The sequence below is a fragment of the Streptomyces sp. NPDC050548 genome, from assembly GCF_044457385.1.
GTDB lineage: Bacteria > Actinomycetota > Actinomycetes > Streptomycetales > Streptomycetaceae > Streptomyces.
This window is the reverse complement of record NZ_JBITGV010000001.1, coordinates 618,951-846,277: the sequence shown is the minus strand read 5'-3', so window position 1 is coordinate 846,277 and position 227,327 is coordinate 618,951. Positions and strand designations below refer to the sequence as shown.

At 71.0% G+C, this 227,327-nt stretch carries 203 protein-coding genes, 2 tRNA genes, 2 pseudogenes and 2 riboswitches (2 of these 209 cut by a window edge); of the genes and pseudogenes, 117 read left to right on the top strand and 90 right to left on the bottom strand.

Features of this window, described 5'->3' with window-relative positions; translation table 11 throughout:
• A protein-coding gene (locus ACIBJH_RS03955; RefSeq protein ID WP_019066623.1) for a response regulator transcription factor crosses the window boundary here: on the top strand, positions 1-542 show its 3' portion. Its footprint begins 226 nt before the window's first position; only the last 542 of its 768 coding nucleotides appear in the window; its start codon lies off the left edge, out of view; its stop codon occupies positions 540-542.
• On the opposite strand, the gene ACIBJH_RS03950 is transcribed toward ACIBJH_RS03955, so the two are convergent.
• Positions 501-998: a MarR family winged helix-turn-helix transcriptional regulator gene (locus ACIBJH_RS03950; RefSeq protein WP_399115232.1), complete on the bottom strand. Its 498-nt coding sequence runs from the start codon at positions 996-998 to the stop codon at positions 501-503. The genes ACIBJH_RS03955 and ACIBJH_RS03950 overlap by 42 nt on opposite strands.
• A gap of 104 nt (positions 999-1,102) precedes the next feature.
• On the opposite strand from ACIBJH_RS03950, the gene ACIBJH_RS03945 reads away from it, so the two are divergent.
• The gene (locus ACIBJH_RS03945; RefSeq protein WP_399115231.1) at positions 1,103-1,906 is read left to right on the top strand and encodes a trans-aconitate 2-methyltransferase; all 804 of its coding nucleotides are present in this window, start codon (positions 1,103-1,105) and stop codon (positions 1,904-1,906) included.
• Positions 1,907-1,909: 3 nt separating this feature from the next.
• A complete protein-coding gene (locus tag ACIBJH_RS03940; RefSeq protein WP_399115230.1) occupies positions 1,910-2,290 on the top strand; it encodes a VOC family protein in 381 nt (126 codons plus the stop codon).
• Positions 2,291-2,364: 74 nt separating this feature from the next.
• On the opposite strand, the gene ACIBJH_RS03935 is transcribed toward ACIBJH_RS03940, so the two are convergent.
• From ACIBJH_RS03935 to ACIBJH_RS03925, 3 genes are read right to left on the bottom strand one after another with little or no spacing between them, the layout of a single operon-like run.
• Positions 2,365-2,517, bottom strand: coding sequence for a hypothetical protein (locus tag ACIBJH_RS03935; protein ID WP_399115229.1), 153 nt, complete (start codon positions 2,515-2,517; stop codon positions 2,365-2,367).
• Positions 2,518-2,569: 52 nt separating this feature from the next.
• Complete coding sequence (locus ACIBJH_RS03930; protein ID WP_019066628.1) at positions 2,570-3,247, bottom strand: TetR/AcrR family transcriptional regulator; 678 nt, start codon at positions 3,245-3,247, stop codon at positions 2,570-2,572.
• Entirely contained in the window at positions 3,244-4,260 is a 1,017-nt protein-coding gene (locus tag ACIBJH_RS03925) for an acyl-CoA desaturase (RefSeq protein ID WP_399115228.1), read from the bottom strand. Before ACIBJH_RS03925 ends, ACIBJH_RS03930 begins: the two co-directional genes overlap by 4 nt.
• A gap of 304 nt (positions 4,261-4,564) precedes the next feature.
• On the opposite strand from ACIBJH_RS03925, the gene ppc reads away from it, so the two are divergent.
• Positions 4,565-7,297: a phosphoenolpyruvate carboxylase gene (gene ppc, locus ACIBJH_RS03920; protein ID WP_399115227.1), complete on the top strand. Its 2,733-nt coding sequence runs from the start codon at positions 4,565-4,567 to the stop codon at positions 7,295-7,297.
• A 64-nt stretch (positions 7,298-7,361) separates the two neighbouring features.
• On the opposite strand, the gene ACIBJH_RS03915 is transcribed toward ppc, so the two are convergent.
• From ACIBJH_RS03915 to ACIBJH_RS03890, 6 genes are all read right to left on the bottom strand, one after another.
• Complete coding sequence (locus ACIBJH_RS03915) at positions 7,362-7,808, bottom strand: hypothetical protein (protein WP_399115226.1); 447 nt, start codon at positions 7,806-7,808, stop codon at positions 7,362-7,364.
• Between the two features lie 63 nt (positions 7,809-7,871).
• Positions 7,872-8,474 (bottom strand): aminoacyl-tRNA hydrolase, encoded by a 603-nt coding sequence (pth, locus tag ACIBJH_RS03910; RefSeq protein WP_399115225.1) that lies wholly within the window; start codon positions 8,472-8,474, stop codon positions 7,872-7,874.
• A 69-nt stretch (positions 8,475-8,543) separates the two neighbouring features.
• Positions 8,544-9,128 carry a 50S ribosomal protein L25/general stress protein Ctc gene (locus ACIBJH_RS03905; protein ID WP_359607299.1) on the bottom strand — a complete coding sequence of 195 codons (585 nt, stop codon included), beginning with the start codon at positions 9,126-9,128 and terminating at the stop codon, positions 8,544-8,546.
• Between the two features lie 274 nt (positions 9,129-9,402).
• Positions 9,403-10,383: a ribose-phosphate diphosphokinase gene (locus ACIBJH_RS03900; RefSeq protein ID WP_399115224.1), complete on the bottom strand. Its 981-nt coding sequence runs from the start codon at positions 10,381-10,383 to the stop codon at positions 9,403-9,405.
• Between the two features lie 77 nt (positions 10,384-10,460).
• Entirely contained in the window at positions 10,461-11,906 is a 1,446-nt protein-coding gene (gene glmU, locus ACIBJH_RS03895) for a bifunctional UDP-N-acetylglucosamine diphosphorylase/glucosamine-1-phosphate N-acetyltransferase GlmU (RefSeq protein WP_399115223.1), read from the bottom strand.
• Between the two features lie 165 nt (positions 11,907-12,071).
• Positions 12,072-12,143: transfer RNA gene (locus ACIBJH_RS03890), tRNA-Gln, on the bottom strand.
• A gap of 194 nt (positions 12,144-12,337) precedes the next feature.
• On the opposite strand from ACIBJH_RS03890, the gene ACIBJH_RS03885 reads away from it, so the two are divergent.
• Positions 12,338-13,654 (top strand): sensor histidine kinase, encoded by a 1,317-nt coding sequence (locus ACIBJH_RS03885; RefSeq protein ID WP_399115222.1) that lies wholly within the window; start codon positions 12,338-12,340, stop codon positions 13,652-13,654.
• A 209-nt stretch (positions 13,655-13,863) separates the two neighbouring features.
• On the opposite strand, the gene ACIBJH_RS03880 is transcribed toward ACIBJH_RS03885, so the two are convergent.
• Positions 13,864-14,364, bottom strand: coding sequence for an SUKH-3 domain-containing protein (locus ACIBJH_RS03880; protein ID WP_399115221.1), 501 nt, complete (start codon positions 14,362-14,364; stop codon positions 13,864-13,866).
• 70 nt (positions 14,365-14,434) lie between these two features.
• A complete protein-coding gene (locus ACIBJH_RS03875) occupies positions 14,435-14,962 on the bottom strand; it encodes a YwqJ-related putative deaminase (protein WP_399115220.1) in 528 nt (175 codons plus the stop codon).
• Positions 14,963-15,300: 338 nt separating this feature from the next.
• On the opposite strand from ACIBJH_RS03875, the gene ACIBJH_RS03870 reads away from it, so the two are divergent.
• From ACIBJH_RS03870 to ACIBJH_RS03860, 3 genes are all read left to right on the top strand, one after another.
• Complete coding sequence (locus tag ACIBJH_RS03870; RefSeq protein WP_399115219.1) at positions 15,301-16,299, top strand: SMI1/KNR4 family protein; 999 nt, start codon at positions 15,301-15,303, stop codon at positions 16,297-16,299.
• 8 nt (positions 16,300-16,307) lie between these two features.
• Positions 16,308-19,331 (top strand): SUKH-4 family immunity protein, encoded by a 3,024-nt coding sequence (locus tag ACIBJH_RS03865; RefSeq protein WP_399115218.1) that lies wholly within the window; start codon positions 16,308-16,310, stop codon positions 19,329-19,331.
• Positions 19,332-19,676: 345 nt separating this feature from the next.
• The gene (locus ACIBJH_RS03860; RefSeq protein ID WP_399115217.1) at positions 19,677-20,564 is read left to right on the top strand and encodes a cellulose-binding protein; all 888 of its coding nucleotides are present in this window, start codon (positions 19,677-19,679) and stop codon (positions 20,562-20,564) included.
• Positions 20,565-20,640: 76 nt separating this feature from the next.
• On the opposite strand, the gene ACIBJH_RS03855 is transcribed toward ACIBJH_RS03860, so the two are convergent.
• The 4 genes from ACIBJH_RS03855 to ACIBJH_RS03840 all read right to left on the bottom strand — a co-directional run bounded on the left by ACIBJH_RS03855 (position 20,641) and on the right by ACIBJH_RS03840 (position 25,531).
• Positions 20,641-21,261: a hypothetical protein gene (locus ACIBJH_RS03855; protein ID WP_399115596.1), complete on the bottom strand. Its 621-nt coding sequence runs from the start codon at positions 21,259-21,261 to the stop codon at positions 20,641-20,643.
• Between the two features lie 172 nt (positions 21,262-21,433).
• Positions 21,434-23,143, bottom strand: coding sequence for a PHP domain-containing protein (locus ACIBJH_RS03850; protein WP_399115216.1), 1,710 nt, complete (start codon positions 23,141-23,143; stop codon positions 21,434-21,436).
• A gap of 169 nt (positions 23,144-23,312) precedes the next feature.
• A complete protein-coding gene (locus tag ACIBJH_RS03845) occupies positions 23,313-24,929 on the bottom strand; it encodes a cation acetate symporter (RefSeq protein WP_399115215.1) in 1,617 nt (538 codons plus the stop codon).
• Positions 24,926-25,531 (bottom strand): DUF485 domain-containing protein, encoded by a 606-nt coding sequence (locus ACIBJH_RS03840; RefSeq protein WP_399115214.1) that lies wholly within the window; start codon positions 25,529-25,531, stop codon positions 24,926-24,928. Before ACIBJH_RS03840 ends, ACIBJH_RS03845 begins: the two co-directional genes overlap by 4 nt.
• A gap of 255 nt (positions 25,532-25,786) precedes the next feature.
• Here ACIBJH_RS03840 and ACIBJH_RS03835 point away from each other — a divergent pair, with 255 nt between their 5' ends.
• Positions 25,787-26,206, top strand: a complete 420-nt coding sequence (locus ACIBJH_RS03835) for a DUF3592 domain-containing protein (RefSeq protein WP_399115213.1) — start codon at positions 25,787-25,789, stop codon at positions 26,204-26,206.
• Positions 26,207-26,230: 24 nt separating this feature from the next.
• On the opposite strand, the gene ACIBJH_RS03830 is transcribed toward ACIBJH_RS03835, so the two are convergent.
• A complete protein-coding gene (locus tag ACIBJH_RS03830; protein ID WP_399115212.1) occupies positions 26,231-27,745 on the bottom strand; it encodes an MFS transporter in 1,515 nt (504 codons plus the stop codon).
• A 380-nt stretch (positions 27,746-28,125) separates the two neighbouring features.
• Here ACIBJH_RS03830 and ACIBJH_RS03825 point away from each other — a divergent pair, with 380 nt between their 5' ends.
• From ACIBJH_RS03825 to mfd, 3 genes are all read left to right on the top strand, one after another.
• Positions 28,126-28,914 carry an ABC transporter ATP-binding protein gene (locus tag ACIBJH_RS03825; protein ID WP_026178212.1) on the top strand — a complete coding sequence of 263 codons (789 nt, stop codon included), beginning with the start codon at positions 28,126-28,128 and terminating at the stop codon, positions 28,912-28,914.
• Positions 28,911-31,484 (top strand): ABC transporter permease, encoded by a 2,574-nt coding sequence (locus ACIBJH_RS03820; protein WP_399115211.1) that lies wholly within the window; start codon positions 28,911-28,913, stop codon positions 31,482-31,484. Before ACIBJH_RS03825 ends, ACIBJH_RS03820 begins: the two co-directional genes overlap by 4 nt.
• 267 nt (positions 31,485-31,751) lie before the next feature.
• Positions 31,752-35,282, top strand: coding sequence for a transcription-repair coupling factor (mfd, locus tag ACIBJH_RS03815; RefSeq protein WP_399115210.1), 3,531 nt, complete (start codon positions 31,752-31,754; stop codon positions 35,280-35,282).
• A 224-nt stretch (positions 35,283-35,506) separates the two neighbouring features.
• On the opposite strand, the gene ACIBJH_RS03810 is transcribed toward mfd, so the two are convergent.
• Entirely contained in the window at positions 35,507-36,097 is a 591-nt protein-coding gene (locus tag ACIBJH_RS03810; protein ID WP_399115209.1) for a TetR/AcrR family transcriptional regulator, read from the bottom strand.
• 106 nt (positions 36,098-36,203) lie between these two features.
• Here ACIBJH_RS03810 and ACIBJH_RS03805 point away from each other — a divergent pair, with 106 nt between their 5' ends.
• The 3 genes from ACIBJH_RS03805 to ACIBJH_RS03795 all read left to right on the top strand — a co-directional run bounded on the left by ACIBJH_RS03805 (position 36,204) and on the right by ACIBJH_RS03795 (position 38,549).
• Positions 36,204-37,112, top strand: a complete 909-nt coding sequence (locus ACIBJH_RS03805) for a hypothetical protein (RefSeq protein ID WP_399115208.1) — start codon at positions 36,204-36,206, stop codon at positions 37,110-37,112.
• Between the two features lie 205 nt (positions 37,113-37,317).
• Positions 37,318-38,058 carry an HNH endonuclease family protein gene (locus ACIBJH_RS03800; protein WP_399115207.1) on the top strand — a complete coding sequence of 247 codons (741 nt, stop codon included), beginning with the start codon at positions 37,318-37,320 and terminating at the stop codon, positions 38,056-38,058.
• Positions 38,059-38,111: 53 nt separating this feature from the next.
• Positions 38,112-38,549: a hypothetical protein gene (locus tag ACIBJH_RS03795; RefSeq protein WP_399115206.1), complete on the top strand. Its 438-nt coding sequence runs from the start codon at positions 38,112-38,114 to the stop codon at positions 38,547-38,549.
• Positions 38,550-38,740: 191 nt separating this feature from the next.
• Here the strand turns inward: ACIBJH_RS03795 and ACIBJH_RS03790 are convergent, their stop codons facing one another.
• The 3 genes from ACIBJH_RS03790 to ACIBJH_RS03780 form a co-directional block, all read right to left on the bottom strand.
• Complete coding sequence (locus ACIBJH_RS03790) at positions 38,741-39,490, bottom strand: hypothetical protein (protein WP_399115205.1); 750 nt, start codon at positions 39,488-39,490, stop codon at positions 38,741-38,743.
• Between the two features lie 192 nt (positions 39,491-39,682).
• Positions 39,683-40,261 (bottom strand): suppressor of fused domain protein, encoded by a 579-nt coding sequence (locus tag ACIBJH_RS03785; protein WP_399115204.1) that lies wholly within the window; start codon positions 40,259-40,261, stop codon positions 39,683-39,685.
• 244 nt (positions 40,262-40,505) lie between these two features.
• The gene (locus ACIBJH_RS03780) at positions 40,506-40,697 is read right to left on the bottom strand and encodes a DUF397 domain-containing protein (protein ID WP_399115203.1); all 192 of its coding nucleotides are present in this window, start codon (positions 40,695-40,697) and stop codon (positions 40,506-40,508) included.
• 44 nt (positions 40,698-40,741) lie between these two features.
• Between ACIBJH_RS03780 and ACIBJH_RS03775 the strand changes: the two are divergent.
• A pseudogene (locus ACIBJH_RS03775) lies at positions 40,742-40,834 on the top strand (ATP-binding protein); the annotation flags it as partial.
• Here the strand turns inward: ACIBJH_RS03775 and ACIBJH_RS03770 are convergent.
• Positions 40,824-41,267 (bottom strand): hypothetical protein, encoded by a 444-nt coding sequence (locus tag ACIBJH_RS03770; RefSeq protein WP_399115202.1) that lies wholly within the window; start codon positions 41,265-41,267, stop codon positions 40,824-40,826. The pseudogene ACIBJH_RS03775 and the gene ACIBJH_RS03770 overlap by 11 nt on opposite strands.
• Positions 41,268-41,490: 223 nt before the next feature.
• Here ACIBJH_RS03770 and ACIBJH_RS03765 point away from each other — a divergent pair, with 223 nt between their 5' ends.
• Entirely contained in the window at positions 41,491-42,456 is a 966-nt protein-coding gene (locus ACIBJH_RS03765) for a hypothetical protein (RefSeq protein WP_399115201.1), read from the top strand.
• Positions 42,453-44,225: an insulinase family protein gene (locus ACIBJH_RS03760; protein WP_399115200.1), complete on the top strand. Its 1,773-nt coding sequence runs from the start codon at positions 42,453-42,455 to the stop codon at positions 44,223-44,225. Before ACIBJH_RS03765 ends, ACIBJH_RS03760 begins: the two co-directional genes overlap by 4 nt.
• Positions 44,226-44,244: 19 nt before the next feature.
• Here ACIBJH_RS03760 and ACIBJH_RS03755 read toward each other — a convergent pair whose 3' ends face one another.
• A complete protein-coding gene (locus ACIBJH_RS03755) occupies positions 44,245-44,601 on the bottom strand; it encodes a hypothetical protein (RefSeq protein ID WP_399115199.1) in 357 nt (118 codons plus the stop codon).
• Positions 44,602-45,022: 421 nt separating this feature from the next.
• Between ACIBJH_RS03755 and ACIBJH_RS03750 the strand changes: the two genes are divergently transcribed.
• The 13 genes and pseudogenes from ACIBJH_RS03750 to ACIBJH_RS03690 all read left to right on the top strand — a co-directional run bounded on the left by ACIBJH_RS03750 (position 45,023) and on the right by ACIBJH_RS03690 (position 59,077).
• Positions 45,023-45,847: a glycoside hydrolase domain-containing protein gene (locus tag ACIBJH_RS03750; protein WP_399115198.1), complete on the top strand. Its 825-nt coding sequence runs from the start codon at positions 45,023-45,025 to the stop codon at positions 45,845-45,847.
• Between the two features lie 11 nt (positions 45,848-45,858).
• A complete protein-coding gene (locus ACIBJH_RS03745; protein ID WP_399115197.1) occupies positions 45,859-46,437 on the top strand; it encodes a hypothetical protein in 579 nt (192 codons plus the stop codon).
• 144 nt (positions 46,438-46,581) lie between these two features.
• Entirely contained in the window at positions 46,582-47,229 is a 648-nt protein-coding gene (locus ACIBJH_RS03740) for a SurA N-terminal domain-containing protein (protein ID WP_399115196.1), read from the top strand.
• A gap of 88 nt (positions 47,230-47,317) precedes the next feature.
• Positions 47,318-48,316, top strand: a complete 999-nt coding sequence (locus tag ACIBJH_RS03735; protein ID WP_399115195.1) for a nucleoside triphosphate pyrophosphohydrolase — start codon at positions 47,318-47,320, stop codon at positions 48,314-48,316.
• 91 nt (positions 48,317-48,407) lie between these two features.
• Positions 48,408-49,700, top strand: a complete 1,293-nt coding sequence (locus tag ACIBJH_RS03730) for a cytochrome P450 (protein WP_399115194.1) — start codon at positions 48,408-48,410, stop codon at positions 49,698-49,700.
• Between the two features lie 190 nt (positions 49,701-49,890).
• Entirely contained in the window at positions 49,891-50,859 is a 969-nt protein-coding gene (locus ACIBJH_RS03725; protein ID WP_399115193.1) for a transglycosylase family protein, read from the top strand.
• 193 nt (positions 50,860-51,052) lie between these two features.
• A riboswitch (cyclic di-AMP (ydaO/yuaA leader) is annotated at positions 51,053-51,226 on the top strand.
• Positions 51,227-51,235: 9 nt separating this feature from the next.
• Complete coding sequence (locus tag ACIBJH_RS03720; RefSeq protein WP_399115192.1) at positions 51,236-51,925, top strand: transglycosylase family protein; 690 nt, start codon at positions 51,236-51,238, stop codon at positions 51,923-51,925.
• A gap of 292 nt (positions 51,926-52,217) precedes the next feature.
• Positions 52,218-53,504 (top strand): phosphopyruvate hydratase, encoded by a 1,287-nt coding sequence (gene eno / locus ACIBJH_RS03715; RefSeq protein ID WP_399115191.1) that lies wholly within the window; start codon positions 52,218-52,220, stop codon positions 53,502-53,504.
• 99 nt (positions 53,505-53,603) lie between these two features.
• Positions 53,604-54,080 carry a septum formation initiator family protein gene (locus tag ACIBJH_RS03710; protein WP_200712249.1) on the top strand — a complete coding sequence of 159 codons (477 nt, stop codon included), beginning with the start codon at positions 53,604-53,606 and terminating at the stop codon, positions 54,078-54,080.
• Positions 54,081-54,128: 48 nt separating this feature from the next.
• Positions 54,129-54,533 (top strand): annotated as a pseudogene (locus ACIBJH_RS03705) (DUF501 domain-containing protein); the annotation flags it as partial.
• Positions 54,534-54,746: 213 nt separating this feature from the next.
• Positions 54,747-55,730 carry an exopolyphosphatase gene (locus ACIBJH_RS03700; RefSeq protein ID WP_399115595.1) on the top strand — a complete coding sequence of 328 codons (984 nt, stop codon included), beginning with the start codon at positions 54,747-54,749 and terminating at the stop codon, positions 55,728-55,730.
• 449 nt (positions 55,731-56,179) lie between these two features.
• Complete coding sequence (locus ACIBJH_RS03695) at positions 56,180-57,562, top strand: NAD(P)/FAD-dependent oxidoreductase (RefSeq protein ID WP_399115190.1); 1,383 nt, start codon at positions 56,180-56,182, stop codon at positions 57,560-57,562.
• 222 nt (positions 57,563-57,784) lie between these two features.
• On the top strand, positions 57,785-59,077 hold the full coding sequence (locus tag ACIBJH_RS03690) for a class I SAM-dependent methyltransferase (RefSeq protein WP_399115189.1): 1,293 nt from the start codon (positions 57,785-57,787) through the stop codon (positions 59,075-59,077).
• Between the two features lie 55 nt (positions 59,078-59,132).
• Here the strand turns inward: ACIBJH_RS03690 and ACIBJH_RS03685 are convergent, their stop codons facing one another.
• Positions 59,133-61,661, bottom strand: coding sequence for an ABC transporter permease (locus ACIBJH_RS03685; protein WP_399115188.1), 2,529 nt, complete (start codon positions 61,659-61,661; stop codon positions 59,133-59,135).
• Positions 61,662-61,748: 87 nt separating this feature from the next.
• Positions 61,749-62,519 carry an ABC transporter ATP-binding protein gene (locus ACIBJH_RS03680; protein ID WP_399115187.1) on the bottom strand — a complete coding sequence of 257 codons (771 nt, stop codon included), beginning with the start codon at positions 62,517-62,519 and terminating at the stop codon, positions 61,749-61,751.
• A gap of 392 nt (positions 62,520-62,911) precedes the next feature.
• Here ACIBJH_RS03680 and ACIBJH_RS03675 point away from each other — a divergent pair.
• The 3 genes from ACIBJH_RS03675 (at position 62,912) to ACIBJH_RS03665 (ending at position 65,483) form a co-directional block, all read left to right on the top strand.
• Positions 62,912-62,995 (top strand) — tRNA-Leu (locus tag ACIBJH_RS03675).
• Between the two features lie 226 nt (positions 62,996-63,221).
• The gene (locus tag ACIBJH_RS03670) at positions 63,222-64,424 is read left to right on the top strand and encodes a 4-hydroxybenzoate 3-monooxygenase (protein WP_399115186.1); all 1,203 of its coding nucleotides are present in this window, start codon (positions 63,222-63,224) and stop codon (positions 64,422-64,424) included.
• A gap of 171 nt (positions 64,425-64,595) precedes the next feature.
• The gene (locus ACIBJH_RS03665; RefSeq protein WP_399115185.1) at positions 64,596-65,483 is read left to right on the top strand and encodes a Bax inhibitor-1/YccA family protein; all 888 of its coding nucleotides are present in this window, start codon (positions 64,596-64,598) and stop codon (positions 65,481-65,483) included.
• A gap of 82 nt (positions 65,484-65,565) precedes the next feature.
• Here ACIBJH_RS03665 and ACIBJH_RS03660 read toward each other — a convergent pair whose 3' ends face one another.
• Positions 65,566-65,796 (bottom strand): DUF4287 domain-containing protein, encoded by a 231-nt coding sequence (locus ACIBJH_RS03660; protein WP_026151524.1) that lies wholly within the window; start codon positions 65,794-65,796, stop codon positions 65,566-65,568.
• A gap of 102 nt (positions 65,797-65,898) precedes the next feature.
• Here ACIBJH_RS03660 and ACIBJH_RS03655 point away from each other — a divergent pair, with 102 nt between their 5' ends.
• On the top strand, positions 65,899-66,210 hold the full coding sequence (locus tag ACIBJH_RS03655) for a hypothetical protein (RefSeq protein WP_200812114.1): 312 nt from the start codon (positions 65,899-65,901) through the stop codon (positions 66,208-66,210).
• 160 nt (positions 66,211-66,370) lie between these two features.
• On the opposite strand, the gene ACIBJH_RS03650 is transcribed toward ACIBJH_RS03655, so the two are convergent.
• From ACIBJH_RS03650 to ACIBJH_RS03640, 3 genes are all read right to left on the bottom strand, one after another.
• Positions 66,371-67,159 (bottom strand): hypothetical protein, encoded by a 789-nt coding sequence (locus tag ACIBJH_RS03650; protein WP_399115184.1) that lies wholly within the window; start codon positions 67,157-67,159, stop codon positions 66,371-66,373.
• A 274-nt stretch (positions 67,160-67,433) separates the two neighbouring features.
• Positions 67,434-68,654 carry an acetyl-CoA C-acetyltransferase gene (locus ACIBJH_RS03645; RefSeq protein ID WP_399115183.1) on the bottom strand — a complete coding sequence of 407 codons (1,221 nt, stop codon included), beginning with the start codon at positions 68,652-68,654 and terminating at the stop codon, positions 67,434-67,436.
• A 247-nt stretch (positions 68,655-68,901) separates the two neighbouring features.
• Positions 68,902-69,972: an SGNH/GDSL hydrolase family protein gene (locus ACIBJH_RS03640; RefSeq protein WP_399115182.1), complete on the bottom strand. Its 1,071-nt coding sequence runs from the start codon at positions 69,970-69,972 to the stop codon at positions 68,902-68,904.
• 229 nt (positions 69,973-70,201) lie between these two features.
• Here ACIBJH_RS03640 and ACIBJH_RS03635 point away from each other — a divergent pair, with 229 nt between their 5' ends.
• The gene (locus ACIBJH_RS03635; RefSeq protein WP_399115181.1) at positions 70,202-71,593 is read left to right on the top strand and encodes a cystathionine beta-synthase; all 1,392 of its coding nucleotides are present in this window, start codon (positions 70,202-70,204) and stop codon (positions 71,591-71,593) included.
• Positions 71,594-71,941: 348 nt separating this feature from the next.
• Here the strand turns inward: ACIBJH_RS03635 and ACIBJH_RS03630 are convergent, their stop codons facing one another.
• Entirely contained in the window at positions 71,942-72,769 is an 828-nt protein-coding gene (locus tag ACIBJH_RS03630) for a helix-turn-helix transcriptional regulator (protein WP_399115180.1), read from the bottom strand.
• Positions 72,770-72,917: 148 nt separating this feature from the next.
• Here ACIBJH_RS03630 and ACIBJH_RS03625 point away from each other — a divergent pair, with 148 nt between their 5' ends.
• The gene (locus tag ACIBJH_RS03625; RefSeq protein ID WP_399115179.1) at positions 72,918-73,679 is read left to right on the top strand and encodes an SDR family oxidoreductase; all 762 of its coding nucleotides are present in this window, start codon (positions 72,918-72,920) and stop codon (positions 73,677-73,679) included.
• Between the two features lie 9 nt (positions 73,680-73,688).
• Here the strand turns inward: ACIBJH_RS03625 and ACIBJH_RS03620 are convergent, their stop codons facing one another.
• The 7 genes from ACIBJH_RS03620 to ACIBJH_RS03590 all read right to left on the bottom strand — a co-directional run bounded on the left by ACIBJH_RS03620 (position 73,689) and on the right by ACIBJH_RS03590 (position 80,042).
• A complete protein-coding gene (locus tag ACIBJH_RS03620) occupies positions 73,689-74,120 on the bottom strand; it encodes a hypothetical protein (protein WP_399115594.1) in 432 nt (143 codons plus the stop codon).
• Between the two features lie 116 nt (positions 74,121-74,236).
• Positions 74,237-75,919: a SulP family inorganic anion transporter gene (locus ACIBJH_RS03615; RefSeq protein WP_399115178.1), complete on the bottom strand. Its 1,683-nt coding sequence runs from the start codon at positions 75,917-75,919 to the stop codon at positions 74,237-74,239.
• A gap of 35 nt (positions 75,920-75,954) precedes the next feature.
• Positions 75,955-76,623: a carbonic anhydrase gene (locus ACIBJH_RS03610; RefSeq protein WP_399115177.1), complete on the bottom strand. Its 669-nt coding sequence runs from the start codon at positions 76,621-76,623 to the stop codon at positions 75,955-75,957.
• Positions 76,624-76,743: 120 nt separating this feature from the next.
• Entirely contained in the window at positions 76,744-77,679 is a 936-nt protein-coding gene (locus ACIBJH_RS03605; protein ID WP_399115176.1) for an ABC transporter substrate-binding protein, read from the bottom strand.
• A gap of 19 nt (positions 77,680-77,698) precedes the next feature.
• Entirely contained in the window at positions 77,699-78,361 is a 663-nt protein-coding gene (locus tag ACIBJH_RS03600) for an ABC transporter permease (protein WP_399115593.1), read from the bottom strand.
• Positions 78,361-79,002, bottom strand: a complete 642-nt coding sequence (locus ACIBJH_RS03595) for an ABC transporter permease (protein ID WP_201054442.1) — start codon at positions 79,000-79,002, stop codon at positions 78,361-78,363. Before ACIBJH_RS03595 ends, ACIBJH_RS03600 begins: the two co-directional genes overlap by 1 nt.
• Positions 78,999-80,042, bottom strand: a complete 1,044-nt coding sequence (locus tag ACIBJH_RS03590; RefSeq protein ID WP_399115175.1) for an ABC transporter ATP-binding protein — start codon at positions 80,040-80,042, stop codon at positions 78,999-79,001. The genes ACIBJH_RS03595 and ACIBJH_RS03590 overlap by 4 nt, the downstream gene beginning before the upstream one ends.
• Before the next feature lie 142 nt (positions 80,043-80,184).
• Here ACIBJH_RS03590 and ACIBJH_RS03585 point away from each other — a divergent pair, with 142 nt between their 5' ends.
• Both ACIBJH_RS03585 and ACIBJH_RS03580 read left to right on the top strand, forming a co-directional pair.
• Positions 80,185-81,714, top strand: coding sequence for an aromatic amino acid ammonia-lyase (locus ACIBJH_RS03585; protein ID WP_399115174.1), 1,530 nt, complete (start codon positions 80,185-80,187; stop codon positions 81,712-81,714).
• Positions 81,715-81,755: 41 nt separating this feature from the next.
• Positions 81,756-82,622, top strand: coding sequence for a MurR/RpiR family transcriptional regulator (locus tag ACIBJH_RS03580; protein ID WP_399115592.1), 867 nt, complete (start codon positions 81,756-81,758; stop codon positions 82,620-82,622).
• Between the two features lie 81 nt (positions 82,623-82,703).
• Here the strand turns inward: ACIBJH_RS03580 and ACIBJH_RS03575 are convergent, their stop codons facing one another.
• Together ACIBJH_RS03575 and ACIBJH_RS03570 are read right to left on the bottom strand one after the other, a co-directional pair.
• Positions 82,704-83,351 (bottom strand): TMEM175 family protein, encoded by a 648-nt coding sequence (locus ACIBJH_RS03575; RefSeq protein WP_399115173.1) that lies wholly within the window; start codon positions 83,349-83,351, stop codon positions 82,704-82,706.
• Positions 83,348-83,911, bottom strand: coding sequence for a hypothetical protein (locus ACIBJH_RS03570; protein ID WP_399115172.1), 564 nt, complete (start codon positions 83,909-83,911; stop codon positions 83,348-83,350). The genes ACIBJH_RS03575 and ACIBJH_RS03570 overlap by 4 nt, the downstream gene beginning before the upstream one ends.
• Positions 83,912-84,038: 127 nt before the next feature.
• Here ACIBJH_RS03570 and ACIBJH_RS03565 point away from each other — a divergent pair, with 127 nt between their 5' ends.
• The gene (locus ACIBJH_RS03565; RefSeq protein WP_359603406.1) at positions 84,039-84,572 is read left to right on the top strand and encodes a PadR family transcriptional regulator; all 534 of its coding nucleotides are present in this window, start codon (positions 84,039-84,041) and stop codon (positions 84,570-84,572) included.
• Positions 84,573-84,712: 140 nt separating this feature from the next.
• On the top strand, positions 84,713-85,306 hold the full coding sequence (locus tag ACIBJH_RS03560) for a hypothetical protein (protein ID WP_399115171.1): 594 nt from the start codon (positions 84,713-84,715) through the stop codon (positions 85,304-85,306).
• 7 nt (positions 85,307-85,313) lie between these two features.
• Here ACIBJH_RS03560 and ACIBJH_RS03555 read toward each other — a convergent pair whose 3' ends face one another.
• The 5 genes from ACIBJH_RS03555 to ACIBJH_RS03535 all read right to left on the bottom strand — a co-directional run bounded on the left by ACIBJH_RS03555 (position 85,314) and on the right by ACIBJH_RS03535 (position 89,023).
• Positions 85,314-85,688: a hypothetical protein gene (locus ACIBJH_RS03555; protein WP_200713690.1), complete on the bottom strand. Its 375-nt coding sequence runs from the start codon at positions 85,686-85,688 to the stop codon at positions 85,314-85,316.
• A gap of 22 nt (positions 85,689-85,710) precedes the next feature.
• Entirely contained in the window at positions 85,711-86,223 is a 513-nt protein-coding gene (locus tag ACIBJH_RS03550) for a roadblock/LC7 domain-containing protein (protein WP_399115170.1), read from the bottom strand.
• Between the two features lie 34 nt (positions 86,224-86,257).
• On the bottom strand, positions 86,258-87,079 hold the full coding sequence (locus ACIBJH_RS03545; RefSeq protein ID WP_399115169.1) for a transcriptional regulator: 822 nt from the start codon (positions 87,077-87,079) through the stop codon (positions 86,258-86,260).
• A complete protein-coding gene (locus ACIBJH_RS03540; protein WP_399115168.1) occupies positions 87,076-87,474 on the bottom strand; it encodes a hypothetical protein in 399 nt (132 codons plus the stop codon). Before ACIBJH_RS03540 ends, ACIBJH_RS03545 begins: the two co-directional genes overlap by 4 nt.
• 169 nt (positions 87,475-87,643) lie before the next feature.
• On the bottom strand, positions 87,644-89,023 hold the full coding sequence (locus tag ACIBJH_RS03535) for a diaminopimelate decarboxylase (protein WP_399115167.1): 1,380 nt from the start codon (positions 89,021-89,023) through the stop codon (positions 87,644-87,646).
• A 163-nt stretch (positions 89,024-89,186) separates the two neighbouring features.
• On the opposite strand from ACIBJH_RS03535, the gene hutU reads away from it, so the two are divergent.
• Genes hutU through hutI form a run of 4 tightly spaced genes read left to right on the top strand, consistent with a single transcriptional unit; the run spans position 89,187 to position 94,631 of the window.
• Entirely contained in the window at positions 89,187-90,851 is a 1,665-nt protein-coding gene (hutU, locus tag ACIBJH_RS03530) for a urocanate hydratase (RefSeq protein WP_399115166.1), read from the top strand.
• Entirely contained in the window at positions 90,848-92,065 is a 1,218-nt protein-coding gene (locus tag ACIBJH_RS03525; RefSeq protein WP_399115165.1) for an allantoate amidohydrolase, read from the top strand. Before hutU ends, ACIBJH_RS03525 begins: the two co-directional genes overlap by 4 nt.
• A complete protein-coding gene (locus ACIBJH_RS03520) occupies positions 92,062-93,435 on the top strand; it encodes a formimidoylglutamate deiminase (RefSeq protein ID WP_399115164.1) in 1,374 nt (457 codons plus the stop codon). The genes ACIBJH_RS03525 and ACIBJH_RS03520 overlap by 4 nt, the downstream gene beginning before the upstream one ends.
• Before the next feature lie 20 nt (positions 93,436-93,455).
• A complete protein-coding gene (gene hutI, locus ACIBJH_RS03515; RefSeq protein WP_399115163.1) occupies positions 93,456-94,631 on the top strand; it encodes an imidazolonepropionase in 1,176 nt (391 codons plus the stop codon).
• Between the two features lie 12 nt (positions 94,632-94,643).
• Here the strand turns inward: hutI and ACIBJH_RS03510 are convergent, their stop codons facing one another.
• Positions 94,644-95,648, bottom strand: a complete 1,005-nt coding sequence (locus tag ACIBJH_RS03510) for an alpha/beta hydrolase fold domain-containing protein (protein WP_399115162.1) — start codon at positions 95,646-95,648, stop codon at positions 94,644-94,646.
• A 205-nt stretch (positions 95,649-95,853) separates the two neighbouring features.
• On the opposite strand from ACIBJH_RS03510, the gene ACIBJH_RS03505 reads away from it, so the two are divergent.
• The gene (locus ACIBJH_RS03505) at positions 95,854-96,267 is read left to right on the top strand and encodes a hypothetical protein (RefSeq protein ID WP_399115161.1); all 414 of its coding nucleotides are present in this window, start codon (positions 95,854-95,856) and stop codon (positions 96,265-96,267) included.
• Positions 96,268-96,296: 29 nt separating this feature from the next.
• Here the strand turns inward: ACIBJH_RS03505 and ACIBJH_RS03500 are convergent, their stop codons facing one another.
• A complete protein-coding gene (locus ACIBJH_RS03500; protein ID WP_399115160.1) occupies positions 96,297-97,340 on the bottom strand; it encodes a hypothetical protein in 1,044 nt (347 codons plus the stop codon).
• A gap of 149 nt (positions 97,341-97,489) precedes the next feature.
• On the opposite strand from ACIBJH_RS03500, the gene ACIBJH_RS03495 reads away from it, so the two are divergent.
• The 7 genes from ACIBJH_RS03495 (at position 97,490) to ACIBJH_RS03465 (ending at position 103,750) form a co-directional block, all read left to right on the top strand.
• Positions 97,490-97,861 carry a holo-ACP synthase gene (locus tag ACIBJH_RS03495; protein ID WP_200713700.1) on the top strand — a complete coding sequence of 124 codons (372 nt, stop codon included), beginning with the start codon at positions 97,490-97,492 and terminating at the stop codon, positions 97,859-97,861.
• Between the two features lie 71 nt (positions 97,862-97,932).
• Complete coding sequence (locus ACIBJH_RS03490; RefSeq protein ID WP_399115159.1) at positions 97,933-99,369, top strand: NAD(P)H-hydrate dehydratase; 1,437 nt, start codon at positions 97,933-97,935, stop codon at positions 99,367-99,369.
• A 146-nt stretch (positions 99,370-99,515) separates the two neighbouring features.
• On the top strand, positions 99,516-100,412 hold the full coding sequence (locus tag ACIBJH_RS03485) for a L,D-transpeptidase family protein (protein ID WP_399115158.1): 897 nt from the start codon (positions 99,516-99,518) through the stop codon (positions 100,410-100,412).
• A 46-nt stretch (positions 100,413-100,458) separates the two neighbouring features.
• Complete coding sequence (gene alr / locus ACIBJH_RS03480; RefSeq protein WP_399115157.1) at positions 100,459-101,730, top strand: alanine racemase; 1,272 nt, start codon at positions 100,459-100,461, stop codon at positions 101,728-101,730.
• A complete protein-coding gene (locus ACIBJH_RS03475; RefSeq protein ID WP_399115156.1) occupies positions 101,727-102,965 on the top strand; it encodes an alpha/beta fold hydrolase in 1,239 nt (412 codons plus the stop codon). The genes alr and ACIBJH_RS03475 overlap by 4 nt, the downstream gene beginning before the upstream one ends.
• Entirely contained in the window at positions 102,931-103,452 is a 522-nt protein-coding gene (tsaE, locus tag ACIBJH_RS03470; RefSeq protein ID WP_399115155.1) for a tRNA (adenosine(37)-N6)-threonylcarbamoyltransferase complex ATPase subunit type 1 TsaE, read from the top strand. Before ACIBJH_RS03475 ends, tsaE begins: the two co-directional genes overlap by 35 nt.
• 139 nt (positions 103,453-103,591) lie before the next feature.
• Positions 103,592-103,750, top strand: coding sequence for a hypothetical protein (locus ACIBJH_RS03465; protein WP_399115154.1), 159 nt, complete (start codon positions 103,592-103,594; stop codon positions 103,748-103,750).
• Between the two features lie 96 nt (positions 103,751-103,846).
• On the opposite strand, the gene ACIBJH_RS03460 is transcribed toward ACIBJH_RS03465, so the two are convergent.
• A complete protein-coding gene (locus ACIBJH_RS03460) occupies positions 103,847-104,404 on the bottom strand; it encodes a hypothetical protein (protein ID WP_399115153.1) in 558 nt (185 codons plus the stop codon).
• A gap of 120 nt (positions 104,405-104,524) precedes the next feature.
• Between ACIBJH_RS03460 and tsaB the strand changes: the two genes are divergently transcribed.
• The 6 genes from tsaB to ACIBJH_RS03430 are packed head-to-tail and all read left to right on the top strand — an operon-like array spanning position 104,525 to position 107,747.
• On the top strand, positions 104,525-105,178 hold the full coding sequence (gene tsaB / locus ACIBJH_RS03455) for a tRNA (adenosine(37)-N6)-threonylcarbamoyltransferase complex dimerization subunit type 1 TsaB (RefSeq protein WP_399115152.1): 654 nt from the start codon (positions 104,525-104,527) through the stop codon (positions 105,176-105,178).
• Positions 105,179-105,207: 29 nt separating this feature from the next.
• Positions 105,208-105,726 carry a ribosomal protein S18-alanine N-acetyltransferase gene (gene rimI, locus ACIBJH_RS03450; protein ID WP_399115591.1) on the top strand — a complete coding sequence of 173 codons (519 nt, stop codon included), beginning with the start codon at positions 105,208-105,210 and terminating at the stop codon, positions 105,724-105,726.
• A complete protein-coding gene (gene tsaD, locus ACIBJH_RS03445) occupies positions 105,719-106,810 on the top strand; it encodes a tRNA (adenosine(37)-N6)-threonylcarbamoyltransferase complex transferase subunit TsaD (protein ID WP_399115151.1) in 1,092 nt (363 codons plus the stop codon). The genes rimI and tsaD overlap by 8 nt, the downstream gene beginning before the upstream one ends.
• A complete protein-coding gene (locus ACIBJH_RS03440; protein WP_399115150.1) occupies positions 106,807-107,061 on the top strand; it encodes a hypothetical protein in 255 nt (84 codons plus the stop codon). The genes tsaD and ACIBJH_RS03440 overlap by 4 nt, the downstream gene beginning before the upstream one ends.
• Positions 107,062-107,085: 24 nt before the next feature.
• On the top strand, positions 107,086-107,358 hold the full coding sequence (locus ACIBJH_RS03435) for a hypothetical protein (RefSeq protein ID WP_399115149.1): 273 nt from the start codon (positions 107,086-107,088) through the stop codon (positions 107,356-107,358).
• Positions 107,355-107,747, top strand: coding sequence for a type II toxin-antitoxin system VapC family toxin (locus ACIBJH_RS03430; RefSeq protein ID WP_399115148.1), 393 nt, complete (start codon positions 107,355-107,357; stop codon positions 107,745-107,747). The genes ACIBJH_RS03435 and ACIBJH_RS03430 overlap by 4 nt, the downstream gene beginning before the upstream one ends.
• Here ACIBJH_RS03430 and ACIBJH_RS03425 read toward each other — a convergent pair.
• The 4 genes from ACIBJH_RS03425 to ACIBJH_RS03410 all read right to left on the bottom strand — a co-directional run bounded on the left by ACIBJH_RS03425 (position 107,729) and on the right by ACIBJH_RS03410 (position 113,228).
• Positions 107,729-110,038 carry a glycoside hydrolase family 3 N-terminal domain-containing protein gene (locus ACIBJH_RS03425; protein WP_399115147.1) on the bottom strand — a complete coding sequence of 770 codons (2,310 nt, stop codon included), beginning with the start codon at positions 110,036-110,038 and terminating at the stop codon, positions 107,729-107,731. The two genes, ACIBJH_RS03430 and ACIBJH_RS03425, sit on opposite strands and share 19 nt — an antisense overlap.
• Before the next feature lie 34 nt (positions 110,039-110,072).
• The gene (locus ACIBJH_RS03420; protein WP_399115146.1) at positions 110,073-110,972 is read right to left on the bottom strand and encodes a carbohydrate ABC transporter permease; all 900 of its coding nucleotides are present in this window, start codon (positions 110,970-110,972) and stop codon (positions 110,073-110,075) included.
• Positions 110,973-110,976: 4 nt separating this feature from the next.
• A complete protein-coding gene (locus ACIBJH_RS03415; protein WP_399115145.1) occupies positions 110,977-111,792 on the bottom strand; it encodes a carbohydrate ABC transporter permease in 816 nt (271 codons plus the stop codon).
• A gap of 131 nt (positions 111,793-111,923) precedes the next feature.
• Positions 111,924-113,228 carry an ABC transporter substrate-binding protein gene (locus ACIBJH_RS03410; protein WP_399115144.1) on the bottom strand — a complete coding sequence of 435 codons (1,305 nt, stop codon included), beginning with the start codon at positions 113,226-113,228 and terminating at the stop codon, positions 111,924-111,926.
• A 107-nt stretch (positions 113,229-113,335) separates the two neighbouring features.
• On the opposite strand from ACIBJH_RS03410, the gene ACIBJH_RS03405 reads away from it, so the two are divergent.
• The 5 genes from ACIBJH_RS03405 (at position 113,336) to ACIBJH_RS03385 (ending at position 118,834) form a co-directional block, all read left to right on the top strand.
• Complete coding sequence (locus ACIBJH_RS03405; protein WP_399115143.1) at positions 113,336-114,367, top strand: LacI family DNA-binding transcriptional regulator; 1,032 nt, start codon at positions 113,336-113,338, stop codon at positions 114,365-114,367.
• Positions 114,368-114,468: 101 nt separating this feature from the next.
• Positions 114,469-115,812 carry an endo-1,4-beta-xylanase gene (locus tag ACIBJH_RS03400; protein WP_399115142.1) on the top strand — a complete coding sequence of 448 codons (1,344 nt, stop codon included), beginning with the start codon at positions 114,469-114,471 and terminating at the stop codon, positions 115,810-115,812.
• Positions 115,813-115,936: 124 nt separating this feature from the next.
• Positions 115,937-116,989, top strand: coding sequence for an LCP family protein (locus ACIBJH_RS03395; RefSeq protein ID WP_399115141.1), 1,053 nt, complete (start codon positions 115,937-115,939; stop codon positions 116,987-116,989).
• A 151-nt stretch (positions 116,990-117,140) separates the two neighbouring features.
• A complete protein-coding gene (locus tag ACIBJH_RS03390) occupies positions 117,141-117,497 on the top strand; it encodes a YciI family protein (protein WP_043676922.1) in 357 nt (118 codons plus the stop codon).
• Positions 117,498-117,541: 44 nt separating this feature from the next.
• The gene (locus tag ACIBJH_RS03385) at positions 117,542-118,834 is read left to right on the top strand and encodes an RNA polymerase sigma factor (RefSeq protein ID WP_399115140.1); all 1,293 of its coding nucleotides are present in this window, start codon (positions 117,542-117,544) and stop codon (positions 118,832-118,834) included.
• Positions 118,835-118,841: 7 nt separating this feature from the next.
• Here the strand turns inward: ACIBJH_RS03385 and ACIBJH_RS03380 are convergent, their stop codons facing one another.
• Both ACIBJH_RS03380 and ACIBJH_RS03375 read right to left on the bottom strand, forming a co-directional pair.
• Positions 118,842-119,171: a S26 family signal peptidase gene (locus ACIBJH_RS03380; protein WP_399115139.1), complete on the bottom strand. Its 330-nt coding sequence runs from the start codon at positions 119,169-119,171 to the stop codon at positions 118,842-118,844.
• Between the two features lie 58 nt (positions 119,172-119,229).
• Positions 119,230-120,441, bottom strand: coding sequence for a methyltransferase domain-containing protein (locus tag ACIBJH_RS03375; protein WP_399115138.1), 1,212 nt, complete (start codon positions 120,439-120,441; stop codon positions 119,230-119,232).
• Between the two features lie 101 nt (positions 120,442-120,542).
• Here ACIBJH_RS03375 and ACIBJH_RS03370 point away from each other — a divergent pair, with 101 nt between their 5' ends.
• Both ACIBJH_RS03370 and ACIBJH_RS03365 read left to right on the top strand, forming a co-directional pair.
• Positions 120,543-121,535, top strand: a complete 993-nt coding sequence (locus ACIBJH_RS03370) for a polysaccharide deacetylase family protein (protein WP_399115137.1) — start codon at positions 120,543-120,545, stop codon at positions 121,533-121,535.
• Positions 121,532-122,230 (top strand): hypothetical protein, encoded by a 699-nt coding sequence (locus ACIBJH_RS03365; protein WP_399115136.1) that lies wholly within the window; start codon positions 121,532-121,534, stop codon positions 122,228-122,230. Before ACIBJH_RS03370 ends, ACIBJH_RS03365 begins: the two co-directional genes overlap by 4 nt.
• Here ACIBJH_RS03365 and ACIBJH_RS03360 read toward each other — a convergent pair.
• Positions 122,221-122,502 (bottom strand): hypothetical protein, encoded by a 282-nt coding sequence (locus tag ACIBJH_RS03360; RefSeq protein ID WP_399115135.1) that lies wholly within the window; start codon positions 122,500-122,502, stop codon positions 122,221-122,223. The two genes, ACIBJH_RS03365 and ACIBJH_RS03360, sit on opposite strands and share 10 nt — an antisense overlap.
• A gap of 321 nt (positions 122,503-122,823) precedes the next feature.
• Here ACIBJH_RS03360 and groES point away from each other — a divergent pair, with 321 nt between their 5' ends.
• Together groES and groL are read left to right on the top strand one after the other, a co-directional pair.
• Positions 122,824-123,132, top strand: coding sequence for a co-chaperone GroES (gene groES / locus ACIBJH_RS03355; RefSeq protein WP_019066754.1), 309 nt, complete (start codon positions 122,824-122,826; stop codon positions 123,130-123,132).
• A gap of 124 nt (positions 123,133-123,256) precedes the next feature.
• Positions 123,257-124,882 (top strand): chaperonin GroEL, encoded by a 1,626-nt coding sequence (gene groL / locus ACIBJH_RS03350; protein ID WP_399115134.1) that lies wholly within the window; start codon positions 123,257-123,259, stop codon positions 124,880-124,882.
• A gap of 96 nt (positions 124,883-124,978) precedes the next feature.
• Here groL and ACIBJH_RS03345 read toward each other — a convergent pair whose 3' ends face one another.
• Together ACIBJH_RS03345 and ACIBJH_RS03340 are read right to left on the bottom strand one after the other, a co-directional pair.
• Positions 124,979-125,752 (bottom strand): SDR family NAD(P)-dependent oxidoreductase, encoded by a 774-nt coding sequence (locus tag ACIBJH_RS03345; protein ID WP_399115133.1) that lies wholly within the window; start codon positions 125,750-125,752, stop codon positions 124,979-124,981.
• Between the two features lie 108 nt (positions 125,753-125,860).
• Complete coding sequence (locus ACIBJH_RS03340; protein WP_399115132.1) at positions 125,861-126,529, bottom strand: MOSC domain-containing protein; 669 nt, start codon at positions 126,527-126,529, stop codon at positions 125,861-125,863.
• Positions 126,530-126,609: 80 nt separating this feature from the next.
• Here ACIBJH_RS03340 and ACIBJH_RS03335 point away from each other — a divergent pair, with 80 nt between their 5' ends.
• Positions 126,610-127,509 carry a LysR family transcriptional regulator gene (locus ACIBJH_RS03335; RefSeq protein WP_399115131.1) on the top strand — a complete coding sequence of 300 codons (900 nt, stop codon included), beginning with the start codon at positions 126,610-126,612 and terminating at the stop codon, positions 127,507-127,509.
• Between the two features lie 61 nt (positions 127,510-127,570).
• Here ACIBJH_RS03335 and ACIBJH_RS03330 read toward each other — a convergent pair whose 3' ends face one another.
• Entirely contained in the window at positions 127,571-127,897 is a 327-nt protein-coding gene (locus ACIBJH_RS03330; RefSeq protein WP_019066760.1) for a WhiB family transcriptional regulator, read from the bottom strand.
• A gap of 380 nt (positions 127,898-128,277) precedes the next feature.
• On the opposite strand from ACIBJH_RS03330, the gene ACIBJH_RS03325 reads away from it, so the two are divergent.
• The 4 genes from ACIBJH_RS03325 (at position 128,278) to ACIBJH_RS03310 (ending at position 132,651) form a co-directional block, all read left to right on the top strand.
• Positions 128,278-128,889, top strand: a complete 612-nt coding sequence (locus tag ACIBJH_RS03325) for a response regulator transcription factor (RefSeq protein ID WP_003948568.1) — start codon at positions 128,278-128,280, stop codon at positions 128,887-128,889.
• Between the two features lie 266 nt (positions 128,890-129,155).
• Positions 129,156-129,743: a sigma-70 family RNA polymerase sigma factor gene (locus ACIBJH_RS03320; protein WP_200715865.1), complete on the top strand. Its 588-nt coding sequence runs from the start codon at positions 129,156-129,158 to the stop codon at positions 129,741-129,743.
• A 162-nt stretch (positions 129,744-129,905) separates the two neighbouring features.
• Entirely contained in the window at positions 129,906-131,411 is a 1,506-nt protein-coding gene (guaB, locus tag ACIBJH_RS03315) for an IMP dehydrogenase (protein ID WP_399115130.1), read from the top strand.
• Between the two features lie 115 nt (positions 131,412-131,526).
• On the top strand, positions 131,527-132,651 hold the full coding sequence (locus ACIBJH_RS03310; protein ID WP_043676952.1) for a GuaB3 family IMP dehydrogenase-related protein: 1,125 nt from the start codon (positions 131,527-131,529) through the stop codon (positions 132,649-132,651).
• A gap of 577 nt (positions 132,652-133,228) precedes the next feature.
• Here ACIBJH_RS03310 and ACIBJH_RS03305 read toward each other — a convergent pair.
• Together ACIBJH_RS03305 and ACIBJH_RS03300 are read right to left on the bottom strand one after the other, a co-directional pair.
• The gene (locus ACIBJH_RS03305) at positions 133,229-133,804 is read right to left on the bottom strand and encodes a hypothetical protein (RefSeq protein ID WP_399115129.1); all 576 of its coding nucleotides are present in this window, start codon (positions 133,802-133,804) and stop codon (positions 133,229-133,231) included.
• 136 nt (positions 133,805-133,940) lie between these two features.
• Positions 133,941-135,149, bottom strand: a complete 1,209-nt coding sequence (locus ACIBJH_RS03300; protein WP_388102530.1) for a nucleotide sugar dehydrogenase — start codon at positions 135,147-135,149, stop codon at positions 133,941-133,943.
• A gap of 271 nt (positions 135,150-135,420) precedes the next feature.
• Between ACIBJH_RS03300 and ACIBJH_RS03295 the strand changes: the two genes are divergently transcribed.
• The gene (locus ACIBJH_RS03295; protein ID WP_200716292.1) at positions 135,421-137,127 is read left to right on the top strand and encodes a glycerol-3-phosphate dehydrogenase/oxidase; all 1,707 of its coding nucleotides are present in this window, start codon (positions 135,421-135,423) and stop codon (positions 137,125-137,127) included.
• A 73-nt stretch (positions 137,128-137,200) separates the two neighbouring features.
• Here ACIBJH_RS03295 and ACIBJH_RS03290 read toward each other — a convergent pair whose 3' ends face one another.
• Positions 137,201-138,265, bottom strand: coding sequence for a serine hydrolase domain-containing protein (locus ACIBJH_RS03290; protein WP_399115128.1), 1,065 nt, complete (start codon positions 138,263-138,265; stop codon positions 137,201-137,203).
• A 170-nt stretch (positions 138,266-138,435) separates the two neighbouring features.
• Here ACIBJH_RS03290 and ACIBJH_RS03285 point away from each other — a divergent pair, with 170 nt between their 5' ends.
• The 7 genes from ACIBJH_RS03285 to ACIBJH_RS03255 all read left to right on the top strand — a co-directional run bounded on the left by ACIBJH_RS03285 (position 138,436) and on the right by ACIBJH_RS03255 (position 151,391).
• Positions 138,436-140,913 (top strand): serine/threonine-protein kinase, encoded by a 2,478-nt coding sequence (locus ACIBJH_RS03285; RefSeq protein WP_399115127.1) that lies wholly within the window; start codon positions 138,436-138,438, stop codon positions 140,911-140,913.
• A gap of 164 nt (positions 140,914-141,077) precedes the next feature.
• Positions 141,078-143,888 (top strand): protein kinase, encoded by a 2,811-nt coding sequence (locus ACIBJH_RS03280; RefSeq protein ID WP_399115126.1) that lies wholly within the window; start codon positions 141,078-141,080, stop codon positions 143,886-143,888.
• Between the two features lie 157 nt (positions 143,889-144,045).
• Positions 144,046-145,788 (top strand): serine/threonine-protein kinase, encoded by a 1,743-nt coding sequence (locus tag ACIBJH_RS03275; RefSeq protein ID WP_399115125.1) that lies wholly within the window; start codon positions 144,046-144,048, stop codon positions 145,786-145,788.
• Between the two features lie 29 nt (positions 145,789-145,817).
• The gene (locus ACIBJH_RS03270; RefSeq protein ID WP_399115124.1) at positions 145,818-147,494 is read left to right on the top strand and encodes a protein kinase; all 1,677 of its coding nucleotides are present in this window, start codon (positions 145,818-145,820) and stop codon (positions 147,492-147,494) included.
• Between the two features lie 116 nt (positions 147,495-147,610).
• A complete protein-coding gene (locus ACIBJH_RS03265) occupies positions 147,611-149,212 on the top strand; it encodes a serine/threonine-protein kinase (protein ID WP_399115123.1) in 1,602 nt (533 codons plus the stop codon).
• A gap of 87 nt (positions 149,213-149,299) precedes the next feature.
• The gene (locus tag ACIBJH_RS03260; protein ID WP_399115122.1) at positions 149,300-151,018 is read left to right on the top strand and encodes a LamG-like jellyroll fold domain-containing protein; all 1,719 of its coding nucleotides are present in this window, start codon (positions 149,300-149,302) and stop codon (positions 151,016-151,018) included.
• Between the two features lie 28 nt (positions 151,019-151,046).
• Entirely contained in the window at positions 151,047-151,391 is a 345-nt protein-coding gene (locus ACIBJH_RS03255; protein ID WP_399115121.1) for a hypothetical protein, read from the top strand.
• Here ACIBJH_RS03255 and ACIBJH_RS03250 read toward each other — a convergent pair.
• Positions 151,388-152,284 carry an AraC family transcriptional regulator gene (locus ACIBJH_RS03250; RefSeq protein WP_399115120.1) on the bottom strand — a complete coding sequence of 299 codons (897 nt, stop codon included), beginning with the start codon at positions 152,282-152,284 and terminating at the stop codon, positions 151,388-151,390. The genes ACIBJH_RS03255 and ACIBJH_RS03250 overlap by 4 nt on opposite strands.
• A 101-nt stretch (positions 152,285-152,385) precedes the next feature.
• On the opposite strand from ACIBJH_RS03250, the gene ACIBJH_RS03245 reads away from it, so the two are divergent.
• The 4 genes from ACIBJH_RS03245 to ACIBJH_RS03230 all read left to right on the top strand — a co-directional run bounded on the left by ACIBJH_RS03245 (position 152,386) and on the right by ACIBJH_RS03230 (position 158,382).
• Complete coding sequence (locus ACIBJH_RS03245) at positions 152,386-153,246, top strand: MBL fold metallo-hydrolase (RefSeq protein ID WP_399115119.1); 861 nt, start codon at positions 152,386-152,388, stop codon at positions 153,244-153,246.
• 44 nt (positions 153,247-153,290) lie between these two features.
• On the top strand, positions 153,291-154,784 hold the full coding sequence (locus ACIBJH_RS03240; protein WP_399115118.1) for a serine/threonine-protein kinase: 1,494 nt from the start codon (positions 153,291-153,293) through the stop codon (positions 154,782-154,784).
• 148 nt (positions 154,785-154,932) lie between these two features.
• On the top strand, positions 154,933-156,564 hold the full coding sequence (locus tag ACIBJH_RS03235; RefSeq protein WP_399115117.1) for a succinic semialdehyde dehydrogenase: 1,632 nt from the start codon (positions 154,933-154,935) through the stop codon (positions 156,562-156,564).
• A 39-nt stretch (positions 156,565-156,603) separates the two neighbouring features.
• Complete coding sequence (locus ACIBJH_RS03230; RefSeq protein ID WP_399115116.1) at positions 156,604-158,382, top strand: GMC oxidoreductase; 1,779 nt, start codon at positions 156,604-156,606, stop codon at positions 158,380-158,382.
• Positions 158,383-158,495: 113 nt separating this feature from the next.
• Here the strand turns inward: ACIBJH_RS03230 and ACIBJH_RS03225 are convergent, their stop codons facing one another.
• Positions 158,496-159,560: an LAETG motif-containing sortase-dependent surface protein gene (locus ACIBJH_RS03225; RefSeq protein ID WP_399115115.1), complete on the bottom strand. Its 1,065-nt coding sequence runs from the start codon at positions 159,558-159,560 to the stop codon at positions 158,496-158,498.
• Positions 159,561-159,769: 209 nt separating this feature from the next.
• On the opposite strand from ACIBJH_RS03225, the gene ACIBJH_RS03220 reads away from it, so the two are divergent.
• Complete coding sequence (locus tag ACIBJH_RS03220) at positions 159,770-160,900, top strand: hypothetical protein (RefSeq protein WP_399115114.1); 1,131 nt, start codon at positions 159,770-159,772, stop codon at positions 160,898-160,900.
• A gap of 579 nt (positions 160,901-161,479) precedes the next feature.
• Here the strand turns inward: ACIBJH_RS03220 and ACIBJH_RS03215 are convergent.
• Positions 161,480-161,737: a chorismate mutase gene (locus ACIBJH_RS03215; protein ID WP_399115113.1), complete on the bottom strand. Its 258-nt coding sequence runs from the start codon at positions 161,735-161,737 to the stop codon at positions 161,480-161,482.
• Positions 161,738-162,158: 421 nt separating this feature from the next.
• Between ACIBJH_RS03215 and guaA the strand changes: the two genes are divergently transcribed.
• Entirely contained in the window at positions 162,159-163,727 is a 1,569-nt protein-coding gene (gene guaA, locus ACIBJH_RS03210; RefSeq protein WP_399115112.1) for a glutamine-hydrolyzing GMP synthase, read from the top strand.
• A gap of 18 nt (positions 163,728-163,745) precedes the next feature.
• Here guaA and ACIBJH_RS03205 read toward each other — a convergent pair whose 3' ends face one another.
• Positions 163,746-164,219, bottom strand: coding sequence for a pyridoxamine 5'-phosphate oxidase family protein (locus ACIBJH_RS03205; RefSeq protein ID WP_399115111.1), 474 nt, complete (start codon positions 164,217-164,219; stop codon positions 163,746-163,748).
• 119 nt (positions 164,220-164,338) lie between these two features.
• Here ACIBJH_RS03205 and ACIBJH_RS03200 point away from each other — a divergent pair, with 119 nt between their 5' ends.
• On the top strand, positions 164,339-165,133 hold the full coding sequence (locus ACIBJH_RS03200; RefSeq protein ID WP_399115110.1) for a class II aldolase/adducin family protein: 795 nt from the start codon (positions 164,339-164,341) through the stop codon (positions 165,131-165,133).
• A gap of 16 nt (positions 165,134-165,149) precedes the next feature.
• Here ACIBJH_RS03200 and ACIBJH_RS03195 read toward each other — a convergent pair whose 3' ends face one another.
• The gene (locus tag ACIBJH_RS03195) at positions 165,150-166,043 is read right to left on the bottom strand and encodes a DUF4429 domain-containing protein (protein ID WP_399115109.1); all 894 of its coding nucleotides are present in this window, start codon (positions 166,041-166,043) and stop codon (positions 165,150-165,152) included.
• 218 nt (positions 166,044-166,261) lie between these two features.
• Between ACIBJH_RS03195 and ACIBJH_RS03190 the strand changes: the two genes are divergently transcribed.
• Positions 166,262-167,542 (top strand): hypothetical protein, encoded by a 1,281-nt coding sequence (locus tag ACIBJH_RS03190; RefSeq protein ID WP_399115108.1) that lies wholly within the window; start codon positions 166,262-166,264, stop codon positions 167,540-167,542.
• A 202-nt stretch (positions 167,543-167,744) separates the two neighbouring features.
• Positions 167,745-168,275, top strand: a complete 531-nt coding sequence (locus ACIBJH_RS03185) for a DoxX family protein (RefSeq protein ID WP_399115107.1) — start codon at positions 167,745-167,747, stop codon at positions 168,273-168,275.
• A 7-nt stretch (positions 168,276-168,282) separates the two neighbouring features.
• Here the strand turns inward: ACIBJH_RS03185 and ACIBJH_RS03180 are convergent, their stop codons facing one another.
• Both ACIBJH_RS03180 and ACIBJH_RS03175 read right to left on the bottom strand, forming a co-directional pair.
• Complete coding sequence (locus ACIBJH_RS03180) at positions 168,283-168,525, bottom strand: hypothetical protein (protein WP_399115106.1); 243 nt, start codon at positions 168,523-168,525, stop codon at positions 168,283-168,285.
• Positions 168,512-169,948, bottom strand: a complete 1,437-nt coding sequence (locus ACIBJH_RS03175; protein ID WP_399115105.1) for a PspC domain-containing protein — start codon at positions 169,946-169,948, stop codon at positions 168,512-168,514. Before ACIBJH_RS03175 ends, ACIBJH_RS03180 begins: the two co-directional genes overlap by 14 nt.
• A gap of 185 nt (positions 169,949-170,133) precedes the next feature.
• On the opposite strand from ACIBJH_RS03175, the gene ACIBJH_RS03170 reads away from it, so the two are divergent.
• Complete coding sequence (locus ACIBJH_RS03170; RefSeq protein ID WP_399115104.1) at positions 170,134-171,462, top strand: PspC domain-containing protein; 1,329 nt, start codon at positions 170,134-170,136, stop codon at positions 171,460-171,462.
• Positions 171,459-172,178: a response regulator transcription factor gene (locus ACIBJH_RS03165; protein WP_201052794.1), complete on the top strand. Its 720-nt coding sequence runs from the start codon at positions 171,459-171,461 to the stop codon at positions 172,176-172,178. Before ACIBJH_RS03170 ends, ACIBJH_RS03165 begins: the two co-directional genes overlap by 4 nt.
• Before the next feature lie 13 nt (positions 172,179-172,191).
• Here ACIBJH_RS03165 and ACIBJH_RS03160 read toward each other — a convergent pair whose 3' ends face one another.
• The gene (locus tag ACIBJH_RS03160; RefSeq protein ID WP_399115103.1) at positions 172,192-173,268 is read right to left on the bottom strand and encodes an NlpC/P60 family protein; all 1,077 of its coding nucleotides are present in this window, start codon (positions 173,266-173,268) and stop codon (positions 172,192-172,194) included.
• A 414-nt stretch (positions 173,269-173,682) separates the two neighbouring features.
• On the opposite strand from ACIBJH_RS03160, the gene ACIBJH_RS03155 reads away from it, so the two are divergent.
• Positions 173,683-174,036, top strand: a complete 354-nt coding sequence (locus tag ACIBJH_RS03155; RefSeq protein ID WP_399115102.1) for a hypothetical protein — start codon at positions 173,683-173,685, stop codon at positions 174,034-174,036.
• Here the strand turns inward: ACIBJH_RS03155 and ACIBJH_RS03150 are convergent.
• Both ACIBJH_RS03150 and ACIBJH_RS03145 read right to left on the bottom strand, forming a co-directional pair.
• Positions 174,014-175,003 carry a tellurite resistance/C4-dicarboxylate transporter family protein gene (locus tag ACIBJH_RS03150; protein ID WP_399115101.1) on the bottom strand — a complete coding sequence of 330 codons (990 nt, stop codon included), beginning with the start codon at positions 175,001-175,003 and terminating at the stop codon, positions 174,014-174,016. The genes ACIBJH_RS03155 and ACIBJH_RS03150 overlap by 23 nt on opposite strands.
• 109 nt (positions 175,004-175,112) lie before the next feature.
• Complete coding sequence (locus ACIBJH_RS03145; RefSeq protein ID WP_399115100.1) at positions 175,113-175,925, bottom strand: C40 family peptidase; 813 nt, start codon at positions 175,923-175,925, stop codon at positions 175,113-175,115.
• A gap of 232 nt (positions 175,926-176,157) precedes the next feature.
• Between ACIBJH_RS03145 and pcrA the strand changes: the two genes are divergently transcribed.
• Positions 176,158-178,659, top strand: a complete 2,502-nt coding sequence (gene pcrA, locus ACIBJH_RS03140) for a DNA helicase PcrA (RefSeq protein WP_399115099.1) — start codon at positions 176,158-176,160, stop codon at positions 178,657-178,659.
• Between the two features lie 12 nt (positions 178,660-178,671).
• On the opposite strand, the gene ACIBJH_RS03135 is transcribed toward pcrA, so the two are convergent.
• Together ACIBJH_RS03135 and ACIBJH_RS03130 are read right to left on the bottom strand one after the other, a co-directional pair.
• Complete coding sequence (locus tag ACIBJH_RS03135; RefSeq protein WP_399115590.1) at positions 178,672-180,204, bottom strand: M23 family metallopeptidase; 1,533 nt, start codon at positions 180,202-180,204, stop codon at positions 178,672-178,674.
• 565 nt (positions 180,205-180,769) lie between these two features.
• Positions 180,770-181,636 carry an esterase/lipase family protein gene (locus ACIBJH_RS03130; protein ID WP_399115098.1) on the bottom strand — a complete coding sequence of 289 codons (867 nt, stop codon included), beginning with the start codon at positions 181,634-181,636 and terminating at the stop codon, positions 180,770-180,772.
• A gap of 401 nt (positions 181,637-182,037) precedes the next feature.
• Between ACIBJH_RS03130 and ACIBJH_RS03125 the strand changes: the two genes are divergently transcribed.
• Positions 182,038-182,454, top strand: coding sequence for a cobalamin B12-binding domain-containing protein (locus ACIBJH_RS03125; RefSeq protein ID WP_019066802.1), 417 nt, complete (start codon positions 182,038-182,040; stop codon positions 182,452-182,454).
• Between the two features lie 41 nt (positions 182,455-182,495).
• On the opposite strand, the gene ACIBJH_RS03120 is transcribed toward ACIBJH_RS03125, so the two are convergent.
• Together ACIBJH_RS03120 and ACIBJH_RS03115 are read right to left on the bottom strand one after the other, a co-directional pair.
• Entirely contained in the window at positions 182,496-184,100 is a 1,605-nt protein-coding gene (locus ACIBJH_RS03120) for a DUF5691 domain-containing protein (protein ID WP_399115097.1), read from the bottom strand.
• Between the two features lie 67 nt (positions 184,101-184,167).
• Positions 184,168-185,520, bottom strand: coding sequence for an SWIM zinc finger family protein (locus tag ACIBJH_RS03115; RefSeq protein WP_399115096.1), 1,353 nt, complete (start codon positions 185,518-185,520; stop codon positions 184,168-184,170).
• 133 nt (positions 185,521-185,653) lie between these two features.
• Here ACIBJH_RS03115 and ACIBJH_RS03110 point away from each other — a divergent pair, with 133 nt between their 5' ends.
• The 6 genes from ACIBJH_RS03110 (at position 185,654) to sucD (ending at position 195,041) form a co-directional block, all read left to right on the top strand.
• Positions 185,654-186,793, top strand: a complete 1,140-nt coding sequence (locus tag ACIBJH_RS03110) for an AAA family ATPase (protein ID WP_200714157.1) — start codon at positions 185,654-185,656, stop codon at positions 186,791-186,793.
• Between the two features lie 66 nt (positions 186,794-186,859).
• Positions 186,860-189,322, top strand: coding sequence for a DUF5682 family protein (locus ACIBJH_RS03105; protein ID WP_399115095.1), 2,463 nt, complete (start codon positions 186,860-186,862; stop codon positions 189,320-189,322).
• 904 nt (positions 189,323-190,226) lie between these two features.
• On the top strand, positions 190,227-191,339 hold the full coding sequence (locus tag ACIBJH_RS03100; RefSeq protein WP_399115589.1) for a VWA domain-containing protein: 1,113 nt from the start codon (positions 190,227-190,229) through the stop codon (positions 191,337-191,339).
• A gap of 85 nt (positions 191,340-191,424) precedes the next feature.
• The gene (locus ACIBJH_RS03095; RefSeq protein WP_399115094.1) at positions 191,425-192,294 is read left to right on the top strand and encodes a hypothetical protein; all 870 of its coding nucleotides are present in this window, start codon (positions 191,425-191,427) and stop codon (positions 192,292-192,294) included.
• Between the two features lie 662 nt (positions 192,295-192,956).
• Positions 192,957-194,135, top strand: a complete 1,179-nt coding sequence (sucC, locus tag ACIBJH_RS03090; protein WP_399115093.1) for an ADP-forming succinate--CoA ligase subunit beta — start codon at positions 192,957-192,959, stop codon at positions 194,133-194,135.
• A gap of 21 nt (positions 194,136-194,156) precedes the next feature.
• Complete coding sequence (gene sucD, locus ACIBJH_RS03085) at positions 194,157-195,041, top strand: succinate--CoA ligase subunit alpha (RefSeq protein WP_019066811.1); 885 nt, start codon at positions 194,157-194,159, stop codon at positions 195,039-195,041.
• 161 nt (positions 195,042-195,202) lie between these two features.
• Here sucD and ACIBJH_RS03080 read toward each other — a convergent pair whose 3' ends face one another.
• Positions 195,203-196,339 carry a helix-turn-helix domain-containing protein gene (locus tag ACIBJH_RS03080; protein ID WP_399115092.1) on the bottom strand — a complete coding sequence of 379 codons (1,137 nt, stop codon included), beginning with the start codon at positions 196,337-196,339 and terminating at the stop codon, positions 195,203-195,205.
• Positions 196,340-196,435: 96 nt separating this feature from the next.
• On the opposite strand from ACIBJH_RS03080, the gene ACIBJH_RS03075 reads away from it, so the two are divergent.
• Positions 196,436-198,166, top strand: coding sequence for a DUF6350 family protein (locus ACIBJH_RS03075; RefSeq protein WP_399115091.1), 1,731 nt, complete (start codon positions 196,436-196,438; stop codon positions 198,164-198,166).
• A 14-nt stretch (positions 198,167-198,180) separates the two neighbouring features.
• Here ACIBJH_RS03075 and ACIBJH_RS03070 read toward each other — a convergent pair whose 3' ends face one another.
• Positions 198,181-198,975 (bottom strand): hypothetical protein, encoded by a 795-nt coding sequence (locus tag ACIBJH_RS03070; protein WP_399115090.1) that lies wholly within the window; start codon positions 198,973-198,975, stop codon positions 198,181-198,183.
• Positions 198,976-199,252: 277 nt separating this feature from the next.
• Here ACIBJH_RS03070 and purN point away from each other — a divergent pair, with 277 nt between their 5' ends.
• Positions 199,253-199,882: a phosphoribosylglycinamide formyltransferase gene (gene purN / locus ACIBJH_RS03065; protein ID WP_399115089.1), complete on the top strand. Its 630-nt coding sequence runs from the start codon at positions 199,253-199,255 to the stop codon at positions 199,880-199,882.
• Positions 199,879-201,444: a bifunctional phosphoribosylaminoimidazolecarboxamide formyltransferase/IMP cyclohydrolase gene (gene purH / locus ACIBJH_RS03060; protein WP_399115088.1), complete on the top strand. Its 1,566-nt coding sequence runs from the start codon at positions 199,879-199,881 to the stop codon at positions 201,442-201,444. Before purN ends, purH begins: the two co-directional genes overlap by 4 nt.
• A 75-nt stretch (positions 201,445-201,519) precedes the next feature.
• Here purH and ACIBJH_RS03055 read toward each other — a convergent pair whose 3' ends face one another.
• Together ACIBJH_RS03055 and ACIBJH_RS03050 are read right to left on the bottom strand one after the other, a co-directional pair.
• Positions 201,520-202,188: an RDD family protein gene (locus tag ACIBJH_RS03055; RefSeq protein ID WP_399115087.1), complete on the bottom strand. Its 669-nt coding sequence runs from the start codon at positions 202,186-202,188 to the stop codon at positions 201,520-201,522.
• Between the two features lie 257 nt (positions 202,189-202,445).
• Positions 202,446-202,775: a hypothetical protein gene (locus ACIBJH_RS03050; protein ID WP_399115086.1), complete on the bottom strand. Its 330-nt coding sequence runs from the start codon at positions 202,773-202,775 to the stop codon at positions 202,446-202,448.
• A gap of 465 nt (positions 202,776-203,240) precedes the next feature.
• Between ACIBJH_RS03050 and ACIBJH_RS03045 the strand changes: the two genes are divergently transcribed.
• The 6 genes from ACIBJH_RS03045 to ACIBJH_RS03020 all read left to right on the top strand — a co-directional run bounded on the left by ACIBJH_RS03045 (position 203,241) and on the right by ACIBJH_RS03020 (position 208,844).
• The gene (locus ACIBJH_RS03045; RefSeq protein WP_262056135.1) at positions 203,241-204,095 is read left to right on the top strand and encodes a bifunctional methylenetetrahydrofolate dehydrogenase/methenyltetrahydrofolate cyclohydrolase; all 855 of its coding nucleotides are present in this window, start codon (positions 203,241-203,243) and stop codon (positions 204,093-204,095) included.
• 34 nt (positions 204,096-204,129) lie between these two features.
• Positions 204,130-204,582, top strand: coding sequence for a DUF3017 domain-containing protein (locus ACIBJH_RS03040; protein ID WP_399115085.1), 453 nt, complete (start codon positions 204,130-204,132; stop codon positions 204,580-204,582).
• Positions 204,583-204,840: 258 nt separating this feature from the next.
• Positions 204,841-205,293, top strand: a complete 453-nt coding sequence (locus tag ACIBJH_RS03035) for a helix-turn-helix domain-containing protein (RefSeq protein ID WP_399115084.1) — start codon at positions 204,841-204,843, stop codon at positions 205,291-205,293.
• Positions 205,294-205,421: 128 nt separating this feature from the next.
• Complete coding sequence (locus ACIBJH_RS03030; protein WP_399115083.1) at positions 205,422-206,612, top strand: helix-turn-helix domain-containing protein; 1,191 nt, start codon at positions 205,422-205,424, stop codon at positions 206,610-206,612.
• 361 nt (positions 206,613-206,973) lie between these two features.
• Entirely contained in the window at positions 206,974-207,963 is a 990-nt protein-coding gene (locus ACIBJH_RS03025; RefSeq protein ID WP_399115082.1) for a malate dehydrogenase, read from the top strand.
• Positions 207,964-208,106: 143 nt separating this feature from the next.
• Positions 208,107-208,844 (top strand): hypothetical protein, encoded by a 738-nt coding sequence (locus ACIBJH_RS03020; RefSeq protein ID WP_399115081.1) that lies wholly within the window; start codon positions 208,107-208,109, stop codon positions 208,842-208,844.
• Positions 208,845-208,856: 12 nt separating this feature from the next.
• Here ACIBJH_RS03020 and ACIBJH_RS03015 read toward each other — a convergent pair whose 3' ends face one another.
• Together ACIBJH_RS03015 and ACIBJH_RS03010 are read right to left on the bottom strand one after the other, a co-directional pair.
• Entirely contained in the window at positions 208,857-209,546 is a 690-nt protein-coding gene (locus ACIBJH_RS03015; protein WP_399115080.1) for a siderophore-interacting protein, read from the bottom strand.
• A 41-nt stretch (positions 209,547-209,587) separates the two neighbouring features.
• On the bottom strand, positions 209,588-210,985 hold the full coding sequence (locus ACIBJH_RS03010) for an MFS transporter (protein WP_399115079.1): 1,398 nt from the start codon (positions 210,983-210,985) through the stop codon (positions 209,588-209,590).
• A gap of 94 nt (positions 210,986-211,079) precedes the next feature.
• On the opposite strand from ACIBJH_RS03010, the gene ACIBJH_RS03005 reads away from it, so the two are divergent.
• Entirely contained in the window at positions 211,080-212,054 is a 975-nt protein-coding gene (locus ACIBJH_RS03005; protein WP_399115078.1) for a LysR family transcriptional regulator, read from the top strand.
• Here ACIBJH_RS03005 and ACIBJH_RS03000 read toward each other — a convergent pair.
• Entirely contained in the window at positions 212,009-212,914 is a 906-nt protein-coding gene (locus ACIBJH_RS03000; RefSeq protein ID WP_399115077.1) for a GNAT family N-acetyltransferase, read from the bottom strand. The genes ACIBJH_RS03005 and ACIBJH_RS03000 overlap by 46 nt on opposite strands.
• 208 nt (positions 212,915-213,122) lie before the next feature.
• Between ACIBJH_RS03000 and ACIBJH_RS02995 the strand changes: the two genes are divergently transcribed.
• Positions 213,123-214,649, top strand: coding sequence for an aldehyde dehydrogenase family protein (locus ACIBJH_RS02995; RefSeq protein ID WP_399115076.1), 1,527 nt, complete (start codon positions 213,123-213,125; stop codon positions 214,647-214,649).
• A gap of 19 nt (positions 214,650-214,668) precedes the next feature.
• Here the strand turns inward: ACIBJH_RS02995 and ACIBJH_RS02990 are convergent, their stop codons facing one another.
• Both ACIBJH_RS02990 and ACIBJH_RS02985 read right to left on the bottom strand, forming a co-directional pair.
• Positions 214,669-215,427, bottom strand: coding sequence for an isocitrate lyase/phosphoenolpyruvate mutase family protein (locus ACIBJH_RS02990; protein WP_399115075.1), 759 nt, complete (start codon positions 215,425-215,427; stop codon positions 214,669-214,671).
• Between the two features lie 79 nt (positions 215,428-215,506).
• On the bottom strand, positions 215,507-216,004 hold the full coding sequence (locus ACIBJH_RS02985) for a carboxymuconolactone decarboxylase family protein (RefSeq protein WP_399115074.1): 498 nt from the start codon (positions 216,002-216,004) through the stop codon (positions 215,507-215,509).
• A 46-nt stretch (positions 216,005-216,050) separates the two neighbouring features.
• Here ACIBJH_RS02985 and ACIBJH_RS02980 point away from each other — a divergent pair, with 46 nt between their 5' ends.
• Positions 216,051-217,460 carry a PLP-dependent aminotransferase family protein gene (locus ACIBJH_RS02980; protein ID WP_399115073.1) on the top strand — a complete coding sequence of 470 codons (1,410 nt, stop codon included), beginning with the start codon at positions 216,051-216,053 and terminating at the stop codon, positions 217,458-217,460.
• A gap of 22 nt (positions 217,461-217,482) precedes the next feature.
• Here the strand turns inward: ACIBJH_RS02980 and ACIBJH_RS02975 are convergent, their stop codons facing one another.
• Positions 217,483-218,340, bottom strand: a complete 858-nt coding sequence (locus tag ACIBJH_RS02975; RefSeq protein ID WP_399115588.1) for a hypothetical protein — start codon at positions 218,338-218,340, stop codon at positions 217,483-217,485.
• Positions 218,341-218,463: 123 nt separating this feature from the next.
• Positions 218,464-218,553: riboswitch (ZMP/ZTP riboswitch) on the top strand.
• A gap of 31 nt (positions 218,554-218,584) precedes the next feature.
• Here ACIBJH_RS02975 and ACIBJH_RS02970 point away from each other — a divergent pair.
• Entirely contained in the window at positions 218,585-220,039 is a 1,455-nt protein-coding gene (locus tag ACIBJH_RS02970; protein WP_399115072.1) for a glycine hydroxymethyltransferase, read from the top strand.
• Positions 220,040-220,084: 45 nt separating this feature from the next.
• Here the strand turns inward: ACIBJH_RS02970 and ACIBJH_RS02965 are convergent, their stop codons facing one another.
• The 4 genes from ACIBJH_RS02965 to ACIBJH_RS02950 all read right to left on the bottom strand — a co-directional run bounded on the left by ACIBJH_RS02965 (position 220,085) and on the right by ACIBJH_RS02950 (position 223,117).
• Positions 220,085-220,771, bottom strand: coding sequence for a hypothetical protein (locus ACIBJH_RS02965; RefSeq protein WP_399115071.1), 687 nt, complete (start codon positions 220,769-220,771; stop codon positions 220,085-220,087).
• A gap of 10 nt (positions 220,772-220,781) precedes the next feature.
• Complete coding sequence (locus tag ACIBJH_RS02960; protein ID WP_399115070.1) at positions 220,782-221,471, bottom strand: hypothetical protein; 690 nt, start codon at positions 221,469-221,471, stop codon at positions 220,782-220,784.
• Between the two features lie 184 nt (positions 221,472-221,655).
• Positions 221,656-222,570 (bottom strand): hypothetical protein, encoded by a 915-nt coding sequence (locus ACIBJH_RS02955; RefSeq protein ID WP_399115069.1) that lies wholly within the window; start codon positions 222,568-222,570, stop codon positions 221,656-221,658.
• A complete protein-coding gene (locus ACIBJH_RS02950) occupies positions 222,557-223,117 on the bottom strand; it encodes an RNA polymerase sigma factor (RefSeq protein ID WP_399115068.1) in 561 nt (186 codons plus the stop codon). Before ACIBJH_RS02950 ends, ACIBJH_RS02955 begins: the two co-directional genes overlap by 14 nt.
• Before the next feature lie 185 nt (positions 223,118-223,302).
• On the opposite strand from ACIBJH_RS02950, the gene trpS reads away from it, so the two are divergent.
• The gene (gene trpS / locus ACIBJH_RS02945) at positions 223,303-224,316 is read left to right on the top strand and encodes a tryptophan--tRNA ligase (protein ID WP_200715626.1); all 1,014 of its coding nucleotides are present in this window, start codon (positions 223,303-223,305) and stop codon (positions 224,314-224,316) included.
• Between the two features lie 163 nt (positions 224,317-224,479).
• Positions 224,480-225,058, top strand: a complete 579-nt coding sequence (locus ACIBJH_RS02940; RefSeq protein WP_399115067.1) for a 2'-5' RNA ligase family protein — start codon at positions 224,480-224,482, stop codon at positions 225,056-225,058.
• 9 nt (positions 225,059-225,067) lie between these two features.
• On the opposite strand, the gene ACIBJH_RS02935 is transcribed toward ACIBJH_RS02940, so the two are convergent.
• Positions 225,068-225,811, bottom strand: a complete 744-nt coding sequence (locus ACIBJH_RS02935; RefSeq protein WP_399115066.1) for a decaprenylphospho-beta-D-erythro-pentofuranosid-2-ulose 2-reductase — start codon at positions 225,809-225,811, stop codon at positions 225,068-225,070.
• 107 nt (positions 225,812-225,918) lie between these two features.
• Between ACIBJH_RS02935 and ACIBJH_RS02930 the strand changes: the two genes are divergently transcribed.
• Complete coding sequence (locus tag ACIBJH_RS02930; RefSeq protein WP_399115065.1) at positions 225,919-226,869, top strand: YihY/virulence factor BrkB family protein; 951 nt, start codon at positions 225,919-225,921, stop codon at positions 226,867-226,869.
• Here the strand turns inward: ACIBJH_RS02930 and ACIBJH_RS02925 are convergent.
• A protein-coding gene (locus tag ACIBJH_RS02925) for a D-alanyl-D-alanine carboxypeptidase family protein (RefSeq protein WP_399115064.1) crosses the window boundary here: on the bottom strand, positions 226,817-227,327 show its 3' end. The gene runs 812 nt beyond the window's last position; 511 of the gene's 1,323 nt are visible here — the last part of the coding sequence; its start codon lies off the right edge, out of view; it ends in the stop codon at positions 226,817-226,819. The genes ACIBJH_RS02930 and ACIBJH_RS02925 overlap by 53 nt on opposite strands.

The following is a 227,327-nucleotide window of genomic DNA, read 5'->3' as shown; positions in this document are numbered from 1 at the left end:
TACAGGCGGGCAACGAGGACGGGCTGGTGGACGGGATCTCCCTGGTAGCCGGGGTCCGTTCCGCCCAGCCGAGCGTACGGATGGTCGTGCTGGCCGAGAAGGACGATCCGCGCCGGGCCGCGCTGGCCCTGCAGGCCGGTGCTTCCGGCTGGGTCGCCAAGGACTGCTCGCTGTCCAGGCTTTTAACCGTCATCCGAGGTGTCCTGCGCGACGAGACACATCTGCCGCCGGCCCTGCTGACCGGGGTCCTGCGCGAGTTGACGGCCGCACGCAAGCACCGCACCGAGAGCGAGCGTCTGGTGGAGTCGCTGACTCCGCGGGAGCGCGAGGTTCTGCGCTGCATGGTGGCCGGGTTGGGGCGCAAGGCGGTCGCCGAGCGACTGTTCCTCTCCCCGCACACGGTCCGGACGCATATGCAAAACGTGCTCGGCAAGCTGGGGGTCCACTCGACCCTCGCGGCGGTGGCTCTCGCCCGGCGCGCGGGTGTCGGACCCGTCGACCTAGCCGGGGACGTTGTCGAACGGGGCGGTCAACTGGCGTAGCAGTCCGGCCAGTTCGCCCCGCTGGGCGCGGGAGAGTTCCGCGAGGATCGCGCGCTCCTGCGCCAGCAGTCCGGCCAGGGCCTGGTCCGCGCGGTCCTGGCCCTCCTCGGTGAGCCGGACCAGTACGCCCCGGCGGTCGCTGGGGTCGGGGAGCCGCTCGACCAGGCCCTTCTGGGCCAGGCGGTCGATGCGGTTCGTCATCGTGCCGGACGTGACCAGGGTCTGGGTCAGCAGCTGGCCGGGGGAGAGCTGGTAGGGGCTGCCCGCGCGCCGCAGCGCCGTCAGCACGTCGAACTCCCAGGGTTCGAGGCTGTGCTCGGCGAAGGCCAGCCGGCGCGCCCGGTCCAGGTGCCGGGCCAGCCTGCTCACCCGGCTGAGCACCTCAAGCGGCTCCACGTCGAGGTCCGGGCGCTCCCGGCGCCACGCTGCGACAAGCCGATCGACCTCGTCCTCCATGACGATCAGTGTAGTGGTTGTGTCGACATGAAGTCTCTTGACGTCAACTAACTCGATCTCAAGTCTCTTGACATCGAGATAATGGGGCGGGGAAAGTGGGAGACATGACGACTTGGGACCCCGCCCAGTACCTGCGCCACGCCGGCCACCGCGCCCGCCCGTTCACCGACCTCCTCGCCCGCGTCACCGACGTCCCCGGCACCCCGCCCCGCGTCGCCGACCTCGGCTGCGGCCCCGGCAACATGACCGCCGTCCTCGCCGACCGCTGGCCCACCGCGCACATCACCGGCTACGACAACTCACCCGAGATGCTGGAGAAGGCAGCCGCCCACACGGGCCCCACGACCGGCGGCGGCCACCTCGACTTCGCCCACGCGGACGCGACGCGGTGGGCGCCCGCGCAGCCGTACGACCTGATCGTGTCGAACGCGGCGCTGCAGTGGGTGCCGGGACACCTGGACCGGTTCGGCGACTGGATCTCCGCGCTCGCGCCCGCCGGCACCTTCGCCTTCCAAGTCCCGGACAACATCGACGCGCCCCTGCACACCCTGATGCGCGAACTCGCCGCCACCGCCCGCTGGAAGAGCCGGCTCGGCGAGGTGCTGCGCCGCGAGGACTCGGTCCACGCACCCGGCGTCTACCTCGACCGCCTGGCCCGCCTCGGCTGCGCGGCCGACGTCTGGCAGACGACGTACCAGCACATCCTGCCCGGCCCCGACCCCGTCCTCGACTGGGTCAAGGGCACGGGCCTGCGCCCGGTCCTCACCGCGCTCGCCGACGACCCGGAGGCGCGGGACGCGTTCGTGACGGAGTACCGCGACCTGCTGCGCGAGGCGTATCCGACGGCGGAGTACGGCACGGTGCTGCCGTTCCGGCGGCTGTTCGCGGTGGCCCGTAAGGGGGTGTGAGGGGTGATCGCGGCCGTGGATCATGTGCAGTTGGCGGCTCCGGAGGGGTCGGAGGACGCGCTGCGCGCCTACTACGTCGACACCCTCGGCATGACCGAGATCCCGAAACCGCCGGTACTCGCCGCGCGGGGCGGCTGCTGGTTCGGGGCGGGGGCGGTGCAGCTGCACCTGGGGATCGAGGCCGACTTCCGCCCGGCGAAGAAGGCCCACCCGGGGCTCCGCGTGACCGACATCGAGGCGTACGCGGCCCGGCTGAAGTCCCTTGGGGCGCCTGTCACTTGGGACTCGGATCTGCCCGGCTACCGGCGCTTCTACTCGGAGGATCCGGTGGGGAACCGGCTGGAGTTCCTGGAGGCGGTCAGGCGGTTCGGCCCAGGTGGGTGACGAGGATGTGGATCACTTCGTCGTCGAGCGAGTGGCGCAGTCCAGGGCGTGAGGCTCGGAAATGATCTGGCAGGTCACTTCTTCTCAAGTCCCAGTCGACTTCGCACCTCGGTCATGGGGATGCCCGGACCCAGAGTGCCCTCCGCCTTGCGCCGCTGATGGTCCGAGACGGCGAGGGCGTCTTCGAGATCCTCTATCACCTGCGGCGAGACGAGGAGTGCGACCACATGCCCGTCCTCGGTGAGGGCGACGGACTCCCGGTTGTGCCCCAGCGGTCCGTCAGCTCTTCCGGTGCCCTATCAACCGAGGCTTCGCCTCCAGCCCGTCCAGCCCGTGCCATGCCAGGTTCACCAGATGTGCCGCCACCTCCGCCTTCTTCGGGCGGCGGACGTCCAGCCACCACTGGCCGGTGAGGGCGACCATGCCGACGAGGGCCTGGGCGTAGAGGGGGGCGAGCTTGGCGTCGAAGCCTCGGCTCTTGAACTCGCGGCCCAGGATGTCCTCGACCTGGGTCGCGATGTCCGAGATGAGGGACGCGAAGGAACCCGTGGACTGGGGGATGGGGGAGTCGCGGACCAGGATGCGGAAGCCGTCCGTGTACTCCTCGATGTAGTCGAGGAGGGCGAAGGCCGCCTGTTCGCAGAGTTCGCGGGGGTGGCCGGCCGTCAGGGAGCTGGTCACCATGTCCAGCAGGCGGCGCATCTCGCGGTCCACGACCACCGCGTACAGGCCCTCCTTGCCGCCGAAGTGCTCGTAGACCACCGGCTTGGAGACCCCGGCCTTCGCCGCGATCTCCTCCACCGACGTGGCCTCGAAACCTTTCGCCGCGAAGAGCGTGCGACCGACTTCCAGCAGCTGGGCCCGGCGTTCGGCTCCCGTCATCCGGGTTCGGCGCGCGCGCCGGGGCTTCTCGTTGCTCGGGGTGCTGCTGGGATCGGTCGCCACGGCGTCAATCATGCCGCCTCCGCCGACTCCTTCCGGGGCCGAGAGCCGTCCGGACCGGAGATACGGCGCGAATCGATACGCGAGCGTGACGGCCAGCGCACGTCATAGGCCCAGCCGAGCTGCTCGCACCAGCGGATGATCCGCGCCGAGGAGTCGATCTGGCCGCGCATCACACCGTGCCGCGCGGAGGTCGGGTCGGCGTGGTGCAGGTTGTGCCAGGACTCGCCGCAGGACAGGACCGCCAGCCACCACACGTTGCCCGAGCGGTCACGGGACTTGAAGGGGCGCTTGCCGACCGCGTGGCAGATCGAGTTGATCGACCAGGTGACGTGGTGCAGCAGCGCCACCCGGACGAGCGAACCCCAGAAGAAGCCGGTGAACGCGCCCCACCAGGACATCGTCGCCAGGCCGCCGATCAGCGGGGGCAGCGCGAGCGACAGCATCGTCCAGAAGATGAACTGGCGGGAGATCGCCCGGATCGTGCGGTCCTTGATCAGGTCCGGCGCGTACTTGTCCTGCGGGGTGCGCTCCTCGTCGAACATCCACGCGATGTGCGCCCACCACAGGCCCTTGATCAGCGCGGGCACGGTCTCGCCGTAGCGCCACGGCGAATGCGGGTCGCCCTCCGCGTCGGAGAACTTGTGGTGCTTGCGGTGGTCGGCCACCCAGCGCACCAGCGGGCCCTCGACAGCCATCGACCCGGCGATGGCGATCGCGATCCGCAGCGGGCGCTTCGCCTTGAAGGAGCCGTGCGTGAAGTACCGGTGGTAGCCGATCGTCACGCCGTGGCAGCCCAGGTAGTAGAAGAACACCAGCAGGCCGAGATCCAGCCAGCTCACCCCGCCCCAGCTCCACGCCAGCGGCACGGCCGCGAGCAGCGCCAGGAAGGGGACGGTGATGAAGAGAAGGAGGGTCAGCTGTTCCAGCGACCCCTTTTTCTCGCCGCCGAGGGTGGCGGCGGGCAGCGGAGTACCGTCGTCGTTCGCCCGCGGGGCGTCGTCGATCACATCGGAGCTCGTGGTCATGGGCGTCCCCTGTGGGGTTCGGAGGTGGAGGCGGAGCGTCGGACGGCGGGAGCCGAGTATGAGTTCACCATGGACTTCCCTACGGTTCCGTAACCTACGGCGACGTAAGTATGGCAGTGCGTCGACCGGTGGACGAAGCCCGTGAGACCGCGCGTCAGAGTGGACACCTATCCTTGGTGTCGGTCGGACAGCGCGGTCCGCTCTGTTTTCTTCCCGGATGTCCGTCCCGTATGCGACAGCCGCCGCGGGACCGCCGTCCGGGTTCCCTCCGGACGAGCTTCAAACACTGCAAGGAGCCGCACCTGTGAGCAGTGCCGACGACCAGGCCACCACGACCAACAACGAGCTGCGCGCCGACATCCGGCGCCTCGGCGATCTGCTGGGCGAGACCCTCGTCCGCCAGGAGGGCCCCGAACTGCTCGAACTGGTCGAGAAGGTCCGCCGCCTCACCCGGGAGGACGGCGAGGCCGCCGCCGAGCTGCTGCGCGGCACCGAGCTGGAGACCGCCGCCAAGCTGGTCCGCGCCTTCTCCACCTACTTCCACCTGGCCAACGTCACCGAGCAGGTGCACCGCGGCCGTGAGCTGCGCGCCCGCCGGGCCGCCGAGGGCGGTCTCCTCGCCCGTACGGCCGACCGCCTCAAGGACGCCGACCCCGACCACCTGCGCGAGACGGTCAAGAACCTGAACGTCCGCCCGGTCTTCACCGCGCACCCCACCGAGGCCGCGCGCCGGTCGGTCCTCAACAAGCTCCGGCGCATCGCCGCGCTCCTGGAGACCCCGGTCATCGAGTCCGACCGCCGCCGCTACGACACCCGGCTCGCCGAGAACATCGACCTGGTGTGGCAGACCGACGAGCTGAGGGTCGTACGGCCGGAGCCCGCCGACGAAGCGCGCAACGCCATCTACTACCTCGACGAGCTGCACGCCGGCGCCGTCGGTGACGTCCTCGAAGACCTCACCGCCGAGCTGGAGCGCGTCGGCGTCAAGCTGCCCGACGACACCCGCCCGCTCACCTTCGGCACCTGGATCGGCGGCGACCGCGACGGCAACCCGAACGTCACCCCCCAGGTCACCTGGGACGTCCTGATCCTCCAGCACGAGCACGGCATCAACGACGCCCTGGAGACGATCGACGAGCTGCGCGGCTTCCTCTCCAACTCCATCCGCTACACGGGCGCGACGGACGAGCTGCTGGAGTCCCTCCAGGCCGACCTGGAGCTGCTGCCCGAGATCAGCCCCCGCTACAAGCGGCTCAACGCCGAGGAGCCCTACCGGCTCAAGGCCACCTGCATCCGGCAGAAGCTGGAGAACACCAAGAGCCGCCTGGCCAAGGACACCCCGCACCAGCCCGGCCGCGACTACCTCGGCACCGCCGAGCTGCTGCACGACCTCACCCTGATCCAGACCTCCCTGCGCGCCCACCGCGGCGGCCTCTTCGCCGACGGCCGCATGGACCGTACGATCCGCACGCTCGGCGCGTTCGGCCTCCAGCTCGCCACCATGGACGTACGCGAGCACGCGGACGCCCACCACCACGCGCTCGGCCAGCTCTTCGACCGGCTCGGCGAGGAGTCCTGGCGCTACTCGGACATGCCCCGCGAGTACCGCGCCAAGCTCCTCGCGAAGGAGCTGCGGTCGCGCAGGCCCCTCGCCCCCACCCCGGCGCCCGTCGACGCGGCCGGTGAGAAGACCCTCGGGGTGTTCGAGACCGTCAAGAAGGCCCTCGCGGTCTTCGGGCCCGAGGTCATCGAGTCGTACATCATCTCGATGTGCCAGGGCGCCGACGACGTGTTCGCCGCCGCGGTCCTCGCCCGCGAGGCCGGGCTGATCGACCTGCACGCCGGGTGGGCGAAGGTCGGCATCGTGCCGCTCCTGGAGACCACGGACGAACTGAAGGCCGCCGACACCATCCTGGAGGACATGCTCTCCGACCCGTCCTACCGGCGGCTCGTGGCGCTGCGCGGGGATGTCCAGGAGGTCATGCTCGGGTACTCGGACTCGTCGAAGTTCGGCGGTATCACGACCAGTCAGTGGGAGATCCACCGGGCGCAGCGGCGGCTGCGTGACGTGGCGCACCGGTATGGGGTGCGGCTCCGGCTCTTCCACGGTCGTGGCGGGACCGTCGGCCGCGGTGGCGGTCCGTCGCACGACGCGATCCTCGCCCAGCCCTGGGGCACGCTGGAGGGCGAGATCAAGGTGACCGAGCAGGGCGAGGTCATCTCCGACAAGTACCTCGTGCCGTCGCTGGCGCGCGAGAACCTGGAGCTGACGGTCGCCGCCACCCTCCAGGCCTCCGCCCTGCACACCTCGCCCCGCCAGTCCGACGAGGCGCTGGCCCGCTGGGACGCCGCCATGGACGTGGTCAGCGACGCCGCCCACGCCGCTTACCGCAGGCTGGTCGAGGACCCGGACCTGCCGACGTACTTCCTCGCCTCCACGCCGGTGGACCAGCTCGCCGATCTGCACCTGGGCTCGCGGCCCTCCCGCCGCCCCGGCTCGGGCGTCTCGCTCGACGGACTGCGCGCGATCCCGTGGGTGTTCGGCTGGACCCAGTCCCGGCAGATCGTGCCCGGCTGGTACGGCGTGGGCTCGGGGCTGAAGGCGCTGCGCGAGGCCGGTCTCGACACCGTGCTCGACGAGATGCACGAGCAGTGGCACTTCTTCCGCAACTTCATCTCCAACGTCGAGATGACGCTGGCCAAGACGGACCTGCGGATCGCCCAGCACTACGTCGACACCCTCGTCCCGGACGAGTTGAAGCACGTCTTCGACACCATCCGCGCCGAGCACGACCTGACCGTCGCCGAGGTGCTCCGCGTCACCGGTGAGGCCGAACTCCTCGACGCCACCCCGGCGTTGAAGCAGACGTTCACCATCCGCGACGCCTACCTCGACCCGATCTCCTACCTCCAGGTCGCCCTCCTCAAGCGCCAGCGCGACGAGGCGGCGGCCGGTGCGGAACCCGACCCGCTGCTGAGCCGGGCCCTGCTCCTCACCGTCAACGGTGTGGCGGCGGGCCTGCGCAACACCGGCTGAGGAACCGCGAAAAGGGTGCCCCCGAGCTGCCGCAGCGGCTCGGGGGCATCCGTCTTTCGAGCGGTCAGAGTGCTACGAACGCCGCCGTCAGCAACGCGATCCCCGAACCGGCAAGTACCCACGCGGCCCGGGTCAGGCGCAGGCCGCCGGCGACCACCACCGAGGCCAGCAGGAGGGCGCCGCCGAGGGGGACCCAGGCGTAGAGGATTCCGGCGGGGCCGGAGCGCATGACCTCGTCGGTGCCCGGCTTCACGACCACCGCGTACGTCTTGCCCTTCTTCACCGCGACCGTGTGGTCGATGACGACGGTGGCGCGGGCCTTCGACCCGGTCGACACCGGTGTGTAGGGACCGGTGCAGGTGTCGTCGCCGCACGCGGTGACCTGGATCGTGCCGCTCTCGCGGCCCTTGGTCAGCATCACGTTGTGCGCAGTGGGCCAGGAGCCCCAGACCCCGGCGATCAGGATCAGCGCGGCGACCGTGCCCATTGCCGCGAGCCGTCCGAAGTTCATGGCGGGGATCATTGGCCATACCCGCACACGCGGTCAACTTCGGTCACCGACAAGTCGGTCAAGTCAGGAGTTGTACGCGCTCTGCGCCCGCTCCAGACCCTCGCTCACCAGACACTCCACCGAGTCGGTGGCGCGGTCCACGAGGAAGTCCAGTTCCTTGCGCTCCGTGGACGAGAAGTCCTTCAGCACGAAGTCCGCCACCTGCATACGGCCCGGCGGGCGCCCGATCCCGAACCGCACCCGGTGGTAGTCCGGGCCCATCGCCTTCGTCATCGACTTCAGCCCGTTGTGGCCGTTGTCGCCGCCGCCGAGCTTCAGACGGAGGGTGCCGTAGTCGATGTCCAGCTCGTCGTGGACCGCGACGATGTTCGCGAGCGGCACCTTGTAGAAGTCACGCAGCGCGTTGACCGGACCGCCCGACAGGTTCATGTACGACATCGGCTTGACGAGGACGACCCGGCGGCTCGCCGGACCTGGCGCCCCGATCCGGCCCTCCAGGACCTGCGCCTGCGCCTTCCCGGCCCGCTTGAACTTGCCGCCGATCCGCTCCGCGAGCAGGTCGGCCACCATGAAGCCCACGTTGTGCCGGTTGGCCGCGTACTCGGGGCCCGGGTTGCCGAGGCCCACGATCAGCCAGGGGGCGTTCGCGTCGGTCGTCACGTCCATGTCTCCTTGATACGCGCCAGCCGCTGCTCCCGGTGGGAACAGCGGCTGACACAGTGGTGAAGGTGAGGATCAGGCCTCGGTGGCCTCGGCCTCGCCGTCGGCGGGCGCCTCTTCCGCCTGGGCGGCCAGCACCTGGAGGACGACCGCGTCCTCGTCGATGGCCAGCGTGGTGCCCTTGGGCAGCGGGATGTCCTTGGCGGCGATGGAGGCACCGGCCTCCAGGCCCGCGATGGACACGGTGACCGACTCGGGGATGTGGGTGGCCTCGGCCTCGACGGTGATCGTGCTGAGGACGTGCTCCAGCAGGAAGGAGCCCGGGGCCAGCTCGCCCTCGGTGTGGACGTAGACCTCGACGGTGACCTTCTCGCCGCTCTTCACGGTGAGCAGGTCGACGTGCTCAAGGAAGCCCTTGATGGCGTCGCGCTGGACGGCCTTCGGGATGGCGAGCTGGGTCTTGCCCTCGATGTCCAGGGTCAGCAGGACGTTCGGGGTACGCAGGGCGAGCTGCAGCTCGTGGCCCGGCAGCGTGACGTGCAGCGGGTCCACACCGTGGCCGTAGACCACGGCGGGAACCTTCTTGTCACGGCGGATACGGCGGGCGGCACCCTTGCCGAACTCGGTGCGGGTCTCGGCGGTGAGCTTGACGTCGGCCATGGTCACTCCTCGTAGAACAGTCGGGGAAGGTGGTCACCCGGCCGAACATCGGCCTGCTACGAAGAGCGCGTCGATAACGGACCGCCGTACGAACTTCTCACGAAGCGGTACGGCCTCCCTCGCCGAGCAACTTGGGCAGCTTACTCGGCGGAGAGGCCGTATCAGAAATCGATCACCTGGAAACGCCGGTTCACGAGCGCCCTGAAGGGGCGCGGGGAACGGCGCGACCAGCCACGATGGCGCCGCGGACGATCGACGGCCCCCCGCGGAGCGCTCAGTGTTCGTCGAACAGGCTCGTCACAGATCCGTCCTCGAAGACCTCACGAACCGCGCTCGCGATGGTCGGCGCGATCGACAGGACCGTGATCTTGTCGAGGTCGGCGCCCACCTCACCCGGCGTGGGGAGCGTGTCGGTGAGGACGAACTCGCTGACTCGGGAGTTCTTGAGGCGGTCGGCGGCCGGGCCGGAGAGCACACCGTGCGTGGCCGTGACGATGACATCCTCCGCACCGTGCGCGAACAGCGCGTCCGCCGCGGCGCAGATCGTTCCGCCGGTGTCGATCATGTCGTCGACCAGGACGCAGACGCGGCCCTTGACCTCGCCGACGACCTCGTGGACCGTCACCTGGTTCGCCACGTCCTTGTCGCGCCGCTTGTGCACGATCGCCAGGGGCGCGCCGAGGCGGTCGCACCAGCGGTCGGCGACGCGCACGCGGCCGGCGTCCGGGGAGACGACGGTCAGCTTGCTGCGGTCGACCTTGGAGCCCACGTAGTCCGCGAGGAGCGGGAGGGCGAAGAGATGATCCACGGGGCCGTCGAAGAAGCCCTGGATCTGGTCGGTGTGCAGGTCGACGGTGAGGATGCGGTGGGCGCCCGCCGTCTTCATCAGGTCGGCGATCAGCCGGGCCGAGATCGGCTCACGGCCGCGGTGCTTCTTGTCCTGGCGGGCGTAGCCGTAGAACGGCACGATCACCGTGATGGAGCGGGCCGAGGCGCGCTTCAGCGCGTCGATCATGATGAGCTGCTCCATGACCCACTGGTTGATCGGAGCCGTGTGGCTCTGGATCACGAAACAGTCCGCCCCGCGCACCGACTCCTCGAAGCGGACGTAGATCTCGCCGTTCGCGAAGTCGAAGGCCTTGGTCGGGACGACCCCGACACCCAGCTGGTGGGCGACCTCCTTGGCAAGCTCGGGGTGGGCGCGGCCGGAGAAGAACATCATCTTCTTCTCGCCGGTCGTCTTGATCCCGGTCACAGCACTGTCTCCTCAGAGGTCATTCAACTGGGTGTGCGTTTATCACGGTACGCCGTGTTCGACGCACCCGTTTCCGGTCAGTCTTCGTTCTCGTCCTGGCGGGAAGCGGTTTCCGCGGCCTTCGCCGCAGCGCTTCCCGGGCGCTTGCGGGCCACCCAACCCTCGATATTCCGCTGCTGGCCACGGGCCACGGCCAGCGAACCGGGCGGTACGTCCTTCGTGATCACGGAGCCGGCGGCGGTGTACGCGCCGTCCCCGACCGTGACAGGTGCCACAAACATATTGTCCGACCCTGTACGGCAGTGCGACCCGATGGTGGTGTGATGTTTGGCCTGTCCGTCGTAGTTGACGAAGACGCTGGCGGCACCGATGTTGCTGTACTCGCCGATCGTCGCGTCCCCGACATAGGAGAGGTGCGGGATCTTCGTGCCCTCGCCGATCGTCGCGTTCTTCGTCTCGACGTACGTCCCGATCTTGCCCTTCGTGCCCAGGCGGGTGCCGGGACGGAGGTAGGCGTACGGCCCGACGGAGGCCTGCGGGCCGATGTGCGAGCTGACGGCGACGGTGTTGTCGACGCGGGCGCCCGTGTCGACGACGGTGTCCGTCAGGCGGGTGTTGGGGCCGACCTCGGCGCCCTCGCCGATGTGCGTGGTGCCGTGCAGCTGGGTGCCGGGGTGGACGGTCGCGTCCTGGCCGAAGGTGACCTCGACGTCGATCCAGGTCGTCGCCGGGTCGATGACGGTGACTCCGCCGAGCATGGCCTCGGTCAGCAGCCGGTCGTTGAGGATGCGGCGGGCCTCGGAGAGCTGCACGCGGTTGTTGATGCCGGCGATCTCGCGGTGGTCGCCCGCTACGGAGGCGCCGACGCGGTGCCCGGCCTCGCGCAGGATGCCGAGCACGTCCGTGAGGTACTCCTCGCCCTGGCTGTTGTCGGTGCGCACCTTGCCGAGGGCGTCGGCGAGCAGCCGGCCGTCGAACGCGAAGACTCCGGAGTTGATCTCACGGATCGTGCGTTGGGAGTCGGAGGCGTCCTTGTGCTCGACGATCGCGGTCACCGCGCCGGAGGCGCCGTCGCGCACGATCCGGCCGTAGCCGGTGGCGTCCGGGACCTCGGCGGTCAGGACGGTCACCGCGTTGCCGTCGGTGGTGTGGTTCGCGGTGAGTTCGCGCAGGGTCGCGCCGCGGAGGAGGGGGGTGTCGCCGCAGACTACGACGATCGTTCCGTCGATGGTTCCGAGTTCTTCCAGCGCCATCCGTACGGCGTGCCCGGTGCCGTTCTGCTCCGCCTGGACCGCGGTGCGCACTCCGGGGTCCGTCTCGCCGAGGTGCGCGGTCACCTTCTCGCGGGCGTGCCCCACGACGACGACCAGGTTCTCCGGCTCCAACTCGCGGGCGGCGGCCAGCACATGACCGACAAGGGTGCGGCCACAGATCTCGTGCAGGACCTTCGGTGTGGCCGACTTCATACGGGTGCCCTCACCCGCTGCGAGTACGACGACGGCTGCCGGGCGAATGGCGCTCACGGGTATGCCCTTCGGCTTCGGAATGCTGGGGGGTGGACATTCGCAGGATACCGGGGCGTTTCATGGGGGACATGAGAGTGGGCCCTGACAGTGCTGTCAGGGCCCGAAGTGGGGTGTTGGGGGTGGAGGTTGTTCGGTTGGTGCTCAGTTGGTGCTCGGTTTCTGCTCCCCCGCCAGGACTCGAACCCGGACAAATGGCACCAAAAGCCACGGTGCTGCCAATTACACCACGGGGGATCACGCTCGTTTGGACCGGACATTTCGTCTGGTCGCCGAGTGGGCAACAAACACTATGCCGTACGCAATGGCTTCCGTGCGACGGTACTTCTCCGCGGTGATCGGGTTCGTCATTGTTCGATTACGCGCAGTGGTGTAGGCAACTCGTCGAAACTCGACGGAAAAGCGGGGCCCTGCGCCCGTAGGCTGGAGGCATGACCACGACGGGGGAAGAGCACACCACGGGCCGGGGAGGGCCGTGGTGGTGGACCAGGTGGCGTAGTGCGGTACTCGACGTGGGGCTTGCCGCCGGCTCCGCGGCGGAGTGCGGGGCGGAGGGGGTTCGGTTCGCGCGCGACGCGGGGGTTCCGGCCGCCGTGGGTGTCGTGTTCGGTGTGCTGGCCGGGTCGATGCTGGTCGTGCGGCGGAAGTGGCCGATCGCCGTTGTGCTCGTGTCCATTGCTATTACTCCGGCCCAGATGGGCTACCTGATGGGCATTGTCGGGCTCTACACGCTCGCCGCGTCGGAGCTGCCGCGCCGGATCATCGGGTCGCTGGCCGGGATGTCCTTCCTCGGCATGCTGATCGTCATGTTCGTGCGGGTGAAGCAGGACACCCAGCGCGGGACCTGGGAACTCGGCGACTGGTTCGTGCCGTTCGCCTCCATCACCATCGCGGTCGGGATGACCGCGCCGCCTGTGCTGCTCGGGATGTATGTCGGGGCTCGGCGGCGGCTGATGGAGAGCCTTCGGGAGCGGGCCGACAGCCTGGAGCGGGAGTTGCAGCTCCTCGCGGAGCGGGCCGAGGAGCGGGCCGAGTGGGCGCGGGGTGAGGAGCGGACCCGGATCGCGCGGGAGATGCACGACGTCGTGGCGCACCGGGTGAGTCTGATGGTCGTGCATGCGGCTGCCTTGCAGGCGGTCGCGCGGAAGGATCCCGAGAAGGCCGTCAAGAACGCGGCGCTCGTGGGGGACATGGGGCGGCAGGCGTTGACCGAGTTGCGGGAGATGCTCGGGGTGTTGCGGAGCGGGGACGGGGTGGGCAGTAGGGGGCGGGCCGCCGTGCCGTTGGTCGCGGTGGGGGTGGCTGCCGCGGCGGCGGCCTCGCGGGTCGTGGACGACGAGGGTGGGGGCGACGGGCCGTGTCTGTCGGACGTGGACGAGTTGCTCGGGCAGTCCGCGGCGGCCGGGATGGCCGTCGATCTGTCGGTGGAGGGCGAGACCCGGTCGTACGCGGCTGAGATCGAGCAGACCGCGTATCGGGTGGTGCAGGAGGCGTTGACGAACGTCCACAAGCACGCGGCCGGTGCGAAGACGCATGTACGGCTCGCGCATCGGGTGTCGGAGATCGCTATGCAGGTCGAGAACGAGCCGCCGCCCGAGCCCGCGTCCGCCTCGGCGGCTCGGCTGCCGTCCGGGGGGAACGGTCTGGTCGGGATGCGGGAGCGGGTAATCGCGTTGGGCGGGGTGTTTGTTTCTGGGCCCACGGACGCCGGTGGGTTTCGGGTTTCGGCGGTTATTCCGGCTGTCTGAGGGTGGGCTTTCGCCCTGCGTTGGGTGTGGGTCGGTGCCGCGCCGGGGGGTGTCCGTCCTCGGAACGGCGCGGAATCGGTCTCGCAAGATTGCGGGGGTGTTGACGCGTCAACCGCTGCGGGCGGACACCCCCCGACACGGCACCTTCGCGCCGTACGCGGGCGGCGGCCGATCCGGGGTGTCCACCGGTCGTCTGCCGTCCGGTCGGCTCAGCCCGCCGTGAGGCGTACCGGCTCCATGCCCGAGACCAGGGCGGTCAGGGCCTGGTCGATGTCTTGGCCCAGGTACCAGTCGCCGGTGTGGTCGAGGGCGTAGACGCGGCCCTCGGCGTCGATGGCCAGGAGGGACTGGGTGTCGGGCTCCTCGCCCAGGGGGCTGACGTCGGTGTCCAGGGCGCGGCCCAGGTCGCCGAGCGTGCGGGCCATGTGGAGGCCGTACAGCGGGTCCAGGTGGAGTGCGGCGGGGGCGATCTGGCGGCCGGGGCCGGTGGGTGCGATGCGCAGGCCGCCGAACTCGGCCCACGCCTCCACCGCTGCCGGGAACACGGCGTGCTGGTGGCCCGCGGGCGAGGTGTGGTCGCGCAGGGTGTCCGCCCAGATCTCGGCCTGCTTTATGTCCCAGCGGCCGGGCTGCCAGCCGGCGGCGCGCAGGGCGGCGTCGACGGGTACGGAAAAGCGCGTGGAGGAGTGGGAGTGGCGGTCGGGGTGCATCTGCCCTTCGATCGTCGGCGGCGGGGACGGTGGTGCCGTGGTGCTGAGTGGTGTTGGGCGGGGGTGGGGGTCAGCTGTTCTCCGTTGCGGGGTCCACGATGCGGACGCCGAAGTGGGCGCTGAGGGCTGCGCAGGCCCGGCAGGGGGCGGCGAAGCTGCCGTGCAGGGGGTCGCCGTCCTCGCGGATGCGGCGGGCGGTGAGCTTGGCCTGCTTGAGGGTCTTGCGGGCCTCGCCGTTGGTCATCGGCTTGCGCGCGGCGCGCCTGCTGCGCTCGGCGTCGGCGGCGGCGATGTGGCGGGAGATCAGGATCGCCTCGGCGCAGCGGCCGGTGAAACGGTCGCGCTGGGCGCTGGTGAGGGTGTCGAGGAAGTCCTGTACCAGTGGGTGCAGGGTGGGTGGCTGGTCGCCGCGGGCTGCGGTGCCGGTGAGGGTGGTCGCGCCGCGCACGGAGAGGGCGGCTGCGACGGTCGGAAGTATGCCGTCGCGGCGGTGGTTGAGGGCGGGCACATGCCGTCCCTCGGTGGCGCTCCAGCCGACCCTGGGGTCGCCGGACGCCCCGGTGTGCGGTCCCGTCTGCGTCGCGTTCATGATCGTCATCCCCTCCCGAGCATCCCCCGGCGGGTCTCAGAGTGCCAAATGCCGTGGCGGGTGCGGTAGCTGGGGCGGTGCGACACGCCAGGGCTTCGGCGGGCTGTCACGGCGGGGTGACGGCAGGTCACGGAAGTGAAGGTCCGGTGAGGGGGGTCGGCTACTGCTGCCGGTGACCCGTGCCGCCGTACCGCATAGGCTGTCCGCACCGCGATCCACGCGGTCGACGCGTGGAGACAGTCGAACGAAGACGTCAAGAAGACGAGACAGTCGATACGGGGCACAGTGGGGCGAGTTGGACATGCGCCTGCTGTGAATCGTACTGAATGCCGCAGGGGGCAACCGCCATGACGACAGGTCGGCTCGGGCAACAAGCCGCGCCACCGAACGCGGCCTACGCCGGGCAGGTCGTGCACTTCCCGGATCCGGTCCGGGCGGCCCGTCACCCGAGAGGGGTGCGGATGGACGAGCGCGGCTACCCCGACTTCTCGCCGTACGCGCGCGCGGCGGCCGAGATCGCCGAGCCCCCGGAGGGCTTCGGGGTCGACGAACTGCGCCTGACCGACTATGTGTCGGCGAACGCGGCACTGGCGGCAGCCGGGCACCAGTTGTGGGACACGGTGCCCGCGGTGGCCACCCCGCACGGCTGGACCTGGCACCACGTGGTCGGCACCCGGCGCCTCGAACTCGTCCCCGTCGAGGTCAAGGCGCTGCTCCGGCATCATGGCGGGATCGCCACGGCGGGCGTCGACCACGACAAGCGCGGCACCCGCCCGCTCCAGGAGACCCGCCCCGCGCACTTCGGTCTGCCGAAGTCCTCGCTCGCGGTGACCGAGGCGCAGGTGCAGGGTGTCGAGGAGGACCTCGGCTACCGACTCCCGGGCGCCTACCGGTCGTTCCTCAAGGCGGCCGGCGGGAGCGCGCCCATCGGCACCGCGCTGGACGCCGAGTTGGGGTTGTTGATCGACCAGCCGTTCTTCACAGTGCGCGACGAGGCGGCTGTCAACGACCTCGTCTACGTCAACAAATGCCTCCGCGACCACCTCACCAAGGACTACCTCGCCGTCGGCTTCGTCCAGGGCGGCCTGCTCGCGGTGAAGGTGAAGGGTGCGGGGCTCGGTTCGGTGTGGTTCTGCGCCTACGACGACGCCCGCGACGTCGATCCGTCCTGGGCACCGGCCGACCGGGTGGAGCGGCTGCTGCTGCCCGCCGGGGGCGACTTCGATCAGTTCCTGGGCCGACTCGCGGGAAATCCGCCGGAGTTGGAGACGGTGGCGAACCTGATGGTGGACGGCGGGTTCGCACGATCTGTACCGGTGCCTTCGGCCGCCGCGGTGGGGGAGTGAGCGCGACGATGGTGACTTTCGCACAGGCGCAGGAGCGCGCCGAGGAATGGATCAACGGGGACGTGCCCTCGTACCAGCACCGCGAGGTGCGGGTGCGCGAGTTCGAACTCGGCTTCGTGGCCTGGGCCGAGGACCGCGCCGACGGGCCGCGTTCGGACGGTGGCGGGCAGCGCCTCGTCCTCGCCCGCGACAGCGGCGAGGCCACCCTGTGGCCCGCCCTGCCGGTGGGCGAGGTCATCCGCCGCTACGAGGAGGAGTACGGCCGCCCGGAGGAGGTCGCCGACGCGGTGCCCGCCGCTCCCGCGCGGGTGGACCTCAACCAGACGTCGTTCCTGCTGAGTCCGCCGGAGTGGTTGCAGGAGGCGGCGGACAAGATCGGGATTCAGGATCGCCGGGGGGCCGGAACTCCGGGGGCAGGGGCGGGTGTTGGGGGTTCGGGCTCGGCTTCGCCCTCGCCGGCGGGTCCGATGGCGGGTCCGATGGCGGGTCCGATGGCGGGTTCGCGTTCGGGTGCGCTGCCGGAGACTCACGCCGGGGTGCCTGCCGCTTCCGCCTGGCCGGATGCCGGTGGCGGTGCCGAGGCGCCGGGTGCGCCCGCTGTGCCGGCCGGGGCCACGCCGTGGGCGGGGACCGACACCAACGCGGATCCGGGCGAGGACCGTTCGGTACCCCTGCCCGCGACCGTGTTCGCACCGCCGCTGAGCGAGCAGCGCGAGGACGAGACCCCGGCCGACGCCGAGACCGCGCTGATGTCCGGCGGCAGCCAACTCCCGCCCACGGCAGTCGCACGGGCGCTGGATGACGCCAACCCTCGTGGGGGAGCGGGGAGTTCGGGGCCGGGGCAGGGTGGTGGACCCGGCGGCATCGGTGGCCCTGGTGGCGTCGGTGGCCCTGGTGGTGTCGGTGGCCCTGGTGGTGTCGGCGGTACGCCGCCTCCGTCGTCGTACGGGTATCCCCAGGGTTCCGGTGCGGCTCAGGCTCCGGGTGGGCCCGGTCCGCAGGGGGCGCCTGCTCCGTCGTCGTACGGGTATCCCCAGGGGCCCGGTGGTCCGGGGGGTGCTCCGGGTGGTCCTGGGGTGTCGCCTTCCGGTGGTCCGCAGGGTGGGCCCGGGGTGGGTTCGTCGGCCTATGGGCATCCGCAGGGTTCGGGTGGTCCTGGTGCGTCGCCCTCCGGTGGTCCGCAGGGTGGACCTGGGGCGGGGCCGTCGGCCTACGGGTATCCCCAGGGGGCGGACGGTGCCGGCAACGTGCCGCACGCTCCTGGGAGTCCCGGTGCGCCGGGGCGGGCGCTCGCGCCCAACGCCGGGGACATCGCCGACGCGGCCACCAGCAAGGCGGCGCCTCCGCCGCGCCGGGCGCGGAGCGGCGGGTCGAACCCGCCGCCTCCGCCGGGTGCCCCGGGGACGCCGGGCGCGCGAGCGGGCGGTACGCCTGCCGGGCCGCCGCCGCCCCCTCCGGCGCCGGCGGGCGGGTATGTGCCGACGCAGATGGTTTCGGGGCTCGGTCCGGAGGGGCTCGCCGGTCCGGGTGCTCCGGGTGCTCCGGGTGCTCCGGGTGCTCCCGGTGGGTCGGACAGTCCCGGGGGGCCGCCTCCTGGTGGGGTTCACCATGCCGCGACGGTGTTCGCCGACCCCGGGCCGGGTGGGCTCGGGGGGTCGGGTGGCCAGCAGCCGCTGGGTGTCCCCGGTGCGCCCAAGCCGCCCGGTGCGCCCGGCGCCGCGCAGCAGCCGCAGGCCCCCGGCACGCCTCCGCCGCCGTACAACCCGGGTACCCCCGGTACGCCTGGTGCCCCCGGCGCTTCCGCCCCGCAGGGCGGTGCTCCCGGTGGCGTGCATCGTGCGGAGACCATGTTGGCCGGGCCGCCCGCGGGTGGACCCGGTGCGCCTCCGGCGCCGCAATTCCCGGGCGCGCCCGGTGCGTTGGGTGCTCCGGGGATGCCTCCGGGGGCTCCGCCGCAGCCGATGCCGCCGGGTGCGATGCCGCCCCCGGGACAGCAGGCACCCGGGCAGCCGTTCCCCGGTCAGCAGCAGCCCGCCTACGGTTATCCGCAGCAGGGGCAGCCGACCGTGGGACCGGGTTATCAGGCCGTGTTGCGGTACCGCGCGCCGGACGGGTCCGAGCAGCAGGTGATCCGGCGGTCCGCGCCGGGGACGCCGCACCCGGAGTGGCAGATCTTCCACGAGCTGCGCGGCCTGAACATCCCGCCGGACCAAGTCCTCGAACTGCACACGGAGTTGGAGTCCTGCGAGTTGCCGGGCGCGTACTGCGCGCGGATGATCCGCGAGCAGTGGCCGCAGGCGCGGATCGCGAGCATCGCGCCGTACGGCACGGATCACGCCAGTCGGCAGCAGGGGATGCGTGAACTCATCGCGCACCAGGGTGAGTTGCACCAGGTGGCGGACGGGCCGGCTCGACTCGCCCCGGTGCGGGCGCCGTTGCCGCAGGTGCAGCCGACGCCGCCGGTCCCGCCGGAGGCGATCGCGCAGGAGTTGGCGGGCGCGTTCGGGCCGGGGGTGTTCCGGTTCGAGCAGGCGGCGGTGTCGCGGCAGGGCGTGCCGCCGGTCGTGGCGCACACGCTGGTCGCGGCGGGGCTGCCGATGGACATGGGTCCGTTCTTCTGGGCGCAGGCCCAACCGGGGCGCCCGGTACCGACGTTGGCCGAACTCGCGCAGGAGCGCGGGGTGCGGCCGTCCGCCGACGCGGGCTCCTATCTCGTCATGGGCAGCGACTTCGGCAAGGCGATCTGCGTCCAGTACGGCACGGCGAACATCGTCGCGGTGCCCGTGGAGGCGGGTCCGGGCGGTGCTTCCGTACCGCCGCAGTTCGTGAACACGGGGCTGCCCGAGTTCGCGCGCTGTCTGGCGCTGCTCGGCCGGATGTGGCGACTGCGGTACGGGCTCAACCAGGAGCAGGCGGGCCGTTGGACCGTCGACTTCCAGGCGCAGCTGGCCTCGCTGGACCCGGCGGCGCTGGGTTCGCCGGAGAGCTGGTGGTCGGTGCTGCTGGAGCAGATGTGGGACGGGTTGTTGTGACGTCGGCCCGCTGAACAGGCCGTAGAGGAGGGGGGGGGGGGGGGGGGGGGGGGGGGGGGGGGGGCCGGGGGGGGGGGGGGGGGGGGGGGGGGGGGGGGGGGGGGGGGGGAGCGGGGGGGCTGGGGGGGGCGGGCCCTTTGGGGGCCGGGGTTGTTGCGCGGCGGCCCCGGAGACCCGGGCGTGGGGGGGGGGGGGGCGGGGGCCCCCCCCCGCCCCCGGCCCTTTTGTGTGGGCGATGCCCGTGACCCGCACCCGGAGTGTCGCGTTATGAACCCTTATGCCCGATACATCAAGATATGCGCGAAATCATCATTTCGTGTCCGTCGGGTGGAGAGGGGTTCCAGGATGAGCAGCGCATCGGTGTCGCCACGTGGCTTCGTGGCAGTACGGGGGCGCGGCTACCGCCCCGCCCAGGTGGACGCGTACGCGGCAGGGCTCTCGCGGCACCGGGACGCCGCGTGGGAGCGGGCCGCGCGGTTGACCGTACTGGCCAGGGACATGGAGGCGGAGGCCGAGCGGCTGCGCGAGACGGTGGCGCGGCTCGCCCCGCAGACGTACGAGACGCTCGGCGAGCGGGCGCAGCGGCTGTTCCGGCTGGGGGAGGAAGAGGCCGCCGCAGTACGGGAGTTCGCGCGGAGTTCGGCGCGTGAAGAGGTCGCGCGGGCCGAGGCGCGCGCCGCCGGTGTGCTTCAGGAGGCCCGGGAACACGCGGACGCGCTCCGCGCGGAGGTGGAGGAACGTGCCCGGCAGCGGCTCCTCGCGGCCCGCGCCGAGGCCGACGACATCCGGATCGGCGCCCGGCGCGAGGTGAAGGAGGGGCGCACGGAGGCGCTCGCCGCGTTGCGCGAGGTACGGCAGCGCACCGCCGCGATGCTGGGCGAGCAGGCCAAGGAGCACGCCGAGCGGTGGGCCGAGGCGGAGCGCTCCGCGGAGGAGCGGGTGGCTGCCGTGGACGCGGAGTGCGCGGAGCGGGTGGCTCGTGCGGAGGCGGCGCTGGCCGAGGCGGAACAGGCCTACACCGAGGCCGAGTTGTCGGACCGGCGGCGGCAGGAGGAGGCGGCGGAGCGGGCTGCCGAGGTGGTCGCGGAGGCGCGGGTGCGGGCGGAGCGGATCGCCCGCGACACCGAGCGGGTGCTGCGCGAGCACGGGGAGACGTGGGACGACGTGCAGGCGCATATGGATCATGTGCGGAGCAGTTTGACTGCGCTTACGGGGCGGGCGCCGGCTGAGTGATTTGGCTGCGGGCTGGTGGGGGCTGGTCGCGCCCACGCGGCGGAGCCGCAAATCGACACAGCCCCGTGCCCCTGGGTTAGTTGGTGTGGTCGGAGCAACAGGGTGTCGGGTTGGGGACCTCGAAGGGAGCAAGGGCGTTGCCCACTGCCGGGACCAGGGCCAGTACCAGTTCGCCGTCGCGCCATTCCGGTCGTACGTGGTCCTGAGTGTGTACGGGGGTTGCAGGGGCCGGGGGCTCGCCGGCAGTGGCGCCGACCACGAGCACCCGGTCGATCGCCGTCCGTTCCAGCACGTCGGCCACGGTGACCGTCCCCGTGAGGTGTTCCGCGCCGGGGAACAGAACCGCCCGGCCCGAGCGGCGGGCCGTGTGGTCGGCGGCCGCCTGGGCGGCGGCTTCCCGGTCGCCCTGGGGCGGTTCGGACTCCGTGAGGTGTCGCCATGCGGTCGTGGCCGATTCGCGGTCCGGGAACTCCAGCGACACGGCCGTCCCGCGGCGCGCGTCCGTGCGGATCAGGTGGGTGCACGCGACCGTCCCCGGGGGGAGCGCGAGGGTGGAGGCGAGGTCGCGGATGAGGTGGTCGGCCTCGCGGAGGGTCGTCGTGCCGGGGGGGGCCCCCCCGCCCCGGGGGGGGGGGGCGGCGGGGGGGGGGGGGCGGGCCGCGGGGGCGCCCCCCCCCCCCCCGGCGTGGTAAACCAGACCGGAACTCAAAATGGGGGGGGGGGTTGGGGGGGGGGGCGCGGGCGGGCCGGGGGGGGGGGGGGGGGGGGGGGGGGGGGGGGGGTTTTGTGGGGGGGGGCGGGGGGGGGGGGGGGGGGGGGGGGGCCCCCCCGGGGGGGGGGGGGCCCCCCGGACGGGTCGTAGGACGTGCTCATGCGGGCAGGACCCACATCGGGTTGGAGTAGAACCAGAGGTCCTTCCACGGGTCGGCGTCGCCGAGGACGTCCATCGCGGGTCCTACGGGGTCTACGGCAGCGCCGTTGAGGCCGACGGCGGAGCGGTTGCCGTCGGTGCCGCGGAGGCGGACGTAGACCGGCTTGTCGAGGCGGCCGAGGGAGTACGTGAGGCGGACGGTGCCGGTGGACTTGTCCACCTCGAAGGACTTGACGACCTTCGTGGTGGGGGTGGAGAAGGTGTCCTTGTCCGCGACCGGGCCTGTCACATCGCCCTGGATGACGTCGACGCGGGCCAACGAGGGCTGGAACTGGGCCCAGTTGGGGCCGTTGGACAGGCTGATGCGGATGACCAGGTCGACCTGGGCGCCGCGGCGGACGTGCAGCGCGCCGCCGAGGGTGACCTCGCGGCCACCGGAGGCGAGGCGGGCGTCGAGGCCGCTGATCAGGCCGCCGTGGTCGACCCAGACGCGGCCCGCGCGGATGCCGTCCATGACCGCCTTGTACGAGAAGGAGGCCGCGCCGACGTGCGTGCGAGAGTACTGGCCGGGCCAGAAGTCGGTGTCGGTGAGGCTGATGCCGGTGCCGTAGACGGGGTCGTTGTAGCGGCCGTTGGCGTTGAAGTCGCCGCCCGGGCCGCGTACGGCGGTGTCCGCGTACACGTTGTGGGAGTCGGAGTTGGCGGTGATCCACCAGGGCTTGCCCTCGGCGAGGAGGCTGTCCCACAGGCCGCCGACCGTGGCCGTCATCCAGTCGAAGCCGCCCCAGGTGCGGTAACTCTCCAGCGGGTAACCGGGGAAGGAGTCGGCGCCGGGGCTGTTGTCGTAGATGCCGCGTCCGCTGCCCGGGCCGTTCGGCTTGGGGATGCCGCCCGCCTGGTGGCCGGGGGCGCCCTCCATGCCGACGGCGATCGTGGGCTGCGCGTCGCGCCAGCCGCGGATCTCGTGCGGGGAGTCGATGCCCTTGCGTGCCGGGTGGTTGGCGAGGAACAGCGCGTCCTTGACCTTGCGGCGGCGGACCTGGTCGGCGAGGAAGTTGACGCCCGCGATGGCGAGGGCCTCGTTGGCGGGGGAGTTGCCGCTCGCGTTGTTGACGCTGCCGTCGAAGGAGTTCTCGAACTCCTTGAGTACGGCTACCTCGTTGGCGCCGGGGTGCACGAACACGGTGCCGTGCTCGGCGCCCGGGATGTTCCACTCCAGGCCCTGGAAGACGAGGGTGTCGTCGGTCTTGTCACGGGCGTCGACGATGTCCGGATTGACCTTCTCCACACCGATCTTGGCGTGCGTGACACTGCCGTGGTCGGTGATGACCATCCAGTCCAGGCCGTGCGCGTTCGCCTGGCGTACGTGGTCGATGACGCGGTACTTGGCGTCGCTGCTGTACTGGGTGTGGATGTGGTGGTCGCCGGCCAGCCACAGGTAACCGCCGTTGCCCTTCGACGACTTGGCCGGGCTCTGCTGCACCGACGCGGCTGCCTCCCCCGCGCCGGCGAGCACGCTGCCCGCCGCAAGTCCCGCGCCCAGCAGGCCGGTTCGGCGCAGCATGCCCCGCCGGGAGAGCTGGCTGGGCGTCAACTCCTCGTCGGGGACGGAGGTGTCGAGGGCCGGCGGCAGCGAGCCGGCGGCCTCGTCCCCGTGGTGGTGATGGTGGTGGTGACCGTGGTCGCCGTGACTGTGGCCGTGGCTCATGTTCAACTCCCGCTGAAATGCAGGGACCTTCACGCTCGGACGTGCAGAGTCTGAGAAGGAGCGGTGAACGGCGGGAGTCGTGGTGGTGGTGTGGCAAAGAACGAGTCATGCACGGCTATGACGCCAGTCATGCGAAGCTTTTTCGTCGGTCATCATCCCTGTGTGCCGGTCACCCTTCGCCCCTGCGCACCGCGCCCGCCAGGATCCAGCCCTCCATCGCCTCGTACCGCCTGCGCTGTTCGTCCTCCTTCTTCCGCCCCGAGGCGACCGTGCCGAGCCAGCCGCAGGCGAAGCCGAGCGGGATGGTGACGAGCCCGGTGGTGGTGAACGGGAACCAGTTGAAGTCGGCGCCCGGGAAGGCCGCGGCCGGCGAGCCGGAGACCAGGTTGGTGCCCGGCATCAGCAGCAGTACGCCGAGCGTGCCGCCGATGAGCGTGCTGAGCAGGCCCGTTCGCGTGTAGCGGCGCCAGAAGAGGCTGTAGACGAGGGCGGGCGCTATGGCCGAGGCGCCCAGACAGAAGGACAGGGTGACCAGGGGTTGCAGGCCCCGGTGCTGGACCAGCGTCGCCAGCACGATCGCCGGGACGCCCACCGCCAGCGCCGAGTAGCGGGCCAGCGTCATCTCGCGGCGGACCGGCATCTCCTCGACGCGGGCCGCGAAGACGTCGTGGGCAAGGGAGTTGGCGCAGGCGAGGATCATCCCGGCGACCGAGGCGAGCAGGGTCAGGAACACGGCTGTGGTGACGGCCGTGAACAGCAGGGTCTCCGCCGTCGACACGTCCGCCCCGAACACCGCCCGCGAGCCCAGCAGATACGCCGTGTTGCCCTGCGCATCGGCCCGCGCGATCGCCGCCCGCCCGAGCAGCGCCGTGGCACCGAACCCGACGACCGTCACGATCACCACGAACAGCGCCACGCTCGACACCGCCCACGACATCGACCTCCGCACCTGCCGGGCGCTCGACGCGGTGTACATGCGCATCGTGATGTGCGGGAGGCACGCGCCGCCCAGGACGACGGTCAGCTGCGAACTGATCATGTCCAGCCGGGGACTCGGTCCTCCGGCGAACTCAAGTCCCGAGTGCAGGAAGGCCGTTCCGACCCCGCTCCGCCGCGCCGCCGTGTCGAAGAAGGCGCCCAGGTCCCAGTGGAAGCGGTTCAGTATCAGTACGGCGATCACGGCTCCCGAACCGAGCAGCATCACGATCTTCAGGATCTGGATGAGGGCGGTGCCCTTCATGCCGCCGATCGCCGCGTAGCTGATCATCAGCACGCCCAGGCCGATGATGCAGCCGGTCTGGAGCGAGTCGCCGGAGAAGCCGAGGATGAACGCCAACAACTGGCCCGCGCCCGCGAGTTGGACCAGCATCAGCGGCAGCAGTGCCGCGATGGTGACGATGCAGGCGACCATCCGCACGGAACGCCCCGGCATCCTGCGGGCGAACGCGTCGCCCATCGTGAACCGGCCCGCGTTGCGCAGCGGTTCGGCCAGCAGGAACATCAGCAGCACCAGCGACAGCGCCGTGCTCAGCGCGAGCACCACCCCGTCGTAGCCGTACAGGGCGATCACCCCGCCCGTGCCCAGCACACTCGCCGCGGAGATGTAATCCCCCGCTATGGCAAGGCCGTTGCGCAACGGCGAGAGGGAGCCGTACCCCGTGTAGAACTCGTCGAGGTCGTCGCGGTCGGGTCCCGTCATCACGCACAGCAGGAGTGTGAGGGTGGCGACGGTGGTGAAGGCGACGAGGGACATGGTCTGGGGGGCGGAATCGTGGAACCCGGTCATCGTGCCGCCTCCCGTCTGGCGTCGAGTTCGGCCTGCTTGCGGATGCGGTCGGCGAGGGGGTCCACGCGTCGCGCGGCCGTGTGCTCGTAGAGCGCTATCGCCAGCCAGGTGACGGGCAGTTGGACCAGCGCGAGCAGCAGCCCGGTGGGCACACCGGCGACGACGGTGCTCGACATCAGCGGGGGCGCGAACGCGGACAGGGTCAGGAACAGGCAGAAGTAGCCGAGCGCGGTGAGCGACGCCACGCGCCGCTGCCGCCGGTACGCGCCGCGCAGGACGCGCAGATCACGGTGGTTGCCGAGGGCGGGACGCCGGGGCGGGCGACGGCGTTCGGGTGGAGGCGGGGGTGGCTGCCAGGGGTAGGTGAGGCGGGGCGGGGTCGGGGTGTGCGGGGCGCGCCGGTCGTACGGGTCGTAGGGGTTGTACGGGGGTGGGGCGTGCGAACCATGCGACGGGTAGGGGTCGTACGGGGACGGGGCGTGCGAACCGTGCGGGAGGTCGGGGTCGTACGGGTACGGGCCGTGCGAGTCATGCGAGTTGTGCGGGTCGTACGGGTCGTGCGGGGCGGATGAATCATGCGGAGGGTACGGGTCGTAGGACATCCCGTGCTCCTTGCGTGGCTCGGGTCCGTGGCGGCGGACCGCAGGGAGTTGGGCGGAGCGGGTCACGCATGTTACTCGCCGGTTGGGTGGTGTGGGTGCTTTTCGGTGAAGTGGGCGGTTGGTATGCGCTTGCGGTGTCAACCGGGGGCTGACCTTGAGGGTTGGCCGTGCCGAGTCTGTTCTTCGGGCCGCTTGACGGGGCGGGGGCGTCGCGGTGCGCCGGTTGCGCCGCAACTCCCTTGTAGGCTCCGGCACATGGGGTGGGAACAGGCCTTGGGCGGCTTCGCATGTCTTGTGCTGGGGAGCGTCGCCGTGGGCGCGGCCGTGAACGCCTGGCGCAAGTTCCGGCTGCGTGCCCGGGGGGAGTGGATCGAGGCCGAGCTGGTCCGGGTGCGGGAGGACGAAGACGGTGAGGGCGGGGCGCGCTTCTGTCTCGTCGTGGCCTTCACACCTCCGGACGGGGATCAGATCATCGCCGAGTCGCCTCACTTCAAGACGTTTCCGCCAGGGCCGGAGGCCTTCCCGGACGGCAAGGTCAGGGTGCTCTACGACCCCGTCAGGCCCGGGCGGATCGAAGTCGCCGGCTTTCGCGGTGACGGCTACGTCAAGACCATGATCACCACCTTCCTGCTGTTCGGCGGCGCGGTGTGGCTCTTCGTCGCGGTGCTTGTCTGAAAGCGGTTCCTCCCCGCCCCGGTCTCATTCCTTCAGCACCGGAAACCGCCGAGGCGCCAGAAACAGCAGCACCAGGAAGGCCACCCCGGCGGCACACCCCGCGCCGATGTACACCGCGTGCACCGCGTCCGCGATCGCCCGGCGTGTGGCCTCCGGCACCGCGCCCCCGTCCAACCCCCGTGTCACCGAGTCCAGATCGCTCGCCCCGCCCAGCCGCGATGCCAACACCCCGTTGGCCACAGCCCCGAAGACCGACGCGCCGATCGTCTGGCCGGTCTGGCGGCAGAAGAGGACGGACGCGGTCGTCACGCCCCGCTCCTCCCAGCCGACCGTGGACTGCACCCCGACGATCAGGGGGAGTTGGAAGAGGCCGAGGGCCGCGCCGAGGAGCAGCATCAGGAGCATCGGCTGCCAGGCCGCGCCCGGGTACGGGAGGAAGGGGAACGCGAAGAGGATCAGTGTCGCCGTCCCGATCCCCAGCATCGCCGTGTTGCGGAAACCGATCCGCCGGTACACGTGCTGGCTGAGTGCCGCCGACACCGGCCAGCTCAACGTCCATACGGAGAGCACGAATCCGGCTGCCACCGGGGCCAGGCCGAGCACCGACTGCGCGTACGTCGGCAGGAACACGCTCGGCGCCACCATGAGCAACCCCAGTGCGCCCAGGGCCAGGTTGACGGCCGCGATCGTACGGCGGCGCCACACCCACCCGGGGATGATCGGCTCCGCGGCCCGGCGTTCGATCGCCACGACGACTCCGGCCAGCGCAAGTCCCGTACCGAACAAGGCGATTGAGGGCGGCGAGAGCCAGGGCCAGGCGACTCCGCCCTGCACGAGGGCCGTGATCAGGACGCCGCCGCACGCGAACACGGCCAGCGCGCCCGCCCAGTCGACGCGCGGACGGGAGTCGCGGGTGCGTTGTGGTTCGTGGAGGTGGCGGACGATCAGCCACAACGCCACTGCTCCGACAGGGAGGTTGACGAGGAAGATCCAGCGCCAGCCGGCGTATGCCGCGAGCAGTCCGCCCACTCCCGGGCCCGCGACCGCCGACACCGCCCACACCGTGGACAACTTCGACTGGATCTTGGGGCGTTCGCTGAGCGGGTACAGGTCGGCGGCCAGGGTCTGGACCGTGCCCTGCAACGCCCCGCCGCCCAGGCCCTGAACGACGCGGAACGCGATCAGCGCGCCCATGCTCCAGGCCGCCGAGCACAGCAGCGAACCGGCGAGGAAGACCGCCGCGCCCGTGATCAGCACCGGCTTGCGGCCGAAGGTGTCGGAGAGCTTGCCGTAGACGGGGAGGGTGACCGTCACCGCGAGCAGATAGCCGGAGAAGAGCCAGGAGAAGACGGAGAAGCCGCCGAGGTCGCCGACGATCTGCGGTACGGCCGTGGAGACGATGGTGGAGTCGAGGGCGGCCAGCGCCATCGCGAGCATCAGGGCCGCTACGACGGCTCCCCGCCTTTCCGGCGCGCTTCCCTGAGTGGCCTCACGTATCGCGGCTTCCGTGTTGCCCACGCGGATTCCTTCCCCCTGCATCTATCTGCCGGACGACACTCTCCCACTTGACCCTCACGTCGCGTCAGGGGGAAACCTGGACGGGCCGGTGGGTGGACCGGACCCCGAGATCGACTCCACCCGGCGGTGGAGATCCCCTAGGGGGGCCTCCCCACTACGACCCGGGGACGGTTCGTCCCGGCGGAGGAGGAGACGGACCAGGGGTCGTCCTTAACCTGGCTTTATGCCGCTGGGGGGCGGGGGACCGAACCGCCGGGGGTGGGGTTTTCCCCCGGGAAAGACTGCGCTGAGCACCAGCGCGCCGGACCCCCTCCCGCCGCCAGACTCATCGTCGTAACCAGTTGAAACGCATCGACCGGACACCGGCACGCTCGTCTGCCGACCGACTTAGGAGACATACCGTGACATCGGCTGTGACCATTCCCAGGCACGGGGGCACTGGAGGGCGTACGGCCGTTGCCGCGCGAGCGCGGCAGGTCGTCAAGGCGTACGGGGCCGGGGAGACCCGCGTCGTCGCCCTCGACCATGTCGACGTGGACATCGCCCGCGGCCAGTTCACCGCGATCATGGGCCCCTCGGGGTCCGGCAAGTCCACGCTCATGCACTGCCTCGCCGGGCTCGACACCGTGACGTCCGGGCAGATCTACCTCGACGAGACCGAGATCACCGGCCTCAAGGACAAGAAGCTCACCCAACTGCGCCGGGACCGGATCGGGTTCATCTTCCAGGCGTACAACCTGCTGCCGACGCTGAACGCGCTGGAGAACATCACCCTCCCCATGGACATAGCCGGCCGCAAACCCGACAAGGGGTGGCTGGCTCAGGTCGTGGAGACCGTCGGGCTGTCGAGCCGGCTCAAGCACCGGCCCAACCAGCTCTCCGGCGGTCAGCAGCAACGCGTCGCCGTGGCAAGGGCGTTGGCGGCCCGGCCCGAGATCATCTTCGGTGACGAGCCGACCGGGAACCTCGACTCCCGTGCGGGAGCGGAGGTGTTGGGCTTCCTGCGCCGCTCCGTCGACGATCTCGGCCAGACCATCGTGATGGTCACGCACGACCCGGTGGCCGCCTCGTACGCGGACCGTGTGCTGTATCTCGCGGACGGCCGGATCGTGGACGAGATGTTCAAGCCGACCGCCGACGCCGTCCTCGACCGCATGAAGGACTTCGACGCGCGGGGGCGTACGTCATGACTGTCATGAAGACCTCGATGCGCAACTTCTTCGCGCACAAGGGGCGAATGGCGCTCTCGGCGATAGCCGTCCTGCTGTCGGTGGCGTTCGTGTGCGGCACGCTGGTGTTCACCGACACGATGAACACGACCTTCGACAAGCTCTTCGCGGCCACCGCGTCCGACGTGACGGTCCTGCCGAAGGCGGCCAAGGCGGACGGCAGCACCCCGCAGAACGGACTGCCCGAGTCGCTGCCGGCCTCCGTGCTCGCGCAGACGGCGAAGGCCTCGGGCGTCAAGTCCGTTGAGGGCGCCGTCAGTTCGATGAACGTGACCGTCGTGAACAGCGCCAACAAGAACATGGGGTCCTCGACCGGCGCGCCCACCATCGCGGGCAACTGGACGAAGAACGACCTGCGTTCGATGGAGATCACCTCCGGACACGCCCCGCGCGGCCCGACCGAGACCATGGTCGACGCCGACACCGCCGACAAGCACCACCTCAAGCTGGGCGACTCGCTGCGCACCATCTCGCAGACCGGTGACTTCACCGCGCGGATCGTCGGCATCGCCACCTTCAAGGTGACCAACCCCGGTGCGGCCGTCGTCTACTTCGACACCGCCACCGCGCAGCGCGAACTCCTCGGCGCCACCGGCCGGTTCACCCAGATCGGCGTGACGGCTGCGAGCGGTGTCTCCGACACCCAGCTCAAGCAGAACGTGGCCCAGACCCTCGCCGCTACGGGGACGTACAAGATCCAGACGGCCAAGGAGAACGCCGACGAGAACCGTCAGGGCGTCGGCCAGTTCATGAACGTCATCAAGTACGCCATGCTCGGCTTCGCCGGGATCGCGTTCCTGGTGGGCATCTTCCTGATCATCAACACCTTCTCGATGCTGGTCGCCCAACGGACCCGCGAGATCGGCCTGATGAGGGCGATCGGCTCCTCCCGCAAGCAGGTCAACCGCTCGGTGCTGGTCGAGGCGACCCTGCTCGGGATCGTCGGCTCGATCCTCGGTGTCGGCGCCGGTGTCGGCATCGCCGTCGGCCTGATGAAGCTGATGAGCGCGGCGGGCATGGACCTGTCGACCCGGGATCTGACCGTCAAGTGGACCACTCCGGTGCTCGGCCTGCTCCTCGGTGTGATCGTCACCGTCCTCGCCGCCTACCTCCCGGCCCGCCGCGCCGGCAAGGTCTCCCCGATGGCCGCCCTGCGCGACGCCGGTACGCCGGCCGACGGCAAGGCCGGCTGGGTACGGGGTCTGATCGGCCTGGTGCTGACCGGTGCGGGTGCTGCCGCGCTCTTCGCGGCGGCCACCGCGAAGAAGGCGACGGACGGTTCGCTGGTCCTCGGCGCGGGTGTCGTGCTCTCGCTGATCGGCTTCGTGATCATCGGCCCGCTGCTGGCCAACGGGGTCGTACGGGTCATCAGTGTCGTACTTCTGCGGGCCTTCGGGCCGGTGGGGCGCCTGGCCGAACGCAACGCGCTCCGCAACCCCAGGCGTACGGGTGCTACGGGTGCGGCCCTGATGATCGGCCTCGCGCTGGTCGCCTGCCTGTCGGTGGTCGGCTCCTCGATGGTCGCCTCGGCGACGAGCGAGCTGGACAAGTCCGTCGGCGCCGACTTCATCGTCCAGGGCAACCAGCGGATCGTCCCGCAGGCGGAGAAGGCGATGGAACAGGCACCCGACCTCGTCCACGTCACCCGCTACAAGGACCTCGACGCCACCCTCACCTCCCCCGACGGCCAGAAGGACACCGACGGCATCACCGCCGCCGACCCGTCCTACGCCCAGGACCTGCGCCGCGCCACCACGGCCGGCGAACTGTCCGCCGCCTACGGCACCAACGCGATGTCCGTCGGCTCGAAGTACGCCAAGAAGCACGGCGTCCACGTCGGCGACACGATCAGCGTCGCCTTCAAGGGCGGCTCGACGGCGAAGCTCAAGGTCGCGGCCATCACGGACGACGACGTGGCCATCGACCAGGGGGCGCGGTACACCAGCATCGCCACGATGCAGAAGTACCTCCCCGCGAACAAGGTCCCGCCGAACGAGATCATGTTCGCCAAGGCCAAGGACGGCCAGGAGAAGCAGGCGTACGCGGCCCTGAAGAAGGCCATGGAGCCCTACCCGCAGTACCAGGTGCGCGACCAGACCGACTACAAGCAGGAACTGAAGGACCAGATCGGCCAGCTCCTGAACATGGTCTACGGCCTGCTCGCCCTCGCGATCATCGTGGCGGTCCTGGGTGTGGTGAACACGCTGGCCCTGTCGGTCGTCGAGCGCACCAGGGAGATCGGTCTGATGCGGGCGATCGGGATGTCCCGTCGGCAGCTCCGCCGGATGATCCGCATGGAGTCGGTCGTGATCGCCCTCTTCGGAGCGCTGCTCGGCCTGGGCCTGGGGATGGGCTGGGGGGCGACCGCCCAGCAGCTCCTCGCACTGGAGGGGCTGAAGGTCCTGGAGATTCCCTGGGGGACGATCTCCGCGGTCTTCGTGGGGTCGGCGTTCGTCGGACTGTTCGCGGCCCTGATCCCGGCGTTCCGGGCGGGCCGGATGAACGTCCTCAACGCGATCGCCACCGAATAGCCACCGCCCACGGGGAGACCCGGCGCCGAGAAGTCACGGGGGACTTCTCGGCGCCGGGTTTGTTTTTGTCTTTGAAGGGTGCCCTTTTGACTGACCGAGTCGGGCCGTGGGTGGGCATAGGCCCGGGGGTCCAGGGGGCGGAGCCCCCTGGTACGTCGGCATCAACCCCGGCCACGTCACCGTCGTCGTACGCTGGAACCCCCCGGCCCACAACACCCCGCGTCGGGCCCTTCGTGTTGCCCACACCCCGGACGGAAGCGCCTCTCCATGAGTCTGCACGGTCTGCTCGACGCCGTAGTCAAGGACCCCGCCCTCGCGGAAGCGACCCGCGCGGCGGCCGACGGCAACCGCATGCACGTCGACCTGGTCGGGCCCCCGGCGACCCGCCCCTTCGCCGTCGCGGCACTCGCGCGGGAGGCCGGCCGTACCGTCCTCGCGGTGACCGCGACAGGGCGTGAGGCGGAGGACCTGGCCGCCGCCCTGCGCTCGCTGCTCCCGCCGGACGGCGTCGTGGAGTACCCCTCCTGGGAGACACTCCCGCACGAGCGGCTGAGCCCGCGCAGCGACACCGTGGGCCGTCGCCTCGCCGTGCTGCGCCGCCTGGCCCACCCGAGGGACGACGACCCGGAGACGGGCCCGGTCTCCGTCGTCGTAGCGCCGGTGCGGTCGGTGCTGCAGCCGCAGGTCAAGGGGCTCGGAGACCTGGAGCCGGTCGCCCTGAGGTCCGGCCAGTCCGCCGACCTGAACGCGGTCGTGGACGCGCTCGGCGCCGCCGCCTACGCGCGCGTGGAGCTCGTCGAGCGGCGCGGTGAGTTCGCCGTACGCGGCGGCATCCTGGACGTGTTCCCGCCCACCGAGGAACATCCGTTGCGCGTCGAGTTCTGGGGCGACGACGTCGAGGAGATCCGCTACTTCAAGGTGGCCGACCAGCGCTCCCTGGAGGTCGCCGAACACGGCCTGTGGGCACCCCCCTGCCGTGAACTTCTGTTGACGGAAGACGTCCGCACGCGCGCGCGTGCCCTCGCCGAGGCCCACCCCGAGCTGGGCGAGCTGCTCGGCAAGATCGCCGAGGGCATCGCCGTGGAGGGCATGGAGTCACTGGCCCCGGTGCTCGTCGACGACATGGAGCTGCTGCTCGACGTGCTGCCCAAGGGCGCGATGGCAGTCGTATGCGATCCGGAACGGGTACGCACGCGTGCCGCCGATCTCGTAGCCACTTCGCAGGAGTTCCTGCAGGCCTCCTGGGCGGCCACCGCGGGCGGCGGCGAGGCACCCATCGACGTCGACGCGGCCTCCCTGTGGGCCATCGCGGACGTACGGGACCGGGCGCGCGAGCTGGACATGATGTGGTGGTCCGTCTCGCCCTTCGCCGCTGATGAAGAGCTGGACGCGGACACGCTCAAGCTCGGGATGCACGCCCCGGAGACCTACCGCGGCGACACCGCCAAGGCCCTCGCCGACACCAAGGGCTGGCTCGCCGACGGCTGGCGCACGGTCTTCGTCACCGAGGCCCACGGCCCCGCCGCCCGCACCGTGGAGGTCCTCGGCAGCGAGGGCGTCGCGGCCCGCCTGGAGACGGAACTCGGGGAAATCGCCCCCTCCGTAGTGCACGTCGCGACCGGATCGATCGACTACGGGTTCGTCGACACGGCGCTCAAGCTCGCCGTCCTCACCGAGACCGACCTCTCCGGGCAGAAGGCCGCGGGCAAGGACGGCACCCGCATGCCGGCCCGCCGCCGCAAGACCATCGACCCGCTCACCCTGGAGACGGGCGACTACATCGTCCACGAGCAGCACGGTGTGGGCCGCTACATCGAGATGGTGCAGCGCACGGTGCAGGGCGCCACGCGCGAGTACCTGGTCGTCGAGTACGCCCCCGCCAAGCGCGGCCAGCCCGGCGACCGCCTGTACATCCCCACCGACCAGCTGGAGCAGATCACCAAGTACGTCGGCGGCGAGGCCCCCACCCTGCACCGCCTGGGCGGCGCCGACTGGACGAAGACCAAGGCGCGCGCCAAGAAGGCCGTCAAGGAGATCGCGGCCGACCTCATCAAGCTGTACTCGGCCCGGATGGCGGCCCCGGGGCACGCGTTCGGCGCGGACACGCCCTGGCAGCGCGAGCTGGAGGACGCCTTCCCGTACGCGGAGACCCCCGACCAGCTGACCACGATCGCCGAGGTCAAGGACGACATGGAGAAGTCGGTCCCCATGGACCGGCTGGTCTGCGGCGACGTCGGCTACGGCAAGACGGAGATCGCGGTCCGGGCCGCCTTCAAGGCCGTCCAGGACGGCAAGCAGGTCGCCGTCCTCGTCCCGACGACGCTGCTCGTGCAGCAGCACTTCGGGACGTTCACCGAGCGCTACTCGCAGTTCCCGGTCAACGTACGGGCGTTGAGCCGCTTCCAGACCGACACGGAGGCGAAGGCGACCCTGGAGGGCCTGCGCGAGGGCTCCGTGGACCTCGTCATCGGCACCCACCGCCTGTTCTCCTCCGAGACCAAGTTCAAGGATCTCGGCCTGGTCATCGTCGACGAGGAGCAGCGCTTCGGCGTCGAGCACAAGGAGCAGCTGAAGAAGCTGCGCGCCAACGTCGACGTCCTGACGATGTCCGCCACCCCGATCCCCAGAACCCTGGAGATGGCGGTCACCGGCATCCGTGAGATGTCGACGATCACGACGCCCCCGGAGGAGCGTCACCCTGTGTTGACGTTCGTCGGCCCCTACGAGGAGAAGCAGATCGGTGCCGCGATCCGCCGTGAACTCCTGCGCGAGGGCCAGGTCTTCTACATCCACAACCGGGTGGAATCGATCGACCGCGCGGCGGCGCGTCTGCGTGAGATCGTCCCGGAGGCGCGCATCGCCACCGCCCACGGTCAGATGTCGGAACAGGCCCTGGAGCAGGTCGTCGTCGACTTCTGGGAGAAGAAGTTCGACGTCCTGGTGTCGACGACGATCGTCGAGTCCGGCATCGACATCTCCAACGCGAACACGCTGATCGTTGAACGAGGCGACAACTTCGGTCTGTCGCAGCTGCATCAGCTGCGCGGCCGGGTCGGGCGTGGCCGCGAGCGCGGTTACGCCTACTTCCTGTACCCCCCGGAGAAGCCGCTCACGGAGACGGCCCACGAGCGCCTCGCCACCATCGCCCAGCACACGGAGATGGGCGCCGGAATGTACGTGGCGATGAAGGACCTGGAGATCCGCGGCGCCGGAAACCTCCTGGGCGGCGAACAGTCCGGCCACATCGCGGGCGTCGGCTTCGACCTGTACGTCCGCATGGTCGGCGAGGCGGTCGCCGACTACCGCGCCTCCCTGGAGGGCGGTGTCGAGGAGGAGCCGCCCCTGGAGGTCAAGATCGAGCTCCCGGTCGACGCCCACGTCCCGCACGACTACGCCCCCGGCGAGCGCCTGCGACTGGCGGCCTACCGGTCCATCGCCTCCGCCAACACGGAGGAGGACATCAAGGCCGTACGCGAGGAACTCGTCGACCGCTACGGCAAGTTGCCCGAGCCGGTGGAGAACCTGCTGCTGGTGGCCGGCCTGCGCATGCTCGCGCGCGCGTGCGGCGTCGGCGACATCGTCCTCCAGGGCGCCAACATCCGCTTCGCACCGGTGGAGTTGCGCGAGTCCCAGGAACTCCGCCTCAAGCGCCTCTACCCCGGCACCGTCATCAAGCCGGCCGCCCACCAGGTACTGGTACCGCGCCCGAAGACGGCCAGGGTGGGCGGAAAGCCTTTGGTGGGGCGGGAGTTGCTGGGCTGGGTGGGGGAGTTCCTGGCGACGATCCTGGGGTCGTAGCGGCGAGGGGGGCACCCCTGGGAAAAGGTGTGACGCTTCTTCGGGGAAGCGTCACACTTTTTCAGCTGCAACAGTCGCCCGGCCCCCGCCGACGGGATGGGCCGACAGCGGCCCGCCCCGGCCTGCCTGCCTCCCCGCCCGAGAGCGCCCAATGGCCTTTCGCGTACGGCGAGTCGAACGGCGCCAGCGAGCCTGCCCGGGGCAACCGCGCACACCGTCAGCCATCAGCCCCGCGCATCAGCCCCGCGGAACAGCATCCCCGCCAGCACCCGGAACACCTCCTCCGGCTCCCGCTCACCCACCGCCCCGTCCAGATTGTGGCCGAGCAGCAGCGTCGCGAAGCCGTGCGCCAAGGACCACGCGGCGACCCCGGCGAGGCGGGCGTCGGGGCCGCGGCCCTCGGGAGGTACGGCGGAGACGGCGCCGCTCAGCGCGTCGGCCGCGAGCGCGCGGGCCGTGGCGAGTTCGAGGTCGCCGTCGCGCAGCAGCTCGGGCGCGAACATCACCTGGAAGTGCGCCGGGTGCTCCCGCGCGAAGCGCACGTACCGCACTCCCGCGTCCTTGAGATCCGCCGCCTCCCCGATCGCGGCGGCCAGCAGCCCGAACCCCTCCGCCGCGATGGCCGTCAACAGCCCTGTGCGGTCCTTGAAGTGATGCGCCGGCGCCGCGTGCGAGACACCGGCACGGCGGGCGAGATCCCGCAGGCTCAGCCCGGACGGGCCGTCGGCGGCGATGACGTCGAGCGCGGCGGTGAGGACGGCGTGGCGCAGATCGCCGTGGTGGTACGGGCTTTTGGTGGACCTGGTCGTACTCATGCTCAGCAGCCTACGCCGAATCTAGGCATTGACAAGTTCGGGCGGTTGGGGCAATCTTGTCAGTGTCAAGTTGTGGAACGACCGGGACGCGACGAGGAGTTGTGCCATGTCCGAAGACGCACGTGGAGTGGAGACCGCGAACTACCCCGCCACCGTGGAGTCGGGCCGGGTGCGCCAGCTCTGGCACCTGCTCGAACCCCTGCACGCGGTGCTGTACTACGCGCCGGAGGTCTTCGAGGAGGCCGCCGCGCTCGGCTACGACACCGAGGAGCGCTGGCCGAGCTACTTCCCGCTGCGCGCCGCCCCCTTGGGCCCGGCCGGCGCGGAGCGGGTGACCTCCGCCTTCTACAGCTTCAGCCCCCGCATGGTCGCCGAGCACATCGACCCCGCGTGGCGCATCGCGAGCCCGGACGCGGTACTGAAGGCGAGGCTGCGCGGAATGGACCGGGCCTACCGCGCGATATTCGGCGACCGTGTCGACAGCCCCGAACTCGCGGAGGCCGCCGCCCTGGCCCGCCGCGCCGCCGAGGCGGTCACCACGGCCGGCCGCCCCCTCGCCGCGGCCAACGCCGAGTTGCCCTGGCCCGAGGAGCCCCACCTCCAGCTGTGGCGGGCGGCGACGATCCTGCGCGAACACCGCGGTGACGGCCACCTCGCCGCCCTCCTCGTCGCCGGCCTGGACCCGGTCGAGTCCCTGGTCTCCTTCGCCGCGATAGGAGCCGCCTCCGTGGAGCGCTTCGAAAGCCGGGGCTGGAGCCCGAAGGAATGGTCGGCGGCCCGCGAACGCCTGGTCGCCCGGGGCCTGTTGGACGATCTCGGTACGGCGACGAGGGTGGGCCGTGAGCTGCGCCAGGAGGTGGAGCGCCGCACCGACAGGCTGGCCGCCGGGCCCTGGCAGTTCCTCGGCAGGGCGGACACCGACCGACTCGCCGATCTGCTGGGGGAGTTCTGGGTCGCGGTGCTCGGTTCCGGGCTGCTGCCCTCGGAGTCGACGCTGGGCATCGGCAAGGTCTGAGAGGGGTGTGGGGAGAGAGCGCGGGGAGGGAGTGCGAGGTGGGGGCGCCCGCGCCGACCAGGCCGTGCCGATACACCCGAGTTGCACGTCATGCGCCCCCGGGCCCCATATGTTCGCGACATCTCCGCCGCTAACGTGGGCACCAGGTCAATATCCGCCCCGACAGGGGCGGGGGCCGGGTGAACCAGGGGAGGGGCGCACTGTGATGCGTCTGAGGGGTGGGGCGGCCGTCGCCGTCCTGATCATGTTGTCCGTCGCCGGATGCAAGGACACCACAGGGGCCTCCGGGTCCGAAGCGACGACCGGTGGGGACTCCGGTGGGAACTCCGGTGGCGGCTCCGGCGGGGGCGCGGCTCTCACCGCCGCCGAGTCCCTGACCGTCAAGGGGCGGGCGCCGAAGACCGGTTACTCCCGTGAGCGGTTCGGCACCGCTTGGGCCGACACGGACTCCAACAGCTGCGACACCAGGGACGACATCCTCAAACGGGACCTGAAGCAGGTGAAGTTCACCGGCGGCACCTGCAAGGTGTCGTACGGCGTCCTCGAATCCGATCCGTACTCCGGCAAGGAAGTGACCTACCGTCGCGGGGCCAGCCTCGTCGACATAGACCACCTCGTCGCCCTCTCCGACGCCTGGCAGAAGGGCGCCAAGTACTGGGACGCCAGCAAGCGCATAGCCCTCGCCAACGACCCCCTCAACCTCCTGACCGTCGGCGCGAGCGCCAACCGCAGCAAGGGCGACGGCGACACGGCGACCTGGGTGCCGCCCAAGGCGTACCGCTGCACGTATGTGGCCGCGCAGGTCGCCGTGAAGAAGAAGTACGGACTGTGGGTCACCGCCGCCGAGAAGGCCGCGATGAAGAAGGTCCTCTCCACCTGTCCGGGGCAGAAGCTCCCGTCCGGCGGGAACCCGACGAACGCGCCGAGCAGGTTCCACGCGAAGTGAGCCGCCGGCCAGTCGGAACAAGCCCCTTCCCGTGCAGAGGGTGGTGAGGAATCATGCTGCCTCAGGTCGGCAGCGAAGTAATTGTCTCTTGTGAGCCGGCAAGGGCCCGGGTTGTTTCGGTGAGTACGCGGTACATCACGGTGGAATGGCCATGGAGCGTGGTCGACAACTCCTCCACCTTCCGCTGGGACGGAACTTTCGCGCTGCCTCATGGAGAATCCAATCCGGAATGGGTTCCATATCGGCTCGAACCGACCCCGTCCGAGCTTCGAGCTGGAGATGTCTGTACGGTCTCCATCCCGCCGACACGGCTCTATGTCAGCCACTGCGAGACGTATGACCCTCCGCGCAGCCTGGGTTGGGCTCCCGCGCCCACCGCCGGAATCTATGTAATGCCGCCAGAAAAATTGGACCAGGAGGACGCGGGGTGCATGCTTTATCTGGGCGGCGGCGACCCTATTCGTGTGGATCCGGTCGAGGCTGAACTGTGACCTGAGGACTGGCTGTGTTCTTGGTGTTATGCAGTAGCCACTATTGGCTCTGGCCCTGAAGAGATGTCACGACAGATGTATGTGCCCACGGACCTGCGTTGGGAATGTGCAGTCGCAGAAGAATTTCTCCCTGACCGGTCGGCCGCACGGGGGCAGGATGGCTCCCGGTGCGGCCCGGATCGGTTTTTGCGTCAGGTCCGGGAGAGGGCCTTCGTCCCCGAGAGGAGGGGGATGAGGGTGAAGTTGCCGTCGCCGGTGCCGCAGGTCGGGGTGGTGTCGGTGGTGTTGGAGACCTTGGTTCCGGTGGCGAAACGGCCGTCGCGGGTCGTGGGGACCACCGTGGTGAAGTGGTCGTTGAACGGGCTTTGGCCGTAGTAGTAGACGCACTGCTGGAGATTGACGTAGCGCCCGGCGGTGAGGTCGAGGGCCTTGACGTCGGACAGCAGGGGGACGAGGTGGTACTGGCCTTGTCCCGGGCCGCAGTTGGGGTTTGTGTCGGGGGTGTTGGAGACGTTCGAGTGCGCGGCGAACTCGGAGGCCCCGACGTTCGCGACCGTCGTGATGTGGTCGTGCTGGGCGTCGGAGTAGTAGACGCACTGGTGGAGGTTCAGGTAGCGGCCGGTGCTGAGGTCGAGCGACTGGACGCCTGCCCACGGGGACGACGGTTTGAAGTTTCCGTCACCGGCGCCGCAGGAGCGGCTCGTCCCGGCGGTGTTGGAGGTGTCCGTCCCGGTCGTGAAGCGTCCGTCGCGGCTCGGCACCACGGTGGTGAAGTAGTCGACGGCCGCGGAGGGCAGGTACACGCACTGGTGCAGGTTCAGGTAGTGGCCGGCCTGCGGGGCCTGGACGTCGGCGCTGGCCGTCGATGTCGGTGACACGAACAGAGCGGTGGCGGCGGCTGCGGCGGCGAGCCATGTCCTGGCCCGTCCCTTGTGGCGCACAGGCGTCCCCTTTCTGGGGTTCGAGCTGGCGGTGCGCGATCTTGCGCGGGCTCAGCTCAGCACGTGTGCACGGGAGTCGACCGCGTGTCCTCTCTCCAATCCACCTGAAGGTGTGGGCCGCGTTTTCGATCTCTTGACGGCTGGACCTGCTGTTTTTGCGGGGGACGAGGACATGGCGACCAGTACGCGAGATCAGACGACCGATGCCCGGAAGGGATCGGTGGGGATGATCCGTGCCTTGTCGAAGAGCTGTTCCAGTGCCTCGTGTCCGTGATGCCGGCGGAACTCGACCTCGGCTGTGGTCACCGGCAGGGTCCACAGGATGCGGGCGTGTCCGCCGGGCAGCGGGCAGTGTTCGAGGTCGGGGCCGTGGAGGTAGGGCAGGCTGATCAGCAGGTGGTCGCAGGTCGAGCCGGGTACCCACGGTTCGCCGATCGGCATGCTGTGCTCCAGGTCGAGTTGATGCCCTCCGCAGTGGTAGAAGGCGATCATCGCCATGAGTTCGATGAACCGTTCGTCGCGGACGGGCGCGGTCATGACGAACTCAAGGCCGTGACCGTGCTTCTGCGTCGAGGCCCAGCATCCGGCGGTCACATAGGCCCAGTTGTCGCTGCGGGGACCGGGCTCTACAACGAGGACTCGTAGATCGGGCACTTGATCTCGCCGTTCCGGGCCGAGGGCGCAGTCGACGACGTCCACCGTGTGCCCCGTGAAGAACGTCCGGACGTGTGACTCGACGGCGCCTGCGGCCAGCAGCCTCGTATTGCTCACGGCGCGATCATTCCAGACTGCGATCGACCGACACCGGCCGTTCGTGCAGCGTCCGGGAGCTTGTGGGCCCTGAGCGTGTCAGACCCGCAACGGGGTAGCTTCTGGCTCCAGTTGGCTGAGGCGCGGAAGCGTGACACTCGAAGGTGGAGTGTCACGCTTCCGCGGCCCGGCCGCTCTGCCGTGAACGGCCGCGCGCAGAGGCCGCGGGGTGTTGATGTCGACAGGCGTGGCCAGCCAGGCACCGTCACACGGGTTCGTCCGCGGAGTCGGTGATGACGGGCTCGGGGTCGGTGGGTAAGAGTTCAAGCACGAGGGCCACGGCCGGCGCCTTCGAGTCACGTATGGATACGCGTGTGTGCGTGGGGGAAGTCGCGATCTCCACGCACTCGTTGCCGTCGTCGGGGCCGGAGTGGGACGACTTCCGCCAGTTGTTCATGGGGGTGCCGCACAGCTCTTTCGTCAGCCGGTCGATGAAGCCACGTCCGGGCCTGTGCCGACCTCTGGGGCTGGCAGCCGTCGGCCCGGCACGGCACGCACGGCAAATACGGCTGGTGCGAACTGCTCACCGCGTGACCGGCAACGCCCCCACGAACTTCGGCCCGTCGCCCCGGTGTTGCACCGGAAACGTCACCTTCAGCCCCTGCTCCTGCCCCGCCACCGACAGCCTCGTCGTGAACTGCAATCCCAGGAACGCCTTCTTCGAACCGCCCGCCGAGACGTACGGACGCGGCAGGTTCAGCATCAACTTGCCCGGCTTTCCGCCTCTGTTGCCGTCGAAGAACAGGATTCTCTGGTCGGTCAGGACTATGTAGAACGGGCGTGGAGTGACCGTGGCCATCACCGTGCCCGCGCTCAACACCCCCACCACGGCCGCCGTCAGGGCCTGCTTGCGGACGGACACCGAGCCGATCGCGGCCAGGGAAGTGAACTCGACGCGTTCGCCCTGGAGCAGCAACGGGGCTGCCGCTTCGATGAGTTGGCGGTTTCGGCGGGCGTTCAGGGACATGACGGGACTCCTGGGAGACGTAAGTGCAGACGTAAGTGCAGACGTAAGTACGGATGTGAGTGCAGATGTGAGTACAGAAAGGTGCGGACGCTATGAGCCTCCGGTGAACGGAAGTTGTACGGAAGGTTCGCCGAAGGTCAAGCCGAACCCATGCTCGTCCCATCTCTGACCTGCGCTTTCCCCGGCATCCGCGATGTCACGGGCCTCGCCTAGGATCCGCCGCATGTCATCCGCCCCCGGAGCCGATCCCGGCCCCGACTTCGAACTCGCCTCCGCCTTTCCGGAGGTCACCTGGTTGCGTCAGGCCGCCGCCGCGGCCGACTGGGCAGCGATCCGGCAGTACCACGACAGCCTGCCGCCCGGTACCGACCGGGCCTTCGTCGTGGGCGTGTTGGCCGAGGCCGACGGTTTTGAACACACGCTGCGGCAGCAACTGGCCGCCGTACCCTACGACGTTCTCGCGCTCACCGTGCTCGGAACCCGGCTCATCGAGGCCGGGTGGGAGATACGGACCGACGCGCGGGCCAAGGACGTCAGCCGGGAGCAGTTCAAGGCGTTCCACGAACACCTGGGGGAGGCGGAGCAACTCCTCATGCGGGCAACGGCTTTCGACCCCTCCTACGACGCCGCCTGGGCCGCCCGCCTCACCACCGCCCTCGGTCTGTCGCTCGGGCAGAACGAGAGCCGGCGCCGCTACGACCGGCTGGCCCGCTACCACCCGCACCACTTCACCGGACAGGCCCGTCTCCTCCAGAAGCTGTACCCCAAGTGGGGCGGCACCTGGGAGGCGGCCCACGGGTTCGCGCGCGAGTGTCTACTGGCCGCCCCCGCAGGGGCGTTGAACGGCGGGCTCGTCGCCGAGGCGCACTTCGAGCACTGGCTCGACCTCGGCGCCGACGACAAGCGCACCGAGTACCTGCGACAGCCGCACGTGCACGCCGAGCTCGTCGAGGCCGCCCAACAGTCCGTGTTCCACCCGCAGTTCGCGCGGCCGTACGGCTGGGTCACCGTCCAGGGGAGTTTCGCCGCGATGTTCTCCCTGATCGGCGACACCGCGCAGGCCGCCGCGCATTTCCGGGCGCTCGGCAACCTCGCCTCCGACTTTCCGTGGAGTTACCTCGGCAAGCCCGCCGAGGCGTACGTCCAGCACCGCGACTCTGCCAACTCCGCCCTGAGAGGCCGAAGATGAACCCCCGGGACCCCCAGGACCACCAGGCCTCCCACGACAGTCGGTCCGCCGCCACCCCGAACACCATCCACCTCACCGAAGTCGACGGCATACCTACCCTCTTCGCGTACGCCCCCGGCCCCCTGCGCGCCGGACTCGTCTTCCGCGTCGGCATCGCCGACGAGACCCTCGCCCGCGCCGGTGTCACCCACCTCGTCGAACATCTCGCCCTGTACCGCCAGGGCCTCGCCGACTACCACTACAACGGCGCGACCAAGGCCGCCTTCACCCACTTCCACGTGGAAGGCGCCGAACACGAGATCGTCGACTACCTCCACGGCGTCTGCGCCTCCCTCGCCGACCTCCCCATGGAACGCCTGGAGACCGAGAAGGAGATCCTGCGGACCGAGGAGTCCCGCCGCGAACCCGGCCAACTCCCGCTGTGGCGCTACGGCGCACAGGGGTACGGCCTGGTCAGCTACCCGGAGTGGGGGGTCAGGAACCTGCGCCCGGAGGACGTACGACACTGGACGGAGACCTGGTTCACCGGCGGCAACGCCGTGCTGTGGATCGCCGGCGAGCGCTTCCCCGCCGGACTCGCGCTCAAGCTGCCCCCGGGCACCCGCCGGCCGCTCCCCGCCGTCACCTCCGCGCTCCCCACCACACCCGCCCACTTCTCCGACGGCCAGGGCGGCGTCCTCCTCGACGCCGTCGTCACCGACACCGCCGCCGCCCGCCTCTACGCCGGTGTCCTGGAACGCGAACTCTCCCGCGCCCTGCGCCAGGAGGACGGCAACTCCTACACCGCCGCCACCGACTGCGCCTCCCGCCGCGACGGCCACGCCCTCCTCACCGCCTTCGCGGACTCCCTGCCCGCCAAGCAGGACGCGGTGCTCGGCGGCTTCGTCGACGTCCTCGCCGCGCTCCAGGCCGGCCGTATCGCGCAGGCCGACCTGGACGCCGTACGCACGCGGGCCGACGCGGGACTGACGGCGGCCGACGCGGCCGTACGACGGCTGCCCGGGGCGGCGGAGGACCTGCTCGCCGGACGGCCGCCGCGCGGGCTCGACGAACTGCGGCACGAGCTGTGGTCGGTGACGCCCGGTCATCTGCACGCGGTGGCCCTGGAGGCCGCCGGGACCGCGCTGTTGCAGGTGCCCTCGGGGCACAGCGCGAGCTGGGCGGGGTACGCGGCGGCGCCGACGCGTTCGACGTACGCCGTCACCGGGCGGCGCTTCGACGCGGTCGCCAAGGACGGGTCCGCGCTGGTGGTCGGGGACGACGGGGTCAGCGTGACCGTGCGTGGGCGCGACGGCAGCGACCTCGCGGTGACCGTGCCGTACCGTTCCTGCGCCGCCGTGCTCAGCTGGCCCGACGGCGGCCGGCGCCTCATCGGCACCGACGGTCTCGCCGTCGCCGTGGAACCGGGACTCTACGGCGTCGACGCGCACACGATGGCGATGCTCGACGCGGCCGTACCGCCGCACGCGCGCGTGCAGTTGCCGCCGCGGCAGAGCGCCCCGCGCGCGGAGGCGCCCGCATCGGCGCCGGCCGCCGGGAGCGGTGCAGCCGCGCCCGTCCGGCGCACCGGCGGACAGACCGCCGCGATGGTCGCGCTCTTCCTGCTGGGCGGACTGTTCGCCTTCGTCGCGCTCGCGACGACGGTCTTCGGCCACGACCCCGACAGCGGCACCGGCGAATGGCTCGGCCTCTCCGGCTTCCTGTGGGCCGTCACCGGACTGATCGTCTGGCCCGCGGTACGGATCCTGCGGCGCACCCGGCCGGTGTGACCCACCGCAGGCACGGGATCTACCGCAGGTACGGGTTCCCCTGCTGCGGAGGCACCGGCATGCCCACGTACAGCTGCTGCTTCGGGGGCGGGGTGTCGAACATCCCGAACAGCAGCAGTCCGGCGGCCATCAGCATGGTCACCACGACCGCGAGACCGAGGAACCCGTCACCGCTCGAACTGCCGTCGGACGCCGCCCACGGCAGGGTCACGCACTCGTAGAGCGCGAAGGACGCGAACGCGCCCCAGTCCGAACCCCGCCCGCGGCGGATCGCCGCGTACAGGAAGGGCACCCATATCAGGAGGCCGCACGACCCCCAGGCGAGGAACACCCAGGCGATCCGTTGTCCCCAGCCGGCTTCCAGCCGTTTTGCCATGTCAACCCCCCAAGGTCGGCCCAAGGTTATGGCACGGGCCGCCGCCCGGGGGACGAACGGCCATGTGAACCGTCCCGCGACCCGGCGGACGCCCGCCGCGCCCGCGCACTGGTACGGCGTTTGTCCGGTCCGCGTTCCCCGGTACGGGAGTTTTTGCCGTGTCGTGAGGGAATCTTGTGGCGATCGAGAGAATTCGTTTTCCGGACCGAAGGACACCGTCGATTATCGTGCGATTCGCTGGGTCCCAAGTCCCGCGCGCGCACGGACAGTTCCGTACCAGGGCCGTACGGCCGTACTCCTACGGCAGTCCCACGGCGTCGCCGCGCCGGACCCGCGCAGCTTCCGGGCCCTCAGGGGGCCGACAGATTTTCCGGCGGACGTCGTACACGTCCGCTTGTCATGAACAGGGGTGGGGTTTTTCGTGTCCGAGCATCGGCAGTCGAAGAAGCGCAGATACATCGCATGGGGCGTCGCGGGTGCCGCCGTCGTCGCCGGAGGCGGTATCGCCGCGCAGACCTCGATGGCCGCCACCACCTGGCCCGCGCAGAAGACCTACACGGGCCGCGCCTTCGACACCTGCGCCGCCCCCTCCCTCGCCGCGATGAAGGCCTGGCACGGCGGCCTCTACGGCGCCGCCGCCGTCTACATCGGCGGCAAGAACCGCGGCTGCAGCCAACCCAACCTCACCGCCTCCTGGGTCAAGTCCCTCACCACGGTCGGCTGGAAGTTCATCCCGCTCTACGTCGGCTCCCAGCCGTCCTGCGGCTCCGGCGGCTCGGTGAAGATCAGCGCCACCACCGCGGCGGCCGTCGGCAAGAGCGAGGCGGACGACGCGGTCGCCAAGTCCGCGGCCCTCGGCTTCAAGGCCGGCAGCCCGGTCTACCTGGACATGGAGTCGTACGACACGACGAACACGGCCTGCAACAACGCCGTGCTGACCTATGTGCGCGCCTTCGACAAGGAACTGCACGCCAAGATCTACCGCAGCGGCATCTACGGCTTCAGCAGCTCCAGCGCCAAGGCGATCGCGACCGCGACCGACAAGACGGACCTGCCGGGCAACCTCTGGTACGCGCTGTGGGACAAGGTCAACACCACGACCTCCGACTGGCCTTGGGGCTCCACCCAGTTCACCAACCACAGCCGCGCCCACCAGTACCTGGTCAACAGCAAGGAGACCCGCGGCGGTTACACGATCACCGTGGACCGTGACGCGTGGGACGCGCCGGTGGCCATCACCGGCTGAGGGCGACGAGGATGCTGAAGGCGCTCACGCGCGCGGGGCACGCCATGGCCGCCGGACTGCGTGCGCTCGGCGCCCGTACCGTCGCCATGATCGCGACAGCGCTCGCCGTCGCCCTCGCGGTGATCGTGACCGGAATCGTCCTCTCCAGGCACGACATCAGCCCGGCCGTCCCCGCCGCCCGGGCGCGGCACTCCACCGACACCGAGGCCTGCCTGCTCACCGACCGGCAGGGCATCGAGGGGAGCCCCGCCGCCACGGTCTGGCGGGGCATGCAGGACGCGTCGCTCAGGACGCACACGCGCGTGAGCCACTCCTCGGTGACCGGCGAACAGAGCACCGCGAACGCGCGCCCCTTCCTCGACGCCATGCTCCAGCGCTCCTGCGAGGTCGTCCTCGCGGTGGGCGGCGTCGAGGTGAAGGCGGTGCAGGAGACGACGGGGCGGTACGCGAATGTCGGCTTCGTGCTCGTGGGCAGCGGCGGCGGCAGCGCGGACAGGACCGGCACGAACGTGTCCTGGGTCCCCCTCGGCGACGGCCTCCGCGCGGCGGTCACCGCGGCCGTGGAACGAGCGGTGGACGCCCTGGAGTAGCGCACGCGTGCGTGCCGGTACGTGCCGGTGCCCGAAGTCCTCGTGAATCGTTGGTCGAATGGGTTGGCCACAGGCGACCCACTGCCTAACATCGATCACCGCAAGACTTTGTGCACCGTCGCACAATCTCCTCGGGAGGCTCCCTTGCACCGCCGCCGTCGCACCGCGCTCGTCCTCACCGCCGTGATCGCCGCCGCGGCCCCCGCCCTGACCGCCTGCGGAAGCGAAGCGCATCCCGGCGCGGCGGCCGTCGTCGGCGGGCAGCGCATCACCGTCGCGCAGTTGCAGAGCCGGGTCAACGAGGTGCGCGTGGCACAGCGGGCGGCCGTCCAGGACCAGGCACAGTACACGCGGGCCATCGCCACCACCGGCGGCCTCACCCGCGAGACGCTCTACGGCATGGTCTTCGACCAGGTCGTGCACCGCGCCGCACAGGACGCCGACGTCAACGTCACCCGCAAGGACATCCAGGACATGCGGGCCGCCCTCGCCCAGCAGGCGGGCGGCTCCAAGGCCCTGGAAGCGACCTGGCTCGCGCAGTACGGCGTCCCCCCGCAGCGCCTCGACGACAACCTCCGCCTCCAGGTGGAGGGCCGCAAACTCGCCGCGAAGCTCGGCACCGACACTAGCCAGCCCGCCTTCTGGAAGGCCCTGTCGACCGCCTCCAAGGAACTCCACGTCGACCTCAACCCGCGCTACGGCACCTGGGACGTGGAGAAGAGCAGCCGCGTCGACGCCAAGACACCGTGGGTACGCGAGGTCACGGCGGCGCTGACACAGCAGTCGGCGTAACGGTACGGCGGACACGGCGTCCGCAGGGCCGCCCACCGCCCTGTGGACAACTCGTGGGGCTGTCGGCGGCGTGAGTTACGTTCGGTGTGTGAACGCAACCAGCCCCGGTCCCGAGAGTCCGCCCGCTCCCGGCCGTATCGTCCTGCTCACCACCAGCCACCGTGTCGCCCCCGGCCTGCTGTCCTGGCCCGCCTGGGAGGCGCTGCGCACCGCGGACCGCGTGCTGTGCGCGGACGCCGCGCATCCGCAGCTGCCGTATCTGAGCGAGGCCGGCATAACCGTCGTCGAGGCGTCCCCGACCGCCGAGGAACTGGTCGCCGCCTGCGAGGGCGGTCATACGGTGGTGATCGTGGCCACGGGCGAGGGCGAACCGGCGCTGACCGACGGCCTGGCCCGCCTCGCCGGCTCCGGCCGCGTGCAGATGCCCGAGCTGGAACTCCTCCCCGCCTCCTACGACCTCCCGGGCGCCCGCCTCCTCGACCTCGTCCAGGTCATGGACCGCATCCGGGTCGAGTGCCCGTGGTCCTCCCAGCAGACGCACAAGGGCCTGGCGAAGTACGGCATCGAGGAGGCGTACGAACTCGTCGAGGCGATCGAGGAGGGCGACCGCGACGAACTGCGCGAGGAGTTGGGAGACGTCCTCCTCCAGGTCGTCTTCCACGCCCGCATCGCGGAGGAGGACCCCGACACCCCCTTCTCCATCGACGACGTGGCCGCCGGCATCGTCACCAAGCTGATCCACCGCCACCCGCACGTCTTCGGCGACGAGACCGCGTCAACTCCCGAGGAGGTGAAGGCACATTGGCTGCGCACGAAGGCGGAGGAGAAGCGCCGCACCTCTATCACCGAGGGCGTCCCCATGGGCCAGCCCGGCCTCGCCCTCGCGGCGAAGCTGGCATCACGCGTGCGGACGGCGGGACTTGAGGTGCCGTTGCCGAAGGGGGACGACGGCATCGGCTACGAGCTGCTCGCGCTGGCGGTGCGTGCCGAGGCCGAGGGCGTGGATCCGGAGGCGGCCCTGCGGGCGGCGGGGCGGGCTTATCGGGATGCGATCACGGGAGTTGAAGGGGGCGGCGGCGAGGTGTGACGCAACAGGGTGTCCGGGGAGTCCTCGGCGGACACCCCGCCGCCCGCACTGCCCTCGTGGAGCGTGCCCCCGCCCCGGATACCGTCAAGGAGTGACAGACCAGCCGCACCCCGACTCCTCCGCCCCCGAACTCTTCACCTGGGAGTTCGCCACCGACCCCTACCCCGCCTACGCCTGGCTCCGTGAGCACGCCCCCGTGCACAGGACACGACTGCCCAGCGGGGTGGAGGCCTGGCTGGTCACCCGGTACGCCGATGCCAAGCAGGCGCTCGCCGACCCGCGGCTGTCCAAGAACCCCGCGCATCACGACGAACCGGCGCACGCCAAGGGCAAAACCGGTATCCCGGGTGAGCGCAAGGCCGAGTTGATGACGCATCTCCTCAACATCGACCCGCCGGACCACACCCGGCTCCGACGGCTGGTCAGCAAGGCGTTCACACCCCGCCGGGTGGCCGAATTCGCGCCCCGGGTGCAGGAGTTGACGGACCAGCTCATCGACCGGTTCGCGGGGAGCGGCTCCGCCGACCTCATCCACGACTTCGCCTTCCCGCTCCCCATCTACGCCATCTGCGATCTGCTCGGCGTCCCCCGCGAGGACCAGGACGACTTCCGGGACTGGGCGGGCATGATGATCCGGCACGGGGGCGGGCCGCGAGGCGGAGTCGCGCGGTCCGTGAAGAAGATGCGCGGCTATCTCGCCGACCTCATCCACCGCAAGCGCGCGGCCCTCCCCGACAGCCCGGACCCGCTGCCCGGCGAAGACCTCATCTCCGCCCTCATCCGCGCCTCCGACCAGGGCGAGCACCTCACCGAGAACGAGGCCGCGGCGATGGCCTTCATCCTGCTGTTCGCCGGCTTCGAGACGACCGTCAACCTCATCGGCAACGGCACGTACGCCCTCCTCACCCACCCCGAGCAGCGCGCCCGCCTGGAGAAGTCCCTCGCCGCGGGCGAACACGACCTCCTCGAAACCGGCGTCGAGGAACTCCTGCGCTACGACGGCCCGGTGGAGCTGGCGACCTGGCGGTTCGCCACCCGCCCCGTGACCCTCGGCGGGCAGGACATCGCGGTCGGCGATCCCGTACTGGTCGTCCTGGCCGCGGCGGACCGCGATCCGGAGCGGTTCGCCGATCCCGACGTCCTCGATCTCGGACGGCGTGACAATCAACACCTGGGTTACGGCCACGGCATCCACTACTGCCTCGGCGCCCCGCTCGCCCGCCTGGAGGGACAGACCGCGCTCGCCACCCTCCTCACCCGCCTCCCCGACCTCCAACTCGCGGCGGATCCGGCGGACTTGCGCTGGCGCGGTGGGCTCATCATGCGCGGACTGCGCACGCTGCCAGTGGAGTTCACTCCCGGAGCGACCACACCAAACCCGTAAACCCGGACCGAACAGGCCATCTCGCCCCGTAAACCCGAAGGTGACAGTTCCTCAAGTCTGTGATCTTCACGTGATCTACGTGGCATTAACTTGTGACAAGTGATCGACTGCGGCTACGTTCGAATATCAGCGCGGCGCCCCGCAGCACCCGTCGCGCGCTCCCTCCAGTCGTCACGCGAAAGGCCTCCGCATGCTCTCCGGGAACGGTCGTCACCGTCGCCCCCGTCAGGCTCCGGCAATCCTCGTCGCGGCCGGCGTGACCGGCTCCGCCATCGCCATCCCGCTCCTCGGCGCCGCCGCCGCGAACGCCGCCGACGGCACCACCTGGGACAAGGTGGCCCAGTGCGAGACGGGCGGCTCCTGGAGCGAGAACAGCGGCAACGGCCACTACGGCGGGCTGCAGCTGACCCAGGACGACTGGAACAAGTACGGCGGCCAGGACTACGCCCCCACCGCCGACCTCGCCAGCCGCTCCCAGCAGATAGCCGTCGCCGAGAAGATCCTCGACGCCAAGGGCACCTCCGAGTGGATCACCTGCGCGCTGGTCGCCGGCCTCACCACGACCTCGGGTTCGACGAACGTCGACACCGGCCTCGCGAGCGACTCGCCGTCGACCGGCGCGACGGACTCACCGGGTTCTTCGGGTTCCTCCGACTCCTCCGGCTCCTCGGACTCTTCCGATGCCTCCGGATCGTTCGGCTTGTCCAACTCCGGAAACGCGGAGCCGACCTCGTCCGACTCGCAGAGTCCGACACCCTCCGCGACGGACAACCCCACCAAGTCCGACAAGTCCACCACCCCTTCGGTGGACGACAGCTCGGCCAGCGCCTCCCCGAAACTCGACGAATCGGACAACTCGGAGCAGGCGGTGGGCAAGTGGAGCCTCGTCGACACCGGCGCGCTCGGCGACTCCGCCGATGAAGGTGTCGAGCAGCAGAGCACCGGCAAGCATCGCGGAGCGAGCGCCGAGGAGAGCGTGACGCCCGAGACGTACACCGTCCGTGCCGGCGACTCCCTCGCGTCCATCGCCGACTCCCTTGACTTCGACGGCGGATGGCGCGCGCTCTACGCCGAGAACAAAAAGGTGATAGGCGCCGATCCGTCCGCTGTCGTCGCCGGTCAGACCTTGGACGTCAGTGCTGAAACGGGCGGAAAGTAGCAGCAAAGCAGCGGGAGTTCACGTCACGCTTCGCGTCGAATGTCCGCTTTGGTGAAAGTGTGGGATGAGTCTCAGAAGCCCTGATCGTCTTTGAAATTCCGCCGATTCCCTGTCTACGGTCAAGGCCGCTCGTCACCACGAGCCCCGGCTGCCGCACACGCCGAGTCCTGCCAGCGGCCTCCGGGAACAGTCGTCGCGTCAAGCGCCGTAGGCAGGAGCGGGGGACCCAAGGTAAGTGCCGGGCCCGGGAGTCGAGAGACGACCGGAACCGGCTTGGGGTTAAGTCGCGCACCGCGAGGTGCGTGGCCGGGCAACTCACACGGCCCGAACCCGACAGCTCACCTCGTAGGCGTCGGTGAGGGGATTGGGATCTTCCATGCTGTTTTCCAGCAAGGGCAAGCACCGCCGTCCGTCCAAGGCCACCCGCGTCGCCACGCTCGCCGGCGTGACCGGCGTCGCCATCGCCGCCCCGCTCATGGCGACCGGCACCGCCTCCGCCGCCACCGCCTCGGAGTGGGACACGGTCGCCAGCTGCGAGTCCGGCGGCAACTGGTCGATCAACACCGGCAACGGCTACTACGGCGGCCTGCAGTTCTCCGCCTCGACGTGGGCCGCGTACGGCGGCACCGCCTACGCCTCCACCGCCAACCAGGCCTCCAAGTCGCAGCAGATAGCCGTGGCCGAGAAGGTTCTCGCCTCCCAGGGCAAGGGTGCCTGGCCCGTCTGCGGCACCGGCCTGTCGAGTGCCACGTACTCCGGCGGCAGCTCCAGCTCGTCGAGCAGCTCGAACAGCTCCTCCAAGAGCACCACCGAGCGCTCCACGTCCAACACGACCGCCTCCCGCTCCGCCGAGCGTCCGGCCGCCAAGAAGACCGTCACCACCCCGACCGGCAAGAAGGTCAAGAAGGGCGACGGCGAGTACAAGGTCGTCAAGGGCGACAGCCTCAGCAGCATCGCCGAGAAGCACAAGGTCAAGGGCGGCTGGCAGCAGCTGTTCAAGCTGAACAAGGACATCATCGACGACGCGGACGTCATCTTCCCGGGTCAGCAGCTGCACCTTAAGTAGCACTCAGCTGAACCACAGCGCCCTCACATCCGTGGACTCCATCATGGAGACCTCGTGAGGGTCACCCCCGTCCCCCACGGGCTCCCCGCTCCGGTGCGTGTTCCCCCGTACGCACCGGGGCGGGGCTTTTTGTTTCCGCTTCAGGGAACCTTTTTGTTCCGTTCGGAAACAATTTACTCTCGGTTCTGTCCATCAGGCGGCCGACCGGATGGCCAATCGCCCCGAGCCGGTTAGGCTCGTCTCGCAGAGCCGCTGCGGTGTTGCCGTAGCCGCGTCAGACCCCAAGAAGGAGATGCTCGTGCCGTCCATCGACGTCGTCGTAGCCCGGGAAATCCTGGACTCCCGAGGCAACCCCACGGTCGAGGTCGAGGTCGGCCTCGACGACGGCAGCACGGGTCGTGCCGCCGTTCCCTCCGGCGCCTCCACGGGTGCCTTCGAAGCCATCGAGCTGCGTGACGGCGACCCCAACCGCTACGGCGGCAAGGGTGTCGAGAAGGCCGTACTCGCCGTCATCGAGCAGATCGGCCCGGAGCTGGTCGGCTACGACGCCACCGAGCAGCGCCTGATCGACCAGGCGATGTTCGACCTGGACGCCACCGACAACAAGGGTTCCCTCGGCGCCAACGCCATCCTCGGCGTCTCCCTCGCCGTCGCGCACGCCGCCTCCGAGGCGTCCGACCTCCCCCTCTTCCGCTACCTGGGCGGACCGAACGCGCACCTGCTGCCCGTTCCGATGATGAACATCCTGAACGGCGGCTCGCACGCCGACTCGAACGTGGACATCCAGGAGTTCATGATCGCCCCGATCGGCGCGGAGTCCTTCTCCGAGGCGCTGCGCTGGGGCGCCGAGGTCTACCACACCCTCAAGAAGGTGCTGAAGACCAAGGGCCTGTCCACCGGCCTCGGCGACGAGGGCGGCTTCGCCCCGAACCTGGAGTCCAACCGCGCCGCCCTCGACCTCATCGTCGAGGCCATCAAGCAGGCCGGTTACATCCCCGGCGAGCAGATCGCGCTCGCGCTCGACGTCGCCGCGTCCGAGTTCTACAAGGACGGCAAGTACGAGTTCGAGGGCAAGTCCCGCTCGGCCGCCGAGATGACCGAGTACTACGAGGAGCTCGTCTCCGCGTACCCGCTCGTCTCCATCGAGGACCCGCTGTACGAGGACGACTGGGCCGGCTGGAAGGTCATCACCGACCGCATCGGCGAGAAGGTCCAGATCGTCGGCGACGACCTCTTCGTCACCAACCCCGAGCGCCTCGCCCGCGGCATCGAGGAGGGCGCCGCCAACGCCCTGCTCGTCAAGGTGAACCAGATCGGCTCGCTGACCGAGACCCTGGACGCCGTCGAGATGGCCCAGCGCAACGGCTTCAAGTGCATGATGTCCCACCGCTCCGGCGAGACCGAGGACGTCACCATCGCCGACCTCGCCGTCGCGGTGAACTGCGGCCAGATCAAGACCGGCGCCCCGGCCCGCTCGGACCGCGTCGCCAAGTACAACCAGCTGCTCCGCATCGAGGAGATCCTCGACGACGCGGCGGAGTACGCGGGCCGTTCGGCGTTCCCCCGCTTCAAGGGCTGACCCATACCGGGCTAAGCCTTAGCCAGTCGTACGTACGTCCCCGCACCCGGTCCCGTACCGTGTGCGGGGACGTACGCACGTGTGAAGGGGAGGCGGGACATGGCCGTGAAGGACCGGGACCGGTTCTCCACCGCGACCAGGCTCAAGCTGCTCGGCGAGCAGACGGCGGCCCGTGTCTACCGCTCCCAGACCAAACGGCAGGCCCGCCGCTCCCGGCTCACCGGCCGGGCGGCCCTCCTCGCCCTGGTGCTGTGCTCGCTGATCGTGGCGCTGGCGTACCCGATAAGGCAGTACGTCTCCCAGCGCGCCGAGATCTCCGACCTGGAGCGGCAGCAGGCACAGGCCAAGCAGCGCGTCGAGCAGCTCCGCGACCTCAAGGCGCGCTGGCAGGACGACTCGTACGCGGAGCAGCAGATCCGGCAGCGGCTGCACTACGTGATGCCCGGGGAGACGGGCTACATCGTGATCGACCCGGACGCGGCCAAGCAGTCGCGCGCCGAGCTGGGGGCGGCCGACCGCCCCTGGTACTCGAACGTCTGGGACGGCGTCGACAAGTCCGACGCCTCCGACCAGTGAGAACCACCAGTGAGAACTGACCCATAGAAAGACGTCCTGAAGACAGTCATGGAAACGCCCCCGCCGTCCACTCCGCGCACCGAGCCCACCGACGCGGATGTCGAGGCCTTCAAGCAGCAGCTCGGGCGTCCGCCGCGCGGCCTGCGCGCGATCGCGCACCGCTGCCCGTGCGGACAGCCCGACGTGGTGGAGACGGCCCCCCGCCTCCCCGACGGCACTCCCTTCCCGACGACGTACTACCTCACGTGCCCGAAGGCCGCCTCGGCGATCGGCACCCTTGAGGCGAACGGCGTCATGAAGGAGATGACGGCCCGGTTGCGGACGGACCCCGAACTGGCCGCCGCGTACCGTGCCGCGCACGAGGACTACATCGCGCGCCGCGACGCCATCGAGGTCCTGGAGGGCTTCCCGAGCGCGGGCGGCATGCCGGACCGCGTGAAGTGCCTGCACGTCCTCGTGGGCCACTCCCTGGCCGCGGGCCCGGGCGTCAACCCGCTCGGCGACGAGGCCCTCGCGATGCTGCCGGAGTGGTGGGCGAAGGGCGCGTGCGTACAGCCGCTGGCGGCACCGGACCGGGCCGACGAACTGACCGCCGAGACCGCCGAGACCGTCGAGTCCTCCGATCCCACCGCGATCCGCAGCGCGTACTTCTCCTACGTCCCGCTGCTGGAGGAGGGTTTCAGCCGTGTCGCGGCGGTCGACTGCGGTACGAACTCCATCCGGCTGCTCGTCGCGGACGTGAACCCGGCCACGGGTGAACTGCGGGAGCTGGACCGGCGGATGACGATCGTGCGGCTCGGCCAGGGCGTGGACAAGACCGGCGAGCTGGCCCCCGAGGCGCTGGAGCGGACGTTCGCGGCCTGCCGTGAGTACGCGGAGGTGATCCGGGAGAAGGGCGCCGACAAGGTCCGTTTCGTGGCCACTTCGGCCTCGCGGGACGCCTCGAACCGCGAGGACTTCGTCCGTGGCGTCGTGGACATCCTGGGCGTCGAGCCGGAGGTCATCACCGGCGACGAGGAGGCGGCACTCTCCTTCACCGGGGCGACCAAGGAACTGACGGGCCGGGACGACCTGGCCAAGCCGTATCTCGTCGTCGACATCGGCGGCGGCTCCACGGAGTTCGTCGTGGGCGACGACCAGGTCCGGGCCGCCCGCTCCGTGGACATCGGCTGCGTCCGCATGACCGAGCGCCACCTCGTCACCGACGGCAAGGTCGCGGACCCGCCGACCCGGGAGCAGGTGGCGGCGATGCGCGCGGACATCGAGGAGGCCCTCGACCTCGCCGCGAAGACGGTCCCGCTGCGCGAGGCCCGCACCCTGGTCGGCCTGGCCGGCTCGGTCACCACGGTCTCGTCGATCGCCCAGAACCTCCCCGAGTACGACACGGAGGCCATCCACCACTCCCGTGTCTCCTACGACCGCGTCCGCGAGATCACGGACTCCTTGCTGACCTCCACCCACGCCGAACGCGCCGCGATCCCCTCCATGCACCCGGGCCGCGTCGACGTCATCGGCGCGGGCGCCCTCGTCCTCCTCTCGATCATGGAGCGGACGGGCGCGACGGAGGTCGTGGTGAGCGAGCACGACATCCTGGACGGCCTCGCGTTCGGGCTCGCCGCCGAGGCGGCGGAGGAGCCCGCAGAGGCCTGAGCGGACCCCGAATTATTACTGGTCGGTAGTAAACTCCTGAGCAGCCCATATAACGTATGAGCGGTTGCAGGGGGCGCTCGCCACCCCCTCCGGAACGTGTCCGTAAGAAAGTTCGTGAAGTTCTTCACAAGGAATTCTGTCCAGTTGGACGACTGGACCGCCCCGGTTGGCCCGTCCGGGGCCGCGGGGGGCTCGGGAGCGTGCTCGGCGGGCCGGTGCGGGAGTGATTCGGGGGAGTTTCGGAGGGGTGTCGCGGAGGTGTGGTCCAGGGGGTCCGGCGGGACAGAGGAGCAGCTCACGCGGCCTTGACAACGGGGCGAACCGCACCGCGGTTCACCCCGTGCGAGGTGACCTGGATCATGCGAGTCGCGGAGGATAACACAGCCCCTGTGGAAGCTTGTGAAGGGGCGCACGAGCGACCCCCCAGGGGCAGGTGGATACTCGATGGCATGAGCACCACGGAGCGTCCCAGGATCCTCGTAGTAGGCGGTGGGTACGTAGGCCTGTACGCAGCTCGGCGCATTCTCAAGAAGATGCGCTACGGCGAGGCGACCGTCACGGTCGTCGACCCCCGGTCGTACATGACCTACCAGCCCTTCCTCCCCGAAGCCGCCGCCGGCAGCATCTCCCCTCGGCACGTCGTCGTCCCGCTGCGACGCGTACTGCCCAAGGCGGAGGTCCTCACCGGCCGGGTCACCACCATCGACCAGGACCGCAAGGTCGCCACGATCGCCCCCCTCGTGGGTGAGGCGTACGAGCTGCCTTTCGACTACCTCGTCATCGCGATGGGCGCGGTCTCCCGCACCTTCCCGATCCCCGGCCTCGCCGAACAGGGCATCGGCATGAAGGGCATCGAGGAGTCCATCGGCCTGCGCAACCACGTCCTTGAGCAGCTCGACAAGGCCGACTCCACCACCGACGAGGAGATCCGCCGCAAGGCGCTCACCTTCGTCTTCGTCGGCGGCGGTTTCGCCGGCGCGGAGACCATCGGCGAGGTCGAGGACATGGCCCGGGACGCGGCCAAGTACTACACCAACGTCTCCCGCGAGGACATGCGCTTCGTCCTCGTCGACGCCGCCGACAAGATCCTCCCGGAGGTCGGCCCCAAGCTCGGCCTCTACGGCAAGGAGCACCTGGAGAGCCGCGGGATCGAGATCTACCTCTCGACCTCGATGGACTCCTGCGTCGGCGGCCACGTCGTGCTGAAGAACGGCCTTGAGGTCGACTCCAACACGATCGTGTGGACGGCCGGCGTCAAGCCGAACCCCGTTCTCTCCCGCTTCGGCCTCCCGCTCGGCCCGCGCGGTCACGTCGACGCCCAGCCGACCCTCCAGGTCACCGGCACCGACTACGTCTGGGCCGCCGGCGACAACGCCCAGGTGCCCGACATCGCCGCCCGCAAGGCCGGCGTCGAGAACGCCTGGTGCCCGCCGAACGCCCAGCACGCGCTGCGCCAGGCGAAGGTCCTCGGCGACAACGTGATCTCCGGTATGCGGGGCTTCCCGCAGAAGGAGTACTCGCACGCCAACAAGGGTGCCGTGGCCGGCCTCGGCCTCCACAAGGGCGTCGCCATGATCGTCATGGGCAAGGTGAAGATCAAGGTCAAGGGCCGTCTCGCCTGGTACATGCACCGTGGCTACCACGGTCTGGCGATGCCGACCTGGAACCGCAAGATCCGCGTCTTCGCCGACTGGACGCTCGCGATGTTCCTCAAGCGCGAGGTCGTCTCGCTCGGCGCCATGGAGAACCCCCGCGAGGAGTTCTACGAGGCCGCCAAGCCGGCGCCGGCTCCGGCCGCCGCCAAGACCGAGGAGAAGGCCAAGGCCTCCTGACCTCCGGTCATGCCTGACCCGTAGTACCCGTAGTACGCCCGAAGGGGCCGTCCGCCATCCGTGGTGCGGACGGCCCCTTCGGCGTTCCCGGCGCCCCATGTCTACATGTCCTCTACATCTGTTTTGCCTACTCGTAATGCCCAAGCAGGACTGCGAGCGGGCCTGGCCGGTGTTTACGTAGTGATGGACAATTCCGGGATCCGCGTCACGGAGGTGTGCGCCATGGCTGATGCCGCGCTGCGGCTCAAATCCCTCTTCGAACAGCTGCTGGGAACCCCTGTCCCCGTGCGCATCCGCGCCTGGGACGGTTCCGAGGCCGGGCCGCCCGATGCGCCGGCCCTGGTCGTACGCAATCGCCGCGCCCTGCGCCGACTCCTGTGGAAGCCCGGAGAACTGGGCATGGCGCGTGCCTGGGTCTCCGGAGACCTGGACATCGAGGGCGACCTGTACGCGGCCCTCGACGCGATGTCCTCGCTGGTGTGGGAGCGCGGTGCCGACGCCCGCAGCCTCGCCCAGGCCCTGCGCGATCCCGAGGTGCGGTCCGCCGTACGCGGACTGGTGAAGCTCGCCGGACTCCCGCTGCCGCCCGCCCCGCCCCCGGAGGAGGTCCGCCGCAGCCGCGCCCACCTCCACACCAAGCGCACCGACAAGCGGGCCATCAGCCATCACTATGACGTCGGCAACGACTTCTACGAGATCGTCCTCGGGCCGTCCATGGTCTACTCGTGCGCCTACTGGGAGTCCCCGGACGGCACCTTGGAGGACGCGCAGCGCGACAAGCTCGAACTCATCTGCCGCAAGCTGGAGTTGACGCCCGGTCAGCGACTGCTGGACGTCGGCTGCGGCTGGGGTTCCATGGCGATCCACGCGGCCCGCGAGTACGGCGTGAGCGTCGTCGGCGTGACCCTCTCGCAGGAACAGGCGGCCTACGCCCGTAAGCGCGTCGCCGAGGAGGGACTCACCGACAAGGTCGAGATCCGCGTCCAGGACTACCGCGACGTCGCCGACGGGCCCTACGACGCCATCTCCTCCGTCGGCATGGCCGAGCACGTGGGCTCCGCACGGTACCTGGAGTACGCGAGGGTCCTCCACGCACTGCTCAGACCGGGCGGGCGGCTGCTCAACCACCAGATCGCCCGCCGCCCGTGGCAGGACGAATCGGCGTACGACATCGACGAGTTCATCGACGCCTATGTCTTCCCCGACGGCGAACTCGCCCCGATCGGCGCCACCGTGACCCAGCTGGAGAGCGCTGGGTTCGAGGTGCGGGACGTCGAGGCGATCCGCGAGCACTACGCGCTCACCCTGCGCCGCTGGGTCGCCAACCTGGAGGCCGAGTGGCGGCGCGCGGTCGGGCTCGTCGGCGCCGGGCGGGCCCGGGTCTGGCGGCTCTACATGGCGGCCTCCGCGCTCGGCTTCGAGCGCAACCGCATAGGAGTCAACCAGGTGTTGGCCGTCAGGACCCCCGAACCGGGCGGCTCCGGAATGCCGTTGCGCGCCCGCACCTGGAACTGAGCCAACGGCAAGGGGCCCTGTTCCGCATCGGAACAGGGCCCCGACTCATGTGCGGCTACTCGGATTTGATGGCCGACAGCATGTTCAGCTTCGCCGCCCGCCGGGCCGGCCACAGGGCCGCCAGGACGCCGACCGTGCCCGCCAGGAGCAGGAAGAGCGCCATCCGGGCCCAGGGAATGACCAGTTCGTACGTCGACATCTTCGCGCCGATCAACTCACCGGCCGCCCAGCCGAAGAAGACTCCCAGGCCGATGCCGAGCACCCCGCCGAAGAGCGAGATGACCAGGGACTCCAGGCGGACCATCCGTTTGATGCCCTTGCGGTCCAGGCCGATCGCGCGCAGCATCCCGATCTCCTGCGAGCGCTCGAAGACCGACATGGCAAGGGTGTTGATGACTCCGAGGACCGCGACGATCACCGCCATGGCGAGCAGGCCGTAGACCATGTTGAGGATCAGGGTGAAGATCTGCGCGATGCTGTTGGAGAGGTCCTTCTTGTCCTGGACCTTGACGGCCGGGTTGGAGCCGAGGGCCTTCTCCAGCTTGTCCTTGGTCGAACTCGACGCGCCGTCCGCGGTCTTGACGAGGATCTGCATGTCGGCCGGGTCGGTCTGGTGCGGGGAGAGCGTCGCGTTGTCGAGCATGATGCCGCGGATCAGCGCGTTGCCCTCGTAGACCGCGGAGACGGTCAGCTGCTGCGCCTTGCCGTCCTCGTAGTGCGTGGTGAAGGTCGAACCGGCCTTCCAGCCATGGGACTTGGCCGTGTCATCGTCCACGACGACCTGCGTGCCGGCGACCTTGAAGGTGCCGCTGTCGACCTTGAGGTCGGTGAGCTTGCCGATCGCGGAGCCGTTGACCCCGGTCAGGAACTCGGTCTCGCCGTCGATGCGCGAAGGGGCGTTGCGCAGCGGGCTGCTGGCGGTGATGCCGGAGGTGGTGGTGAGCGTCTTGTCGACGTCGGGGGAAAGCTGGTTGCCGTTCGCCATCGAGACGATGTAGTCCGCGCTGATCGCGGACGAGGCCATCCGGTCGATCGCCTGCTGGAGGCTGCCCGCCATCACCGTCATGCCGGTGATGAGGGTGAGGCCGATCATCAGCGCGGAGGCGGTGGCGGCCGTACGGCGCGGGTTGCGCACCGAGTTCTGGCGGGCCAGCTTGCCGGAGATCCCGAAGATCCGCAGGACCGGGGCCGCGGCCGCGATCAGCGGGCGGGACAGCAGCGGGGTCAGGATGAACACGCCGATGATGAGGAGTACGGCGCCGATCCCCATGGGGGCCTGGCCGTCCGAACCGCTCATCGACGTGGCCGCGATGACGACCGCGACGCCCGCGCCGGAGAACAGCGCGCCGAGCGTGTTGCGCAGCACCAGCGACTTGGTGGTGGCCTGCGCGTACAGGCTGCTCATCGCGGCGACCGGCGGGATCTTCGCGGCCCGGCGGCCGGGCAGCCAGGCGGCGAGCATGGTGATGAGGATGCCGACCGCGAGGGCGCTCAGGACCGTGCCCGAGGTGATGATCAGCGGGCCGTCCGGGACCGTCGCGCCGATCGTGCCCATCAGGGCCCGCAGTCCGGCGCCGATGCCGATACCGGTGACCAGACCGGCCACCGCGGCGACCGCGCCGACCACGAACGCCTCAAGGAGCACCGACCGCGTGACCTGCCGGCGGGAGGCGCCGACCGCGCGCAGCAGCGCCAGTTCCTTGGTGCGCTGGGCGACCAGCATGGTGAAGGTGTTGGCGATGATGAACGTGCCGACGAAGAGCGCGATCCCCGCGAAGACCAGCAGCCCCGACTTCAGGCCGCTCATCGAGGAGGCGATCGTCTCGGCCTGGTCGTCGGCGAGCTTCTTGGCGGTGGTGGTCTCGGTCTGCCCCTTCGGGAGGGCCTGGTCCAGCGCGGACTTCAGCGCCGCCTGACTCGTCCCGGCCGCCGCCTTCACATCGATCTCGTCGTACGTCCCCGCCTTGCCGAACAGCTTCTGCGCGGTGGCCGTGTCGAAGAGGGCCAGGCTGCCGCCGGCGGCGACATTGCCGTCGTCGGTGGTGAAGATGCCGGTGATCTTCGGGGACAGCACCGGCCCGTCGACCGACAGACGGACGGTGTCGCCGACCTTGTACCCGGCGCGCTTCGCGGTCTCGGAGTCGATCGCGACCTCGCCCGAACCGTGCGGTGCCGTACCGGACTTGAGGGGATAGCGGGCGTCCTTGTCCCCCCAGTAGTTGCCGCCCTCGGACTGGAAGCCGCCGCCGATGAGCTTGCCCTTCTTGTCGGCTATGGCGGTGAAGCCGTTGACGACCCCGGTCGCGGACGCGGCGCCCGGCACCTTCGCGCTGGTGTCGAGCATGGCCTGGGTCAGCTCGGGTGTCTTGCCGACCGCGTCGCCCTGGCTGTCCTGGTGCTTGGCCTGCACGGCGACGTCGACCTGGTCGAAGCCCTTGGCCGAGCTGTTCTGGAAGGCGTTCGAGATGGTGTTGGTGAAGACCAGGGTCCCCGACACGAACGCGACGCCGAGCATCACGGCGAGCACGGTCATGAGGAGCCGGGCCTTGTGCGCGAGTACGTTGCGCAAGGCGGTTCGGAACATGGGTCTACTCAGTCCAGGTGTACGAGAGGTGAGCCGGGGCGGCGAAGTCTGATGCCGGGGCGGTGAGTTGAGGAGCCGTCAGAAGGCTCAGCTGGTACGGCCCTTGGCGTCGAAGCGCTTCATGCGGTCGAGCACCGAGTCCGCCGTCGGCTCGAAGACCTCGTCGACGATGCGGCCGTCCGCGAGGAACACCACCCGGTCCGCGTAGGCCGCGGCCACCGGGTCGTGGGTCACCATGACCACCGTCTGCCCCAGCTCCCGTACGGAGTTGCGCAGAAAGCCCAGCACCTCCGCGCCGGAACGCGAGTCGAGGTTCCCGGTCGGCTCGTCGCCGAAGATGATGTCCGGGCGGGAGGCCAACGCCCTTGCCACGGCGACGCGTTGCTGCTGGCCGCCGGAGAGCTGGGAGGGCCGGTGCTTGAGCCGGTCGGAGAGACCGATCATCCGGATCACCGAGTCCAGCCACTCCTTGTCGGGCTTGCGGCCCGCGATGTCCATGGGGAGCGTGATGTTCTCCAGAGCCGTCAGCGTCGGCAGCAGGTTGAACGCCTGGAAGATGAAACCGATCTTGTCCCGGCGCAACTTCGTGAGCTGCTTGTCCTTCAGGGAGCCCAGCTCGGTGTCACCGATCCGGACGGAACCGGACGAGAACGAGTCCAGGCCGGCCACGCAGTGCATGAGGGTGGACTTGCCGGACCCCGAGGGGCCCATGATCGCCGTGAACTCGGCCCGCCGGAAGGAGATCGAGACCCGGTCGAGGGCGACCACCTGGGTCTCGCCCTGTCCGTAGATCTTGGAAAGATCCGTGGCGCGCGCGGCCACTGAGGTGGTCCGGTCGGCGATGGGGGTGGTGGTCACGGGTGGCACTCCTGTCGGGACGACGGTGTTGCTGGGGACGTGTCCCATCCTTCCGGCCGTATCCCGCCGTGGAGTCACCCGCTGTTCCGGTTCCGGGGGCAGCCTTCAGTCGGACTGCACCTCGCGCTGTCATACCTGGGGATGAGGACCGACCCCTGAGTCAGGCCCAGGTCAAGAACCGGTGGAGCACCCTCGTTCGGGCGGTGAAATTCCGTCATTCCGCATACAGGCCCCCACACCGCACGCAAGGCTATTGGCAAGTGCTGATGGCTCTTTCCACGGTCTGATGAACCCTCAGACATCAATAAAATAAGACAACATCGGTACGCCCGCCCGCTGTTGGGGAGACGCGCCCCGATAGGCTCGGGACCTCGATGCGGAGCCCACGGCCTGCCCGGATGGTGGAATGCAGACACGGCGAGCTTAAACCTCGCTGCCCCTTCGCGGGCGTACCGGTTCAAGTCCGGTTCCGGGCACTATCGTGGTCACTGACAGTGACCTGCGGGAACGGTGTGTTGTTTCGGCACACCGTCGCACGGGATGTGAAGCCCCAACCGTTGACAGCCCGGCCCGACCGGTCGGAGACTGATTGCGACCAAATGGGTGAAGGAAATTTCACTTCACGAACATCCGAACATCCCGCTTCCTGAACATCTCACTCCGCGAACGTCAGTGAACGGCCCGCGCTCGAAGGGACCCCCGATGCGTACCACCGTCGGCATCATCGGAGCCGGCCCCGCCGGACTCCTCCTCGCCCGGCTGCTGCACAACGCCGGTATCGACTCGGTCGTCCTGGAGAGCCGGGACCGGGAGTACGTCGAGCACCGCCAGCGGGCCGGGATCCTGGAGCAGGGGACCGTCGACGTACTGCGCGAGGCGGGGGCAGGGGAGCGGATGGACCGCGAGGGACTCCGGCACGACGGGATCGAGCTGCGGTTCGACCGGCGGCGGCACCGGGTGGACTTCCCGGCCCTCACCGGCGGCCGTAGCGTGATGGTCTACGCGCAGACCGAGGTGTGCAAGGACCTGATCGCCCTTCAACTCGCGGGCGGCGGGCCCCTGTTGTTCGAGGCCGAGGCGCTCGCGGTGGAGGGCGCGGACACTGACAGCCCGCGCGTCCGGTTCCGGCAGCACGGCCGCGAGGACGTCCTCGACTGCGACTACGTCGTCGGCTGCGACGGGTTCTGGGGCGTCGCCCGCACCGTCATCCCCGCCGAACTGACCCGCGTCTTCGAGCGGTCGTACCCCTACGCCTGGCTCGGCATCCTCGCCGACGTCGCCCCCTCGCACGACGAACTCGTCTACGCCCGCCACGACCGCGGCTTCGCCCTCCTCTCCATGCGCTCCCCCTCCGTCTCCCGTCTCTACCTCCAGGTGGAGGAGGACGCGGACGCCGAGAGCTGGAGCGACGACGCGATCTGGGACGAACTGGAGCGCCGGTTCGAGACCGAGGACGGCTGGAGGCTCGACCGCGGGCCCATCACCCAGAAGTCGGTCACCCCGATGCGCTCCTACGTCCACGAGCCCCTGCGGTACGGCCGGCTCTTCCTCGCCGGCGACGCCGCGCACATCGTGCCGCCCACCGGGGCCAAGGGACTCAACCTCGCCGTCGGCGACGTCGTCACCTTCGCGCGGGCACTGACGTACAGGAAGAAGACGGGGAGCGAGGAGCGGCTCGACGCGTACTCCGCGACCTGTCTGCGGCGGGTGTGGCAGGCCGAGCGGTTCTCCTACGACATGACGAGCCTCCTGCACATCGCGCCCGGCGCGACGTCCTTCGAGGGGCGGCTCCAGCTGGCCCGGCTGGAGCGGATCGCGTCCTCGCGGGCGGCCGAGACGGACCTCGCGGAGGCGTACACCGGGTTCCCCCTGGACGAACCGGCCGAACCGGTTGAACAGGGATAAGGGCCTTCTAAGGCGGGCGTCACGGGTTGGTACCAGTGTTCACAGGGGGTGCGGTCCACCGCGTACCTTGGCAGGACGAGGGGAAGATCCTCCCCAAGAGGTAGGGTCAAACTTTTGCCTACCTATTACTCTTGAGGCCAAGGCCGCGCGAGGCGGCCATGGAGGAGTGAAATGAGGAGCAGAAACCCGGTCTTCTCGCGACGGGGGTTCAGCCGCGACAACGGCTACGCGGGCTTCAACACCGCGCCGCAGGCCGGGGGCCCCGCCGTAGGAACGCAGGGCAACCCCTACGCCGGGGGCAACCCGTACGCGCAGAACCCTTACGCCCAGCAGGACCTGCAGCAGGGCGCACCGCCCCAGGCCCCGGCCACCACCGGCCGGATGACCATGGACGACGTCGTCCAGCGCACCGGCACCACCCTCGGCACGCTGATCGTCACGGCCGCGCTCGCCTGGGTGCTGCTCCCGGTCGACGACGCCAACATCGGCCGTTCCTACGGCATCGGGATCGGCGCCGCGCTGATCGCGATGGTGCTGGCGTTCGTCCAGTCCTTCAAGCGCAAGCCCGTCCCCGCGCTGATCCTGTCGTACGCCGCCCTGGAAGGCGTCTTCCTCGGCGTCGTCTCCAGCGTCGTCGACAACCGCATCGCGAGCGGAGCGGCCATGCAGGCCGTGATCGGCACGATGGCGGTCTTCGCCGGCGTGCTCATCGCGTACCGCGCGGGCTGGATCCGCGTCAACCGCCGCTTCTACGGCTTCGTGATGGCCGCCGCGCTCGGCTTCATCCTGCTGATGGCCGTGAACCTGCTGTTCGCGGTGTTCGGCGGCGGCGACGGCCTCGGCTTCCGCAGCGGCCCGCTCGGCATCTTCTTCGGCGTCGTCGGCATCATCCTCGGTGCCTGCTTCCTCGCCCTGGACTTCAAGCAGGTCGAGGACGGCATCGCGTACGGCGCCCCGAAGGAAGAGGCGTGGCTCGCGGCGTTCGGGCTCACGCTGACGCTGGTGTGGATCTACATGGAGTTCCTGCGGATCATCGCGATCCTCAACAGCAACGACTAGCACCGGCCGACGGCGCAGGCTGATCGCGCGAAAGGGCCCCGGGTTCGTTCCCGGGGCCCTTCGTCATGTCCGTGGTGCGCGCCTAGAGCAGTTTGCGCGCGGCCCTCCTCAGGTCGTACTCGTGAATGATCGCCTTGGCGTGGCCGTATGCGAGGTCGTGCTCGGCGCGGAGCCAGCTGACCTTCTCCTCGAAGCGGAAGAGGGCGGGGCCTTCGTCGACGGTGCGCAGCCAGTCGGACACTTCACGACCGGTGCAATGGGGGATGCGGGCGAGCATGTTGCGGTGGGTCTCCTGGGAGAACACTTGGGACATCGGCGCCTCCGGACGCATGGGGTGTAAGCCGGTCCTTCAAGTCACCGTGCCTGAGGGTTCGCCCGTTGGCAACAGTCCGGGTGCGGCGCGTAGTCTCGCGGCGTGGTGGATACGACGCGGTTGACTCAAGCGGTGGATCACTTCGCGGACCGGCTGCGGGCAGCTCCGCAGAGTCGGTTGCAGCGGGGCGCTGCGGCGGAGGCGTTGGGGCTGGCCAGGGAATTCGCCCTGTGGGCGCAGCGGGTTGAGGATCCCTCGGGGGTGCCTCGGGAGATGCCGGACGCGGGGATGTTCGCGGCGGCGGATCAAATCACCGTTGCTGTCCATGATTTGGCGGTCGTGCTGGTGAATGACGCCGAAGTCGACGAGGCGCTCGGGTTGGTTGCGGAGGCGCAGAAGAGGGCGGGGGTCTGAGGTTGCCTCGCGACTGGCGGTCCGTTGTGGCTGGTCGCGCAGTTCCCCGCGCCCCTGAAAGACGCAGGGTGCCGTGAGTCTTGTTCTTCAGGGGCGCGGGGAACTGCGCGACCAGCCCCCACCGGCCCGCGCTCGAAAACGAACCCGCACCCCCGAAAAATCAGAGTGACGCTATGACCCTGTCCGCCAGGATGTACACGTTCTCCTCGCCGCACGCGAACGTCAGTGTGTACGCGCCGGAGATTCCCGAGCCGCCCAGCAGGAACGGGGTTTCGCCGGCGCGGAGGGCCGCCGCGAGGCGTTCGGCGGTTTCGCGGTGGCCGGGGGTCATGCAGAGGGTGGTGCCGTCGACGAAGACGTAGACGTCGAGCGTGCCCAGGGGGCCAGGGCGGACGTCCGCGAGTTCTACGGCGGACTCGGCCAGTTCCTCCAGCGTCGCCACCGTGCGTTCGTGGTCGTTCGCGACCGGTGACTGCGCCGGTACGAAGTCCGGGTGGGACGGGTGGCGGCGGCGGGCCGCGGCCAGTTCGGGGGAGTCTCCGGCGAACTCGTCGGGCTCCGTGAACGGCTCGGTCACCGGCTCCAGCGGTTCGAGGCCCACGAAGTCGCTCTGGCGGGGCATGAACAGCTCGCTGTCGGGCAGACCCAGCAGGGTCGGCACCTCGGTGTCGCGGGCTTCCTGGGCGGCCCAGAAGGCGCGCGCCTCGGCCAGTTCCCGCTCCCGCTCCTCGGCCAGTGCCTCGGCCACGGCGGCGCGTATCTCATCCGCGTCGGCATGACTGCGGGCGGCGGGCACGAGCGCCCGTACGGCGGCGGCCCGGCCCTCGGCCAGTTCGGTGTGCAGGTCCGCCACCTGTCGACGGAGCACCAAGAGGGTGCGCAGGACGGCGACGCCCACGGCGCCTGTGGCGGCCGTGGTGAGCAGCAAAGCGATCGGCATGGCGCTCACTGACGTACTCCCGGTTCAAAGTCGACCCCCGACTTCCTACATCAGCTTGAAGGGCGGACTATCCAGCTGTCAGTGCGTAACGTCACGAATCGGGCAGGACTTTGGGCCCGATGTTTGGTGGTGAAACGGTCCTGACCTGGGAAAATCCCTCTCCGAAGGGAGATAGGTCACATCCTGGGGGAGATTGGATCACAAATCGGCCCAGAACCCAGGTGGTTACTGGGTTCCGGGCCTGAGGGTGACACAAAGTTCCCGTACGGCTACGGGGAGTTGGTCAGCTGAGACGCTCGATGACCATCGCCATGCCCTGGCCGCCGCCGACGCACATCGTCTCCAGACCGAACTGCTTGTCGTGGAACTGGAGGGAGTTGATCAGCGTGCCGGTGATGCGGGCGCCGGTCATGCCGAAGGGGTGGCCGACGGCGATCGCGCCGCCGTTCACGTTCAGCTTCTCCAGCGGGATGTTCAGGTCGCGGTAGGACGGGATCACCTGGGCGGCGAACGCCTCGTTGATCTCGAACAGGTCGATGTCGTCGACGGTGAGACCGGCACGGCCGAGTGCCTGCTTGGAGGCCTCCACCGGACCGAGCCCCATGATCTCGGGCGAGAGACCGGAGACACCGGTCGACACGATCCGGGCCAGCGGGGTCAGGCCCAGCTCGCGGGCCTTCGTGTCGCTCATGATGACGACCGCGGCGGCGCCGTCGTTCAGCGGGCAGCAGTTGCCGGCCGTGACGAGCCCGTCCGGGCGGAAGACCGGCTTCAGACCCTGGACGCCCTCCAGGGTGACGCCGGCGCGCGGGCCGTCGTCCTTGCTGACGACCGTGCCGTCGGGCAGCGTGACCGGGGTGATCTCGCGCTCCCAGAAGCCGTTCTTGATGGCTTCCTCGGCGAGGTTCTGCGAGCGGACACCGAACTCGTCCATGTCCTGGCGGGTGACGCCCTTGATCCGGGCCAGGTTCTCCGCGGTCTGGCCCATCGCGATGTACGGGTCGGGGAGCAGACCGTCCTCGCGCGGGTCGTGCCAGGTGGAGCCCTCGGACGCGGCGGTGGCGGCGGTGCGGGCCTGTGCCTCTTCGAAGATCGGGTTCGTGGTGCCCGGGAGGCCGTCCGAGCTGCCCTTGGCGTAACGGGAGACCATCTCGACACCGGCCGAGATGAAGACGTCGCCCTCGCCGGCCTTGATGGCGTGCAGGGCCATGCGGCTGGTCTGCAGGGACGAGGAACAGTAACGGGTGATCGTGCAGCCCGGCAGGTGGTCCATGCCCATCTGTACGGCGACGATCCGGCCGAGGTTGTAGCCCTGCTCGCCGCCGGGGAGGCCGCAGCCGAGCATCAGGTCCTCGATGAGCGTGGGATCCAGCTCGGGGATCTTCGCGAGGGCGGCCTGGATGATCGTGGCGGTGAGGTCGTCGGGGCGCAGGTCCTTGAGGGAGCCCTTGACGGCGCGGCCGATGGGGGAGCGGGCGGTCGAGACGATGACGGCTTCGGGCATCACGGCTCCATTGGCGTTACGGGGGGACTGGCACGGCTCCTTGGGAAGTTACCCGTACGTATGGCGACGGTCACGGGATGCGCGGTGTGACACTGACCGCAGTTTTCTAAGCGCTTGCTTGGCTGGGCTGACCGTCCCAGGGGGCTCCGCCCCCTGGACCCCCGGCCTATGCCCGCCCACCACCCGTCTCGGTGGGTCGAGAAGTGCGCCAACCCTCAGCCCGTCCGGCGTTTGAGGACGAGGCCGTTCAGGCCGACGGGGGTCCGGGGGTGTAGCCCCCGGGGACGGTGGACCGAGCTGCAGGAGCCGCCTCCGGTTCCGGGACCCGGCGCCTCTTCCTCCGCTTCAGCAACGCCCACGGCCCCCTCGGCCCCGTCGGCATAGCCGCCGTGACCTCCGTGCCCGGCTCCGAAGCCGCCTCCGCGGCGGCCCGTGCCACCGGCAGGAAGCCCTCGCGGCGGGACGCGTCCGGGCGGTCCTCCTCGGCCGGCCAGAGGCCCAGCGCGGCGCAGACGGTCGGCAGGACCGCCATCGCGGCCGTCGCGTACCCCTCCGCCGAGGGGTGGAAGTTGTCCGGGCCGAACAGCTCACGCGGATTCGCCGCGAACTCGGGGCCCAGCAGGTCGCCCAGCGACACCGTGCGCCCGCCCTGCTCGACCGTGCCGATCGTCTGGGCCGCCGCCAGCTGCCGCGAGGCCCGGCGGGCCAGCCAGCGCAACGGCTGCTGCACCTGCTCCACCGTCCCCAGGTCGGGACACGTGCCGACGACCACCTCGGCACCGGCCGTACGCAGCCGCCGTACCGTCGCCGAGAGATGGCGGACCGATCTGGTCGGGTGCATGCGGTGGGTGACGTCGTTCGCGCCGATCATGATCACGCAGACGTCGGGTACGCGGGAGGTGTCCGCGAGGGCGAGGGCCACCTGGCGGTCCAGGTCGTCGGACTGGGCGCCGGGGAGGGCCACGTTGCGCAGTTCGACCGGGCGTTCCGCGACCGCGGCGAGGCCCGAGGCCAGCAGCGCGCCCGGGGTCTGGGCCGCCCGGTGCACGCCCTGCCCGGCGGCCGTGGAGTCGCCGAGCATGGTCAGCCGGAGCGGAGGTTCACCCGGGGTGTCGTAGACATGGCCGTACCGGCCGTCGGCGCTCGGCACATGGTTGCTGCCCGGCGCATGGCCGTTGCCCACATGGCGTTTCACGAAGCGCACCTCGGCCAGCACCAGGCCCACGGCCGCCGCGCCCACCAGTCCGACCCCGCCACCGCCGTACGCCGCACCGGCCGCGATCCGCCGGGCCACCCGCGCCCTCGACATCCTCGTCATACGTCGCCGCCACCTCCTCGTAGCCGTCATCCACTCCTTGCCCCGAACAGCCCGTCGCCCAATCTCAACAGGCGGTGAACGCCCAATCCGGGCCACAGGGCCTGCCCGGCGGGTCCTGTCGCAGACGCGGGGTGTGGCACGCACATCTGCCGCGACCTGACCCGCCGGGCAGGCCCTAGGCTGGCGGAACCAACTACGACCACTTCTTTTGCAGCAACCGGAGACAACGGTGCAATTCCACGACTCGATGATCAGCCTCGTCGGCAACACCCCGCTGCTGAGGCTCAACAGCGTGACCGCGGGCATCCAGGCGACCGTTCTCGCCAAGGTGGAGTACTTCAACCCTGGCGGCAGCGTGAAGGACCGCATCGCGCTGCGCATGATCGAGGCGGCGGAGAAGAGCGGGGAACTCCAGCCCGGCGGCACCATCGTCGAGCCGACCAGTGGCAACACCGGCGTCGGCCTGGCCATCGTGGCCCAGCAGAAGGGGTACCACTGCATCTTCGTGTGCCCCGACAAGGTGTCCACGGACAAGATCAACGTGCTGCGCGCGTACGGCGCCGAAGTGGTCGTGTGCCCCACCGCCGTGGACCCCGAGCACCCGGACTCGTACTACAACGTCTCCGACCGGCTGGTCCGCGAGACGCCGGGCGCCTGGAAGCCCGACCAGTACTCCAACCCCAACAACCCGCTCTCCCACTACCACTCGACCGGCCCCGAACTCTGGGAGCAGACGGAGGGGAAGATCACCCACTTCGTCGCGGGTGTGGGGACGGGCGGGACGATCTCCGGCACCGGGCGCTACCTCAAGGACGCCAGTGACGGGAAGGTCCAGGTCATCGGCGCCGACCCCGAGGGCTCGGTCTACTCCGGCGGCTCCGGGCGGCCGTATCTCGTCGAGGGCGTCGGTGAGGACTTCTGGCCGACCGCGTACGACCGGACCGTCGCGGACGAGATCGTCGCCGTGTCCGACAAGGATTCGTTCCAGATGACCCGGCGGCTGGCCAAGGAGGAGGGGCTGCTCGTCGGCGGTTCCTGCGGGATGGCCGTCGTGGCCGCGCTGCGCGTCGCGGAGCGGCTCGGCCCGGACGATGTCGTCGTCGTGCTGCTGCCCGACAGCGGGCGTGGGTACCTGAGCAAGATCTTCAACGACGAGTGGATGGCCGACTACGGCTTCCTGGAGGACGAGGGCCCCAGCGCCCGCGTCGCCGACGTCCTCAACGACAAGGTGCACGGCGCCATCCCGTCCCTCGTGCACATGCACCCGGACGAGACCGTCGGCGAGGCCATCGAGGTGCTGCGCGAGTACGGCGTCTCGCAGATGCCGATCGTGAAGCCGGGCGCCGGTCACCCGGACGTCATGGCGGCGGAGGTCGTCGGCTCGGTCGTCGAACGGGAGCTGCTGGACGCCCTGTTCACCCAGCGGGCCTCCCTCTCCGACCCGCTGGAGAAGCACATGTCGGCGCCGCTGCCGCAGGTCGGTTCCGGTGAGCCGGTGGGCGACCTGATGACCGTGCTGGGCGCGGCCGACGCGGCGATCGTCCTGGTCGAGGGCAAGCCGACCGGTGTCATCAGCCGGCAGGACCTGCTGTCCTTCCTCGCCAAGGGCGGCAAGCAGTAGGAAACGTCCGGTGAACGGGCCGTGACGGCGGTGACTTTGCGGTTGCCTACCCAAACGGTGGACTTCGTTGAAGTGGTACGAGCGCGTCACGTCCACGCAGCACCCGCTTAACACGGGTACGGCAGATTAGTGGGTGTCGGCAGGGCGGGAGCGGCTCCCCGCCTCGCCGACACAAAAACGGCGTCACGGACCTCCGGAGCGGCTCCCGGACCTCCACCGACGCCCAGGACGCGCCAGCCTGGCCCTGACCCGGCCCGCGTCCCTCGCGGGGACCGCCGTCGTCCCGCCCTCCCGGCAACGGGGGGTGCGGCGGTCCCCGCGCATAGCTTTTTTACGCGGGTACCTCGTCTACGACGCTGAAGTCGCCCAACTTCCCAGCAGCGCAAGCCTCTCCGCCGTCTCCGAACCCGGCTCCGGCGTGTAGACCACGAGCGTCTGCGCCGACTCCCCCGGCACCGCGAGTGTTTCGTACGGCAGGGTCAGCAGGCCCGCGACCGGGTGCCGCACGCGCTTCACACCGTAGGCGCACTCCTTGACCTCGTGGTCGGCCCACAGTCGGCGGAAGTCCTCGCTGCGGAGGGAGAGTTCACCGACGAGGGCGTTGAGTTCCGGGTCGTCCCCCTCGCGGCCGGAGGTCACCCGCAGATTCGCCACGGCCTGTGCGGCGACCGCCGCCCAGTCGGGGTAGAGGTCGCGCGAGGCCGGGTCGAGGAAGACATGGCGTGGGATGTTGCGGACGGCGACGGGCATGGCGCTGAAACCGCTGAGCGCGTCGGCGAGGGTGTTCCAGGCCAGTACGTCCATCCGGGGGCCCAGCACGAAGGCGGGCATCCGGTCCATGCCGTCCAGCAGTACCTGAACTCCGGGGCGGACACGGGGAGTCGGCGTCCGGTCCTTCTTCCCCCGGTGCGGGCGGGCCACCGTACGCAGGTAGCCGTGTTCCGTCTCGTCCAGGCGCAGGACGCGGGCGATCGCGTCGAGGACCGCGTCCGAGACGTTGGTCCCGCGGCCCTGTTCGAGCCGGATGTAGTAGTCGACGCTCACTCCGGCCAGCTGTGCGACCTCCTCGCGGCGCAGTCCTGGGACGCGGCGGCGTCCGTACGAGGCCAGCCCCACCTCCTCGGGCTGGATGCGAGCGCGGCGTGAGCGCAGGAAGTCTCCGATGTCCCCGTCCATGGGTTCGATGGTAGGCCGGTCGCGGTTTTCCCACCTGGTACTGGCAGACCCAGGAAAAACGCATCCCTGGGTAGGGTCCGCCGGGCGGCGCACGGTGGTGGACATCGCCGGGGAAGCCCCCGGCGGCCAACCCATCGAGGAGCACCTCATGTCGTACGAGAATCTGGCCGGCCGTACCGCCGTCGTCACCGGGGCCGCCAGTGGCATCGGGCAGGCGATCGCCGTTCAACTGGCCGCGAACGGGGCGCGGGTGGCGCTGCTGGCCCGGCGCGGGGAGCGGCTGGACGCGCTCGCCGGGAAGATCCGGGCCGAGGGGGGACAGGCCCTCGCCGTCGTCGCCGATGTCACCGACGACGCGGCTGTGGAGGCCGCCGCCGAGCGGGTGCATGAGACGTTCGGGGCCGTCGACCTGGTCGTCAACGCCGCCGGAGTCATGCTGCCGCACGCCGTCGACGACGGGCGGATCGACGAGTGGCGGCGGATGCTCGACACCAACGTGACCGGGGTGCTGCGTGTCATCCGCGCCTTCACCGGGGACCTGGTGGCAGCGGCGGGGGAGGGTCGTAGCGCGGACCTGGTCAACATCTCGTCCGTCGGCGCGCACATCACGTTCCCCGCCTACGCGGTGTACGGCGCGACCAAGGCCGCCGTCACCTATCTCTCCCAGTCGCTGCGCACCGAACTCGGGCCGCGTGACGTACGGGTCACCAACATCGAACCGGGCCTGACCGACACCGAGTTGGGGACCCACCTCGGCAGCGAGGAGATGACCCGCCAACTGGACGAGATGTTCGGCGCGTTGGGCGGACTGTCCGCCGAGGAGGTCGCCGATGTCGTGGCCTACGCGGCGAGCCGTGCCCGGCACGTCAACCTGCGGCAGATCATGGTGCTGCCCACCCGCCAGGCGTGACCGGGCGGTTCAGTCCTCCCACTCGCTGTCCTGGGAGGACCTGTGGCGCCGCCCGCCGAACAGCCCCGGGTTGATACGGGCGGCCTGGACGGCGTTGACGCCGACGATGCCGGCCCAGGCCACCAGCAGGCCGGGGAGGTGGGCGATGCCGCCGCCGATCGCGGACAGCGGGATCGCCAGCACCATCGAGACGATGCCGAAGCCGAAGCGCTCGCCCCAGGAGTCCGTGGGCTTCGGCCCGCCGCGTGAGCCGCGGGCGACCACCATCTGCTGCTCGGCCATCTGCCGGCGCACCCGGCGTTCCACCGCGCCGTCGATGCGCTGGTCGACCTTCTCCAGGAACGAGTCGACCAGCGCCGACTCGTACTCGTCGCCCAGCTCCCTGCGCGCCTGCAGGGTGGCGTTGAGTTCCTTCTTGAGTTCGGCGTCGTGCGAGTCCATTCCCGTCATGGGACTTACGTTAGGGAGCGGGCGCGCCCGCTGCACTGGGGATAGCCCCCCTGTTGGAATGGGGGCGGGCCCGGCGGATCAGGCCGGAGGAAAGCAGCGTCAGCTTTTCAACCCTGGTGAGCGGGGTCTGGTGCGTCCAGCTGCAAGGCGGAGGAGGGAGTCGACGCGGAGCGTCGGCGACCGACGACAACGCCGCAGATGGGCGTGCCAGACCCCGCGTCTCCGGCAGGATCCGCCGGGCCCGCCCCAAGGTTCACCGGGAGCACCCCGAGCGACTCCAGCACCCGGTGGTGGGCGTGCTCGACGCCTGTGATGCGGACCTCGATACCCCGGTCGCGCAGCTCGGCCACCGCCTCCTTCAGCGCCAGCGCGCCCGTCGCGTCGACCGCCGTCAGCCCTGAGAGTCGTAGGTCCACGGCCGTCACGTCCCGCACGTCCGCCAGGCTGCGGCGGAAGCGGTGGGCGGCGGCGAAGAGGAGGGGGCCGTCGAAGCGGTATGTCACCGTGCCGGAGGCGGTGTCGGGGAGTTCGGCCGGGGTCAGGCGCGTGCCGCGCATCGTCGCGCGCAGGGCGAGCAGCACCGAGACGGCCAGGCCGATCAGGACCGCGCGCACGAGGTCGAGGGCGAGGGTGCCGGCCGCGGTGAGGACCAGGACCAGGGCGTCGCCGTGCGTGGAGCGGGCCATCGCGCGGACCGCGTCCGTCTCCACCATGCGGACCGCCGTCGCCAGGAGCACTCCGGCCAGGGCGGACAGGGGGATACGGCCCACCAGCGGGGCCGCGACCGCGACGATCCCGGCGAGGATCACGGCGTGCGCGAGCGCGGCGAGGCGGGAGGTGGCGCCGGTGCGGACGTTGACCGCCGTGCGCGCGATCGCGCCGGTCGCCGGGACGCCGCCGAAGAGCGGGGCCGCGAGGTTGGCGATGCCCTGGCCGAAGAGTTCCTTGCCGGGGTCGTGGCGTTCGCCGGGGCGCATCGCGTCCGCGACGGAGGCGGACAGGAGGGATTCCAGGGCGGCCAGTGCCGCCACCGCCGCTGCGGGGAGGAGCAGGGTCGGGACTCGGGAGACGTCCAGGAACGCGAGGGAGGGCGCGGGGAGCGAGGACGGGAGGCTCCCCAGGCGGGTGACGTGCAGGTGCAGGGCCTCGGCCACGACCGTCGCCGTGCCAACTGCCGCCAGGGAGAAGGGAATTGTGGGCTTCCAGCGCGCCCCGGCCAGCATCAGCGCGGCCGAGCCGAGGGCGAGGAGGAGGGCCGCCCAGTGCGGGGTCGCGTCGAACTCCTCGGCCGCGCGGGCTGCCACCACCGCCACCTGGTCACCGGCCGGGGTGGGCACGCCCAGCGCGGAGGGCACCTGCTGGAGGCCGATCACGCACGCGATGCCGATGGTGAAACCGGCGATCACCGGCGCGGGGACGTACGCCATCGCCGTTCCCGCGCGGGCGAAGGCGAGCGCGAGGAGCATGACGCCGGAGATCAGCCCGACCGTGAGGACGCCGTTCGCGCCGTACTCGTGGACGATCGGGACGAGCACGACCGTCATCGCGCCGGTCGGGCCGCTGACCTGGCGCGCGGAGCCGCCGAAGAGCGCGGCGAGCGAGCCCGCGACGATCGCGGTGATCAGGCCGGAGGCCGCGCCGAGCCCGGACGTCACCCCGAAACCGAGGGCGAGCGGGAGCGCCACGACGGCGACCGTGAGGCCGCACAGCAGGTCACGGCGCGGGGCGCGGGTCATCGTACGGAAGTCGGCGGGGGAGGGCAGGACGGAGAGCACGCCGTTCATGGTCATGAGCTTCTTCGCGTCAGGAGCGTGTGGGGGAGGGGCTACGGCAGCAAGGTCACGACGCCCGTGTCGAGGTCGAAGCGCCCCGCCACGACATGCGCCGGAGCGAACGCGGGGTCGGCGCGGATCGCGTCCCTGACCCAGGCCGTGTGGGCGGTCATCGTGTGCTCGGCCCAGTCGCCGGGCAGTGCCCGGGTGCGGCGGGCGGCCGGGGCGATCTCGTCGACGAGGAGCGCGAGATGGCCGGGGACGGGGGCGCCGGTCTCCAGGTGGGCGAGGGTCGCCGCCACCGCCCCGCAGCGCTCGTGGCCGAGCACCAGCACCAGCGGGATGCGCAGTTCTTCCACGCCGTACTGGATGGACGCGAGCACCGCCTCGTCCAGGACCTCGCCCGCCGTCCTTATGCACAGCAGGTCGCCGAGGCCCTGGTCGAAGACCAGCTCGGGCGGCACCCGGGAGTCGATACAGCCGACGATCACCGCGAACGGGTGCTGCGCGGTGGCCAGTCGGTGGCGCAGCGGGCGGCTCTCGTCGGGGTGGCGGGAGTGGCCGGACGCGTAACGGCGGTTGCCGTCGAGGAGTTCGGCGAGGGCCGCGGGTGCGGTGGTCGGGCGGGGACGGGTGCCGACGGCGGCGGTGGCGGTCGTGGGGGCGGTGACCAGCGCGCCGACGGCGGTGGCCGTCAGAAAGGCCCTGCGGTTCGAGGCCATGCGGTTCCTCAGGTGGTGAGCGTGAACTCACCCTACGCATGCGATCGATTACCGAGAGTGCCGATTTAACGACACTTGACCGATCCCTCGTCAGATCATCGATCGGTCATCAATGGGCCATTACTTCGTGATGCCGTGCTGCTTCGCGTACGCGTTCGCCACGTCCTCCGGGTCCTTCTTGTCCTTGTCCACCTGGCGGTTCAGCTCGGTGAGCTGGGCCGTGGTGAGCAGATTGCCGAGGCTCGCGAGGGCCTTGCGGACCGTGGGGTCGGCCACCCGGTCGGCGATGAGCGGCACGATGTGCTGGCTCGGGATCAGGGTCTTGGGGTCGGTCAGGACGACCCAGTCGTTGGCCTTGATGTCGGTGTCGGTGGTGAACAGGTTCGCCACGTCCACATCGCCCTTCTTCAGCGCGCCCTTCACCAACGGCCCGTCGGAATCAAGGGACTTGAACTCCTTGAACTCCACGCCGTACACGTCCTTCAGTCCTACGACGCCCACCTGACGGGTCTTCACCTCGGCGGAGGCGCCCAGGGTCAGCTTGCCGTTGTGCTTCGCGAGGTCGGCCAGCGTGGCGAGGCCGTACTTCTTCGCGGTCTCGCGGGTGACGACGAAGCAGTCCGCGTCCTCGGCGATGCCGTAGGGCAGCACCTGGAGGCCGGAGGGGAGGGCGAGGGTGAGGGCGTTCTGCATCTCGCCCGCCTCCGCGACCTTGGACTTGGGCTGGAGGTAGGTGAGGAGGGAGCCCTGGTACTCGGGGAGGAGGTCGATGTCGCCGCTCTTGAGGGCGGGGAAGACGATCTCGCGGGTGCCGAGGTTGGGGCGGACCTTGACCTTCACGCCGGCCGCTTCGAGGGCGGCGGCGTAGAGGTAGCCGAGGACCTGGTTCTCGGTGAAGTTGGCGGTGCCGATGGTGACGCCGTTCTTGCTGGAGGCGCTGCCGCCGCCGGCGGAGCCCCCGCCGTCGAGCGAGGTGACACCGCTGGAGCAGGCGGACAGGACGGGGACGGCGACGGCTGTTCCGGCGAGGGCGCCGAGGAGGGCACGACGGTTCATTTCGGAGTTCCCGGTTTCCCTAGGCGGTGCGGTGGCGGAAGAGGAAGCGCTGGAGGGCGGACAGGCCCAGGTCCAGGACGATGGCGACGACGGCGACCAGCACCGCCCCGCCGAGCACCTGCACGAGGTCGCGCTGGGCGAGTCCGTCGAAGACGTAGCGGCCGAGGCCCCCGAAGGAGACGTAGGCGGCGATGGTGGCCGTGGCCACCACCTGGATGAGCGCGAGCCGCAGGCCGGTCATGATCAGGGGGAGCGCGAGCGGCAACTCGACCTGGAACAGGACCTGGTGGCCGCGCATGCCCTGCCCGCGTGCCGCGTCCTTCACGTCCGGGTCCACGGCGGTCATGCCGGCGTAGGTGTTCGTCACGATCGACGGGACCGCGAGGGCGACCAGCGCGATGTACACCGGCCACATCGACAGGCCGCTGGCCAGGAAGACCAGGACGACCAGGCCGACGGTCGGCAGCGCGCGGCCGAAGGAGGCCAGGTTGATCGCGAGGAACGCGCCCTTGCCGGTGTGCCCGATCAGCAGGCCCAGCGGGAGGCCGATCACGGCCGCGATGAGGGTCGCGAGCAGCGAGTACTGGAGGTGCTCGGCGAGGCGGTGCGCGATGCCGTCCGTGCCGGCCCACTGGGAACCGCTGGTCAGCCACTTGCCGAGGTTCTTGAAGAGTTCGTACATCAGGCTCGCCGCCTCGTCCACGGGGTGAGTACGTACTGGAGGCCGACCAGGGCCGCGTCCGCGACCACCGCGAGCAGCAGGGTGAGGACCACGCCCACGATCACCGGCGTCGGGAAGTCGCGCTGGAAGCCGTCGGTGAAGAGCTGGCCGAGGCCGCCGTCGCCGATGTAGGTCGCCACGGAGACGAGGGAGATCGACATGACCGTGGCGATGCGGACGCCCGCCATGATCACCGGGAGCGCGAGCGGGAGTTCGACGGTGAGGAGCGTGCGCAGGGGACGCGTGCCCATCGCCTTCGCGGCCTCCTTCGTCTTCGCGGGGACGGAGTCCAGACCCTCGACCGTGTTCCGCAGCAGCACGACCAGCGTGTAGACCGTCAGACCGATCACCGTGGTGGTGCGGGTCAGGCCGCTGATCGGGAGCAGGAGCACGAAGATCGCGATCGACGGGATCGTGAACAGCACGTTCGAGAGGCCGAGGAGGAAGCCCCGGAGCGGGCGGACCCGGTGGGCGACCACGGCCAGCGGGAGCGAGATCAGCAGGCCGAGGAAGACGGCGGTCATCGCGGCCTGGAGGTGCGAGAACGTGAGGCTGGTGAGGTCGTCGGTGTGGTCGCCTATCCACGACCAGTCGACGCTCATGCCGCCACCCGCGCATCGGCGTGCGCCTGGCCCGCGTGGGTGTGGATGTCGTCGCGGGAGGAGACGCCGGTGAGGACGCCGTCGGCGTCGACGCGGGCGATCAGGCCGGTGGGCGAGGCGACCGACTCGTCGAGCGCGGCCAGCAGGGAGTCGCCGTCGCGGAGCGGTCGTACGGGGATCTCGGCGCCCCCTGAGGATGTGGCCGCCCAGTGGAGCGGCTTGCGGGCCTCGTCGAGGACGAGCGTCCAGGTGCCGCCCTCGGGGGCCGGGCCCTGCGGGACGTCGGCGAGGGTCTTCAGCGAGAGCAGCTTGAGGCCGCGCTCGGCGCCGAGGAAGTCGGCCACGAAGTCGTCGGCCGGGCGGGCGAGGAGTTCGGCGGGGGCCGCGCACTGGACGAGGTGGCCGCCGGTGCGGAAGACCGCGATGCGGTCGCCGAGCCGTACGGCCTCGTCGATGTCGTGCGTGACGAAGACGATGGTCTTGTTCAACTCCTTCTGCAGGCGCAGGAGTTCGTCCTGGAGCTGGGTGCGGACCACCGGGTCGACGGCGCCGAAGGGCTCGTCCATCAGGAGTACCGGCGGGTCGGCGGCGAGTGCGCGGGCCACGCCGACGCGCTGCTGCTGGCCGCCGGAGAGCTGGTGCGGGTACCGCTTGCCGGCGTCGGCGGCGAGGCCGACGGTCTCCAGGAGTTCGGCGGCGCGGGCGCGCGCCTTCTTCCGGCCGTGGCCCAGCAGGAGCGGCACGGTGGCGATGTTGTCGAGGACCGTGCGGTGCGGGAAGAGCCCCGACTGCTGGATGACGTACCCGATGGAGCGGCGCAGTTCGGCCGCGTCCTGCTGGGTGACGTCCTTGCCGCCGACCTTGATGACGCCCGAGGTCGGGTCGATCATCCGGTTGATCATCCGAAGGGTGGTCGTCTTGCCGCAACCGGAGGAACCGACCAGTACGGTGACCCCGCCTTCCGGCATCTCCAGGGAGAGGTCGTGAACTGCTGTCGTGCCGTTGGGGAAGCGCTTGTGGACCGCGTCGAACTGGATCATGAGTTGTCCCTTGCCCGGCTGTATAACGTCATGCAGAGTTCTCGGTGTCTGAATAGTTTGTCAATGTCTCCGCGTTAATCCGAGGTAACGGATGCTCGGCAGGCAAGATCGAGTGTCCTGATTGAGGGGAGTTTGTGACCTTATGTCGTCTCGGATCGTGGACACCGCCGATGTGATGGTGTCCGGGAGCTCCGATCTCGTCGTCCTCGACGGGGTCGGCTTCGGGGTCGCCGATGTCGTCCGGCTCGCCGACGGGGACGCCCGGCCGGTCCCCGGCACCGACGCGATGAAGCGCGCGACCGAGTCCTGGGACGCGGCCCGCCAGATCGCCGCGACCGGCCGCGTCTACGGCCGCTCGACCGGCGTCGGCGCCAACCGGAACGAGGACGTGCCCACGGAGGCGGCGGCCGAGCACGGGTTGCGCCTGCTCCGCAGCCACGCCGGCGCGATCGGCGACGAACTCCCGGCCCGCGAGGTCCGCGCCATGCTCGCCGTCCGCGCCAACCAGCTGCTCGCGGGCGGCGCGGGCCTGCGCCCGACGGTCGTCACCGCGCTGTGCGAGGCCCTGGAGAGCGGGGTGCATCCGGTCGTCAACGAGTTCGGCTCGGTGGGGACGGGGGACATCGCGGCGCTGGCCCAGGTGGGTCTCGCGCTGGTGGGGGAGCGGCCCTGGAGAGGCGGAGAAAACGGTCTTTCCGGCGTTCCCGAACCCCAACCCCTCGACAACAACGACGCGTTGGCGCTCATCAGCAGCAACGCCCTCACCCTCGGGCAGTCCGCGCTCGCGCTGCACGAGCTGCGCGGACTCATCGGGGCCACGCAGGTCGTCGGGGCGCTGTCACTGCTCGCCGTGGACGGGTCGCACGAGCCGTTCGCCGCGCCCGTGCACGCTGCCCGGCCGCACCGGGGGTCGGTCGAAGTCGCGCGCCGGATGCGGGAGTTGATCGGTGCCGCCGACCGGCCCACCCCTCCGCTCGGGCGGATCCAGGACCCGTACGGCTTCCGGTGTCTGCCGCAGATCCACGGGCCCGCGCACGACGCGGCGGACGCGCTGGAAGAGGTGCTCGCGATCGAGATCAACGCCGCCGCCGAGAACCCCTTCATCTCCGCCGAGGACATGACCGCCTACCACCACGGCGGCTTCTACCAGGCCCAACTCGTCCTCGCCCTGGACCACTTCAGGCTCGCGCTCACCCAGGTGGCCCGGCTGTCGACGTCCCGGCTCTCCTCCCTCAACGAGCCCGCGTTCACCCGCCTCAAGCCCTTCCTCGCCGACAGCGAACCCGCCTCCTCCGGCGTGATGATCCTGGAGTACGCCGCCGCTGCCGCCCTCGGCGACCTGCGCGCGTTCTCGGCTCCCGCCTCGCTCGGGCACGCTGTACTCTCCCGGGGCGTCGAGGAACAGGCCAGCTTCGCCTCGCTCGCCGCCCGTCAGACACTGCGCGCCTGCCGCGCGTACCGTCTCGTCGTCGGCTGCGAACTCGTCGCCGCCGTAAGGGCGTTGCGCCAGCGCGACCTGCGGCCCGACCCGGGACTCCCGGTCGGCCGCGCGCTGGAACTCGCCGAGGCGGTGCTCGACGACGACCCGGCGGACCGGCCGCTCACGGATGATGTGACGGCGGCGGCCGGACTGCTGGACCGGTTCACCGAGATCTGGAGGGGGAACACGTGAGGACCGTGGATGGGAGCCTGGAAGAGACGGTGGACGCAAGCCTGGAGGGGACCTTGGACAGGAGTACGGGTGTGACCGACAGCCCGGCCGCACGGCTGCAGACGCTCTTCGAGGGGCACCGGCTCACGCCGACCCAGCGGCGCATCGCGCACAGCATGGTGCGCCGCGCCGCCGAGGTGCCGTTCCTGTCCAGCGTGGAACTCGCCGAACTCGCCGGGGTCAGCCAGCCCTCCGTGACCCGCTTCGCGGTCGCCCTCGGCTTCGACGGCTACCCGGCGCTGCGCAAACACCTCCGCGAGGTCGCGCCCGCCGAGTCGGCCCCGGACACGGCGTCGTACAACGAGTACCAGCAGGCCGTGGAGGCCGAGATCGAGAACCTCAAGCATCTCGCCGAGATACTGGCCGACCCCCGCCCGGTCGCCAAGGCGGGCCGCCTCCTCGCGGCCTCCCGCCCGCTGCCGGTGCTCGGGCTGCGCGCGGCGGCCTCCCAGGCGTACGGCTTCGCGTACTTCGCCGCCAAGGTCCATCCGGACGTACGGCTGCTCAACGAGGGCGGCACGATGATCCACGACCGGATCGACGCGGCCGTCCGGGCCGGAGCCACCGCCCTGCTGTGCTTCGCGCTGCCCCGGCATCCGCGCGAGGTCGTGGACACGCTGGCGTACGCGCGGGAGGCGGGCCTGACCGTCGTCACCGTCGCGGACTCGGCGTTCGCGCCGGTCGCCAAGGTGTCCGACCTGCTGATCCCGGCCGCCGTCGGCACCGGCCTCGCCTTCGACACGGCGTGCGCGCCGATGCTGCTGGGCCGGGTGCTCCTGGAGGCGATGTGCGACGACCTGCCGGACGCCCAGGCCCGGCTGGAGGAGTTCGACGCGCGGGCGGCGGCGCGGGGGCTGTTCGTGGAGTGACGGTGCGTCAAGTGCCGTGCATGCGTGGGTGGTTACGTGTCGAGGCCGCCCGGGGTGTGGTCGCCGGGCAGCCCCTTCCCGTCAGGTGACGCGGCGCAGGATCTTCTGTGCCGGCGGCAGCAGCGCCCAGCACAGGGACGCCCAGTGCGTGACCAGGGCGACGGGGATCGAGACGGCGAAGGTCACGATCGTCGCGTCCACCCAGGCCAGGGTCTCCGCGATCACCTCGTGCGGGGCGTCCGGGCGCAGCAGCCCGGACCTGCGCAGATCCGCGACGGTCAGTCTGAAGGACAGGCTGGTCAGGGCCTGGCCGGCCGCGTACACGATGAACTGGATCCGGAACGCGTCCGCCTCGCTGGTCAGCAGTTTCGTCGTGAACGGCGTGACGACGATCAGCAGCAGCCACAGCAGGTTCCAGCGGATCGCCCCGCCGGACAGACCGCTCACGTACCGGAAGACGCGCTGGTGCAGCATCCACTGCATGGCGATGGCGGCGAAGCTGACGAGGAACGCGAAGTACTCCGCCAGGTGCTCGCGCAGGAAGTGCTGCACGCCCGAGTCGCCGTGCGCTTCCGCGCCGGGGACCGGCAGTTCGAGGGCCAGCAGGGTGATGGCGATGGCCACCACCGCGTCCGAGAAGTAGATCAGCCGCTCCGGACTCGCCGGTGCGATCCGCTCGGCGGGCTCGGTCGGTTCGGCCGGTTCGGTCGTGGTGTCGTGCGTGCTCATGCGATCGCCTGTCCGGCCGCGGTGGCGGCCTTGGCCTTGGCTCGGGCGGCGTAGCGGCCGGAGAGGACGAACGGGACGACGAACGCCAGCACTTGGACGGTGACCAGCGGCGCGGTCGCGGAGTGGTCGTAGCCGACCACCAAGGCGCAGGCGAGCGCGCCGAGGGTGAAGGCGGCTGCCCATATCGACGTCAGGACCATGTTGACCCGGATGAACCGGGGCGCGTGCCAGAACTCCTGCGGCACCTCGGCCCGGGCGAAGGTCAGGGTGAAGGGGCGGCGCACGGCGAGCGAGGTCAGGGCCGTGGCGGCCAGGGTGGCGTTCGCCAGCGCGCAGATCCAGTTCCGCAGCCCCGACGACGGGTCCGCCAGCGCGACGACGGCCATGACCACGAAGAAGGCGCAGGTGGCGGCGCCCAGCAGGTCGACACTGCGGGCGCGGAGCTGCCCGGCGAGTAACCAGAGCGCGGCCAGTGCGGCGGCGCCCGTGCCCAGTCGCCAGTCGACCGGGCTCAGGGCCGCGTAACACAGCCAGGGTGCGAAACCGCGGACGTAGTTCACCGGTGTCTTCCTCCACGTGTCCAAGAGCCAAACCGGGGAGTCCAATGTTGGACGGTAGGATTATGACCGTCCAACTCTCGACCGTCCAGTCAGGATCCGTGAAACATCGGAAAGGTAGGGTGAGGCCATGAGCCTGCCCCACGCCCTCCTCGGGCTCCTCTCCGAACAGCCCGCCAGCGGCTACGACTTGCTCAAGCGGTTCGACGAGGGGCTGTCGGCGGTGTGGCCCGCGCAGAAGAGCCAGGTCTACAGCGAACTGGCCAAGCTCGACGAGAACGGTCTGATCGAGATCACCGGCACCGGCGCCCGCCAGCGCCGCGAGTACGGCATCACCGACGCCGGCCGCGCCGAACTGCGCCGCTGGCTCACCGAACCCGACCTCGACCTCGCCTTCCGCAGCGCCGCCCTGCTCCGCGTCTTCTTCCTGTGGACCCTCAACAGCGGTGAAGGCGCCGCCTACTTGGAGAAGTTCGCCGACCACAACCACGCGCGGCTCACCGCGTTGCAGGCCATCCACGACAACGCCAAGTGGGTGGGCGACCCCGTCCAGGTCTGCGGCTGGCTCATGCTCGAATACGGGCTGCGGGGTTCCGAGACCGCCGAGCAGTGGGCCCGCTGGGCCGCCGGAGAACTCACCGAGCGCCTGGACACGCCCTCCTGACCCGGGGCGAGGGCCCTGGCCGAGGCGAGGGCCCCTGACCCGGGGCGAGGGCGAAAAAGTCCGTTCTCAGACTCGTCTCACGTTCGCTCACTAGTCTCACGGCCCGACGGAACTGTGCCGGGACGACCAGGAGGCAGGACGTGGCACGCGGAGATCGCAGAGTCCAGGGGCTGGCCCGAGTGGCCGTCGTCGTACGGGCCGGAGCCGCCCCGCTGTGGTGGTTCGGGGTGCTGGCGGCGGGTGTCGGAGTGCTGCCGTCGGGCATCACCGGGCGCCGGATCGGGGTGCTGGCCGGGGCCGCCCTGTTCATCATCACGGCGGCCGTGGTGACTTACGCGCGCCGCAAGCGCTACACCGCCCTCGCCCGCGGCGCCGCCCGGGCCGGCAAGCACGATGTGCTCCAGGACCGCGCGGTGTCCGTACGCAACTGGCGCCGCGCGCACCGCTGGTGGATCGTGCTCGCCTTCGGGCTCGCGCTGGGCACCGCGTTCGCGGTGCCGGCGGCGGGCGGCATGCTGCTCGCCGGGGCCGGCACGGGGCTGCGGCTGAAGGCCGCCTGGCTGGGGCGCCGGGAACGGGCCGACGACGTCCTGCTGTGGATCCGCGTGGACTGGCTGGACAAGCGGGGCGGCGCCCCCGCCGGCAAGCCGGTCAAGGGCTACCGCTCCACCGGCATCGCCGCGGGCGACGCCACCCCGGGCGGGGCGCGTCGCCGCGGCGACGTGTACGCGTAGCCGGGACCTACACCTCCAGATCGGCCTCGATCCGCTTCAGCTGGTGGCGGGCCATCGCCAGGTTGCTGCGGTTGGCGTCCAGCACCAGGTACAGGAACAGCCCGTTGCCGCCGCGGCCCTTGATCAGCCGGATCAGGTGGTACTGGCTCGACAGGGTGATCAGGATGTCCTCGATGTCGCCCTTCAGGCCGAGGTGTTCCATGGTGCGCATCTTGGCGCGCACCACGTCGGTGTTGCCGGCGGCGGCGACGCCGAGGTCGAAGGTCTTGCTGCCGCCCATCGTGCCGAGCGCCATACCGCTGGTGTAGTCGACGAGCGCGACTCCGGTCGCGCCCTCGATGGAGGTCAGCGCCTCTTTGAGCGAGGTTTCGGTGTTGGCCATGACAGTGCTCCCTTGGGTCCGTTCAACTTTCCGTGGTGGTGCGCGCGTTGGTCGTTGCGGTGGTGCGTGGTGCGCGCGCCGTTCTCGTTCGTGCGGTGGTGGCTTTGGTGGGCGCCTTGACGGGCGCCGCGCCGGCCCGCTCCTCGGCCTCGGCCGTCGCCGCCGCCTCGGCGTCGACCAGTTCCCCGATCCGGGCCCCCGCGCGGCGGCCCTCCAGCAGCAGCCGGCCGACGTTCACGCGGTCCTGGGCGAGCACGGTCAGCACGGCGCCCCGGCCCGCCGCGTAGGTCGCGACATAGCCGTAGACCCCGCGCACGATCAGCTCGCGGAAGTCGCCCTGCCCGGTCGCGTCCGCCATCCGCATGGCCACGCCCAGCGCCGTCACGGTGAGCGCCGCGACCCGCTCCGGCTCGACGCCCGGGGTGTCCTGCGCCAGTACGAGACCGTCGACGCCCGCCGCGAGCGCCCCCGTCAGCTGCGGCACCCGGGCTCTCAACCGGCGCAGCTCGTCCAGGATTTCGGCCTCGGAGGCCATCGGCTCTCTCCTCTCGGCGCGTGCTCGCTGCCACTCAAAGGGCCTCCAGCGCATCCCTGAGCCTCTTCAGCAATGTGATGTCGGGGTCGGTGACGTCGGGCGGGGGCAGGACGGCGGGCGGTGCGGGCGGCCGGGGCGAGACGAGCCCCGCCGACACCAGCCGCCGGACGTCCAGCAGCGTGGGGTAGGCCCGCCGGCCCAGCAGCCGCGCGATCTCCGGCGCCGTCCGTACCCCGTCCACCCGCGCCAGTACGGCGGCCTGCCGGGGTGTGATCGGCGGGGCCGCGACGGATTCGGCCCGCATCAGCGGGGCGCCGTCCGTCGCCGCGTCCGGCCAGACGCGGTGCAGCAGTTCGCGGCGGCGCTGGGTCTCGCGCTCCAGTGCGGCCACCGGAACCGGCCGCACGGACCCCAGCGGATGCGTGACCCCGTACCGGAAACGCCCCGGGGTGCTGCTCGGCGCGAGCACGAAGTACGCCGCGTCGTACAACGCCCCGAGCTGGCACAACTCCAGCGCGCCCGGGCCGATCAGGCCGCCGTCGAGCAGCAGCCGGGTGGTGGCGTGCCGGTCGTCGGCCGCGCCCGCGGCGGCCTCCCAGGCCTCGGCGCGCAGGGTGCCGTGCGCGGTGAGGAGCAGGTCGAGACCGGGCGCGGATGGACTCTCGGCGTGCACCACATGGCCCGCGACGAGATGCAGACTGCCGCGCTCGCGGACGAGGACACCGGTGGCCTCCTCGGCCGCGAGCCGGGTCAGCATCGGCGACACCCCGCCCCAGGCCCGGTCGATGGCGGCGGTCTTGTCCCGCACCGGCAGCCGCGGCGGCGGGGTGGTCGGCGTGGTCCTGAGCGCGGTCATCCCAGCACCAGCCGTCCCGCCATCTCGCCGAGCCGGATCCGGGCCAGTGCGAGATTGCCCTCCGCGCGGGCCAGCCACAGGTGCAGGAACACACTGCTGTCGAACGACGTCCGCACGAACCGCAGCACGTGGTAGCTGTCCCGGTTGCTGACGATCAGGTCCTCCAGCGGAGGGTCGTCGGCCTCCTCCCCTTCCTGTGCGTCGGACGCGAACGCCCGGTGCTCGGCCGCCAGCCGTGCCAGCTCCGCGGCCTCGGCCGCGCTGGCCTCCTGGTCACCCCCGGGCGACTCTCCCACGACGCCCAGGGCCAGCCCGCTGGTCCAGTCGACCAGCGCGGCGCCCCGGGCACCGGGCAGTCGCATGGCCTCCAGTAAGCACTCGTCGATTCCGGGCACCGTGGCTCCCCTCCCGCCTGCGGTTCGGCTGAGTGACGACGAAGCTACGCACCGTGTGGCCGGAGGGTGAGGGATCTGGCATTTTCCGGTGGAACATGCCCGGAGTGACTAAGGTGGGTCAACTGACCCCGTTTCCCCACCAGTTCAACCGCATGTTCACGGGGGTGAGTCAACGGCGCCCGGGTGCGCGCAGGGTGGTGAGCGCTGCGGCGTGCGCCCCTCCGGATTCGGCCACGATCTCCGCCACCGTCTGCGGCTTCCGCACGGTCGCGAACTCCACACCCCCCGAATCGTCCGGGACGAAGCCGTAAATGCCCGGCCTGGCAAGGGAGTTGTAGGCGTAGTGGGCCGCGAAGTAGTACGCCCCGGTGTCCAGCGCCGCCGCATGATCGCCCTGCTCCAGCAACGGCAACGCCTGCCCCTCGGCGAGCAGATCACCCGCGAAACAGGCCGGACCGGCGACGTCCTGCACCACCACGGGCCCCGACTTGGGCCGCCCCTTCCCGTCGTAGGCGGCGATCCGCAGCGGCCACGACTGCGGCGCGTACACCGTCCGCGTCGCCACCTGCACCCCCGCGTGCGTGACCGCGATCGGCCGCCCGCCGGCACTCTTGGCGTACTCGACCCGGGCCACCACCGTCCCCTGCTTGGCCAGCAGCGACCGCCCGAACTCGGTCACCAGCCCGTACCGCCCGTCGAACAGCCCCGGCACCGCCTCCTTGAGCAGCCGCGCGTACTGCGCGTACGTCGGACTCGTCGCGTCCGAGCCGAAGTTGACGCCCAGCCCGCCGCCGATGTCGAGCGTGTCGATCTGCCGGCGCCCGAGCCGTGCGTTGATCTCCTCCGCCAGCGCGTACGTCTCCGCGACGCCCCGCGCCAGCAGTTCCAGCGGGATGCCCTGCGACCCGGTGTGCGCGTGCAGCCGGGTCAGCCACGGCCGCTCGGCGAACGCCCGCACCACCCACTCGCGCGCCCCCTCGTCCCGCAGCGCCACCCCGAACTTCGAGGTCGCCGTCGCCGTGGACAGCGCGGCGATCGACCCGCCGCCGATCTGCGGATTGACCCGGATCCCGAGCGGCGAACGACTCGCCGCCGACCGCATCAGCCCGTCGACGCGCTCCAGCTCCTGCGGATTGTCGACGTTCACCGCGATCCCCAGCGCCAGCGCCTCCCGCAGCTCCGCCGGCGTCTTCGCGGGCGCGTCGAGCACGGTCCGCTCCGGCCGTACGCCCGCCGCCCGCGTGAGGGCCAGCTCGCCGGGGCTCGCCACTTCCGCCCCGACGCCCTCCTCTCGCAGCAGTCGCAGCACCGGCACGAGGGGACTCGCCTTGACGGCGAACGCGTGCAGCACCGGTGTCCCGGGCGCCGTCACCTCGTCGAACGCGGCCCGCAGCGCCGCCGCCGACTCCTGGATGCCGGTCACGTCCAGCAGCGCGACGATGGGGGAGTCCGGCCCCAGCAGCCCCTGTTCGACGGCGGCCCGCACCGCCTGGTCCCGGCGCGCGGTCCGCTCGGTGCCGTCCGTGTGACCCTGGTGTACGTCGTTCACCGTGTCCCCCGTCGTGTCGTTGCCCGTGGTCGTCACATCCAGCCAAACACTCAGAGCCTGCCCACAGAGACGCCCCCATGTATTGACTAGTTCTATTCACGAAGCCAGGATGTGAATAGCTACAGTTAAAATCCGCTGAACGCAGTCCGCTAGGAGGCAGACCATGTCAGGACCCCGCCCCGTACGAGCACCGCGCGGTACGGAACTGAGCGCCCTGGGATGGCAGCAGGAAGCCGCCCTGCGGATGCTGCAGAACAACCTGGACCCCGAGGTCGCCGAACACCCCGACAAGCTCGTCGTCTACGGCGGCACCGGCAAGGCCGCCCGCGACTGGCGCTCCTTCGACGCCATGGTCCGCACCCTGCGCACCCTCAAGCAGGACGAGACGATGCTCGTCCAGTCCGGCCGCCCCGTCGGCGTGATGCAGACCCACGAGTGGGCGCCGCGCGTCCTCATCGCCAACTCCAACCTCGTCGGCGACTGGGCCAACTGGGAGGAGTTCCGCCGCCTTGAGGCCCTCGGCCTCACCATGTACGGCCAGATGACCGCCGGTTCCTGGATCTACATCGGCACCCAGGGCATCCTCCAGGGCACCTACGAGACCTTCGCCGCCGTCGCCGCGAAGAAGTTCAACGGCACCCTCGCCGGGACGATCACGTTGACGGCCGGCCTCGGTGGCATGGGCGGCGCCCAGCCCCTCGCCGTCACCATGAACGACGGCGTCGCGATCTGCATCGACGTCGACCCGCGCGCCATCGAGCGCCGCATCGAGCACCGGTATCTGGACGTCCGCGCCGACTCCCTCGCGCACGCCCTGCAGCTGGCGGTGGAGGCCCGCGACGCCCGCCGGCCTTTGTCGATCGGCCTGCTCGGCAACGCGGCCGAACTGCTCCCGCAGATGCTCGCCGAGGGCGCCCCCATCGACATCGTGACCGACCAGACCTCGGCCCACGACCCGCTCGCCTACCTGCCCCTGGGCATCGCCTTCGAGGACATGGCCGACGCCGCCGCGAAGGACCCGGCGGGCTTCACCGTCCGCGCCCGCGAGTCCATGGCCAAGCACGTCGAGGCGATGGTCGGCTTCATGGACGCCGGCGCCGAGGTCTTCGACTACGGCAACTCGATCCGCGGCGAGGCCCAACTCGCCGGGTACGAGCGGGCGTTCGCCTTCCCCGGCTTCGTCCCCGCCTACATCCGCCCCCTCTTCTCCGAGGGCAAGGGCCCCTTCCGCTGGGCCGCCCTGTCCGGCGAGGCCTCCGACATCCACAAGACGGACAAGGCGATCCTCGACCTCTTCCCGGAGAACGAGTCCCTCCACCGCTGGATCAAGCTGGCCGGTGAGCGCGTCCACTTCCAGGGCCTGCCCGCCCGCATCTGCTGGCTCGGCTACGGCGAGCGCGACAAGGCCGGCGAGCGCTTCAACGACATGGTGGCGAGCGGTGAGCTGGCGGCCCCGCTGGCCATCGGCCGCGACCACCTCGACTGCGGCTCCGTCGCCTCCCCCTACCGCGAGACCGAGGCCATGCTCGACGGCTCCGACGCGATCGCCGACTGGCCGCTGCTGAACGCGATGGTGAATGTCGCGTCCGGCGCCTCCTGGGTCTCCATCCACCACGGCGGCGGCGTCGGCATGGGCCGCTCCATCCACGCGGGCCAGGTCTCCGTCGCCGACGGCACGAAGCTCGCCGGCGAGAAGATCCGCCGGGTCCTCACCAACGACCCCGGCATGGGCGTCATCCGGCACGTCGACGCCGGGTACGACATCGCGGAACGGGTCGCGGACGAGCGGGGCGTGCGGGTGCCGATGCGCGAGGGTGGAGAGGCGTGACCTTCCAGAGCATGTGGGCGGAGTTGCTGCCGATCGGCCGTAACTCCGCCTCCGGCGGCTACCGCCGCTACGCCTGGACCGCCGCCGACGCCGAATGCCGGGCCTGGTTCGAGGAGCAGGCCAAGGCGCGCGGTCTGACCTACGAGCTCGACCGCAACGGCAACCAGTGGGCCTGGCTCGGTGACCCCGCTGCCGGGGACGCCGTCGTCACCGGGTCGCATCTTGACTCGGTGCCGGACGGTGGGGCCTTCGACGGGCCCCTCGGTGTCGTGTCGTCCTTCGCCGCGCTCGATGAACTGCGGGGCAGGGGCGCGGAGTTCACCAGGCCGCTGGCCATCGTCAACTTCGGGGACGAGGAAGGTGCCCGCTTCGGGCTCGCCTGCGTCGGGTCACGCCTCACCTCCGGCGCACTGACCGTCGAGCAGGCGCACCGGCTGACCGACGGCGACGGGGTCACGCTGCCGCAGGCCATGGCGGCGGCCGGTTACGACGCCGACGCCATCGGTCCCGACCCCGAACGGCTCGCCCGTATCGGCGCGTTCGTCGAACTCCACGTCGAACAGGGCCGCGCGCTGGACCTGTCCGGCGACCGGGTCGGCATCGCCAGCGCCATCTGGCCGCACGGCAGGTGGCGGTTCGACTTCCGGGGCGAGGCCAACCACGCCGGTACGACGAGGCTGGTGGACCGACGGGACCCCATGCTGTCGTATGCCGAGACCGTGCTCGCCGCCCGTCGCGAGGCCCAACTCGCCGGTGCCGTCGCGACGTTCGGGAAGATCGCCGTCGAGCCGAACGGCGTCAACGCCATCCCCTCCCTGGTGCGTGGCTGGCTCGACTCCCGCGCCGCCGACCAGGACACCCTGGACACGGTGGTCACCGGCGTCGAGAAGGCGGCCCGCGAGTACGCGGAGGCGCACGGCGTCGACCTCGACGTCGTCCGGGAGTCCTTCACTCCCGTCGTCGAGTTCGACCACGCCCTGCGTGACGAACTCGCCCGCGTGCTCGGCAAGGACACCGACCTCAGGGTCCCGGTCCTGGGCACCGGTGCCGGACACGACGCCGGAATCCTCTCCGGGAGCATCCCGACCGCCATGCTGTTCGTGCGCAACCCCACGGGCGTCTCGCACTCCCCGGCCGAGTTCGCGGCCGAGGACGACTGCGTGGCCGGGGTGACCGCACTCGCCGACGTACTGGAAGGGCTGGCCTGCAGGTGACGCACCCCACCACGCACCCCACCACGCACCCCACCGCTACGCGGACGTACTGGCTGGAACACGCCTGGCTCGACACCAACGTCGAGCCAGGCGTCGCCCTGGAGGTGAGCGACGGACGGATCACCGCCGTCCGTACCGGGGTCGACAGCCCGCCTCCCGGCGCCGAGATCCTGCGCGGACTCACCCTCCCCGGGCTCGCCGACGCTCACAGCCACGCCTTCCACCGCGCCCTGCGCGGCACCGTCCAGGTCGGCTCCGGGACCTTCTGGACCTGGCGCGAGGTCATGTACTCCTTCGCCGATCAGCTGACCCCGGACACGTACCACGCGCTGGCCCGCGCGGTGTACGCCGAGATGGCGCTGGCCGGGATCACGGCGGTCGGCGAGTTCCACTACGTGCACCACGCCCACGGCGGCACCCCGTACGCCGACCCCAACGCCATGGGCGAGGCGCTCATCGCCGCCGCCTCCGAAGCCGGTGTCCGCATCACCCTCCTCGACACCGCCTACCTCTCCTCCGGCTTCGGACAGCCCCCCAACCGCCACCAGCTCCGCTTCTCCGACGGAAGCGCGGACGCCTGGGCGGAACGCTGTTCACTTCTCAAGGAACGGGATCACGCGCGGATCGGTGCCGCCATCCACTCCGTACGGGCCGTGCCCGCACGGGAGTTGGCGACCGTGGCCCGCTGGGCCGAGGAGCGGCGGGCCCCGCTCCATGTGCATCTCTCCGAGCAGATCGCCGAGAACGACGCCTGCCGCGCCGCCCACGACCGCACGCCGACCCAACTCCTCGCCGACCACGGCGTGTTGGGTCCGCGCACCACCGGCGTCCACAACACGCACCTCACGGACGAGGACATCGCGCTGCTGGGGCGCTCGGGCACCGGCACCTGCATGTGTCCGACGACCGAACGCGACCTCGCCGACGGCATCGGCCCCGCCGTGGCCCTCCAGCGAGCCGGCTCGCCGCTCTCCCTCGGCTCCGACAGTCACGCCGTCATCGACCTGCTCGAAGAGGCCCGCGCGATGGAGCTGAACGAGCGCCTGCGCACCCGCACCCGGGGGCACTGGACCGCGGCGGCCCTGCTCCGCGCGGCCTCCGCCGACGGCCACGCGGCCCTCGGCTGGGACGAGGCGGGCAGCCTCACGGCAGGCGCCCTCGCCGACTTCACGACGATCGCGCTCGACTCGGTCAGGACAGCGGGGCCGGTGCCCAGGCTCGGCGCCGAGACGGCCGTATTCGCGGCGACGGCAGCGGACGTACGGCACACCGTCGTGGGCGGGCGGCACGTCGTGCGCGACGGGGCGCACGCGCTCGTACCGGATGTGCCGCAAGCGCTCGCGCAGGCCGTCGAAGCCCTGCGCGACTGACCACCACCCACGAGGACACGATGAGCAGCAGCACCGTCATCACCAACATCGCCACACTCGTCACCAACGACCCCTCCCTAGGCGATGGCTCTCCGCTCGGTCTGATCCAGGACGCGGCCGTCGTCATCGACGGCGACCGCGTCGCGTGGACCGGTGAAACAAGCAAAGCACCCGCCACTGACAATCGGGTCGACGCCGGTGGGCGGGCGGTCCTGCCCGGCTTCGTGGACTCCCACTCGCACCTCGTCTTCGCGGGCGACCGCACGCAGGAGTTCAACGCCCGCATGTCCGGGCGGGCCTACAGCGCGGGCGGCATCCGTACGACGGTCGCGGCGACGCGCGCCGCGAGCGACGCGGAACTGGAGGCGAACCTCACCCGCTACCTGGACGAGGCCCTCCGCCAGGGCACCACCACCTTCGAGACGAAGTCCGGCTACGGCCTGACGGTCGCCGACGAGGCCCGCGCCCTGCGCATCGCCGCCGCGCACACCGACGAGGTGACGTACCTCGGCGCGCACATCGTCTCGCCCGACCACGCCGACGACCCGGCCGCCTACGTGGCCCTCGTCACCGGCGAGATGCTCGACGCCTGTGCCCCGTACGCCCGTTGGATCGACGTCTTCTGCGAGAAGGGCGCCTTCGACGGCGACCAGGCGCGCGCCATCTTGAGCGCGGGCAAGGCGAAGGGCCTGCACCCGCGCATCCACGCCAACCAGCTCTCCTACGGCCCCGGCGTCCAGCTCGCCGTGGAACTGGACGCGGCCAGCGCGGACCACTGCACGCATCTCACGGACGCGGACGTGGACGCGCTGGCGAGCGGCCGTACCGTCGCGACCCTGCTGCCCGGGGCCGAGTTCTCGACGCGCGCCCAGTGGCCGGACGCGCGCCGTCTCCTGGACGCCGGGGTCACCGTCGCGCTGTCCACCGACTGCAACCCGGGCTCGTCCTTCACCTCCTCCGTGCCGTTCTGCGTCGCGCTGGCGGTGCGGGACATGGGGATGACCCCGGACGAGGCGGTGTGGTCGGCCACGGCGGGCGGGGCGGCGGCCCTGCGCCGGGACGACGTGGGCCGGATCGCACCCGGCGCCCGCGCCGACCTGATCCTGCTGGACGCGCCCAGCCATGTGCACCTGGCCTACCGGCCGGGCGTGCCACTGGTCAGCGGGGTGTGGCGGCGGGGAACGCGGACCGTCTGACGGCGGCGGGACTCACCGCTCCGTCGCGTCGAGACGGCGATGGAGGAACCCGGTGATGACGCCCATGGCGGCGGCCGAGGTCCAGGGCAGTCCGGTGCCCGGGTGTCCGAGGAACCCGACGTCTCCGTGGTTGGCGCCCTTCAGGACGTAGCGCGTGCTGTCGGCCCCGGCGGCGCGCAGCGCCTGGTGCACATGCTGCGTCTGGGACGGGGAGACGAGCATGTCCTCGCTGCCGTGCAGGAACAGGAACGGCGGCACCGAAGCCGTCGCGTAGGCTGCCGGGTCCGCGGCGCGCACCGCGTCGGGGATCTCCGGGAACGGTGCGCCCGGCCTGCCGAGGTACGCCGAGAATTGCGTGGCCCGGTGTCGGTAGTGCAGCCGGGCCGCCTCGTCGAAGTCGTCCGCGATGGCGGAGAGTTCGGAGCTGCCGTAGGCGTCGATCACGGCCCGCACCTGCCCCTGAAGGACGGCGGCGTCGGAGAACTCGGGCAGACCGTCCGTGACACCCGTCAGCGCGGCCACATGACCGCCGGCCGACTCGCCCCACAGGGCGACCGCACCGGCGTCGATGCCGAAGTCGTCGGCGTACGACCGCAGATACGCCAGGGCCGCGCGGACATCGCGGACGGAGTCGTGGAAGGTGGCGCCGTCAGGGGTGACGCGGTACTCGACACTGGCGACGACGAAACCGGACTCGGCGACATGGCGGCGCGCTTCCAACGCCATGGCCTTGTTGCAGCGGAGAAACGCGCCACCGGGAAGGAAGACGACCAGGGGAAGCCGTTCGTCGCCGGTCGGCCGCAGGGCGTCGAGCCTCAGCTCGCGCCGCGCCCCGTCGGGCAGTTCGACGGTCGCGTAGACGACATCGCTACGGCTGTCCAGGGCGACGGCACCGAGGGACATCTGCGCGTCCGGGTCGACGTCCAGGAGTGTGCTGTCGGTGAGGTCGGGCGGCGCGACGGTGGTGGCGACGGGGACGGGCAGGGCGAAAGAGGGCTGGGCTGGGGTGGCGGGCATGTTCTCTCCGATCGTCATGGAACGTGCGACGAGTGAGAGGTTCCAGGGCCGTGCCGACAAGCGCCCGACACCGGTCCGACAGTCCCGACAGACACCCGACACCGGGGTTGAAAGCGTGCTGAGGCCGCGGTGAAACCGGCCGGGCGCAGGCTCTGCTCCACAAGGAAGGCCCACCGACTCCGGCGACTCCGAGGAGCACACCACCATGACCGTCGAACTCACCCTCACCGACCAGGACAAGGCCACCCTGCGGACCGCCGCGTACGGTGCCGTCTCGCTGCTGGTCGCCGCGGGTGCCACCGGCTCCCCGCACCGGATCGCCACCCGGGGCAGCATCGCGCTGTTCTCCGCGACCGGGCAGGTCGGCCACGTCCTCGCCGCAAAGTCGAAGATCGAGGGCCTGGACGGCAGGTCCGCGGCCGAACTCGCCGACCGGGTGCTGCCCGCCCTGACCGCGGCCATGGCGCTGCTCAAGGAGCAGGATCCGGCCGAGGCCGACAACTTCCGCGCCACCGTGCTCGTCGCCGTGGAAGAGGCCGTTCGGAGCCTCAAGGGCGGACCCGGGCCCGCCATGAACGAGATGATCCGCAAGATCACCGTGGCCCTCGACGCCGCCTGACCGGTCCGGTCGCCGGCCCAGTCGCTCGTCTAGTCGCTGTTGTCGATGCTCCACGCGCGGAACGCGCCCTTGGTGATGCGCCCCAGAAGGGTGTTGAAGTCGGCCTTGACGGCCTCCGGGGTCTTCTCCGCGGGGAACAGGGGCCTGATGGGCTGCCGTTCCTCCGACAGGTCGTCGGCGAGGCGGGACTTGTAGGCGTTGTACACGGCCGCGATGTCCTGGCGGATCGCCGGTCCCTCGCTGTTGCCCAGGACGGGCATTCCGCGCAGGCGGTTGTCGTTCGTCGCGGCGATCGAGGCCACGTCCATGAGGAAGCAGTCGATGAGGTCGGTGACGTCCTGTTCCCGGGCGCCCGGCGCCCGGTTGCGCGCGTCCCGCAGCAGCAGGTCCGCCATCTCCAGGGTGAGGTCGCGGTAGATCGTGTACCGCGGGCTCCCGGGGATGACGCCGAGCACATGGTCGGCCTGCTTGGCGGCGTCGGTGTTCATCGACGCGAACCCGTCGGGATGCGGCTTGTGCTCAAGGCCCGGCACGGGGAACGGCACACCCCGGAAGGCCTCCTCCTCGTCGCGCGTAGTGGGGGCGGCGGCCGCCATCGGATGGATGCCGAACTCATGGCAGAGCATGCCCACGACGTAGCCGATGTCGTAGTTCTCCAGGTAGTAGGCCGCCATCGTCACGAAGACGCCGTCGGCCCCCTTGTCGACCACGTCCGCAGGTGCCTGAGTCGTCCGCTTCTCCAGCGTGATCCGGCAGGTCCGGCCGTCGAGGAAGGACTTGATCGCCGTGTTGGTGGACAGGAGTTGCAGCACCCGGGTGGCCTTGTCCTGCGATTCCGGGAACTTGAGGGACACGTTGGTGAACGAGATGTTCCCGTTCAGCAGCTTGTTCCGCTGGACCACCGGTGCCGACTGCCCGCCGAGCATCCGTACGACGTTGGCGTTGCCCGCCCTCGACTGGAGCGACAGCAACTCGTGCGCGGGCCGGGTGGCGGTGTCGGCTGCGGGTCCGCTGAGCGGGGCACGCCGGGCTACGGCGTCGTCCCGCGCGCGGGCTTCGTCTCGGGCGTGCACGTCCTCACCTCTGGCCTGGAGTCGCGATCTTCGTTGTCTACACGTCGGCCGGACGTCCCGACGAGGTACTACGGGGCAACGAATCCGCGCCCGAGAACCGCTCCACCTGCCCACAAGGGCAGGACCGGCGCCGCCGTAGGGTGCTCGGCATGAGCATCATCGGGGTTGGTATCGACGTGGCCGAGATCGACCGGTTCGCGGCGTCGCTGGCGCGTACGCCCGGGATGGCCCGACGCCTCTTCCTGGACAGCGAGTTGCTGCTGCCGAGCGGCGAGCGCCGGGGCGCCGCCTCCCTCGCCGCCCGCTTCGCCGCCAAGGAGGCCCTGGCGAAGGCGCTGGGCGCACCGGCCGGGCTGCACTGGACGGACGCCGAGGTCTACGTCGAGGACAGCGGGCAGCCGAGGCTGCGGGTGACGGGCACGGTCGCCGCGCGGGCGGCCGAACTGGGCGTCCGCTCCTGGCACGTGTCGTTGAGCCACGACGCCGGGGTGGCCTCGGCGGTGGTGATCGCGGAGGGGTGACGAGGGCGGAGCACGGGGAGCCCGGCCCGCCCGGGTGCGTTCCGTGCCCCTCCCGGGGCAGACTCGACCGCATGCGTACTGCGTACAGCGTGGAGACGGTAAGAGCGGCCGAACGACGGCTGATGGCACGGCTTCCCGAGGGCGCGCTGATGCAGCGCGCGGCGGCCGGACTGGCCGTCGCCTGCGCCCAGTTGACGGGCCGGGTCTACGGCAGCCGGGTCGCGCTGCTGGTCGGCAGCGGGGACAACGGCGGCGACGCCCTCTACGCCGGGGCACGGCTGGCCCGGCGAGGGGCGGCCGTCACGGCGGTGCTGCTCGCGCCCGACCGCACCCACGCGCGCGGGCTTACGACGCTGCTCCGCGCGGGCGGTCGTACCGTGTCGCCGGACGCCGCCGAGGAACCGGTCCTGCGCGCCGATCTCGTCCTCGACGGAATCGTCGGGATCGGCGGCCGGGGCGGACTGCGGCCGGACGCCGCGCGGCTCGCGACCCTCGCCGGGGACTCCCGGGGTGTCGTCGTCGCCGTGGACCTCCCGAGCGGCGTCGAGGCGGACACGGGTGAGGTGCTGGGCGCCGCGGTCCGGGCCGACCTCACCGTCACCTTCGGCACCCACAAGCCGGGGCTGCTGATCGACCCCGCGCGCGAGTACGCCGGTTCCGTACGGTTCGTCGACATCGGACTCGGCGCCGAACTGCCCCCCGAACCCGAGTTGGAGGCCCTGCAGCACGCGGACGTGGCCGCCCTGCTGCCCGTGCCGGACGCCGAGAGTGACAAGTACCGGCGCGGGGTGGTGGGCATCGCCGCCGGTTCCGGGCGCTACCCGGGCGCGGCCGTGCTCGCCGTCGCCGGGGCGCTGCGGGGCGGGGCGGGGGCCGTACGGTACGTCGGTCCGGCCGCGGACGCGGTGATCGCGCGGTTCCCGGAGGCCCTGGTGTCGGACCGGGGGCCGGCCAAGGCGGGACGGGTGCAGGCGTGGGTCGTCGGTCCGGGGGCGGGCGACGACGCGGCGACCGTGGCGGAGGTGGTGGCGGCCGACGTGCCGGTGCTCATCGACGCGGACGGGCTGCGGCTCGCCGACCCCGAGGCCGTACGGGCGCGTACGGCACCGACGCTGATGACCCCCCACGCGGGCGAGGCCGCCGCGCTCCTGGGGGTCCCGCGCGCGGAGGTCGAGGCGGCCCGGCTCACGTCGGTGCGGGAGTTGGCCCGGCGGTACGGGGCGACCGTGCTCCTCAAGGGCTCGACGACATTGGTCGCCGACTCCGGGGGCGGCGCGGTGCGGGTCAATCCGACGGGCACCGGCTGGCTGGCCACGGCGGGCAGCGGGGACGTGCTGTCGGGGCTCGCGGGCTCGTTGCTTGCGGCGGGGCTGCCGGCGTTCGACGCGGGCAGCGTGGGGGCGTATCTGCACGGTCTCGCGGGGCGGCTGGCGGCGGACGGGGCGCCGGTCGGGGCGCACGACGTGGCGGAGGCGGTGCGGACGGCGTGGCGGGACGTGCGTGACTGAGAGCGTCGGCCGGGCCGGTCCACCGAACGCTCGCCGATCCGGTCCACCGAACGCTCGCCGATCCGGTCCACCGAACGCTCGCCAATAAGGGTGACCCCTCCGCGCGGCACCCGCTCCCCGCCGGGGTACCGCGTTTCTCTGATCGCATGATCAGTACACGAATCGCGCACAGAAGCCTCGCGGTGCTGCTCACCGCGGTGATCGCCCTCCCCGTCGGCATCGGGACCGCCTGGGCCGACGGGCCGGCGCCGGTACCCGGGCCCGGCGAGACCGAACTCGTGCCGGGGGTGCCGCCGGGGCCGTATCAGCCCTGGCAGATCGACACGCCCGACCAGGCCCTCGTACCCAAGGTGTACACGCCGACCGCAGAGGAGGACCGGGTCGAGCCGAGGGACGCGGCGGCGGGGACGTACGCGCTCGTCGAGTACGTGCCGATCGGGGACGCCGTGGCGAAGGTCTCCTGCAGCAAGCAGACCGGGCCCTACCAGCGGGGCGTGGAGCGGTGGTTGAAGCTCAAGGTGGACGGCCGGCAGTCGGCCGCCGACTGCAAGGCGATCAGGGCCTTCCAGAAGAAGCAGGGCATCAAGCCCGCGATCGGCTTCGCCGGACCGGTGACCTGGGCGCGCATGCAGCTGCTCGCCGCCAAGAAGAACCCGAACGCGGCCCGGAAGTGCCCCGTCCGCTCGTACCGCGTCGCCTGTGTCGATCTCGACCGGCAGCTCACCTGGGTGCAGAAGGGCAAGAAGGTCGTCTTCGGACCGGTCCCGATGCGCAGCGGACGCACCGGGCACGTCACCCGGGGCGGCTGGCACAAGATCTACTGGAAGCACAAGAACCACTGGTCGACCCTCTACAACAGCCCTATGCCGTATGCCCAGTTCTTCGACGGCGGCATCGCCTTCCACGCCGTCTACGGCAGCATCTACACCACCACCGGCTCCTGGGGCTGCGTCAACCTGCGCCTGGCCGACGCCCGCAAGCTGTGGGGTGTGCTCAAGAAGGGCGACCGCGTCTATGTGTGGGGCCACCGGCCCGGAAACTAGGCGGGCCTGCGGGCTTGTCAGTCCCCTCTGAGACACTGGGGGCGTCATGAACGAGACAGCAACTGCGCCGACCGCGCCCCTGCGCGCCCGCGCCGAGATCGACCTCGGTGCCCTGCGGGCCAATGTGCGGACCCTGCGCGCCCTCGCGCCGGGTGCCGCCGTCATGGCCGTCGTCAAGTCCGAGGCGTACGGCCACGGCGCCCTGCCGTGCGCCCGCGCGGCCGTCGAGGCGGGCGCGACCTGGCTCGGTACGGCCACCCCCGAGGAGGCCCTCGACCTGCGGGCCCGCGCCGGACTGCCCGACGGGGTGCGGATCATGTGCTGGCTCTGGACCCCCGGCGGGCCGTGGCGCGAAGCCATCGAGGCCGACCTCGACATGTCGCTCAGCGACATGTGGGCGCTGCGGGAGGTCGTGGCGGCCGCCCGCGAAGCGGGTCTCCCCGCGCGCGTGCAGCTCAAGGCCGACACCGGACTCGGGCGCAACGGCTGCCAGCCGGGCGACGACTGGGCCGAACTCGTCGGAGAGGCCCTCCGCGCGGAGGCCGAGGGGCTGCTCCGCATCACCGGCCTCTGGTCGCACTTCGCCTGTGCCGACGAACCCGGGCACCCGTCCGTCGACGCCCAACTCGCCCTCTTCCGCGAGATGCTCGCCTACGCGGAGCACCAGGGCGTACGGCCCGAGGTCCGCCACATCGCCAACTCGCCCGCCACCCTCACCCGCCCCGACTCCCACTTCGACCTCGTCCGCACCGGCATCGCCGTCTACGGCATCTCGCCCAGCCCGGAGGTGGGCTCGTCCGCCGACTTCGGACTGCGGCCGGTGATGACCCTGAAGGCGTCCGTCGCCCTGGTGAAGCAGGTGCCGGGCGGGCACGGCGTCAGCTACGGCCATCACTACGTCACCCCGGGCACGACGACCCTCGGCCTCATCCCCGTCGGCTACGCGGACGGCATCCCCCGGCACGCCTCCGGCACCGGCCCGGTGCTGGTCGGCGGCAAGTGGCGCACGGTCGCGGGCCGGGTCGCCATGGACCAGTTCGTCGTAGACCTCGGAGGGGACGAGCCGGAGCCCGGGGCGGAGGCCATCCTCTTCGGCCCCGGCGACCGCGGCGAGCCCACCGCCGAGGACTGGGCACAGGCCGCGGGCACCATCGCCTACGAGATCGTGACCCGCATCGGAACACGCGTTCCCCGCGTCTACGTCAATGAGGGCGTCCCCGAGGAGGACGAGGCCGCCCTCGTCGTCGATCAGGTCGTCCCCGGGTATGAGGTGGACGACGCGGCGCAGAACCGGGACGGGAAGAGGAGCGGGACGTGAGCGAGAGCAGCGCGGAGGCGGTCGCCGAACTCGCCTCCGCCGCCACGGGGGTGGCCGGCAACTGGCGCAAGGTGACCGGCATCGCGGGCGCCGCGATAGGTGTGATCGCCGCCGGAGCCGCGGCCGGTGTCGCCATAGAGCGGATGACGGTCGGGCGCAGCATGCGCGAGCGGGCGCGGCTCGCGCTCGACTCCACGGGACCGTACGGCTCACTGCGCGGCATCCCCGGCACGGCCCACGCGGACGACGGCACCGAGCTGTACTACGAGGTCGACGACATCGAACCCGAGGTCGCCGTCACGCCCAAGCGCCGCCGCCTCTTCGGACGCAAGGCACCGGCCCCGGTCACCGTCGTCTTCAGTCACGGCTACTGCCTCAACCAGGACTCCTGGCACTTCCAGCGGGCGGCCCTGCGCGGGATCGTACGGACGGTGCACTGGGACCAGCGCAGCCACGGCCGTTCCGCGCGCGGGGTCGCGCAGCTGGAAGACGACATGCCGCTCACCATCGACCAGTTGGGCCGCGACCTGAAGGCCGTGCTCGACGCGGCCGTGCCCGAGGGGCCGATCGTGCTCGTCGGGCACTCCATGGGCGGCATGACGGTGATGGCGCTCGCCGACCAGTACCCGGACCTGATCCGCGACCGGGTCGTCGCCACGGCCTTCGTCGGTACGTCCTCCGGGCGGCTCGGCGAGGTCAACTTCGGGCTGCCCGTCGCCGGCGTCAACGCGGTACGGCGGGTACTGCCCGGGGTCCTGAAGGCGCTCGGTCAGCAGGCCGCGCTGGTGGAGCGGGGGCGACGGGCGACCGCCGATCTGTTCGCCGGGATCATCAAGCGGTACTCGTTCGCCTCGCGGGACGTCGACCCGGCGGTCGCGCGGTTCGCGGAACGGATGATCGAGGGCACGCCCATCGACGTCGTCGCCGAGTTCTACCCGGCGTTCACCGACCACGACAAGACCGCGGCCCTCACCCACTTCAAGGACATGCCGGTGCTCGTGCTGGCCGGGATCGGCGATCTCGTCACGCCCAGTGAGCACAGCGAGGCCATCGCCGACCAGCTGCCGGACGCCGAGCTGGTGCTCGTGCCGGACGCCGGGCACCTGGTCATGCTGGAGCACCCGGAGGTGGTCACCGACCGCCTCGCCGACCTGCTCACCCGCGCGGGTGCCGTGCCGGCAGGGGCTACCGTAAGTGGCTATGGAAGCACCAGCAGCACCGCACGACGCGGCTGAGCCCCTGTCCGTCTCGATCACCGTCAACTCCCCCGAGCAGATGGGGGAGTTGGGGCGCCGCCTGGCCAAACTGCTGCGCGCGGGCGACCTCGTGATGCTCACGGGTGAGCTGGGCGCCGGCAAGACGACGCTGACCCGGGGCCTGGGGGAGGGGCTCGGCGTGCGCGGCGCGGTCACCTCGCCGACGTTCGTCATCGCCCGCGTGCATCCCTCGTTGGGGGAGGGGCCGCCGCTCGTCCACGTCGACGCGTATCGCCTGAGCGGCGGGCTCGACGACATGGAGGACCTCGACCTCGACGTCTCGCTGCCGGAGTCGGTGATCGTCGTCGAGTGGGGCGAGGGCAAGGTCGAGGAGCTGACGGACGACCGGCTGTCGGTCGTCATCCACCGGGCCGTCGGAGACACCACGGACGAGGTACGGCACGTGACCGTCACCGGGCTCGGTGAGCGCTGGGCCTCGGTCGAACTGGGAGTGCTCGGCGCGTGACCCTCCGGGGAGGGGCGTGTGGGTTCCGACAAGGTGTCGGCAAGATGTTGCGTTTCGGGTCTCGCGCGTGGTCACATGGTATCCAGTTCGTAGTTAGGTCTACCTAACTACGTCCGCCCCCAGGTCCCAGGAGGCGTCCATGTCGGCTTCGTCGGCTTCAGAGAACCAGGACCGCCCGCAGCCGTACGTGTTCGCCGGGGTGTCCATGCGGGAGTTGCTGGCGGCGGGTGAGGCGGCGAAGGCGGTCTCGACGCCCCCACGTGAGGCTCCGCCGGTTGAGCAGCGCAAAGCTGCGTAGTTGTTTGGCTGCGGGTCGGTGGGGGCTGGTCGCGCAGTTCCCCGCGCCCCTGGGATGCGCCCCTGCGGGGCGCTGTCCCTATCAGGGCGATCCCGCTCAGCGGATGACGACGACGCTCTGCCCGATCGTCGCGAACTCCCACATCGCCGTGCCGTCCTCGACCGACTCGCGGATGCCGCCGGACTTCGCCGTGGGGTCGGGTTGCCGGGTCGCGCCGTTGACCGCCGCGCTGAAGCCGATCGCGAGCCCGTCCGTGCTGGCGAAGCGGACGACGTGCTGGATGGGGGTGCCGTCGGTGCCGGTGACCGCGTTCGAGCGGGACGTCACCCAGTAGGAGCCCAGGGTCGGATCCACCGTCCCGGGGGTGACCTTGAACGTGCGGTTGACCTTGTTGTTCTTGGCGACCAGCCACACCCGGTCGTCGTCCAGCGAGTACACGACCCGCTCGCCCCTGCCGGAGCCCGCGGGCAGCGCGGCGGGGTTCTTCCTGTCGCGGGGCGCCTTCGAGGTGGCCACCGCCGGCGGGGCGCTCGCACGGGCCGTACCGCCCATCCCGGCCGGGACGCTCGCCGACGCCTGATAGGCGAGGAAACCGACCGTGGCGAGCGCCGCCACGGTGAGCCCGGCCACGATTCCCGAGCTGCTGCCGGCCATCGGCGCCCACCTCCATGTCTTGTATGTCCAGTAAGTGCGGTGACTGTAGGTGACGGTAGCAGTCGGGCCGGGCGGACCGGGGCGGCCGTGGCCGGGGCGCCGGAGCCGTAGGCTGTTTGCGTGCTCTTGCTCGCTCTGGATACCGCCACCCCCGCAGTCACCGTCGCCCTGCACGACGGCGAGGCCGTCATCGCCTCGTCGAGTCAGGTGGACGCGCGCCGCCACGGTGAGCTGCTGCTCCCGGCCGTCGACCGTGTGCTCGCCGACGCGGGGCTCACGCTCGACGCCGTCACGGGAATCGTCGTGGGCATCGGCCCCGGCCCCTACACCGGGCTGCGCGTCGGTCTGATGACCGCCGACACGTTCGGGCTCGCGCTCGGCGTGCCCGTGCACGGTGTGTGCACGCTGGACGGCCTCGCCTACGCCACCGACCTCGACGTCCCCTTCGTCGTGGCCACCGACGCGCGCCGCAAGGAGGTCTACTGGGCCCGCTACGCCGACTCCCGCACCCGGGTCACCGACCCGGCCGTGGACCGGCCCGCGGACATCGCCGACGAGGTGGCGGGACTGCCCGCCGTCGGCGCCGGTGCCCTGCTCTACCCGGACACCTTCCCGTCCGCCCACGAGCCCGAGCACGTGTCCGCCGCCGCACTCGCCTCCCTGGCCGCCGAGCGACTGGCGGCGGGCGTCGAACTCCCCGCGCCCCGGCCGCTCTACCTGCGCCGTCCCGACGCGCAGGTCCCCAAGAACTACAAGGTGGTCACCCCCAAGTGACCGAATCCACGAGCCCCCGGCTGCGCGAGATGCGCTGGTGGGACATCGACCCCGTGCTGGAACTGGAGAAGGACCTCTTCCCCGAGGACGCCTGGTCCCGGGGCATGTTCTGGTCCGAACTGGCCCACGCGCGGGGCGCCGAGGCGACCCGCCGGTACCTGGTGGCCGAGGTGACCGGCGACCAGTGCGAGGGCGGTGTCCGGGTCATCGGCTACGCGGGCCTCGCCACCACCGGCGACCAGGCCGACATCCAGACCATCGCCGTCGCCCGCGACCACTGGGGCACCGGCCTCGGCGCCACCCTCCTCACCGAACTCCTCAGCGCGGCAAGCGAGTTCGAGTGCGCCGAGGTCATGCTCGAATGCCGTGTCGACAACGTCCGCGCGCAGAAACTCTACGAGCGCTTCGGCTTCGCTCCCATCGGCTTCCGGCGCGGCTACTACCAGCCGGGCAACGTCGACGCCCTGGTGATGCGCCTGACCACAGACCCCGACAGCGGCTCCGCCGCGGGGTCGCCTTCCGTACAAGGAACCGAGTTCAATGACTGACGAACCCCTCGTCCTCGGCATCGAGACCTCCTGCGACGAGACCGGCGTCGGCATCGTCCGCGGCCACACCCTGCTCGCCGACGCGGTCGCGTCCAGCGTCGACGAACACGCCCGCTTCGGCGGGGTCGTACCGGAGGTGGCGTCCCGCGCCCACCTGGAGGCGATGGTCCCGACGATCCAACGCGCCCTGAAGGACGCGGGCGTGAGCGCGAGCGACCTCGACGGCATCGCGGTCACGGCGGGCCCCGGACTCGCGGGCGCGCTCCTGGTCGGCGTCTCGGCGGCGAAGGCGTACGCCTACGCACTGGGCAAGCCGCTCTACGGCGTGAACCACCTCGCCTCCCACATCTGCGTCGACCAGCTCGAACACGGCGCACTCCCGGAACCGACCATGGCGCTCCTGGTCTCCGGCGGCCACTCCTCCCTCCTCCTCTCCTCCGACATCACCTCGGACGTACGACCGCTCGGCGCGACGATCGACGACGCGGCGGGCGAGGCCTTCGACAAGATCGCCCGCGTCCTGAACCTCGGCTTCCCGGGCGGCCCGGTCATCGACCGGTACGCGAAGGAGGGCGACCCCACGGCGATCACGTTCCCGCGCGGACTGACCGGGCCGCGCGACCCGGCGTACGACTTCTCCTTCTCCGGGCTGAAGACGTCCGTGGCCCGCTGGATCGAGGCGAAGCGGGCGGCCGGGGAGGACGTGCCGGTGCGCGACGTGTCGGCGTCCTTCCAGGAGGCGGTCGTCGACGTCCTGACCCGCAAGGCCGTACGGGCCTGCAAGGACGAGGGCGTCGACCACCTGATGATCGGCGGCGGGGTGGCCGCGAACTCCCGCCTGCGGGCGTTGGCGGCGGAGCGTTGCGAGGCGGCGGGCATCCGCCTGCGCGTCCCGCGCCCGAAGCTGTGCACGGACAACGGCGCGATGGTCGCCGCACTGGGCGCGGAAATGGTGGCCCGCAACCGGGCCCCCTCCGACTGGGACCTCTCGGCGGACTCCTCGCTCCCGGTCACGGAAACATACGTCCCCGGCCACTCCCACGACCACGTGCACGAGGTCGGCAAGGAGAACCTGTACACGTGACGGTCGCGCTGATGTGGGAGGCGAGGGCGGCCGAGGGCCGCGGCGCCGACCTGCTCGCCTGGGCCCAGGCACAACGCCTGTCGGCCGAACCCCTCCGCCGGGAGTTCCTCCGCGCCCCCCAGGACCGCGTCCTCGTCATCACGTGGTGGGACGCGGACTACGACACCGAGCTGCCCGAACTCCCCGAGCCTGAGGGGGAGTTGGTCATGCGGGCGGTGCATCGGTGGCGGTTCGAGTCGGTGGGCGAATAACAAGAGTTTTGTTAAAGTGGGGTCATGGCTGATTCTCCCCTGCCCGGCGAAGGCCCCGTCCGTCCGGTGTCGGTGTCGCTCCACGAGGGCACCATCGCCGCCCTCAAGGCGCGCACCGGCAAGCGGGGCATGTCCGCCTACGTGGAAGCACTCATCCAGCGCCAACTGGAGCGGGACCGGCTGCGTGAACTGATCGAGGACGCGGAAGCCGCGCACGGTCCGGTGGACCAGGCCGGGGTCGAGGCCAAGCGAGCCCTCCTGCGCGGTGGCTCGGCGGGTTCGGCCGACGCCGCGTGAGCGGCACGCTCGTCCTCGACTGCGAGGGCCTGTCCAAGCTCGTCCGCCGCACTCCCGAACTCACCGAGTGGCTCGTCGCGGCCGAGGCCGAGGACATCCGCGTGGTCGTCAGCTCCGTGACCCTCGTCGAGGCACGCGACCCCAGGATTCACCAGGCCCGGTTCGACCACGCCGTCTCGCGTGTCAACGTCGTCCCGCCCAGCGAGGCGATCGCCCGCCGGGCGAGCAAGCTCCTCGCTGCGGCGGGTCTGCACGGTCACAAGTACGCGCTCGACGCGATCGTCGCCGTGACCGCTCTGGCGTCGCCCGCACCCGTCACCGTGCTGACCTCCGACCCCGAGGGCCTCCGGGACCTGTGCGGTGCCGGAGTTCACGTGATCAAGGTCTGAACCTCCGTCTCGCACAACAGCCGCCGGTCCGTGCCCAGTACGCGTCGCGGCCCCGTCAGCGTCACTCGTGCCGTATGCCGTACTTCCGCGCTGGAGGCGGCCAACCTCAGCTCCAGCACCCCCGGTTCAACCACCCGGCGCCCCGACCGGTCCGTGAACGCCGACAGATCCGCATGGAAGCGGAAGGTCGCCCGGGACGCCTCGCCAGGCCCCAACTCCAGCCGCTGGTAGGCGATCAGGCGGACGTCCGGGCGGGTCACCGAGGCGACCGGGTCGTGGAGGTACAGCTGGACGATCTCCGCGCCCGGCCGGTCGCCGGTGTTGCGGACGGTGAGCGTCAGGTCGTGGGAGCCGGCCGTGTCGATCTCCAACTCCCCTGATTCCGCGGGCTCCCACGCGAACGTCGTGTACGAGCGGCCGTGGCCGAAGGGGTACAGCGGGGTCGGGTCGAGGCTGCTGACCTCGTCGGCCAGGCCCAAGGGGGGTTGCAGGTATGTCCACGGCTGGCCGCCCGGCATGTGCGGGACGCTCACCGGGAGGCGGCCGGACGGGTTGACGCGGCCCGACAGCACTCCCGCCACCGCCGGGCCGCCCTCCTCCCCCGGGAAGAACGCCTGGACCACCGCGCCAAGGCGCCCGTGCCAACGGCCCAGCGCGTAGGGGCGGCCGGTGAGCAGGACCAGTACGACCGGGACGCCCGTCGACACGAGTGCGTCCAGCAAGTCGGCCTGGACGCCCGGTAGTTGGAGGTCCGCTACATCGCAGCCCTCGCCCGACGTGCCGCGCCCGAACAGACCGGCCCGGTCCCCGAGCACCGCCACGCACATATCCGCCTCGGACGCCCGCGCGACCGCCTCCTCGAAACCGGTCGTGTCCGGGCCGGACACATCGCAGCCCTCCGCGAACGTCACCTTGGCGTCCGGGAGTTCGGCCCGCAGCGACTCCAGCACGGTGGGGATCTCGATGCCCATCGGTACCTCGGGGTGGTGGACACCCACGTGGGACGGGAAGGAGTAGCAGCCGAGCATCGCCAGCGCGTCCGCCGCCCTGGGGCCCACCACCGCGATCCGGGCGTCCGGCGGGAGGGGCAGTACGCCGTCCGGGTTGTCCAGCAACACCACTGATTTCTCGGCCAGTTGGCGGGCCAGCGCACGGTTCGCCGCCGAGTCGAGGTCGATCCGCTCGGTCGGCTCCGGCGCCCAGTCCGCGTCCAGGAGTCCCAACTCGGCCTTCTGCAGCAGCACTCGGCGCGCCGCCCGCTCGACCAGCGACTCCGGCACGTCCCCCGCCCGCACCGCCTCCACCAACGGCTTCCCGTAGCACTTCAGAGTCGGCAACTCGATGTCGATCCCGGCCTCCAGCGCCACCCGCGCCGCCTGCGCCGGGCTGCCCGCCACCCGGTGCAGCGTCTCCAGGAAACCGATGCCGAAGTAGTCGGCGACCACCGTCCCCGTGAACTGCCACTCCTCCCGCAGGAGTTGGGTCAGCAGCGCCGGGTCCGCCGACGCCGGTACGCCGTCCGTCTCGTTGTACGCCGCCATCACCGACCGCGCGCCGCCCTCCCGCAGCGCCATCTCGAACGGCGGCAGCACCACGTCCGCGAACTCCCGCACCCCGGCCCGCACCGGCGCCAGATTCCGCGCCCCCACCGAGGACGCGTACCCCGCGAAGTGCTTCAGCGTCGCGACCACCCCGGCCGATTCGAGCCCCCGCACATAAGCGGCCCCGATGGTCCCCACCAGATACGGGTCCTCCCCGATCGTCTCCTCCACCCGCCCCCACCGCGGATCCCGTACGACGTCCAGGACCGGGGCGAGTCCCTGGTGGACGCCGGCCGCGCGCAGGTCGGCGCCGATGTGCCGGGCCATCTCCTCGACCAGCGCCGGGTCGAAGCTCGCGCCCCAGGCCAGCGGCACCGGGTACGCCGTCGCACCCCACGCGGTGAACCCGGCCAGGCACTCCTCGTGGGCCACGGCCGGGATGCCGAACCGGCCGGCCGCGGCGATCCGGCGCTGCGCGCGGGCCAGCGCCTGCGCACCCAACTCCGGGTCCACCGGGGCCGTACCGAAGGAACGGGTGAGCTGCCCCAACCCGTGGGTGATCAGCTCGTCCCAGTCGTAGTCGGACGTCATCTCCCTTTGCAGCGGGGCGACTCCGTCGCCGTCCGTGTCGGCGCCCACCCAAACCCCGTACAACTGGGCGGTCTTCTCCTCCAGGGTCATCCGGGCGAGCAGGTCGTCGACGCGGGCGGCGGCGGGCAGGGCGGGGTCGCGCCAGGGGGCGGTGGTCATGAAACTCCTGTCGGAAAGGGTGAGTTGGGGCGGCTCACTTGCCGCCCACGCCCATCAGGCCGCCGACCAGGGCGCGCCGGGCCACCAGGTAGACGGCGAAGATCGGGATGCCGGAGAGGACGACCGAGGCGAGCAGCGCGGGGATGTTCACGCCGAACTGGCTGACGTAGTTGAAGAGTCCGAGGGTGAGGACCCGGGGGCCGTCGGACTGGGTGAAGATCAGCGGGAAGAGGAAGCCGTTCCAGGCCTGGAGCGCGGTGTAGATGACGACGGTGCTGATCCCGCCCTTGGCCAGCGGGACGACCAGCTGGAACAGCATCCGGGTCGCCGAGGCGCCGTCGAGCGCCATCGCCTCGTAGAGGTCCTCCGAGATGTCCCGCAGGGTGCCGGTCAGGATCAGCACGGAGACCGGCATCGCGAAGGCCGCGGTGGGGAGGATGACCGCCAACAGGCTGTCGTAGAGGTCGAGTTTGGCGATCATCAGGTACAGGGGGACCACCACTGCCTGGGCCGGGATGGCGACTCCCAGCAGGAACAGGCGGAAGGCCGCGCTCGACCAGACCGTGCGGGTGCGTACGGCGACGTAGGCGAGCGGCACGCACAGCACGAGCACGATTCCTACGACCGCTGCCGCCACCAGTGCGGTGTTGGCGAGGAAGTGGCCGAAGCCGTTGTGGAGAACGGTGTTGTAGTTGGCGAGGGTCGGATCGGTGGGCGGCTTCAGGGCGTTGTTGCCGAGGGCCTGGTCCTGGCGGGTGAGCGAGGCCGAGATCATCGCGTAGATCGGGACGATGACGACCGCGAGCCAGATGAGGGAGCCGAGGCCGGCGAGAGGGTTGGCGCGGCGGGTCCAGTGGCGGCGCCTTCGGGTGTGCGGGGGTTCCACAGGCTCCTCCGCCGTCTTCACCGGACGCGGCAACGTGTCGTGTGACACTCCGTCACATCCCTTCGCGGGTACTGCGCATGGCGCCGAAACCGGTGAGCCGGACCAGGACGAGGGACAGCGCGGTGGCGGTCACGACCAGGAAGGTCGCGATCGCGCTCGCGTAGCCGAAGTCGTAGCTCTTGAAGCCGGCCTCGTACATCAGGTACGGCAGGATCGCCGTGTCCGTGCCGGGGCCGCCCTGGGTGAGGATCAGGACGGTCTCGAAGTAGGTGAGCGAGCCGACGATCATCAGCACGCTGGAGGTCGTGGCCGTGTTGCGGAGCTGGGGCAGCGTGATCGAGAAGAACTGGCGGTAGCGCCCGGCGCCGTCAATTGCCGCCGCTTGGTAGAGGACTTCGGGTATCTGGCGGGCCCCGCCCTGGTAGATCAGCGTGTGGAAGGGGATGAACTGCCAGCCCCCGACGAACACGATCGCGAGGAACGCGCCACTGGTCGAGCCGAGCGTGTCCTGGTGGATGACGCCGAAGTTCGGGTCGAGCAGCGCGTAGAAAAGCAGCGCGATGGCCGTGGACGACAGCAGGAACGGCACGAAGAAGATCGCGGAGAGGACGGCCCGGTTGCGCTGCCGCCCCGCCGCCCAGACGCCCAGCAGCAGCGACACGACGGTCTGGAACACCCAGCTCGTCACCGTCAACAGGACGGTGACGGTGAGGGATTGGGTGAGCCGGTCGTCGTGCAGCAACTTCTGCCAGTTGGCGAGCCCGACGGGCTTGGGGTCCCCGAGCCCGTTCCACTGTGTGAAGGACAGGTACACGGCCAGCACCATGGGCCCGACAGCGAAGAACACGAAGAACAAAACTCCGGGCACAGCCCAAACGCCGTGGGGTGCAGCGCCCCGATAGGGGCGCGGGGCTGTGTCATTTTGCGGCTCCGCCGCGGGGCGCGACCAGCCACGACGAACCCGCACCCGACGAACCACCCCTGCCGCGGAGCGCTCCGTCACTTGAGCCCCTTGAGCGCCGACACGAACTCCGCCGGCGAACTCTTCCCCACGAACAGCTTGTTGATCTCCGTCAGCATCGGCGTGGACACAGCCGGATCCACCGCTTGGTCCCAGCTCAAGGTGAACGCGGGCGCCTGCTGCACCAGTTGGTACTGGAACTTCGCGAACTCGGGGTTGGGGGAGGAGTCGAGGAGCTTCTCCGCGTTGGAGGTGGTCGGGATGTCGCCGTTGGCGACGAGTGCCTTCGCGTACGCCTCCGACGCACAGTCCCGCAGAAACGCGATCGCCGCGTCCTTGTTGCCCGTACGGGCGTTCACGGACCAGTAGTTGGTGGGGTTGCCGACGACGTTGCGGATGTCGCCCGCACCGCCCTCGTACTTCGGGAACGCGGACCACCCCAGGTTCGTCTTGGCGAAGTCGGGGAACTTGCCGAGCTGCGTCGAGTACTCCCACGAGCCCATCAGATGCATCGCCGCCTTGCCCTTGGCGAAGACCGCGGGCGCGCCGCCGTTGACGTACGACACGGAGCTGAAGCCCTTGCCGAAGGCGCCGTCGTCGATGAGTTCCTTCACCGTCTCGGCGGCCTTGAGGACGGCGGGGTCGCCCCAGCCGGACGCGTCGCCGTTCTTGATGCGGTCGAAGACTTCGGGTCCGCCGATCCGGTCGACGAGATACTCCAGCCACATCAGCTCGGGCCAGATGTCGGCGCCGCCGAGCGCGAACGGCGTGATGTTCGCGGCCTTCAGCTTCTTGTTGATGTCGAGCAACTCGGCCCAGGTGGTGGGCGGTTGGAGCTTCTGCGCGGCGAAGACGGACTTGTTGTAGAAGAGGATCACGGGCTGCATGCCGCGCATCGGTATGCCGTAGTTCTTGCCCTTGAGCGCGCCCGCCGCGAGCACCGAGGGCAGGAAGCCGCCGCTGAGGACCGGGTCGGCCTTGATGGTGTCGGTGAGGTCGACCAGCTGGTTGGCCTCCTGGTACGCCTTGATGGAGCCGCCGCCCCAGTTGAAGAAGACGTCGGGCGCGTTCGGCGAGCCCATCGCGGTGCGCAGCTTGGCCGGGTAGTCGGTGCCGGGCACCTGCTCCAGCTTGATCTTCCCCTTGGCCTTCTTGGCCGCCGCCGACGCGTTGAACCGGGTGACGGCCTTGACCTGCACCTTCGCCGCGTCGTCGCCGTAGGTGAAGGCGGTGACCGTGCTGCTGCCGCCGGTGCTGTCGCTGGAGCCGCAGGCCGTGAGTCCGGCGGTGAGCAGGGTGGTGGCACCGGCGCCGAGCACCCAGCGCCTGCTGTAGGACTCCATATGACGGCCTCTTTCGCGAATGTTTCGATCAACGTTACGAATGTTCCGGGAACGTATGGCGGGACAGAAGCTTCGTCAAGGGGTCGCGCAGGGATACGATCGCGGGCATGAAACCTTCGAAAGCCGTGGAAACGCAGACCGCGACGCTTGCCGAGATCGCCCGCGAGGCCGGAGTCTCCGCTCCGACTGTTTCGAAGGTCCTCAACGGCCGCGCCGATGTCGCCCCCGCGACCCGCACCCGCGTCGAGGACCTGCTCCGCGTCTACGGCTACCGGCGCCGCCGCGCCGAGGCGACCCGCTCCCCGCTGATCGACCTGGTCTTCCACGAGCTGGAGAGCGCCTGGGCGCTGGAGGTGATCCGGGGTGTGGAGAACGTGGCGCGGGACGCCGGGCTGAGCGTGGTGCTGAGCGAGAGCGCGGGGCGGCTGACGCCCGGCCGGACCTGGGCCGACCAGGTCGCCGCCCGCCGCCCGCACGGCGTGGTCCTCGTCCTGTCCGGGCTCGACGAGTCCCAGCGGGCGCTGCTGACCAGCCGTTCCATCCCGTTCGTGGTGATGGACCCGGCCGGTGACCCGGGCGCCGACGTGCCGTCGATCGGCGCGACCAACTGGCAGGGCGGGCTCGCCGCCACCCGGCACCTGGTCGAACTGGGCCACACGCGGATCGGCGCGATCAGCGGACCCTCCCGCATGATGTGCAGCCGCGCCCGCGTGGACGGCTACCGGGCCGCGCTGGAGACGGCCGGGGTGCCGGTCGACACCTCGCTGATCGTCACCGGCGACTTCCACCACGAGGCCGGCTACCGCCTCGGGCTCGATCTGCTGCGCCGCCCGGACCGGCCCACCGCCGTCTTCGCCGGCAACGACCTCCAGGCCCTCGGCCTGTACGAGGCCGCGCGCGAACTGGGGCTGCGCATCCCGGAGGATCTGAGCATCGTCGGCTTCGACGATCTGCCGGTCGCCCGCTGGGTCGGCCCGCCGCTGACGACCGTACGACAGCCCCTCACCGAGATGGCCGAGGCGGCGGCGAAGCTGGTGCTCGACCTCGCGCGCGAGCCGGAGTCCTCGGCGGCGCGGCGGGTGGAGCTGGCGACGAGCCTGGTGGTGCGCAGCAGTACGGCTCCGCCGGCCGCCGGATGACGCCGGTGGCCGGAAGGTGACGTATTGACGAGTGGGGTGAGCCGCCCCACACTCCTCCGAAGCCAATCGGTTGCACAACCGAAACTTTCGGAGGCACCCGCATGAGATCTCTGAGAACCGGCTTCTCCCTGGCGGCCCTGGTCACCGGCGCCGTCCTGCTCTTCACCGCACCCGCCGCACACGCCGCCGACACCCCGCTGCGCGACCTCGCCGCCGCGAAGGGCAAAGTCGTCGGCACCGCGGTCACCGGCTCCAAACTCACCGGCAGCTACGGCGACATCGCGGGCGCGCAGTTCAGCTCGCTCACCCCCGGCAACGCCATGAAGTGGGAGACCGTAGAGCCGACGCAGGGCAGTTACAACTGGTCGGAGGCGGACCAGATCGTCGCCTTCGCGCGGGCCCACAACCAGCAGGTGCGCGGCCACACCCTGGTCTGGCACAGCCAGAACCCGAGCTGGCTGACCAACGGGACATGGACGTCGGCCCAGTTGAGCAGTCTGCTGCAGAACCACATCAGCACCGAAGTCGGCCGCTACAAGGGCGAGATCACCGCCTGGGACGTGGTCAACGAGCCCTTCAACGAGGACGGCACCTACCGCTCGACGCTCTGGTACAACGGCCTCGGCGCCAACTACATAGCCCAGGCGCTGACTTGGGCCCACGCGGCGGACCCGGCGGCGAAGCTGTACATCAACGACTACAACGTCGAGGGCGTCAATGCGAAGTCCACCGCCCTGTACAACCTGGTCAAGTCCCTGAAGGCGGCGGGCGTTCCGATCGACGGGGTGGGGTTGCAGGCCCATCTGATCCTCGGTCAGGTCCCGGCCACCCTCCAGCAGAACATCCAGCGGTTCGCCGACCTGGGCGTGGATGTGGCGATCACCGAGCTGGACGTACGGATGGCACTCCCGGCCGATGCCGCCAAACTCGCCCAGCAGAAGGCCGACTTCAAGAGCGTGGTGGCCGCCTGCGCGGCGGTGACCCGCTGCGTGAACATCACCGTCTGGGGCTTCACCGACTCCGACTCCTGGGTGCCGGGCACCTTCCCGGGCTACGGGGCGGCGACACCGTACGACGAGAACTACGTGCCGAAACCGGCGTACTACGGGATCGCGGAGGCACTCGGCGGTACGACCACGACCCCGCCGACCGGCGCGTGCTCGGCGACGTACGGAGTGACGAGTCAGTGGAACACCGGATTCACCGGGCAGGTGACCATCGCCTGCACCGGGAGCGCGCTGTCGTCCTGGCGGGCGAGCTGGACGTACGGGGCCGGCCAGCAGATCACGCAGGCCTGGAACGCTGTGTGCACCCAGTCGGGGGCGGCCGTGACCTGTACGAACGCGAGCTACAACGGGACGGTGCCGGACGGCGGTTCGGTGACGTTCGGGTTCAACGCGTCCTGGAGCGGAAGCAACCCGGTACCGGTGGTGACCCTGGGATGAGGGAGGCGGGGGGAGTGAAGTGGGGCGTGAAGCGGGACTGAGAACCGTGAGATTTTCCGCAGAAAACCGTCTCGCGACCCTTCCCCTAACTTTCTCCTAATAATTCGGACTTACGTTCCTCCCCGTGACGGACAACGAGAACGCCGACGCGGACAGACGAGTGGGCCGGCGGTCGAGGGTGCTGAAGATCGCCGGCCTCACTCTGGCGGGCGCCCTCGTCCTGGGTGTCGCCACGGCGGGCTGGGCCTACTGGCACCTCAACAACAACATCAAGAGCGTCGACATCGACAGCGCGCTCGGCGCCAACCGCCCCGCGAAGGCGGTGACCACACCCACGGCGTCCGCCTCCGCGTCCGCCGCCCCCGTGCCGACCGGCTCGGTGAACATCCTGGTCCTCGGCTCGGACTCGCGCAGCGGCAAGGAGAACCAGGCGCTCGGCGGCGGCGACAGCTCCGGCGCCCGCTCCGACACGGCGATGGTCGTGCACATCGACGCGGGCCGTAAGAAGGCCACGATCGTCAGCATCCCGCGCGACACCCTCGTCACCCGCCCGTCCTGCCCGCTGAAGTCGGGGGGCTCGACCTCCGTGGCGTACAGCGCGATGTTCAACAGCGCGTACTCGGTGGGCGGTCCGGTCTGCGCGGTCAAGACGGTCGAGTCGATCACGGACGTCCGCATGGACCACTACATAGAGATCGACTTCGCGGGCTTCGCGAAGCTGGTCAACGCGCTGGGCGGCGTCACCGTGACGACCACCGAGGACATCGACGACGACGACAGCCACCTGCACCTGAAGAAGGGCACCCACCACCTCAACGGCAAGCAGGCGCTCGCCCTCGCCCGCACCCGGCACGGCATAGGCGACGGCAGCGACCTGGGCCGAATAGGCCTCCAACAGATGCTGGTGAAGGCCCTGTTGACCCAGATCTCCTCCCACGACCTGCTCACCGACCCCACCAAGCTCTACGAGGTCACCGACGCGATCACCGACAGCCTCACCACCGACACCGGCCTCGACTCCCTGAGCGAACTGATCAGCCTCGGCGAGAGCCTGAAGGGCCTGTCGGCGGACGCGGTCAAGACGATCACGATGCCCGTCGTGACGGCCCCGTCCGACCCCAATCGGGTGATCGCCAAGGAGCCGGCGGCGAGCGATCTGTGGGAGTCACTGAAATGAATGGCGCCTGACCTGCGGAAACAGGATGCCGGACAGGGCGCCGAAAAAATCTTCGGCGAATTCCGGCGAGTGTGTCGATCCGGCGGCACCTCGTTCGACGCATGGTTGAAAGGCCGGTAAGGACCGGCCACCGTTCGACCTAGGAGTCACCATGCCCCGCTACCTCTCCCTCGTGCAGATCGACGAGAAGACCGCCCCCGCCGAGGGTCCGAGCCCTGAACTGATGCAGCGCATGGGCGAGTTGATCGAGGAGATCACCAAGGCCGGGGTGATGCTCGACACCGCCGGCCTCACCCCGACCGCGCAGGGCGCGCGGGTCCACTGGGAGGGCGGCAAGATCTCCGTCACCGACGGGCCCTTCACCGAGTCCAAGGAGGTCGTCGGCGGCTACGCGCTCATGCAGTGCAAGGACATGGCCGAGGCGATCGAGTGGACCAAGCGGTTCCTGAAGGTGCACGAGGAGTTCTGGACCGTGACCTGCGAGGTGCGGGAGATCGCGGAGGGCTGAGCATTCCTTGGCCTGAGACCGCCGGGGGTGTTGCATGGTGGGTTGTGACTCCGGAATCACAGCCCACCGCAGCCCCGCACGGCAACGCCACCGACCCGCACACCGCCATCGAGACCGTCTTCCGCATCGAGTCCCCGCGCATCATCGCCGCCGTCGCCCGCACCGTCCGCGACATCGGCATCGCCGAGGAACTGGCCCAGGACGCCCTCGTCGCCGCCCTTGAGCAGTGGCCGCGGGACGGTGTGCCCGACAACCCGGGCGCCTGGCTGATGGCCACCGCCAGGCACCGTGCCGTCGACCTGGTCCGGCGCCGGGAGAACTACGCCCGCAAGCTCCAGGAGATCGGCCGCACCCTGGAGACCACGGCCCCGCCCGAGGAACCCGCCGCCCCCGACGACATCGACGACGACCTCCTCCGCCTGGTCTTCACCACCTGCCACCCGGTCCTGTCCCCCGAGGCCCGCACCGCCCTCACCCTGCGCCTCCTCGGCGGCCTGACCACCCCCGAGATCGCCCGCGCCTTCCTCGCCCCCGAGCCGACGATCGCCCAGCGCATCGTCCGCGCCAAACGCACCCTGGCGACGAAGAACGTGGCCTTCGAAGTCCCCTACGGCCCCGACCGCGAGGCCCGCCTCGGCTCCGTCCTCGACGTCATCTACCTCATCTTCAACGAGGGCTACGCGGCGACCGCGGGCGACGACTGGCTGCGCCCCGGCCTCTGCGAGGACGCGCTCCGACTCGCCCGCCTCCTCGCCGGCCTGATGCCGAAGGAACCCGAAGTGCACGCGCTGGCCGCCCTGTTGGAGTTCCAGGCCTCCCGCTCGGCCGCCCGCACCGCCCCGAACGGCGACCCCGTCCTCCTCAGGGACCAGAACCGCCGCCGCTGGAACCGCCTGCTCATCACCCGCGGCATCACCGCCCTCGGCCGCGCCGACGCCGTGTCCACCGGCGCCCCCGGCCCCTACGCCCTCCAGGCCGCCATCGCCGCCTGCCACGCCCACGCGTACACCTACGACGAGACCGACTGGCCGACGATCGCGACTCTGTACGGCTTCCTCGCCGCCCGATCCCCTTCCCCCGTGGTCGAGTTGAACCGCGCGGTCGCCGTCTCGATGGCGGACGGCCCGGCCCCGGCCCTGGAGATCGTCGACACCCTCGCCGCCGAACCCGCCCTGCGCGACTACCATTTGCTGCCCAGCGTCCGCGGCGACCTGCTGTCGCGCCTGGGCCGCACGACGGAGGCGAAGGAGGAGTTCGTCAGAGCGGCTTCGCTGGCCCGCAACGAACGGGAACGCCAACTGCTGCTGCGCAGGGCCGAGGAGGAAGAGGCGGACTAGTGCCCCGTCAAGCCGCGACGGTCTTGCCCGCGGCTCCCGGCCGGGCGACGTCGTCGACCGCCACACAGATGCCGAAGACGCGGTCGTGACCGGTCCAGCCGTTGACGCGGCCACGGTTGTTGCTGATCTGCACCCGCTTCCCGGCGAGGTCCACGGACGACACCAGGTGCAGGTGGACCGTCCCGGCGACACGGGCGAGGACGATGTCTCCCACCGTCAATTTCGACGGGTCGACCGGAGCGACGACCACCTGCTGGCGACTGCGTATCAGCGGGATCATCGAGGAGCCGCTGGGCCGGAACGTCACGGTGGCCCCGCCGGCGACTCTGCCTGCCACTGCGTCCAAAGCACCCATCCGATGAGCGTGGCAGATTCCCCCGCGTCGCCCCACCGATTTATTTCTCCACGACCGGCCGCCCGATCAACATCGCCGGCGCCCCCGCCACCCGAGTCAGGAACACCGTCGCCGAGTTGGGCCCCTGAGGCTTCACCTTCCGGCGCAGTTCCTCCGGTTCGACGGCCGATCCCCGCTTCTTCACGGTGAGTACGCCCACCTCCCGCTCCCGCAGCAGTGCCTTCAACTTCTTGACGCCGAAGGGGAGTTGGTCGGTGATCTCGTAGGCGGAGGCGTACCGGGTCGGCCGTAGTTCGTCGGCGGTGATGTAGGCGATGGTCTCGTCGACGAGCCCGCCCCCGACCTCCTCCGCGACCTCGGCGACGAGGTGGGCGCGGATGACGGCGCCGTCGGGTTCGTACAAGTACCGTCCGACAGGGCGGACTTCGGGGTCGGGGAGTCCGCGGCCGTGCAGAACTCGTGGGCCGGGGAGGAGAGTTGCCCGTACGGCACCCGGACGCACCCCCGCCCCGAACCACAGCACCGCCTCCTTCACATCCCCGCCGTCCGAGATCCACTCCGCCTCGGCCGTCTCCGGGATCGCCTCGTGCGGCACCCCGGGTGCGATCTTCAGCGCGGCGAGCGGGGCCGTCGTAGCGGCGGCGACGGCCCAGGAGAGCGGGGGCGAGTACGCCTCGGGGTCGAAGATGCGGCCCCGGCCGCCGCGTCGCGCGGGGTCGACGAACACGGCGTCGTACGCGGACGTGTCCACGTCCGTGACGTCCGCCTCCCGTACCTCGATCAGGTCGGCCAGGCCCAGTGCCTCCGCGTTCGCGCGCGCCACGGCGGCCGTCAGCGGGTCGCGGTCCACGGCCAGTACCCGCACTCCCGCCCGCGCCAGCGCGATCGCGTCGCCGCCGATTCCGCAGCACAGGTCGGCGACGGAGGTCACGCCCAGTTCGCGCAGCCGCCCGGCGCGGTAGGTGGCGACCGTGGAACGGGTGGACTGTTCGAAGCCGTTCGGGGTGAAGAACATCCGGTCGGCGTCCTCGGGCGTGAACTTCGCCGCCGCCGCCCGTTGCCGCAGCCGGGCCTGGCCGAGGGCCGCCGAGACGAGGTCGGCGGGGTGCTCGCGGCGCAGCCGGGTCGCGACGGCGAGTTCCTTGGCCGGGTCGGTGCCGCGGACCTCGTCGAGGAGGGCACGGCCCTCGGGGGTGAGCAGGGCGGCGAAGGCGAGCACGGGGTCGTGCACCGGGGCATGGGGGTCGTTCACCGGGACATTGTGGGCCAGTCGGTGGACGGTGTGCCTCCGGTGGCGGTGTGTTGGCGGTGTCGGCGCGGGATCGGGGCCGGGACCTGAAAAGATCCGACCCCATGCGAGTAGTCGTACAAAATGACATCAATCGGACGTGTGAGCGCACGGAGGGCCGGGGGAGTCGCCGGGGGAGCCGGGGGTGGAAGCCGGGCGTCCGTGGCGCGCTGGCCGCCCTCGCACTCGCCGCCCTCGCCTCCGGCTGCGGCCGGTCCGGCTCCGGCCCGACCGCGCACCCGGCGCACCCGGCACCTCCCGCGCACGGCGCGCAGCCCCTGCACGCGCCCCCGGCCCGCGCGCTCGACTCCTACGCCACCAGGCTGCGCGCCGCCTACGCCGCCCGGGTCGCCGCCGCGAAGCGCTGGGGACTGGCGAAGGTGCCGCTCCAGGCCCTGCCGGCCCCCGCACACAAGCCGGAGATCACCGCGCGCAAGGGCTTCGAGGTGGACGACCAGGAGGAGCTGAACCTCCCGCCGGTCTTCACGACGATCCCCACCAAGCAGAAGATCGTCTTCCTCACGATCGACGACGGCGAGAACAAGGACCCCGCGTTCCTGCGGATGATGGACGACCTGAAGATCCCGTACACGGCCTTCCTCAGCAACTACCTGGTCAAGGACGACTACGGCTACTTCAGGAAGATGCAGGCCCAGGGGCACACGATCAACAACCACACCCTCACGCACCCCTACCTGCCGGGCCTGTCCTACGCCGAGCAGAAGCGCGAGATCTGCGGCATGCAGGACATCGTGAAGAAGCAGTTCGGCAAGGCCCCGACCGTGTTCCGGCCGCCGTACGGGAACTACAACCACGACACCCTCGTCGCCGCCAAGTCCTGCGGCATCAAGTACGCCCCGATCTGGGACGAGGAGGTCTTCGTCGACCACTGGGAGTACCGCGAGGACGACCAGCAGCTGCACCCCGGCGACATCGTCCTGACCCACTTCCGGGGCCGTGCGGACTGGAAGGGCACGATGGTCGACGACATGCGCCGCTTCCTCGGCAAGGTCACGGCCGAGGGCTACGCGGTGGCCCGCCTTGAGGACTACCTGTGAGGTTCCGGGCACCGGTGGCCGTCGCCCTGGCGGCCACTCTCCTCACCGGCTGCGCCCAGTCCGTCGACCCCATCGAACGGCTCGGCAAGAAGGCCGCCCAGCGCGTGCGCCCGCACGGCCCGGCCCCCGAACAGCCGTACCGCCACTGGGGTTTGACGGCCCCTCTGGCCCCCGCCCCGAAACCGTCCCCCGGACCCCCAGCCCGCTCGGCGGGCCCCGGCCTCCCGCCCGTCGTGGACCACATCCGCACCCGCGACAGGGTCGTCTTCCTGACCTACGACCACGAGGCGAGCGCCCGCCGGGACCCGAACTTCACCGACATGGTCCGCGAACTGCGCCTGCCCGTCACCGAGTTCGGCACCGCCCAGGGCCGCCGCCCCGTCGCGGGCCTGCCCTACGACGCCCAACGCACCGAGATCTGCGGCCACTTGGCCCGTCCCCGGCCCCGGCTGCTCCGGCCCCCCGACGGCACGTACGACACCACCACCCGCCGGGCCGCCGCCGACTGCGGCATCTCCGCACTGGTCCTCTGGCGCGCTTCCACGACAACCGGAACCCTCACCTACGCCCGCGGCGCCCACCGCCTCACCCCCGGTGACATCGTCCGCATCACCCCGACCGACACAACGGTCAGACTGCTCCGGGGGATCCAGGAGCGGGGCCTGACGGTGGGCCGCCTGGAGGACTACCTCTGAGGACCGCCCATGAGGGACAGGAACTGGCCAAGGCTCCCCAGCAGCACACCGACCGCCAGCACCTGCGCCGCTGCGCTGATCCGATACCCGCGCCGGAAGAGGACGACGGCCGTCACGAGGGCCGCGGCCACCAGCACCCCCAGCCATGCCGTCGCCACCCAGCCGGGCGCCATCAGCAGCACCATCAGAGCCGACCCGAAGCCGAAGACGAACTCGGCGGGCACCAGGACGGCCGCCGCGCAACCGTCGGTGCCGAGGGAGGGGCGAGGCATACCAGGACGCTAGCAGCGGGTGCCGAACAGCCCGGCCGGCGTTTGAGGACGAGGCCGTCCAGGCCGAAGCGGGGGTCTGGGGGCGCAGCCCCCGGAGGACGGCAACCACAGCCGACGGTCGCCAAAAAATCCGGTCAAGCGCCGCAGGCATTGGCACTCCGCTTGACCGAGTGCTAATCGCAGTCATAGTCTCAGACCTGGCACTCCCCCCTGGAGAGTGCCAATAGCGACGGGCAGGTCCGGCACCCGCGACGACGGATCCACCTGGTCGCCACCTCAGACAGTTAACCCCGTGAGATCTCCGAAGGGGGAGGTCGGATCGTGACGACCACCAGCTCCAAGGTTGCCATCAAGCCGCTTGAGGACCGCATTGTGGTCCAGCCGCTCGACGCCGAGCAGACCACGGCCTCTGGCCTGGTCATCCCGGACACGGCCAAGGAGAAGCCCCAGGAGGGCGTCGTCCTGGCCGTTGGCCCGGGCCGCTTCGAGAACGGCGAGCGCCTGCCGCTCGACGTCAAGACCGGCGACATCGTGCTGTACAGCAAGTACGGCGGCACCGAAGTGAAGTACAGCGGCGAGGAATACCTCGTCCTCTCGGCCCGCGACGTACTCGCGATCATCGAGAAGTAATTCGCTTCACCGCAAGCACATTCAGTATGTGAGCTGCGCCCCTGGCCCCCGCGACCTTATGAAGCCGGGCGTCAGGGGCGTGGTTCGTTTCACCCACGTTTTCCGAGAGGGCTGAACCGCTCCCATGGCGAAGATCCTGAAGTTCGACGAGGACGCCCGTCGCGCCCTTGAGCGCGGCGTCAACAAGCTTGCCGACACGGTGAAGGTGACGATCGGCCCCAAGGGCCGCAACGTCGTCATCGACAAGAAGTTCGGCGCCCCCACCATCACCAACGACGGTGTCACCATCGCCCGCGAGGTCGAGCTGGACGACCCGTACGAGAACCTCGGTGCCCAGCTGGTGAAGGAGGTGGCGACCAAGACCAACGACATCGCGGGTGACGGCACCACCACCGCCACCGTGCTCGCCCAGGCGCTCGTACGCGAGGGCCTGCGCAACGTCGCCGCCGGCGCCTCCCCGGCCTCCCTGAAGAAGGGCATCGACGCCGCCGTCAAGGCCATCTCCGACGAGCTGCTCGCCACCGCGCGGCCCATCGACGACAAGGCCGACATCGCGGCCGTCGCCGGTCTGTCCGCGCAGGACAGCCAGGTCGGCGAGCTCATCGCCGAGGCGATGGACAAGGTCGGCAAGGACGGTGTCATCACCGTCGAGGAGTCCAACACCTTCGGTCTGGAGCTGGACTTCACCGAGGGCATGGCCTTCGACAAGGGCTACCTGTCGCCGTACTTCGTGACGGACCAGGAGCGGATGGAAGCGGTCCTGGAGGACCCGTACATCCTCATCCACCAGGGCAAGATCAGCTCCATCCAGGACCTGCTGCCGCTGCTGGAGAAGGTCATCCAGGCCAACGCCTCCAAGCCGCTGCTGATCATCGCCGAGGACGTCGAGGGCGAGGCCCTGTCGACCCTGGTCGTGAACAAGATCCGCGGCACGTTCAACGCCGTCGCGGTCAAGGCCCCCGGCTTCGGCGACCGCCGCAAGGCGATGCTCGGCGACCTCGCCACCCTCACCGGCGGTCAGGTCATCGCCGAGGAGGTCGGCCTCAAGCTCGACCAGGTCGGCCTGGACGTGCTGGGCTCCGCCCGTCGCGTGACGGTCACCAAGGACGACACCACCGTCGTCGACGGTGCCGGTGACGCCTCCGAGGTCGCGGGCCGCGTCAACCAGATCAAGGCCGAGATCGAGAACACCGACTCCGACTGGGACCGCGAGAAGCTCCAGGAGCGCCTCGCGAAGCTGGCCGGCGGCGTGTGCGTGATCAAGGTCGGCGCCGCCACCGAGGTGGAGCTGAAGGAGAAGAAGCACCGTCTGGAGGACGCCATCTCCGCGACCCGCGCCGCGGTCGAGGAGGGCATCGTCTCCGGTGGTGGCTCCGCTCTGGTCCACGCCGCCAAGGTCCTTGAGGGCAACCTCGGCAAGACCGGCGACGAGGCCACCGGTGTCGCGGTCGTGCGCCGCGCGGTCGTCGAGCCGCTGCGCTGGATCGCCGAGAACGCCGGCCTTGAGGGCTACGTCATCACCTCCAAGGTCGCCGACCTGGAGCCCGGCCAGGGCTTCAACGCCGCGACCGGCGAGTACGGCGACCTGGTCAAGGCCGGTGTCATCGACCCGGTCAAGGTCACCCGCTCCGCCCTGGAGAACGCCGCCTCCATCGCCTCCCTGCTTCTCACGACCGAGACCCTGGTCGTCGAGAAGAAGGAAGAGGAGGAGCCGGCCGCCGGTGGTCACGGCCACGGCCACTCCCACTGACGCGAGTCGGTGAACCCGTAGTACACCGAAGGCCCGGCGCCCCTCTGGGGGAGCCGGGCCTTCGTGTCGCCGTCACCGTCAGCGCGGCGGCTGCCGTCACTGCGGCCCGTACTTCCGCCCGGTCTTCGACGTGATCCCGCCGAGCACCGCCTGCGGAGTGATCTTCACCAGGCCCATCAGCGCCTTGTAGCGCGGGTCGGGGATCGACAGCGACTTGCCGCGCGCCAGATCCGCGAGCGCCGCCGCGACCAGCTTGTCCGCGTCCAGCCACATCCAGTTCGGGATGTTGTCCGTGCCCATCCCGGCCCGCTCGTGGAACTCGGTCCGCACGAACCCGGGCGCCAGCGCCATCAGCCGTACGCCGGTCCCGGCCAGGTCCTTCGCGGCCCCCTGCGTGAACTGCACCACCCACGCCTTCGACGCGCCGTACGTCCCGCGCGGCACGAAGGCCGCCACCGACGCCACGTTGACGACCCCGCCGCGCCCGCGCTCCCGCATCCCCTCGGTCGCCGCGCTGGTCAGCCGAAGCACCGCCTCGCAGTGCACCTTGAGCATCTTCAGCTCGTCCGCCATCGGTACGTCGAGGTAGCGGCCCTTGTTGCCGAAGCCCGCGTTGTTGACCAGCAGGTCGACCGGGTTCTTGCGGTCCGCGAGCCGGGCGGCCACCGTCTCGATGCCCTCGTCCGTGGCGAGGTCGGCGGTCAGCACCTCCGCCTCGATGCCGTGCCGATCGTGCAGTTCGGTGGCCTGCTCGCCGAGCCGTGCGGTGTTCCGCGCGACCAGCACGAGGTTGTGTCCGTCCGCCGCGAGCCGCCGCGCGAAGGCGGCACCGATCCCCGCGGTCGATCCCGTAATCAATGCCGTTGTCATGGCGCAAGATTAGTGACCCGGGGCGACCGGGCCAGATCTCTGCACAGGCCCTCCCGATCCGTGACGAACACGTGTCGAACAAGGCGTCGAACAGGCCGTGGCAGCAGGTCAGCCCGCGTGCTCCGCGACATATTTCCGGGCCTGCGCGAGGGACTCCGGATGCAGCGTCTCGCCCGCCGGAAGCAGCCGCGGCAGCAGCGAGCGCTCGGTCGTCACGGCCCGGAACTGCAGGGCCACCGTCACCTCGTGGTCGGGCCGGTGCACGACCTCGATCGCGTCCCCGGCCCGGATCTCACCGGGTTCGATCACCCGCAGATAGGCCCCCGGCGCACCCTTCTGGGTGAACCGCTTCACCCACCGCTCCTCGCCCAGATGGGCCTGGAAGACAAGACACGGGACCCGCCCGGAGCTGACCTCCAGGACCACCTCGGAACCGATCCGCCAGCGCTCCCCGATCCGCGCGCCGGACACGTCGATCCCCAGGGTCGTCAGGTTCTCCCCGAAGGAACCGTTGGCCAGCGGGCGCCCCAACTCCCGCTCCCAGTCGTCGAGATCCTCGCGTGCGACCGCGTACACCGCCTGGTCGTCGCCGCCGTGGTGGCGCAGATGACACACCGTGTCCCCGGCGAGACCGCTCCCGGCGACCCCCTTGGGGCCGGGCGCGCTCACCCGGACGGGCCCGTCGGTCGGCCGCTTGTCGATTCCCGTCACGCCGTCCGGCTGGTCCGTGTACGGCACGGCCGTGGCCCGGCCCAGATTCAGCGAGAGAAGCTTCATGAGGCCACGGTAGGCGAGAGCGACTCAAAGGTGTTGCGCATTATTCACCTGTGCCCCCAAGGTTGGCTTATGCTCGGCGCATGATCGAGGCCCGACATCTCCGTGTGCTGCGCGCCGTCGCCGCCACCGGTTCCTTCTCGGCGGCCGGGCGCGCGCTCGGCTGCACCCAGCCCGCCGTCAGCCAGCAGATGAAGGCCCTGGAGACCTCCGTCGGCACCCCACTCCTCATCCGTACCGGCCGCGAGATGCGTCTGACCCAGGCGGGCGAGGCCCTGGTCAGACACGCGGCCGGCATCCTCGCCGGCCTGACCGCCGCCGAGGAGGAGGTCGCCGCCATCGCGGGCCTGCGGGCCGGCCGGGTCCGCCTGGTCTCCTTCCCGAGCGGCAGCTCGACCCTCGTCCCCACGGCCCTCGCCGCCCTGCGCGCCGCCCACCCCGGCACCCGCGTCTTCCTGGAGGAGGCCGAACCGCCGAACTCCGTCGAACTGCTCCGCGAGGGCGACTGCGACATCGCCCTCGCCTTCCGCTACGAGACCGCGACGGGCGCCGAGGACTGGTCCGACCTGGTGGTACGACCCCTGCTCCGCGACCGCCTGGTCGCGCTGGTCCCGGAAAAACACCGCCACGCGCGCGTGCGGTCGGTCGCCATCGGAGACCTCGCCGACGACCCCTGGATCGCCGGCTGCCCGCGCTGCCGCGGCCAGCTGGTCGAGGTCTGCGAGACCGCGGGCTTCACGCCCCGCATCGACTTCGCGACCGACGACTATCCGGCGGTCGTCGGCCTGGTCAGCGCGGGCCTGGGCGTCGCCGTACTGCCCCAGCTTGCGATCGAGTCCGTACGGCCCCGGGGCGCGCGGACGGTGACCCTGGAACCGGCGGTGCGGCGGGAGATCGTCGCGCTGACCCTGCCCGACCTGGCGCAGGTGCCGGCGGTGGCGGCGACGCTGGACCAGCTGGAGCGGGCGGCCCGCGAAAAGTAGGGGCACGCGTGCGCGTGCCCCTGGGGAGTGCTGTCGGAGGGAGTGTTGGAGAAACGTTCCTTCAGTTGTTCGAAGCCATGTCCCCGGCAGTCGAGGCCGACACCAGGCGGTTACGGGCACGCCCCATCAGTTCTTCGCGCTCGTCCTCGGTGAGGCCGCCCCAGACGCCGTACGGCTCGCGCACCGCCAGCGCGTGCGCCGCGCACTGTGCGCGGACCGGGCACCTCATGCAGACCTCTTTGGCCGAGTTCTCACGAGCGCTTCGTGCCGCACCGCGCTCACCCTCGGGATGAAAGAAGAGCGAGCTGTCGACCCCTCGGCAGGCAGCCAGGAGCTGCCAGTCCCACAGGTCCGCGTTCGGTCCGGGAAGGCGGGAGAAATCTGCCATTGCGTGACCCCTTGTAGCCGTTATGGGCGGATACGGTGTCCACGACCGTACAACTACGATCTAAGGAGATGAAAATATGACTCATTGCGAATCTAGCCTCAGACACCAGTAAAAGGGAAGAAATAGGGCTGAATGGGGCACCGGTTGTGATGAAAGCTTGAGGGTCGGCCGCGCACGTCTCCACCGTGTCCGCACCCTCACGTAGAGTGCCGAAGACGACACACGGCCCCGTAACTCTTTCGAGTGACCGTCGTTGAGAGTGCGAGGCGGTTGCAAACACAAGTGCTCGGGCAGGCGTCCGAGACGGTCGACCGCACAGGTGACGATTTCGTACCAGCCTGGAGGCTCAAGGTGACGCGCATCAGCTGCGGAGGGCGGCCATGACATCCGTCCTCGTCTGTGACGACTCCCCGCTTGCCCGAGAGGCGCTCCGCCGGGCGGTCGCGACCGTACCCGGCGTCGAGCGCGTGACGACCGCGGCCAACGGGGAGGAAGTCCTCCGCCGCTGGGGCGCCGACCGCTCGGACCTCATCCTGATGGACGTCCGCATGCCCGGACTCGGCGGTGTCGAGACCGTGCGGCGGCTGCTCTCCGCCGACCCGGGCGCACGCATCATCATGCTCACCGTCGCCGAAGACCTGGACGGCGTGGCCCTCGCGGTCGCGGCCGGCGCCCGCGGCTATCTGCACAAGGACGCCTCGCGCGCCGAACTGCGGGCCACGGTCACCCAGGCCCTCGCCGACCCGACCTGGCGACTGGCCCCGCGCCGGCTGCGGTCCGCCGAGATGGGCGCCGCGCCGACGCTCACCGCACGCGAGATCCAGGTCCTCGAAGGCATGAGCCACGGCCGCTCGAACGCGGAGATCGGCCGTGAACTCTTCCTCTCCGAGGACACCGTCAAGACCCACGCCCGACGGCTCTTCAAGAAACTCGGCGCCTCGGACCGGGCGCACGCCGTGGCGCTCGGTTTCCGCTGGGGTCTGGTCCGTTAGGGCCAGGTCAGTGGGTCGTAGCGGGGGTACGGGAATCCCCGCCTGCCTCATGGCGGGCGGGGGCGGCAAAGGGGCTCGCCGGATGCCCGCTGCTCGTTTCGCCGCGGATGCCGCATCCTTGAGGTGTGGAGTTCCTCGGGGACGAGTCGGTCGAGCGGGAGGGGAGGGCGCAGGAGATGAGTTCCGGCGCACCTGCTCATAACGCTTCGGTGCACAACAACGGACGCGGTGCCACGGACCACACGGCCGCAAGGCACCATGGACCGATGCGTGACGACGAGGGGGCCAGTGCCCAAGGGGCGATTGGTGGGCTCGTCCTTCGCGCGGTCGACGGAGACGAGCAGGCGACGCACGATCTGCTCGCCCACGTACACCCACTGGCCCTGCGCTACTGCCGCACGCGGCTGTCCCGACTCCCGGGCGACGCACGGCACTTCGTGGAGGACCTCGCCCAGGAGGTCTGCGTGGCCGTCCTCCTCGCACTGCCCCGCTACAAGGACACCGGCCGCCCCTTCGAGGCCTTCGTCTTCGCCATCGCCGCCCACAAGGTCGCCGACCTCCAGCGGGCCGCGATGCGCCACCCGGGCTCTACGGCGGTCCCCTCCGACGAGATGCCCGAGCGACCGGACGACTCCCTCGGCCCCGAGGAACGCGCCCTGCTCAGCAGCGACGCCGAATGGGCCAAGAAACTCATGGCCAACCTCCCGGAGAACCAGCGCGAACTGCTCCTGCTGCGCATCGCCGTAGGCCTCACGGCCGAGGAGACCGGCCAGATGTTGGGAATGTCACCCGGCGCCGTCCGGGTCGCACAGCACCGCGCGCTGAGCCGGTTGCGGGCACTGGCCGAGCAGTAAACACCGGTACGGGCAACGCCTTTCTTGAACAGCCGGGCGCCCGGTGCCGTACGAACATACGAAGCCCGCTGTCGGGTGCAGCCGTCGAATCGTGGAATTCGGGGACCGTGCTTCCCGTTAGCATGGACATCCGCACCGATCAAGGCCATTGGGGAAGGTGTCATGACTGCCAACGTCGACGGAGTGCCCGCCAAATTCGCGACACTGGGGCTGACCTACGACGACGTGCTGCTGCTGCCGGGCGCATCCGAGGTGCTCCCGAACGCGGTCGACACCTCGTCCCGCATCTCGCGCAACGTCCGGGTCAACATCCCGCTGCTCTCCGCGGCGATGGACAAGGTGACCGAGTCCCGCATGGCCATCGCGATGGCCCGCCAGGGCGGCGTCGGCGTCCTGCACCGCAACCTGTCCGTCGAGGACCAGGTCAACCAGGTCGACCTCGTGAAGCGCTCCGAGTCCGGCATGGTCACCGACCCGATCACCGTGCACCCCGACGCCACGCTGGCCGAGGCTGACGCGCTCTGCGCCAAGTTCCGCATCAGCGGCGTCCCGGTGACCGACGGCAACAAGAAGCTGCTCGGCATCGTCACCAACCGCGACATGGCCTTCGAGACCGACCGCTCCCGTCAGGTGCGCGAGGTCATGACCCCGATGCCCCTGGTCACCGGCCAGGTCGGCATCACCGGCGCCGACGCCATGCAGCTGCTGCGCCGCCACAAGATCGAGAAGCTTCCCCTCGTAGACGAGGCGGGCATCCTCAAGGGCCTCATCACGGTCAAGGACTTCGTCAAGGCCGAGCAGTACCCGCACGCCGCCAAGGACGCCGAGGGCCGCCTGATCGTCGGCGCCGCCGTGGGCGCCAGCCCCGAGGCGCTGGACCGCGCCCAGGCCCTCGCCGAGGCCGGCGTCGACTTCCTGGTCGTCGACACCTCGCACGGCCACAACAGCAACGCCCTCAGCTGGATGTCGAAGATCAAGTCGAGCGTCGGAGTCGACGTGATCGGCGGCAACGTAGCGACCCGTGACGGCGCCCAGGCCCTGGTCGACGCCGGTGTCGACGGCATCAAGGTCGGCGTCGGCCCCGGCTCCATCTGCACCACCCGCGTGGTCGCCGGCATCGGTGTCCCGCAGGTCACCGCGATCTACGAGGCCTCCCTCGCCGCCCGCGCGGCCGGCGTCCCGCTCATCGGCGACGGCGGCCTGCAGTACTCCGGCGACATCGGCAAGGCGCTCGCCGCCGGCGCCGACACGGTGATGCTCGGCAGCCTCCTCGCGGGCTGCGAGGAGTCCCCGGGCGAGCTGCAGTTCATCAACGGCAAGCAGTTCAAGTCCTACCGCGGCATGGGCTCGCTCGGCGCGATGCAGTCCCGCGGCCAGGGCCGGTCGTACTCCAAGGACCGCTACTTCCAGGCCGAGGTCGCCTCCGACGACAAGCTCGTGCCCGAGGGCATCGAGGGCCAGGTGCCCTACCGCGGCCCGCTGGCCAACGTGCTGCACCAGCTCGTCGGCGGTCTGCGCCAGACCATGGGCTATGTGGGCGCGGCCAGCATCGCGGAGATGGAGACCAAGGGCCGCTTCGTCCGGATCACCTCGGCGGGTCTCAAGGAGAGCCACCCGCACGACATCCAGATGACGGTCGAGGCACCGAACTACAGCCGCAGCAAGTAGCCGGCCAGTAGTCGCCAGGCTTCCCGAGGGCGGCTCCGGAGCATCCGGGGCCGCCCTTGTCGTGCCCGTCGGCGATACTGGAAGACGCTGAGACGCAGAAGGAAAGGCCACACACGTGACTGAGATCGAGATCGGGCGCGGCAAGCGCGGCCGCCGGGCGTACGCCTTCGACGACATCGCCGTCGTCCCCAGCCGCCGTACGCGGGACCCGAAGGAGGTCTCGATCGCCTGGCAGATCGACGCCTACCGCTTCGAACTGCCGTTCCTGGCCGCCCCCATGGACTCGGTCGTCTCCCCGGCCACCGCGATCCGCATCGGCGAGCTCGGCGGCCTCGGCGTACTGAACCTCGAAGGCCTCTGGACCCGCTACGAGGACCCGCAGCCGCTCCTCGACGAGATCACCGGCCTCGACGTGGACGCCGCGACCCGCCGCCTCCAGGAGATCTACGCCGCTCCCATCAAGGAGGAGCTGATCGGCCAGCGCATCAAGGAGGTGCGCGACTCGGGCGTGGTCACCGCCGCCGCGCTCTCCCCGCAGCGCACGGCCCAGTTCTCCAAGGCCGTCGTCGACGCGGGCGTGGACATCTTCGTCATCCGCGGTACGACGGTCTCGGCGGAGCACGTGTCGGGCTCGCACGAGCCGCTGAACCTGAAGCAGTTCATCTACGAGTTGGACGTCCCGGTGATCGTCGGCGGCTGCGCCACGTACACGGCGGCCCTGCACCTGATGCGCACGGGCGCGGCCGGTGTCCTGGTCGGCTTCGGCGGCGGCGCCGCGCACACCACGCGCAACGTCCTGGGCATCCAGGTCCCGATGGCGACCGCGGTCGCGGACGTGGCGGCGGCTCGTCGCGACTACATGGACGAGTCCGGCGGCCGGTACGTCCACGTCATCGCCGACGGCGGTGTCGGCTGGTCCGGAGACCTCCCCAAGGCGATCGCCTGCGGCGCCGACGCGGTCATGATGGGCTCCCCGCTGGCCCGCGCCACGGACGGCCCGGGCAAGGGCCACCACTGGGGCATGGAGGCGGTCAACGAGGAACTCCCGCGCGGCAAGAAGGTCGACCTCGGCACGGTCGGCACGATCGAGGAGATCCTCACCGGCCCGTCCCACGTCCCCGACGGCTCGATGAACATCTTCGGGGCGCTGCGGCGCGCGATGGCGACGACGGGTTACAGCGAGCTGAAGGAGTTCCAGCGCGTCGAGGTGACGGTGGCGGACTCACAGCACAAGCGGTAGGCGTAGCCGCTTCTACGACGCCTCGAAGGGCCCGGACCTGGGTGGTCCGGGCCCTTTCGTGTGCCCAAGTGGGGCTGGTGGGGCGCGTGTTGGGACTTAAGGGGCGCACGGTTGCGTTCGGGGCGAAAGTTCGCTGGTGGGGCGTGTCGGGGCGGTAACGTCCGTGATCGGCGCCCCAGTTGTGTGGGGTGCCCCCTTCTACGGAAATCGTTCCGGACCCGGGCTCTCGGGGCCCGGCCCGAACTCCAGACGAACCGCCTACCGGGCTAATGGGCGGCCTCGTGGAAGGGGGCGCCCATGGGACGCCACCGCAAGCCCACCCGCTGGGACCGGATCCGTCTTCGGATGGTGAAGCAACGGAGGAGGTGGATCTTGTGGATTCACGGCGGAAAGTGAGCGGCCACCCCCATCACAACTAGGGGTGGACACTCCGTTCACTTTTCAGGAGCTCACCGCAGCAGCCACTGCGGTGGGCTCCACCTGATTCCGTACGGTACCGGCGCCGCGAGTCGCACGCCACCAGCCCCCGACGCACGCCCCGCCCTAAGCGCCCCCCTGCACAACCCGCGCGCCGGGGTCAGAGCGCAGCCTTCTTCGCGCCCGAGAACGCGGCGAACGCGGCGATGGCGAAGAAGATGAAGGTGAGCGGGTCGGCGTCGGCCTTCCAGGCGTCCTGGACGACGTCGAAGTGGTCGAAGAACACCTTGCTGAAGTTCACGCCCAGCTCGTCCGCGCCGATCATCGCCTCGCCGACCAGCTGGCCGAGGTAGACCGCGCCCAGGGCCAGGACGGCGCTGACCACGGGAAGCGCGGGATTGCGTCCGCCGAGCCTGCCCGCAGCCAGGCCGATCACGAAGCCGACACCAACCGCCGCCCAGCCGATCTCGTGCTTGGTGGTGCCGATGACGAAGCCGTAGATGCCGGCGGCGACCAGCGCGACGACGACGGCGGTCACCAGGCCGAGCGCGATGCTGTTCAGCACGGGAGCGGACGGGGTCGGCGGGGCGTACGGCGCGCTCGGTGCCGGGGGCGGCGGTACCGCGCCGGGCTGTTGGGCGTACGGGTTGCCGTCGACCGGCTGCGGCGACGCGGGCTGCTGCGGCTGGTCCTGCGCCTCGGGCTGCGGCTGCGGTGGCGTGGCTGACTGGCTCATGACAGAAATCCCCCCACGGGATACGACGACAGGAAAGATGAAGCGGAGATGCGCGCGCACGGATATGCGACAGCTGTGCGGCGAGTGAGGGGAGATTAGCAGGTTGACGCGACCCCGTGACCAGTCGTTTTCGTGCTCAGAGCCGGTGCGCGGCCCCGGTCGGTGTGGCCCCCCGCGTGTCCAGCAGCAACTGCGCCTTCACGGACAGGCCTTGGAGGTCGTACGTCCGGTGCTGCTGGAGCAGGATCGTCAGGTCGGCGTCGGCCGCCGCCTCGTAGAGGGAGTCCGCGCGGGGGACCGGGCGGTCCAGGACGCTCCAGGAGGGGATGTGGGGGTCGTGGTAGCTGACGGAGGCGCCGAGTTCCATGAGGCGGATCGCGATCTCCTGGGCGGGGGTGGCCTGTTGGTCGGCGAGGTCGGCCTTGTAGGTGACGCCGAGGAGGAGGACACGGGCCCCGCGCGCGGACTTGCCGTGCTCGTTGAGGAGCGTGGCCGCGCGCTGGATGACGTAACGGGGCATCTGGTTGTTGACCTGCTGGGCGAGTTCGACCATGCGGAGCGGGCGGCCCCCGTGTGCCGTCAGGTCCTGGGGAACGGCGTGGCCGCCGACACCGGGGCCGGGGCGGAAGGCCTGGAAGCCGAACGGCTTGGTCTCCGCGCAGCGGATGACGTCCCAGAGGTCGACGCCCAAGTCGTGGCACAGGACGGCCATTTCGTTGACGAGGGCGATGTTGACGTGCCGGAAATTGGTCTCCAGGAGCTGCACGGTTTCCGCTTCGCGCAGGCCACGCGCGCGTACCACCTTGTCGGTGAGCCGGCCGTAGAAGGCGGCGGCGGACTCGGTGCAGGCCGGGGTCAGGCCGCCGATCACCTTGGGGGTGTTGGCCGGGGTGAAGTCGCGGTTGCCGGGGTCGACGCGGCTGGGGGAGTAGGCGAGGTGGAAGTCGCGGCCCGCGCGGAGGCCTGATCCCTCTTCGAGGAGAGGGCGCAGGAAGTCCTCGGTGGTGCCGGGGTGCACCGGTGACTCCAGAATCACCGTGGTGTGCGGGCGCAGGTGCGCGGCGAGGGCGCGGGCGGCCGTCTCCACCTGGCTGAGGTCGAGGCCGCCGTCCGCGTCCGGGGGCGTCGGCGCGCAGATCACGGCGGTGCGTACGCGGCCGAGCTCGGCGGGGTTGCTGGCCGGCCGGAAGCCCCCCGAGAGCATCCGGCGCAGTTCGGCGGGGCTGAGGGAGCCGGCCTCGGGGCCGGTCTTGAAGCCGACCGTGGCGATACCGGCGGCGACAGCGGCCTGGGCCAGGGGCAGGCCGAGAGGACCGAGTCCGATGACGGCGAGATCTGCGGGCATGGCGTGGGCCGTCCTTCCCAGTAACCGAAGCGGGACAGGTGCGCAAGCCCTGTGGACAGAACGAGCGAGCGCAATGTCAGACTAGGAGTAAATATGACCGTTATGCGGTATTGGACGGCTGTGTTTTTCGGCAGTCCTGTGATTGTTGTCCACAGGCTGGGGGTGAGTGGTGGCTGAAGTCGGGCAACCCGGTCAGAATTTGGGCAGGAGGGATACGAACCGGGCTTCGCCGAACGGGTGCGGCCGGCGCTATCGATAGCGGGAGGCAGCGGTGAGGACAGCGACACTGGGTCCGGCGCAGCGAGCCGAGGCACTGGCGGGAATGGCCGAGCGCGAACTGGACGTGCTCGTCGTGGGTGGGGGCGTGGTCGGTGCGGGCACCGCCCTGGACGCCGTGACACGCGGCCTGTCCACGGGACTGGTCGAGGCGCGCGACTGGGCGTCCGGCACATCGAGCAGGTCGAGCAAGCTCATCCACGGCGGCCTGCGCTACCTGGAGATGCTCGACTTCGCCCTCGTCCGCGAGGCCCTGAAGGAACGCGGACTGCTCCTGGAGCGGCTCGCCCCGCACCTGGTGAAGCCGGTGGCGTTCCTGTACCCGCTCCAGCACAAGGGCTGGGAGCGCCTGTACGCCGGTTCGGGCGTCGCGCTCTACGACGCGATGTCCATGGCCCGCGCGCATGGGCGGGGCCTGCCCACCCACCGCCACCTGAGCCGCCGTCACGCCCTGCGCGTGGCACCGGCGCTGAAGAAGGACGCCCTGGTGGGGGCCCTTCAGTACTACGACGCCCAGATGGACGACGCCCGCTATGTGGCCACCCTGGTGCGCACGGCTTCGTCGTACGGCGCGAAGGTCGCCAACGGCGCGCGTGTGACCGGGTTTCTGCGCGAGGGCGAGCGGGTGGTCGGCGCCCGGGTGCGGGACGTCGAGGCGGGCGGCGAGTACGAGATCCGCGCCAAGCAGATCGTGAACGCCACGGGCGTGTGGACCGACGACACCCAGGCCATGGTCGGCGAGCGCGGACAGTTCCACGTCCGCGCCTCCAAGGGCATCCACCTGGTCGTCCCCAAGGACCGCATCAACTCCAGCAGCGGACTGATCCTGCGCACCGAGAAGTCCGTGCTGTTCGTCATCCCCTGGGGCCGGCACTGGATCGTCGGCACCACCGACACCGACTGGGACCTCGACAAGGCCCACCCGGCCGCCTCCAGCGCCGACATCGACTACCTCCTTGAGCATGTGAACTCGGTCCTCGCGGTACCGCTGACCAGAGACGACGTCCAGGGCGTGTACGCGGGGCTGCGGCCCCTGCTGGCCGGCGAGTCGGACGCCACCAGCAAGCTGTCGCGCGAGCACACCGTGGCGCATCCGGTGCCGGGGCTCGTCGTCGTGGCGGGCGGCAAGTACACGACGTACCGGGTGATGGCCAAGGACGCGGTGGACGAGGCGGTGCACGGGCTGGACATGCGGGTCGCCGAATGCGTCACCGAGGACGTGCCGCTGATCGGCGCGGAGGGCTACCGGGCGCTGTGGAACGCGCGGGCGCGGATCGCCGCACGCACCGGCATCCATGTGGTGCGCGTGGAGCATCTGCTGAACCGTTTCGGTTCGATGGCCGAGGAAGTCCTCGACCTCATCGCCAAGGACCCCACCCTCGGCGAACCCCTCCAGGCCGCCGACGACTATCTGCGCGCCGAGGTCGTCTACGCCGCCTCGCACGAGGGCGCACGGCACCTGGACGACGTGCTGACCCGCCGCACCCGCATCTCCATCGAGACCTTCGACCGGGGCACCCGCAGCGCCCGTGAGGCCGCCGAGCTGATGGCGCCGGTGCTCGGCTGGGACAAGGACCAGATCGAGCGCGAGGTCGAGCACTACGAGAAGCGGGTGGAGGCCGAGCGGGAGTCCCAGCTCCAGCCCGACGACCTGACCGCGGACGCGGCGCGGCTGGGGGCGCCGGACATCGCGCCGCTGTAGCCCAGGCGCAGAACAGCCGGCTTCACTCGAACGAGTGTCGCGAGCTGGGATCTTTGTCCGGAACCCGGCCGTTCTACGAGGTGCGGGGGCAGAACTCGGCGGCGAGCAGGGCCGGTTCGAGACCGGGGTCTGCGATCTCGCTCGTGTTCACACGGAAGGTGAGGACATGCCGGCCGTCGACGGTGGCTGCGGTGCGCACGTAGCTGCCCGAGATCCGGCCGTTGTGTCCCCACACCGTGGTGCCGCACGGCAGCTTCACCGGAAACAGCCCCATGCCGTACGAGCCGTGTGCGGTACGGGTGTTGAGCATCTCGCGCAGCCGGCGCGAGGGCAGTAGTTCGCCGCCGAGCAGGGCCGAGTAGAAGCGGTTCAGATCGGCGAGCGTGGTCACCAGCTCGCCCGCGGCGCCGGCCACCCGCGGGTCGAGATCGGTGACGTCGGAGCCGTCGGCCGCGTAGGCACGGCCGTGCGGCGCGGGAAGAGTGGTGCGGGAGCCCGGGAAGGAGGTGCCCGTCAGACCCAGCGGAGCGATGATGCGGCGCTCGGCCTCGGTGGCGTACGAGCGGCCGGTGACCTGTCGGATCACCAGGCCGAGCAGCACGTAGTTGGTGTTCGAGTAGGAGAAGCGGCCTCGATCGGCCGGAGGGTGGGTGAGCGCGATACGGACGGCCTCAAGAGGTGACACGGGGACCGTGCCCCCGGTGGTCGCGGTGAAGTCGTACAGGCCGCTGGTGTGGGTGAGCAGGGAACGCAGGGTCAGCGCGCGCCCGTCGTTGCCCGCTCCGCGCACCAGGCCCGGCAGGTGTTGCTCCACCGTGTCGGACAGGGACAGCCGGTGTTCGTCGGCCAGTTGGAGGATCACCGTCGCGATGAAGGTCTTCGTGATGCTGCCGGCGCGGAAGTGGTCGGCACGGCCGATCCCCGTTCCGGCCTGCGCGTAGTCGGTGCCGGCCCGCGCCGACAGGGGGCCGGTCCGGTAGCGGGCCAGTAGCGCCGCGCCGGGGACTCCGCCCCGTGTGACCAGTAGGGGGACCAGGGCGTTCGGGGTTGTTGTCGCACCCGCCCGGGAGGCGGCCGGGGACAGGCAGAGGAGCGCCAAAGACACCGGAATGACCAGCAGTGTCCGAGGGATGGGCATCGCGAACCTCCGTTCTCGGCGGTCATCCTGCCCGGCTTGGCTGTGTGACCTGCGCCGGATATCCGACGGGATGTGCGGGGGGGCGCGCGACGAGGGGCCCCTGGGCGTTGGGCACTTGTTCGGTGGGGGACAATGGAGGCTCTGTCAGGGCGGGTTGCATGAGGGGACGCATGTCGGAGGCGGAGCGGGCGGGGACATCCCGTCAGGACACTCGTCGGGACAAGAACGAGCGTCTTCTCGCCGGGCGGTACCGGTTGGGAGAAGTGCTCGGCCGCGGAGGCATGGGCACGGTGTGGCGTGCCGAGGACGAAACCCTGGGCCGGACGGTCGCCGTCAAGGAGCTGCGGTTCCCGTCCAGCATCGACGAGGACGAGAAACGGCGGCTGATCACACGGACGTTGCGCGAGGCCAAGGCCATCGCGCGGATCCGCAACACCAGCGCGGTGACGGTCTTCGACGTGGTCGACGAGGACGACCGGCCCTGGATCGTCATGGAGTTGGTCGAGGGCAAGTCGCTGGCCGAGGCCATCCGGGAGGACGGCCTGCTCGAACCACGGCGCGCGGCGGAGGTCGGGCTCGCGATACTCGACGTCCTGCGGTCCGCGCACCGCGAGGGCATCCTGCACCGCGATGTGAAGCCGTCGAACGTGCTGATCGCCGAGGACGGCCGGGTAGTGCTCACCGACTTCGGCATCGCACAGGTCGAGGGCGACCCGTCGATCACCTCCACCGGCATGCTCGTCGGCGCGCCCTCGTACATCTCCCCGGAGCGGGCCCGCGGGCACAAGCCGGGCCCGGCGGCCGACATGTGGTCGCTCGGCGGCCTGCTGTACGCGGCGGTCGAGGGCGCACCGCCGTACGACAAGGGTTCCGCCATCGCCACGCTCACCGCGGTGATGACCGAGCCGCTGGAGGAGCCGAAGAACGCCGGGCCGTTGAAGGACGTCATCTACGGCCTGTTGAACAAGGACCCCGCCCAGCGTCTCGACGACGCCGGTGCCCGGGAGATGCTCAACGCGGTGATCCACGCGCCCGAGCCCAAGGCCGAGCCGGAGCCGGTGCCGGTGGACGCGACGAGGGTCGTGCCGTTGCCCGCGCAGCCGGGGTCCGCCGAGTCCGGCGGCAAGAAGAGCGGTGGCGGGGCTTCGGCGGGGGCCGAGCGGTTGCGTGGGGCGTTGCGGTCCATGCGGAAGGCCGCCGGGGGTTCGGCGGGGGCCGGGGCGGCGACTTCGGCGGCCGCGGGTACGGCTGCGGGTGCGGCCGCGAGTGTGGATTCCGCTGAGGGTGCGGCTTCAACTTCCGTTGCCGGCAAGCCGGGTGGCTCGGGCGCGGGTGCCGGTGCGGCTGCTGCCGGGACCGGTGCGGTCGGCTCGGGCAGCGCTTCGGACAAGTCGGGCAAGTTGGGCAAGAGTGGCTCGGGTGCTTCGGAGGCTGGTGGCGCCGGCGGTGCGAAGAGCGCAACGGCGGCTGGTGCCGGGCCTGTTGCTGCCGGGCCTCGGACGCCCGCGGTGCCCTCGGCTCGGTCGGGAGGTGCTTCCGGTTCGGTGACCCGTTCCGGGACGGCGGCCGATTCGGGTGCTGCGGCCGGCGGCGCGGGTGCCGCGGCCGGTGCGGCGGCGAAGGCCGGTGCGAGGGACGCGGGTACACGTGACCTGGGTACGCGTGAGTCGGGTACACGTGAGTCGGGTACGCGCGACCTGGGTGTGCAGGCGTCCGGGCTGCGGGAGACCGGGCTGCGGGACTCCGGTGCCAAGGACCCCGGTGCGACGCATGAGGTGGGTGCGCGGGGGGTCAACTCGGGTTCGGGTGGGCGGAGTTCAGGGTGGCCCGTGATGACGCCGCCGGATCTGCCGCCGCGGTCCGTGCCGAGGGCGCCGCTCACCGATGTGGTGCCGAAGCGGACCTTGGTGATCATCGCGGTGGTCGTCGTGCTCGCGGTGATCGGTGTCGTGCTGGCGCTCACGCTCGGCGGCGGTGACGACAGCGGCTCGAAGGGGTCGAAGAAGAACGACGGCGGCAAGACGGTCGCCAGCGCGAGCGCGAGTGCGAGCGCCGGGAACGACACCAAGAAGGACGACAGCGACACCGCGAGCACGGGCGGTGCGCAGGCCGACTCCTCGTCGACGGCGTCGGCTTCGGGCGACACGTCGACGTCCACCGGTACGAACGCGTCCGGCGGCAGCGGTGACGAGACCGACGACTCCTCCGGTGGTGCCGCGGTCGTGAAGACGTACAAGGGGAGCCAGGGGTTCTCCATAGGCCTGCCCGCCGGATGGTCGTACCAGTCGACGGACTCCGCCGGAGTCCGGCTGGTCGGCCCCGACGGGCAGAAACTGCTGATCGCCTGGACCAGTACGCCCAAGAACAATCCGGTGGCGGACTGGCAGAACCAGGAGCAGTACATGACGCGCTCCGGGTACACGCGGATCCGAATAGCGGGGGTGAACTACCGGGGCTGGAACACGGCCGACTGGGAGTTCACCTACACGGACGGCGGGACGAAGTACCGGACCATCGACCGCGGATTCGTCGTCAACAGTCATCTCGGTTATGCGCTCATGTACACCGCGAAAGCCGCCAATTGGGACAGTGAGCTGCGTAAGGACACCTGGGCGACACTGACGAAGACGTTCGAACCGAAGTCGTGAGGCGGGTGGGTCCGGGTTTGGCGCGCCAGATCCGTCAACCCCTCTTTGTGGGTTGCCTCCGGCACGTATCGTGAGTGGTTGCGGACCGTACGCATCCAGGTATGAGGGCGGAACGGGGCGCAAGGCGAACGGAATTGACCAACCGGGCGGCCGGGGGAGGCAACGTGGACGACTATGCGGGTCGGGTGCTCGCCGACCGCTACCGCCTGCCGCTGCCGCCCTCCGACGAGTACGAACTCACCGAGACCCGGGCCTTCGACACCTACAGCGGACAGGAAGTCCTGGTACGCCAGGTGCCGTTGCCGGAGGTCGTCGAGGCGGAGGTGCTCGGCGAGGACGGGCTGCCCGACGGGTTCACGGCGCGTGATCGCGGGGCGCGGCGGCCGAGCGCGGCGCGGACCGCCACGCGGCGGCCGACCGATCCGGCGGTACGGCGTGCGGTCGAGGCCGCGCAGGCCGCCGCGCGGATCCCTGATCACCCCCGGCTGGACCAGGTCTTCGACGTGTTCGCCGAGGGCGGTTCGCTGTGGATAGTGAGCGAACTGGTGTCCGCCCAGCCGTTGTCCGCGCTGCTCGTCGAGAAGCCGCTGTCGCCGTACCGGGCGGCCGAGGTCGCCGCCGACGTGCTGATGGCGCTGCGGGTGCTGCACGCCCACGGCTGGGTGCACCGGAACATCACCGCGCGCACGGTGCTGGTCTGCGACGACGGCCGCGTGATGCTGACCGGCCTCGCGGTCGGCGCGGCGGAGGAGGCACTGTGCGGCTACGACCCGGTGCCACCGCAGGACGGCGAGACCGAGGGCGGCAGCGGACACCCGGGACAGCGCGGTGGTGCCACGGCTCCTCCAACTCCCCGAGTTCCTACGGGTTCCACGGCACCCGCCTCCTCTACGGCCCCTGCGATACCCGCTGGCTTCCGTGGAGCCGGAGCTGAAGCCGCCAGCGGTGTCGCGGGTCACGGCGCAGGTCCCGGTCCCGGTGGGGTGGACCCCGAGGCCGCTCGGCGGGCCGCCATCGAGGCCAGGGCTGCCGGAGGGCTGCCCGGAGTCGGGGCGGAGAGCGGTGGCGGGAGCGGGGCGTCCGCCGCGCTGGCCCGCCGGGAAGTCGACACCGGCGGAGACGTACGGGCCGCGCGGGCCGGGGCCATCGCCGCGTACCGGGCGGGAGCGCGTGCCGCGGCCCGGGTGCAGGAGGCCCAGCAGCCGGGACGGCCCGCGTTGCCCGGCGCCCGGCCCGCCGCCGAGGGCGAGAACGGCGGGGCGCAGTCGGGCGGTTCGTCCGCGCTGCCGGCGCCGCAGCCGCCGTACGCCGGTGGCCATGGGGTGGAGCACACGGGCGGCAGTACGCCGCCGGGGCAGATCGCCGATCCCTACGGTGTCCGCAACACCTCCTCCTGGCACGGCGCCGCGCCGCGCCCCGGCGCGCCGGCACCGGTGGACACGTTCACTGGAGCGGGTACCCCGGCCCCCGGCGACCGTACGACCACCGGCCGGCCCAACACGGCTCCCACGGGCGCCCCTTACCTCCCGGGCCAGCCCCCTGTCGGCACCGGCAACCCGCACGCCCCCGGCCCTGGCCCCGGTCTCGGCAAGCCCGTCCCCGTTCCCGTCGACTCCCCCCAGCCCCACCCCTACTCGGGGCCTCAAACCCCCGCCCGCTGGGACGAGTTGGCCGCCGCCGGTGCTCTTGTCCGGCGGGGGCCCGCGACCGCGTTGGCGGCCGAGCGGGCTCGGCAGGTGCGGATGACCGTGGTGGGGCCCGTCACCGAGCGGTGGGCGCCGGAGCAGGCCGTGCCGGTGCATGAGAACTGGCAGTTGGCCGCGCCGATCGGGCCGGCCACCGACCTGTGGGCGCTCGGCGCGCTGCTCTTCCGGGCCGTACAGGGGCACGCGCCCTATCCGGAGGAGTCGACCGCCGAGCTGGTGCAGCTCGTGTGCGCGGAGCCGCCCGCCTTCGCGGAGGAGTGCGGGCCGCTGCGCCCGGTCGTGGAGTCGCTGCTGCGCCAGGACCCGACCGAGCGGCTGGACTTCGAGGAACTGCGGGGCTGGCTGCGGTCGTTGGTGCGTTCGGCGCCCGAGCCCGAGGCCGGTGCGCATGTCGTCGCCACTCCGCCGACCGACCCGCGGCGGCTGCCGATCGTGCGTCGGCGCGGCGAGTTGGTGCGCAGGCGGCGGGCCGGGCTGCCCGCGACCAGTCCGCACGGGCGGCACAAGCGGGCCAAGGAGGAGGTCGGCGGGTCGCCGCGCAGACTGGGGCGGACCCTGCTGGTGCTCATCTTCCTGCTGCTGGCCGGCGCGGTCGCCTACGCCATGCTCTTCCTGCCCAAGTCCGGGGAGGACACCGGCGCGGGACAGGGGGACAGGACGGGAGCGGCGGGGGACGTCAGTCCGGCGCCCGGTCAGTCCTCGGCCCAGGCGAGCAGTCAGCCGCAGCCCGACCAGACCTCACCCGAAGCCTCCGCCTCCTCCTCTGCTTCCTCCTCCGCCTCCAACACCCCGTCGCAGCCCGCCGGTTCGACCGTCGCCGCCGGCTTCGAGCTGCGCAAGGACTCCGTGGGGTTCCAGGTCGCCGTCGCCAAGGGCTGGACCCGTACGCCGAAGAACGGCAGCGGCCAAGTGGTCTACTCGCACGGCGACTTCGAGCTGATCGTGGTGGCGGGACGGGACAGCGCGGCGAAGTACGGCAGCGACCCGATGGTCTACCAGCGGGACAACGAGCGGGAGTTGCAGCCCTACCGAAACTCCAGCTGGGCCACCGCGACCGGCCTGCGGACCATCACGGTCGGCGGAAAGACCATGGCCGAGGGGCAGTTCACCTGGACGGACAGCCAGGGCGGTGACCTCTTCGTACGCAACATGGCCTTCCTCATCGACGGCCGCTACCACATCGTGCAGGTGCGCGGCCCGGAGGCCCAACGGGACGAGGTGACACGGCTGTACGAGCAGGCGTCGTCGACCTACCAGTACACCGGCTGACCTGCGGAGGCGGCGCGCCGGAGCCAAATGGTTCCCGTTCGGGCACAGAAGCGACAACCGTCACAGTGCGGTCTCCTTGGTACCCCGCTGGTTCCCTGTCGGAGGGCCGGTCCTTACGCTGAGCCTGTCAAGAGCATTGCGGGGCAACGTGAATCAGATGCAGGGCCTGCTCCTCGCGGGGCGCTATCGGCTCGCCGAATCGATCGGCAGCGGCGGCATGGGCCGGGTGTGGCGTGCGCACGACGAGGTGCTGCACCGGGCCGTCGCCATCAAGGAGTTGACGGCCGCGCTCTACGTGTCGGAGAGCGACCAGCCGAGACTGCTGGCGCGCACCCGGGCCGAGGCGCGCGCCGCCGCGCGCATCAACCACTCCGCCGTCGTCACCGTGCACGACGTCCTCGAACACGACGGCCGCCCGTGGATCGTCATGGAGCTGGTCGAGGGCAACTCGCTGGCCGACGAGGTCAAGGAGCAGGGCCGCATCGAACCGGCCGAGGCCGCGCGCATCGGCATGTGGGTGCTGCGCGCCCTGCGCGCCGCGCACGCCGCCGGTGTCCTGCACCGTGACGTCAAGCCGGGCAACGTACTGCTCGGGCAGGACGGGCGGGTGCTGCTCACCGACTTCGGCATCGCGCAGATCGAGGGCGACAGCACCATCACGCGGACCGGTGAGGTCGTCGGGTCCGTCGACTACCTCGCCCCCGAGCGCGTCCGCGGCGCCGACCCGGGGCCGTCCTCCGACCTGTGGGCGCTGGGCGCCACGCTCTACACGGCGGTCGAGGGCAGATCACCGTTCCGCCGCACCTCGCCGCTGTCCACCATGCAGGCTGTCGTCGAGGAGGAGGCCGGCGAACTGCGCTACGCCGGTCCGCTCGCGCCCGTGATCGTCGCGCTGCTGAACAAGGACCCCGAGCTGCGGCCGGACGCGGACCAGACCGAGCAGATGCTCGCGGAGGCCGCCGAGGGGCGACGGCCGCGGTCGGCGGAGGAGTGGCTGCCGACGCAGCGGGTGGGCTCACGGGCGGAGAGCTTCACGGACACGCCCGGCACGGGCGCTACGCCGTATCCCGGCACCGGTGCGACGCCGTATCCCGGCACCGGCGCGCCGTCGTACGCGGGTACGGGTACGGGTACGGGTGTGCCGTCGTACGCGTCGGCGACGGGGGGCACGTACCAGCAGCAGACGCCGCCCGTCTCCCTCGTGGGTTCCGGCGGTGCCGCGCCCGCTCCGCCGAAGCGGCGCCGGTTCCGTTCGATCGTCCTGGTGGTCGTCCTCGCCGCGCTCGTCGGCGGCGGTACGGCGCTGGGACTGCAGAAGTGGCACCAGGACCGGGACCAGGGCGGCACCCCGTCCGCGTCGGTCTCGCAGAGCCCCTCGCCGACCTCGTCGACCTCGCCGCAGAACTCGAATCCCGCCAACTGGAAGACCTACACCGACCCCTTGGGCTTCTCCATATCGCTCCCCAAGGGCTGGGCGCGGAAGCTCTATGTCCCCGACAATAAGAGCAACGAGACCACCGACATCCAGCAGGTCGACTACACGCCCGACAACGGCGAGCACTTCGTCCGTATCGCCATCGACCCCACCCCGGACTTCCCCACCGCGAACGCCCACCAACTGGACCTGGAAGTACAGCTCCATCGGCTGGTCGACTACAACAGGGTGACCCTGCAGGCGAACATCTTCCGCGACCGTCCGGGCTCGCTGTGGGACTACACCTGGACCGCGCAGGCGAAGGACACGCCCTTCCCGGGGCCGCGGCGGGCCATCGAGGAGACGTACACGTCCCGTGACGGGACCGAGTACGCGATCTACATGTCCTCGCCGGCCGCGGACTGGGCGACGACCAGCAAACAGTTCAAGTCGGTCCTGCAGAGCTGGAGCCCCGACTCGGGCTGACCGCTTCCGGTTGCGTCATGATGGTGCGCATGGGGACCGAGGGGGACAGCGTCCGGGTGATCGCCGGGCGTTACCGACTGGAGAAGCGGCTCGGGCGCGGCGGCATGGGCGTCGTGTGGCGGGCGACCGACCAACTGCTGGGCCGGCAGGTCGCCGTCAAGGAGATCGCGCAGGACGACTCGCTCTCCGAGGAGGAGGCGCGGCAGCACCGCGACCGGACGCTGCGCGAGGCGCGGGCGGTCGCGCAGTTGCGGCATCCGCACGTCATCGTCGTGCACGACGTCGTCGAGCAGGACGAACGGCCGTACATCGTCATGGAGTTGATCGACGGCGGCTCGCTCGCCGACCGGATCTCCACGCACGGTCCGGTCGACGCCGCCGAGGCCGCCCGGATCGGCATCGCCCTGCTCGGCGCGCTGCGCACGGCGCACGCGGCGGGCGTCCTGCACCGGGACATCAAACCGGCGAACGTACTGCTGGACACCACGGCGGACGGGCCGGACCCCGACCGGACCGCCTCCGACGAGGCCGAGGCCGCCCGGGTCGTCCTGACCGACTTCGGTATCGCGCAGGTCGCGGGCGCCACGACGCTCACCGAGAACGGCGCGTTCGTCGGCTCGCCCGAGTACACCGCGCCGGAGCGGATGTCCGGGGTGCGGACCGGTCCCGCGTCCGACCTGTGGTCCCTGGGCGCCCTGTTGTGCACCGTGCTGAGCGGTGAATCGCCGTTCCGGCGCGACTCGTTGGGCGGCATCCTGCACGCGGTCGTGTTCGACGAGATTCGGACACCCGAGGAGGCCCGGCCGCTGCTGCCCGTCGTACGGGGACTGCTCGAACGCGATCCGGAACGGCGGCTGGTGGCGGCGGAGGCGGAGCGGATGCTGCGTGCCTTCCTGAAGACGGGGCGCACACCGAAAGCGGCCGCCGGGCGTACGGCGCACCCGGCACCCGGCTACACGCCGACCCAACAGGACGTCCCGCTACGGGAGTTGGCGCCCCCTGAGCCGTCGATACCGTCACCCACACCCGCCGTCACGGAGGTGCCGCCCCCTCGGCGCTCCACCCGCGGAGTTCTCGTGGCCGCGTTGCTGGTCGCGGCGATGGCCGGGGCCGGGGTGTCGGCGGCGGCGCTGCTGATGCGCGGGGACGACGACAAGGGGAGTGCCACGCCGGTGAGTTCGGCGCCGTTGACCTCCACGAGTGCAGGCACCCCATCATCGTCCTCGACCCCTTCGAAGAGCCCCAACACCCCCAACGCCCCCACCGCGCCCTCCGGTTACCGCGTCGCCCACGACCCCGACGGCTTCGCGCTCGCCGTACCGGAGGACTTCGTGCGCGTCCCGCAGGGCGAGCGGATCTTCTACATGTCGCCGGGGGAGACCTTCCGGCTCGGCATCAGGATGTCCGACCCCGCGACGGGCGGCCCGCTCGCGGTGATGAAGAGCGCGGCGGCCAAGGGGGCGGACACGAACCCCGGTTACCACGACGGCAAGGTCACCGACACCACCCACTACGGACACCCCGCCGCGCTCTGGGAGTTCACCTGGAACGGCTTCAGTACGGCGGAGGGGCCCCGGCACACCTACGACCTGTGCTGGGAGGAGGGCGGCCGGCTGTACGACGTGTGGGTGTCGGCGCCGGTCGGGAAGGTGCGGGAGGCGAAGGAGTACTTCGACGTCGCGCTGGACACGTTCGTACCGGCGTGACTCGGCATGTTCGTACCGGAGCAAAAGGGAGATAGGTGACCGTTCGAGTCACGGGTGTGTGACCGGAACGGGTTCCCTGTGGATACGGGAGCGGTCGCCGCGATATGGATGGACCCATGAGCAGCGACGGGGGACAGGGCGGCGGGGCCGACGAGACGACGAGTTTTGTTCTGCAACCGCCGAGACCGAGGGTGCCGCAACCCTCGGGGGGTGGCGGCACCGAAGGTCTGATCGCCGGGCGCTACCGGCTGCTCGCCAAGCTCGGGCACGGGGGTATGGGCACGGTGTGGCGCGCCCGGGATGAGGCGATGGACCGCGAGGTCGCCGTCAAGGAACCCCGCGTCCCGGACAATCTTCCCGAACGCGAACGTGACAACGCGTTCGAACGGATGCGCCGCGAGGCACGCGCGGCGGCTCGGCTCGACCACCCGGCCGTCGTGACCGTGCACGATGTGGCCGTCGTCGACGGCCGGCCCTGGATCGTGATGGAACTGGTGACCGGCCGCTCGCTGGGCGAGGTGCTGCAGGAGGGCACCCTCGGCGCGCGCGACGCGGCCCGGATCGGCCTCCAGGTGCTGGGCGCCCTCGAAGCCGCGCACGCGGCGGGTGTCCTGCACCGTGACGTCAAGCCGGACAACGTCCTGCTCGGCCGCCACGACCGGGTCGTCCTGACCGACTTCGGGATAGCCCAGATCGAGGGCGAGACCAATCTGACCGACACCGGCGGCTTCGTCGGCTCGCCCGAATACATCGCGCCGGAACGGGTGTTGGGGCAGCGCCCAGGACCCGCCTCCGACCTGTGGTCGCTCGGCGTGGTCCTGTACGCGGCGACGGAGGGCGTCTCCCCGTTCCGCCGCAGCAACACCCCCGCCACCCTGCAGTCGGTCCTCAACTCCGTGCCCGCGCCGCCGGTTTCGGCACCGGGCCCGCTCGCCGACCTCATCACGGCCCTGCTCGCCAAGGACCCGTCGAGCCGTCCGAACACGGTCCAGGTGCGTGCCGTACTCGAATCGGTGGCGAACCCGCCGGCTCCGGCGTCGACGCAGGAGGTGCGGCACCAGGAGGTGCGGTACGTCCAACGGCCCGCGGGAAAGCGCCGGTTGGGCCGCAAGATGTGGTTCGGGCTCGGTGCCGTGGTCGTCGCGGCCGCGGTGGCCGCCGCGTATGTGCTGATCGCCGATCCGTTCGCGGGGTCGTTGCCGGACGGCTGGAAGAAGCACCACGAGTCCGATGTGGCCGCGACGCTCGCGGTCCCGGCCGCGTACAAGCGGACCACGCCCGACCGCACTTCGGACAAGAGCCACTGGGTCACGTACACCGACCCGAGCGGCAGCATCTGGGTCTTCCTGAGCCTCGACAAGAAGTCCGAGGACACCAACGGCTACATCAAGGACTCGGCGGCGGCCGAAATGTACTCGGACAACGGCGACTTCAAGACCAACGGCAGTGTCGACCTCGACATGGGGAAGGCCGCGGAGACCGTTCCGAAGCCGACCGGGACGTACCAGGGCGAACCGTCCGCCCAGAACACGGTCGTCTACAACTCCGACGACACCCAGAACCCGCTCCCTCGCGAGCTGCGGATCCTCTACTACAAGACCTCCGCCGGGGACATGTACCGGCTCACGATCAGCTACCCGGGCAAGGGCGACTTCACGGCCCGTGGCCGCGAGGTGGCGAGGGCGGCGATCGCCAACCTGGACGTCGACAGGCTGTGAGCGGTGCCGTGGCGGCGATCAATTCCGTTGTCAGTGGCGGCAGTTAAGGTCATTCTCTCTTTACCGGATCTTGGGAGGGGATTGGCCTTGAGGACATCCGACTGGAGACGCGCCGGGGTGACCTGCGCGGCCGTGGCACTGACCACCGCCGCCATGACCGGAGTCGCGACGGCGGCCGACGACACCGAGGCGCCACTGGCACCGGTCGTGTCGTCGGCGGAGTACCCCGACGACGCGAACGAGCATGACGGCGTGGGCAGTTACGGCACCTTCGTCATCGACTCGGCCTCCGACGACGTCGTGTCGTACCGCTACGAGTGGATGGGCGGCGTATCGCAGACCCTCACGGCGGCCGAGCCCGGCGCCCCGGTCTCCCTGCGCTGGCTGCCGCAGACGAGAGGGGTGACGTACCTCTACGCCCAGGCGATCGACGCCGCGGGGAACGTCAGCGCCAGGACGACCTACTTCGTCCGGGTCGGGACGGGCCGGGCCGCGGTCACCCACTGGGACCCGCAGCACGACTCCGGCGCGGCCACCGGCACCGGCGTCACCCCCGACGCGCAGGGCCCCACCGGGACGAGCATCACCTCCGCCGCCCGGTTCGACGGCACGGACGAGGCGTACGCCACGCTCGACTCCCCGGTGGACACGGCGAAGATCTTCTCGGTCGACGCCTGGGTCCGCCCGGACACGCTCGACGCCGACATGACCGCTGTCAGCCGGACCGGCTTCTCCCTCGGCACGACGACCAACTCACCGGGCGGCACGCCCACTTGGTCCTTCGCGCTCCCCACGGCGAGCGGCGGTGCGGTCCACCTCACCGGCGGCTCCCCCGAGCCGGGCGAGTGGGCCCATCTCGTCGGCGTGTACGACACCGAGGAGCACGCGGCCCGCCTCTACGTCGACGGAGACCTCGTCACGACGGCCGAGAACACCGTCGCGGCCGGCGGCACGGGACCCCTGCGGCTCGGCTCCGAAGGGGACACCGAGGGCACTGAGGACACCGGCCACTGGCACGGTCTGCTCACCGACGTGAACGTCTGGGACCGTGTGTACGTCCCGAAGGAGATCACGGCCGCCGCCACCCGCGCCCCGCAACGCCAGGGCTACTGGGACCTGGAGACGGCCCCCGGCGGCAGCAGCCCCGAGTACGCGGGCGGCGCGCCGCTCACCCTGGCGGGCGACGCGTCGATCCACACGGCCACGGACGACTGCGACGTGAACCCCGACTGCACCCCGGCGCAGTACCCCCTGGTGGGCTCCGGCGACCTCCTCCTGGACGGCGACGGCGACTACGCCACCACACCGGACGCGGTCCGCCCGTCCGACGCGGGCTTCTCCGTGGCGACCCACGTCCGCATCGACGGGGACACGGCCACGCACGACATGACGCTGCTGTCCCAACCCGGGCTCCACACCAGCCTGTTCACCCTGCGCTATGTCGCGGCCTCGAAGTCCTGGCAGGCCGTGGTCGCCCACGAGGACAGCGCCGACGCACCGACCACCACGGTCACCGCGCCCGCCTCGCCGTTCGGGGCGCAGGAGGACGAGTTCCTCGCGGTGGTCTGCGACGAGAAGACGGACCAACTCCGCCTGTACGTCGACGACACCTACGTCTCCGACTCCGCGAGCGTGACGGGCAAGGACACCTGGACCCCCACCGGCGACCTCCAGATCGGCCGGAGCGTCACGGCGGGCACCGGGACGGACTATCTGACCGGTGAGCTGGACGAGGTCCACACCTACGCCGGAGTCCTGGACCAGACCCGCCTGGCGATGCTGCGCGTGGGCGGCGCGGACGTCTGACCGGGCGCCGGTGGAAGGGGAGTCGGCGGTGGGGACGCCGGAGACGGTGAATCACGAGGACCTGGCGGTCGCGAGCGTGCGCGCGCTCGCCGACCGCGGTCTGCCGCAGGACGTGCTCGCCGTGCACGCGGCCTGCCGCCACTTCTCCGTCATCGAACTCGAACAGCTCGGACTGCGGGACACAGGCCCGGAGTTCGACCTCCTGGGCCTGCGGGACCGGCTGGAGGGCGTGGTCTGGACGAGCGACGAGGAGTTCGCGGCGCACGGACTCGACGCGCGGGAGACCGCCGAGCTACGGCGGTGGGCCCTGGAGTGGGAGTCCGACCTCGGGCTGCGGCTGGCTGAGGAGTACGACGATCCCGACGGCGACTAGAGCCGGGCCGTTCCCGATTCCCGGTACTTCCCCGGCGTCACCCCGAACTCCCGGCTGAACGCGTGCGACAGGGCGTACGGGCTCCCATATCCCGCCTCGCGGGCCACGGTTGCCAGTGAGGCGTCCGTGTCCCGCAGGCGGGTCGCCGCCAACGTCAGCCGCCACCACGTCAGATACGCCATCGGCGCCCGCCCCACCAGCGCGGTGAACCGGCGGACCAGTGTCGCCCGGGACACGCCCGCCGTCGCGGCCAGCCGGTCGTTGGTCCAGGGCGCGGCCGGGTCGGAGTGCAGCGCCCGGAGCGCGGCCGTGGTCACCGGATCGCTCAGCACGGACGGCCAACTGCCGCTCTCCGCCTGGGACATCCACGCCCGCACCATGTAGATCAGCAGCAGGTCGAGCAGGCTCGGCAGCGCCAGGCAGGCCCCCGGCCGCCGTTCGTCCAACTCCCGCGCCAACAGGTCCACCGCGGCCCGGAGTTCGGGATGGCGGCCGACCCGGTTCGGCAGATGGACCACTTCCGGCAGCTCCGCCATCAGCGGATGCGTACGGCTCCGGTCCAGCCGGTACTTCCCGCACAGCAACTCCACCTCGGGCCCGTCCCCGACCGGCCTGCGCATCTCCTCGAACGGCACCGCCCGCGCCGTGTCCCCGGACGGGTCCGCCAGCACATGCCCGGCGCCGTGCGGCAGCAGTACGACGTCCCCGGCACCCAGTGCCACCGGCTCACCGCCCCCGTCGGGCACCAGCCGACAACTCCCCGCGAGCACGACATGGAACCCCGCACCCTCGTACGGCGTCAGCCGGGTGCACCAACTCCCGCCCACCCGCAGCCGGTTGGAGGAGGCCCGCCCGGTCCGCACGGCGGAGATCGCGTCGCTCACCACATCCATGCGGTCAGACTACGACAGGGAGCACCGGTGAGCCGTATGCGTATTCAGATGAGTCACTCCCGCATTGAGACACTCACCGCAGACTTCCTACGCTCATCTCCATGACCGAGGACAACGCACAGACACTCATGATCGGTGACGTCGAAGTCGTCCGAGTCGTCGAGTGGGAGCAGCCCTACATCCCTACCCGCACCCTCGTCCCGGACCTGCCGCCCGAGGCGGGGCAGGACCACCACGACACACTCGCGGTCGTGGCGCTCCAGACCTGGGTGCTGCGCAGCGCCGGGCGGACCGTGCTCGTGGACACCGGTGTCGGCAACGGCCGGGAGCGGCCCGGCAATCCGCTGTTCCACATGAGCCAGGGCGACCTGCCGGGACGGCTGGCGCGGGCCGGCGTACGACCGGAGGAGGTCGACGTCGTCGTCAACACCCACATCCACGGCGACCACGTCGGCTGGAACACCCATGATGTGGACGGGAGTTGGGAACCGATGTTCCCCAACGCACGCTATCTCCTCCCCGCCGCCGACGACTTCCACTTCGGCCCCGGGAACCACTACGGCGGCGGGGTGCGGCCCGACGACCGCCTGACCTACGAGGACAGCGTCGCGCCCGTGCACCGCGCCGGGCTGGCCACCCTGTGGGACGGCACCCACCGCATCGACGAGCACCTCACGCTGGAGTCCGCGCCCGGACACACCCCCGGTTCCGCCGTCCTGCGGGTCGCCTCCGGCGGTGAACGGGCCGTGTTCGTCGGGGACTTGCTGCACAGCCCGGTGCAGATCGCGCATCCCGAGTGCAGCAGCTGTTTCTGCCTCGATGCCCGGCAGGCCGCCGCGAGCCGTCGGCGCGTGCTCGAACGGGCCGCCGACGAAGGGGAGTTGGTGATTCCGGCGCACTTCGGCGGGACCGGGGTCGCGGAGGTGCGGCGGGCGGGCGACACGCTGGTGCTCGGGAAGTAGGACGCGCGTCGACAAGGCCGTATCCGGCACGGTACTGATGGGGCATGAGCGAAGTCGGCGAACAGGTGCGCGACGGACGGCTGGTCGGCGGTCGCTACCGGCTGCTCGAACGGATCGGTTCCGGCGGCATGGGCACCGTATGGCGGGCTTTCGACGAACTCGTGGACCGTGAAGTCGCCGTCAAGCAGCCGCGGTTGCCCGGCGACCCGGAGGACGAGGAGTTCCAGCGCGCCGCCCACCGGCTCTACCGCGAGGCCCGCGCCGCCGCCCGGGTCGACCACCCCTCCGCCGTCGCCATCCACGACGTCGTCATCGAGGACGACCAACTCCCCTGGATCGTCATGGAGTTGGTGCGCGGCGAGTCCCTGCACGAACTGCTCAGGCGCGGACGCCTCACCCCCGCCGAGTCCGCGCGCATCGGCCGCGCCGTCCTCGGTGCCCTGAGCGCCGCGCACGCCGTGGGGATCGTGCACCGTGACGTGAAGCCCGCCAACGTCCTGCTCGGTCCCCACGACCGGGTCGTCCTCACCGACTTCGGCATCGCGCACATCCAGGGCGAGGAATCCCTCACCGCCAGCGGGGAGTTCGTCGGCTCGCTCGAATTCATCGCCCCCGAGCGCATGTCGGGCACCGGCGCCGGACCGGCCTCCGACCTGTGGTCCCTCGGCGTACTCCTGTACGCGGCCGTCGAGGGCGCGTCCCCCTTCCGCCGTACGACCGTGGAGTCCACGCTCGGCGCGATCCTGGCCGGCGAACCGCCCGAGCCGACCAGGGCGGGGCCTCTCGGGCCGCTGCTCGTACGGATGTTGGCCCGGGACCCGGAGGAACGGCCGGGGGCGGAGGAGGTCGCCGCGGTACTGGAGGCGGTGTCCGCGGGGAAGGACGTACCGGAGCCGGCGGTCACGGTTCCGGACACGGAGCCCGAAGCGCCCGATGAAGCGCCCACCGTCCCCGACGTCGTACCGGAACCCGAACCCGAAGCCAGGCCGGAACCCAAGTCCAAGTCCCGCCCCCGGCGCACCCTTCTCATCACCCTCGGAGCACTCCTCCTCGCGGGCCTCGTCCTCGGCACTCTCCTGGAGCGAGTCCTCGGCAAGGACTCGGACTCCTGGACCGCCCACCAGCGGGACGGCATGAGGGCGGTCCTCTTCCTCCCGCCCCAGTACCAGCTTCTGGAGACACAGGCGGCAGCCGGCAGCCGCACGGTCACCTACGGTGCCGGCGCCCTCCGCGTCCGCCTCACCGAATGGGACAAGGCCGCCGACTCGCCCCTCGCCGAAGCGCACACCCTGGGCCGGGGCACGTCCGACCCGCAGTACACCCGCACCGGCTTCCGCGGAAACAAGGACGCGGTCCTCGCCGACACCACCTACGCACAGTCGGGCGTCCCCACCCGCGCGATGGCCCTGATCGTCCGCACCGCCGATCAGCGCATGTACGAACTGCGCGTGGACATGCCCAAGGGCACACCGGCGGAGAAGAAGGGCACCGCGCTCTTCAAGGGCGCCCGCGCCCGGCTCACCCTCCCGGGCAACTGATCCCGCGGCCACCGGCCGGTGATCGTCCCCGCACAACGCCCTGATCAGCGCATTCGTTGCCAGTGATCGCTGGCGTGGTGTGAGCGCCTGGTGAATGCCGATTACCGACGGGTACCCAAACCCTTCGTGGCGGCATACCCTGCCGCACATGACGGACTCGCAGGCCCCGGAAAAGACCGGTACGGAAACGACGACCGGCACGAACCCCCTCGCGCCGGCCCCCACAGGCGCCCGTACCGCCGCCGACGTGGTCACCCCGGAGCTGGTCGCCCAGCTCACGAAGGGTGTGGCCGGTTCCGGGCGGACCGCCAACCACACGCCGTTCACCGGTGAGAAGCTCGCCGACCTGCCCGAGTCCACCCCGGAGGACGTGGCGAAGGCCTTCGAGGCGGCCCGCGCCGCACAGGCCCTGTGGGCGCAGACGCCGGTACGCGAGCGCGCGGCCGTCCTGCTGCGCTTCCACGACCTCGTCCTCGCCCGCCAGGCCGAGGTCCTCGACCTGATCCAGCTGGAGACCGGCAAGGCACGGCTGCACGCGCACGAGGAGGTGCAGGCCGTCGCCGTCGCGGCCCGCCACTACGGCCGCAAGGCCCCCGCCTACCTCCGCCCGAAGCGGCACACCGGCGCCGTCCCGACCCTCACCAAGGTCACCGAACTCCGCCACCCGCGCGGGGTAGTTGGTCAGATCGCCCCCTGGAACTACCCGCTCGAACTCTCCGTCGGCGACGCCCTCCCGGCCTTCGTCGCGGGCAACGCGGTCGTCATGAAGCCGGACACCGAGACCTGCCTCACGGCGCTCTGGGCGCGCGACCTCCTCATCGAGGCCGGCCTGCCCGCCGACGTCTTCCAGGTCGTCCTGGGCGAGGGCCCGGTCGTCGGCCCCGAGGTCGTCAAGCACGCCGACTACGTCTCCTTCACCGGCTCCACCCGCACGGGCCGCGAGGTCGCGCAGGGCGCGGCGGCCCGGCTGGTCGGCGTCTCCCTCGAACTCGGCGGAAAGAACGCCATGTTGGTCCTGGAGGACGCCGACCTCGACAAGGCGGCGGCGGGCGCGGTCCGCGCCTGCTTCTCCTCCGCCGGCCAACTCTGCATCTCCATCGAGCGGTTGTACGTCCACGAGTCGATCGCCGACGCTTTCCTGGAACGCTTCGCCGCCCGCACCAAGGCCATGCGCCTGGGCACCTCCCTCGCCTACGGCGCGGACATGGGATCGCTCGTTGGGGAGCGCCAGTTGGAGACGGTGACGCGCCACGTGGAGGAGGCCGTCGCCAAGGGCGCCAAGGTGATCGCGGGCGGAGTCGCCCGCCCGGACATCGGCCCCTACTTCTTCGAACCGACCATCCTCGACGGCGTCGAGGCCCCCATGGCGGTGTGCGGCGAGGAGACCTTCGGCCCGGTCGTCTCCGTCTACCGCTTCAAGACCGAGGACGAGGCGGTCGAAGCGGCCAACTCCACGTCCTACGGCCTCAATTCCTCGGTCTGGACGAAGGACGGCCGCCGCGGCCGCGCCGTCGCCGCCCGCCTGCGCACCGGCACGGTCAACGTCAACGAGGGCTACGCCTCCGCCTACGGCAGCGTCCAGTCCCCCATGGGCGGCATGAAGGACTCCGGCCTCGGCCGCCGCCACGGCTCCGAGGGCATCCTCAAGTACACGGAGGCCCAAACGGTCGCGCAGCAGCGGCTGTTGCCGATGGCTCCTTCGCTGGGGATGACCGACGAGAAGTACGCGGCCTTCATGAGCACCAGTCTCCGGGTGATGAAGGCACTGCGTCTCAAGTAGAAATCCCTGGTTCTCAACGGTTCTCAACGAGGAGAGCATGTGCCACAGGACACCTACGACTACGACGTCATCGTCGTCGGCTCCGGCTTCGGTGGTTCCGTGACCGCCCTGCGCCTGACGGAGAAGGGCTACCGCGTAGGTGTCCTGGAGGCCGGCCGCCGCTTCACCCCCGCCACCCTCCCCAAGAACTCCTGGGACCTCAAGAACTACCTCTGGGCCCCCAAGCTCAACCTCTACGGCCTCCAGCGCATCCACCTGCTCGGCAACGTCATGGTCCTCGCCGGCGCGGGCGTGGGCGGCGGTTCCCTGAACTACGCCAACACCCTCTACGTCCCGCCCAGGCCGTTCTTCGAAGACCCTCAGTGGCGTGACATCACGGACTGGCAGGAGGAGTTGGGCCCGTACTACGACCAGGCCCGCCGCATGCTCGGCGTACGCCTCAACCCGACGATGACCCCGTCCGACGTCCATCTGAAGGCCGCGGCCCAGCGGATGGGCGTCGGCGACACCTTCCACATGGCCCCGGTCGGCGTCTTCTTCGGTGACGGCGAGGACGCCGACGGCACCGCGAAGGCCAGGCCCGGCGAGCAGGTGGCGGACCCCTACTTCGGCGGCGCGGGCCCGGCCCGCAAGGCCTGCACCGAGTGCGGCGAGTGCATGACCGGCTGCCGGCACGGCGCCAAGAACACCCTCAACGAGAACTACCTCCACCTCGCCGAGAAGGCGGGCGCCGAGGTCCACCCGATGACCACGGCCGTGTCGGTCACGGACGACTCGCAGGGCGGCTACGCGGTGGCGACGCTGCCGACCGACGCGCGTCGGAAGTCCGAGGGCCGCACCTTCAAAGCCCGCCGGGTCGTCCTCGCCGCGGGCACCTACGGCACCCAGACCCTCCTGCACCGCATGAAGGCGGGCGGGCAACTGCCGTACCTCTCCGAGAAGTTGGGCGAACTGACCCGCACCAACTCGGAGGCGCTGGTCGGCGCGCAGACGAGCGACCGCCGTTACCGCAGGGCGACCGGCACCGCGAAGGCCGACTTCACGCGCGGAGTCGCCATCACGTCCTCGATCCACCCCGACGAGAACACCCACATCGAACCGGTCCGCTACGGCAAGGGCTCCAACTCGATGGGCGGCCTCTCCATCCTCCAAGTCCCGTACGCGGAGGGCTCGTCGAGGGCGCTGGCCTGGCTGGCGAACGCGGCCCGCCACCCGCTCCTGGTCCTTCGCTCCCTCTCCAACCGCCACTGGTCGGAACGGACCATCATCGGCCTGGTGATGCAGTCGCTGGACAACTCCCTGACCACGTATCTGAAGCAGGACGGCGTGGGGAAAGGGCTGTTGACGGCCCGTCAGGGGCACGGCGCTCCCAACCCCAAGCAGATCAGGGCGGCTTCGGAGGCCGCGGCGGCCATCGCCGCCGAGATCAACGGCTTCGCGGGCTCCAACGTCGGCGAACTGATGGGCACCCCGCTCACCGCCCACTTCCTCGGCGGCTGCCCCATCGGCGCCTCCCGCGAGACCGGCGTGATCGACCCGTACCACCGCCTCTACGGCCACCCCGGCATCTCGGTCGTCGACGGCGCGGCCGTCTCGGCGAACCTCGGCGTCAACCCGTCGCTCACCATCACGGCGCAGGCCGAGCGCGCGATGTCGTACTGGCCCAACAAGGGCGAGCCTGACCCGCGTCCGCGCCAAGGGGCGTCGTACGAACGGCTGAAGCCGGTGGAGCCGCGTCAACCGGCCGTCCCCGAGGGCGCGTTCGGCGCGCTGAAGCTGCCGTTCCTGGGGATGCCGACGGTGCCGCCGAAGTCGTAGAAGCCAAGCCGTAGAAGTTGTGGAAGCCGTAGAAGTCGAGAAAGGCATCCGCGCAAACAGAAGGACCTGCGCCCCCCTCCGAGCGCAGGTCCTTTGTCGAGCGAGCTACGTGCTTACGCGCTCTCTCCGGTCTTGCGGCGGCGCACCATGACGACCGCGGCGGCACCCGCGACGACCGCCGCGCCGCCCACGAGGCCGATCACCGGCAGGGCGGAGCTGGAGCCGGTCTCGGCGAGGTTGCCGGTGGCCTCGTTGACCCCGCCCTGGGGCTTGAGGTCGTCGCTGGTCCCGGTGGGCTTCTGGCCGGTCGGCTTGGCCTCGCCCGTGTCGCCCGGGCTGCTGCCGGCGGCGAGCACGGAGAACTCGTAGAAGTCGCCGTTGCCGTAGCAGGAGTCGTCGTTGCCCGCGTAGATCGCCTGGCTCAGCGCGAACGACGAGCCCGCGGGGGCCGAGTGCTTGATCGCCACGCGCAGGTCGAGCGTGGTCGAGGAGTTCTTCTCCAGGGTGGGAAGAATCGCGACGATGCTCCCGGGCAGCGTGGTGGCGTTGCTGCCGGAGCCGACGGTCTCCTGGTAGGAGTCGGTCCACTTGCCGTCCTGCTTCAGCTGGATCTCGGCCAGGTCCAGCATGAGCGAGTCGCTCTCGTTCACATCGTCGCTGTACTCGGTGAGCGCGTTGATCCAGACGTTCTGCAGGTCCTTGTCCGAGGCGTTGTTCACCACGAACTTGAAGTTGTGCCAGCCGGAACCGGCGACGATCTTGTTCGGCAGGCCGGTGATCGACGCGGTGAGCTTCTCGTCCAGGTCGAACGTCTTGCAGTCCGCGTACGGGTCGAAGTCGTCGCCCGGCTTGCTCGGCGACGCGGACGGGCTCGGCGACGTGCTCCCGCTCGGGGTGCCCGACGCGGCGGGGCTGCTGGTGTCCGCGGCCGGGGAGCTGGTGTCCGAGGCGGGGGTGCTGGTGTCCGCGGCCGGGCTGCTCGTGTCCGACGCGGGCGTGCTGTCGTCGGCCGCGGGGGTGCTCGCGTCCGCGGCCGGGGTGCTGGCGTCGGCCGCCGGGCTGCTGGACGACGTGTCCGGCGAGTCGCCGTCGGCGAACGCGGCCGGCGCCGAGAGCAGGGCGAGGGGGGCGATGGCGGCCGTCGCGGCGACCGTGGCCATGACACGGCGAAGCTTCATGAAGTCCTCAAGAAGTCCGGAGTGCTGCGACAGCGCAGCACGCTGGGTCGGAGGGCTCCGCGTGTGGGGCGCGGGTGTGGCCCTTGTTCTGCAGGTGTGACACGGGAAACCTGTGAATGGTTGTGCGAATCCTCACGTGATTCTTATGTGGGCTGTGTCACACCCGGGTTCTGCTTGTGAACACGCTTTCGGGCGCCTACAACTACCTGGTGTCTGACAAACCGTCCGAGGAACCGTCCTCGACCCCGGAGATCCCCGACGACGTCTGGGAAAAGTTCGCCCGTGACACGGAGCGTGACATCCGGGCTTCCGCACAGAAGGAACCATCCGCGCGCGCCCGCGAGGTGACCGAACGACTGAAGAGGGCCGAACAGCCCGAGGGCTGGCGGACCGGTCCTGCCTGGCAGGAGATGAACGGGCGGTCCCGGCGCAGGCGTCGCCTGTGGGCCGTCCTCGGTGTCCCGCTCGCCGTGGCCGTCGCCGTGGTCGCGATGCGGCCGTCGCTGCTGCCCGGCGACCCCTTCGGTGAGAACCACACCGACTCGGCCTCCCCGCTCGCGCCGGAGACCGCCGCCCCGACCGCCGCGCCCTCCATCGTGGACCCCCAAATACCCACCCTGGACCGGCCGTTCGCCGGTTCACCCGCCCTGAACTGGGCCGACGGCGAGGCCGGCATCATCCTGCCGAAGGCGACCCCCGTGGGCGCCTTCTCGAAGGACCGGGTCGAACTGGCCCTCCAGCAGACGAAGATCCTGCTCGTCGCGTCCAACCTCGACCCGAAGACGATCGGCGGCGCCCGCCCGTCCGCCGCGCTCGCGGTCCTCGACCCGAAGCAGCCCAAGGTGCTCACCGAGCTGAAGGCCTCCCTGGCCCTCCCGACCAAGGGCAACGACCCCACGATGCTGTTCAGCCGCTTCGACCCCAAGGACGTACGACTGGTCGGCAAGGTGGTGAAGACCCGTGGCCGCATCACTTTCGCGAAGGACTCCAGCGGGGGCGTCACGGTCCACGCCGACTACACCTTCGTCTACCCGCTGGTCCGGACCGACGGCTCCACCGGGGTCGCCCGCACCATCGTCCGCAGGGTGATCGACACCGAGATCCTCGACCCCGCCCGCTACCGGGTCACCCCCGGCCTGCTGACCCTCACCCTCAACAACGCGGACTTCGGCAACTCGGCCTGCGACGTCTACGACGGCTATCTCCACCCGCAGTTCGACTCCGACGCCACGTCGTCCCCCACGGGCGCGACGCCCTCGGGCCCGACGACGGACCCGTACGACCGCAGCAAGGACATCGGCAAGGGCCAGGGCACCTGCGGGACGGTGAGCCGGACCTAGAAGCGCGAGAACGCAAGCGAAGGGCCCCGCGGGACGGAGCCGCGGGGCCCTTCTCCGTCAGCACCGACGTCAGGGCAGCGCCGGTGCCTGGGAGCGGCGCCGGGGGGTTGCGCCGCTGGTCTGAAGTTGTCCGAAGCGCCCCGGGTCGGCGCTCCCGCGCACCAGGGGCGCGCGCTTGGTCTCGACCTTTGGCAGTGGGACGGTGCACCGCAATGCGGTTGACTGCTTTGGGACTTGGGGCCCGGAGAGGCGCTCGGGGGGCTTCTACGCATCGTGCTGGATGGAGACGACGATCGCAACCGTTCGGTCCGGCTTTGTGCATTTTTGCAGTTTCCGCCGGGCGGCCCCGGGCGTCCCCGGAGCCGACCGTTCTCTTGGGTGACCGGGCTGCTGTCCCCTGCCGTCCGGTCACGACCCTGGAGCGAGGTCCCACGACGTACGGCACGATCCGTACGTCTCATCGCCCCAGCGAGCCACGCGTGGTTCTTTCGGGCCCGCCCCTGGCTGGCACGGACACCCCCACCAACGAAGCGGTTCACGAAGCGGTCACGCGCCGTACGGGTGAGACCGGGCTCGAACTCAGATCCGCCCCCGCGACAGTTCGAGCAGCGTCATCGCGAGCGAGGTGCCGGGCCTGCCGAGCGCGTCCCTGTAGCGGCCGAGGATCTCGTTCTCCCGCGACAGGTGCACCCGCCGGCCGCCGGAGGCGATCCGCGTCTCCTGCACGACGGCGGACACGGCGACCCGTTCCTGGATCAGCCCGATGATCCGGTCGTCGAGAACGTCGATGCGCTCACGGGCGTCGGCGATGGTCTGCTCGGGGGTGGAGGTGGTCATGAGGGGCTCCTGGTGGCTTGGAACGCCTGGACCGACGGACCGGGAAACGACAGGCGCCCCGGGCCTTGTCGGCCCGGGGCGCCTGGAAAGTCGCTTGTCAGTAACTCAAGCAGCTCGACCATGGCAGCCGGCGGGCCGGTTGCCATAGGTAAAGAGGAAGGTCGGGTGCGTGAGCATGGGGCGAGTATGCCACAGCACTTCTGCGGCGGGCCGAGCCGGGCGGTGGTTTGTACGGTGCCCATCCGGCCCACCGAGCTATGCGGTGGTCTGTGCGGCGCCGATCCGGCCCACCGAGTCGGGCGGTGGGTGGGCATAGGCCCGGGGGTCTGGGGGCGGAGCCCCCAGCACACGGCGAGGTGTCCCACGCGACCCCCGTTAGAATCGGTACCCAAGACCCCCGCCCCACCGCCGGAAGGCTCCTGTGTCAGCGACCCCCGCCCCCGACACCGTCCTGGTCGTCGACTTCGGCGCGCAGTACGCCCAGCTCATCGCCCGCCGCGTCCGCGAGGCCCGGGTCTACAGCGAGATCGTGCCGAGCACCATGCCGGTCGCGGAGATGCTCGCCAAGAACCCGGCGGCGATCATCCTCTCCGGCGGCCCCTCGTCCGTGTACGCGGAGGGCGCCCCCCGCCTGGACCGCGAACTCTTCGAGGCCGGCGTCCCGGTCTTCGGCATGTGCTACGGCTTCCAGCTGATGGCCACGACTCTCGGCGGCACCGTCGACAACACCGGCGCCCGCGAGTACGGCCGTACACCCCTGCACGTCTCCCGCTCGTCCTCCACCCTCTTCGAGGGCACCCCGGACGAGCAGTCCGTCTGGATGTCCCACGGCGACGCCTGCTCCGCCGCCCCCGAGGGCTTCACGGTCACCGCGTCCACGGACGTCGTCCCGGTCGCCGCCTTCGAGAACGACGAGAAGAAGCTCTACGGCGTCCAGTACCACCCCGAGGTCATGCACTCGACGCACGGCCAGCAGGTCCTGGAGCACTTCCTGTACCGGGGCGCGGGCCTCACCCCGTCCTGGACCACCGGCAACGTCATCGACGAGCAGGTCGCCCTCATCCGCGAGCAGGTCGGTGACAAGCGCGCCATCTGCGGTCTGTCCGGCGGCGTCGACTCCGCCGTGGCGGCCGCCCTCGTCGCGCGCGCCATCGGCGACCAGCTGACCTGTGTCTACGTCGACCACGGTCTGATGCGCAAGGGCGAGACCGAGCAGGTCGAGAAGGACTTCGTGGCCGCGACCGGCGTCAAGCTCGTCGTCGTCGACGCGGAGGAGCGCTTCCTCACCGCGCTCGCCGGGGTCTCCGACCCGGAGCAGAAGCGGAAGATCATCGGCCGCGAGTTCATCCGCGTCTTCGAGCAGGCGCAGGCCGACATCATCGCGGACGAGGGCCCCGAGGTCGCCTTCCTGGTCCAGGGCACCCTGTACCCGGACGTCGTCGAGTCCGGCGGCGGCACCGGCACCGCGAACATCAAGTCCCACCACAACGTCGGCGGCCTCCCCGAAGACCTCGAATTCCAACTGGTCGAACCGCTGCGCAAGCTGTTCAAGGACGAGGTCCGGATGGTCGGCCAGGAGCTGGGCCTCCCGGACGAGATCGTCCAGCGCCAGCCCTTCCCCGGCCCCGGCCTCGGCATCCGTATCGTCGGCGAGGTCACCAAGGACCGCCTCGACCTGCTCCGCGACGCCGACGCCATCGCCCGCGAGGAACTGACCGCAGCCGGCCTCGACCGCGACATCTGGCAGTGCCCGGTGGTCCTCCTCGCCGACGTCCGCAGCGTCGGCGTCCAGGGCGACGGCCGTACCTACGGCCACCCCGTCGTCCTGCGCCCGGTCTCCTCCGAGGACGCCATGACGGCCGACTGGTCGCGTCTGCCGTACGACGTCCTCGCGAAGATCTCCACCCGCATCACCAACGAGGTCGCCGACGTCAACCGAGTCGTCCTCGACATCACCTCGAAGCCCCCGGGCACCATCGAGTGGGAGTAGTCCCGCTCTTCCTGATACTCAGGTCCGCTTGAGGGTCCGCACCGGCTCTCCGGGCTTCCAGACCTGCACGACGAGAAACTTCTCGTCCTCGACGTAGGTCCGCACGACCTCCGACAACTCGGTGCGGAAGAGGTGGAACGGCTCCGGCGGTTCCACCTCTTTCATGTACGCCCCCTTCACCCCGGCATCCGTCACCTCCACCGCCCGCCCGCTCACCCGTACGTCCCCGCCGTGGGTGTCCGTCCCCGGCCCCGGGTTCGCCTGCAGCGCGAAGCGCGCATCACGCCGCAGATCCAAGGCCTTGAGCGAGTCGGGCATCATCCCGAGCCACAACTCGCCGTCCAGGAACCGCACTTCGAGCCCGGTCGTACGCGGCGACCCGTCCTTGCGCAGAGTCGCGAGCACGTGGTGCGTGAAGGCGCCGAACCGTTCCTCGACGGTCGCGGCGAGGTCCGGTTCGGCGGCGGTGAAGGTGGCCCAGTTCGCTGTCATACGGCGAGTGTTCCGCCGATATCCGACAACCTCTGTCCTCTTTACAGACCTGCACTGCCCTTTTCGACCGACCGGCGGTAACTTCTCGCCCTTACGACAAACCCAGTGCTGGAGGACCGATGCACGGGCCGACGCCGCCCTCCCCCCTGCCCACCGACCGGCTGCGGTTCGCCATGCCGCCGATGCACGAGTCGGTCGAGGACGAACGCCGGCACCGCAAGGAACGCCTCGCGGGTGCCCTGCGCCTGTTCGGCCGGCTCGGCTTCGAGGACGGGGTCTCGGGCCACATCACCGCCCGCGACCCCGAGTTCAGCGACTGCTTCTGGGTCAACCCCTTCGGGATGCCCTTCCGGCACGTCACCGTCAGCGACCTCGTGCTCTCCAACTCGGAGGGCCAGGTCCTCCAGGGCGGCCACCATGTGAACCAGGCCGCCTTCACCGTGCACTCCCAGGTCCACGCCGCCCGCCCGGACGTCGTCGCGGTCGCCCACTGCCACTCCGTGCACGGCCGCGCCCTCTCCGCCCTCGGTGACTTCCTCGACCCGATCAGCCAGGAGAGCTGCGCCTTCTACGAGGACCACGCGCTCTACGACGCCTACAGCGGGGTCTCCGTCGACGCCGAGGAGGGCAAGCGGATCGCCGCCGCGCTGGGCTCCCGCAAGGCGCTCGTGCTGCGCAACCACGGCCTGCTGACCGTCGGCGACTCGGTGGACGCGGCGGCCTGGTGGTTCCTGTCCATGGAACGCTCCTGCCAAGTGCAGCTCCTCGCCAAGGCGGCCGGCCGCCCCCTCCTCATCGACCACAAACTCGCCGTCGCCACCCGCGAACAGACCGGCGGCGACCTCGTGGCGTGGATCAACTACCAGCCCCTGTGGCAGGACATCAGCCGCAGCGAACCCGACCTCCTCAGCTGAGGCCCCTCTGTCCGATCTATCGGAAACCGCGCAGCACCGCCGCCTTGGTCATCCTGAACTCCTCGTCCGTGAGCACCCCTTCCCGGTGCAGTTCGCCCAACTCCCGCAGCCTGCGCAGGAGTACGTCGTGATGGTCGGCCGGAGGCGGAACGGTGGCCGCTCGCGGTGGCCGGTCAGTGAACTCGCCGTTCTCCAGCTCACGGACCGAGGGATGCGGCAGCCGCGCGGTCACCGCCGTCGCCACCAGCGCGGTGAGCAGATCACGGCGGGTGCTGCCCCACAGGTCGAGGGCGTACGGGTCTTTCTCCGGCGGCAGTTTGGAGAACACCGTCTCCCGGGTCACGAACCGCATGAACCCGTCCTCGTAGCCGGAGTTGGGCAGCCACTCCACCTGCACCAGATCGCCCACGGCGACTATCCGCGGCCCGGTGGCCCGCTTGACGCGCTCCGAGGTGTCCGCCCAGTCGATCCGCACCTGCGCGCCGTCGAAGGACACCGTGCCGTCGGAGGACCGGACCGAGACCGGGACCGGCGGGCCCGGCAGCAGATAGGCCTTCGTCGGCTCCTTGGGGATCTGGTCCAGGAGCAGCGCGTGCCGGATCTCCTCCGCCACGTATTCGGCGACCCCGGACCGGTCGATGTCCACGATCAGCCGGTACGGATCCGCCGCGTCCGGCAGCCGCCCACCGGTCGCCTGCAACAGCGGGTCGGCACCCTCGCGCAGCCTCAGCCGCAGCCGGCCACGCCTGCGTTCGGGTTCGTAGACGACGCCCGCGACGGCTTCGAGAGGCACCGCGATCTCGCCGTACGTCTGCCGGAACAGGGGCACGGAGCGGTGAAGTCCCGGGGTGATCCTGACCGTTGTGCCGTCGAAGGCCCAGGTCCCGTCGCGCTGGATGATCTCGGCCATAGGGAAATTCTCGCAGCCGGGTCAACACGGCGGTGCTCACTTCACCCGCGCTGACCAGACCTGCCGGACGCGAGCCGTGTCCCGTAGGGCACAATCCGCTGTTGTCGTGCGGGAGTTGCAAGGCGGTGGCCAAAGGCTTCGGAGCCGGTCGCCGAACGTGAGGGCCCGGGGTCGAGGGCCGAGGTCCATGAGGGTCGTGGGGAAGGCAGGCGTCGGGCGTGGCGGTGCAGGAGGCGAGACAGGGCGGCGAGCACATCGGTGCCCACGGAGGGGGCTGCACCTGCGGGGACTGCCCGCACGGAGCACGCGAGGGGCATCGGCGCGCGGTCGCCGCGTTCCTGGTCAAGCGGGACGGCTTCGCGGCCGGCGAGGGCCTGCCCGCGGCGGTGGCGCACTCGGCGTCCGCCTCCCGGCAGTGGGTCTCGGACGAACTGACCCAGTCCGCCGACGACGTCGCCGAACGCGGCCGTGCCGAGGGCGGCGCCTGGCTGGCGCGCCTGTGGCACCGCACGGCCCTCGCCGTGTGGGGCGGCTTCGTCGTACTGCTTCTGGTACAGGCGTTCACCGCGATCGGCGCGGGCTGGACGGCGGCCCGCACGGCCGGACTGCTGGCCGCGCTCGTGGTCGCCGGCGCGCTGACTGCCGCCTCCTGGTTCCACCGGGCGCGCGGCGGGGCACTGGCCCCGGTCATCGGTGAGGACAACCGGCTGTCGACCTCCCGCGCGGTGGCCGTGTCCTGGGTGCTGTTCGTGGCGTACGCGGTGCTGGTCCTGGCCGGCCGCCTCGCCGCCGCCTCCGACCACGCCGAACGCGACGCCCTCATCTCCGGCCTCGAACTCGCCCGCGGCGCCGGTGTGGTGACCGTCCTCGCCGTGGTCTGCGCGATCGCCGTACTCGTCCGCCGGGTCGTCGGCCTGCGGGTCCTCGGCCAGCGCCTCCAGAAGATCCCCGCCGACCGCCCGCGCGCGGCCGACCTCCTCACCGACGACGCCGGACGCGGCACCTTCGCCGACATCCAGTACGTCGCGATCAGCGCCGTCGCCCTCGTCTTCGCGGCCGTGAGACTCGCCCGCCGCCCCGACCAACTGCCCGATCTGCCCTGGGGCTTGGCGGTGGTGGTGTTGATCTCCGCCGCGACATACCTGGCCGGCAAGTACGCGGAGGGCGGCCGTCCGGTCATCCTCTCGGTGGTGCGTTCCCGCGAGGCGGGCGACCTCGACGCCCCGATCCGCACCGGAGACGACATCGAGATCCGCGGCGCCGGCTTCGTCCCCCCGGGCGCCCAGACCGCCGACCGCCTCTCCCGCATGGTCGTCCGCATCGGGCCGGTCAACGTCCACGTCCCCCTGGTCCCGGTCACCGGCGGCTTCTCCAACCCGACGGACACCCTCCTGACCGTCCCGGTCCCCGTGGACGTCGAGCCCGGACGGGTGGAAGTACAGGTCGTGACCGCGGCCGGCGTGGAGACGAACGCCTGCGTCGTCGACGTGGCGGACTGACCCGGCCGATGGATGAGCGAGGACGTCCTGCGGGTGCCCGGCGGATCCGCGCCCACATCTGAATATCCATAGAACGTCGTCGGTCGCCGCCCGAACGGGGCCGAATTCCGAAAAACTGTCCGAAGCATGGTTGAGCGGGTCCCCCTTTTCGTACGTATGGTCTGTTGAGGGGTCAACGGCGGGCGAGAGGCGGCTAAGGGCGATGACTCACGGCACTCGAATGGATACGCAAACCCCGTACCTCGACGGCGACCGGAGCTGGCGGGACACCGCCACCCGATACGCCCTGCTTCCACTGCGCGTCTTCCTGGGCGTCACCTTCATCTACGCGGGCCTGGACAAACTCACCAGCAGCGAATTCATGAAGGCCTCCGGTGCCGGGTCGATCGGCGAGACGATGCGCGGGGTGCGTGACTCCTCGGCCATCCCCGCCCTGGTGGACCTCGCCCTGAAGAGCCCCGTCGGCTTCGGCTACGCCATGGCCTTCGGTGAACTCGCCGTCGGTATCGGCACGTTGATCGGCCTGCTGGCCCGCATCGCCGCACTCGGCGGCGCGCTGATCTCCCTCAGCCTGTGGCTGACCATCAGCTGGCAGTCCGACCCGTACTACTACGGCAACGACCTCGCCTATCTGATGGCCTGGCTGCCCCTCGTCCTCGCCGGTGCCTCCGTGTTCTCCCTGGACGCGGCACTACGAGCGAGGCGAAGGCAGCGGGCGGGCGGCTACCGGTAGTCAGCCCTCAGCCGGATATCTCAGGACCGGGGTCGGCCGTGCTCGTACGGCCGGCCCTGCGTCGTCTGCGGACCGCCCCGTTGATGCCCGCCACCACACCGGCCAGCACCAGACCGGCCACGACCAGTGGGATCACGGCGAACCACTCGGTCACCCACAGCCCGCCCGCGTCCCCGGCGTAGGCCACGCCGGCGGCGACGAGGAAGAGGCCGATGACCAGCTTCCCGGGCTGGAACTCATGACGCAGCACGGCTGACCTCCGCCTGTCCGACGTCGACCCGGAGGTCCAGGTCCAGCGTGCCGGTGCTCTTCACGCCCGTCGCCGGGGTCAGAGTGACCTGCTTGTGCTTGCCCGGTTCCACGTCCACGTCCTTCTTGTCGTCACCGGGCAACTGGATGTCCCCGACGCCCACGTCCACACTCAGTTTCACCGTCACGTCCGACGGCACGATCACCTTCAACTGCCCGATGCCCACGGTGGCGTACGTCGTCACCGTCTGCCCCTTTGTCAGCCTCAGCCGGGTCAGGTCCAGGGTGCCCACGCCGTTCCCCAGGTCGTACTTCGGCTGCACCTGGGTCACCGCCGTGGGCTGCCATGTGAGGCGCTCCCAGTGGGTGGTGAGGTCCTTGGGCAGGGCCGCCGAGGCGGCGAGCAGGCCGGCCGTGACGATCGCGAGGAACACCGAGCCCGCCCCCGTACGCCCCGCGAACGCGCTGACCGCGATCCCCAGTCCGAAGACGACGAGCGCGCAGGCCAGGCCCGTCTGCAAGCTGGTGCCGAGCGCCTGGTCGTCCCATCGCGCGCCGGTGCCGAGGGCACCGGCGAACAGGGCGAGCAGGAAGACCCAGCCGCCGATCCAGCGAGGACCGCGCGGCTTCGGGGCGGGCGGGCGCGGGGGCCGCAGATCCTGGGGCCAGTGCGGGTAGGAAGGGCCGAGGCTGATGTGGACCGCGTCCGCGATGTCGCGGGTGCGGGAGTCGCCGGGGCCCCAGAGATACCCGGTGCCACCGACGTGGGTGCCGTCCTTGACGATCGGATCGCGCCACCAGGAGGGATATGAGGCGGGCACCGGCGGTGCCTGGGCCTCCGGCGGGGCGTCCGCGACGGCCTGCGCGGCCAGCGGGTCGGGGTCGGGGGCGCCGCGCTGCTGCGACCAGTACCCCGCGCCCGCCAGCAGGAGGGAGAGGACGACGGCGAAGGTGAGCACGCTGCCGTTGCTCAGCATCGACAGGAACACACCACAGCCGACCAGCGCGAACAGCACGGCGGCCAGAGCCTGGCCGTCGACGCGGCCGGTGAAGAGCTTGCGGACCTCGTTCTCCTCCTCGTCGTCGTACGGGACCAAGAGCCAGGCGAAGCCGTAGAAGATGAGGCCGATGCCGCCCGTCGCCGAGAGCACCGCGAGCGTGATCCGGAAGATCACCGGGTCCATGTCGCACTGCCGCCCGAGCCCCGCGCACACGCCCGCGAGCACCTTGAACCGCCGGTCCCGCCGGAACCGGTGCGGTGGCGCGGCCGTGAGGGTGTCGCCGGGCGCGGCGCCCGGCGACGCGGCGCCCGGCGACGACGCGGCACCCGCTGCGGGCACGGCGTCCTGCGGCCCGCCGCCCGCTGCCGGGCCGGGGCCGGAGCCGGGTCCCGGACCCGTCGCGGCGTGCTCGTGATCTGTCATGCGTCCATGCTGCCCGCCGCGAGCCGCCGATGGCAGTCGGGACGACCCTGGCCGAACCCTGAAATCCGCCCTGACACGGACCGGGGGAGTGTTCGACACCGACCCCGACACCGCGCCCGACACCGCGAAAGGCCCCTGAGCCACGCCGATTCCGAAGATCAGGGGAGTCTCCGGGGCCGACCCTGATGCTCCGGGCGGCGGGCCGTGTGAACATCGGTGGCATGCCGGAAGCCGCAGCAGTGCCAGTCGAGGACCCGCGGCCGCCGCGCAAGCTCTACCGCAGCAGCGACGGACGCTGGCTCGGCGGAGTGGCGCGGGGGCTCGCCGGGCATCTCGGCCTGCCGGTGATCTGGGTGCGGCTGGTGTTCGTGGGGCTGTTCCTCGCCGACGGACTCGGCGCGCTGTTGTACGCCTCGTTCTGGTTCTTCGTGCCGCTCGGCGTCGGCGGCGTCGCCGGCCAGCGGCCCCCGTCGCTCGTCTCCACCGAGACCTCGCCGGACGGCCGCCGCAGACTCGTCGCCCGCAAGCCGGACAAGGGCCAGATCGTCGCCCTGCTCCTCATGGTCGTCGTGGCACTGGTCTTCGTCGGCAATGTGAATCTGGGCGACGGCGCCAAGGCCTATCTCTTCCCGGTCGTCCTCGTCGGCGCGGGCGTGGCCCTCGTCTGGCGCCAGGCGGACAACGCCCGCCGTGCCCGCTGGGCCGAGGTCGGCGGCCGGCGCCGTACGCTCAGCCTGCTGCGTGCGGGCGGCGGCGTCCTGCTGGTCACCGCCGGCGCCACCGCGATCTTCGTCCTGCAGGGCTCCGCCGCCCACCTCGGTTCGGTGCTCCAGGCCGCCCTCGCGGTCCTCGTCGGCATCACCCTGCTCGCCGGCCCGTACCTCGTGCGGATGACCCAGGACCTCTCCGAGGAGCGCCTGATGCGCATCCGCGCCCAGGAGCGCGCCGAGGTCGCCGCGCATGTCCACGACTCCGTGCTGCACACCCTGACCCTGATCCAGCGCAACGCGGAGAGCCCGGCCGAGGTGCGCCGCCTGGCCCGCGCCCAGGAGCGCGATCTGCGCGCCTGGCTCTACAAACCGGAGGGCACCGGCAAGGACGAGGCCGACGAACCCGACACCCTCGCCGAGGCGGTGCGGCGCAGCGCGGCCGAGGTCGAGGACAAGCACGGAGTCCCCATCGAGGTCGTCATCGTCGGGGACTGCCCGCTCGACGAGAGAATCGGTGCCCAGATGCAGGCCGCGCGCGAGGCGATGGTGAACGCGGCCAAGTACGGTGGCGAGGGCGGCGCCGTGCAGGTCTACGCCGAGGTGGAGGGGAAGAAGGTCTTCGTGTCCGTCCGCGACCGCGGACCGGGCTTCGACCTGGACTCGATACCCGCCGACCGCATGGGCGTCAGAGAATCGATCATCGGCCGTATGGAGCGACACGGCGGCACGGCACGGCTGCGCGCGGTGCCGGACGGCGGTACCGAGGTCGAGTTGGAGATGGAGAGGGCGGAGAAGACGTCATGAGCGACGCGACCGAGACGAACGAGCCTGTGGAGCCGACCGGCGGGAGCGCGGGCGGGCGTCACGTGCGCGTGGTCCTCGTCGACGACCACCGCATGTTCCGTACGGGGGTCCAGGCGGAGATCGGCCGCACCGAGGAGACCGGTGTCGAGGTGGTCGGCGAGGCAGCGGACGTCGACCAGGCGGTCACGGTCATCACCGCGACCCGCCCCGAGGTGGTCCTCCTCGACGTCCACCTGCCGGGCGGCGGCGGGGTCGAAGTCCTGCGCCGCTGCGCCCCGTTGATGAGCGACGCGGAGCAGCCCGTCCGCTTCCTCGCGCTGTCCGTGTCGGACGCGGCGGAGGACGTGATCGGGGTGATCCGCGGCGGTGCGCGTGGCTACGTCACCAAGACGATCACCGGCACGGACCTCGTCAACTCCGTCTTCCGGGTCCAGGAGGGCGACGCGGTCTTCTCCCCGCGGCTGGCCGGCTTCGTCCTCGACGCCTTCGCGTCGACCGACGCCCCGCCGGTCGACGAGGACCTCGACCGCCTCACCCAGCGCGAGCGCGAGGTCCTGCGTCTCATCGCCCGCGGCTACGCCTACAAGGAGATCGCCAAGCAGCTGTTCATCTCGGTGAAGACGGTCGAGTCCCATGTCTCGGCGGTGCTGCGCAAGCTCCAGCTGTCGAACCGGCACGAGCTGACCCGCTGGGCGACGGCACGCCGACTGGTGTGACCCGTAAGGGAGTTCACACCACCCGCGTCGCGCCGGCGAACGGCATCTGGTCGATCGGCGCCAGCCGCACCGGAGCCGACGGGTTCGGGGCGTGGATCATCTGGCCGTCGCCGACGTAGATGCCGACGTGACTGATGCCCGAGTAGAAGAACACCAGGTCGCCGGGGCGCAGTTCGTCCCGGGAGACCCGCTGGCCGGCGTTGATCTGGGCGTAGGTGGTGCGCGGCAGCGAGACGCCGGCGGAGTTGTAGGCCGCCTGGACGAGGCCCGAGCAGTCGAAGGCGTTGGGGCCGGTCGCGCCCCACACGTAAGGGCTGCCGAGCTTCTGGTAGGCGTAGGAAACTGCCGCCGCCGCACGGGAGTTGGGGGCGTCGGCCGTGGCGGCGGCGGAGCCGGGCGCGTGCAGCCCGTCGCGTGCCGTGGTCGCCGACCGTGACGCGCGCCCCGAGGTGCCCGCGGTCTGCTCGACCCGGGTCCGCTGCTGCGGAGGCAGTGCGGACAGCAGCCGTCGTGCCTGGTCCAGCTTCCCGTTGATCGTCTTCTTCTGCCTGCCCAGCTCCGCCTGCCGCGACTTGAGCGAGGTCAGCTCGACGTGCGCGGCGCCGCGCAACTGCTCGATCTCCCGCAGCTGTTGACGCACGAGAGCGACGGCCGCCGTCTGCCGGTGGCCCGCCCGGTCGGCGAACTCGGCGCCGTCCAGATACTGTTCGGGGTCGTCCGAGAGCATGAGCTGCACCGAGGGGTCGATGCCGCCGCTGCGGTACTGGGCGGCGGCCACGTAACCCAGCGCGTCCCGTGCCGAATTGAGCTTCTCCGTCTTGCGCGCCGCCTCGTCCCGCAGGGTGTTCAGCTGCTTCTCGGCCGCGTCCGCCTTCTCCTTCGCGCCGTCGTACTTCTCGGTGGCCACCTCGGCCTCCTGGTACAGCTTGTCCACCTTGGCCTTGACCTGTGTCGGTGTCAGCTGTGGCTCGGCGTGCGAGGTCCCGTCGAAGCCGGTCGCCGTCGCCGCGCCCGCGAGGGCGATCGTGGCGGCGGTGCGGGCCGTATGGCCGCTGAGCGAGCGCTGTCGGGGCTTGCGGTGCGCTGCCACCTGGACTGCACGTCCTTTCGTACGACCGCCGGGGGAGCGGGCGGTTTGCGCGTCCGGCGACGGCCCGCACAGGGGGAGCCGGCCGCCGCCGGACCTTCTCGGCGGTGGTGTCCGACGGCCGCCCCTGGTCCGGGCGGCGGTGGGGAGCCGGTCACCTGGTGGAGGACGCTAAACCTGGAGATGACGGCCCGGTAACGCATGTCCGGAAATGATGTGAGGTGATCGTCTTTTGACGCCAAGTGACTGTGATTCCGGTCCGGGGCCACCGCCTTCACGCGGCGCGCTGACCGATGCGGCGGTTCCGGTGCGGCGGGTGGTGACGCGGTGCTATGGGCCGCATATATGCGAGGTCATGTGAGTGACAGGGCAGCCCGGTGTCGGCCGGCCCCGGGCCCCTGCATAGGCTCCGGAACCATGGACGTACTCATCCATCTCTTCGTCGGCCTGCACATCATCGGCATCGCCGCGCTGCTCGGTGGTTTCCTCACCCAGATGAAGTCGATGAGCCAGGGCACGGCCCGCTTCGTGCCCGGCATGCTGCACGGCGCGCTGACCATGCTGTTCACCGGCGCGATCCTGTTCGGCCTCAATCAGGTCGCCGGTCACCACGTCGACACCATCAAGATCGGCGTCAAGCTCGCGGTGCTGATCGTGATCCTCGGCCTCGTCTATGTGAACCGGGACGAGGAAAGCGTCGACAAGAACCAGTTCGCCCTGGTCGGCGGTCTCACCATGGTCAACATCTTCATCGCGGTCCTGTGGACGTGACCCCGGACGTGCCGGCGCGATAGAACCGGACCGTCCCCGCGGCCACCACCAGCCAGGCCGCCACCGCGATCCACAGCACCACCTGCCCCGGCGTCCTGAGCCACGAGACGTCCACGGCGGTGCCCACCGACGGCATGGTCGCCGCCGTCATCCCCAGCGGGAACACCGTCGACCAGCGGCGCAGGTCGAAACGCAGCCGCGGCCAGACGATCTCGGCGGCGAGCAGAACCACGCACCAGGCCACATCGAGCACGAGCAGCGCCACGGTCACGGCCCGCAGGACACCCCGGTCGTCGGAGTTCCACAGATACAGGCGGACGCTGTCGGCGGCGATCAGCTTCGACCCGGCCAGCGCCGACACGGCCAGGGCGCCGCCGACGATCCAGTGGTCACCGGCCCCGATGATCACCTGCCGCCACTCGAAACGGGCCAGCGCGAACCCGTAGAGGACCAGCCCGAACCAGAACAGCACCAGCGCGGTGTGCGCGAGCCAGGCCACCGACTCGGCCCCGGCGATCGTGGCCCCCAGCACGGCCAGCGACTGCGTGGCCACACAGCCGAGGAACACCGTCCCGGGCATACGGCCATGCCAGTTCCCCAGGACCCGCACCAGCAACCCCGGCCACAGCACCGCCGCCAGCGCGAGCAGTGCCTCCGCCACGGTCTGCCAGTCGGCCATCGAGAACCGGGTTCCGAGTACGGCGGTCGCGGCGACGGCGGTCACAGCACCGGGCGTTCCCGCCTCCGTGAGCCATCTCCGCCGGTCCCGCAGCAGCCGTACGGCGAAGTCCGCGGCCAGTCCCAGCCAGAAGGCGCAGGCCAGCGCGAAGGTGATACGGGACAGCACCTCGTACCCGGTGAGATGCAGGCCGACCGAGATGATGCCGGTCGCCATGACGACGGCTCCGGCCGCCGGCGGACGCTGCGCCCACCAGGCACGGAAGCGGGAGGTACCGGTACCGGACATGGGTCCGATGCTAGGGAGCGGCCCCGGTGCGGGCAGGGGGCCACGCGCGCGTGGCCGCCGAAAACACCTGCACGCGTGCGTGGCCGTCAAAAACACTCCCGGACTCGGCTCAGGCCGGCCGCACCACGCTGTGGATGAGCGAGGCGTCCCCGTAGTGGATCGACTCCTCGCGGACGTAGGCGCCGGGCTTCGGGGCGTGGATCATCGTGCCGTCGCCCACGTAGACACCGACGTGACTGGCGTCGTCGTGGAAGAAGACCAGGTCACCGGGTTGCGCGTCGGCCAGGTGGACTGTCGTGCCGGCGTTCGACTGGGCGGCGGTCGCGCGCGGGAGGGCGACTCCGGCGGCCTTCCAGGCGGCCTGGGTAAGGCCCGAGCAGTCGTACGAGCCGGGGCCCGCGGCACCCCAGACGTACGGTTTGCCGACCTGGGCGCGGGCGAAGGCGACGGCCTGCTGCGCGAGTGCCGCCGCTGCCTCTTGGCGCTGCTGCCGCGCGGCCGACTGCGACAACAGTGTGCGGGCGGTGGAGAGCTTCTCCTGGACGGTGGCCTTGGCCGTCCGCGGGTCGCTCCGCGTCCTGTCAGGGGCCTGGAGGCGCTTCCCCGTCGTCGTGGACCGCTCCGTGAGGTGTGCGGCGACCGCGTCCTTGCGGCGGGCGGCCAGCCGGCTCATCACCTGGGCATGGTCGTAGTGGTCGTGCGGGGTGGCGGTGAACGAACTCGGCTTTCCCCGCAGGGAGTTGATCTTCTGCGTGCGCTTGGGCGCGCTGCGCCTCTCGGTCGCCGAGTCCGCCCGGCGGTAGAGGTCGTCGATCTTCTGCTCGACCTCTCCGGGGCTCCGGTCGCCGCCGTCGTCGGCGGGGGTCCATATGCCTGCGATGCGCGAGCCCGCAGAACGCGGCTTGCGGTGCGACGACGCCAAGGAGGCGACTCCTTCCGGGGTCGGTGGGGCCGTGGAGCTTGATCGCACGCTAACCAATTTGTGTGGCTTGTGTGAAGGTCGATGGCCGATATGCCCGATACGTTTGAGTGACCTCGGTCATGTGTGCGTCTGGCCGTCGCTGACCGTTGTCGACCGGTTCTGGACCGTGAATTTTCCCGAGTTCTCGGGGTGGCGGCCGGTTGTCAGTGGGGCGCCCTAAACTCGGAGGGCGATGAGCAGCCTCTTTGACGACAGCTTCCTGGCGGATCTCAAGGCCCCTCGGGCCCACGAGGAAGAGCCCCCGCCACCGCCCGAGGACGAGCACGGACCGGAGCCGGTTCCGGACGACCTGTTCGGCGGGAAGTTCGACGTGCCCGCGAGCAGAGACGCCTACTACCGGGACGGCGCCCCGCGCCCGGCGGTGGACCCGGCAGCCCTCCTGGACGGGCTGAACGAGAACCAGCGCGCGGCAGTCGTCCACTCCGGCACCCCGCTGCTCATCGTGGCCGGCGCGGGCTCCGGCAAGACCCGTGTGCTCACCCACCGCATCGCCCACCTCCTCGGCGAGCGCCATGTGCACCCGGGCCAGATCCTCGCGATCACCTTCACCAACAAGGCCGCGGGCGAGATGAAGGAGCGCGTCGAGCAGCTCGTCGGCCCGCGCGCCAACGCGATGTGGGTGATGACCTTCCACAGCGCGTGCGTGCGCATCCTGCGCCGCGAGTCGAAGAAGCTCGGCTTCACCTCCTCGTTCTCGATCTACGACGCCGCCGACTCCAAGCGCCTGATGGCCCTGGTCTGCCGTGACCTGGACCTCGACCCGAAGCGTTACCCGCCCAAGTCGTTCAGCGCCCAGATCTCCAACCTGAAGAACGAACTGGTCGACGAGGAGGACTTCGCCGCCCGCGCGGCCGACGGCTTCGAGAAGACCCTCGCCCAGGCCTACGCCATGTACCAGTCGCGGTTGCGCGAGGCCAACGCCCTCGACTTCGACGACCTGATCATGACGACGGTCAACCTGCTCCGCGCCTTCCCGGACGTCGCCGAGCACTACCGCCGCCGCTTCCGCCACGTCATGGTCGACGAGTACCAGGACACCAACCACGCGCAGTACGCGCTCGTACGGGAACTCGTCGGCACCGGCGCGCACGACGAGGACGTACCCCCGAGCGAACACGACCTGCCGCCCGCCGAGTTGTGCGTCGTGGGCGACGCCGACCAGTCGATCTACGCCTTCCGGGGCGCGACGATCCGCAACATCCTCCAGTTCGAGGAGGACTACCCGAACGCGACGACGATCCTCCTGGAGCAGAACTACCGCTCCACACAGACGATCCTCTCCGCCGCCAACGCGGTCATCGAGCGCAACGAGTCGCGCCGCCCCAAGAACCTGTGGACCAACGCGGGCGCGGGCGCGCAGATCACCGGCTATGTGGCCGACACCGAGCACGACGAGGCGCAGTTCGTCGCCGAGGAGATAGACCGTCTCACCGACGCGGGCGAGGCCAAGGCCTCGGACGTCGCCGTCTTCTACCGGACGAACGCCCAGTCCCGTGTCTTCGAGGAGATCTTCATCCGCGTCGGCCTGCCCTACAAGGTCGTCGGCGGTGTCCGCTTCTACGAGCGCAAGGAGGTCCGGGACGTCCTGGCCTACCTCCGCGTCCTGGCCAACCCGGAGGACACGGTCCCGCTGCGCCGCATCCTCAACGTCCCCAAGCGCGGCATCGGCGAGCGCGCCGAGGCGATGATCGACGCCCTCTCGCAGCGCGAGAAGATCAGCTTCCCGCAGGCGCTGAAGCGCGTCGACGAGGCCTACGGCATGGCCGCGCGGTCGACGAACGCGGTCAAGAAGTTCAACACGCTGATGGAGGACCTCCGTACGATCGTCGAGTCCGGCGCCGGCCCGGCGACGGTCCTGGAGGCGATCCTCGAACGCACCGGCTATCTCGCCGAGTTGCAGGCCTCGACCGACCCGCAGGACGAGACCCGCATCGAGAACCTCCAGGAACTCGCCGCCGTGGCCCTGGAGTTCGAGCAGGAGAACAGTGCGGGCGACGGCGAGAGCGAGACGCCCGTCGGGCTCGCCGCCTTCCTGGAGCGGGTGGCGTTGGTCGCCGACTCGGACCAGATCCCCGACGAGGACGAGGACGGCTCCGGAGTCATCACCCTGATGACTCTCCACACCGCTAAGGGACTTGAGTTCCCGGTGGTCTTCCTCACCGGCATGGAGGACGGCGTCTTCCCGCACATGCGTGCCCTCGGCCAGACCAAGGAGCTGGAGGAGGAGCGTCGCCTCGCCTACGTCGGCATCACGCGCGCGCGGGAACGCCTGTACCTGACCCGGTCCTCGCTGCGCAGCGCATGGGGACAGCCGTCGTACAACCCGCCCTCCCGCTTCCTGGAGGAGATCCCGGCGGCGCACGTGGAGTGGAAGCGGACCGGTGCCATGGCGGCCCCGCCGTCCACGGGTCCGGCCTCGGGCATCGCGGCCTCGCTGTCCTCGACCCGCTCGCGCTCGTCGGCGTCGGGCGCGTCGGGCTTCGCCACGCGCAGGGCCTCGGAGAAGCCGGTCGTGTCCCTGGCGGTCGGTGACCGGGTCACCCACGACCAGTTCGGCCTCGGCACGGTCGTCGGCGTGAACGGCACGGGGGCGAACGCGGAGGCGACGGTCGACTTCGGAGAGGCCAAGCCGAAGCGCCTGCTGCTGCGGTACGCGCCGGTGGAAAAGCTGTAGGGGGAGCGGGAGTTACGTCGGGTCGAGCCCGTGGCTGCGAAGCCACGGGAGCGGGTCGATCGCCGCGCCGCCCGCGGGGCGCACCTCGAAGTGCAGGTGCGGGCCGGTCGAGTTGCCGGAGTTCCCGGAGTACGCGATCGGGTCGCCGGCCTTCACCGTCGTACCGGGGGCGACGCGGTAGCTGGAGAGGTGGCAGTACCAGGTCTGCGTGCCGTCCTTCTCCGTGAGGATCAGCATGTTGCCGTAGGCGCTGTTCCACTTGGTGGTGACGACGCCGTCGGTCGCGGCCATCACCGTCGTGCCGTACGAGACGGGGAAGTCGATGCCCGTGTGCACGGACATCCAGTTGACGCCGGCCTGGCCGAAGTAGGCGCTGAGGCCCTTCTGCGTCACCGGCAGCACGTACTTGGGGCGCAGCCGCTCCTTGCGGGCCGCCTCCGCCGCCGCCTTCTTCTTCTCGGCCTCCTGCTGGGCCTTGAGGTCGATACGTTCCTGCGTACGGCTGGCCCGGTCGGCGAAGTCGTCGGCGCCGGCGGACAGGCTCTTGATCTGCGCGTCGAGCTTGTTGTTCGCGACGGAGGGCTTCACCGTGGTCGCGTCGGAGGCGGACGCCGTCGTGTCGCTGCCGCCGGTCAGCGTGCCGACGGACGCGGCGGCGATCCCCGCCACCCCCATCACACACGCGGACGGCACGGCGATCGTCATCAGCGCGGACCGCTTCGGAGGCGTACGGCGCCGGGAACGGCTCCCGTTGCGGCCCGCGGCCCGCGAGGCGGTCGCCGGGGCCGGAGTGAACTCCTCCTGGTCTTCGAGGAGTTCGGGCAGCGCCTCGGATCCGTCCCGGTCCGGCTCGGCCGTGTCGAGGGCGGGCATCTCGCCGGTCGCGGTCAACTCGCCGTCTTCCGGGGCGGGTTCGTCGTACGAGTCCCCGTGTGTCCCGTCGTACGTGCCCTCGTGCGTCATGTCGTACGACGCCTGCTCGAAGGTGGTGGTCGCGTCGGCGGGGCTGCCGTCGGCGTTCCACTGCGTGGCGTCGTAGGCGCCGGTGTCGAAGGCCTGCGTGCCCCATTCCCACTGCTGGGTCTGGTCGGCGGGCGCGGCGGAATGGGCCGACTGGTCGGGCTGGAGCCAGGCGTCGGCGTTCCACTGGCCGCTGTGGTCGTGGCCGGTGGCCTGCGGCGGGATGGCGGACAGCTGCTGGTAGTCGGCCGACCAGGCGGTGGTCCCGTACGCGCCCGTGTCGTTGTAGGCGGCGTGGTGCTGGGCCGCGTACGGGTCGTAGTTCAGGGTGTGTTGACCACCCGTGGACCAGGCCGAGGAGTCGTAGGCGCCGGTGGCGTGCGAGCCGGTGTCGTGGCTCTGCATGTCGCCGAAGAGGGGGTCGGTGGCGAAGCTCGCGGTGGCCTGGCCGATGTCCGCGCCGGGGTGAAAACCCGTGGCGGAGTGGTCGCCGTACGTGGTGAAGTCACCGTACTGAGCGTCCTGTCCGCCGTACGACGCGTACTGCGCCGAGGTGGCATCGGAAGCCGGAGCCGGGGTGGTCATGATCCCCGACGGGTGACGGTCGTTCACCAACTTCCTTCTCTTTCGCCTCGACAACAGGGGCTGGCAGAGCAGTGCGGCGACTGTACCCGGCAGTACGCGGGCCCGACAATCTTCCTCAGGTTTCGCGTCAGCCGGAAACGGGCATTCGGCCGTGTTTCGGGGGACGGCGGGCATGGGTTTGGCCTTGCGTTCGAATGACGTTCGAGGCTGGAGGCTGTTCAGCCGCTGTCGGCGCCCTGTGTGGACGCTTCGAAGAGCATGGAAATGCTTCCCGTGCCGGAGGCCGGGCGCGTTGACTGCGGTCGACGGCATTCGACGTGGGGAGAGCGTCATGAGGGTGTGGAAACGTGCGGGGATCGCTGTGGTGCTGGCAGCGGCGACGGTCGGCCTCGTGGGTCCGGCGGCATCGGCCGCCCCCGCGCAGTGGGAGACAAGCCGCGCGCACCGGCTCGCGCCGACGCAGGGCGCGGCGGTGTTCCCGGCGGCGGAGGCGGGCACCGTCAGTGTTCGGTGCGGGGACCCTTGCTACCAATAGGAGCCGCGCGCCCCTGAAGCGCGGCGCCGGTCAGGCCACCGTCAGGCCGCCCCGGCGAGTGGCGGCAGGCGCTTCCGATCGTGGCGTGTCGAGGGCCTGGCAGATACCCGTCGCGACGGCCGGGTGTACCGGCAGCGCGAGATGGCCGATACCGCTGACCTGCACGTTCTGGGTGATCAGGTCGGGGTGGTCGATGCGGGCGGTCTCCAGCGGCTCCATCAGGTGGTCGAGGTCGCTCCAGAAGCTGACGAAATGCGTACGGCAGCCGGGGGCGGGCAGGCCCAGTTCCTCGATCACCGCCGAGCCGGGCCGCATCTGGCGGACGATCGGATGGGCGTTGGCCAGCGGGACCACGGCGGTGCCGGAGTGCGGGGTCCCGAGCGTCACCAGCGTGCGGACCCGCAGGTCACCGCCGAGCCGCTGCACGTAGTAGCGCGCGATCAGCCCGCCCAGGCTGTGCCCGACGATGTCCACCTGCTCACTGCCCGTGCGCTCGCAGATCTCCTCGATATGCCGGCCGAGCAGCTCGGCGGCGGTCCGGATGTCGCAGGTCAGCGGCGAGTAGTTGAGCGATTCGACCGGCCGGCGCCCGTGCTGGGCCAGGGCCCGGCGCAGCAGCACGAACACCGAGCGGTTGTCGATGAACCCGTGCAACAGCACCACCGGGGGTTTCGCCTCGGTCGGCAGTGGTGCCGCGTCCTCCGGGGAGGGGGCCGGAGGAAGCGGCAGCCTGCGTTCCTGGGTGATGCCGGACGGATAGAGGAGAAGGTGGCCCGCGAGGATCGCGATCTCCAGGGCCGTCGCTTTCAGGAGGGTCATGGAGAGCCCCGCCAGCCTGCTGGGCAGGAGGCGCTGGCAGAGGGGGAGAAGGGGCTGCACCGCCCTGGTGACCTTCATGGCCGACCTCCTGTCGGCACACGGATCGACAGCTCCGTCCCCCGTGTGCCCTCGTGGGAGGCCACCGCGAGGACCACCGGCAAAGCGCGAGGGGTACGCGCGGGGCGGGCGTGGCGCACCTGCCCTGCGTGCCCTTCGTGCCTGCGCCGATGCGCCGCGCCACCACGGCGCGCGGCCTGCGGCGCGGTGGTGCGGCGACCTCGTTGCGGCTCCCGTTGCGCTTGTTCCCGCTGGAACGCTGCGCGGTGAACGTGTCCCATCGTGTGATTTCCCCCTCGGTATCCACCGCGAAACTGCCGGTTGCGGGATGCTGGAGATAACGTTCGTTCACTCCCCGCACCGGCGCGGGTGCCGCGGTACCCGTCGGTAGGGATGAACGCAGTCGCTTCATGGAGGCAGTGATGGGTGTGGCAGCCGGTCCGATCCGCGTGGTGGTGGCCAAGCCGGGGCTCGACGGCCACGACCGCGGGGCCAAGGTGATCGCGCGGGCGCTGCGTGACGCCGGTATGGAGGTCATCTACACCGGCCTCCACCAGACGCCCGAGCAGATCGTCGACACCGCGATCCAGGAGGACGCCGACGCGATCGGCCTGTCCATCCTCTCCGGCGCCCACAACACGCTCTTCGCCGCGGTGATCGACCTGCTGAAGCAGCGCGAGGCGGAGGACATCCTCGTGTTCGGCGGCGGGATCATCCCCGAGGCGGACATCGCCCCCCTCAAGGAGAAGGGCGTCGCGGAGATCTTCACCCCCGGGGCGACCACACAGTCCATCGTCGACTGGGTGCGGGAGAACGTGCGGCAACCGGCCGGGGCGTAAGGCCAGGGGGCTTCGCTTTGCGACGCCGGTGATCATCCCGCCTACGGCGCCTCCAGCTCCGCCGCCATCGTGCCCCGCAACCGCAACGTCGTCACCAACCGCTGAAACGCCTCCGCCCAATAGCCCCCCGCTCCCGGTGCCGCGTCCTCCGACTCGTCCGGCACCGCCAGCAACCCGTCGAGTCGGCTCGCCTCGGCCGGATCGAGACACCGCTCGGCCAGTCCCATCACCCCACTGAAACTCCATGGGTAACTCCCCGCGTCCCGCGCGATGTTGAGCGCGTCCACCACCGCCCGCCCCAGCGGCGCGGCCCACGGCACCGCGCACACCCCGAGCAGCTGAAACGCCTCGGAAAGCCCCTGCGCCGCGATGAACCCGGCCACCCACTCGGCCCGTTCACCCCCGCCCAGCGTGCTCAGCAGCTTGGCGCGCTCGGCCAGCGACACCGCCCCCGGCCCGCCCGCCTCGGGCGCCGACGGCGACCTGAGCAACGCCCGGGACCACTCGGCGTTCCGCTGTCGTACGGCCGCCCGGCACCACGCGGCGTGCAGCTCGCTCCGCCAGTCGTCCGCCACCGCGAGCGCCACGATCTCCCGGGGCGTACGGCCGCCCAGTCGCCGTTCCCAGGTCCCGAGCGGTGTCGCCTCCACCAACTGGCCCAGCCACCACGACCGTTCACCGCGCCCGGCCGGAGCCTTGGCGATCACGCCGTCCCGTTCCATGCCCGGGTCGCACTCGTGCGGTGCCTCCACGACCAGGCCGGGTTCCCCGCTCGTCCGGTCGACGGCCACGCAGGCCGTGGCTCGGACCGCCATCCGCGCGGCGAGCGCCGAGTCCGGGAGCGCCGACAGCAACTCCGCCGCCGTGGCCCGTACGTTGCGGCTCCGGTCGGCCAACGCCTGTTCCAGGAAGGGTTCGTCCTCGGCCGTCAGCCCCGTCCGCAGCGAGTCGAGGAACATCAGCCGGTCCTCCGCCCGCTCCGTCGCCCAGGTGGTGACGAGCAACTCCCGTGCGACCGCGGGCCGTTGTGCGCGTATCGCCGCGAGCAGCGCGACCCGCTCGGCGAACAGCCCCTCCTGCCACAGCTGTTGGACCTGCCCCGGGTCGTCGAGGTCCGGCAGGGCCGTGCCGCCGCCCGGGGTGGCACGGAGGGCGAACCGCCAGTCCGGGTTCAGCCGGGCCAGCCACAACGCGCGCGGGCCCGCGAACTCCAGCGCCGCCGGCCGCAGATCCGTACGCCCCCGGGCCGCGTCCAACAGCGCGGGCAGCACCTGGACGGGCGCGCCGAAACCGCGCGCGTTGACCGCCGCGAGCCACTGGGGCAGCAACTCCATCAGATCGGGCGAGCTGCCCCGCCGTCCCCCGCCGCCCGTGCCCGGACGGTCGGTGAGCAGCATCACCAGTCTGCGGGCCGCCGCCACGGGCAGCGGCGGACGGGTGTCGGGCACGGCAGGCTCCGGCCGCTCGGCCGCCCGCGCCGGACGGAGCCCCGCCCGCCGTCGTACGGTCGCCACGGCCGCCGCGTCCAACAGCGCCACGGGCGCGTCCTGGCCCGGCGCACACCACGAAGGCGTACGGCGGTCCGTGCCGAGCAGCGCCGTGGTGACGAGTTCCTCCCAGTCGCCCGCGGCGGAGGTGCTGTTCATGCGGTGCCTTTCCGTCGAGTTGGTGGGTGCGCTCAGCACAGCGACACCGGCGAATCGGTGGGTGCGCTCAGCACAGGGAGACCGGCTCTCCGGCCGCCTCCGGCCAAGCCGTCAGCGGGGTGAAGCCCCGGTGGCCCAGCTCGCCGAAGACCTTGACCGGGGCGCCGCCGGAGAGCGCGACGAGCCGCCACAGGCCGGGCCGGGAACGGGCGGCGGGAGTGAGGGGGAGCGCCGACTCCGAGTCGGCGTCCGCCAGTTGCCAGGAGTCGCCGTCCGGGGTCGGTACGACGCGGTCCAGGGTCACCGGGACCGCGTCCAGCCACGGGTCGTCCCGCAGCGCCTCCCCGTAGCGGGCAGCGGCCTGTTCCGTCGTCACACCTCGCGGACGTGCCGTCGTCGGCCCCGGCGGCGCGAACTGCTCGCCCAGGGCCGCCCGGAGCTGCCCGGCACCGGGGAACGCGGACACCTCCGCCTCCAGTGCCAGCCCGACCGGCAGCGCGAGTTCGGGGGCACGGCCCGCCGCGCCGTAGGAGAGGAGCAGGCTCGTGCGGTCCGACGCCGTGCCGTGCAGCCATATCCGGCGCGTCGTCAGTTTCGCGTCCGCCGTGTCGTACTGGGCCAGGACCAGCCAACTGTCGCGCACCGGCGGGCCGTCCGCCGAACCGGGCAGGCCGATACGGGAACGGACCGTCGCCGCCAGACCAGCTGGCAGCAACTCGCGGCGCAGCCAGGCCCGGTCGAGAAGATGGAGCAGCGCGCACTCCTCCAGCAGCCGCACCGGCCAGCCCGGTCCCGAGGACGGGATCGCGCCCAACTCCCGTGCCCGCGCGGCCAGTCCGGGCGCCTGCGCGTCGACCATGCGGGCCGCGGTCTCCTCCCACAGCCCGTACCCCGCCTGCTCCGCCGAGGCCAGCCCGGTGCGCAGCAGGTCCGTCAGCCGCTGCTCCAACTCGCCCGCGCCCGCGGTGATCCGCTCGGCCCGGCGCTCCGCCCTGCGCCGCGCCGCCTCCGGATCAGCGGCGGCCGGGGAACCGGACGCGTCCGCCGCCCGTTTCTCCTCCGTCCGCTTGCGCCGCCCCGCCAGCCACTGCTCGGCCCAGTCCGGCGCCTGCCCCGCCGGCACCGCGCCGGCCTCGCCCGCCCACAACAGCAGCAGTCCCAGCGCGTGTTTGCACGGGAACTTGCGGCTCGGACAACTGCACTTGTACGCCGGCCCCGCGGCGTCCGCGATGTCGACGACCGTCTGATACGGCTTGCTGCCGCTGCCCTTGCACAGCCCCCACACCGTCCCCTCGTCGGAACTCCCCGCCTCGGACCACGGCCCCGCCGCCCCGAGCTTGCTTCCCGCTTTGCGTGACGCTGCGTCAGGCGCCAGTGCCAGCACCTGATCAGCCGTCCAGCGCACCCCCTGCTGAGTCATGACATCGAAGGTAGATCCCGGCACTGACAATCGGCCTGGCGCGAGCGTTTCCGCAGGTCAGATCGCATTGTCAGTGGCGTGGTGCACGGTGGACACCAGATCCGAACCGGCCGAGCTGGAGGGGGCCTCAGCCATGACTGTGTCCGCAGAACCCATGAACGCGCAGGCGAGTGAGAAGCAGACGGCCGAGCGGCCGGAGGCACTGCGTCCGCACGCCGAGGACGCCTTCGCCGACGAACTCGCCGCGCTCGCCGCACAGGACGACCGGCCGCGCCCGGTCCGCTGGAAGATGTCGCCGTGGGCGGTCGCCACCTACCTCCTCGGCGGCATTCTGCCGGACGGCACGGTGATCACACCGAAGTACGTCGGCCCGCGCCGCATCGTCGAGGTCGCCGTCACCACACTCGCCACCGACCGCGCCCTGCTCCTGCTCGGCGTGCCCGGCACCGCCAAGACCTGGGTCTCCGAGCACCTGGCCGCCGCCGTCAGCGGTGACTCGACGCTGCTCGTGCAGGGCACGGCGGGCACACCGGAGGAGGCGATCCGCTACGGATGGAACTACGCGCAGCTGCTCGCCAACGGCCCGAGCCGCGACGCCCTCGTGCCCAGCCCCGTCATGCGGGCCATGGCGGAGGGGATGACGGCACGGGTCGAGGAACTGACCCGTATCCCCGCCGACGTACAGGACTCGCTGATCACGATCCTGTCGGAGAAGACGCTGCCCATACCGGAGTTGGGAGGGGAGGTGCAGGCCGTCCGCGGCTTCAACCTGATCGCCACGGCGAACGACCGCGACCGCGGCGTCAACGACCTCTCCAGCGCTCTGCGCCGCCGTTTCAACACGGTGGTGCTGCCGTTGCCGGAGAGCGCGGACGCCGAGGTCGACATCGTCGCCCGCCGCGTCGACCAGATCGGCCGCTCGCTCGACCTGCCGGCGGTGCCCGAGGGCGTCGACGAGATCCGCCGGGTGGTGACCGTCTTCCGTGAACTGCGCGACGGGATCACGGCGGACGGGCGCACGAAGCTGAAGTCGCCCAGCGGCACGCTGTCCACGGCCGAGGCGATCTCCGTAGTCACCAACGGACTAGCCCTGGCAGCCCACTTCGGCGACGGACTGCTGCGGCCGAGCGACGTCGCCGCGGGCATCCTCGGCGCCGTCGTCCGCGATCCGGCGGCCGACCGGGTCATCTGGCAGGAGTACCTGGAAGCGGTCGTCCGGGAGCGCGACGGCTGGAAGGACTTCTACCGGGCCTGCCGTGAGGTGAGCGCGTGAGCGCGGCCAGGGGAACCGTCGACGAGGACTCCACTTGGTGCTGGACGCGGAAGGGAGGGGGACGAAGTGACCGGAACTGAGCCGCTGTTGCTCGGGGTGCGGCATCACGGGCCCGGTTCGGCGCGGGCCGTGCGGGCGGCGCTGGCGGCGGCCCGGCCGCGGGTCGTACTGATCGAGGGGCCGCCCGAGGCCGACGCGCTGATTCCGCTGGCCGCCGACGAGGACATGCGACCGCCGGTCGCGCTCCTCGCCCACGCCGTCGACGAGCCCGGCCGTTCGGCCTTCTGGCCACTGGCCGAGTTCTCCCCGGAATGGGTCGCGATCCGCTGGGCCCTGGAGCACGGGGTACCGGCCCGTTTCATCGACCTTCCGGCCACGCACACGCTGGCGTGGGGGAGGGAAGAGAAGGACACCTCGGAAACACCGGACGCCGAGAACGAGCCCACGAGCGAGAAGCGGCAGCCGGACCCGCCCGCCCCCGGCACACCCTCCGGCCCGGACATCCGGGTCGATCCCCTCGCCGTGCTCGCCGAGACCGCGGGGTACGACGACCCCGAGCGCTGGTGGGAGGACGTCGTAGAGCACCGGGGTGCGGGGGACCGGGACCCGTTCGCGCCGTTCACCGCGCTGGAGGAGGCCATGGGGGCGCTGCGCGAGACGTACGGGGCCGGCGGGCACGACCGGGACCTGGTGCGCGAGGCGTACATGCGGCTCCAACTGCGCGCGGCACAGCGGGAGTTCGAGGACGGGGTGGCCGTGGTGTGCGGGGCCTGGCATGTGCCCGCGCTCCGGCAGCGGACGGCTGTCGCCGCGGACCGCGCCCTGCTGAAGGGACTGCCCAAGGTCAAGGCGGAGCTGACCTGGGTGCCGTGGACACACCGCCGGCTGTCGCGGGCCGGCGGGTACGGCGCGGGCATCGACTCGCCGGGCTGGTACGGCCATCTCTTCGCCGTGCCGGACCGGCCCGTCGAGCGGTGGATGACCAAGGTCGCGGGGCTGCTGCGGGAGGAGGACCGCATCGTCTCCCCGGCCCATGTCATCGAGGCGGTACGGCTGGCGGAGACCCTCGCGGTGATGCGGGGCCGTCCCCTGGCGGGGCTCGGCGAGACCACCGACGCGGTCCGCGCGGTGATGTGCGAGGGCTCGGACGTCCCGTTGTCCCTGGTGCGCGACCGGCTCGTCGTCGGGGATGTGCTGGGCGAGGTGCCGGCGGGCGCCCCGGCCGTGCCGCTGCAGCGCGACCTCGACCGGCAGCAGCGCAGCCTGCGGCTCAAACCGGAGGCGCTGGAGCGGGAGTTGGAGCTCGACCTGCGCAAGGAGACCGACGCGGCGCGCAGCAGACTGCTGCACAGGCTGCGGCTGCTGTCGGTCGAGTGGGGCGAGCCGGTCGCCTCTCGGGGCAGCACGGGTACGTTCCGGGAGACGTGGCGGCTGCGCTGGGAACCGGAGCTGACGGTGCGGGTCGCCGAGGCGGGGGTCTGGGGCACGACCGTGCTCGCCGCGGCGACCGCAAAGGCGGAGGCCGACGCGATCGGGGCGCAGAGCCTCGCCGACGTCACCGCACTCGCCGAGCACTGCCTGCTGGCCGAGCTGCCGGACGCGCTCCCCGTGGTGATGCGGATCCTCGCCGACCGCGCCGCCCTCGACACGGACGTCGGCCACCTCGCCCAGGCGCTGCCCGCCCTGGTCCGTTCGCTGCGCTACGGCGACGTACGCGGCACCGACACCGGCGCGCTGACGGAGGTCGCCGCGGGCCTCGCCGAGCGGATCTTCGTCGGCCTGCCCCCGGCCTGCACGGCCCTCGACGCGGACGCGGCCGAGGAGATGCGACGCCATGTGGACGCGGTGCACGGGGCGGTGGGACTGCTGGGGGATGCCGGCGGTGGGGCAGGGAGGGGTAAGCCCGCGGAGGCCGGGAGCGGCGATGCCTCCGCGCCGGGGCACGAGGAAGCCCCCACCCCCACCTCGGCCCTCGGCCACGGCGACCTGCGTCGTCGCTGGCGTGCGGTGCTTCGGACGCTCTCCGCGCGGGACACCGTGCCGGGCGTCATCCGGGGGCGGGCCGTACGACTTCTGCTGGACGGTGGGGAGTTGGGGCCGGACGAGGCGGCCCGGCTGATGGGGCTGGTGCTCTCGCCCGGGACACCGCCGTCGGACGCGGCGGCGTGGATCGAGGGCTTCGTCGGCGCCGGGGGCGGGCTGCTCCTCGTGCACGACGAGCGGCTGCTCGGGCTGGTGGACGCATGGCTGACCGGAGTGACGGCGGAGGCGTTCACGGACGTACTGCCGTTGCTGCGGCGCACGTTCTCGGCGTACGAGCCGGGGGTGCGCAGAACGCTCGGCGAGCTGGTCCGGCGGGGGCCCGGAAAACAGACGGGGGCGGTGGCGGCGGCGGTCGGGATATCCGGGTTCGGCGCGGAGTCGGACGCCGGGCGGGCGGACGCGGTGGTGCCGGTGCTGCGGCTGCTGCTGGGGCTGGACGACTTGGTGGGGAACAGCGACAACGAGCTTGTGGGGGTGGCGGGATGATGACGGCGAGCAGCGGTAGGCAGGGCACGAGGAGGCCGGGGGAGCGGGCTCAGCCGGCGGGTGCCGGACGGCGGACCGCGGCGGGTGTCGGGCGTCGGACGGAGGATCGTCCCGCGACTGTCGTGCGGGTCGTCCCGTTGTGGGAAGGACTGCGGGACGGGGTGCGCGGATGACGGCGACCGGTGCGACGGGGACGACGGTGGGCGAGCCGGCGGGGGCGGCCGGCGCGGTGGCGGCTGCGAGCGGGGTGGCTGGGACGGCCGGGGCGAGGGCGGTGACCGCGAGCGGGGTCGCCGGGGTGGCCGACGCGGGGGCGGTGGCGGCAAACGGGTCGGCTGGGAAGGCTGGCGCGGTGGTGGTGCACGGGGTGGCCGGCGCGAGGGCGGTGACCGCGAATGGGGTGGCTGGGGCGGCTGACGCGGTGGCGGTGGTGGTGGCGAGCGGGTCGGCGGGGAAGGCTGGCGCGGTGGTGGCTGCGAATGGGGTGGCTGGGGTGGACGGGGCGAGGGCGGCGAGCGGGTCGGCGGGGAAGGCCGGCGCGGTGGCGGTGCACGGGGTGCAGGGGGTGGCCGGGGTGGCCGGTGCGAGGGCGGTGACCGCGAATGGGGTGGCCGGGGTGGCCGACGCAAGGGCGCTGACCGCGAACGCGGTAACCGGCGCGGCCGACACGAGGGCGGTGACGGCGAACGGGTCGGCCGGGAAGGCCGGTGCGGTGACCGCGAGCGGGTCGGCCGGGGAGGCCGGCGCGGTGGCGGTGAACGGGGTGGTCGGGGCGGCCGCCGCTGTGGCGACGACGGCGAACGGCGTGGCCGGCGCGGTGGCGGCGACCGTGAACGGCGTGGCCGGGGCGGGCGCCGTCGGTGGGGGCGTGGACCCCGGGGAGGAGCGGTTGCGGCGGTGGCGGATGGTGCTCGGGGGTGACGCGGCCGATGGCACCGGGTGTGCGTTGTCCGGGCGGGACGCCGCGATGGACGGGGCGTTGGCCGCGCTGTACGGCAGGGGGGACAAGGAGCGGGCGGGGAAGGACCGTTCGGCGGGGCTCGGGGTGTCGGCGCCGTCCGTCGCGCGCTGGCTCGGGGACATCCGGACGTACTTCCCCTCCTCCGTCGTCCAGGTGATGCAGCGCGACGCCATCGACCGGCTCGGGCTGTCCGCGCTGCTGCTCGAACCGGAGATGCTGGAAGCGGTCGAGGCCGACGTGCACCTGGTCGGCACGCTGCTCTCCCTCAACAAGGCGATGCCGGAGACCACGAAGGAGACGGCACGGATGGTGGTGCGCAAGGTCGTCGAGGACCTGGAGAAGCGGCTCGCCACCCGCACCCGGGCCACCCTCACCGGCGCCCTCGACCGCAGCGCCCGTATCAACCGGCCGCGCCACCACGACATCGACTGGAACCGCACGATCGCGGCCAACCTCAAGCACTACCTGCCCGAGTACCGGACGATCGTGCCGGAGCGGCTGATCGGATACGGGCGGGCCTCCCAGTCCGTGAAGAAGGAGGTCGTCCTCTGTATCGACCAGTCCGGGTCGATGGCCGCGTCCGTCGTCTACGCCTCCGTGTTCGGGGCGGTGCTGGCGTCCATGCGGTCGATCGACACCCGGCTCGTCGTCTTCGACACGGCGGTCGTCGACCTCACCGACCAGCTCGACGACCCGGTGGACGTGCTCTTCGGGACCCAGCTCGGCGGCGGTACGGACATCAACAGGGCGCTCGCGTACTGCCAGTCGCAGATCACCCGGCCCGCGGAGACGGTGGTCGTGCTGATCAGCGACCTCTACGAAGGGGGGATACGGAACGAGATGCTCAAGCGGGTCGCGGCGATGAAGGCGTCGGGGGTGCAGTTCGTGACGCTGCTCGCGCTGTCCGACGAGGGGGCACCGGCGTACGACCGCGAACACGCCGCCGCGCTGGCCGCGTTGGGGGCGCCGGCCTTCGCCTGTACGCCCGACCTGTTCCCGGAGGTGATGGCGGCGGCGATCGAGAAGCGGCCGCTGCCGATACCGGACACCGCCTGACGAACCGGCATCGGTGGTGACGAACGGGCTTGTGGGACAGGGGGGTTGTGCGTCTCCGAACCGCCCGTGCAAGGATCGTCGCCTCATGATCTGGCCCGCCGCACTGTCCGGTGCCGCCCTGCGCGTGCTGCGTACGGCGGTTGGGCGGCGTGTGCTGCAACTGGCTCTGCTGGTGGGCGGGTTGTGCGCGCTCGGGTTGCTGTGCGGGGGACAGGCACAGGCGGCGGACGGGGTTCTGGGCACGCCGGTGAGTCTCGGCAGGCCGGGGATTCCGGTGGTGGCTCCGGTGGCTCCGGTGGCTTCGGCGGTGAAGGCGGTTCCGCTTCAGGTTCAGGCGCCTGTCGTCGCTCCGGTACTGGCTCCGGTCTCGGACACCGTGGAGCGGGTCGTGCGGCCCGTGAGCGACGTGGTGACGAAGACGGTGACCGCGGTGTTGGCCGAGGCGCCTTCGTTGCCCTCGCTGCCCACCTTGCCCTCGCTGCCCCCTTTGCCCTCGGTCCCCGTAGTGCCGAGTCAGCCCGTGCCCCCGGTCCAGGAGCCTCCGGCGCACACCGCGCCGGTGGCGGTGCCTGCGCCCGTCCGGTCGGCCCCGCAGCCTTCGGGTGATCGGCATCGTTCGGATGCGAGGCCCGCCGAGGCGGTCGTAGGCACAGGCGTGACGTACGGGCCGCGCGTCGCCGCCGGCGCCGATGAGGTCGGCGCCGCAGGGCATGCGGGCGTACGTCATGCGCCGTCCGTCAGGCGCGCCCCGGCGCACCAGGCACCCGGCGGTGACCCGGACGGCGCCCCGCGCGATCAGCAGGCGGTGGACGGCGGTGGGGCGCGGCACTGTGACGCGCAGGCCGTGACGTCGGGCCACAGGGTGGTCGTGCGGTTCGTGCGCGGTGTCGCCGAGGGTGTGGACGCGGCGGAGACCCGGGACAGGTACCGGGACGTTCCCGTCTTCCCAGGCTAGGCAGGCCTTTTCCGGCAGTTGAGCTGCCCGGAACGTCGCCATGCCCCCTTTTCGCGATGCCTGAGGAACGACGTACGCATGAGCACCCGTATGAACCAGAACACCGACATCACCCCGGCCGAAGTCCGGCGACGTCTCGTCGATGCCGTGGTCTCCGTCCCGCGAGGGTCCCGGGTCAGGGCCGCCGCGGCCATCCAAGGCGCACGTGCCGCACGTGCCGCATGTGCCGCACGCGCGGCACGCCCAGGACACATCGTGCGCACCCGGGCCGTCCGGCACTGGGAGTAACAGACTCCGTGAGGCAGTGACCCCGGACGGCCGAATGCCGTCGGTCTGTCCGGGGGCGCGCCTCGCGGTATGGGGTCCCGCCGGGCCAGCCCCAACCCGGCGGGACCCAGCCCGGGACGACCCGCCTGAGCGACCGCCCGTAAGCCCCGTCCGCGGCACTCCGTGTCACGGATCCCGGCATCATGTGACAGGTATCACCGCTCAGGTGTGACCCTCGATTTAGGGGCCCCCTGCAAGCAGCGATAACCTGCGAGACGGACATGCCGCGCGCTCGGTCACCGTGTGCGCCTCCCTTGTGACAGCGGACGTCACGTTGCCCTTCGCGGCACGCCCACGCATCCAACGAACCGCGAGATCACTGAGGACGGAAGCGCGTGGACCTGTTCGAGTATCAGGCGAGGGACCTCTTCGCCAAGCACGATGTACCGGTGCTGGCCGGTGAAGTCATCGACACGCCTGAGGCGGCCCGCGCAGCCACAGAGCGTCTCGGTGGCAAGTCCGTCGTCAAGGCCCAGGTGAAGGTCGGCGGCCGTGGCAAGGCGGGTGGCGTGAAGCTCGCCGCCACCCCGGACGAGGCCGTCGCGCGTGCGACGGACATCCTCGGCATGGACATCAAGGGCCACACGGTCCACAAGGTGATGATCGCCGAGACCGCGCCCGAGATCGTCGAGGAGTACTACGTCTCGTACCTCCTCGACCGCACCAACCGCACCTTCCTCGCCATGGCGTCCGTCCAGGGCGGCGTGGAGATCGAGGTCGTCGCGGAGGAGAACCCCGAGGCGCTCGCGAAGGTCCCGGTCAACGCCAACGAGGGCGTGAGCATCGAGAAGGCCCGTGAGATCGTCGCGCAGGCGAAGTTCCCGGCCGACGTCGCCGAGCAGGTCGCCGAGATCCTGGTGACGCTGTGGGACACCTTCGTCAAGGAGGACGCCCTCCTCGTCGAGGTCAACCCCCTCGCGAAGGTCGCCGACGGCCGTGTCATCGCCCTCGACGGCAAGGTCTCGCTGGACGAGAACGCCGAGTTCCGCCAGCCGGAGCACGAGGCGCTGATCGACCACGCCGCCGCCAACCCGCTTGAGGCCGCCGCCAAGGCGAAGAACCTCAACTACGTCAAGCTCGACGGCGAGGTCGGCATCATCGGCAACGGCGCGGGTCTCGTCATGAGCACCCTGGACGTCGTCGCGTACGCCGGTGAGAACCACGGCGGCGTGAAGCCGGCCAACTTCCTCGACATCGGCGGCGGCGCGTCCGCGGCCGTGATGGCGAACGGCCTGGAGATCATCCTGGGCGACCCCGACGTCAAGTCGGTCTTCGTCAACGTCTTCGGTGGCATCACCGCGTGCGACGAGGTCGCCAACGGCATCGTGCAGGCGCTGCAGCTGCTCGCGGACAGGGGCGAGGAAGTCACCAAGCCCCTCGTCGTCCGCCTCGACGGCAACAACGCCGAGCTGGGTCGCAAGATCCTCTCCGACGCCAACCACCCGCTGGTCCAGCGCGTGGACACCATGGACGGCGCGGCCGACAAGGCCGCCGAGCTCGCGGCTGCGAAGTAAGGGACGAGGGACAAAACAGCCATGGCTATCTTCCTCACCAAGGACAGCAAGGTCATCGTCCAGGGCATGACCGGCTCCACGGGCATGAAGCACACCAAGCTCATGCTGGCGGACGGCACCAACATCGTCGGTGGCGTCAACCCCCGTAAGGCCGGCACGTCCGTCGACGTCGACGGCACCGAGATCCCGGTCTTCGGCACGGTCGCCGAGGCGATCGAGAAGACGGGCGCGAACGTATCCGTCCTCTTCGTACCGCCGGCCTTCTCCAAGGCCGCCGTCGTCGAGGCGATCGACGCGGAGATCCCGCTCGCGGTGGTCATCACCGAGGGCATCGCCGTCCACGACTCGGCCGCGTTCTACGCGTACGCGGTCGCGAAGGGCAACAAGACCCGGATCATCGGCCCGAACTGCCCCGGTCTCATCACCCCGGGCCAGTCCAACGCCGGCATCATCCCGGGCGACATCACCAAGCCGGGCCGTATCGGTCTGGTCTCGAAGTCCGGCACGCTGACGTACCAGATGATGTACGAGCTGCGTGACATCGGCTTCTCGTCCGCCGTCGGCATCGGTGGCGACCCGGTCATCGGCACCACGCACATCGACGCGCTCGCCGCGTTCGAGGCCGACCCCGACACCGACCTGATCGTGATGATCGGTGAGATCGGTGGCGACGCGGAGGAGCGGGCCGCGGACTTCATCGCGAAGAACGTGACCAAGCCGGTCGTCGGTTACGTCGCCGGCTTCACCGCGCCCGAGGGCAAGACGATGGGCCACGCCGGTGCCATCGTCTCCGGTTCCTCCGGTACGGCTGCCGCGAAGAAGGAGGCCCTTGAGGCCGCCGGCGTCAAGGTCGGCAAGACGCCGACGGAGACGGCGAAGCTCGCGCGCGAGATTCTGGCGGGCTGAGTTTCTCAGCCGCACGTCGATGGGCCCGCTCCGTGGGTTGGAGCGGGCCCATCGGTGCGTTGTGGCTGGTCGCGCAGTTCTCCGCGCCCCTAAAAGAGACAGCGGGCCGGAGTTCTTCAGGGGCGCGGGGAACTGCGCGACCAGCCCCCACCGGGCCGCACCTATCGACTCAACGGAAGCAGCCGTTCGGGCCCAGCGGTCATCCCGGTCCGCAAACGATCCCGGAGCCGCACTTCCTCCTCGGACAAAGAACCCTGCACCACCCGCTCCGGCACCCCCTCCACCCGCTGCCCCAACGGCACCGGCGGCTCATAGTGCGTGGGCGCCGTCCGCACCGTGAGCGTCGTCGCGCCGATGATGGTGACGGTGAACGCGATCGCCGCTCGGGTCCAGAACACGGTTCGGCGTTCACCGACGAAACGAACCACCGGCGGCTTGGCCGCGTGCAGCCGCCCCGTGGAGGCCAGTTCGGTCAGCCGACGGTGCAGTTCGGCCGGGTCGGACAAGTCGGGGAGCTGCGCCGCGATCGCCTCGCGCGCGTGCAGCAGCCGGTTCGCCGCGGCCGGCGTGCTCGCCTCCGTCTCCGCCGCCATCTCCGCGAGACCGAGCCCGACACCGTCGTAGAGCAGGAGGGTCCGGCGGTACGACGGGGGGAGTTTCAGGAGCGCGGTGAGCAGGGCGCGGTCGGCGGGGGCCGGGGGTGGGGGTTCCGGGTGGCGGTATCTGGGGCGGAAGCGGTGCCAGGGGGAGAGGGCGTACTCGTACGCCACCGACCGCACCCAGCCGGCCGGGTCGCGGTCGACCGCGACCTCGGGCCAGCGCTGCCACGCCGTCTGGAAGGCGCGCTCGACGGACTCCCGCGCCAACTCGCGCCGCCCGGTCAGCAGATAGGTCTGCCGTACGAGGGAGGGCGCGCAGAACGCGTAGAGCGCGTCGAAGGCCTGAGCGGGGGTCAGGGGGGCGGGCGCCGGATCCGGCGCCGCATCCGTATGCGGTACGGGGATCTCGACCACGACGATGTCGGCGTGAGGAGACTCCGGTTGAATCTCCTCCACCTCGGCTACATCCACCTCTGCCTCTTCCACTGCGAGGTTGTCCTGGGCCAGCTCGTCGAGCAATTTCGCGTACGCCTCCCGTTTCCGGCCGCGTGGTGAGGTGCGGCCGGTCTCCCACGCGCGCACCGTCTCGCGGCTGACGCCGACCCGCGTGGCGAGCTGAGCCTGCGTCAGGGAGGCGGCCTCGCGCAGCCGTCGGCGTTCCTTGGGCGGCGGGAGCGGGGTTGCAGGGGTCTGCGTCACCGGGGGCCCCTTCGTACGAAAAAGTACATAAATGTATATTGGGCGACACTTCGGGGGTTCGCCTGTTACGACGAGAAAGCGCGTGTCGTTGGGAGCATGGCGGTCGTGATGCCGATGACCCACCGCCGACCGTCGTTGTCGCCCCTCCTCACCCGGATGCGCGACCGATCCCCCGGACTGGCCGCCAGCCTCTTGGGTGGCGCGGTCGCGGCGGGGCTCGGTCTCGGTTCGTTCGCCGTGCTCGTGATGGTGCTGTGGATCAGCTCGCCGTACCCCGACAGCGGACCCGGCGGCGCCCTGCACATGGCCGCCGCGCTCTGGCTCCTCGCGCACGGCGTCGAACTGGTCCGCACCGACACCCTCTCCGGAATCCCCGCCCCCGTAGGCGTGACCCCGCTGCTCCTTCTCGTCCTGCCGGTCCGGCTGCTGCACCGGGCGGCCCGGGACGCGGTGCTGGGCGGGGGAGACGACGAGACCGCCACCGACATCCCGCCGGTCCCGGCCCGCACCGCCTGGACCGGCGTCGCCCTCGGCTACCTCGCCGTCGGCACCGCAGCCGCGCTCTACGCGTCCGGCGGCGAACTCTCCCCCTCCTGGAGCTGGACGGCGGTCTGCCTGCCGCTGCTCGTGGCGGGCGCGGCCGGTTCCGGCGTGTGGACGGCGTACGGGCGCCCGCGCGAACCCGTGTTGAGCGTGCTGGTCCTGCTGCCCGCCGGGCTGCGGCGGCTCGTTCTCGGTCCGGAGGCCCGCGAGTCCCGGGACCGGATCGGCACCGCGGCGCGCGCCGCCGGTGTCGGCACGGCGGTGTTCGTCGGGGGCGGCGCGCTGCTGCTCACGGCGTCCCTGGTGTGGCACGGCGGCGCGGCGCAGACGTCGTTCCTGCGGCTGACGGAGGCTCTGTCGGGCCGGTTCGCGGTCCTGTTGCTCTGCCTCGCGCTGATCCCGAACGCGGCGGTCTGGTCGGCGGCCTACGCCCTCGGCCCCGGTTTCGCGCTCGGCACCCACCACACGGTGGACCCTCTCAACTCGGCCCCGGCGCCCCTGCTCCCGCCGTTCCCGCTTCTCGCGGCGGTCCCGGACGCGGGCACCGGAACCCCGCTGAACTGGCTGGCGGGACTGGTGCCGTTGGCCGCCGGGGTGATGGTCGGGTGGTTCGTGGCGCGGGTCGCGGTGGGGCAACGGGCCGACGGCGAGGGCCGGTTGGCGAAATCAGGGGGCACAGGAGGTCCGGCGTCGACACCCTGGCCGCAGGGCCGTACCGCCGCCACCGCGCTGCTCGCCGCCGCCCTGTGCGCCGTAGCGCTGGCGCTGTTCGCGGAGTTGTCGGGCGGCCCGCTCGGGGGTGTCGCGCTCGCCCGGTTCGGGCCGGTGTGGTGGCAGACCGGAGCCGCGGCGCTGGGGTGGCTCGCGGTGGTCGCGGTGCCCACGGCGATGGGGCTGCGGGCCTGGCGACTGCGGGAACCCAAGGCCCTGAAGCCGGCGATCGGGAAGCCGCGGGACGGTGCGGGAGAGGCAGAGGCGGAGGCGGAGAAGGCGTCGGACCTTACGACGGGACGCCGGTTCCTGAAGTCGTTCACCGCCGCCCGGGGTTGGCTCACGCGTGGACGGAAGAAGGCGGCGCCGACGCTCCCGCTCCCCGTCGACCAGCCGTACATCGCCTACGACCACGACCCGACGTTCGACCCGTACGACTTCCTGCCCGCCGATGTCCCGCGGGAGCCCTCGCCGACCCCCTGGTACGACAACGCCTCCCGCGAGGCCCGCTGGGCGGTCCTGAGGGAGGCGTCGACTCCGCCCGAGCCGGAGGAGCCGTCGGAAACCCAATGACCCGGTGAGGCAGGTCAGTTGGCGGTGCCCAGCAAGCCCCGCAGATCCTTCGGCAGCAGCTGGTTGCAGGACTGCTTCGCCTCGTTCGTGAGGGCGTCGTTCGTGCAGGTGTAGAAGTCCTTGTAGGCCAGCTGCGCGACGAACATCGCGGCGACCAGGGCGATGGCGAGGGACGCGGTGACCAGGCCGCTCACCGCCGCCGTCGTCTGGGGGCGGCCCGGTGCCTCGGGTGCGGCCGGGGTGTCCGGGTCGGAGGTGCGGGGCTTGGCGCGCAGGGCGCTGCCGCCCCAGTAGAGGGCCAGCGCACCGAGCAGCAGGGCCACGTACGGCCAGCTGAAGAGGGCGAAGAAGAAGGCCCACATGCCGCTCAGCAGGGCGTAGCGGGCGCGGCGCTGGGCCGGGTCCGTGGGGTCCCAGCGCATGCCCTGGCCGGGGCCGGGGCCGCTGTTCGGGCCCTCGGAACCGCCGCCCGGTCCGCTCTGTCCGCCGGGCCGGTCGCCGAAGCCGCCCTGGGAGCGCCCGGGCTGCCGGTCGCTCCACTGACTGCCCCACGGCGAACGACCGCCGCCGTCACCCTGCGAGGAGTCGTCGCCGTCACGACCCTCCGGGCGCCGGGGCTGCCACGGCCGGTCCGGGGTGCCCTCGGGCGGCGGGGCGAACGGATTGTCGTCCTGACCCGCACCGCTCCGTCCCTCCGAGGGCGCGTCGGGCGGCGACGAGGGCCGCTCCCGGAGCAGCACGGTGCCGCGCTCCCCGCCCTGCAACGACTGCGGGGGGAACGTGAGGAGTCGGGGACTGCGGTCCGGCATCAAGTGAGCGTCTTTCCCCTTGTTGGATACGTCTCTCCGACATGAGCTGTCACTTCGTGAACGCGTCGCACGACAACCGCGTTCCCGAACCCGCTCTCCCCAGACGCTACCTTCCGGCCACGCCCCCGTCCCGTGGGGGCTGTCCGGTGTGCCGGTATCGTTGCTGACGGTCGGCCGCTTCGTAGACTTCCCCGTATCCCGGGGCGCGAAGCATTCGTATGAATGCACGAACCGGGCCGACCGCACGCACCCCGCTCCCCCGAGAAAGGGCCCCGCCGTGGCCGCCAAGCCCGTGGCCAAGCGCCTTGTCGTGCTGGTCTCCGGTTCCGGTACGAATCTGCAGGCGCTGCTCGACGCCATCGCGACCGAGGGCGATCAGGCGTACGGAGCCGAGATCGTGGCCGTGGGCGCGGACCGCGAGGGCATCGAGGGCCTGGCCCGCGCCGAGCGCGCCGGGCTGCCCACCTTCGTGTGCCGGGTCAAGGACTTCGCGACCCGCGAGGAGTGGGACGCGGCGCTCGCGGCGGCGACCGCGGCGTACGAGCCCGACCTGATCGTGTCGGCCGGGTTCATGAAGATCGTGGGCAAGGAGTTCCTCGCCCTCTTCGGCGGCCGGGTCGTGAACACGCACCCCGCCCTGCTGCCCAGTTTTCCGGGGGCCCACGGCGTACGGGACGCGCTCGCGTACGGCGCCCGGGTCACCGGCTGCACCGTCCACTTCGTCGACGACGGCGTCGACACCGGGCCGATCATCGCTCAGGGCGTGGTCGAGATCCGGGACGAGGACGACGAGAGCGCTCTGCACGAGCGCATCAAGGAAGTCGAGCGAAGGCTGCTCGTCGATGTCGTGGGGCGGCTGGCCCGCAACGGCTATCGCATCGAGGGACGAAAGGTAGTTATCCAGTGACCGCCGAGAGCAACAAGCGAGCCATCCGACGGGCGCTCGTCAGCGTCTACGACAAGACAGGCCTCGAAGAGCTGGCGCGCGGCCTGCACGAGGCGGGCGTCGAACTCGTCTCCACGGGCTCCACGGCCGGCCGTATCGCCGCCGCCGGTGTCCCGGTCACCAAGGTCGAGGAGCTGACCGGTTTCCCCGAGTGCCTGGACGGCCGGGTCAAGACCCTGCACCCCAAGGTGCACGCCGGCATCCTCGCCGACCTGCGTCTTGAGAGCCACCGTCAGCAGCTCGACGAGCTGGGCGTGGCCCCCTTCGACCTGGTGGTCGTCAACCTGTACCCGTTCCGGGAGACCGTCGCCTCGGGCGCCTCTCCCGACGAGTGCGTCGAGCAGATCGACATCGGCGGCCCGTCGATGGTCCGCGCCGCCGCCAAGAACCACCCGTCGGTCGCCGTGGTCACCAGCCCGGCCCGCTACGCCGACGTCCTGAACGCCGTACAGAACGGCGGCTTCGACCTCACCACCCGCAAGCGGCTCGCCGCGGAGGCCTTCCAGCACACGGCGTCGTACGACGTGGCGGTGGCCAGCTGGTTCGCGAGCGCGTACGCGCCGGTCGACGACTCACAGTTCCCCGACTTCCTCGGCGGCACCTGGGAGCGCGAGAACACCCTGCGCTACGGCGAGAACCCGCACCAGCCGGCCGCGCTCTACGTCGACGCCTCGGGCGGCGGCCTCGCCAAGGCCGAGCAGCTGCACGGCAAGGAGATGTCGTACAACAACTACACGGACACGGACGCCGCGCGCCGTGCCGCCTACGACCACGCCGAGCCCTGTGTCGCGATCATCAAGCACGCCAACCCCTGCGGGATCGCGATCGGTTCGGACGTCGCCGAGGCGCACCGCAAGGCGCACGCGTGTGACCCGCTGTCGGCGTTCGGCGGGGTGATCGCCGTCAACCGGCCGGTCAGCAAGGAACTGGCCGAACAGGTCGCCGAGATCTTCACCGAGGTCATCGTCGCGCCGGACTACGAGGAGGGCGCGCTCGAAGCCCTCGCCAAGAAGAAGAACATCCGCGTGCTGAAGGCCCCGGGCGGTCCGTCGAACGCGGTCGAGTTCAAGGCGATCGACGGCGGGGCGCTGCTCCAGGTCACCGACCGGCTCCAGGCCGACGGCGACGACCCGGCCAACTGGACGCTGGCGACGGGCGAGGCGCTCTCCGAGTCCGAGCTGGCCGACCTCGCGTTCGCCTGGAAGGCCTGCCGCGCGGTGAAGTCCAACGCGATCCTGCTGGCCAAGGACGGTGCCTCGGTCGGCGTCGGCATGGGGCAGGTCAACCGGGTCGACTCCTGCAAGCTCGCGATCGAGCGGGCGGGCGAGGAGCGGGCGCGAGGCTCCTACGCGGCCTCGGACGCGTACTTCCCGTTCCCGGACAACATCGACGTCCTGAGCGCCGCCGGCGTCAAGGCCATCGTTCAGCCCGGCGGTTCGATCCGCGACGAGCTGAGCATCGAGGCCGCGAAGAAGGCGGGCGTCACGATGTACTTCACGGGGACGCGGCACTTCTTCCACTGAGGTCGCCCGCTGATACGGCTCAGGGCCGTGCCCCCGTTTCGTCGGGTGGCACGGCCCTGAGCCGTATGGGGACCGTCAGTTCTGGATGACCATCGTGCCCGCGGCCTTGTCGTGCCAGCCCTGCTGGCGGCCGGACTTGTCCCAGAACGGGGACAGGAAGACGACCAGCTCGCCGATGCCGCAGGCGAAGCTGCCGACCACCGGGATGACCCAGCGGATGATCGACGAGCCCAGGCCCGGCTTCTGGCCCGTGTCGGCCTTCACCACGCGGACGCCGACGGCCATCTTGCCCAGGGTCGCGCCGATCAGACCGATCATCAGCCACTCGTAGAGCAGGCTGCAGATCGTCAGGGCGCCGATGACCGCGCCGGCCGCGGCCACCACGTGACTGGCCGCGTCGTTCACGCAGGACTGGTAGTCGGCGGCGTTCGGGTCGCAGTCGCTGATGGCGCTGATCGAGCCGGCGACACCCGCCAGGGAGAGCACGAAGTAGACGACGCTGACGATCAGCACGTCGATCAGGCGGGCGCCCAGGCGCCGGCCCATCGAGGCTATGCGCGGGGCGCCGGGCATGCCGGGGCCGCCCGGGTAGCCGGGCTGCTGGGGGAAGCCGTAGCCGGGCTGGCCGCCCTGCGGATAGCCGTAGCCCTGCTGCGGGGGCTGCTGGGGATAGCCGTAACCGGGCTGGCCCTGCTGGGCGTTCTGGGGCTGCCCGTAGGGGTTGTTCGGATCGCCGAAGCTCATGGCGAGATTCCTCCGTGTGCACTGTCTCAGCTGGGGACGATGCGGGTTGCGCGGAGGAACGTCGTTGCTTGAGCGGTTTTCCCCCCGAACATGAACCGCGGTACTGCGCCGTTCATGTTCGTGGGGGTGATCACTTTTTGTCCAGTTGGAATCCTCATGTGTTGTGTAAGCGAAACATCAATTTCGTTTGGCAAGCGATGGCGACCGAATGTGTTCGCTTGCTTTTCTCGGGCTCTTCTCGGAAGCGCCGGCTCTTCTCAGTGGCGCGGGCGCGCGAACCAGGCCGTTCCGCCGGGGGCCATCGGGGCAGCCGTGATGACCACGCCGAAACCGACCCACAGCAGCGCGTAGAGGACCGCCGCGGCCGGTCCGCTGTCGAGAGCGAAGATCAGGAAGACGAAGCCGACGAGCGTGCCGAGCGCGCCGTAGACCACCGTGGTCACGCGGATGCCCTGGCCGCCCAGTGTGATGGACAGGGCGGCGAAGCCGAGGCTGACGAGTCCGATGAACACCAGTACCGCGGCCACCGCGTGACGGGCGTCGTCGACCGACTTCAGCGGGACCACGGAGGTGGCGTCGTCCGTCATATCGCTGACGAAGGCCCCGACGTAGATCCAGGCCAGACCGGCCAGTATCTGTGGCGCGGAGATGATGAAACAGGAAGACGCGGGCCGTCATGAGCAGCCCGGGCATCGACGGCGCGGGCGTCATCGCGCCGCCCGGGTAGCCGTAGCCGGCGTACGGCTGTTGCTGGGGATATCCGTAGGTGTAGCCGGGAGCGGTCGGGGGCTACTGGGGTGGCGGGGGCGGCTGTCCATACGGATACGGGTTGTTCGGGTCGCCGAAACTCATGGCGTCTCTCCTCCGTCTGCCTCGTACGAGTGCGGGGACGGCGTGCGGCACCGACGGGAGGAAAGCCCTGTTCATCAAGCGGATGGTGCGGATGGTACGGACGCGCTGCGTTCCCCCGGTACTGCACGCGGCACTGTGTCCCCATGGTTCTGGAGGCGGCTGATTGGAATCGGGGCCCGGTCATCCGCGAGGATGGGGTCATGACCGCCCAGATTCTCGATGGCAAGGCCACCGCAGCCGCGATCAAGTCCGATCTGACCGCCCGCGTGGCGGCGCTGAAGGAGAAGGGCGTCACGCCCGGCCTCGGCACGATCCTGGTCGGGGACGACCCCGGCAGCCAGAAGTACGTCGCCGGAAAGCACCGGGACTGCGCGCAGGTGGGCATCGCCTCCATCCAGCGCGAACTGCCCGCCACCGCAACGCAGGAGGAGATCGAGGCGGTCGTCCGGGAACTCAACGAGGACCCGGCCTGCACCGGCTACATCGTCCAACTCCCGCTCCCCAAGGGCATCGACGAGAACCGCATCCTGGAACTCATGGACCCGGACAAGGACGCCGACGGCCTGCACCCGATGAACCTCGGCCGCCTCGTCCTCAACGAGCCCGCCCCGCTGCCCTGCACGCCGAACGGTGTGCTGACCCTGCTGCGCCGCTACGGCGTGGAGATCAAGGGCGCCGAGGTCGTGGTCGTCGGACGGGGTGTCACCATCGGCCGCCCGATGCCCCTCCTGCTCACCCGGCGCAGCGAGAACGCGACGGTGACCCAGTGCCACACCGGCACCCGTGACCTCTCCTCCCACCTCAAGCGCGCCGACATCATCGTCGCCGCCGCCGGTTCCGCCCACCTGATCCGGCCCGAGGACGTGAAGCCGGGCGCCGCCGTCCTCGACGTCGGGGTCTCCCGGAACGCCGACGGCAAGATCGTGGGCGACGTCCACCCGGGCGTCGCCGAGGTCGCCGGCTTCATCTCCCCGAACCCCGGCGGAGTCGGCCCGATGACCCGCGCCCAGCTGCTCGTCAACGTGGTCGAGGCGGCGGAGCGCAGTGTCGCCTGACAGCAGGGAACCGGCGAGCAAAGGGGCGGACGCCGTGGACGACATCGAGGTGACGGACCCCGTCAGCGCCCCCGACGCCGACGGCGTCCCGCGCCGCACCACCCGCCGCTTCCCCCTCTTCACCCGGGACACCGCCCGCCCCGAGGGCGGCGGCCGGGCCGCGTCCGGCGCCGCCCCGGCCCCGGCCCGCCAGTGGCCGATCCTCGCGGTGCTCGGCACGGTCGGCCTCGGCCTCCTGCTGACCGCCTTCGACGTCTTCCGCTACGGCACCCTGCTCATCGGCGCCGCCCTGCTGGCCGGCGCCGTCCTGCGCTGGGTGCTGCCGGACGTCGGCATGCTCGCCGTCCGCTCCCGCTTCACCGACGTCCTCACCTACTGCGTGCTCGGCCTCGCGATCGTCCTGCTGGCGATGATGGCGCAGCCCAAGCCGTGGCTGGTGATCCCGTTCCTCAAGGACACGCTGCACTACACGGTCAACACCAGCTGACAGCCGGTCGGTTCACGACACACGACGGCGGCCCGTCCCCTCCCCCGAGCAGGGACGCGCCGCCGTCTGTGTTTCAGCGTGCCGCGCCATGAGCGGGCTGTTCAACGGCTGTCAGCGCGCTGTGGCACGGAGGTGACCGTTTCGCTACGCGCTCCGCACTCCGCCGCGACGAGGGAACCGTTCCCCTTCCGGTGTCGTCATTTCGCTCGGAACGGGCAAGTGGGGCGGGCTGGCGAGCGGGCGGGCGGTGGGGGAGCGATGAGCGGCTGGCAGCCGCTGCCGGACGATCTGCCGGCGGAGGTACGGCACTTCGTGGAGCAGCTGCGCCTCCTCAAGGACCGCACCGGACTGAGCCTGGTGGCGCTCGGCGCGCGCACCGCGTACAGCAAGTCCTCCTGGCACCGCTATCTCAACGCAGGCCAGCCCCCGCCCCGGCAGGCCGTGCTCGCCCTGTGCCGGATCGCGGGTGCCGATCCCGAACGCATCGGTGTGCGCTGGGAGTTGGCGGTCCAGGCCTGGCCCCGACCGGTCGCCGTCCCGGAGCGGGCGGCGGGCGGGGACGAGTACCGGGACGATCCGACCCTGCCCTGGTGGGACACACCGCCCGAGAAGGGGGATCGCGGGCCCGGTGGGCGGCTGCTCCGGTACGCGCTGGTGCTGTTGTTTCTGATGCTTCTCATGGCCGTCGCGGGAGCCGTCGTGCTCGGGTGAACGTCGGTATGTGTCCGGTGTGTCGATGTATTGACAAGTTTGCGGATTTGCAACGAACTCGACCAACAACCGCGTTAGCGTGGGCAATTCAGGGCAGAGGGGGGAAAGCAATGCCTCGTTGGAGGGCCTTGCCGGATGAACTCGATCCGCAGGTCAAGGAGTTCGCGAGCCAGTTGCGGCGGCTCGTGGACCGCAGCGGCCTGAGCGTGGCGGCGGTGGCCGACCGCACGGGCTACAGCAAGACGTCCTGGGACCGCTATCTCAACGGCCGGCTCCTCGCGCCGAAGGGTGCGATCGTCGCCCTCGCGGAGGTCACCGGCACCCATCCCGTCCATCTGACCACGATGTGGGAGCTGGCCGAGCGGGCCTGGAGCCGTTCGGAGATGCGGCACGACATGACCATGGAGGCGATGCGGATCTCCCAGGCGCGCGCCGCGCTCGGCGAGTTCGGGGCGCCTCCGGCCAACGCGCAGAGCGGCAAGGCCCCGAGCGGCAAGGCCGAGGGCGGGAAAGCCGACGGCGGCAAGACGGCCCGCAAGGGCGGCAGTGTCACCGCGACCCCGGGGGTCGCGGACCCGGCGGGAGTGTCCCCGACGGTGCCGCCGCAGCCGGCGGCACCCGAGCCCGACGTACGGGAAGGTGCCTCGCAGGTCGGCAACTCGTGGGGGGTGGCCGGGTACGCGGGGCCCACGTCCGGGCCCGGGCAGTCCGGTGGCGCGGCTGTGCGGCCGGGGGCCGGGCGGGTGCCGGAGACTCCGGTGCCGCACGGCGAACTGCCGCGGGCGCCCCGGCCGGGGCCGCCGGACGGACTGGCCGGTGCCAGGCGGCGGTTGCTGATGTTCGGCGCCGGGGTCGTGGGGGTGCTGGTCGTGATCGCGGCCGTGTTCCTGTTCACCCGCCACGGCGGCGGGGACGGGAAGGCGACCGCCACGCACACCTCGGCCTCGCCGTCCGTCAGCACGAACCCCGACCTGCCGGCCGGAGTGAAGTGCGCGGGCGCGGGCTGCACCGGCAAGGACGCCGAGGCGATGGGCTGCACCACGGACGCGGGCGCGGCGACGACCGCCAAGACCGCGACCGTCGGCACGACCGTCGTCGAGGTTCGCTACAGCAAGACCTGCGGCGCCGCCTGGGGCCGGATCACCGCGGGTGTCCCGGGGGACTCCGTGCGGGTGAGCGCGGGGACCGTCAAGGAGAGCGACAGCATCACGGCGGCCGGTGACAACATCGCCTACACCCCGATGGTCGCGGTGACGGACGCGGGCGAGGCGAAGGCCTGCGTGACGCTCGCGTCCGGGCAGAAGGGGTGCACGACCTAGGGCACACAGGGCGCGTATGTGGGGATTCGGTGAACGTGGGGAATGGTCGCCCAGGATCGGGGCAGGCGGTCATCACCCCCACGGGAGTCCGGACCCCCGGTACCCCCCACGGCGGTCGTCCGGTATTCCTCTCCCGAGCCGGACGGCCGCCTTTTCCGTGTCCTGGGGCGGGTGCTGACGGCCGCCTTGTCGTACCCCGGGCCCGACGCTGTGGGGCGGGCCACACGGACCCGGCAGTACGCGATCCCGGATGCGCGATAGCCTGACCGGTGGATCTCTTGACGCCAAGAGATCGATCATTTGTACGTCCCGCACCCCGGGGCAGTGCCGCCCCACCGCCAGCTGTCATACGGAGAACGCCATGACCCGCACTCCCGTGAACGTCACCGTCACCGGCGCGGCCGGCCAGATCGGTTACGCCCTGCTCTTCCGCATCGCCTCCGGCCAGCTGCTCGGCGCGGACGTGCCGGTCCGGCTGCGTCTCCTGGAGATCACCCCGGCGCTCAAGGCCGCCGAGGGCACCGCGATGGAGCTCGACGACTCCGCGTTCCCGCTGCTCCAGGGCATCGACATCACGGACGACCCGAACGTCGCCTTCGACGGCACCAACGTCGCCCTCCTCGTCGGCGCCCGCCCCCGCACCAAGGGCATGGAGCGCGGCGACCTGCTCTCCGCCAACGGCGGCATCTTCAAGCCGCAGGGCAAGGCCATCAACGACAACGCCGCGGACGACATCAAGGTCCTCGTCGTCGGCAACCCGGCCAACACCAACGCGCTCATCGCGCAGGCCGCCGCCCCGGACGTACCGGCCGACCGCTTCACCGCGATGACCCGCCTCGACCACAACCGCGCGCTGACCCAGCTCGCGAAGAAGACGGGCACCACGGTCGCCGACATCAAGCGCCTGACCATCTGGGGCAACCACTCCGCCACCCAGTACCCCGACATCTTCCACGCCACGGTCGCCGGCAAGAACGCCGCCGAGACCGTGAACGACGAGAAGTGGCTGGCCGAGGAGTTCATCCCGACCGTCGCCAAGCGCGGCGCCGCGATCATCGAGGCCCGCGGCGCGTCCTCGGCGGCCTCCGCCGCGAACGCCGCCATCGACCACGTCCACACGTGGGTCAACGGCACGGCGGACGGCGACTGGACCTCCATGGGCATCCCCTCGGACGGCTCCTACGGCGTCCCGGAGGGCCTCATCTCCTCCTTCCCGGTCACCACCAAGGACGGCGTCTACGAGATCGTCCAGGGCCTGGACATCAACGAGTTCTCCCGCGCCCGCATCGACGCGTCGGTGAAGGAGCTGGAGGAGGAGCGCGACGCGGTCCGCGCCCTCGGCCTCATCTGAGCCACCCCGAGGGGCCGTTCGCCACGGCTCTGTCACGGGCTTGCACGGGCCCTGTTCCGGTTCTCCACCGGAGCGGGGCCCGTTCCCTTTTCCGCCGCTAACTTCTGAAGCAGTACGTGGTGCGGTGATTCGGGGGGTTCGTGATGAGCGGTTGGGACGACTTCGGGGCGCGACGCGGGCCGAGCGAGGAGAGCGGCCAGGCGGTCTGGTCGGCGTGGTCGACGGCGGAGACGCAGACCTCACTGACCCCGCCGCCGTGGGTGTCGCCGCCGGTTCCCGTCCCGGCTCGGGTTCCCGCTCCCCACCGTCGGGTCCGGTGGGTGGTCCTCGCGGTCGTCGCCGCGGTCGTGCTGGGCGCGGGCGCCGGCGGCGGCTTCTGGTACGTCACTCAGGACCGCACCGCCGCTCACGACCAGGCGACCGCGGCCCGGTCCGCCTACCGCACCACCCAGGACCCCACCGGCTACACCGTCGAGATCCCCCGGGACTGGACCCGCGCCCAACGGCAGGGCGCCAAGGCCCCGGTGATCTCCTACGGCTCCCCGGACGGCACCCGCCGCCTGCAGATCTTCCGCGTCTCCGAGCACTCCCCGGCCGCGTCCCTGGACCTCGCCGAGCGCGCCCCCGGCTACGGCTTCGCCCGACAGCCCGGCTACCGGGTCCTCGGCCGCGCCTCGGGCCCCACCTGGGCCGAACTCACCTACCGCTACGACGACTTGGACCACGGCGCCCGCCGGGTGATCGACCACCGCTTCGCGGCGGCGGACGGCTCGCTCTACGCGATCCACGTCAGCGGCCCGGAGTCCGTGGCGCCCGCCCTGATCAGGGACCCGCTCAACGAGGCGGTGGCCTCCTTCTGTCCGGCGGGAGCGAACTGCTGACCGGTGGCAGAGCTACTCCAGCCCCCGCTTCCCCGGCGCCCAGAACGGCTTGGTGAGGACGGACCGCCGGTCCCAGCCCAACTCCCGTACGAGCACCTGCCGTACGGCCTGCACGGTCCGGGCCTCGCCGGCGACGTAGGCGATCCCACCCGGCTCGGGGGCGAGGCGCTGCACCGCGTCCGGGAGTGAAGTCCCGCCCCTGGTCAGCCAGTCGAGGCGGTCGGAGTGGGCGAGTGGCAGCCGGTCCGCGGCCGATTCCGTCTCCACGGCACCGGAGATCCGCGCTCCCTCGGGCAGTGCGGCGAGCATCGCGCCGAAGGCGACGGAGGCCGTCTCCTCGCCGACGAAGACATGGTGGGCGGCGTCGGGCCGGAGGGTGAAGGTGCCCTCGGGCCTGCGCAGCCGCACCTGCTCGCCGACGCCGACGCTCCTCCCCCAGCGGGCCCCGGGCCCTCCCTCGGAGTGGTCCAGCACGCACAACTCGACGGCGCCGGACGGGTCCTGGCGCCACACCGAGTAGGTGCGCAGGGTCAGGCCGCCGACCAGGACACGCACCTGCTGGCCGGGGTGGACGTCGAGCCCGGCGAGGGCGTCGCCCTCGACGCGCAGTCGGCGCATCCGGGCGGTGATCGGTTCGGCCGCGGTGACGGTGGCGCGGAGGGTGAGCAGATCGAGGACGGGGTTCAGGAGGGCGGTGGGCACGGGGGCTCCTCAACTGGGCGGTGTGTGAGGCGAGTTGACGTTCAGGCGCGACGCGATAGTACGCGTTTCCCGCCGGACGCGATAGTACGTGTGGTGGGCCGCTCGCGGTGTCCGAGGACCACGACTGCCGTCGCCACGAGGACGATCAGGGCCACCGTGCGCAGCGCCGGGCCCATGCCGTCGGCGAGGTCCGGGTGGGCGGCCAGGATCGTGCCGGTGACCGCGACGCCGAGGGCCGCGCCGAGTTCGCGGGCCGAGGTGCCCAGGCCGGAGCCGAGGCCTGTCCGGTGCGGCGGCAGCGAGGTGACGACACCGACCGTGAGCGCGGGCATCGACAGCCCGGTGCCCGCCGAGATCACCAGCAGCCAGCAGGCGTACGTCCAGTAGGGCGTGCCCGCGTCGGCGGTGGACGCGCCGAGCAGGCCCAGGCCGATGAGGGCGAGACCGCTGCCGATGACGGGACGCGGGCGGTGCGACCAGCGGACGGCGAGTTTCGGGACGAGGGCCATGCCGATCGTCAGCGGCACGATCGCGACACCGGTGACGGCGGCGCCGTAGCCCTTGATTCCTTGCAGGTACTGGGAGTTGACGTAGAAGAGGGAGAACAGGCCGAAGAAGCCGGTGGCTGTGCCGAGGGTGGCCGCGCGGAGGGTGGGGGAGGTGAAGACGCGCGGGTCGAGGAGTGGGGTGCGGGAGCGCAGGGCGTGGCGGGTGAAGGCCGAGACGAGTACGGCGCCTGCCGTGAAGGCCGTGATGATGCGCGGGGAGGTCCAGCCGTAGGTCGGGCCCTCGATGATGCCGAAGAGGACGGCGACCAGGCCGGTGGTGAGGAGGAGCGTGCCGGTGGGGTCGAGGTTGCTGTGCGCCGCGCGTTCCGTGCGGGGGGTGGTGAGGGAGACCGCGAGGGCCAGCAGCGCGGCCAGCGGCACCATCGCCCCGAACAGGGCACGCCAGGACAGGAATTGACCGACCAGGCCGCCGCCGAGGTTCCCGGCGAGACCGCCGAGGCCGAGTGCGAGCGTCCAACTGCCCATGGCGCGGGCCCGGTTCTCCGGGGCGGAGAGGTGGACGAGGATCGACATCGTCGCCGGGGTGATCAGCGCCGCGCCCGCGCCGGACAGCCCGCGGCCCGCGATCAGTGTCGCCGGGTTCTGGGCGAGCGCGCTGGTGGCGGCGCCCGCCGCGAACAGGGCGAGGCCGGCGAGCAGGGCGCCCTTGCGGCCGTGCCGGTCGCCGAGCGCGCCGGCCGGGATGAGGAGTCCCGCGAACACGATGACGTACGCGTCGACCGTCCACAGGAGTTCGGTGTGCGAGGGGTGCAGGGATGACGAACTCAGCTGCGGGATCAGGAGGTTGATGGCGGCGACCATGCTCTGCGCGACCAGGACGCAGGCGCAGAGGGTCAGCAGGGTGGACCGTTTCAGGGCGTGGGAAGGCACGGCTCCTCCAGGGAGTCCGGGTGTGGTGTGGGGTGCCCTGTCACCGTAGGGTCGGCCGTGGACTGCTTTCCAGTGCAACCTTTGCAAGGGGTGAGTGCGTGTGACGCAATCCGTGGCTTCCGGCGGTCCGGGGAGCCTGGACCTCAATCTGCTGGTCGCGTTGGACGTGCTGCTTGAGGAACAGAGCGTGCAGGGCGCCGCCCGGCGGCTGCATCTCTCCGAACCCGCCATGAGCCGCACCCTGGGCCGGATCCGCAAGGCGCTCGGCGATCCCGTGCTGGTCAGGGCCGGACGGCGGATGGTGCCCACCCCGCACGCGCTGGCGGTACGGGCGGAGGTGAGCGCGGTGGTGGAGCGGGCACGGGCACTGTTCGCACCGGGGTGGGACACCGACCTCAGGGCCGTCAGCCGGACGTTCACGATCATCGGACACGACGCGCTCGCCGCCCTCTACGGTGCCCGGCTGTTCGCGCGGGCCGCCGCGGAGGCGCCGGGCATCCGGATCCGCTTCCTCGCCGAGAGCCATGTCGACGCGCCCGTCCTGCGGCAGGGGACCGCCGACCTGGAGGTCGGTGTCGTGGACGCGACGGCACCCGAGGTGCACCACGAACTCCTCCACGAGGACCGGATGGTCGGCGTCGTCCGGGCCGGACACCCGCTGCTGGAGGGGGAGTTGACGCCCGAGCGGTTCGCGGGCGAGGCCGACCACCTGATCGTCTCGCGGCGCGGCAAGCTGCACGGTCCCGTCGACGCCGCGCTCGCCGAACTCGGCCTGGAACGCCGGGTGGTGGGCACCGTCGGCACCTTCCCCGCCTCACTGTTCGTGCTGCGCGACACCGACCTGATCGGTCTGATCAGCCACTGGACCGTGCCGCTGGCCGCCACGCTGGGCCTCGTCACCTTCGACGTACCGCTGCGACTCCCCGCCCTGAAGCTGGGGCTGGCCTGGCATCCACGGCATGACGCCGACCCGGCGCACGCGTGGTTGCGGGCCTGCGTGCGGGAGTTGCTGGGGGAGGTGGGTCAGCGGGCGCCGGACAGCCGCTTCTCGAACCAGTGGGACGCGTAGACATGGTCCACATAGGCCGGGATCTTCGCGTACCCGCACGCCCGGTACATCGCCTGCGCCTCCGTGAGCGTCGCGTGCGTGTCGAGTCGTACGACGGCGAAGTCGTGTGCCACGGCGGCGAGTTCGAGTGCGGCCAGGATGCGGCGGGCGAGGCCCAGGCGGCGGGCGTCGGGGTGCACCCAGACGTGCCGGATCTCGCCGACCCCGGGCTCCAGCGTGCGCAGCGCCCCACAGCCGATCGGCCGCCCTTCCTCGTACGCGACGAAGAACGCGCCCGCCTCCCCGGTGACCTCCTCCGGCCGTACGAGATCGGTCTTGTCGAAGCCCTCGGGGAAGCGGGCGTCGATGTCGGCGGCGTAGGCGTCGAGGCAGCCGCGGGCGTCCTCGGCGGCGCCGTCGACCAGCGTGATCGTGATGCCGGCCAGCCGGAGGAGGCGTCGGGTGGTGGCCAACGCCCAGGTCAGCTCCGCGCGTTGGGGTGCGGAGAGGGTGCCGAGGAGACCGGCGGCGAGCGCGTCGGCGCGGCGGTGCTGCTCCTTGACCTCGACACGGCCGGCCGGGGTCAGCTCGATCAGGCGCAGCCGGGTGTCGTGCGCGGGCACGGTCAGCCGGACCAGGCCCTGCGCCTCCAGGGACTTCGCCATCCGGCTCAAGTAGCCCGCGTCCAGGGCGAGTCGGCCGCGCAGCTCCCGCAGGGAGACGCCGTCACCGATCTCGAAGAGCAGCCGTGCCTCGCCGAGCGGGCGGTCCTGGCCGAGGTAGTGGTCGTCGAGGGCGCCGATACGGCGGGTGAAGTAGCGGTTGAAGCGACGGAAGGCGGCGATGTCGTCGGGCGACGCCGATTCCGTTGCGCTGTCCATGATGGGCTCCATATTTCTTTGACTTTAGTCAAAGGAGTTGTCGGAGTCCATGGTGGTGCGGCTTTTGTGCCCTTGTTCAGTGACCCGGCCCACTTCCGGCCATGGATCGCGCATGCATTCGGACGTTCCGGGCAGGCGCTCGCGGTCCCCGAGCGCGACAGTGGGGTGACGCCGGGGCGCTGAACAGGAACGGAAGGCACTGCCGATCATGGCCGACACGACGGAACAGCAGGCGGGCAGGACCATTCACGTGGGCGGGGAGTGGCTGGACGCCCTCTCCGGAGCCACCCGCGAGATCATCGACCCCGCGGACGCGCTGCCCTTCGCCGTGGTCGCGGAGGGCGACGAGAAGGACACCGACACAGCCGTCGCCGCCGCCCGCGCCGCCTTCGACGGCGGTGAGGGCGCCTGGCCGCGCACACCCGTCGCCGAGCGCGCCGCCCTGCTCCGCCGCGTCGCCGACCTGCTGGTGCGCGACCGTGAACGGCTCGGCCTGCTGGAGAGCCGGGACGCGGGCAAGACCGTCGAGGAGGGCCGGATCGACATCGACTGTGTCGCCGACGCCTTCCGCTACTTCGCCGACCTCGTCGCCGCCGAGGCCCCCGGCCGGGTCGTCGACGCGGGCACCACCGACGTCCACAGCGTCGTCGTGCACGAGCCGGTCGGTGTCTGCGCGCTGATCACCCCCTGGAACTACCCGCTCCTCCAGGCGAGTTGGAAGATCGCGCCCGCCCTCGCGGCCGGCAACACCTTCGTCGTCAAGCCCAGCGAGATCACCCCGCTCACGACGATCGCCCTCATCGACCTGCTCGTCGAGGCCGGGCTCCCGGCCGGTGTCGCCAACATCGTCACCGGACCCGGCCGCTCGGTCGGCGCCCGCCTCGCCGAGCACCCCGACGTCGACCTCGTCTCCTTCACCGGCGGCCTGGCCAGCGGCACCAAGGTGGCACAGGCCGCTGCCGTGACCGTCAAGAAGGTCGCCCTCGAACTCGGCGGCAAGAACCCCAACATCGTCTTCGCCGACGCCTGCGCCACCGAGGAGGGCTTCGACACCGCCGTCGACCAGGCCCTCAACGCGGCCTTCATCCACAGCGGCCAGGTCTGTTCGGCGGGCGCGCGGCTCATCGTCGAGGAGACCGTCCGGGAACGCTTCGTCGCCGAACTCGCCCGCCGCGCCGCGAAGATCCGTATCGGCCGGGGCACCGAGGACGGCGCCGAGTGCGGCCCGCTCGTCTCCGAGCAGCAGCGCGCGAAGACCGAGTCGTACGTCGCCGGTGCCCTCGCCGAGGGCGCGGTGCTCCGCTCCGGCGGCAGGCGCCCCGAGCCCTCCGCGACCCGCCCCGCCACCGGCTACTTCTACGAGCCGACCGTCCTCGACCAGTGCCACCGCGAGATGACCGTCGTACGCGAGGAGGTCTTCGGACCGGTCCTCACCGTCGAGACCTTCCGCACCGAGGACGAGGCGGTCGCGCTCGCCAACGACACCGAGTTCGGTCTCGCCGGCGCCGTCTGGACCGCCGACGCGGGCCGCGCCCGCCGCGTCGCCGGACGGCTGCGGCACGGCACCGTCTGGATCAACGACTTCCACCCCTATCTCCCGCAGGCGGAGTGGGGCGGCTTCGGAAAGAGCGGTGTGGGGCGGGAGTTGGGCCCCGCCGGACTCGCCGAGTACCGCGAGGCCAAGCACGTCTACCAGAACCTGGCGCCGAGGCCGGTGCGCTGGTTCGCGGGCTGAGGTCACTGCCCCAGTCGGTTCACCGCCTCGGTCGGTTCACCGTCTCCTGTGGCTCGCCGCGCTTCAGCTCGGCGGCCATTCCCTGGAGGGCGCGTGCCGCCCACCGCTGGAGCCCCGGCCCGAACGTGATGCGGGTGGCCCCGAGTTCACCGAGTTCGGTGGGGGAGGGGCCCTCGCCGTCCGGCCGCGCGAACACGTTGAGCGGCCCCTGGATGCCGGAGCGCAGCAGCGGCAGTACGGCCGTCGGAGCACTGATCGGATAGACGCAGTCCGCACCCGCGGCGACATACAACGCGGCCCGCTCGATGGCCCGTTCGGGACTGCCGTCGCCGTGCAGGAAGGTGTCGACGCGTGCGTTGACGAACAACCCGTCCGCCGCCACCGCCCGCACCTCGGCGAGCCAGTCCGCGTGCTGCCGTGGGTCCTTGAGGACACCCCCGTTGGAGTCCTCAAGGTTGCACCCCACGGCCCCCGCCTCCAGAAGCCGTTCCACCAGCTCCTTCGGCGCGAGTCCATAGCCGCCCTCGACGTCCGCCGACACCGGCACGTCCACGGCCCGGGCGATCCGCGCGACCGCCGCGAACATCTCGTCCGCCGGGGTCGCCCCGTCCTCATACCCCAGCGAGGCGGCGACCCCGGCACTGGGTGTGGCGAGCGCCGGGAACCCGGCGTCCACGAACACCCGCGCGCTGGCCGCGTCCCAGGGCCCCGGGAGCACCAGCGGATCCCCGGGAAGCCGCACCCGGTGCAGCCTCCGGAACACCTCGACTCCGCTCACGGCCGGCAACCCCCGGGCTCGACACGGCGGTTGACCATCACGCGGTTCCGGCGGCCGTCCAACAGCCGTGTCCGCACAGTCACTTGTGCTGTCCCACCTTGTAGTGCCCCGGCACCATCCGCGTGCTCACGCCGAACCGGTTCCACGCGTTGATCACCGTGATCGCGGCGATCAGCTGGGTCAGCTCGGCCTCCTCGAACTGCTCCGCGGCCCGGTCGTACACCTCGTCCGGCACAAAGCCGTCCGTGATGACCGTGATCGCCTCGGTCAGCTCGATCGCCGCGAGCTCCTTCTCGGTGTAGAAGTGCCGCGACTCCTCCCACGCCCCGAGCTGGATGATCCGCTCCACACTCTCGCCCGCCGCGAGCGCGTCCTTGGTGTGCATGTCGAGGCAGAACGCGCAGTGGTTCAGCTGCGAGGCGCGGATCTTCACCAGCTCAAGCAGTGCCGGGTCCAGCCCCCGACGGGCCGCCGCGTCGAGGCGGACCATCGCCTTGTAGACCTCGGGGGCGTGCTCGGCCCAGTTGAGACGGGGGCTGTGTTCGGGGGCGTAAGGAGCCTGCTGTGCTGTGGTCATGTCTTGACCCTAGAAGCCAGGCAGCCCAGGAGTATGGTCCATTTCCATGGCGAAATCATGGGCCACTTTCGGCGTCGACCTCCACCTCGAACCGACCGGCACCAGCACCGGTACGGGCACCGGCACCGGCCTCCGCCGAGGCCTGACGGACGCGCTGCGCGACGCCGTCCGCACCGGCCGCCTCGCCCCCGGCACCCGGCTGCCCTCCTCCCGCTCCCTCGCCGCCGACCTGGGCGTGGCCCGCAACACGGTCGCCGACGCCTACGCCGACCTGGTCGCCGAGGGCTGGCTCACCGCCCGCCAGGGCTCCGGCACCCGCGTCGCCGACCGCGCGGTCGTCCCGCCCACCGACACCACCCCACCCCGCCGCCTCCACACCCGCCCCGTCTACGACCTCGTCCCCGGCACCCCCGACCTCGCCTCCTTCCCCCGCACCGAGTGGCTCAAGGCCGCCCGCCGCGCCTTCACCTCCGCCCCGTACCAGGCCCTCGGCTACGGCGACCCCCGCGGCCGCATCGAACTGCGCACCGCCCTCGCCGCCTACCTCGCCCGAGCCCGCGGCGTCCGCGCCGACCCCGAGCACATCGTGATCAGCGCAGGCATCTCCAACGGCCTGCGGCTGATCGGCGCGGCACTACGGGCCCGCGGCGCCCACACGATCGCGGTGGAGTCCTACGGCCTGCCCGCGCACTGGCAGCTCCTCGACGGGGCCGGTCTGCGCACCCGCCCGCTCCCCTTCGACGAACGGGGCACGGACCCGGGGCAGTTGACGGACGAGCCGGCCGTCCTGGTCACCCCCGCCCACCAGTTCCCCATGGGCGTCCCGCTCCGCCACGAGCGCCGCTCCGCCGTCGTCGACTGGGCCCGGCGCACCGGCGGCCTGGTCCTGGAGGACGACTACGACGGCGAGTTCCGCTACGACCGCCAGCCGATCGGCGCCCTCCAGGGCCTCGACCCCGACCACGTCGTCTACCTCGGCACCGCCAGCAAGTCCCTCGCCCCCGGCCTCCGCCTGGCCTGGCTGATCCTGCCCCCGTCACTCGCGGAGGAGGTGTCGAAGGCGAAGGGCGCCGTCGACACCTGCGGGGTCCTGGACCAGCTGACCCTCGCCGAGTTCATCACCTCCGGCGCCCACGACCGCCACGTCCGCGCCGCCCGCCTGCGCTACCGCCGCCGCCGCGACAACCTCGTCGAGGCCCTCGCCCAGCAAGCCCCCGACGTCCATGTCACCGGCATCGCGGCCGGCTTCCACGCCGTCCTCAGCCTCCCACCCGGCACCGAACAGTCCGTGGTCCAGGCCGCCGCCTGGCAGGGCCTCGCGCTCCACCCCCTCTCCTCCTACCGCCACGACCAGGCCCAGGCCGCCCCCCTGGACGCCCTGGTGGTGGGCTACGGCACCCCGTCGGACCACGCGTGGGCGGGAGCGGTGGAGGCGCTGTGCAGGGTGCTGCCGTGAGGGGCCCAGCCCTAAGGGACGGTCACACCGACTCATCCGCACGATCAACCGCCTCGCCGTCGGAGGCCGAGGCCGGTGCCTCACCGAACCGCGCCAACGCCAACGCGCCCACCACCGCCACCAGAAACCCCAACACCGCCAGCCACTCCAGCCCCTCCCGCGTACGGTCCCCGAGCCACACCACCCCCACCGCCGCCGGCCCGAGCGTCTCCCCGATCACCAACCCCGCCGTGGCCGTGGTCACCGACCCCCGCTGCAACGCCGTCGTCAGCAACAGGAATGCCGCGCCCCCGCCCACCAGCAGCGCGTACGTCGCCGGATTGGCGACCAGTGCCGACGGCGAGAGCGAGTCGATCAGCCGGACCGCCACCTCGACGACCCCGAACCCGAACCCGGCGCCCAGGCCGAGCGTCAACGCCCGCCCCCGCTCCGGCAGTCGCCCACCGACCAGCCCGAGCAGCAGCACCGCACCGGCCGTCCCCACCATCGCCCACTTCAGCGCCATGGAACCGGCCCGGTCCCCCTCCGCCCCGGACGCCAGCCCGAGCATCGCGAGCCCCGCGCACACCACACCGACGGCCGCCCACTCCACCCCGCTGAGCCGGACCTTCAGCAGCCGCGCGGCCACCACCGCCGTCACCGCGAGGCTCGACGCCAGGGCCGCCCCGACCGCGTAGATGGGCAGCGACCGCAGCGCCGCGATCTGGAACACGAACCCCAGCCCGTCCAGCGCGAGCCCCGCCATGTACCGCCACTGCCGCAGCGCCCGCAGCAGCAGCGCCGCGTCCCCGCCCCCACCCGTCGTCGCCTCCCGCGTGGCGACCGCCTGCAGGACCGTCGCCGTACCGAAGCAGATCGCCGCGCCGAGCGCGCACACCATTCCAAAGAGCACAAAGGGACTCTAGGGGAGGGGAGATCGCCAAGGACCCCCGCGTAGGGACTCTCACCGAACTCCAGATGCTGGACGCACGAGCCGCCCCGTCCGGCCCGCCCGGTAGGCTGACCGGCGGGCCGTGACTGGCGCGCTGGGATGGGACCGACCATCGGGGAGCGGCCCGAGCTGCAATGTGTGCCGTGCGCCTGGGCCGTACCGTGAACGCCGAACGCCACGTCCGGAGGTCCCCATGCCCGACAATTCCGCGCCCCTTTCGAACGAGTCCACGGCCTATCGCGCCGCCCTCGACGTGATCCGTGCCGTCGAGCCGCGCGTCGCCGACGCCATCGGCCAGGAAGTCGCCGACCAGCGCGAGATGCTCAAGCTGATCGCCTCCGAGAACTACGCCTCCCCGGCCACACTGCTCGCGATGGGCAACTGGTTCAGCGACAAGTACGCCGAGGGCACCATCGGCCGCCGCTTCTACGCCGGCTGCCGCAACGTCGACACTGTGGAGTCCCTCGCCGCCGAGCACGCGCGCGAACTCTTCGGCGCCCGGCACGCCTACGTCCAGCCGCACTCCGGCATCGACGCCAACCTGGTCGCCTTCTGGTCGGTCCTCGCCGACCGCGTCGAGGTCCCGGCCCTGGCGAAGGCGGGCGTCCGCCAGGTCAACGACCTCTCCGACGCCGACTGGGCCGAGCTGCGCCAGGCCTTCGGCAACCAGCGCATGCTGGGCATGTCCCTGGACGCCGGCGGCCACCTCACCCACGGCTTCCGCCCCAACATCTCCGGCAAGATGTTCGACCAGCGCTCCTACGGCACCGACCCGGCGACCGGCCTCATCGACTACGAGGCCCTGCGCGCGTCGGCCCGCGACTTCAAGCCGCTGATCATCGTGGCCGGTTACTCCGCCTACCCCCGTCTGGTGAACTTCCGCATCATGCGGGAGATCGCCGACGAGGTCGGCGCGACCCTCATGGTCGACATGGCGCACTTCGCCGGCCTGGTCGCGGGCAAGGTCCTGACCGGCGACTTCGACCCGGTCCCGCACGCCCAGATCGTCACCACCACCACCCACAAGTCGCTGCGCGGCCCGCGCGGTGGCATGGTCCTGTGCGACGACTCCCTCAAGGACCAGGTCGACCGCGGCTGCCCGATGGTCCTCGGCGGCCCGCTCCCGCACGTCATGGCGGCCAAGGCCGTCGCCCTCGCCGAGGCCCGGCAGCCCTCCTTCCAGGACTACGCCCAGCGGATCGTCGACAACTCCCGGGCGCTGGCGGACGGCCTGATGCGCCGGGGCGCGACCTTGGTCACGGGCGGCACGGACAACCACCTGAACCTGATCGACGTGGAGACGTCGTACGGCCTCACCGGCCGCCAGGCCGAGACGGCCCTCCTGGACTCCGGCATCGTCACCAACCGCAACGCGATCCCCGCCGACCCCAACGGCGCCTGGTACACCTCGGGCATCCGCATCGGCACCCCCGCGCTGACGACCCGTGGCCTGGGCACGGCGGAGATGGACGAGGTCGCCTCCCTCATCGACCGGGTCCTCACCACCGCCGAGCCGGGCACGACGAAGTCGGGAGCCCCGAGCAAGGCGTCCCACGTCCTGGACGCAAAGGTCTCCGACGAGATCTCCCGCAGGGCGACGGACCTGGTGGCCGGCTTCCCCCTGTACCCGGAGATCGACCTCGGCTGACAGCCGGCCTACGTCCTCTGTCGAGTTGTCAAAGATCGGCGACTCTCAAAGATCGATGAGTTCCTGTCGTGGTTCCTCGCGCGGCGGTCCGGCCTCACGCCGGGCCGCCGCGCGGCGTATCAGCAGCGTGCCGCCGACTCCGGCGGCCACCCCCGCCGCCGCCCACCAGGCGGGCCCGGCCGACCCCGAGGATTCCGGCCCCTCCCCGGCTGCCGTACCCAGCAGCCCCGCCCGCTCCATCCGTGTGAAGTCCGGACGCGGCACCCGATGCCAACGGATGTCGTCGTCCGTCACCTCCGGCGCCGGATCCGTCCGCACCCACGGTGTGCCGTCCGCGGCCACGAACAACTGGTCCTCCCGCTCCACCGCCACATCACCACCCGGAGCCCGACTCGTCCGAGGCCAGCCGCCGACCCCGGTCAGACCCCACATCACGGTGATCCGCACCGCCGGATACCGGCCCGCCTCCCACTCCTGCGACACCCGCTCCGTCCCCGTGTACGTCGGCTGCAACAGCGTCCACAGGCGCGCGAACGACGGCTCCCCGGAGTGCCACGCCTCCGTCCGGCCCGTGTCACCCGCCACGACCAGCGCCAGATCCGGGATGTCCCGGCGCGGATCCTGAACCCGCACCCGATCCATCCCGACAGCCTGGACCTGAGCCGCTCCTGCCAGAGCCATCACCACCGACACCCCGGACAGACACGCGCCCAGCGACCTTCCGAATCCCATCCCGCACCCCTCACACGTCCCGCAACTCCTGCCTCGGCCCGGGCTCCCGCCCCTTCCGCCACCGGTTCAGCGGCAGCCGCGCGGCGAACGGCCGCAGAACGAGGGTCAGTACCGCTCCGGCCGCCGCGCCCGGTATCGCCCACCACCAGTCGGTGCCGTCGTCCTTGTCCCTCACGGTGACCCGCACCGTGCTGGTCCCCGCGTCGGTGTCGGGTGCGGCGACGGCCGGAGCGGACTCGGTCGGCTGCCACGGTGCCGGGAAGATGCCCGAATAACCGCCGGATCCTGTGCCCGTGCCCGTCACTCCCAACTTCCGCAAGAGGGCGCGCAGTTGGTCCGGGTGCTCGGCGCGGTGCCAGTAGCCGATCAGATTCGTGTTCTCCGGCACGTCGGACGCCGTGTGGATCCACACCGCCTGTGGACGGGAGTCGACCGGGAAGACCCGGTCGATCCGCCACGGCGATATGTCGTGCGCCAGCCATGTGACATTGATCTGGCGGGAGTGGTCCAGATCGGCCTCGGGAGGCTTGTCACGGGTGCCCTTGCCCTCCGGACCGAGCAACTGCTGGAGCTTTCCGTACTGTTCGTCCGAGTAGTACAGCGCCGCGGCTTGTCCGCTGGCCGGCGAGGTGACGAGCACACTGGTCGGCCCGCCCGCCGCCGCCTCCGACGCACCCCACACCATCAGAGCCGACGTCATCGCCAACGCCCCGCCCAGAGCGGCCAGTTCACGAATCCTGACCGCACTCCAGCTTGTCCTGACCGCACTTCCGCCTCCGGACATCCGAACCCCCCAACCGGCCGATCCCCGTACGGCCCGCCCGCGAGCCGCCTGTCACTTCTGGTACACCGCCCGACCCGCCGGGGTTCCCACTTCACCCGCCCTATTCGTCCGGCTCGTGCCGGTCGAGCGACTTGGCGATCTCCACAGCCCGTCGCTTCGACGCCACCCCTTCCAGACGGAACGTCAGATCACCACCGGGAACTCCGGCGACCGCGTGCGTCCACAGCAGTGTCGGGCCGGCCGTCCGCTCCGCCCGCGTATAGCGGTCCCCGTCCGCGTCCACCAGCCAGAAACTCAGCAGATGCGGTCGTGCGAACCACAGCGCCGGGTCCCGTATGCCGTCCGGCGAGACGGTCGCCTCCAGCGACAGCCATTCCGGCGGTTGGCTCACCGTCTTGGCGAAGCCGATGTCCAGCCGCGCCGGATACTCGTCGATCCGGACCGTGTGCCCGCTCTCCCGCCAGCACAGGCTGACCAGAAAGCGCCCACGCGGTTCGCCGGTCACCGTCACCGCGTCCGGAGCGCCCAGCGCGTCCGGCACCAGCGGCTCGAACCCGGCCCGCCGACGGGCCTGCGCCAAGGTCACCGACCGGCCGCACCCGGGCACCACGGCACCGGCCGAGGGCACCGCGGACGGGTCGTACCGCACCTCGACCCCGCCGAAGCCGAACCAGTCGAAGACCGCCGCCCGCACCGGAGGCGTGAGCACGAGCACCGTCAGCAGACCGCACAGGGCCGCCGTCAGCGCGCGCCGGCGCAGCCGCGCCCACTGCCGCACAGCGCGCAGCCGCGCCCGGACCCCGCTCGGCCCGGCCTCCTGGACGGGGACCGGGATCTGCTCGGCCAGTATCTGCGCCAGCACCCGCTCGACCATCGACTCGGCCCCGGCCGCCCCGCCCTCACCACCGCTCCGCGCGTCCAGCGAACGCCCCAGCGCCCGCAACTCCTCCGGCAGCCTGGACGCGGCGCCGGCACCCTCGCCGTCGTAGGACTCCCGTCCGTCACTCACACTCATCACCCCCTTCCCGGGGCCGGAAGTCCGGCAGCAGTCGCCCGAGTTTCCTCAGCGCGCGGCTCAGCCGGGACTTCACCGTCCCGCGCGGCCAGCCCAGGGCCTGGGCCGTCTCCGGCTCGTCCATCTCCAGGAGATAGCGGTAGGTCACGACCAGGCGGTGCTCCTCGCTCAGCTGCTCCAGGGCGGACAACAGGGCCGCGCGGCGCTCCGTCTCCAGCGTCGCGACCGCCGGATCCGCCGATTCCGGTATCAGCGGCTCGGCCTCCGCGAACGCTGCCTCCCGGCCGGCGAGCGTGCGCTGGCGTGCCGCCGTACGCACCGTGTTCCTCGTCTCGTTGGCGACGATCGACAACAGCCACGGCTTGAACGCCGAGCCCTCCCGGAACCTGCCCAGCGCGCAGTACGCCTTGACGAAGGCCTGCTGCACCACGTCCTCCGCGTCCGCACCCGCCCCGAGTGCCGCGGCCGCCCTGAGCGCGATGCCCGTGTGGGCCCGCACCAGCTCCGCGTACGCCTCCGGCTCTCCGGCGCGTACGCGTGCGATCACCGCGACCTCATCGACGATGCGGCCCCCCTCCCGCGTCTTCACATATCTGGTACACCGCCGGAGGCGGATCGGTTCCCACCCCTGCCGCATCCGTTCCGACCGCGTTCCGACCGCGTTCCGACCCCGCTCCCACCCGGTTCCGGCCGGTTCCCGACCGGGTCCCGGGACCTGAGAGAATGGTGAACATGGCCTCTGACAGTCCTCGCGTGCTCTCCGGAATCCAGCCCACCGCAGGCTCGTTCCACCTCGGCAACTACCTCGGCGCCGTGCGCCAGTGGGTGGCCCTCCAGGAGTCCCACGACGCGTTCTACATGGTCGTGGACCTGCACGCGATCACGGTCCCGCAGGACCCGGCGGACCTGCGCGCCAACACCCGGCTGGCCACGGCCCAGCTGCTGGCCGCCGGCCTGGACCCGGACCGGTGCACGCTCTTCGTCCAGAGCCATGTCCCCGAGCACGCCCAGCTCGCCTGGGTCATGAACTGCCTGACCGGCTTCGGCGAGGCCGCCCGCATGACCCAGTTCAAGGACAAGTCCGCCAAGCAGGGCTCGGACCGCGCGTCCGTCGGCCTGTTCACGTACCCGATCCTCCAGGTCGCCGACATCCTGCTCTACCAGGCGAACGAGGTCCCGGTCGGCGAGGACCAGCGCCAGCACGTCGAGCTGACCCGCGACCTCGCCGAGCGCTTCAATGGCCGCTTCGGCGAGACCTTCACGATCCCGAAGCCGTACATCCTCAAGGAGACGGCGAAGATCTACGACCTTCAGGACCCGTCGATCAAGATGAGCAAGTCGGCGTCCACCCCGAAGGGCCTGATCAACCTCCTCGACGACCCGAAGGCGACCGCGAAGAAGGTCAAGAGCGCGGTCACCGACACGGAGACCGTGATCCGCTACGACGCCGAGAACAAGCCGGGTGTCTCCAACCTCCTCACCATCCAGTCGACCCTCACGGGCAAGTCGATCGCCGAGCTGGAGAAGGAGTACGAGGGCAAGATGTACGGCGCGCTCAAGACCGATCTCGCCGAGGTCATGGTCGAGTTCGTGACGCCGTTCCGGGAGCGCACCCAGCAGTATCTGGACGACCCGGAGACGCTCGACGCGATCCTGGCCAAGGGCGCGGAGAAGGCGCGGGCCGTCGCGGCCGAGACCCTCGCGCAGGCGTACGACCGGGTGGGCTTCCTGCCCGCGAAGCACTGAGGCGTACGACCGCACCGAAGTACCACTGGACAGAGCGCTGCACATCACTACGGTTGCGCCTGCCCACAACTCAGGTGTGGCCGTACAGTCGATAGCCGGGCCGCCGCACACGTGGCTGCCCGCGCTCACCAACAGGACACCGATCAGGACGACAGGAGACGACGTGGGGACCGTAACGATCGGTGTGTCGATCCCGGTCCCGGAGCCTCACGGCAGCCTGCTCCAGGAGCGGCGCGCGGGCTTCGGCGACGCCGCTGCGCACGGCATCCCCACGCACGTCACGCTGTTGCCGCCCACCGAGGTGGACGCCTCGCGGCTGTCCGAGGTCGAGGACCATCTCGTCTCGGTGGCCGCCGCCGGGCGCCCCTTCCCGATGCGGCTGTCCGGCACCGGCACCTTCCGGCCGCTGTCCCCGGTCGTCTATGTCCAGGTGGTCGAGGGCGGCGCCGCCTGCACCTGGCTGCAGAAGCAGATCCGTGCCTCCTCCGGGCCGGTGGCGCGCGAGCTGCACTTCCCGTACCACCCGCACGTCACCGTGGCGCACGGCATCGACGACGAGTCGATGGACCGCGCCTTCGCTGCCCTCGCCGACTACTGCGCCGAGTGGTCCTGCACCGGCTTCGCGCTCTACGAGCAGGGCGCCGACGACGTCTGGCGCAAGCTCCGCGAGTTCACCTTCGGCGGCGCCGTCGTACCACCCCAGGCGGCCCACACGGATCGTGGAACGATCCCCAGCCACTGAGGACGGTCGTCAGACGGCCAGTCGTCTGAACAGTCCCCGCGGCAGGTGCCGCAGCACCGAGGTCACCACGCGCAGGGTCCCCGGCACCCACACCGTCTCCGAGCCCCGGCGCAGGCCCAGTTCGATGGCTGTGGCGACCGCTTCGGGGGTGGTCGTGAACGAGGCGGCCCTCGGGTCGGCCATGGTCCGTGAGCGGACGAGACCGGGTCGTACGACCATGACGTGCACGCCCGTGCCGTGCAGCGCGTCACCCAGGCCCTGCGTGAACGTGTCGAGGCCGGCCTTGCTGGAGCCGTAGATGAAGTTCGTGCGGCGGGCCCGTTCGCCGGCCACCGAGGAGAGCACCACCAGACAGCCGTGGCCCTGGGCCTGCAGGGCCCGGGCGCTGATCAGGCCGGACGAGACGGCGCCTGTGTAGTTGGTCCGCGCGACCCGCACCGCGGCGGCCGGATCGCGCTCGTCGCGGGCCTGGTCGCCGAGGGTGCCGAAGGCGAGCAGCACCATGTCGATGTCGCCCTCCGCGAAGACCTTGCCGAGCACGGTCTCGTGGGAGTCGGGGGCGAGCGCGTCGAAGGCGACGGTGCGGACCTCGGCCCCCAGGGCGCGCAGTTCCGTGGCGGCACTCTCCAGGGCGGGCGAGGGGCGGCCCGCGAGCCACACCGTGCGGGTGCGGCGGGCGATGAGTCTGCGGGCGGTGGCCAGTGCGATCCGGGACGTACCGCCGAGGACGAGGAGGGACTGTGGAGGACGCATGCCCGTGACCGTATCGTCCACTTATGGGCGTTCAATAGGGCGCCACGCGCGCGTGTTTCGTGAGGTACCCGCACCTCGGTGTCAGTGGTCGGGGGCAGAATCGGATCATGGACTGGCTGAAGAAGCTTCCCTTCATCGGGCCGCTACTGGTGCGCCTCACCGCCACGCACGCGTGGCGGTCGTACGAGCGCCTCGACCGGGTGAAGTGGTCGCAGCTCGCCGCCGCCATGACCTTCATCAGTTTCATCGCGCTGTTTCCGCTGCTGACCGTGGCCGCCGCGATCGCCGCCGCCACCCTCAGCACCGACCAGCAGCACGAACTCCAGGACAAGATCGCCGAGCAGGTCCCCGGCATCTCCGACCAGCTCAACATCGGTTCCCTGGTGGACAACGCGGGCACCGTCGGCCTCATCGCCGGTGCCGTCCTGCTGTTCACCGGCATCGGCTGGGTCGGCTCGATGCGGGAGTGCCTGCGCGCGGTGTGGGAACTGCCCGACCGCGACGAGAACCCGCTGCTGCGCAAGCTCATCGACACCGGGGTGTTGATCGGCCTGGGCGGCGCCGTCCTCGCGACGATCGCCGTCTCCACCGTCGCCTCCGCACTGGTCGACTGGATCAACGACCAACTGGGCATCGCCCAGGGCGGCTGGGGCGGGATCCTGCTGCGGATCGCCGCGTTCGCCGTCGCCGTACTCGCCGACTTCCTGCTCCTGCTCTACGTCCTGACCCTGCTGCCCGGCGTCGAACCCCAGCGCCGCCGCCTCTTCGTGGCCGCGCTGATCGGCGCGGTCGGCTTCGAACTGCTGAAGCTGCTGCTCAGCGGCTACATCCAGGGGGTGGCAGCGAAGAGCATGTACGGCGCGTTCGGCGTCCCCGTGGCGCTGCTGCTGTGGATGAACTTCACCTCGAAACTCGTCCTGTTCTGCGCCGCCTGGACGGCGACCCCGAGCAGACCGGACGAGGACGACGACTACGTCCCGGCCGACGACACCGAGGACCCCAAGGTCAGGGACGCGGGCGACGACGGACCAGATCCGGCAGCGGCCAGCGCCGGTTGACCAGGAAGACCCCGCCGGCCAGCAGCACCAGCAGCCCGCCGACGATCGCGAGCGCGATCCCGACCCCGCTCGAACCGTCCTCGTCGGCGGCCACCGGGGTGGAGGACGCGGCCGGCTTCGTGCCCGCCGTGTCGCCGCCCGCCTCCCCGCTGGCCGTGGCACCCGGCTGGGCGCTCGCCTGCGCCGCGTTCTTCGGCGCGACCAGCTCACCCACCGGCTGCACCTTGCCGGCCGCCTGGAAGCCCCAGTCGAGGATCTTCGCGGCCTCCTTGTAGACCTCGTTGTGCTCGTCCTTCTCCGGGTTCATGACGGTCACCAGCAGCACCTTGCCGCCGCGCTCGGCGACCCCGGTGAAGGTGGCGCCCGCGTTGGTGGTGTTGCCGTTCTTGACGCCCGCGATGCCCGGGTACACCGAGACGTCCGAGTCGCCGCTCAGCAGCCGGTTGGTGTTGCGGATC

Bases quoted from the DNA above. Each gene is read 5' to 3' on its own strand.
- ACIBJH_RS03950 (WP_399115232.1), bottom strand. From the start codon at position 998: ATGGAGGACGAGGTCGATCGGCTTGTCGCAGCGTGGCGCCGGGAGCGC.
- ACIBJH_RS03945 (WP_399115231.1), top strand. From the start codon at position 1,103: ATGACGACTTGGGACCCCGCCCAGTACCTGCGCCACGCCGGCCACCGC.
- ACIBJH_RS03930 (WP_019066628.1), bottom strand. From the start codon at position 3,247: ATGATTGACGCCGTGGCGACCGATCCCAGCAGCACCCCGAGCAACGAG.
- ACIBJH_RS03925 (WP_399115228.1), bottom strand. From the start codon at position 4,260: ATGACCACGAGCTCCGATGTGATCGACGACGCCCCGCGGGCGAACGAC.
- ACIBJH_RS03915 (WP_399115226.1), bottom strand. From the start codon at position 7,808: ATGAACTTCGGACGGCTCGCGGCAATGGGCACGGTCGCCGCGCTGATC.
- pth (WP_399115225.1), bottom strand. From the start codon at position 8,474: ATGGACGTGACGACCGACGCGAACGCCCCCTGGCTGATCGTGGGCCTC.
- ACIBJH_RS03905 (WP_359607299.1), bottom strand. From the start codon at position 9,128: ATGGCCGACGTCAAGCTCACCGCCGAGACCCGCACCGAGTTCGGCAAG.
- ACIBJH_RS03885 (WP_399115222.1), top strand. From the start codon at position 12,338: ATGACCACGACGGGGGAAGAGCACACCACGGGCCGGGGAGGGCCGTGG.
- ACIBJH_RS03880 (WP_399115221.1), bottom strand. From the start codon at position 14,364: ATGCACCCCGACCGCCACTCCCACTCCTCCACGCGCTTTTCCGTACCC.
- ACIBJH_RS03875 (WP_399115220.1), bottom strand. From the start codon at position 14,962: ATGACGATCATGAACGCGACGCAGACGGGACCGCACACCGGGGCGTCC.
- ACIBJH_RS03870 (WP_399115219.1), top strand. From the start codon at position 15,301: ATGACGACAGGTCGGCTCGGGCAACAAGCCGCGCCACCGAACGCGGCC.
- ACIBJH_RS03865 (WP_399115218.1), top strand. From the start codon at position 16,308: ATGGTGACTTTCGCACAGGCGCAGGAGCGCGCCGAGGAATGGATCAAC.
- ACIBJH_RS03860 (WP_399115217.1), top strand. From the start codon at position 19,677: ATGAGCAGCGCATCGGTGTCGCCACGTGGCTTCGTGGCAGTACGGGGG.
- ACIBJH_RS03850 (WP_399115216.1), bottom strand. From the start codon at position 23,143: ATGAGCCACGGCCACAGTCACGGCGACCACGGTCACCACCACCATCAC.
- ACIBJH_RS03845 (WP_399115215.1), bottom strand. From the start codon at position 24,929: ATGACCGGGTTCCACGATTCCGCCCCCCAGACCATGTCCCTCGTCGCC.
- ACIBJH_RS03840 (WP_399115214.1), bottom strand. From the start codon at position 25,531: ATGTCCTACGACCCGTACCCTCCGCATGATTCATCCGCCCCGCACGAC.
- ACIBJH_RS03835 (WP_399115213.1), top strand. From the start codon at position 25,787: ATGGGGTGGGAACAGGCCTTGGGCGGCTTCGCATGTCTTGTGCTGGGG.
- ACIBJH_RS03830 (WP_399115212.1), bottom strand. From the start codon at position 27,745: ATGCAGGGGGAAGGAATCCGCGTGGGCAACACGGAAGCCGCGATACGT.
- ACIBJH_RS03820 (WP_399115211.1), top strand. From the start codon at position 28,911: ATGACTGTCATGAAGACCTCGATGCGCAACTTCTTCGCGCACAAGGGG.
- mfd (WP_399115210.1), top strand. From the start codon at position 31,752: ATGAGTCTGCACGGTCTGCTCGACGCCGTAGTCAAGGACCCCGCCCTC.
- ACIBJH_RS03810 (WP_399115209.1), bottom strand. From the start codon at position 36,097: ATGAGTACGACCAGGTCCACCAAAAGCCCGTACCACCACGGCGATCTG.
- ACIBJH_RS03805 (WP_399115208.1), top strand. From the start codon at position 36,204: ATGTCCGAAGACGCACGTGGAGTGGAGACCGCGAACTACCCCGCCACC.
- ACIBJH_RS03800 (WP_399115207.1), top strand. From the start codon at position 37,318: ATGCGTCTGAGGGGTGGGGCGGCCGTCGCCGTCCTGATCATGTTGTCC.
- ACIBJH_RS03795 (WP_399115206.1), top strand. From the start codon at position 38,112: ATGCTGCCTCAGGTCGGCAGCGAAGTAATTGTCTCTTGTGAGCCGGCA.
- ACIBJH_RS03780 (WP_399115203.1), bottom strand. From the start codon at position 40,697: ATGAACAACTGGCGGAAGTCGTCCCACTCCGGCCCCGACGACGGCAAC.
- ACIBJH_RS03770 (WP_399115202.1), bottom strand. From the start codon at position 41,267: ATGTCCCTGAACGCCCGCCGAAACCGCCAACTCATCGAAGCGGCAGCC.
- ACIBJH_RS03765 (WP_399115201.1), top strand. From the start codon at position 41,491: ATGTCATCCGCCCCCGGAGCCGATCCCGGCCCCGACTTCGAACTCGCC.
- ACIBJH_RS03760 (WP_399115200.1), top strand. From the start codon at position 42,453: ATGAACCCCCGGGACCCCCAGGACCACCAGGCCTCCCACGACAGTCGG.
- ACIBJH_RS03755 (WP_399115199.1), bottom strand. From the start codon at position 44,601: ATGGCAAAACGGCTGGAAGCCGGCTGGGGACAACGGATCGCCTGGGTG.
- ACIBJH_RS03745 (WP_399115197.1), top strand. From the start codon at position 45,859: ATGCTGAAGGCGCTCACGCGCGCGGGGCACGCCATGGCCGCCGGACTG.
- ACIBJH_RS03725 (WP_399115193.1), top strand. From the start codon at position 49,891: ATGCTCTCCGGGAACGGTCGTCACCGTCGCCCCCGTCAGGCTCCGGCA.
- ACIBJH_RS03720 (WP_399115192.1), top strand. From the start codon at position 51,236: ATGCTGTTTTCCAGCAAGGGCAAGCACCGCCGTCCGTCCAAGGCCACC.
- eno (WP_399115191.1), top strand. From the start codon at position 52,218: ATGCTCGTGCCGTCCATCGACGTCGTCGTAGCCCGGGAAATCCTGGAC.
- ACIBJH_RS03710 (WP_200712249.1), top strand. From the start codon at position 53,604: ATGGCCGTGAAGGACCGGGACCGGTTCTCCACCGCGACCAGGCTCAAG.
- ACIBJH_RS03695 (WP_399115190.1), top strand. From the start codon at position 56,180: ATGAGCACCACGGAGCGTCCCAGGATCCTCGTAGTAGGCGGTGGGTAC.
- ACIBJH_RS03690 (WP_399115189.1), top strand. From the start codon at position 57,785: ATGGCTGATGCCGCGCTGCGGCTCAAATCCCTCTTCGAACAGCTGCTG.
- ACIBJH_RS03685 (WP_399115188.1), bottom strand. From the start codon at position 61,661: ATGTTCCGAACCGCCTTGCGCAACGTACTCGCGCACAAGGCCCGGCTC.
- ACIBJH_RS03670 (WP_399115186.1), top strand. From the start codon at position 63,222: ATGCGTACCACCGTCGGCATCATCGGAGCCGGCCCCGCCGGACTCCTC.
- ACIBJH_RS03665 (WP_399115185.1), top strand. From the start codon at position 64,596: ATGAGGAGCAGAAACCCGGTCTTCTCGCGACGGGGGTTCAGCCGCGAC.
- ACIBJH_RS03660 (WP_026151524.1), bottom strand. From the start codon at position 65,796: ATGTCCCAAGTGTTCTCCCAGGAGACCCACCGCAACATGCTCGCCCGC.
- ACIBJH_RS03645 (WP_399115183.1), bottom strand. From the start codon at position 68,654: ATGCCCGAAGCCGTCATCGTCTCGACCGCCCGCTCCCCCATCGGCCGC.
- ACIBJH_RS03640 (WP_399115182.1), bottom strand. From the start codon at position 69,972: ATGACGAGGATGTCGAGGGCGCGGGTGGCCCGGCGGATCGCGGCCGGT.
- ACIBJH_RS03630 (WP_399115180.1), bottom strand. From the start codon at position 72,769: ATGGACGGGGACATCGGAGACTTCCTGCGCTCACGCCGCGCTCGCATC.
- ACIBJH_RS03625 (WP_399115179.1), top strand. From the start codon at position 72,918: ATGTCGTACGAGAATCTGGCCGGCCGTACCGCCGTCGTCACCGGGGCC.
- ACIBJH_RS03620 (WP_399115594.1), bottom strand. From the start codon at position 74,120: ATGGACTCGCACGACGCCGAACTCAAGAAGGAACTCAACGCCACCCTG.
- ACIBJH_RS03615 (WP_399115178.1), bottom strand. From the start codon at position 75,919: ATGACCATGAACGGCGTGCTCTCCGTCCTGCCCTCCCCCGCCGACTTC.
- ACIBJH_RS03610 (WP_399115177.1), bottom strand. From the start codon at position 76,623: ATGGCCTCGAACCGCAGGGCCTTTCTGACGGCCACCGCCGTCGGCGCG.
- ACIBJH_RS03605 (WP_399115176.1), bottom strand. From the start codon at position 77,679: ATGAACCGTCGTGCCCTCCTCGGCGCCCTCGCCGGAACAGCCGTCGCC.
- ACIBJH_RS03600 (WP_399115593.1), bottom strand. From the start codon at position 78,361: ATGTACGAACTCTTCAAGAACCTCGGCAAGTGGCTGACCAGCGGTTCC.
- ACIBJH_RS03595 (WP_201054442.1), bottom strand. From the start codon at position 79,002: ATGAGCGTCGACTGGTCGTGGATAGGCGACCACACCGACGACCTCACC.
- ACIBJH_RS03590 (WP_399115175.1), bottom strand. From the start codon at position 80,042: ATGATCCAGTTCGACGCGGTCCACAAGCGCTTCCCCAACGGCACGACA.
- ACIBJH_RS03585 (WP_399115174.1), top strand. From the start codon at position 80,185: ATGTCGTCTCGGATCGTGGACACCGCCGATGTGATGGTGTCCGGGAGC.
- ACIBJH_RS03575 (WP_399115173.1), bottom strand. From the start codon at position 83,351: ATGAGCACGCACGACACCACGACCGAACCGGCCGAACCGACCGAGCCC.
- ACIBJH_RS03565 (WP_359603406.1), top strand. From the start codon at position 84,039: ATGAGCCTGCCCCACGCCCTCCTCGGGCTCCTCTCCGAACAGCCCGCC.
- ACIBJH_RS03555 (WP_200713690.1), bottom strand. From the start codon at position 85,688: ATGGCCAACACCGAAACCTCGCTCAAAGAGGCGCTGACCTCCATCGAG.
- ACIBJH_RS03550 (WP_399115170.1), bottom strand. From the start codon at position 86,223: ATGGCCTCCGAGGCCGAAATCCTGGACGAGCTGCGCCGGTTGAGAGCC.
- ACIBJH_RS03545 (WP_399115169.1), bottom strand. From the start codon at position 87,079: ATGACCGCGCTCAGGACCACGCCGACCACCCCGCCGCCGCGGCTGCCG.
- hutU (WP_399115166.1), top strand. From the start codon at position 89,187: ATGTCAGGACCCCGCCCCGTACGAGCACCGCGCGGTACGGAACTGAGC.
- hutI (WP_399115163.1), top strand. From the start codon at position 93,456: ATGAGCAGCAGCACCGTCATCACCAACATCGCCACACTCGTCACCAAC.
- ACIBJH_RS03510 (WP_399115162.1), bottom strand. From the start codon at position 95,648: ATGCCCGCCACCCCAGCCCAGCCCTCTTTCGCCCTGCCCGTCCCCGTC.
- ACIBJH_RS03505 (WP_399115161.1), top strand. From the start codon at position 95,854: ATGACCGTCGAACTCACCCTCACCGACCAGGACAAGGCCACCCTGCGG.
- ACIBJH_RS03495 (WP_200713700.1), top strand. From the start codon at position 97,490: ATGAGCATCATCGGGGTTGGTATCGACGTGGCCGAGATCGACCGGTTC.
- ACIBJH_RS03490 (WP_399115159.1), top strand. From the start codon at position 97,933: ATGCGTACTGCGTACAGCGTGGAGACGGTAAGAGCGGCCGAACGACGG.
- ACIBJH_RS03485 (WP_399115158.1), top strand. From the start codon at position 99,516: ATGATCAGTACACGAATCGCGCACAGAAGCCTCGCGGTGCTGCTCACC.
- alr (WP_399115157.1), top strand. From the start codon at position 100,459: ATGAACGAGACAGCAACTGCGCCGACCGCGCCCCTGCGCGCCCGCGCC.
- tsaE (WP_399115155.1), top strand. From the start codon at position 102,931: ATGGAAGCACCAGCAGCACCGCACGACGCGGCTGAGCCCCTGTCCGTC.
- ACIBJH_RS03465 (WP_399115154.1), top strand. From the start codon at position 103,592: ATGTCGGCTTCGTCGGCTTCAGAGAACCAGGACCGCCCGCAGCCGTAC.
- ACIBJH_RS03460 (WP_399115153.1), bottom strand. From the start codon at position 104,404: ATGGCCGGCAGCAGCTCGGGAATCGTGGCCGGGCTCACCGTGGCGGCG.
- rimI (WP_399115591.1), top strand. From the start codon at position 105,208: ATGCGCTGGTGGGACATCGACCCCGTGCTGGAACTGGAGAAGGACCTC.
- tsaD (WP_399115151.1), top strand. From the start codon at position 105,719: ATGACTGACGAACCCCTCGTCCTCGGCATCGAGACCTCCTGCGACGAG.
- ACIBJH_RS03435 (WP_399115149.1), top strand. From the start codon at position 107,086: ATGGCTGATTCTCCCCTGCCCGGCGAAGGCCCCGTCCGTCCGGTGTCG.
- ACIBJH_RS03425 (WP_399115147.1), bottom strand. From the start codon at position 110,038: ATGACCACCGCCCCCTGGCGCGACCCCGCCCTGCCCGCCGCCGCCCGC.
- ACIBJH_RS03410 (WP_399115144.1), bottom strand. From the start codon at position 113,228: ATGGAGTCCTACAGCAGGCGCTGGGTGCTCGGCGCCGGTGCCACCACC.
- ACIBJH_RS03405 (WP_399115143.1), top strand. From the start codon at position 113,336: ATGAAACCTTCGAAAGCCGTGGAAACGCAGACCGCGACGCTTGCCGAG.
- ACIBJH_RS03400 (WP_399115142.1), top strand. From the start codon at position 114,469: ATGAGATCTCTGAGAACCGGCTTCTCCCTGGCGGCCCTGGTCACCGGC.
- ACIBJH_RS03390 (WP_043676922.1), top strand. From the start codon at position 117,141: ATGCCCCGCTACCTCTCCCTCGTGCAGATCGACGAGAAGACCGCCCCC.
- ACIBJH_RS03370 (WP_399115137.1), top strand. From the start codon at position 120,543: ATGCGAGTAGTCGTACAAAATGACATCAATCGGACGTGTGAGCGCACG.
- ACIBJH_RS03360 (WP_399115135.1), bottom strand. From the start codon at position 122,502: ATGCCTCGCCCCTCCCTCGGCACCGACGGTTGCGCGGCGGCCGTCCTG.
- groL (WP_399115134.1), top strand. From the start codon at position 123,257: ATGGCGAAGATCCTGAAGTTCGACGAGGACGCCCGTCGCGCCCTTGAG.
- ACIBJH_RS03345 (WP_399115133.1), bottom strand. From the start codon at position 125,752: ATGACAACGGCATTGATTACGGGATCGACCGCGGGGATCGGTGCCGCC.
- ACIBJH_RS03340 (WP_399115132.1), bottom strand. From the start codon at position 126,529: ATGAAGCTTCTCTCGCTGAATCTGGGCCGGGCCACGGCCGTGCCGTAC.
- ACIBJH_RS03335 (WP_399115131.1), top strand. From the start codon at position 126,610: ATGATCGAGGCCCGACATCTCCGTGTGCTGCGCGCCGTCGCCGCCACC.
- ACIBJH_RS03330 (WP_019066760.1), bottom strand. From the start codon at position 127,897: ATGGCAGATTTCTCCCGCCTTCCCGGACCGAACGCGGACCTGTGGGAC.
- ACIBJH_RS03325 (WP_003948568.1), top strand. From the start codon at position 128,278: ATGACATCCGTCCTCGTCTGTGACGACTCCCCGCTTGCCCGAGAGGCG.
- ACIBJH_RS03320 (WP_200715865.1), top strand. From the start codon at position 129,156: ATGCGTGACGACGAGGGGGCCAGTGCCCAAGGGGCGATTGGTGGGCTC.
- guaB (WP_399115130.1), top strand. From the start codon at position 129,906: ATGACTGCCAACGTCGACGGAGTGCCCGCCAAATTCGCGACACTGGGG.
- ACIBJH_RS03305 (WP_399115129.1), bottom strand. From the start codon at position 133,804: ATGAGCCAGTCAGCCACGCCACCGCAGCCGCAGCCCGAGGCGCAGGAC.
- ACIBJH_RS03300 (WP_388102530.1), bottom strand. From the start codon at position 135,149: ATGCCCGCAGATCTCGCCGTCATCGGACTCGGTCCTCTCGGCCTGCCC.
- ACIBJH_RS03290 (WP_399115128.1), bottom strand. From the start codon at position 138,265: ATGCCCATCCCTCGGACACTGCTGGTCATTCCGGTGTCTTTGGCGCTC.
- ACIBJH_RS03285 (WP_399115127.1), top strand. From the start codon at position 138,436: ATGTCGGAGGCGGAGCGGGCGGGGACATCCCGTCAGGACACTCGTCGG.
- ACIBJH_RS03275 (WP_399115125.1), top strand. From the start codon at position 144,046: ATGCAGGGCCTGCTCCTCGCGGGGCGCTATCGGCTCGCCGAATCGATC.
- ACIBJH_RS03270 (WP_399115124.1), top strand. From the start codon at position 145,818: ATGGGGACCGAGGGGGACAGCGTCCGGGTGATCGCCGGGCGTTACCGA.
- ACIBJH_RS03265 (WP_399115123.1), top strand. From the start codon at position 147,611: ATGAGCAGCGACGGGGGACAGGGCGGCGGGGCCGACGAGACGACGAGT.
- ACIBJH_RS03250 (WP_399115120.1), bottom strand. From the start codon at position 152,284: ATGGATGTGGTGAGCGACGCGATCTCCGCCGTGCGGACCGGGCGGGCC.
- ACIBJH_RS03245 (WP_399115119.1), top strand. From the start codon at position 152,386: ATGACCGAGGACAACGCACAGACACTCATGATCGGTGACGTCGAAGTC.
- ACIBJH_RS03240 (WP_399115118.1), top strand. From the start codon at position 153,291: ATGAGCGAAGTCGGCGAACAGGTGCGCGACGGACGGCTGGTCGGCGGT.
- ACIBJH_RS03235 (WP_399115117.1), top strand. From the start codon at position 154,933: ATGACGGACTCGCAGGCCCCGGAAAAGACCGGTACGGAAACGACGACC.
- ACIBJH_RS03225 (WP_399115115.1), bottom strand. From the start codon at position 159,560: ATGAAGCTTCGCCGTGTCATGGCCACGGTCGCCGCGACGGCCGCCATC.
- ACIBJH_RS03215 (WP_399115113.1), bottom strand. From the start codon at position 161,737: ATGACCACCTCCACCCCCGAGCAGACCATCGCCGACGCCCGTGAGCGC.
- ACIBJH_RS03205 (WP_399115111.1), bottom strand. From the start codon at position 164,219: ATGACAGCGAACTGGGCCACCTTCACCGCCGCCGAACCGGACCTCGCC.
- ACIBJH_RS03200 (WP_399115110.1), top strand. From the start codon at position 164,339: ATGCACGGGCCGACGCCGCCCTCCCCCCTGCCCACCGACCGGCTGCGG.
- ACIBJH_RS03195 (WP_399115109.1), bottom strand. From the start codon at position 166,043: ATGGCCGAGATCATCCAGCGCGACGGGACCTGGGCCTTCGACGGCACA.
- ACIBJH_RS03185 (WP_399115107.1), top strand. From the start codon at position 167,745: ATGACTCACGGCACTCGAATGGATACGCAAACCCCGTACCTCGACGGC.
- ACIBJH_RS03175 (WP_399115105.1), bottom strand. From the start codon at position 169,948: ATGACAGATCACGAGCACGCCGCGACGGGTCCGGGACCCGGCTCCGGC.
- ACIBJH_RS03170 (WP_399115104.1), top strand. From the start codon at position 170,134: ATGCTCCGGGCGGCGGGCCGTGTGAACATCGGTGGCATGCCGGAAGCC.
- ACIBJH_RS03165 (WP_201052794.1), top strand. From the start codon at position 171,459: ATGAGCGACGCGACCGAGACGAACGAGCCTGTGGAGCCGACCGGCGGG.
- ACIBJH_RS03155 (WP_399115102.1), top strand. From the start codon at position 173,683: ATGGACGTACTCATCCATCTCTTCGTCGGCCTGCACATCATCGGCATC.
- ACIBJH_RS03150 (WP_399115101.1), bottom strand. From the start codon at position 175,003: ATGTCCGGTACCGGTACCTCCCGCTTCCGTGCCTGGTGGGCGCAGCGT.
- pcrA (WP_399115099.1), top strand. From the start codon at position 176,158: ATGAGCAGCCTCTTTGACGACAGCTTCCTGGCGGATCTCAAGGCCCCT.
- ACIBJH_RS03135 (WP_399115590.1), bottom strand. From the start codon at position 180,204: ATGACCACCCCGGCTCCGGCTTCCGATGCCACCTCGGCGCAGTACGCG.
- ACIBJH_RS03130 (WP_399115098.1), bottom strand. From the start codon at position 181,636: ATGAAGGTCACCAGGGCGGTGCAGCCCCTTCTCCCCCTCTGCCAGCGC.
- ACIBJH_RS03125 (WP_019066802.1), top strand. From the start codon at position 182,038: ATGGGTGTGGCAGCCGGTCCGATCCGCGTGGTGGTGGCCAAGCCGGGG.
- ACIBJH_RS03120 (WP_399115097.1), bottom strand. From the start codon at position 184,100: ATGAACAGCACCTCCGCCGCGGGCGACTGGGAGGAACTCGTCACCACG.
- ACIBJH_RS03115 (WP_399115096.1), bottom strand. From the start codon at position 185,520: ATGACTCAGCAGGGGGTGCGCTGGACGGCTGATCAGGTGCTGGCACTG.
- ACIBJH_RS03110 (WP_200714157.1), top strand. From the start codon at position 185,654: ATGACTGTGTCCGCAGAACCCATGAACGCGCAGGCGAGTGAGAAGCAG.
- ACIBJH_RS03100 (WP_399115589.1), top strand. From the start codon at position 190,227: ATGGTGCTCGGGGGTGACGCGGCCGATGGCACCGGGTGTGCGTTGTCC.
- ACIBJH_RS03095 (WP_399115094.1), top strand. From the start codon at position 191,425: ATGATCTGGCCCGCCGCACTGTCCGGTGCCGCCCTGCGCGTGCTGCGT.
- sucD (WP_019066811.1), top strand. From the start codon at position 194,157: ATGGCTATCTTCCTCACCAAGGACAGCAAGGTCATCGTCCAGGGCATG.
- ACIBJH_RS03075 (WP_399115091.1), top strand. From the start codon at position 196,436: ATGGCGGTCGTGATGCCGATGACCCACCGCCGACCGTCGTTGTCGCCC.
- ACIBJH_RS03070 (WP_399115090.1), bottom strand. From the start codon at position 198,975: ATGCCGGACCGCAGTCCCCGACTCCTCACGTTCCCCCCGCAGTCGTTG.
- ACIBJH_RS03055 (WP_399115087.1), bottom strand. From the start codon at position 202,188: ATGAGCTTCGGCGATCCGAACAACCCCTACGGGCAGCCCCAGAACGCC.
- ACIBJH_RS03050 (WP_399115086.1), bottom strand. From the start codon at position 202,775: ATGACGGACGACGCCACCTCCGTGGTCCCGCTGAAGTCGGTCGACGAC.
- ACIBJH_RS03045 (WP_262056135.1), top strand. From the start codon at position 203,241: ATGACCGCCCAGATTCTCGATGGCAAGGCCACCGCAGCCGCGATCAAG.
- ACIBJH_RS03035 (WP_399115084.1), top strand. From the start codon at position 204,841: ATGAGCGGCTGGCAGCCGCTGCCGGACGATCTGCCGGCGGAGGTACGG.
- ACIBJH_RS03025 (WP_399115082.1), top strand. From the start codon at position 206,974: ATGACCCGCACTCCCGTGAACGTCACCGTCACCGGCGCGGCCGGCCAG.
- ACIBJH_RS03020 (WP_399115081.1), top strand. From the start codon at position 208,107: ATGAGCGGTTGGGACGACTTCGGGGCGCGACGCGGGCCGAGCGAGGAG.
- ACIBJH_RS03000 (WP_399115077.1), bottom strand. From the start codon at position 212,914: ATGGACAGCGCAACGGAATCGGCGTCGCCCGACGACATCGCCGCCTTC.
- ACIBJH_RS02995 (WP_399115076.1), top strand. From the start codon at position 213,123: ATGGCCGACACGACGGAACAGCAGGCGGGCAGGACCATTCACGTGGGC.
- ACIBJH_RS02985 (WP_399115074.1), bottom strand. From the start codon at position 216,004: ATGACCACAGCACAGCAGGCTCCTTACGCCCCCGAACACAGCCCCCGT.
- ACIBJH_RS02980 (WP_399115073.1), top strand. From the start codon at position 216,051: ATGGCGAAATCATGGGCCACTTTCGGCGTCGACCTCCACCTCGAACCG.
- ACIBJH_RS02975 (WP_399115588.1), bottom strand. From the start codon at position 218,340: ATGGTGTGCGCGCTCGGCGCGGCGATCTGCTTCGGTACGGCGACGGTC.
- ACIBJH_RS02970 (WP_399115072.1), top strand. From the start codon at position 218,585: ATGCCCGACAATTCCGCGCCCCTTTCGAACGAGTCCACGGCCTATCGC.
- ACIBJH_RS02965 (WP_399115071.1), bottom strand. From the start codon at position 220,771: ATGGGATTCGGAAGGTCGCTGGGCGCGTGTCTGTCCGGGGTGTCGGTG.
- ACIBJH_RS02960 (WP_399115070.1), bottom strand. From the start codon at position 221,471: ATGACGTCGGCTCTGATGGTGTGGGGTGCGTCGGAGGCGGCGGCGGGC.
- ACIBJH_RS02955 (WP_399115069.1), bottom strand. From the start codon at position 222,570: ATGAGTGTGAGTGACGGACGGGAGTCCTACGACGGCGAGGGTGCCGGC.
- trpS (WP_200715626.1), top strand. From the start codon at position 223,303: ATGGCCTCTGACAGTCCTCGCGTGCTCTCCGGAATCCAGCCCACCGCA.
- ACIBJH_RS02935 (WP_399115066.1), bottom strand. From the start codon at position 225,811: ATGCGTCCTCCACAGTCCCTCCTCGTCCTCGGCGGTACGTCCCGGATC.
- ACIBJH_RS02930 (WP_399115065.1), top strand. From the start codon at position 225,919: ATGGACTGGCTGAAGAAGCTTCCCTTCATCGGGCCGCTACTGGTGCGC.